Raw genomic sequence first — 225,826 nt, 5'->3', positions numbered from 1 at the left:
CAGCTCATACCATCAGGGTACGCCTCGGCCTCCCTTGTGGCAGCCCCCGGCCGGGAGCCCCCCGGCCGGGAGCCCCCCGGCCGGGCTGTCGGCTTTCCCTGCACAGGCTGGTGGGCCAGACTGGGTGGGACGCCGTTTCCAGCTTCCAGGAGCCTTCGCCAATGCGCATTCCCGGTGCCACATCCAGTCCCGCCGATGAACTGACAGGCATCGTGGGCTTCGCCGCCCAGGCGATGGATTCGCTCGGGGAATGGGGTGTGGGCCTCTTTACCCTCCTCGAGACGGTGTTCCCGCCGATTCCCAGCGAAGTGATTCTTCCGCTGGCCGGGTTCCTGACCCGGCAGGGGTCGCTCAACCTGGCCTTCGTCTTCGTGACCAGCACACTGGGGGCGTATCTGGGCGCCCTTGCGCTGTATTTCCTTGGCGCGAAGGTGGGACTGGAGCGTTCAATCCGCTGGCTGTCCAAGCTGCCACTGGTGAACCGGGAGGACTTCGAGCGCGCGGACGTCTGGTTCCGCCGCCACGGCAGGTCGGCGATTTTCTTCGGCCGGCTGCTCCCTGGCGTGCGGAGCCTCATTTCGTTGCCGGCGGGCGCCGAGAGGATGCACCTGGGCACCTTCAGCATTTTCACCATTGCCGGCAGCGGCATCTGGAACGGCGCGCTGCTCGGCTTCGGCGTACTGCTGGGCCGGCAGTACGCGATGGTGGAACAGTACTCCCGCTACCTCAACTACGCCGTCTACGCCGCCCTGGCCATTTTCGTGGTCTGGCTCGTGGTCCGGCACATCCGGCGCAGGAAGCCTGCACAGGACCGGCAGTAGCCGCCGGCATGAGTAGCCCAGCCCCTTAGGCGCCGGGCACCACGGTGCCAGCGCCGCCGTCGACCGTCACTTCCTGGCCTGTCCTGAGCAGCGAGGTGGCGTCGGCGACTCCCACCACGGCGGGGATGCCGTACTCCCGGGCGACCACCGCGCCATGGGAATTGGGGCCGCCCATCTCCATCACCAGGCCGCCCGCCGTGAGGAACAGCGGGGTCCAGCCCGGATCGGTGGATCGCGCCACGAGGATCTCCCCCGGTTCCAGGTGGGCGCCCACGGGGTCGAGGATGACGCGGGCAGGCGCTGTCACCGTCCCCGCCGACGCCGGGCTCCCGGACAGTGCCCCGGCATCCGCGGTTCCGACGGCGGTAAGCAGCGTTTCGGGTTCCGTTCCGTCCGAGAGCAACATCCGCGGAATATGGCGCCGCTCAAGTTCCAGGTAATAGGACTCCTGCCGCTGCGCCACGAGATCCTGCATGTCTGCACCGTCCAGCGCCTGGTTCGCTTCGGCGAAGTCCAGGAAGAAGATGTCCTCTGCCCGGGCGAGCCGTTTCTGTTCCGCCAGCATGGCGCCGACTTCGGCCAACTGCTTCCGGACCTCCGCCAGCGCCAGGACGATCTGGAACTTGGGGAGTTCGCGCAGCCCGGCGAAGAGCCTTGCCCGCCGCAGCGCCGCCCGGACGGCCACGGCGCGGAGGCGTCCCCTCGAACGGGCCTCGGCCACCAGCCGCTCGATTTGTGCGTCCGCTTCTGCCGCTGCCTTGCTGAACTGGCGGTTGGGGGCGCGTTCCGGGTCCTCCAGCCGGAGGTAGTTGGCGAGGACGCCAAGAATATGGGTGGGGTCATCCCGCCAACGAGGCATGCCGACGTCGATCTCGGCGACAGCCCGGTGTCCGTAGCAGGCCAGGAATTCTGCCAGGCCCGCTTGGGCCGCGGCCGGCAAGTGGCCCGCGGCGAAGCGCTGCGCCAGTACCGTTGGGGGATGCCCGGTGAGCACGGCCAGCGATTCGGCGTCGGACTTGATCGCCGTAGCGACCCGCCACAAATCGAGGTCCATCTCGGTTGTCACGTTGTTGGGCAGGCCGCGGAGCACGGGCTGGAGGTCGATGTTTCGATTCGGCCCGGCACTGTCCTTGCCGGCGCTGTCCTCGCCAGCACCAAAAAGTTTCCCGGCACCAAGGAGTTTCCCGGCGAGCCCGAGCATGGCGAAGCCCAGGCCGGCCAGCGGGAGCACGGCCGGAAGGTTGGGGAAGAGCCGCGAGAGTATCCCCTCGGCGTGGTCAAGCCGCGCGCGCGGGGAAGCACCCTGGGGCAGTTCCAGCGTCGCGTTGAACTCCGCGGTGAAGCGGTTCAGGCGTTTGAGGGCCGCATCGGGACGGACCAGCGCCCGGATCGCTGCTTCCGGCACGCGGGCCCGCGCGGCGATGGGGACCACGTGTCGGAGGAGGTCCCAGGGCGTGCGGCGGGTGATGGAGAGTCGCGGGTCGTCGAACACGCTGCGCAGGACTTTGGCGGAGCGTGCCTCCATGACGTCGAAGACGTTCGGGACGATCCGGCGGCCCACGGTGCTCCGCGCGGCGGCGGTCAGGTCGATGAAGATGCGCTGCCCGGCTTCGGCGTAGGGCGGGGGCCCGCTGCGGGGGTCCGGAACGTCAAAGCCGGCGCCGGCAGCAACCGACGAGCCGATCCGCCTGAGGGCGGCAAGCCCCATCGGAGTCAGCGGCCGGGTGAGGCCCTGCGCGAGGCTGAAGCACAGGTAGACACGCAACTCCTCCCCCGGGCTGCGCCGTTCCGGGGCCTTCCCCGGCAGTGGGTAAAGCGTGGTGATGGGCCGGGACTGGGTCAGCCAAACTTTGCCGTCGCCGTCGAGCGCCCACTCCGTGTCCTGCGCGGCGCCGTAGTGGGCTTCGGCCTCGCTCCCCAGCGCTGCGAGTTCCCGGATCTGCGCGTCGGTCAGGCACGCGTGGTTCGGAGCAACCTGGTCTGTGCCGACTCGTTGGTCAGCGTGGGCGCCCTGGTATGCGCCCTGCTCGACGTATTCGGTGCCTCCCCCGGGCAGCGGCCGGACAGCCGTCCGTTTGTCCCCCAGGCGGCGCTGCAGGATGGCACCGGAGGCGGTGTCCACGACGAAGTGGTCCGGATTGACGGTGCCCGACACCACCGCCTCGCCGAGCCCGGGACTGGCGTCGATCACAGCCTCCCGGCGCCTGCCGGTGACCGGGTTCGCGGTGAACATCACCCCCGCCGCCTCGGCATTCACCATGCGTTGGACGACGACGGCGAGGGCCACCGTTGCGGGGTCGATATTCCGGCTGGCGCGGTACGCCACCGCCCGGTCAGTCCACAGCGAGGCCCAGCACTTCCGGACGGCATCCAGCAGCGCCACTGCGTCTATGACGTTTAGGTAGGTGTCCTGCTGGCCGGCAAAGCTGGCGAAGGGAAGGTCCTCGGCCGTGGCCGAGGACCTTACCGCGACGGGAACGCCATCCAGCGCCCTGTAGGCCGTGAGTATCTCCCCGGCGACCTCCGTCGGCAGTTCTGCCGCGGTAATCAGGCTGCGGGCCCTGCCGGCCAGGCCCGCGAGGGCTTCGAGGTCATCGGCCGGGGTGTCCTGGAGGGCGCTGTGCACCTCTGCGAGCCCCAGCGGCTCCACGGCCTGGACGTAGGCCTCGGTGGTCAGGCAGAACCCGTCCGGCACCGGGAGGCCGGCCGCGAGCAACTCGCCGAGGTTGGCGGCCTTGCCGCCAACCTGCGGCAGCATGGAGGCGCGGAGGTCCCCGAGGCCGAGCACCAGCCCGCTCATGCGCTACGAGGCGCCGAGCATCGGTCCGAAGCTGGCGCGGTCGGCGAGCCGGGGGTCTTCCCGGTCCGGGACCACCATCACGGGGCTCTTGGCGTGGTGCAGGACGCCATCCGACGTCGACCCCAGGAGCATGCCGGTAAAGCCGCCGCGGCCACGGGTTCCCACGACTATCAGCTCAACGTGCCGGCTGGCCTCCACCAGCACATCCACGGGCGAGCCGTCCAGCAGGCGGGTCTCGATGGCCAGCCGCGGGAAGTGGCTCTGCAGCCAGGCCACCCCAGCCTTCAGCTGGACCTGGATATCGGCGAAAAGCGCTTCCCGGTCCAGCGGGGCCGGAACCCAGGCAAGGGATCCGCTGTACTGAGGCACGGCGCAGATCACGCGTAGCGGCGCACCCAGGCGTTCGGCCTGCTCCGCGGCTTCCAGGACCGCGACGCGGGCCTGCTCGGACCCGTCCACCCCCACGGCCACGACCTGTTCCACAGGGCCGTGGCCGGCCTTGGCCTGCTCGGCCCGGATGTGTTTGTCCTGTGTGGTCTCGCCCAGACGGTCGGAGCAGATCAGCGGAACCGTGACCGTGGGGCATTTGGCGTGGGCCGGAAGCGCGCTGCTCACGGAGCCGAGGAGGCGCCCTACGAAGCCGCCCCGCCCCCGTGTCCCGAAGACCAGCAGCTCGGCGGATTCGGACAGGTCTAGCAGCACGCCGGAAGCGTCGCCGTTCTCGACCGAGGCACTGACGTTGATGTTGTAGCCGGCCGCCTTGTCCACGGCATGCTGCAGGATGGCCTCGGCGCCCTCGCGGATCACCGAGTCGTCCACGGTGGCATAGCCGCCGTCGAGTCCGGATGCGGCAAAGATGGGCACCGAGTAGGCGGTGACAATGTGGAGGGGACGACGGCGGCGTTCGGCTTCACGGGCAGCCCATACGAGGGCGCACTGGCCGTGGTCCGAACCATCGACGCCGACGACGATTCCTTCGGGCCTCGCGTGCCGGGCACCGCCATCCCGTGCCGGGTCGGGATGCAATTCGTGTGCGTCCATTCGGTCCGCCTCCTCGCGATACTGCCTGATGATGCGGCTATTCTGCCAGAAGCAGCCCGTCTAGCCGTCACCGGCAGGCCGTCCGGTTCCCGGTTATGCACAGCCTGCCTTAAGTCCAACTATTCTCGGTCGGCGACCTCTTAGCAAGCGGGCCCCCCGGGGCTCTGAAGGTCCTCTCGGAAGGCTGTTTTCCACGCCTTCCAGGCGCTCCTCCGGCATTGCACGGGGCGCTCCGGTGACGCCGCGCAAAGCCCTGCAAACGAATGTTTCCGGAGGGGTATCCAGCGACCAAAAAATTCTGTAATGTCGAGGCACCATCGGTCCGGATTGTGCCTCGACCGCACAGCCGGAGATGTCTTGTGTCTGCTTGCTGGGGCAGTGGACGGTGCACGGGCGACGATGCCCTGCGCTTCGAAATTCTCGAGGAGGAAGCTGTAGTGTCACGCATGCCAGGTCTCAGCGGCGCAGAACGGACCACCACTGTGGTCATCGGTACCGGACTTCCCGGTTTGGCCATCGCCTCGGAACTCCGACGCCGGGGGGTTGATTCAATCACCGTCAGCCGGCTTGAATCCCCCGGCGGCCAGTCGTTCCAGAAATCCGGGCACCAGCGCTGCGACGACGCCGAGGCAGCGTCAATCCAGGAGCGGAACGAAATCCTCCGGCACCTGCGCAACTACGCGTCAAGCCACCAGTTGGACATCCGCAGTGACACGTCTGCCGTGTTGCTCGACAAGATGGGGCCGGGGGCGGAAGCCTCACTGCACCGCTGGGCCGTGCATACCCCGGACGGCGTCCTGCTGGCCGACCACATTGTGCTCACGCGCTGTGCCCACAGCCAGCTGCGGCGCATGCTCACGGACCTCGGCATCTCCATTGGCACCAACCTCGTCGCAGCCATGCGCGCCATAGGCATTTACTTGGTCGGTGTGGGTGAGCTCATCACGCCAACGCCGAAGGAAGTGCTGCGACAGGCCAAGGTGGTGGGCCAGGCCATCTCGGCGAAGGTCTACCCGGACAGTGTGCCGTCGGTGCTGACCGGAAGCTTCCCGGCGCTGCCCGCCGCGGCTGTCTGAAGCGGGCGCCGGAGGTCGACGTCTGTTAGGCCGCGCCTCCGCCAGACTCGGCACCGTCATTGTCATCGTCGCCCACGCCGAGCCTCCGGCGTGCCAGCACACCGAGGGTGACGAGCAGGCCGAGAGCCACGGTTGCAAACACCACGATGCTCCACGGGAAGGGCTCCGAGGAATCCGGGGCAGTGCCCGTCGCCTGCGTGGCTCCCGGCTGCGGCGTACCGACGGTCTGGACCGGCGCCGAGGTTGACCCCGCCGCAGCGGCCGTGGCGGTAAAGCCGAACGTGCCCTCGATCGGATGGGAATCCGAGCTCACCACGCGCCACACCACCGTGTACTTCCCGGCAGGTGCGCCATCCCGCAGCTTCTGCGAGGCGACGTTGTCCACGATCTCCACCTTGCCGTCGGCCCAGTCTGTTCCGGCGGCATCGGTCACCTTGACCTGCGAGCCGAGCCCCAGCGGGGTGTTGTTGAAGGTTATCGAGACCTTGGCGGGAACTGTCGCCACTGTGGCGCCGTCGGCCGGGCTGCTGGATTCGGCGGCGTCATGCGCGGAAGCGGGTCCCGCCGTAAGGAGCAGGGCGACGAGCGCGAGTGCGCCAAGGAGGGCGGACAGCAGCTGGCGGGTGAAACGCATGGGCGGACTACTCCTAGTGTTGACTTCCTTACACACTAGGCGAATTTGCTGGGTAGGCATTTGGCAACCTACTAGGATTCAAGTAACCCCCACACTCTCACCGGAGGACTAATGCTCAAGCAGGGCTCTGCACTGGACCGGTACTTCAAGATTTCCGAACGGGGGTCCAACCTCTCCCGCGAGATCCGGGGCGGTTTTGCCACCTTCTTTGCCATGAGCTACATCGTGGTGCTGAACCCCCTGATCCTGTCCGTTGCGGACTCCTCCGGCGCCACCCTCGGTTTCCAGGCGGTTGCTGCCGTCACCGCTTTTGTTGCCGGCATCCTGACCATCCTCATGGGAGCGTGGGCCAAGCACCCCTTCGCCATGGCCACCGGCCTGGGAGTCAACGCCTTCGTGGCCGTGACAGTGGCCACCAACCCGGGCCTGACATGGCCGGACATGATGGGACTGGTGGTCCTCTCCGGCGTCACCATGATGATCCTGGTCCTGACCGGGTTCCGGACCGCCGTGTTCCGGGCCGTTCCGGACGGGCTCAAGACCGCAATCGTGGTGGGCATCGGCCTGTTCATCGCCCTCATCGGACTGGTCAACGCCGGCTTCGTCCGGCGCGTTCCGGACGCAGCCGGCACCACCGTTCCGGTTGGTCTCGGCGTTGACGGCAAGCTCCTGGGCTGGCCCACTCTGGTGTTCGTGTTCGGCCTCATACTGACAATCGCCCTGCTGGTGCGCAACGTCAAGGGCGCCATCCTGATCGGTATCGTCGCCTCCACCATCCTGGCGGTCATCCTCGAGTTCACGCTCCACATCGGCCCCAGCTTCGACGGCAAAAATTTCAACCCGCAGGGGTGGTCCCTGGTTGCCCCCAAGTTCACCGAATGGGCCGCTCCCGATCTCTCCCTGATCGGCAAGGCTAACCCGATCGGCGCCTTCGGCCATCTGGGCGTCGTGGCCGCAGCGCTGCTCGCGTTCGTCATCCTGCTCAGCATCTTCTTCGACGCGATGGGCACCATGGTGGGCCTGGCCAACGAGGCCGGCACCGTGGACAAGGACGGCAATATCCCCAACGTTGACCGCGTCCTGCAGGTGGATGCCCTCGGCGCCATCGTCGGCGGCGGTGCGTCCGTCTCCTCCAACCAGATCTACGTCGAGTCCGGTGCAGGCATCGGCGAAGGCGCGCGGACCGGACTGGCCTCGATCGTGACCGGCCTGCTGTTCCTGGTGGCCATGTTCTTCACCCCGCTGATCAACCTCGTGCCCTTCGAGGCCGTGGCCCCCGCCCTGGTGGTGGTCGGCTTCATGATGGTGGCCCAAATCAGCAAGATCCACTGGCAGGACTGGGGCATCGCCCTGCCCGCCTTCCTCACGTTCACGCTGATGCCGTTCACCTACTCGATCGCCAACGGCCTGGGCGCGGGCTTCATCTCCTACGTCCTCATCCGCACCTTCCAGGGCCGCGCCCGCGAAGTGCACCCGCTGATGTGGGCCGTCGCCGCTGCCTTCGTCCTGTTCTTCGGCATCGGCCCGATTGAGCAGTCGCTGGGCATGTAGCAGCGGCAGTCCCCTGGGGTCTCGGTTTCCGGTATTTCAGACATCACGACGGCGGCGCGGCTGGCTTCCACTGGGTCCGTGCGGTGAGCTTGGAGCATGGACTTTCCTGTGCTCTCCGTTGACGTTCAACCCCGCCCTTGGACAGGCCGCTACGACGGCGGCGGCGACGCCCACCGCCGGTGGTGGCAGGCCGTAACGCCTGCCACCGATAACTCCGCCCTGAGCACCTCTACACAGCGCCCCGCAGTGATCCTCGGCTTCTGCAGTGACGAGGGCGTGCGCCGGAACAAGGGCAGGACCGGAGCAGCGGCCGCCCCGGCGGCCATCCGCACTGCGCTGGGCCCCCTCGCCTACCACTCGGACCGCCACGTCGCCGACGCCGGCGACGTGGCGGTCCGCGACGGCGAACTGGAGGCCGGCCAGGCCCGCGCGGGCCTCGCCGTTGCGGCACTGCTCGACGGCGGCCGCCTCACCGTGCTGCTGGGCGGCGGCCACGAAACCGCCTACGCCAGCTACCTTGGCGTGGCAGGGTCCCGGGCGGTCCGCGATGGCCAGCGGCTGGGCGTGCTCAACCTTGATGCCCACTTCGATCTCCGGGACGAGGCCGCTCCCAGCTCTGGGACCCCGTTCCTCCAGATGGCCCGCGCGGAAGCGGCCGCCGGGCGCGAACTGAGGTACGCCGTCGTCGGAATTTCCGAACCCAACAACACGCGCGCCCTGTTCAGCACCGCTGACGAACTGGGGGTGGAATACTTGCTCGATGAGGACTGCACCGCCGCGGCAGCCGAGGCCTTCGTGGCGGATTTCCTCAGCGGGATCGACGTCCTGTACCTGACCATCGACCTGGACGTGCTGCCGGCGGCGGTGGCCCCGGGCGTCAGCGCCCCGGCGGCGTATGGTGTTCAGCTGCCGGTGATCAGTGCCGTCTGCCGCCAGGTGGTGGCCAGCGGCAAGCTGCTGCACGCGGACGTGGCCGAGCTGAACCCGGCCTTCGACATCGACAACCGGACGGCCCGGGTGGCCGCGCGGCTGGTCAGCATCCTGCTGGGCTGAGCGTTAGTCCCGGGGTTCATCCAGGCCCGCTTAATGCTTGGGCTTGGGCTTGGGCTTCGGGGTAGGCCGGGCGGGCGCTTTGGGCTTCGGTGCGGGCTTGCTGACGATCGACGCCGGCGGCTTGGGGAAGGCGGCGGCGGGATAGAGCCGCGCCACCTGGAGCATGTAGTTCGCCCACTGCGGGCCCGCGACCATGTAGCCGTCTATGCGGTCGTAGTGCTTGCCGTTGACGGTGATGTTCCGGCCCGGACGCTGCTGGCCCTCGAGGGCGTCCCCGAAGAACGAGGCCGTGGCCAGGCCGGTGGTGTAGCCCAGCACCCAGGTGGCTCCGTTGCTGTTGTTGGTGCCCGTTTTGGCCGCCACCGGCACACTCTTCTGCACCTTGGGGTTGATGTAGATTCCGGAGCCCTTGTTGAGCATGTCCTGAAGGGCCTTGTTCACCCCGCGGACCACGTTCTTGTCCACGGTTTCGCTGCACTCCCGAGCCTCCGCCGAAAGCTTCTTGCCCGCCATGTCCGCCACTCCGGCCAGGGCCAGCGGCACGCAGTACCGGCCGTCAGCGGCGAAAGTGGCAAAGGCATTGGCCATGGTCAGCGGGGCAACGCCGGTGCCGCCCAGCAGGTTGCCCAGCTGGTGCATGTTGACCGGCGTCCCATCCAGCCCGCTGCGGAGCCCGACGGCGTTGACCATGTTCTGAATCCCGCAGAAGTCCAGCTGCGCGGCCTCGGCAAAGGTTGCCGTGTTGATGGAGTTGTAGAGCCCGTAGTCGGCCGGCATCTTGCGGTAGTAGCCCTCCGAGGCGTTCTGCAGGTCGTCAGCCGTTCCAAGCCCTGCCCTGCGCTGCTTCGTGCTGTAACCGCCGGCCACCTTGCCGCAGGAAGACCGCCAGCGGAAGCCCAGCGGGTACTCGCGCTTCGAGGCGTCCACTACCGTGGTCATGGTCTTGCCCTGGTGCAGCCACTCGGCGAAGGTGAAGGGCTTCATGGTGGAACCGGGCTGGAACCCGCCGGCACCGTTGAGGTCGTTGCCGTTGGCGTCCTTGGCGTCCACGTTGAAGTTCAGCTGGGTATCAAACTTGCCTGGCTGGGGCAGGTACACCGTGTTCTGCGCCATCGCCAGGACCCGGCCGGTGCCCGGCTGGACGGTAACCAGCGAAGCGCCCCACTTGTCCGGATTGGCGCCGGCGGTGGCGTTCACCTGCGTCTGGGCCTTGGCCTGCAGTCGGCTGTCCAGCGTGGTGGTGATGGTCAGGCCGCCACGGAAGAGTCGCTTTTCGCGGGCCTCTGTGTCAGCGCCGTAGGCCGGATTGTTGAGGAAGAGCCGGGTCACATAGTCGCAGAAGTACGGGGCCATGGTGGCAGCGGCGCATCCCTGGCGCGAAGGCCGCACCTTCAGGCCGACCCCTGAGGCCACGGCGGCGTCATGCTGCTTCCTGGTGATCATGTTCTGCTTGAGCATTTCGCCGAGGACCTGGTTGCGGCGTTTCAGCGAGTTCTTGGGGTTGGCCACGGGATCGTAGAAGCTGGGGCTGTTGACCAGCCCGGCGAGCAGCGCCGACTGGGGCAGGGTCAGCTTGCTGGCCGGAACGCTGAAGAAATACTGGGCCGCCGCCTCAATGCCATAGGCGCTGCGGTTGAAGAAGACGATGTTGAGGTAGCCCTCGAGGATCTGGTCCTTGGTGAATTTCTTCTCCAATGCCATGGCGAGCCGCATCTCGCGCAGCTTGTCCCCCATGGTCTTCTGCCCGCTGAGCACCACCTGGTCCTCACGGCCTTCGGAAACCAGGGACTCGTTCACAATGTTGGTGACGTACTGCTGGGTGAGGGTGGAGGCGCCCTGCCGGTCGCCACGGGTCAGGTTGCTGGTCAGCGCGCGGAGGACGCCCTGAGTGTCTACGCCGCTGTGCTCATAGAACCGGCTGTCCTCGATGGCGACGACCGCCTTCCGGATAAACGGGGACATCTGCTTCAGCGGAACGCGGACCCGGTTCTCTGAGTAGAAACTGGCGATGAGCTTGCCGTCCGCCGTCAGCATGCGGGTGGTTTGCGACGGCGCCGGCACCGCGAGTTCGGTGGGGAGGCCGTTGAAGTAGGAAATCGACTTGCTGACCGAGGTGCCGGCGAGGGCGGCCCCGGGCACCAAGAAGCTGGCCACGAGGACCCCGCAGAGGCAGCTGACAACCACGAACCCCAGCAACTTTGCCAGTGCAAGAGCCAAACGGGATACCAACCTTCTGCCTGCCATAATCCAAGCTCACCACACGATCGGTCGGAAAGCAGAATACTCGCTGCTCTCCGCGTGATTCGTGATCCGCGGGTCAGACCGGCGTGTGCGGCGCCTTTCCCTCGTCGCCGAATTTCTCGGCTGCCCTGCGTTCGCGGAGCCTGTCCAGGCGCTTCATGACCGGCGCCGTGGTGGCCCCGTGCAGCACCACGGACATGGCCACGACGAGTCCGATGATGCTCCACAGGTACTCCGTTTGGTCCCCGAAGCTGCCCTGGCCCAAGGCATAGGCAAGGTAATACAGGGACCCGATGCCCCGGATGCCGAAGAAGGAAATGGCGATCCGCTCCCGGGGACCGGTTTTGCCGCGGGCCAGCGCCAACCAGCCGGACAGCGGACGGACCAGGACCAGGAAGGCCAGCGCCGCGCCCACCTCGGCCCACCCGACGCCGGCCAGCAGCCCCCGCGCGATCGACCCGCCCAGGAGCACCAGGATGACCACTGTCATGAGCCGCTCGAGCTGTTCCACATAGGAGTGAAGAATGCGGTGATAGCCGTGGGTGCGCTCCTCCGCCCTGATGGTCACGGCACAGACGAACACTGCAATGAAGCCGTAGCCCTCGATCATCTCGGTCAGGCCGTAGGCCAGGAAGGTGGCGGCCAGCGCAACGAAGCCTTCGGAGTGGTTGGACAGCCGGATACTGTCGTGCCGGGCGGAGAAGAAAAGCCGGCCCAGGGCCTTGCCCGTGCCGTAGCCCAGCAGCACGCCCATTCCGATGCGCCACAGGACGTCCAGGCCGAACCACTCCGGAAACCAGGCCGACGGGGCGGTCCCCACGAGGCTCATGGCAATAGCCAGGTACACAAAGGGAAAGGCAAGCCCGTCGTTCAGTCCCGCCTCCGAGGTCAGGGCGAACCTGACCTCGTCCTCCTTGTCCGTGCCCTCCTCCGCGTCGGCCGGCTCGCCCACCTGCACCTCGGAGGCCAGCACCGGATCCGTGGGGGCCAGGGCGGCGGCCACGAGGAGCGCGGCGGCGAGCCCCAGTCCCAGCAGCCAGAGTCCGAGGAGCGTCAGGCCAAGCATGCACAGGGGCATGGCAATACCGAGCATCCGCCATGTGGTGGCCCAGTTCCGCCAGCTGACCGAACGGTCCAGCGCCAAGCCGGCTCCCATGAGCGAGATGATCACGCAGATCTCGGTCAGGTGCAGCGTCAGCTCGGGGTGCCGGACGGGGTTCGGGTCGGGGAGGTTGCGAAGCAAGCCGAAGGCGGCGGCGCCGGCCCCCAGGAAGACCATCGGCATGGAGATGGGAGCATTGCGCAGCGCCTTGGGCAGGATGGCGGCAACAAAGACGGCTACGCCCGCCGCGGCGAACATGATGCTGGCACCTTCAAACACGGTCACCTCCTGTGCCGGCGGCCACTCAGACCTGACCAACACTATCCGCCCGCTCCCGCGCCCGGGAGGGTAGACGGGCGCGGATCACCGCGCCTGAACAAAGCTAGTCACATGCTCTGTCAAATGACAGTCATCTGACCTTTGTGGCGCTTCCCGGTAGAATGGTCTCTTGCCCCCCGGCAAAAATCATAGAAAGTCAGTACATGAGCACAGCAACCATGGAGCGCCCAACCGCTCCTACGAGCGCGTCTCGCTCCGCGGATGCCCGGTCCATCGACTTGGCGTTCACAAGTGCCGATCAGGTCCACGACGGCCTGGAAAACGCGGTAGAGACGCTGATCGAAACGGCCGCCCAGGAAGGCACCTGCGGCATCAGGGTCACGCGCCGTGAGCCAGGCCGCTACACGGTGGCCCTCGACGAGTCTGTTCCCTTCGGTGAAACACACGAGGACATCGCAGCTTAACACGCGAAAAAAGCCCCCGATCCTGGACTCATTCTGGCCAAACGGCCGATGATCCAAGGTCGGGGGCTTTTTGATTTCTGGTGTGCGTTCTACCGCACGGCTTCAGCCGGACTACATCCGGCGCACCTGCACGCCGTCGGACTTCATAAAGAGCTGGGACTCATGCGCTCCACCACAGATCAGCCACAACACGTTGCCGCTCCGTGAGATTTCCTCCACCTCGCCTGCCGCAATAACGTGCGCATGCTTGATGATCTCAACCCGCTCGCCCACGTGCAGCGACCCCCAGTCGGAAACCGTAGCTGCGTGTGCAATGCGTCTGGACAGGACTGTCCCGCGTGCTTTCATTTGAACTTCTACCCCTTTGTGGATGTTCTTCTTACGCCACAGCCTCTTTGATGTGACTTTTACTACACCTTTAGTTCTACTACAGTCTCCGGCCTGTGTCCGGCGCGTTGCAGACTATTTCGGCACCGCCGGCAAATACATGCCGGCGGTGCACATTGTTCAACCTCAGGCGAGGTTGCCGACGGCGGATTCGGCTGCCACCCGCACCGCACCCGAAGCAACCAGCCGGTCGGCGGCCTCAAGCTCGGGTGAGAGGAACCGGTCCGTGCCGGGACCGCCGACGACGGTCCGGAGCGTTGCGAGGACGGCCGCCCCGGCAGGTCCCGGAGTCAGCTGGCCGCCGGAAAGCTGGGTGCGCATGTCAATCGCCCGTGCCGAGGTCACGAGTTCGATTGCGAGCACCCGGCGCAGGTTCTCCACGGCCTTCCGGAGCTTGCGGGCAGCGTGCCAGCCCATGGACACGTGGTCCTCCTGCATGGCGGAGCTCGGGATGGAGTCCACGGACGCGGGAACCGCGAGCCGCTTGTTGTCCGAGACCAGCCCGGCCTGGGTGTACTGGGCGATCATGAGGCCCGAGTCCACGCCCGGATCCGCGGCCAGGAACGCCGGCAGGCCGTGCGAGCGGGCCGGGTCCAGCATGCGGTCCGTCCGCCGTTCGGCGATGGAGCTGAGGTCCGCCACGGCAATGGCCAGGTAGTCGAGCACGTAGGCCACCGGGGCACCGTGGAAGTTGCCGTTGGAGCTGACCCGGCCATCAGGCAGGACCACGGGGTTGTCGATGGCGGCGGCCAGTTCGCGGGAGGCCACAAGTTCAGCGTGGTCGACCGTGTCCCGGACGGCGCCCGCGACCTGAGGGGCGCAGCGCAGGGAGTAGGCGTCCTGGACGCGGGAATCGCCCACGCGGTGCGAGGCAACGATCGCTGAGTGGGACAGGACCCGGAGCATGTTGTTGGCACTGGCAGCCTGGCCCGGGTGCGGGCGGAGGGCGGCGTGCAGCTCGGGCAGGAACACCTGGTCCGTGCCGAGCAGCGCCTCCACGCTAAGAGACGCGGTGATGTCCGCCGTCGTCAGCAGTTGCCGCAGGTCAGCGATGGCCATCAGGAGCATGCCCAGCATGCCCTCGGTGCCGTTGACCAGCGCCAGCCCTTCCTTCTCGGCCAGGGTCACCGGCTCAATGCCGTGTTCGGCTAGCAGCTCGGCAACCGTGCGCTGGCCGGCACCCCCGTAGAGTTCGCTGTCCGGTCCGGTTGCCTCCCCTTCGCCCATGAGGACCAGGGCGCAGTGGGACAGCGGTGCCAGGTCGCCGGAGCAGCCCAGCGAACCGAACTCGCGGACCACCGGGGTGATGCCGGCGTTGAGCACGTCGACCATGGTCTGCAGCACTACGGGCCGGACCCCGGTGCGGCCCGATGCCAGCGTCTTGGCGCGCAGGAACATGATGCCGCGGACCACCTCGCGTTCCACGGCCGGGCCCATGCCGGCGGCGTGGCTGCGGATCAGCGACTTCTGCAGCTGGGTGCGCAGCTCGCCGGGGATGTGGCGGTTGGCCAGCGCGCCGAAACCCGTGGAGATGCCGTACGCGGGCACGTCGCTGTGGGCCAGTTCGTCGATGTGCGCGCGGACTTTGGCGACGGCGTCCAGGGCTTCCTGGGAGATGGTCACCTTGGCGTTGTGGCGGGCGACGGCGAGGACGTCCTCGGGCGTGGCACCGCTGGCCCCGAGGGTAACGGTGAGCGGTTGGTGTGTAGTTACAGTCATGATGCCTACTTCTTTTCGTTCATCGGGATGCGGACGCCGCGCTCCCTGGCGACGTCGACGGCGCGGTCGTAGCCGGCGTCGGCATGGCGGATGACGCCCATGCCGGGGTCGTTGGTGAGGAGCCGTTCGAGCTTCTGCGCTGCGAGGTCCGTGCCGTCGGCGACGGAGACCTGGCCGGCGTGGATGGAGCGGCCGATGCCGACCCCGCCGCCGTGGTGGATCGAGACCCAGGTGGCCCCGGAGGAGGTGTTGAGCAGGGCGTTCAGCAGCGGCCAGTCAGCGATCGCGTCCGAGCCGTCGGCCATGGCTTCCGTTTCCCGGTATGGGGAGGCGACCGAGCCGGAGTCCAGGTGGTCGCGGCCGATCACGATGGGCGCTTTGACCTTGCCTTCCTTGACGAGCTGGTTGAACAGCAGGCCGGCCTTGGCGCGTTCGCCGTAGCCCAGCCAGCAAATACGGGCCGGCAGGCCTTCGAACTCGACGCGTTCGCCGGCGGCGTCGATCCAGCGGTGCAGGTGTTTGTTCTCCGGGAACAGCTCCTTGATGGCCTGGTCCGTGACGGCGATGTCCTTGGGGTCACCGGAGAGCGCCACCCAGCGGAACGGGCCCAGGCCCTCGCAGAAGAGGGGCCGGATGTAGGCCGGGACGAAGCCGGGAAACTCGAACGCCCGGCTGTAGCCGCCCTTGCGGGCCTCATCGCGGATCGAGTTGCCGTAGTCGAACACCTCGGCGCCGGCGTCCTGGAATTCCACCATGGCCTGGACGTGCTTGGCCATCGATGCCTGGGCCTTCTTGGTGAAGCCCTCCGGGTCCGCGTCGGCTTCGCGGTGCCACTCATCCACGGAGATACCCTCCGGCAGGTAGGACAGCGGGTCGTGGGCGGAGGTCTGGTCGGTGACGATATCGATGGCCAGCTCGCCGGCCTGGTGGCGGCGCAGCAGCTCGGGGAAGACCTCGGCGGCGTTGCCTACAAACCCCACGGACCAGCCGCGGCGTTCCTCCTTGGCCTTCAGGACCTTGGCGATCGCGGTGTCGAGGTCGGTCTCTACCTCGTCCAGGTAACGCTTGCCGGCCCGGCGGCGCAGTCGGGTCTCGTCGACGTCGACAATCAGGCACGCGCCCTCGTTCAGGGTGACGGCGAGGGGCTGCGCGCCGCCCATGCCGCCGCAGCCGCCAGTCAGGGTCAGCGTCCCGGCGAGCGTGCCGTTCTCATCGCCGGTGAGCTTGCGGGCGATCGCGGCGAACGTCTCGAACGTGCCCTGCAGGATGCCCTGGGTGCCGATGTAGATCCAGGACCCGGCCGTCATCTGGCCGTACATCATCAGGCCCTCGGCCTCGAGCCGGCGGAATTCGGGCCACGTGGCCCAGTCCCCGACGAGATTGGAGTTGGCCAGCAGCACCCGCGGCGCCCATTCGTTGGTGCGGAAAACACCCACCGGCTTGCCGGACTGGACCAGCAGGGTCTCGTCCTTCTCCATGGTTTCCAGGGTGCGGGTGATCGCGTCGAACGCGGCCCAACTGCGCACCGCCCGGCCGGTTCCGCCGTAGACCACCAGGTCATCGGGACGTTCGGCGACCTCGGGATCGAGGTTGTTCATGAGCATGCGCAGCGGTGCCTCGGTCTGCCAGGACCTGGCGGTGAGCTCGGTGCCGCGGGCTGCTTTGACCGGGCGGGCACCGGTGGTGAAATCGGCGGGTGCCATGGTGGCTCCTTCGTATTGCGGGTATGTGGTGTATCGCTGTTGCGTGTTGCGGAATTCTTGGTGTGAGCGGAATGCTTCTGTATCAACTAAAGCCCCTTCTGAGCGGGCCAGACAGGGGTTTCCGGCCGGTGCTGTCCGGTATCCCAGACCCAACTAGGTAGCAGTTCAGGGCGCTCTCACGGCTCGGAACGCCCTGTGCTGCTAGATGCTTGGGCTGCTGCCACCTTGGGAGGGCCGCTGCCTGGCGGGGGCTACTTCGCCGGGCGGCCGTGGATGCGCACCGAGAGCTCGTCGGCGACCTTCTGCACGCGGGCGGCGAGCACCGGCCACTGGTCCTCCGGCAGTTTGTCCTCCAGGAACGTGACGGCGACTGCCGCCGTCGGCCATCCAAGGTGATCCGTGACTGCGGCGGCGATTGAGCCAAAGCCGGGAGTCACCTCGCCGTGTTCCGTGGCGTAGCCACGCTGCCGCACCTGGTCCAGATGCGACGACAGGGCCGAGTACTTCATGATGGCGCCCTCCACCTCGTGCCGGGCAGTGAAGGCGGCGGCATTCGGATAGAGCGCGCGGACCTGGGACTTGGGCAGCGCGGCAAGGATGGCCCGGCCGCTGGCGGTGAGATGGCTGGGCAGCCGGACACCGACGTCGGTCACCAGGGATGGCCGGTTCTTGGCGCGCTCCTCCACGATGTAGAGCACATCCCGGCCGTGCAGGACCGCCAGGTGTGCGCTTTCGCCAAGGACATCAACGAGAGAGGCGAGCATGGGCCGCCCCAGCCTGGAAAGCGGTTCCTGCCGCGAGTACGCAGAACTGAGCTCGAAGGCGCTGATGCCGAGGCCGTAGCGCTGCTCCTCGTGCAGGTGCAGGACGAAGCCGTTCGCCTCCATGACGCCCAGGAGGTGGTAGACACTTGAGCGCGGCAGCCCCAGTGCCGTGGCAATGTTCGACGCCGCCATCGGCCCCCGCTTGGAAGCCAACAGCTTGAGGATCCGCAGGGTGTTTTCGGCGGCGGGAACTTTCGCTTTGACCGCTGATTCCGGCCGCTTTGCCGCCGTTGCGGCCATGGTGCCTGCCATGTGTCCTCCAGGCCTCGTCGTTTGGCTGTTTTTGGGATTTCTGTCTTTTCCAGGTTTAGCCGAAAGGTGTCCGGTATCCCGTACTTAAGCTTGCGCCCAGTCCGCTCGCTGTAACCCTCCTTCAGAAGCACCACCGTCCGGAATACCGGACATCGGCTCAACCGGCACCATCATCCCGCTTTCCCGCGCACCGATGTAGCGTTTTGTCCATGGAATTTCCGCTAAAGGGCAAGGTTGCTCTGGTCGCCGGGGCCACACGAGGGGCAGGTCGCGGAACCGCCGTGGCCTTGGGTGAGGCCGGGGCGGTGGTCTACTGCACCGGACGCACTACCAAGGGCCAGACGTCCGACTATCGTCGCCCGGAAACCATCGATGAAACGGCAGCCATGGTGAGCGCGGCCGGCGGGACCGGCATCGCAGTGGCGGTGGACCATCTCAACGCCCCGGAGGTGGAAGCGCTGGTCCGCCGAATCGACCACGAGCACGGCAGGCTGGACATCCTGGTGAATGACATTTGGGGCGGCGAAAACCTCATCCAATGGAACACACCCCTCTGGGAACACGACCTGGACGGCGGACTGCGGATGCTGCACGGCGCCGTCGACACGCACCTGATCACGAGCCACTTCGCGCTGCCGCTGCTCATCCGGCAGCCGGGAGGACTGGTGGTGGAAATGACAGACGGAACGAAAGAGTACAACGTCGCGCATTACCGGCTCTCCGCGTTTTACGACCTCGCCAAGTCCGCTGTCCTGCGGCTCGCCTTCAGCCAGGCCGAGGAGCTGAAGCCGTTCTGTTGCACCGCTGTGGCACTGACACCTGGGTGGATGCGCTCGGAAATGATGCTCGAGCACTATGGCGTGACCGAAGCCAATTGGCGCGAGGCAGCGGCCACGAATCCGCACTTCGCCGCCATTTCGGAAAGCCCGCGCTTTGTGGGCCGGGCGGTCGCAGCCCTCGCGGCCGATTCTGACGCGCACCGCCGATCCGGCGGCTCGTTCTCCTCCGGCGGGCTGGCGCTGGAGTACGGCTTCACCGACGTCGACGGCTCCCGGCCGGACTGCTGGCGCTACCTGGAGGAGGTCCAGGAGGCCGGTCTGCCGGCCGACGCTACCGGCTACCGCTGAGGTGGATAAGGCCGCCAGAGCTGAGCTCGGTCCTGCCATCTACCGGCCACAGCCGACAGTTACAGTCTGAGATCGAAGACACCAAGAGCCCGTGAGTCTAATCACAGCTCCCCCGAACATGGTCTGCTGGATAGCGATCCCCCTCCCAATGACGAGAAGGTATTCGCATGCCACAAGCCCAAACAGCAGCCGAAACGGCGGCGCCCGACAGCACAACCGCTGAGAGCACCTCCACCGAAAGCACGGCCGCCGTCGGAACCACGCGCAACGCCGTCGGAACGGCGAGCATCGCCGTCGAAACCGTTCTGAACCGCGGCCTCAACGTCCGCCACATCCGCTTCATGGCGCTGGGCTCCGCCATCGGCACCGGCCTGTTCTACGGTTCGGCCTCGGCCATCCAAAAAGCCGGCCCAGCCGTGCTGTTCGCCTACATGATCGGCGGCGCCGCCGTGTTCATGGTGATGCGCGCCCTGGGGGAAATGGCCGTGCGGCACCCGGTCTCCGGATCCTTCGGGCAGTACGCCAGCCGGTATCTTGGCCCGCTGGCAGGCTTCGTGACCGGCTGGACCTACGTCTTCGAAATGGCGATCGTGGCCATCGCCGATGTCACCGCCTTCAGCATTTATATGGGCTTCTGGTTCCCGTCCGTGGAGCGGTGGGTGTGGATCCTGGCCATCATCTTCCTCCTCGCGGCGCTGAACCTGCTGAGCGTAAAGGTCTTCGGCGAACTCGAATTCTGGTTCACGCTGGTCAAGGTTGCAGCCATTATCGCCATGATCGCGGGCGGCGCGGCCATCCTTGCCTTCGGGTTCCAGAACGGTGACGCCTCGGCCGCCCCGGGCCTGGGGAACCTGGTGGAGCACGGCGGCCTGTTCCCGAATGGCTTCGAGGGGCTCCTGGCCTCGTTCGCCGTCGTCATGTTCGCCTTCGGCGGGATTGAAACCATCGGCATCACGGCCGGCGAGGCAGCAGATCCCAAGAAGGTGATTCCCAAGGCCGTCAACACAGTGCCGGTCCGGGTCCTGCTGTTCTACGTACTCACCCTCGGCGTGCTGATGAGCCTCTTTCCGTGGAACGAAATCGGCAGCAACGGCAGCCCGTTCGTCCAGATCTTCAGCGGACTGGGCATTCCCGCCGCACCGCACATCCTCAATGCCGTCGTAATCACCGCCGCCCTGTCCGCCATCAACAGCGACATCTTCGGCGCCGGGCGGATCCTCTTCGGTTTGGCCAAGCAGGGGCACGCACCGCAGAGCTTCGGGCGGGTTTCCCGGCACGGCGTGCCGTGGATGACCGTGGTGATGATGGCCGGGATTCTGCTGGTGGGAGTGGTGCTGAACGCGGTCATTCCGGAAGATGTCTTCCTGCTCATCGCCTCCATCGCCACCTTCGCCACGGTCTGGGTGTGGGTAATGATTCTCGCCTCCCATGTGGCGATGAAACGCGAGATCGCCCGGAAGGGCCTGCCGGCGTCGGACTTCCCCTCGCCCTGGTGGCCTGCGGCATCCGTCCTCGCCATCGGCTTCATGGGGCTGGTGATCGCGGTGCTTGGCGTCTTCGAGGACACCCGCGTAGCACTCTATGTGGGAGCTGTGTGGCTGGGGCTCCTGGTGGTCGCCTACCGGCTTTGGGTCAAAGGCAATGGACGACGGCGGGCCTACCTTGAGGATGAGACCTCGCCGCTGCCGGCGGTCGCCAAAACTGAGTAGGATTCCCGGGGAAATGGCGCGCCAGGCTGAAATAGGCAGAAACAAGTAGTAAAAATGGGTAAAGACAGGTACTCGCCGCCTGTTACGCGAGTGCCTAATGTGATAAATGGGGTAGATGTTACTCGTGTGGCGTATGTGATTCCTTCCTACAGTGGACTACACGGTGCCAGCCGGCTGGGGTATTGACCCCGGATAATGACCCGGACCCGCGCCGCCAGTGATTCGACGACTGGTCACACTGTGAAGGAGTGGTCCTCATGTTGGAAATCCAGGCCGGGGCGCCGGCAGAGCATATTCAATCCGGGCGGTCACCCGGTTTCCTGGCCCAGACACTGCAGCGGGCGCGTACGGCCGCTGTTCCGTACAAGATCGGCGACGTCCTGGTGGGCGACGATCCGTTCAACGGCAGGCGCGAAGGCACTGTTGTGGTCAAGAACGGCCGGTCGATCGGGGTCCGATCCTCGGACCGGGTGTACTTTTACGACTACCGGCAACTGAGGCGGCCGGACTAGGCGGGTCATCCCGCCAGTCCAGCCGAGACCGACAGGAGCCGATCCCATGTCCATCGCCAACCTGCCCACCGCGTACCTCACCATTGCCGAGGTCGCCGCAGCCCTGCGCCTTTCCAAAATGACCGTCTACCGGATGGTTCGGGCCGGCACGCTGGCGGCCGACCGGTTCGGCAAGTCATACCGTGTGCCGGAGTCGGCTGTGGAGGAGTACATCCGGGCCTCGGGCAACGTGGCAACGGAGGACCCACAGAGCGCACGCGGTTGACGCGGGAAACTGCCTAGGCCGCAACGGGCCTGAAGCACATCGGTGCTGGCTGGTTGACATCCGCTGGCGTTACGATCAGGCATGCTCCCGCTGCAGAATCTCCTGGCCTTTGCCTTGGTCTCCGCGCTGCTGATCGCCGTCCCGGGCCCCAGCGTCCTGTTCGTCATCGGACGGTCGCTGGCCCTGGGGCGGCGGGGCGGCCTGCTGAGCGTTCTTGGCAATGCTGCCGGGGAACTGCTGCAAATCGCAGCGGTGGCCCTGGGCCTCGGCGTGGTGCTGGCTGAGTCGATGCTGCTGTTCACGGTGGTGAAGTTCGCCGGCGCGGCCTACCTTGTCTATCTGGGAATCCTGGCGGTGCTCCACCGCCGGGGCGGCCCTGCAGGCCCGGATCCGTCCAGGCCGGCCTCCACCCGGCGGATTCTGCGCGAAGGCTTCATTGTCGGGGCCACCAATCCGAAGTCCGTGGTGTTCTTCATAGCGGTCCTCCCCCAGTTCGTGGACCATTCTGCCGGCGCTATCCCGGTCCAGCTCGCCCTGCTTGGTGCCACGTTCCTGGGCATCGCGTTGGTCTCGGACAGTGTGTGGGCACTCGCGGCAGGAACTGCGAGGCAATGGTTCGCCCGCTCACCCCGCCGCGTGGCAGCTGTTACCACCACTGGCGGGGTGATGATGATCGGGCTCGGCGGCACCCTCGCCCTGACGGGTACCAAGAACTAGTGGGCCACGCCGTCCGGGGGGACTACCGGGCGGACCAGCCCCCGTCCATTGTGTAGCTGGCCCCGGTGACCATTCCGGCGGCGTCGGAGGACAGCCACGCAACCAGCGAGGCCACCTCTTCGGGTTCCACAAGCCGTTTCACCGCGGACTCCGTGAGCATCACCTTCGCCAGGACCTCTGACTCCGGAATCCCATGGACACGTGCCTGGTCCGCGATCTGCTTCTCCACCAGCGGGGTTCGCACGTAACCGGGGTTGATGCAGTTGGACGTAACCCCGTGCTCGCCGCCTTCAAGTGCCGTCACCTTGCTCAGCCCCTCAAGACCGTGCTTCGCCGAGACGTAAGCACTCTTAAACGGGGAGGCCCGGAGACCGTGCACCGACGACAGGTTGATGATGCGCCCGAAACCATTGGCGTACATGTGCGGCAGTGCGGCACGGATCAGCAGGAAGGGGGCCTCGAGCATGAGCGCCAGGATCTGCCGGAACGCCCCGGGATCGAAGTCTTCGATGGGGCTGATGCGCTGGATGCCGGCGTTGTTCACCAAGATGTCGCAATCCAGGCTCAGCGCGGCAAGTGCCTCGACGTCCAGGAGGTCGATTGCCCAGGCCGTGCCGCCCACCTCATCGGCGAGGGCCGCGGCGCCGGCTTCGTCGACGTCGGCCACCACCACCTTGGCTCCCCTGGCGGCCAGCTCCCGTACGCACGCCGCGCCGATGCCGCTGGCACCGCCGGTGACCAGGGCCTTGAGGCCGTTCAGGTTCTTTTCCACGTCCGGACCTTGTGCGTCCACAGTCTGCTCCTCAATGTGTCCACGTTGACACGTGCCGCCGCGTGCAGCACTTCCAATTCACCCGAGTATTCCTGCAGAAGGAACGCGGTTCAATGACTAATCAGGCACTGGATTCGTGCAAAATTGCAGATATGGATGCCAACCCGGACGACCTGCTGGTGTTGCTCGCCGTCTCACGCTCGGCGAAGTTCACGACGGCGGCCCAGGTCCTGGGCCTGAACCACACCACCGTTTCACGCCGGATTGCCGCACTGGAAAAGGCCCTGGGCGGCCGTGTTCTGGCCCGGGCCTCCGGGGGTTGGGAGCTGACCGAACTCGGCGCCCAGGCCGTGCTGGTCGCTGAGCAGGTGGAAACGGCGGTGCGTGCGCTGGGACCGTCAGGCCAGGCACCCGACCCGATTACCGGCGTCGTACGCATGACGGCGACCGACGGCTTCAGCGCGTACATCGCCGCTCCGGCGGTGGCACGGCTGAGGAGGGATCACCCGGGGCTCAGCGTCGAGATCGTCACCGTCACGCGGCGGGCACTGCAGCAACGCTCGGGACTGGACATCGAGGTGGTGGTGGGCGAGCCGCAGGTGCACCGGGCCGAAGCGTTCCGGCTGGGCGAGTACGAGCTCGGGATGTACGCGTCCCGCTCGTACATCGAGGCCAACGGAATGCCGGACTCGGTGGAGGCCCTGACCGCCCATCCGCTCGTCTACTTCGTGGATTCGATGTTGCAGGTGGACGACCTCGACGCACCGCGCCGGCTGGTGCCGGCCATGCGCGACGGCGTCAGCTCCACCAACGTGTTCGTGCACGTCGAGGCCACCCGGGCCGGCGCCGGGGTCGGGTTCCTCCCCTGTTTCATGGCCGACCGGCACCAGGACCTGGTCCGGCTGCTGCCCGGGAGCATCGCCGAACGGCTGCCCTACTGGATGGTCCTGCGGCCCGACTCGATGCGTCGGCCGGCCGTCGCCGCGGTAGTCACGGCGCTGCGTGAACAGACCACGGCGCACCGGCAGTGGCTACTCGGGCAGGGACGCGGCGGCTCAGCCGCTGACTGAAGGCTAAGGCCCAGTGTCGGCGGTGGGTCCCAGAGCGGTGATCGCGGTTTCGGTGCTGGCTTGAGTATCTGTGCTTGAGGCAGGGTCGTGGCGCACCGAGGCTCCGGCGGCGAAGGCCCGGACCTTGGCATCGTTCCAGATGTGGGCGGGCACCGCCCCGCCCAGGAGCCGCCGCGCGAGCTGCGGATCATCCCCGAACGGCTGGTCGCTGCCCGCCATCACCATGTTGCCGTACCGGCGGCCTTTGAGCATGGCCGGGTCCGCGATGATGGTGGTGTGCTCGAACGCGGCCGCGATGGCGGCGGCATCCTCACGGGCGTTTTTCAGGTCCGGGCCGTCGCCCGAATTCACCACGTAAATGCCGCCTGGCGCCAGCACGCGCCGCACGTGCGCGTTGAACTCGGCGGTGGTCAGCGGAAAAGGTGTCACCGCGCCGGCGAACACGTCCCGGATGATGAAGTCGCGGGTGTCCGGGGTCAAGGTTTCCGTCACAGCGCGGGCCTCGCCGACCCGCAGCCGCAGCAGCGGAGCCTTAGGCAGGTCGAACCAGCCGCGGACGTATTCGGCAAGCTTCCCATCCAGTTCCACCACCACCTGCCGGGCGTCCGGATAGGCAGCATGAAAGTAGCGGGCCATCGAGCAGGCTCCGCCGCCCAGATGCAGGCCCCGCAGCCTGGGCTTGGCCTCCGTCGGCCAGCGGGATTCGATCAGGGCGGACATCCAGCGCATGTACTCGAAGTCGAGGAACAGCGGATCGGCGAGGTCGATGTGGGAACTCATCACGCCGTTGATGCGAAGGAGCCAACCGGTGGAGTTGTCCTGGTCCGCGATGAGCTCGCAGTCGCCGGTGTCGATGTAGTAGATGCCCTCAACGGGGCCGTCTGCACGAGCTCCCCCGGGACGCACTTGCCTCGGAACTTCCAGCACATCGGAGGCCGCTGCCCTGCCTCGTTTGCCGCCGGATTTGGTGCCGGGTTTGGGTCCCGATTTTCCACCTGACTTGATGCGCCGTGCCATCAGTTCTCCGCCGCTACCGTCATGCTTCAAGCCTAGTTGACCGCAGGCTGCCGCAGTCCCGGCCTCGCTCCCTGCCAGCGGGTTCTACCCCTCCGGCACGGGTGCTCCCCCGCCGTTGCGGATGCGCTGGACCATGGCCGTGGTGGAGCGCTCGGCCACGTAGTCGAGGATGGTCACCGTGCCGCCGTAGGCCTCCACGGCTTCGGTTTCAGCCAGCATCTCCGGTGTGTAGTCCCCGCCCTTGGCGTAGATTTCCGGCCGCAGCTGCTCGATCAGGGGAATCGGCGTCGGGGTGTCGAAGACGGTGACGTAATCCACGCAGCTCAGGGCGGCGATCACGGCTGCCCGGTCCGCGACGCTGTTGATGGGACGGTCCGGCCCCTTGAGCTTCCGAACGGAGTCGTCACTGTTGAGCGCCACCACCAGGATGTCGCCGAGCTGCTTGGCCTGGTTCAGGTAGCGCGTATGCCCACGGTGCAGGACGTCGAAACAGCCGTTGGTCAGCACCACGCGCTGGCCGTCGCTGCGGTGGGCACGGATGTGCCGTTCCAGTTCGTCGGCCGCCAGGGCCGTGTCCGCGAAGCTTTCCAGGTAACGGCCCAGCTCGTCCGTGCCGCAGACGGACGTCCCGGGATGGTGGACCACCACGTCCGCCGCCGCCTGCGCCAGATCCAGACTGGCTGTCAGCGGAAGCGACGCGGCACGCGACAGGGTCAGTGCCGCCACGAAGGTGTCGCCCGCGCCGGAGGCCTGCTTCTCGGCAGCCGGCCGCGCCCACGTCCGATGCGGGTTTCCGGCCGCCGGGATGAGGACCGTTCCGTCCCGGTCCAGCGTGACCACGACGGCGCGTGCCCCCGTCGCCTGCAGCAGCTCGCCGCCGTGCGCGGTCACCACATCTGCACGTTCGGGCCCGCTGCCCAGCCGAAGGTCCAGCATCCTGGCCGCCTCCTGCGCGTTGGGCGTGACCAAGTCCGGCTCAAGTCCTGCCCACGGGCGTGGGTCGTGCGCGTCCACCACCACAAGCGTGTCCTGCCCACGGCGTGCAAGGGTCTCGATGAGCCGACTGCGCACCGGCTCCGCGAGGACTCCCGTCCCGTAGTCGCAGATCACCACCGCGTTCTGGCGGCCGACGGCCGTGGGCACCGCCGCCTCGAATGTCGCCAAGGCCTCGGCCGGAACAGCTTTCGCCGAGTCGTCGAAGCGCAGCAGGACCTGGCCGCCGCTGCTGATCCGGACCTTGGTGGTGGTGACCATGTCCGGGTGCTCGGCGAGCAGCGTGGTGTCCACCCCGGCGGCGGCCAGCTGGCGCCTAAGTTCCGCGCCGGCGTCGTCCGTCCCGATGATGCCGGCCACGCTGACGCGGGCCCCGAGGGCGGCCAGGTTCATGGCGGTGTTGGCCGCGCCGCCGGGAGCAAAGTCACGGCGGGCGATGTCCACCACGGGAGCCGGGGCCTCGCGGCACATCCTGTCGATCGAGCCGGTCCACCAGCCGTCGAGCATGAAGTCGCCCACCACCGTGATGGCCGGCTGCTCCTGGGCCAGCCTCCGGGGAAGCCAGGCGGCAAGGCCGCGCTGTTCGGAAAGCACTGGTTCGGAAGGCACTGGTTCGGAATGCTTCGGCCCGCCGTCGTCCCCAGCTAATCCTCCGGTGCCCGGTGCTGCGGCGGTCACGACGCTACTCCCTGGGCTGGCTGTGCAGATTCTGCGGGTGCGGGCGGCGCAGCAATGTGCACGACCTTGACGCGGGTAAATTCGTCGAGGAGTTCTGGCCCATACCCGAATCCGTGCCCGCTTTCGCCCCGGGGCTGGGCGGCCCCGCCTGGTGCGCCGCCGAACACCTCGTTGACCTTGACGGTCCCCACCAGCAGAGCTGCGACGGCCTGCTGGGCATGGGCGATGCTGCCAGTCAGGACGGTTGCGGCCAGTCCGTAACGGCCGGCCGCGGCGAGGGCGAGCCCTTCTTCGAAGGTGTCCACCATGCGCACCGGGGCCACTGGGCCGAAGGTTTCCTCGGCCATAACGTCCATAGAATCGGTGCAGTCCACCAGGACCGTAGCCGGATAGAAGGCGCCGGGCCCGTCCGGGACCGCGCCGCCCTCCTCCGCCCGCGCGCCCAGCTGCATCGCTTCCGCCACATGCCGATGGACGGCGTCCCGCATCCGGGTATCCACGAGCGGCGCGAGCCGGTTTTCCCTGTTGCGGTCCCGGGCCTGCTCCACAAGTGCCTGGCAGAACGGTTCGGCGATGGACCGGTGGACGTAGATCCTCTCCACCGACGTGCAGATCTGCCCGCTGTTGCTGAAGGCCCCGATCGCCGCCTGTTCCGCGGCCCAGCGGGGATCAACGTCCGCATCCACCAACAGCGGATCGTTCCCGCCGTTTTCCCTGATGACATAGGCACCCGTCAGCACTGCCGCCCGCGCAATCCGGTCACCGGTCACGCTGGATCCGACGTGGGCGAACATATCAACGTCCGGCTGCTGCGTAAGGAGGGTCCCGACGTCGGCCCCGCCTGTGAGCGTGACCAGCACGTTGCTTGGAAATACCGGCGCCAGCGTCTCCCCCAGCAGCTTCCCCAGGTGGGGGCATCGCTCGCTCGGTTTATGAATGGCGGTGTTCCCGGTGACCAGGGCCGCCCCGATGAGTCCGCAGGCGACGGCGACGGGGTCGTTCCACGGGGTCAGCAGGACGGCCACGCCGCGGGGCTCGGCGACGGTGTAATCAGCTGCCAGCGGGTTGCCGCGCAGGCTATGCCCCCGGTGTACGGGACCAAGTTCCGCATACTGCTCCAGCGTGGAAACACCGGCGGCAATGCCGGCAAGAGCTTCATCTACTGGACGGCCGGTCTCCTGTGCGTTCAGTTCCGCAAGCCCTGCAGCGGCCGCCTCCAGCGCGCGGGCGGCCTCGCGCAGCAGCTTGCCACGCTCCCCCGGAGGCGTGGCCGCCCAGCCGGGCTGGGCAGCGCGGGCAGCCGCCACGGCTCCCGCCACATCCTCGGCGCCGGCGACGGAAAGGCTGCCGACGGTTTCCCCGGTTCGCGGGTTCAGGATTGTGAGCACGTCTTCCGCATTGGCCAGCTCGCTGGCGATGGTCGATTGCATGTGGCTCCTCACTGGGGATTGGCCTGTGGCTGCCGGACCGTCAGTCCCGCCCTCTCTGAGGTGATCCGTACCCCGGCGTCGAGGGGTTTACACGCGCCAGGTGCAGGAGTTTCAGAGCTGGCGGCCGGCTCCTATTGGGCTGGCAATGCAGGGCCGATGCACCGTATGGTGGCTCCACTGAACCCATCCCGACCTGAACCATCCGGAGCCGAGAGGGCTGACACCATGGAACTCTTCAACGCCGACTTCGGCGGAGCACGCATTACGGGGCAGGGAATTGGTCCCGTTCTGGAAGCCTTCAGCGGGGTTTCCCGCATCGCCGTTCTTCGTGGCGGCGGGCTGGGTGACCTGATGTTTGCCCTTCCGGCGGTGGCAGCGTTGAAGGCCGCCTACCCCGACGCCAGCGTCACACTGCTGGGCACGCCGGTCCACGCTGAGCTGCTGTCCCAGACCGTGGGACCGGTGGATGAGACGGTAATTCTGCCGTTTTCTGAAGGGGTCCGCCCGGGACCGGAAGACGACGACGAACTGGAGCGGTTCTTTGCCGGGATGCGCGCCAGGAACTTTGACCTGGCCGTCCAGCTGCACGGCGGGGGCCGGTACTCCAATCCGTTCCTGCTCCGCCTCGGCGCCCGCCACACCGTGGGCACCAGGACTGCGGACGCCGCTCGGCTGGAGCGGACCGTGCCCTACCTGTATTACCAGCATGAGCCGCTCCGGGCCCTCGAGGTGGCAGGAGTCGCCGGCGCCCCTCCCCGGGAGCTGGAAGCCAGGCTACAGGCGCTCCCGGAGTTCGGCCGGCAGCTTGATCAGGAGCTGCTGGGAAACGGCGGGCCAGGGCATGGCAACGGCGGGCCCGGGCACGGCCGGGTCCTTGTGATCCATCCGGGGGCAACCGATCCGCGCCGGCGCTGGCCGACGGAACGCTTCGCCGCGGTGGCCCGGAAGGCCGCCGACGACGGCTTCCGGGTATATGTGGTGGGCGACAGCAGCGAAAAGGAACTGGCCGAGATTGTGGTGGAGCTCGCCGTCGAACAATCCGGCACAGGACAGTCTGCTGCCGCCCGCCCGGCCGTTGAGTCACTCGCAGGCAAACTCAGCCTCGGCGAGCTCGCAGCGCTGCTGGCCGGCAGCGCCGTCGTCGTGGCAAACGATAGCGGACCCCGCCACCTCGCCCAGGCCTTGGGCACACCCACCGTGGGCATCTTCTGGACGGGCAATGCCATCAACGCCGCGCCGCTGGGACGCAGCGTGCACAGAATTCACCTCGGCTGGGTCACGCGCTGCGAAGTGTGCGGCGTGGACGTCACCCAGGTCGGGTGGACGGCCCCCCGGTGCCCGCATGACGAGTCCACCGTGAAGGCCGTCGAACCCTCAGAGGTTTACGAGGATGTTCTCCAGCTCACGGCCATGAGCCCTCTTCCTCATGGCAGATAAGCATTTCGCGGACCTCGCAGCCGATGGGCTGCGACAACGCGAACAAAATGGCCTGGGCCACGTTGCCGGGGTCGTTCAGGCGTGAGTCGTCCTGCGGCTTGTACTGCTCGGCGCGGTCGTCGAAGAAACGCGTCTTCATGCCGCCGGGAATCATGGTGGTCACGCCGATCTCGCCGCCCGTCTCGGCAGCCAACGAATGGCTGAAGCCCACTACCCCGAATTTTGAGGCGCAGTAGGCCGTGGCCTCCGGCAGTGCCCTTTTGCCCAGCGTGGACGCAATGGTGACCACCCGGCCGCGGGACTCCTTAAGGTACGGAAGGGCCGCCCGGACGACGGAAACCGTGCCCAAAAGGTTGACGCCGATGACGCGTTCCCATTCGTCCGCGGCCACGTCCTCCAGCTTGCCGCAGCGGTCGATGCCGGCGGCGGTGACCACCGCATCCAGCCCGTCCAGCGTCTCGGCCGCCTGGCGGACAGCGTCAGTCACGGCGACGCGGTCCGAGACGTCCACTTCAAATGCCTTCGCAGCCGAGACGTTCCGGATGTCCCGGTCCAGTACCACCGGGGTTCCCCCGGCTTTCAGCACGGCATCGACGACGGCGGCCCCCAGTCCGGAGGCACCGCCGGTTACCAGGACCCGGCCAGGCCGGAAAGTCGATTCAGTCATGGTGTTCCTTTCGCTTGGGACAAATTCAGGATTGCGTTGCAGTTCAGCTGACCTTCGCCAGGGCATCTGCGAGTACGGACGTGGACCGGGCCTGGTGGAACGGCACCGTCACGCAGCGCCCTCCCCAGCTTTCGACCAGCCCGGCCTCGGGCAGCTCCGACGCACGGTAGTCGCCGCCCTTCACCCAGACATCCGGCCGCAGCGATTCCAGGCAGGCCTCCGGCGTGTCCTCCCCGAAAACCAGGACGGCGTCCACGCACTCGAGGGCCAGAAGGAGCTCCGCCCGGTCCTGCTGGCTCACGATGGGCCTTTGCTCGCCCTTAATCCGGCGGACCGACTCGTCCGAATTCAGGCACACGATCAGGCAGTCGCCCAGTTCCCTGGCCGCCGCCAGCGTGCGGGCATGGCCCGCATGCAGCAGGTCGAAGCAGCCTCCGGTGGCCACGACGGTTCCCCCGTTGGCCCGCACCCGCCGGGCAAGGCCGAGGGCGTCTTCCTCTCGGCAGTGATGCCAGACCGGCCGGTGGCGGTCCGGCAGCGAGGCCACCCCGCCAGCCCCGAGAAAGTTGGCCGCTTCATTGATGGCCAGTTCCGCTGCCTCTTTCAGGCTGCGGCCCTCCGCCAGGTGCACGGCCAGGCTGGCCGCGAGCCGGTCGCCCGCGCCGCAGGGATCCGCGACCTCGGTGTGAGGGGCCGTGATGGTCAGGGGCGGGGTCTCGGGCCGCGACAGCAGGCCACCCTGCTCCCCCATGGTCACGAGGACCGCTTTGCTTTGCCAGCGGTTCAGCAGCGCCGTGCCGACGGCGGCAATCGCCTCAGGCGTTCCGGTGCTGGAATCCGCGGCCTTGGCAGCCTCGGACAGGTTGGGGGTCACCACGGCCACGCCGCGCACCGGGACGGCACCGGAGGGATGCGGGTCCCACACAATCGGAATGTCGCCGGCGCGGGCCTCGAGCAACTCGCGGATCTCCGGGTTCGCGGCAACCCCCCTGCCGTAATCGGCCACGACGATCACCTCGGCCTGGTCCAGCGCCCTGAGCATGCCCGCGGTGGCCGCCGGTACTTCCGGCCGCTCGCATCCCTCATCCACCCGCACCACCGGCTGGCGGCCCGCGCGGATCCGGGTCTTCACAGGCGTCCTCGCGCCGGAGGGCCCGGACACAACCCGCACTCCGGCGAGCGCGCCTTCCAGTGCCAGGGAGGCGTCGTCGTCGGAAAGCACTGTCACCAGGGTCACTCGGTGACCGTCCTGGGCCAGCATCCGGGCCACGAGCCCGGCACCGCCGGCTCGGCGCCGGACGTCGGAGACGTCCACCACCGGCACGGGCGCATCGGGGCACAACCGGGTTGCTTCGCCGGAGAGGTCCACGTCCAGCAAAACGTCGCCAACTACTGTGATCCTCATCCGCGATCAGCCTCCGGCCCGGGAACGCCCTGGCCCCTGCGGGCCACCTCGGCCTCGAAGGCGCGGCAAATTGCGTGCAGTGCGATCAGGTGCCCTTCCTGCGCGTTGGCGGAGATGGCATCGATGGCCACGGCGTCGTCGCAGGAGGAAGCCAGCGGGTTGGGTGCCGGCCCGGTCAGGGCCCACGTGGTCACGTTCAGTCTGGCAGCCACCTCGGCTGCACGGAGCAGGTTGGGGCTCTGGCCGCTCGTGGATAGCAGCACGAGGATATCCCCGGACCTGCCGTGGGCGCGGACCTGCCGAGCGAAGAGCTCCGCGTAGCCGTAGTCATTGGCGATGGCCGTGACGGCCGAACTTTCCGCGTGCAGGGAGATCGCGGAAAACGGCATCCGCTCGCCGTCGAACCTACCCACGAGTTCGGCTGTCAGGTGCTGCGCTTCGGCAGCGGATCCGCCGTTCCCGGCAGCGAGCAGCTTCTGCCCGCTGAGCAAGCGCTGGGCCAGCTCCACGCCCCAGCCCGCCAGCTTGTCGGCCTGGCTTTCCAGGGACCGCAGGGCGGGCAGGACGTTTTCAAGATGGGTCCGCACCGCCTTCCGCGAGCCGGCACCGGCGTCCTGTTCGGCGTCGTCCTGTGAGGAGACCGCGTCCGGAGAGGGGAAACCGGGCGTGGCGCCAACGCGGTGCATGGCAGGAAGCTCAGCCTCCCGCAGGGATTCCGCAGTCACAGTGCCGCTCCTTCCATCGGTTCCAGGCTGCCTGCTTCTGCTGAGCCTGCGATGGCCAGTTGGTAGGCCTTTTCGGTTTCCGCTGCCACCCTGTTCCAGGAGTAGCGGGCCTTCGCCCGCCGCTCGCCGGCTCGTCCGAGTTTTGCGCGAAGGTCCGGGCTGGCCATCAGGGTGCCAATGGCTTCTGCGATGGCTTCGGGGTCTTTCGGCGGCACGTGCAGGCCGGTTCCCTGGTCCACCACGCTGTCAGTCAGGCCTCCCACCGCCGCCGCGACCACCGGAACGCCACACGCCATGGCCTCCAGGGGAACGATGCCGAAGGGCTCGTACCAGGGAGTGCAGACCACAGCGTCCGCGCTTCGGAAGATTCCGGGCATGGCTTCCCTGGGAACCTGGCCCCTGAGCTCCACATGGGCCGCCACGCCGAGGTCCCGGGCCAAGTCCATTAGCCGGCGCGCCTCCGGATCCTGCCCGCCCTCATCCGCGCCGCCGCCCACGATGAGCAGCTCGACGTCGTCGAACCCCTCCTTCAGCAGATAAGGCAGCGCGCGGATCACCAGGTCCACGCCCTTACGCGGAACCAGCCGGCCAACGGAAAGGATGCGGTGCGTCCGGGCCGGAACGTCGGCCGGGCCGCCGCTGGAGAAGAGCTCCAGGTCCACTCCGCAGGGAGCGATGGAAACCCGGCGGGTATCAATCCCCATGGCCCTCAGCTCGAAGACCTCGTCCGAGCACGTGGCCACAATGCGGTCAGCCGACCGGCCCACGGACGGTTCGAGGAAGCGCCTCTCGGACGGGCTGGTGTCGGCGGCACCCTGGTGGCGGCGCTTGACGGTGCCCAGCGCGTGGAAGGTCTGCACCACGGGAACCCGGAAACCCCCGGGCTCCCGGCGTGCGGCGTCCAGCGCGGCGACGCCCGACATCCAGAAATGGCCGTGCACCACATGCGGCGGCGAGTCACCCCAGTCCTGGACCACGCCATCCGCCAGGGCGCCCATGTAAGGGAGGAGCTCGTCCTTGGGCACATGTTCGGCCGGGCCGGCGTCCACGTGAACTACCTCAAGCCGTGGATGTACCCGCACCCTCGCTGGCAGATCCGGCGCGTCGCGCCTGGTGTACACGGTCACGCGGTGGCCCCGCCGGGCCAGCGCCGATGAAAGCGCGGCCACGTGCACGTTCTGGCCGCCTGCGTCCACTCCGCCGAGCGCTGCCAAAGGACTGGCGTGTTCTGAAATCATTGAGATCTTCAATGGGTATTCCTTTCTCGCGCCGCGGACAGGGCATCCGGTCCGGACCCCTCTGAAGCTGCACCCTCGGATGCAGCCGCCTCCTCAAACGCCCGCTGCGGGCCGTCCCCCGGATCTGTCGGGGCCAGATCCGCCAGCACCTCATCCCAGTCCGCCAGGAAACGCTCAAGTCCGTAGCGCTCGAGGGCGGCCTCCCGCGCCGCCTTGCCCCGCCGCCGGGCCTCCTCGGGGTCGTTGACCAGCAGCCGGGCACACCGGCGCAGCTCCTCCACGTCTGTGGAGATGCAGCCTGCCTCAGGTGGGACGGCCCGCGCCGCCTCGGTGGTGGCGAGAGCCAGGACCGGCATGCCGAGGTGCATCGCTTCCAGCAACGCCAGTCCCAGGGAGGTCCAACGGAGCGGGTGCAGGTACGCCCGGCACCGCGCCAGTTCACGGTGGAGATCCACGGTTTTCAGATCACCCCGGATGGTGAGGCGCGGCGAGGGAATGCCTGTGGCTTCCGCCAGCCCTTCGCCGCCCATGCCGAAGACCTGGAGCGGACCTGCGGTGGCGAAGCGGGGCAACAGGTCCGTCCCCGTCACGCGTCCGCGGCGCACCGGTTCATTGACCACGACGCCCAGTTCCGGTACCTCCCCCGTATACAGGTAGCCGGGGTCCGCGATGCCGTGCTCGATGACCTTCGTCGGTGCGCTGCCGCTGTCCCAGAACAGCTCGTTGAAATGGGTCACGTGGACGATCGGGATGTCGCGCTGCTCCCCGAGCGGATGGACGGTGAAAGGAACATCGCCCTTGGGTGTGTTGTGTTCCACGTACACGGCGGGAAGATCGACGCCGGGCCGGCGGCCCAGGACGCGCATGACCTCCCCGGCTTCCTCCGGACGCTGGAGCACCACGGCGTCAATGCTGCTGGCGTCCAGCTCCGCGAGCGCAACCTCCCGCACGGAGGCTGGCCAGTTCCGGCCCGCCCGCCCCAGCCCCCACGGACCGCCCCCCGGCAGGAGTGGCAGCAGGTACTCGTGCCGGCCGCGGACAAACGCGTCCGTCCACGACCCGTGCACGTGCCAAAGCAAAATTCTCATTGTTTCCGGACCTTTCTCCGTGTGCTGAGCGAGGAGACCCCGCTCAGCAGGCGCTCGACCGCTTCCACCACCTGTTCGGGCGAGACCGAGCTAAGGCAGGGATGTCCCGGTACCGGACAGATGCGTGCGCGGCTTAGCCTGCATGGCGCATTCTGGTCTCCAAGCAGTTCCAGCGGAACGCCGTACGGCGCCCAGCGGACAGCCGGCACAACGGGCGAAAACAGGCTCACCACCGGGGTTCCGACGGCGGCGGCCAGATGCGCGGGTCCGGTGTTTCCGGTGACCACAACGTCAGCGTTGGCAAGGACACCGGACAGGGTGGAAAGGTCAGTCCGCCCGCCGAGGTCGATGGCTGAAGGGCCGGCCACCGTTGCGGTAAGGGCTGTTTCACCCGGCCCCCCGGTTACGACCACCCTGTGGCCGGCGCCCTCCAGCAGTTCCACGGCCGCCGCATGGTGAAGCGGTGGCCAGGCCCGGGCCGGCACCGTGGCTCCGGGATGGACCACCACGTAGGGCCCGTCCCCCACCAGGTGCCGGACCGCCGGAGGATCCTTGACCATGAGCTTTCCGTCGTCTCCGGTCTTGAGCCGGAACCCCGCCGCGCGGGCGATGCCCAGCGCCCGCACGGCCTCCGGCTGGTCCTCGGGAAAGTCCTCGCCGGGTTTCAGCCGGACATCCAGGAGGGAGCCCGCGTAGTCGGTTGAAGCTCCGGTGATGCGCTCCACTCCGGCCAACCGCAGGAGGAGCGCCAAGGGAAGCGGCGACTGGTGGAACGAGGTGAGGATAACGGCCTCAGTGATCCGCGAATTACGGACAAAGCCCACCAGCGAGTCCAGGTGCGGGCCCGTCACTTGAGGGGCGGGGTTGCTGATCCATGGGGTATCCCAGGCAAAAACGTCCGCAACGTTGGGCAACAGTGAGGCGGCCGCCTGGCCCTGCGGTCCGCACAGCACGACGACGTCGTTGGGGCTGCCGCCGTCGGCCCGCCGTCCGTTCGCCACGGCCCTGACGGCCGGGCCTGCCAGGAGGACGTCACCGACGCTGTCCAGCCGGGCCACCAGAACCCTGCTCATGCCGGTCCTCGAAGCAGCATTCCCTGCAGCAACAGGGAAACGGCCTGTTCGAGGTCCGCGGCAACCTCAGGGGCTGCGGTGACTTCCTCTGGACGGGTTTGGGGAGTGGGGACAAGGACACCTCGTGCACCGGCGGCCGCGGCCGCCTCGACGTCGCTGCCGATGTCCCCGATGAACGCCGCCTCCGACGGGTCGATGCCAAGACGCCGGCACGCGCTCTGGATCATTCCCGGGGCGGGCTTGCGGCACCGGCAGCCGTCCCCGGCCTCGTGCGGACAGACTTCCCAGACGTCAAAGGGTCCCAGAAGGTCCTCCACCCGGGCGTTCACGCTGTCCACCTCCTCCTGGGTCAGGAGGCCACGGGCAATGCCCGACTGGTTACTCAGCACACCGGTGGCCAGGCCCAGGCTGCGCACCTCGTCGAGGACCTTGCGCGCCCCGGGCAGTGGCCTGACCAGCTCCGCATTGCCGTTGTAAGGCACGTCAAACACCAGCGTCCCGTCCCTGTCGAACAGCACGGCCTTGAGCGTAGAAGCATCAGTTGCCATATCCCCTTCGTTCCCCGCCCACCTGAGACCTAAACAAAAGGCTGCGTACTTCTTCTCGGCTAGAATCCTCGACAGGCGGCCGAGCCTGGTCGCCTGAAGACGAGGAAGGCCTCTGTGGAAGCACCCAACGGCAAGCACGAACAACCGGTCCTGCTGGTCCTGCGGGCCCTGAAGCTTGGCGACCTGCTGGTTGCCGTTCCCGCGCTGCGCGCCCTGCGCCGTGCCTATCCGGAACACCGCCTGCTGTACGCGGCGCAGGGCTGGCTGGAGGACGCCCTGGAGCTCGTGGGTGGCTACGAACTGCTTCCGACCCATGGCCTGGATGTTCCGATTCCCATCGAGGCAGGCCAGGTGGACATCGCCGTGAACCTGCACGGCAGCGGACCTGAAAGCGAGGCACGGCTCGCCGCCGTGCGGCCCAGGACGATCGTTGGCCACCGCACGTCTGCACGGCCCGGCCCGGAGTGGATGCAGGACATCCATGAGCGTGAGCGGTGGACCAGGCTGCTGCAGTGGCATGGCATTGACGCCGAACCGGACGATTTCCGCCTTCTCCCGCCTGCCCTTCCCAGTCCCTGCCCCGGGGCCACGGTGCTGCACGTAGGGGCCGCCTATGGCAGCCGGCTCTGGCCGGAGGACCGCTTTGCCGAAGTAGCGCGCACCCTCTCGGAGGATGGCCACCAGGTCGTGTTCACCGGCAGTTCCGGGGAACGGTCCCGGGCCCTGGACGTTGCACGGCTCGCGGGGCTACCGGAAGCACAGGTCCTGGCGGGAAAACTGCGGCTGGCCGAATTCATGGCCGCCATCGCGGAGGCCCGGCTGGTGGTCTCCGCAGACACCGGCGCGGCGCACCTGGCCTCTGCGTATTCGCGGCCCTCAGTGGTGCTTTTCGGTCCCGCCCCGGCCGAGGTCTGGGGCCCGCCACCGGGGCCGCATATTGTGCTGACAGACGCTCAGGCGCGTCGCGGTGACACCTTCGCGGCCACGCCGGACCCGGCCCTGCTGGCGGTTTCGGTGGAGGATGTTTTGGCGGCTGTGGGGCAGCTCCGGCTCGCCTGATCCGCGCAGTCCCTGTCTCCATTGGCCCTGTCTGCGGTCCGGCCCTCCTCGTCAAGCAGCCGGTGCTGAAGCCACACCAGAATTCGGGACAGGCGCCGGGATACCTGCATCTGGGAAATGCCGAACCGTTTGCCCAGTTCCACCTGGGTCTCCTCCCGGAAGTACCGCCGGTAAAGCATCTCGCGGTCGTCGGGGTCCAGTTCCTGGATGGCCTCATTGAGGCATACGAGTTCCTCGAGGTGTTCGATCGGCTGGTCCGGTGAAACCAGTCCCTCGCCCATCGTCGGCCCGCCCCACGGGTCCGGGCTGTCCAGCGAGTCGGGATGCATGCTGCTGCCCGCGGCCTGGGCTTCCCGGACGTCCGCCGGGGTGACGCCCAGTTCGCTCGCCAGTTCCTGCGCCGACGGAGTCCGCCCCAGCGACTGGGCCAGGTCCGGGGCAGTATGGAGGAGCTGCGTCCGAACGTCCTGAACACGCCGCGGCGGCCGCACTGTCCAGCACCGGTCCCGCAGAAAGCGCTTTAGTTCGCCGCTGATGGTGGGCGCGGCGTAGGCAGGGAAACTCTCACCCTTCTCCGCGTCGAAGCCGCGCGCAGCCTTGATGAGCCCCAGGTAGGCCACCTGGACCAGGTCTGAGCGCTCCCGTCCGCGGGCGGCATACCGCGAGGCAAGCGACTCGGCCAGGTCCAGGTAATTGAGCACCAGCTGGTTCTGGAAGGCATCGTGCAGCCGGCCCGTTTGGGTCGAAGGCTGGGAGGCTGCCTGTGGCGGGCCGGCCATGGACAAGGAGGGCGGAGTTTCTGGCATTGTCGGGGTTCCTTCGATCGGGATCTCGAGAAAGCCTGCGGCAAGACTTAGAAGAAGGAAATCATAAGCGTGCTTATTACACAATGGCTCGAGGCGCTAGGCTCGAAGAAGTACCAAGGCCAAGCTACCGTCACCAGACTGCCTGACTTTGGGCTTCCACGGCAACGGACGAAGGGCATTTCATGCGTATCGCGATCACGGGTGCCAGCGGCAATGTGGGAACAGCACTCCTGCGCAGGCTTCAGAGGGCCCGGCAGGAACACCCCGGCGGACTGGAACTGGTGGGCATCAGCCGCCGCACGCCGGACACTTCACAGCCGCCCTATGCCGGCGTCGAGTGGCACTCCCTGGACGTTGGTGCCGAGGGTGCGGCGCAGGACTTGGCCAAGGCCTTCGCCGGGGCCGACGCCGTGATGCACCTTGCCTGGCAGATCCAGCCGAACCGGGACCTCCCGCAACTGCACCGCACCAATGTCACCGGCACTGCCAACATGCTGGCGGCTGCCCGGGAAGCAGGAGTGAATCACGTGGTGTGCGCCTCCTCGGTTGGCGCGTACAGCAAGGCACCCAAGGACCGTCGCGTGGATGAATCCTGGCCTGCAGGAGGCATGGAGGGCTCACATTACAGCCGGGACAAGGCCGAGCAGGAAAAGCTGCTGGACAGGTTCGCGGCGGATAATCCGTCGGTTACCGTGGCCAGGCTGCGCCCCGGGCTCATCTTCCAAGGTCAGGCCGGAAGCGAAATCGGCAGGTACTTCCTGGGGTGGGTCCACCCGAGGTTCGTCCCACGCCGGCCGGCGTTGCCAATATTGCCGATTCCCGAGGAACTGATCTTTCAGGCGGTGCATGCCGACGACGTCGCGGAGGCGTACTGGCGTGTGCTTGAGCGCAGGGCTGGCGGCCCCTTCAATGTGGCGGCCGAGCCGGTGGTCACGCCGCAAAACCTGGCCCGGCTCTTTTCCGCCAAGAGGATCCTCCCCGTCCCGGTACGCGCTCTCCACGCCTTCGTCGGTGCCACCTGGCGGCTGCGGCTGCAGCAGACAGACTCGGGATGGGTGGAGATGGCGGCAGGCGCGCCGATCATGGACACCAGCCGGATCCGGAACGAGCTCGGCTGGGAGCCGCAAACGCCGTCGCTGGAGGCCATCCGTGAAGTGATAGAGGGCATGGGAAAGGGCGCCGGCGCGCCGGCGTCCCCGCCGCTCAAACCGCGGCGCACCCTCTCGACGTTCATGCGCCGGAACTGAGTCCCCGGCCGCTCTTTACGGAGGGCGCATACGGCCGACGACGGTTACTCGCGCGGGGTGCTCCGCCGGGTAGCGTCCGTGGTGGTGTCGGCATCCGGGCGGGCATCAACGTTGCGCGCATCATCTGCCCGCGCGTCGTCGGCCCGCGAACCCATGTCGCGCGCAGCCATGTCCCGTTCCCCCATACGCGCGTCGTCAGCCCTGGTGTCATTGTCGCGCCGGTTGCCGTCCTCGTCCACATCCGGGTCTAGAGCATTGGCTTTGTGCTGGTGCTTCTCCGCATCCGTCCGGAAGTCCTGCGCGGCCGACTGCCGCTGCTCGGCCTCCTGGCGAAGCCGCGCCGCCTCGACCTGCGCCTTCTCGGCGTCGGCCTTGGCATGCATGGCCCGGGCTTCGTTTTCGCGCGCCTCAAGGTCGGCGTTCTCAGCTTTCCTGCGGACCTCAGCAGCGTGCTGGCGGTTCTGCTCATCCCGCTTCTGCCGGAACGCCTCCCGGCGCTTGCGGCTGGACATCAGAAGCACCACGATGAGCGCGATGACGACGATTACGACGACGATCCAAATCCAGGCAGTTGGGTCCACAGTGGATCCACCTCTCTCTTTTCCAGCACGTCATTTCCGGCAGAATCCGGCCGCTGGCACCCGGCGTAGCGCTGCCGGAGGGGCGGCCGATTGAACTAGCGGCAATCAGGGTACTTACTATCTAATAGTAACCATGCTTACTATTTTATGGCGAGTGATTGTCGGTTGCACTCGGCAACCGGCACTCTGGAGAGGGATCAAACATGACGGAGAACCAACGGCCGAAGGGCGCGACCCCGCCCGTCGGGGACAGGACCGGTGCCGACAGTACTGGTGCTGACAGGACCGGCCCCGATGAGGCCAGCGCCAGCCAGGATCCCAACCCGCTGGCTTCCGGCCAGCTGGTTGAGACTCCGCAGTCGGACACCCGGATGGCGGACGATCCCCTGGGTGGGAAGCAGCCGGCCGACGATCCGCTGGGGAGCGACCCTCTCACGCTGGACCGCCGCAATCCGCCCAGGGCGCCCGGAGTGTAGCGACCCGAACCCTGTAGCGACCAGAACCTGATGCGACTCGAAGCACGACCCGCGAGCCCGAACCCCTGATAGCGGGCAGGGAACGATCCGCGACGCCGGAACACGTCCCGCCCGCAACGAAAGGATGCCCTCATGGCGACGAAAGAAGCCCCGGAAAGCAGCACCGCAAAGGCGGGCAGCGCCCCTACCCCGGATGACGCGCGAAAGCCGGCAAGTCCCACGGATGTGGACAAGCCATCGTGGAAGTACATTGCCCGCAAAACGCTGCGTGAATTCACGGCGGACCAATGCCCCGACCTCGCCGCGGGGCTTACCTATTACGCGATCTTCTCGCTCTTTCCCGCCCTGCTCGCCCTCGTTTCGCTGCTCGGCATCTTTGGACAAGCGGAAAAGACGACGGCGGCACTCTTGGAAATCGTCCAGGGCGTCGCGCCCGGGCAGGCGGTGGAGATGATCCGCGGCCCGATTCAGGAACTGACCACATCACCGGCAGCCGGCTTCACCCTGGTTATCGGTCTCTTGACAGCCCTCTGGTCCGCTTCAGGGTATGTGAACGCGTTCGGCCGGGCAATGAACCGGATTTACGAGATTGATGAAGGCCGGGGCTTCGTAAAGCTTCGCGGGACCATGCTCGCGGTCACTGTGATCTCCCTGATCATCGTTGCCCTACTGGCGGCCATGCTGGTCATCAGCGGCCCGGTGGCAGAGGCCGTCGGCGATGTCATGGGTCTGGGCGGGGTCTTCCTGACCGTGTGGAACATCGCGAAGTGGCCGGTCATTGTGGCACTGGTGATCGTCGTCATTGCCATCCTCTATTACGCCACTCCTAACATCCGCCAGCCAAAGTTCCGCTGGATGAGCCTGGGTTCCCTCATCGCCCTGCTCATTTTTGTGCTGGCCTCTGTGGGTTTTGGGTTCTACGTGGGGAACTTCAGCAACTACAACAAAACGTACGGTGCCATCGGTGGCGTGATCGTCATGCTGCTGTGGCTCTGGATCCTGAACATGTCCCTGCTTTTTGGCGCGGAGTTCGACGCCGAGATGGAGCGTGGCCGGCAGCTGCAGGCGGGCATTGAGGCCGAGGAAACCCTCCAGCTTCCGCCCCGCGACACCAAGAAGAGCGACAAGCTCCAGGAGAAGGAAGAGGAAGACATCCGGCTGGGACGCGAGCTGCGCGAGAAATACAGCGAACAGGGCAACGGCCGAGACGGCAGCGACCCTAACGGTAGCCACGACGACGGCCGTAAGGGCAGCAGTGATGCCTCCACCCGCAGGGACAAGGGCGATAGCTAGTAGCGACTGGGACGTGTACTGTCTGTGGCTGTGACGGCGAAGCCTTTCCGCCGCAGCTGTTCCACCAGGGCGCGGTCCCCGACCTCGACGTGCGCACCGGCGGACGTGAGGCGGGCAAGCAGCCCTCCGGCACCGAGGGATTCGTCGTCCGGATGGGCAACCAGAACGACGAACTCCATCCGGGCCAGCCCGGCCGACTCCACCCGCAGTTCGCCGACCGCGCCCAGGCCACCGGCTGCCCAGGCAGCCTCATCCGCGCCGGCATCCGCGTGCGAGAACGTCACCACGCGTGCTCCCCCTTGAGGGTGAGCGCGCCCAGCTGGGCGTCGTCACGCGTGGCGTGGTGCTGCCGCACGTAGAGGGACAGGTCCGCCATGCACTTGCCGTACCGTTCGTCGAATGCCAGGGGGCCGGGCCCCAGGTTCTGGCTCACCAGGAGCTGGACGCGTTCGACGGCGGCAGCAACAGTTCCCCGGACCCGGAGCGCTTCGCTCCACCCACCTATGGCACTGCCATTGAGTTCAGCCCCGCCCTCGGTGTTGGGCTCGCCGTCGTCCGCTTCCTGGCCGGATTCCTGGCCCGCCCGGGCGGCGCCAGCCTGGGCAGCGTCCACGGCCTGAGCTGCCCGGGCAAGGTACTGGATGGTGGAGGTCAGGATCCGGTCCACTTCGCCGAGGGCGGCCAGCGCCACCTGGTCGGGCTCGCGTTGGGAGCGGGCGCCCCGTAGGAGCGCGGCTTCGAAGTGCCGTCCGAGCGCCACGGCGCCGCCCAGCCAGCACGCGGCAACGCCCATGCCGCCCCACGCAAAGCCTGGACGCTGCAAGTACCAGCCGTCACCCCCAAGCGGCACGGCCGGTACCCGGTCGAAGTGGACCGTTCCGCTGGGGATTTCACGCAGTCCGCGGCTGGTCCATTCCGGCACGTCACACGTGACGCCGGCAGCCCTGAGATCGACCGCAAAGGCGGCCCGGCCGCCGGCCTCGGTGTGCGCGGTCACCACGGCGTGGTCCACGAACTGGGCCAGCGAGCACCAGGGTTTGGAGCCGTTCAGCTGCACGCCAACGGCTTTCCCAGCGGGTTCTGCCCCGCCGGATTCTGCCTCCGCTGTGGACCGCCCGTCAGCGGAGGCGGACACCTGTCCGGCCGTCAGGCGCGTGCCGGGGGCCTCGGCCGCGTATACGCCCCACGATCCAGTGAAAGATTCTGGCGTTCCCGCCTGGGACAGGATGGCGCCGGCATCCAGGTGTGGTTCAAGAACCCGCGCGGCGGCGACGTCCACCGCTGCCACCGATGCCAGCAGTCCCCAGAGTTGGGGAGTCCGCCCGTCACCGGGCTTCGGCGCGGAACGGCCGGCCTGCTGGGCGATGGCCAGCAGGGCAGGCACGTCCCCCACGGCCGAAGCGACCCTGTCCTGTAGCCGCTCGACGTCCAGCGAAGGTCCGGCATCCAGCACAGGCCCGGTTTCCGGCACGGGTTCGACGTCGGCCTTCCAGGCCGGGGCCGGGCTGAGGCGGACGGGCTGCCACTGGCGGTGCGGAGTGTTCATGCAGCGTCCGCTGAAAGGTCGTCTGCTGACAAGTCGTCCGCTGACAAGCGGTATGGCCAGGTCATGGCGCTGCTATTCCTTTTCGGCTGTGGTCACCGAGGCCGAGGCCGGCATCACTTCCGCGTTGACCATCCAAGCCAGCTGCTCAAGCCGGGTGATGGCCTCGTGCAGGAGGTCCGCGCTCGTGGGATCTTCTTCATCCACGTCGTCGTGGACCTCGCGGATGGTCTTGACCGTTTGTTCGAGCCTCGCGGTAATGAGCTTGGCGGTGTCCTTGGTGACGGTCAGGCCGGCAGGATACTGTTCCAGTCTGGTGCCGGACGAGACGGTGGCGCTCCGGCCGTCCGGAAGTGCGTGGAGCGAACGCATGCGCTCAGCGGTCTGGTCGGCGAGCAGCCGGGCACTGTCCACGATCTCGTCCAGCTGCAGATGCAGGTCGCGAAAGTTGGTGCCCACCAGGTTCCAGTGCGCCTGCTTGCCCTGAACGTGCAGCTCGACCAGGTCGGTGAGGACCTTCTGCAGATTGCTGGCCAGAGTCTCGGATGCTTTCATGTCTTCCTCCGCTGCCGTCACCGATGGGTTTCCATGCCTGGCCGGCCGGGCAGCCGGCCAGGTTGATTCCCAGCATACTTATTCTTTTTGGCAGGGCATCTGCCTCAGCGGCCGAAGGGCCACAGCACCGTTGCCTGCAGCGATTCCAACGGCACGCTCCCATAGGTGCGTGAGTCGATGGAACCTGCCCGGTTGTCGCCCAGGACGAAGACGTGCCCGGCAGGCACCGTGACGGGACCAAAGTAGGTGCCGTCAATGCGGCTGTGGTCGATCCCCGGCTCGGCCTGCGGGATCCCGTCCACCACCAGCATCGAATCCTCGATGGCAACGGTTTGGCCCCCGAAGGCAATGGCCCGCTTCACAGCAGGGTTCCCGTCCTCCGGGCTCGTGAACACCACCAGGTCTCGGGTCCTGAGGGAACCCAACGCCGGCCCGGGCTTGAACATCAGCACCGTGCTGCCCTTGGGCAGGGTCGGTTCCATGCTTTCCGAGCTGACCGTCACCGGGTCCACCAGCCACAGGCGGGAGGCGAGCAGACCGGCGGCCAGCAGCACCGCCGTCGTGATTGTTCTCCCCCGAAAACCCTGCCGGGCGGATCCGGCAGGGTTCTCGGGGGCCACTCGGCTGTCAGGGGCCGCCCTGGGTTTTGGATCGGCCCTGTGCGCCGCTAGCCGTCCCATTGGGGCAGCGCCGCCGTCATGGGGTCGTTGGGATCTTTGTCATCTTCCACGAGGTGGATGTGCACGGGGTGGAACCAGCCGGACCTGTTCTCGATTTCCCAGACCTCGACGGCGTTCAGGCCAACCTCTGCGGCGGCCTTCTTGCAGCCGCTGGCGATGACGTCCTGCCATCTGTCGTCGTCGGTGGTCCACATGTTGGTGACGTCGTTCCGCTTGACCCGGAACTTCGTGGCCTGCTTCCAGGTCGGGTCGCTGGTGTTTGCCGTGCTCATGCTTCGAGGATCTCGCGGCGTACTTGGAAAAAGCCGGACCGGGGCTGGGGATCGCGGGGGTTGCCGGAGACCACCCCCAATTGGGCCCCCCAAAACGATGGTTTAAATCGGTCTCCCGACTCGGAGTCCGCACCGTTCCGGGCGGCAGCCGGGGACGTGCCACGGCTTGGGACCTCGCAGAGACCGCTCCCCACCGGTTAAATCCGACCTTTATCCAAGGTAAGGCGTTCAGTGTTGGGGCAGTTGGGAACGCATTTCCCGGCTTGGCCTTGAAGGTACTGGGGGCCACGAATCGAGTGTCCACAAGGAGTCTCAATGTTTTCGCTATCTGTACGGCCAAAGATGCCTGACGGAGCCAAGCGCTCCGGTCCAGCGCACCGCAAGTCCTCCACAACCGCCGGCCGCATTGCCCCGGCTGTTGCCGGCGCCCTCCTCGCCGCCGCCCTGTCGCCCCTCGGCGCTATTCCTGCCAACGCTGAAACTGCCGGCGTGGGCCCGGTTGACTCCACCGGGTTCCCCACCTGGTATTCGGATGGTACGGTCCGGCTGCAGCTCTGCTACCAGGCAGGGAAGGGCTGCCTCTCTGAACCTCCAAACCCGGACCAGCCAGCGTCCTACCCGGGCAACTTTCCCGAGGAGGCATTCTGGTTTGCCGCGTCCGCGGATGTCGGAACGATCGGCAGCTATGAGGCGGCCTTGGAAGCGGCACATGTCAACGGTCCGGTCGTGCCTGGCGAGCAGATGGGCTTCGCCCGCCTGCGGTTCCGTTTTGTTGGCCTGCGGCCCAACGCGCAGTACACCGTCACCCACCCCTACGGCGTTGCGACGTTCACGGCTGACGCCGACGGGATCATCAACGAGACGACCGACGCCGGCGCCTGCGCGCCTACCGACACCGTGGCTTGCGACTGGGCCGGCGTCGGTCGCGCCTTCCTGGGCGACTTTGGCAGGGGGACCACGGCAACGTTCCTCCGTCAAGTGGGCGCCCCAGCCGGTACGCTCGGCGACATCAACACGGCACGGGCTGTCACTGGCGCCCCCTCGGGAAACAACTTCGTGACGGTCGCCGGGCCTGACGCCGGCGGGCCGGGCGTCAATACCGTCACCGTGAGCTCCTTTACCGTCCAGGGCCTGATCGCAACCGACTCCGTCGGAGGTCCCAATACCCCCGATCTGGCTGCAGCCAGCGACAGCGGCCGCTCCAACTCCGATAACATCACTAACGTGACCGCGCCCACCATCACGGGCACGCTGCCCGCAGGAACCGCGGGCCCCGTTCAGCTGGTCGTGGACAATGGCGCCCCGAGGGCCACCACCCTCACCGGTTCCACCTATTCCCTGAAGCTGGCACCGCTGGCCCAGGGCCTCCACTCCGTAAAGGCGGTCGCTGGTGGACTGAATTCCGGGACCCTCAACTTCACCGTGGACACCACGGCTCCGGCCGTTGCGGTAACGGCACCTTTCCCGTCCACGCCCAGCCTGGACAACACGCCGTCGCTTAGCTTCAGCAGCAGTGACCCCCAGGCCAGGTTCGAGTGCCGGCTGCAGCCCACCAACCAGGCCTGGGACACCACCTGCGCCTCGCCGAAAACCTGGGACGCGCAGGTCAACGGGTTCTACACCTTTGGCGTCCGCGCCACGGATGCGGCGGGCAACGTCGCTATTGCCAGCCGTAACGTGCGTATCGGTACGGGCACCGGTGTCACAAGCGTCCCGCAGGACTTCAATGGCGACGGACGGGCCGACCTCGTTACACGGGACTCCAGCGGCGTCCTCTGGACCTACCTGGGCAACGGCTCGGGTACCTTCCCGACCCGTACCAGGGTCGGTGCCGGCTGGAACTCCATGAACTCGATCAGCGCCACCGGAGACCTCACCGGCGACGGGCGTGCTGACCTGGTGGCCCGCGACTCCAGCGGAGTCCTCTGGACCTACCGCGGAAGCGGCTCTGGCACTTTCCCGACGAGGGTTCGTGTCGGCGCTGGTTGGAATGCCATGAAGAACATCAGCGCCGCCGCTGACCTCAACGGCGACGGGCGGAATGACCTGCTGGCAGTCGACGCCGGCGGCGTCCTCTGGAGCTACGCCGGCAACAATGCGGGCACTTTCCCGTCCCGTATCAGGGCCGGCGCAGGTTGGAACGGCATGGCCATCAGCGCTGCTGGCGACCTCAACCGTGACGGCAAGGCTGACCTGGTTGCCCGGGACTCCCGGGGGATTCTCTGGTCCTACCTGGGCAACGCCGCGGGTGCATTCCCGACCCGGGTCAGCGCCGGTGCAGGCTGGAACGCCATGAACGCCATCAGCGGCGCCGCAGACCTCAACGGAGACGGACGCGACGACCTCGTAGCCCGGGACACCAGCGGAGTTCTCTGGTCCTACATGGGTAACGGTGCCGGCGGGTTCCCGAACCGGGTCAGGGTCGGTGGTGGCTGGAACATCATGAGCGCACTCAGCTAACTGCTGAAGTACCGCCACTAAAATAGGTACCGCCCTCGTACATCCAGTGCGAGGGCGGTGCCTATTTTATGTGTCGCCTAACGCACCACGGCCAGCGCGAAGCCGTCCCAGCCCTTTGACCCCACGGTCTGGATGACAGTGGCGTCCAGCCGGCTGTCCTCCCCCATCATCTTCAGCGCACCGATAATTCCGGGGGCGTTGACTTCATCCAGGGACGGGTCCAGCGCCACCCCCTCCCACACGACGTTGTCCATCACGATGCTGGTTCCGGCTCTGCCCAGCCGCACCGCCCACTCCAGGTACTGCGGGTTGTTTTCCTTGTCCGCATCAATGAAGACGAAGTCGAACGGCTCGGCTCCTTCGTCTTCGAGGGCTGCGAGAGTGTCCAGCGCCGCGCCTATCCGGATCTCCACCTTGTGGCCCACTCCGGCCGCGTCCACGTTGGCCCGGGCCACCTCGGCATGCTTAGGGAGGTATTCGCACGTCACCAGCCGGCCGTCGTCGGGCATGCCCTGGGCCATCCAGATGGTGCTGAAGCCAGCAAGGGTGCCGATCTCCAGCACCCTCCGGGCACCGGACGCCGTCACCAGCAGCTTTAACAGCTTTCCGGCGTTCGGTGTCACCTCGATCGGCGGCATCCCGGCCTCTTCGGCGGACCTGACGGCGCGCTGGACGGCATCGTCGGGGTGGACGACGACGTCTGACAGGTACTCTTCTACGGCAGCCCACTCGGGCCGCGGCTTGTGCTCAAACATGGGCACAGTCTTCCAGCAAGCGCCGCGCCCGGCTAGGCTCCCGTCAGTCGGCCTCCGTCAGGGCACCGCCCAGCGCATCCTCCAGTCGCTCGACCTTCGCGGTGAGTTCGCCGGAATAGCCCGGCCGGATGTCGGCCTTGATGACCAGGGAAACCCTGCTGCCGAATTTCCCCACCGCCTCGGTGGCCCGCCTGACCACGTCGAACACCTCGTCCCATTCACCCTCGATGGTGGTGAACATGGAGTCCGTCGTATTCGGCAGTCCGGATTCCCGGACAACCTTGACGGCGGCAGCCACGGCGTCGTGCACGGAGGCATCCCCGGCACCCGCCGCGGCGTAGGCAGGATCAGCGGGAATTCCGGAAGGGGCGACTGAAAATGCAAGCAACATGCGTCCAGTCTGTCATGGCGGCATCTGCCGCCCGGAGCGTGTGCTGTGTCATATTCGGCGCTACCAACCGGTAACGGAGTCAGGCTGACACAGCGTTGCTAACCTTGATTTCATGAACCTCGCAGTAGAGCGCAAGCCACTTCGTGCTGACGCTGCACGCAATGTGGACAAGATCATCAATGCCGCCCGCGAGTGTTTCCGTCAGTATGGCCCGGATGTTCCGCTGCAGACCATCGCCTCCACAGCGGGCGTGGGTCCGGCAACATTGTTCCGGAACTTCTCCGACAAGGAACAACTCGTCCTGGCCGCACTCAACCGCCAACTCCGGCTCAACGTGGACCCGGTCATCGATGTTGCCCTTGCCGGTACGGATGCGGCCGAGGGCCTGTTCCGGGTCATCGACGCCGTGATGACCGCGGCCAGTGACAACGCCAACCTGCTCGGGGCCGTGGCCGGCCGGCGGGACTTGCTCACCGGCATCACCGGAAGCCTGATCGAGTCCGTTGGCGTACTCCTCGGCCGCGGCCAGGACCAGGGCGCCCTGCGCGTAGATATTTCACTGACGGACATGGTGCGGCTCCTGGCGATGCTGATCGGAGTAGTCGACACGATGGAGCCGGGTTCAGACGCGTGGCGCCGCCCGGCCGCCCTTGTCGAAGACGCCATCCGCGCCGAACGGCCCACCAGGTCGCTGCCTCCCCAGGTGCCGCTCCCGTCCTCGCAGTTCGAGTAGAAGGCGGCCCGGAAACAAGGACCGGCATATTCCGCACACAGCGCTTGCACAGTAAGCTAGGCACACCGGTGGGTTAGGCAGCCAGCCTCGGGCATTCCAAATACGGAGCACAGCATGTCATTCTTTCCATGCATTTATCTGAAACCGGCCGTGGCACCATGAACCGCTCACAGCTTGCTCAGTTCATGAAACATGCATCGGACCCTGAAACGACCCTGGTGGCAGCCTCCACGGATGAGCTTGCCATCATCGTGGACGCACTCTACCGGAACCTCGATACCCCGACGCCGGTGTTCGGCGCCCAGGACTGGTATGACCTCGCCACTGAAGAACTCGCCAGGCGCTCCGAGCCGGCTTCCCCGGACGCTTACGGCGCCGCTTAAGTCCCGGCCAAGGAGCCTGGCCCACGGAGCCTGGCCGCGCTTCCGGTCCGCCTGGGCCTCGGACTCACCTGAGCGGCTCAGGCCCGGCGGACAACGAATGCAGGGCGGCGGCCAGGCATTCGCTCATCGCCTGCAGCGCGATCAGTTGCGCTTCCCGCACCTGGGGCTTGGGAGCGTTGATGCAAATCGATTCATCCGCAGCCTGGGCCAGCGGGTTGGGCGCCGCCCCCGTCACCGCCCAGACTGTGGCTCCGGCTGCCCGCGCCGCCGCCGTCGCCTCCAGCAGGGCATGCCGGTGCCCGCTGGCGGAGACCACCAGGAGGACGTCGTCAGAACGAATGTGCGCCCGCACCTGGCTGGCGACCTCGTCCGCGTGCCCCTGCGCGATTTCGATGGCGCTGACGGGCGCAGCACCTGCTGACACACCCGGCCGCAGGGCAATGACGGAAAACGGCTGGCGCTCACCGGCGTGGCGTCCCAGCAGCTCTGCGGTGAACTGCTGCACTTCCGCCGCAGAACCGGCACTTCCCGCCGTGAGCAGGCGGTTTCCGGAAATCAGGCGGCGGGCCAGTTCCTCGCCCCAGCCAGCCAGGCGCGAGGATTCGTTCCGCAGGGAGGCCAACGCGGGGCCCACCTGGCGCAGGTGCTCGAGGACGATGTCCACCGGGGCTTTCATTTCGAACGGCGCGTCGGTGGCACGGGTACGCGAGAGTCTGCTGACGGCCTTCATTTTTGCATTCACCGCTTGAATGGTTATGACTGCTGGCTTCTTAGCTACTTAGAGCATACAACGGCCGTGATCCACGTCACTCAAATGTCACACCGGCCTGGCTGACGTCCCGGCTGCTCAGTTCCACCCACCCAGCCGGAGCAAGGCCGCAGCTCCCGCCCCTGCCAGCACAACCACCAGGAAGGGCGCCCGAAGGAACAGTGCCACAGCTGCGGCCGCCAGGGCGCCCAGCCGGGCATCGGGTACCAGGGCCTGCCCGCTGGCCAGGGTGTTGACGATCGTCAGGGACGCCAGCAACCCGATGGTCATGGTTCCTGCCATCCGGGACATTCTGGGGTTCTGCAGCAGGCTGGCCGGGAGCAGGTAGCCCACCAGCTTCCATGCGTAGGCGAAGAGGCAGGCGAGCAGCAACCACACCCACAGACTCATGTGGCACCTCCGGTGCCCGCGTGCTGGCCGGGGTGCCGCTCCGCATAGGGGTCGATGTCCGGTTCAAGCCCTTCGTCCTGGCGGCCATGGCTGAGCCAGCCGATGACGGCGGCCACCACTGCGGCAATCAGGATGGGGACGCCCGCCGGGACGAACGGCACAGCCAGCACAGTTGCCAGGGCACAGACGACGGCGATCGCCACCGGTTCCCGGCCCTTGAGCCGCGGCCACAACAGACCGAGGAACGCCGCGACGGCCGCGCCGTCGAGCCCCCACTGTTTCGGGTCTCCCAGCGCACCTCCAGCCAGTGCACCCACCGCGGTGAAGACATTCCAGAGGACCAAGATGCCGATGCCCGCGGCCCAAAAGCCCCTGTGCTGCTCGTCAGGATCGGACTGCCCGGTACTTGTGGCCGTGGACTCGTCAATGGTCAGCTGGGCGGCGGCGTACCGGCGCCACCCCCGCGGCCGGAGCAGCACGTTGAGCTGCATTCCGTATATCCCGTTGCGCATTCCCAGCAGCGTGGCGGCCCCCATGGCGGCGAAACCCGAGCCGCCGCCGGCCACTACCCCGATGAACGCAAACTGGGAGCCGCCGCTGAAGAGCAGGAAGCTCAATGCCATGGTCTGCCAGAAGTCCAGGCCCGAGGTCACGGAGAGCGCACCGAAGGACACCCCGTACAGGCCGGTGGCGACGCTGATGGACAGGCCAACGCGGACCGCAGGGGAACGCAGGAGTTTCGGGGGCCAGGTGATGGGCATGCCACCACTCAATCACAGCGGCGGCTGTGATTGAGTGGTGGCCGAGCTTGCCGCCAGGGCTGGGTGCCGGAGCTGGGCCAGGACCTGAGCCGGCCGGTTGGTGGTGATCTCATGGATGCCCAGGCCCCGGCACAACGCCACGTCGTCTTCCTCGTCCACGGTCCAGACCCGGAATCGGCGGCCGGAATCCAACCAGCGCCGCACTGTGCCGGCGTGCTGGCGGACGTAGTCGATGCCCGGTCCGGCAATACCCGCTTCGCCGTCGTTGATAATCCGTTCACCCTCCAGCTGCGCGGCCTTCATCACGTTGGCCACGGCACTGCCCGTGAAAGGCCCCAGCCCCAGTTCCTCACGGATTCCGGTGACGTTCACGTCATCCACGAGCTGGCAGATGAACTCGCCGGGGATGGCCTTGCGCAGGTGCCTGACCGAGTCGGGGCTGAAGCTCATGAAGGTCACCCGGATGTTGCCCAACCTGGACGTCCCGGCGTTCCAGCCTTCGGCCCGCAGCACCTCCAGCACCCTGTCCTCCAGCTTCAGCTGGTAGGGGCTGGGATGCTTCAGCTCGATGGCCAGCCCGATGTCCCTCCCGGCGGCCCGCAGCAGGTCCAGCAGGTCCGGCAGGGCCAGGAACTGTTCGGATCTGGGCCCGTAGGCCTCTGGGATCCGGACGCCCTTCCAGGAGCAAAAATCCAGCAGCCGCAGCTGGTCGACGGTCCGTTCGGCCACGGGGCCTGTGCCGTCCGAGGTCCGGTCCAGGTTGGAGTCGTGCAGCAGGACAACGTGCTGGTCACGGGTGAGGTGCACATCGCATTCCACACCGTCCGCGCCGTCGGCGAGCGCCCGGAGATAGGCGGCACGGGTGTGCTCGGCGAAATCCGCGCTGGCACCCCGGTGGGCGTAGACCAGGGGACGGGTTAGTGCTGACTCGTCGGCTGTCATGGTCACACGTTAGCCGACCGCGTCCGCCAAAGCGGGGCTAGGCTTGGCACATGCAGGTGAACTCTGAACCAACCACCCAGCAAGATCTGGCGGAGGAGCTTTCCCCGGAAAGCCCCGAGCGGCACGACGGACAGGGCGGCCGCACTCCGGCGCGTCCCGCCGTCGTACGTCAGCTCACGGCGGGCGACGCCGAAAAGGCGGCCGCGCTCCGGAAGATGAAACTGGTGGCACTCTGCCTGCTCATTGCCATGGCTGTGGTGTTCGTCGTGGCCTTCGCGCTGCAGAAGCAGTACCCGTGGCTGGAGTACGTCCGGGCCGCGGCCGAAGGCGGCATGGTGGGCGCCCTGGCCGACTGGTTCGCAGTGACGGCCCTGTTCCGCTATCCCATGGGGCTGAAGATCCCGCACACCGCCATCATTCCGCGCCGCAAGGACCAGATCGGCGCGTCCCTGGGCGAGTTCGTGGAGACAAACTTCCTCTCCGAACAGGTGGTCCAGGACAAGCTGGCCAGTATCAACATCTCCGGCAAGGTGGGCAGCTGGCTGTCGGGGCCGGGCGGCGCCGAGCGCGTGGCCAAAGAGGGTGCAGCCGTCATCCGCGGTACGTTCAAAGTGCTGAACGACGACGACGTCCAGGCCGTTATCGAGGGCATGGTCCGCAAGCATCTCCTGGCTCCCCCGTGGGGCCCGCCCGTGGGACGCATGGCCGAGCGGATCTTCGCCGACGGGCACCACCACAAGCTGGTGGACCTCCTCGTGGACCGGGCAGCGGACTGGGTGGCGGCCAACCACCAGACGGTAAGCCGGCTCGTCACAGAACGCTCCCCGCAGTGGGTGCCCAGCTTCGTGGACGGCCTGGTGGGGGACAAGGTCTACATCGAGCTGCTGAAATTCACCCGCGCGGTCCAGGACGACCAGCAGCACCAGGTCCGGCTGTCCATCGACAAGTACCTGACGGACCTGGCCCAGGACCTGCAGCACGATCCCGCCATGATCGCCCGCGCGGAGGGCATCAAGGCGCAGGTGCTCGGCGACCCGGAGGTCCGGGAACTGGCGTCCCGGACCTGGGCCACCGTCAAGGGCGCGCTGCTCACCGCCGTCGACGATCCGGACAGCGAACTGACGGTGAAGTTCAAGGCGGCCGTCCGTGATTTCGGCACCCGGCTGGTCAACGACGACGAGCTGGCAGGCAAGGTCAACGCCTGGATCGGCGATGCCGCCGGCTATTTGGTCCGCACCTATCGGTCAGACATCGCCGGGGTGATCACGGATACGGTGGCCCGCTGGGATGCCGAGGAAACGTCGCAGAAGATCGAACTCCAGGTGGGCAAGGACCTGCAGTTCATCCGGATCAACGGCACTGTGGTGGGCTCGCTCGCCGGGCTCGCCATCTTCACGGTGGCCCACCTGACGTTCGGCTGACGGGCTGCGCCCCTGCTGACCGGTTTTAGGCGAACGGCGCCAGTTCCACGCCGGCTTCCTCCAGTCCTGCGCGGACGGCGGCAGCCATGTCCACAGCGCCCGGGGTGTCGCCGTGGATGCACAGGGAATCCGGGTCCACCCGGACCACAGTCCCGTCCACCGCCACCACCTCGCCCTTGAGCGCCAGGCGCACTGCCCGCTCAACAATCGGCCCGACGTCGTGCAGCACCGCCCCCTCCTGCGAGCGCGGCACCAGGGTGCCGTCCGGCAGGTAGGCGCGGTCCACGAACGCCTCACGGAAGACGGGATGCCCGGCGTCCTGGGCCTGCTTCAGCAGCTCCGAACCCGGCAGCCCCAGGATAGGCAGGCCGGGATCGTAGGCTTGGATGGCTGCCACCAGGGCGGAAGCCTGCTCGGCATCGTGGAATGCCCGGTTGTAGAGGGCACCGTGCGGCTTGACGTAGTCCACGGTGGCGCCCACCGCGTGCGCTACCCCGTCGAGCGCCCCGAGCTGGTACAGGACGTCGCCGAACAGCTCGTCGAAGGACATGTCCAGGGAGCGCCGCCCGAAGCCGGCGAGGTCCCGGTAGCCAACGTGGGCGCCGACCGTGACGTCCAGTTCATAGGCGGCGCGGCAGCTGTCGAGCATGGTCACGGGGTCTCCGGCGTGGAAGCCGCAGGCCACGTTGGCGCTGGTGATGAGCTCGAACATGGCCGCGTCATCACCCATGGTCCAGGAGCCGAAGGACTCCCCGAGGTCAGCGTTCAGATCCACCCGTACCACCTTCCCTTGTACCACTTTCCAGCGACCGGCCGGCTGGCGATCCGGCACCCGGATCTGCTGTTTCCGCGGCCCTAAGCTCTCCCGGAACAGTGTCCGGCATCGGCCCAAACGCCTCTTTCGCGTTGGCCACGACGGCCCTGCCCATCATGAGGTTACCGGCGCCGCCCACTACCGCTCCGATGCCGAACGGCAGCGCACGTCCGAACAGGGCGGTTCCCTGCCGCCTGAGCAGGTTCCGCAGGAAGGCCTTCTGGATGCGCTCACGGATGAAACCGAACCCGGACGACGGCATCCTGTTGGCCAACGCATTTCCCCAGGCCTGGCTGGCACCCTTGCCCTTGCCCATGGCCTGGCCGCTGAGCGAGCCAAGCAGCGCGGACCCCTCCTCGCCGAGCATCACGGCCATCACCAGGGTGCTGGCCTTCTCCGGGTCCGTCATCCGGATCCCGTGCAGTTCGGCCAGCGAGGTGGCGTACAGGGCCGTCGCTTCGAGGAAGCCAACGGTGGCGGCAGCAGAGAGCCCCAGGGACGCCACCGTGCCAACACCCGGAACGACGGCGGTGGCACCGACCAGCGCTCCCCCGCCTGTCACTGCCCGAAGATAGTCGCGTTCAAGGATGTCCGCGAGCTGGGCCGCCGATGCCCGCGGGGTGCGGCGCTGGAGCCGGCGGATGTTCGCCACCACCAGCGGGCGCTGGATCTCCACTGCCCGCAACAGCAGGTTGTGAACGCCGGGCTTGGGATTGCCGTGGGCGTCGAACACGGCGTTGTGGGCTGTTTCCTGCGCGATTTTCATCGCGGGGTTGCGTCGCTTGGCCATCATCACCTCTACCTCTGAACAACCGGCAGCCGGAGACCGCCGTCTAGCCTTAACACTAGGCCACACCCCAACATACCAAGCATGCTGATCACTGCGGTGCTGTGCCAGCCTGTCACATCACACAGGCCCTCACATCGCCCAGGACTCGGCCACCGCCATGTACGCGGAGGAGGAAGGCCCGCGCGGGCCGGGATAGACAGTGGGGGCGCCGGGCCATTCGACGCCGAACTCGGAGAGTTTGCCTCCGCTGCAGGGGTGGTAGATGTTGCTCATTGCGGCGCTGGCGGGCCCCAGTTGAAAGTCCGGCGCGGAGAACTGCCGCCGGTCCAACACCCCTGAGATCTCGAGGGCCGCCCGCCGCCCCGTCGCACGGAACCCGCGCTCAAGGTCCAGTTCCACGTCGAACTCGTCCGGGGTGTGGCTGACCGCGCCGAGCGGAAAGCGCGCGGCCTCCGGAAAGAAGCGCGTCAGTTCTGTCGCGAGGGAGGAAGCAAAGAATTCGTTGGAGCCGTAGCTGCGCCAGCCCTGGAGCGTGGCCACCATGAGGACTGTTCCGGTTCCCCAGCGGGACCAGTCAGCCACCCAGAACGAGGCAAAGCAGCTGGCGGGCTCGCCCGGAATATGAACGCCGTTCCGGTCCACCGGGTGCAGGGCAAGGCCAAAGTTTGCGCCGATCAGCGCCACATTGCGCCGCCCCGGCCGGGCCGGTGTTTTCCCCATGGCTAGAGCCTATCCCGCCGTGAACGTTCTACCCGGCAGAGGCTCGGCCTAAGATTGCCGTGTGCCCCTCCCCCGCGCCCTTCGACCCTTTCCAACCGCGAATACCGCGTGCTGACCGGCGCCCTCGCCATATCCATCTTCGGCTCGGGCATGTGGGCCGTGGCCATGGTGTGCCCGGTCATGGCGGTGGTAGCCCTGCTGGTGGCCCGGATGTCCACGGACGAAATCGCCCGTCAGCTCGACAGCCAGGGCCCCCTGGCCACCGGAGTCGAGGCCACCACCTAACCCCGCGTCTCCTAGCGGGCGCGCACCACCGGGATGCTCGCCGTCGGCGGCCCGCTCGGGAACACCGAGGGCTCGGGAACGTGCACCGGTTCCAGCGGAACCCGCACCGGCTGGGCAGCCACGGAGTACCGGGCATCGCGCACGTCGATGTCCATCGCTTCGCCGTCGAGAACGGTCAGCGTAATGCCGGCCTGGTCCAGTTCCACCAGAAGCAGCCGGCCCTGGAGCTTCAGGTGGAAGCGCAGCGTGTCCCATTCCTCGGGCAGCCGCGGATCAAAGAACGGCACGGCGCCCTGGTCCCGAAGCCCGGCGAAGCCGCACACCAGTGAGCTCCACACGCCACCGGTCGAGGCGATGTGCACGCCGTCGATCGTGTTGCCGTGGGAGTTGTCCAGGTCGATGAATACGGCATTCGTGAAGTGTTCCAAGGCCGCCATGGGGTAGCCCACCTCCGCGGCCATGATTCCCTGGACGCACGCCGAGAGTGTGGAGTCACCCGTGGTGATGGGGTCGTAGAAATCGAAAGCCCGGCGCTTTTCCTCGTCGCTGAACTCCTCCCACTGCAGGAACATGGCCAGCACCGTATCAGCCTGCTTGAGCACCTGGTGGCGGTAAATAACCAGCGGGTGGAAGTTCAGGAGCAGCGGGTACTTGGAACGCGGCGTTGTCCAGTCCCACGGCTCAAGGGTCATGAAGTCGTTGTCCTGCGAGTACACCTGGAAGTGCTCGTCGAAGGGCAGCTGGATCCGCTCCGCCGCGGCTTGCCACAACTCCCGCTCGGCGTCGTCGACCGCCGGGTGGTCCAGCGCGGCGGCGGCCCGCAGGTTAAACCGGGCCATGACGTTCGTGTAGAGGTTGTCGTTCACCACCGCGGTGTACTCGTCCGGCCCCGTCACACCGTGGATGTGGAACAGACCGTCCTTCCCGAAGAAGCCCAGGGATGCCCACATGCGGGCGGTTTCGATCAGCAGATCGGCACCCATGCCGGCCCGGAAGTCGGAGTCCCCGCTGGCCCAGACGTACCTGTTGGTGGCGAAGGCAATTGCGGCGGCAATGTGGAACTGCGCCGTGCCGGCAGCATAGTAGGCGCTCGCTTCGAGACCGTTGATGGTCCGCCAAGGGAACAGGGCACCGTCCACACTGAGCTCCTTGGCCCTGATCTTGGCGTCGGGGAGCATCTCGTGGCGGAACTCCAAAACCTGGCGTGCGCCGTCGGGGTTTGAGTATGTCATGTATGGCAGGAGGTAAACCTCCTGGTCCCAGAAGTAGTGCCCGTCGTAACCGGAACCGGTGACACCCTTTGCCGGGATTCCGGCGACGCCGGCCCTGGCCGTGGCCTGCGCAAGCTGGAAGAGGTTCCAGCGGATGGCTTGCTGAAGCTCCGGCTGCCCGCCCACCACGATGTCGGCGGTGGCCCAGTAATTCCGGTAATGCGCCTCGCTTTCGGCGAAGATGTCACCAACCGGCTTCAGTCCCGCTTCCGCGGCCTCGGCCGGGTCCTCTCCGAGCTCCGCATCCGCAACGCCGGGCAAGCCGGCCCGGGTCCCGCGGGCCACGGCATAGCTGACGCTCTTTTCGAGTCGGAACGGCTCCCCGGCGGCAATCGCCAAAACGTAGCGGACACTGCTGTCGTCCTGATCCACGAGGGTATCGAACGGCTGGTGGCCGGCTGACGTCCAGTGGTCGACGGCGATTCCCACCCGCTGCTTCGACTCCGCCGCTTCCCACGACAGGCGCAGCGATCCGTCGCCGCCCTCCATCCTGAGGGGCAGCAGGACACGGCCGGCGTGCCGGCCGGCCCGGCGCGGGTCGTGGGCCGAATGGTCCTCCACCGGCTGGTCCTGCCGGTTGATGACGGACGATGTGACGTCCGCGGAGACTGCCCGGTCGGCCGAAACCTCCAGCGAGATGCCAAGGCTGCCGCGCGCCTCGAAGCCCACGGCCCGGCGCTCCACCGTGGTCACCGTGGCGCCGGAACGGCACTGCCAGACGATGCGGCACTCGTAGATGCCGGTGGCGAAATCAACGGACCGCCGGTAGTCCAGCACCGCCGATTCGGCAAGGCTGAGCATTTCTCCGTCGATGACGACCGAGAAGTTGTTGGCGTCCGGAATGTAGAGGATGCGCTGGCCCGTCCGCGCGAAGCCATACGCATTCTCGGCGTGCTTGATGTCCCAGATCTCGTGGAACCCGTTAATGAAGCAGCCGGGCAGTTCGGCATCGGCTGACGCCCAGTGGGCGCCCCGGAGACCCAGATGTCCGTTGCCGAGGGCAAAGAGCGTCTCGAGCGTACCGGCGTCCCCGGGCGCGTGGCTCGTCTCCACCAGCTTCCAGGGATCATTGGGGAAGCGGACGCGGTCGGCGTTGATGAGTGCCATGAGTGGCGTTCCTTAGGCGGTTGAAAGTGTTGCTGGAAGATCTGTCGGGCCTGCGGGGCCCGGCCGGTGTACGGGAGCTGCGGGACTAGAGAAGTTCCTCGAGGTCGTTGACCACAAGGGTGGCGCCGGCGTCGAGCAGCGTCTGCCGCCCGGCCCCGCGGTCCACGCCGATGACGGAGTGGAAACTGCCGGCGCTGCCCGCCTGCACGCCGGACACGGCATCCTCCACGACCACGCACTGCTCGCTGGGCAGGTCCAGGAGCCGGGCGGCATACTCGTAGGTCGCGGGGTCGGGCTTGCCGGGCAGACCTTCCTCAGCGGCCACGACGCCGTCCACGACCACCGGGAAACGGTCCGCCAGCCCCGCCGCACGCAGCACCGACGGTGCATTCCTTGAGGAGGAGACGACGGCGACCTTCAGTCCGCGGTCCAGCGCGGCTTCCAGGAAACGCACCGATCCCGCGAAGGGCTCCACCCCGGAGCTGACAATGTCGTTGAAGATCCGGTTCTTCCGGTTGCCCAGGCCCTGGACCGTGATGTTGTCCGGATGGTCGTCGGCGGGGCCCTCCGGAAGCCTTATGCCGCGGGACGTCAGGAAGTCCCGGACGCCGTCGAACCTCGGCTTGCCATCGATGTGGTCAAAGTAGTCGCTCTCCCGGTACCCGTCCTTTTCGGGAACGGTTTCGAGGTAGCCGTCGAACAGCTCCTGCCAGGCGCGCTCGTGGACCACGGCCGTGGGCGTGAGCACGCCGTCCAGGTCAAAAAGGATGGCGGCGGCGCCGGTCCAGTTGTTCGGCCGGCTGCCAGCGCTGGTTTTCAGGGTTTTGGTCATGCTTTGTTCCGTGTCCTTTCGAGGGGTCGGACAGCAATGTGTTGGGAATTACCAGGAACGTGGTCACCGGTGACCAAAGGATGCATGTGCCTGCAGAATCTGCCGCTCCGGGCGCCCAGGCCCGGAGGGTTCCGTTTCGGTGATTCTGCAGCTTGAAGGACAGGCCGCCGTTTCCTGCGTACCGGGCTGCGTTGCCCTGGCCGCAAACGGCGGCATTCCACTGCTTGCGCGGCCGGTTGGGTAAAGTACCGGCCGGGTTATGTCCGGTGCGTGGATTCGCGCGGTTCCGCCACTTGCACCGCGGCGGTGCGGGCCAAGTTGCGGGTCAGGCAGGAGGCGTCCACGCGCAGGCGCACGATTTTTTGCCTATGTCCATGATGAGGGCGCGGGCGATTCAGGGCAAGCCAGCGGAACATCCCCGCGGGATGGGTGGCGCAAGGATGCATGGCGCGGTCCTGCCCTTTCGAACACTGTTAAGTCGTGCACTGCCAGCCGCCCACGGTCAGGTGGACGCCTGCTGGCCGGGTCCCGGCCGAAGAAGAGTGTAAGCGCTTGCAGTTTTGCCCCGCAACTGTTTTTATTTCCCTCTGGTTACCCAGGGCGTTGCCGCAGGCCGAACCGGGAATCAGCCCAGGATGTAATGGCGCAGGAACGCACTGACGTCCACCATCTCGGCCTTCGACATGGCATGGCCCATCCCGGGATACGTCCTCGCAGTGAGCCGGGTGTGCGTGGTGAGCCACTCCTCCGTGTAGGCGGTTGCGTCCCCATTAATCACGAGGTCGGCCTTGTCCCTGCCCCAGAAGAATGGCGGCCGCTCGTCAAAGGACTCGCTGAGCGCCAGCAGGTCGTTGTCCAGGACGAACCCGGAAAGCCCCACCACGGCCGGGAAGTCCCGGGGCCGCAGGCGCAGGAGGGTGCTTGCCATAGCCATCCCCTGCGAATAGCCCAGCAGGCTCACGCTGGTGTGGAGCGACCGGACCGAGTCGATCCAGGAGAACACGGAATTGGCGGCGGAAATGACGTCGGCAAAATCGTTGGTCAGGAAGTAGTCCAGCAGGAACCAGCCGTAGCCATTCGCGATTGGCATGGGTGCCCGGAGCGCCGCGCAGGTGAATTCCGCGGGGAGATAGTCGAAGAGGTTGACCATCCGGGACTCGTCAGTGCCGTAGCCGTGCATCATGACCAGCAGGGGGGTGCCGGCGCGCTCCTCCTCCTGCTTCGACCATACAACCGTCTCCATCCGACCAGCCTATCGAGTTGCCGAAAGCCACCCTCGCCCTGACCTGCGGATTTGATTGAAACGGGAGTTGCCCGGATGTAGCCTGACGCTTGACAGCATGCTTAGCAAGTGACGCACGACAAACCGTAAGAACCCAAGTTGCGAGAAGTCCGCGAATGCAAGGAGCAAGTCATGAGAATCGGTTCCGCCATCTTCCTCATCGCCCTGGGCGCCATCCTCGCCTGGGCCGTCACACCCGGTCTCATCCCGAACGTCGATCAGACCCTGATCGGCTACATCCTGATGGCTGTCGGGGTAATCGGCCTCATCGTCTCTCTGGTCATGGCATCCCCCAGCCGGAGCCGCCGCGTCAGCGAAACGCGCTCCGTGGAGGACCCCAACACAGGTGAGCGGATCACCCGAAATGAAAGCCGCGACGACGGAATTTAGAGCGCCGCGGAAGCAAGCGGCAGCGGTGAACCACGAGGCAGCGCCGGACCGGACCATCCTTGGTCGGGTCCGGCTTTTTGGTTTTCTGTGGTTTTTCGTTGACAAACCAACAAGAACGAAGATAAAGTCAAGTACTTGCAGATTTGTGACAGCGGTCACTGACCGAAGTTACGGATCGAGGGATACGACAGGTGCAGGAAAGACGCACTGCAGGAAACTGCAACGCAGTCAGTACGCAATGGAGGGTATGTGTTTGCCGAGGAGCGTCAGCAGCAGATCGCCGGGCTCGTAGCAGCCAGCGGCCGCGCCAGCGTGACCGACCTCGCTGAACGCTTCCGCATCACCACCGAAACCGTCCGCCGGGACCTCGCCGCCCTGGAATCAGCCGGCACGGTGCGCCGTGTGCATGGCGGGGCCGTTTCCGCAGACCGCTTCAGCACCACGGAGGAGAGCATCCTCGAGCGGACCATACAGCGGCAGGCACAGAAGCTCCGCATCGCCGAAGCCGCTCTTGATTTCCTTCCGAAGGGCCCCTCCAGCAGCATCCTCCTCGACGCCGGCTCCACCACCGAAGTCCTGGCCGACCTCCTCGCCCGCCGTGGTGCCGCATCCCCATCCAAACCGGCCGATCCGGCCCAGGAACTCCTTGTCATCACCCATGCCGTTCCCATAGCTGCCAAGCTCGCAAGTACACCCGGCATCGCCCTGCAGATTCTCGGCGGCCGGGTCCGCGGACTCACGCAGGCCGCGGTGGGCCAGGGCACGGTGGAAGCCGCCGGCAAGCTGCGTCCGGACATCGCTTTTGTGGGGACCAACGGCATCCATGCAAGCTTTGGCCTCAGCACACCAGACCCTGAAGAAGCCGCAGTCAAGGCTGCCTTCGTACACTCGGCCCGCCGCATTGTGGTCCTGGCCGATTCGTCCAAGCTGGAAGCGGAAACGCTCGTCCAGTTCGCCTCGTTGAAAGATCTGGATACCGTGATCACTGACCGCAAACCCGGCTCCGAACTGGCCGCGGCCCTCGCCGACGCCGGTGTGGAGGTGGTAGTCGCATGATTGTCACCCTCACAGCCAACCCCAGCCTGGACCGGACGGTTGCACTGCCTGGCCCCCTCGAGCGGGGCGAAGTGCAGCGCGCAGTTTCCGTCCGCCAAGAATCTGGCGGCAAGGGAGTTAATGTTTCCCGCGCCCTCGTAACCTCCGGTCTCGAGACACTTGCGGTGCTGCCCGGCGCGGAATCCGATCCCGTGCTTGCCGGCCTGCGGGAGGAGGGTGTGCCCTTCGCGTCGCTGGCTATCCACGAACCGTTGCGCACCAACGTGGCGTTGACGGAGCCGGGCGGTGTGACCACCAAGATCAACGAACCCGGCCCGGTCCTCGCCGAGGACGCCCAGGAGGCGCTGATCAGCCTGCTCCTGGAACGTTCACGCGGAGCCAGCTGGGTGGTCCTGGCGGGTTCGCTTCCGCCCGGCGTCCCGGCTGATTTCTATGCCACGGTCACCCGGCGGCTGCGCAATGCCGACGCCGGGGCCGGCGTTCCAATGATTGCCGTCGACTCCTCTGGCGCTCCGCTGGCAGCGGCCGTCGCCAGCGACGCAACAGAAGCGGCGTCCGGAAAACCGGACCTGCTCAAACCCAATGCCGAGGAGCTGGCCGAACTGGCCGCAGCAGCAGGATTTTCCTTGGCAAGCACGGCTGAGGAACTCGAAGCGGATCCGTATGCTGCCGCGGCGGCAGCTGCCGCCGTCGTGCGTTCCGGTGTGGGGGCCGTGTTGGCAACGCTCGGTTCAAAGGGCGCTGTCCTTGTGACGGCCGACGGCGCGTGGCTGGCCACGCACCCGCCGGTCACCGCAGTCAGTACGGTCGGCGCCGGTGACTCGTCGCTGGCCGGCTATCTGCTGGCCGCCAGCCGGGGCGCCGCCCCGGCTGACTGCCTCCGCCAGGCTGTGGCGCATGGCGCCGCCGCCGCTTCCCTGCCGGGCTCCACCGTCCCGGCAGTCCACCAAACAACCCCCGACGCCGTAACCATCACGGCCCTCCGGAAGGATTGACAGTGACTCAGCTCATCACCGCGGACCTGGTCGAGCTTGACCAGAACCTGGGCAATTCGCCCGAGGATGTGATCCGGCACCTGGCCGGTCGTGTTGCCGCCAACGGACGTGCCAACGAAGTTGAAGGCCTCTTCACCGATGCCTTCGCCCGCGAGCAGAAGACCGCCACCGGCGTTCCCGGCGGCATCGCCATCCCGCACTGCCGCTCGGCCGCCGTGACCGAACCCACCCTCGCCATGGCACGCCTGTCCCAGCCCGTCGACTTCGGCGCCAAGGACGGCCCCGCCGACCTCATCTTCTTCATCGCTGCACCGGCCGGCGCCGACCAGGAGCACCTGAAGCTGCTGTCCAAGCTCGCCCGCTCGCTCATTAAGAAGGACTTCACCGGTGCGCTCCGCGCGGCCACGTCCCGGGAAGAAATCGTGGAGCTCGTGGACAACGCTCTGGCGGACAAGCCGGCTGCTTCCGCACCCGAAGCCGCGGCCCCGGCTGCTACCGGCGCCGCTGCTGCCGGCGCTGCTACTGCCGGCGCTGCTTCCGGTGGCGCTGCTTCCGGTGGACCGAGGCGCCTCGTCGCCGTCACGGCCTGCCCCACCGGCATCGCGCACACCTACATGGCCGCGGACTCCCTCGTGGCCGCCGCCAAGGAAGTGGGCGTTGACCTGCAGGTCGAAACCCAGGGCTCCTCCGGCGCCAAGCCGCTGGACCCGGCAGTCATCGCCGCTGCCGACGCCGTGATTTTCGCCGTAGACGTGGACGTGCGCGGCAAGGAGCGCTTCGCCGGCAAGCCGGTCATCAACGCGCCGGTCAAGCGCGGCATCGACGAGCCCGCCAAGATGGTCCAGGAAGCCTTGGACGCGGCGGACAACCCGCGCGCCCACCGTGTTCCGCACTTCGGCGCCGAGGAGCAGGCAGAGCGCGAAGCCGCCGAAAAGGGCGAGCACATCGGCCAGAAGCTGAAGAAGGCACTGCTCACCGGTGTGAGCTACATGATCCCGTTCGTGGCCGGTGGCGGCCTGCTGATCGCGCTGGGCTTCCTGCTGGCCGGTTTCGACATCGCCCTGGGCACCAAGGCCAATGACATCCTGGCCAACAACTCCCTGGTCAACCTTCCGGACGGCAACCTCGCCTTGTACCTCGGAACCGTCTTTTTCAAGATCGGCGCCCTGTCCATGGGGTTCCTGGTTCCCGCCCTCGCAGGCTACATTGCCTACGCAATCGCCGACCGTCCGGGTATTGCACCGGGCTTCGTTGCGGGTGCCGTCTCCGGCTTCATGGGCGCTGGCTTCCTCGGCGGCATCGTCGGCGGCCTGCTCGCCGGCTACATCGCCCACCTGATCGGAACATGGTCAGTGCCGCGCTGGCTCCGTGGCCTGATGCCCGTCGTCATCATTCCGTTGCTGGCCTCCATCGTCGCCTCCGGCGCGATGTTCCTGTTCCTCGGCGGACCGATTGCCGCCATCACCGTCGGACTGAACAGTTGGCTCTCCGGCATGTCCGGCGCTTCGGCCATCGTCCTGGGCATCATCCTCGGCCTCATGATGTGCTTCGACCTCGGCGGCCCCGTCAACAAGGTGGCCTACGCCTTCGCCGTAGCCGGCCTCGGCGCCGGCAGCGCCACCAACCAGGCACCCTGGCAGATCATGGCCACCGTGATGGCCGCCGGCATGGTGCCGCCGCTGGCAATGGCCCTGGCCACCGTCCTGGACAAGAAGCTCTTCAGCCTGGCCGAGCGCGAAAACGGCAAGGCTGCCTGGCTGCTCGGCGCCTCCTTCATCTCCGAGGGCGCCATTCCGTTCGCGGCAGCAGACCCCCTCCGCGTCATCCCCGCCAGCATGGTCGGCGGCGCTGTCACCGGCGCGCTCACCATGGCCTTCGGCGTCACGTCGCAGGCACCCCACGGCGGCATCTTCGTGTTCTTCGCCATCGGCAACGTGGTGATGTTCATCGTGTCCATCCTGGCCGGAACCGTGGTGGCGGCGCTCATCGTGGTAGCCCTCAAACGCTGGGCTGCCCGCAAGGCCGTTGATACGGTGGAGACCGTCCCTGTAACTGTCTGATCCCGCTGTCCTTCAGCACTCCAACCCACACTGCAATTGCAAGGAGCAGAAATGTCCGAACGTACCGCAACAGTCGCCAGCCGCGTAGGCCTGCATGCCCGTCCCGCCGCCATCTTCGCCGAAGCCGCGGGCGAGTTTGACCTCGACATCACCATCGCCCGCGAAGGGGAGCCTGCCGACGAGGCCTTGGACGCCGCCAGCATCCTTTCCCTCATGAGCCTTGGCGCATCCCACGGCGACGTTGTGGTGCTGCGGGCCGATGGTGATGGCGCCGACGCCGCCCTCGAGCGCCTGGTCCAGATCCTGGAAACGGATCACGACGCCGAATAGGCACCGCGCGCTTTACGGCCGGCCTCCGCAGCAGCTCCCGTTAGGGCACTGCCGCGGAGGCCGGCCGTTGCCGTTTCCGGATGGTTTGCCGTTGGCGCATGACCGTGGCGGGCATCACACCTGATCAGCGCGCTATTCCGCGCAAGTAAGCAACCTTAGTAGTTTCTTGTTTTTGATTCTGTGCCCCACTAGCTTGGAACTGTGGCCAGCCATTCGAATGACCGGCCGAACTGCCGGGCTGGAGGAGGATGACAAAGTGGAAACCTTGCAGGAAAGCGTGGACGTCGAGGTACCAGTCAGCACGGCCTACAACCAGTGGACACAGTTCGAGTCGTTTCCCCGTTTCATGAAGGGCATCGAGTCCGTGGAGCAGATCGACGAAACCTCCCTCCATTTCCGCACCAGCGTGGCGGGTGTCAAACGTGAATACGATGCGCAGATCCTAGAGCAGACGCCGGACCGGTGCATCGCCTGGGTCAGCAAGGACAAGCCCCGCAACGCCGGCAGAGTCACGTTCGAGGACCTGGGCCAGGACCTCTGCCGCGTGAACGTGGAACTCGAGTGGGAGCCGGAGAGCCTGCTGGAGAGAGCCGGAGCCGCCGCCCACGTTGATGAGCAGCAGGTGTCCTCCGACCTCGTGCGGTTCAAGGAGTTCATCGAATCCAGGGGCATCGAGACGGGCGCCTGGCGCGCCGCGGTGGACCGGGGCGAAGTAGATCCTCCGGGAGCCCACTGACTTGATCCACCGATCGTGTCCTTACGGCCGATCGTTCCATCACGGAGGTAGCCATGCCAGAGAAGAAGAACCCCAGCGTAAAAGATCCCGGGCTCTACGAAAAACTCCGCGACGAGGGGGCCTCGAAGCAGAAGGCGGCCCGCGTCTCGAATGCGGCAGCCAAGAAGGGTCGCTCCGAGGTGGGCCGCAAGGGCGGCAAGTCCGGCGACTATGAGGACTGGACCGTGGATCAGCTCAAGGCCAAAGCCAAGGAAATCGGCCTCAAGGGGTATTCAGGCAAGAAAAAGAGCGACCTCATCTCCGCGCTCAGGAATTCCTAAGCGGGTGCACGTGCAGCCGCGCCACGGGGCGCCCGCCCTTTCAGGCGCCCTTCCGCGCGGTCTTCGCCGTGGACTTGGCAGCAGGACTGGTCTTCGAGGCAGCGCCGGTTTTGGAACCGGTGCCGGTCTTGGAGGCGGTGCTTGCCGTCGACGCCGTGCTGGTTTTCGACGCAGTGCTGGTTTTGGCAGTAGTACCGGTCTTAGAAGCGGTACTCGTCTTAGCGGCGCCCGCAGCCTTGCTACGGGTCCTGGCAGTACCGCTCTTGGCAGTTTCGGCGTCGGAATCTTCGGCGTCCTTTTTGGCGGTGCTGCTCCGGCTCCTGCTGGTGCTGCGGCCGCCGCGCTTGGCGGGTCCGGACGGCTCGTCCCCGGACGACTCATCTTCAGACGGCTCCTGTGCGGCCGCCCCTCCCCCGCGCTTCTTGTCGAGGCTGCGCCTCAGGGCCTCCATCAGGTCGATCACTTCTCCGTTGCCACCCTCGGCCTCGGCACCGAATGTCTCTTCCGTGTCCAGCGCGTCGCCCTTTTCCAGCTTTGCCTCGATAAGCTGCCGGAGCTGCGCCTGGTAGTCGTCCGTGAACTGCTCGGGCTCGAAGTCGGAGGCCATGGACTCCACCAGCGCAGCGGACATCTCCCGTTCCTGCGCGGAGATGCGAATGGACGTGTCCAGGGCAGGGAACGAGGCTTCCCGGACTTCATCCGCCCACAGCAGCGCCTGCAGCATCAGGACGTCGTCCCGGATCCGCAAAGCACCCAGCCGGGTCTTGTCCCGCAGCGCGAACTGCACCACGGCCACGCGCTCGGTGTCCTCCAGAGCCCTGCGCAGCAGCATGTAGGCCTTGGGCGACTTGGAATCCGGCTCCAGGTAATAGCTCTTCTCGAACATGATGGGGTCGAGCTGTTCGGAGGGGACGAACTGCACCACTTCGATTTCGTGGCTGTTCTCCGCGGGAATGGACTTGAGCTCCTCCTTTGTGAGGATCACTGTCCGGCCGTCGTCCTCGTAGGCCTTCTCGATGTCGGAGTAGTCGACGATTTCGCTGCAGACCTCACAGCGGCGCTGGTAGCGGATACGGCCGCCGTCGGCGTTGTGCACCTGATGGAGGCTGATGTCGTGGTCCTCGGTGGCGCTGTAGACCTTCACCGGGACATTGACCAGCCCGAACGCGATGGCGCCTTTCCAGATGGCTCTCATGGGACAAGTCAACAGCACACAACGCCGGAGGTGAAGCCCCATGGCCGGCGGTAAGGAACGCGTGCGGGTCGGCGGCCGCGAACTGACCCTGACCAACCTCGACAAAGTGATGTATCCCGCCACCGGCACCACCAAGGCGGACGTCATCGCCTATTACGCCGCTGTGGCACCGGTGCTGATCCCCGCCGCCAGAAACCGCCCGGCAACCCGCAAGAGGTGGGTTCACGGGGTAGGAACCGAAGCCCAGCCCGGCGAGATGTTTTTCCAGAAGAACCTGGACGAGTCGGCCCCTGGCTGGGTGCCCCGGGCCGCCATCACCCACAAGACCAACACCGTCTACTATCCGCTGGTCAATGATCCGGCCACCCTCACCTGGCTGGCGCAGATCGCCTCGCTGGAGATCCACGTGCCGCAGTGGACGGTGGACTCCCACGGCAGCGCCCTGCCTCCCGACCGGCTGGTCCTGGACCTCGATCCCGGTGAGGGCGCGGGACTGCCCGAATGCGTGGAAGTGGCCAAACTGGCCCGGACCATCCTGCAGGACGTGGGGCTCGAGCCGGTTCCGGTCACCAGCGGCAGCAAGGGGATCCACCTGTACGCGGTCCTGAACGGCACGCAGACCTCGGATGAGGTGTCAGCTTTCGCCCGTGAACTGGCCCGGGCGCTGGAGGCCGACCATCCGGACCTGGCCGTCAGTGACATGAAGAAGACCCTCAGGACGGGAAAGGTCCTGGTGGACTGGAGCCAGAACAATGCCGCGAAGACCACGATCGTTCCGTATTCGCTGCGCGGGCGCCTGCACCCCACCGTGGCGGCTCCGCGGACTTGGCGGGAGTTGGCCTCGCCGTCGCTCAAGCACCTGGACTATGAGGAGGTCATGCGCCGGGTGGCAGCCGGCAAGGACCCCTTCGCTCCGGTCAGTGGCGGCACCGGCCACCCTGGTCCCGGTCGCGCTGCCGCTGTCCACCCCGGCACCATCCACGCAACCCCCGAGCCTCCAAAAACAGCCGGATCGCGCGGCGGCGGGCACGCAGATCCCCGGCTGAACAAGTACCGGTCCCTGCGCGACCAAGGCAAGACGCCCGAGCCGTTCACCGCGGAAGAGCACCGCGCGGCAAAAGCCAACGGCCTACCGGCACAGGCGAACAAGGAGATCTTCGTCATCCAGGAACACCACGCCAGCCGGCTCCACTATGACTTCCGGCTGGAGCACGAGGGCGTGCTTGTCTCCTGGGCGCTGCCAAAGGGCGTGCCGGAGTCAGGGGACAAAAACCATCTGGCTGTACAGACCGAAGACCACCCCATGGACTATGCCGATTTTGAAGGCGACATTCCCAAAGGCGAGTACGGTGCGGGCCGTGTAAGCATCTGGGACAAAGGCGTCTATGAGCTCGAAAAATGGGTCAACGGCAAAGAAGTAATTGCCACGCTGACAGGCCGTGAGGGCGGTGGGCTTGGCGGCAGCAAGAGGTTCGCCCTGATCCATACCGGAAAGGGCCAGGGCGAGGAGTCACAATGGCTCATCCATCTGATGGACAGGGTTCCGGGAACCCGGAAAAAGCCGGCCAGCACCAAGGAACCGGCGAGCCGAGCCCGCACGGCGACTGCCAGGCCAGCAGCCCCCCGAAGGGACTCACTGCAGGAGGACCCGGCCCCCATGCTCGCCTCGGCGGGCACTACGGTGGACCTGCACGGCAGCGACTGGATCTTCGAACTCAAATGGGACGGGATCCGTGCGCTCGTGGTGGCGGATAGGGACCGGATCAGGCTCCTGAGCCGCAACGGCAACGACATGTCGGCCAGCTATCCCGAATTCACGGACAGGAACTGCTGGCCACCGCAGGACTTCATCGCGGACGGCGAGATTATCGCCGTCGGGCCTTCCGGCAGACCCGACTTCGGGCTCCTGCAGGGACGGATGAAGCTGACCAGGCCGGGCGACGTGAAACGGGCCCGGGCTGCCATCCCGGTCCGGATGATGCTCTTTGACCTGCTGGCCGACGGCGGCGACGACCTGCGCAGGGTTTCCCTTCGGAAACGGCGGGAACGCCTCACTGACTTCTTCGAGGCCGGCGAGTGCCCGGTGGAACTGTCGGAGACCCTGGACGACAGGGTGGAACACATTCTGCAAAGCGCCCGCGAGCTGGGCCTGGAAGGCGTGATGGCCAAGCGGGCGGACAGCCGCTACGTGAGCGGGCAGCGGACCCACACTTGGATCAAGCTCAAGATCGAGAAGACCCAGGAAGTGGTGGTGGGCGGCTGGCGTCCCGGCAGGGGCGACAGGTCCAACACCGTGGGCTCCCTCCTGGTAGGCATTCCAGAGGGCAAGGCGCTGCGGTATGTAGGCCGCGTGGGAAGCGGCTTCAGCATGCGTGAACTGGAGGAACTGCGGAAAAAGATGGAGGGGATGGCGCAGAAGACGTCGCCGTTCGATGACGTTCCCTCGGCGGACGCGGCGGACGCGCGCTGGGTGAACCCCGCCCTGGTGGGTGAGGTGACCTTCGGTGAGTGGACCGGGAGCGGCAAGCTCCGCCACCCGGTGTGGCGCGGCTGGCGGCTGGACAAGGAACCGGCGGAGGTAGTGATGGAATCCCCGCGGCCTTGACGGAACAGCCCTGTCAGCCAAAGAGAAACAGCCTGGCGACACCCAATATTGGGCGTAGCCAGGCTGTCTAGAATTTTCAGCCGGTCAGGACGAGTGCGGCATCTGCGGGCGACTGGTCCGGTGGATTGCCGTCACAGCAGCGCCCTGTCCGAGGCGGCCGGGGCTTGCGCCGTGTTCCTTGGGGTGGCGCCGTTTGCCGTTGCCATCTGGCCACTGCTTTGTCCCGCCCATTGCCGCAGTCACGGCCAGGGTCTCGGGAGTGGGCAGCGGCGGCGTGTCCATCGATTCCGCCAGATGCGCAGCGACATCCGGCTTGATGCTGCTTCCGTTGAAGGAGTCGGCCATTTGTTCTTCCTTTCCGCGATGAAATGAAGTGTTCCCCATATTAGATCCGTGATTCCGCCAGTACCGGATAGCAAGGAAGCCCTGCTCCAGCGACGAAGCATTGCGAAGCCAGAAACCTGAACAGGCGGAGTTGATTGCGGCGGCGAATGCCGGGCACAGCGGCCAAAAGCGGCTGGTCTAGCAGTGGACTGGTCAACCTTGAACTATGGCCGCCATGGAGCATCCATTACTCGAAGATCAGTGTTCCCATGGGTCCACCTTAGGCAGAATCCAGCCGTCCGGGAAGAGACTTCTTTAGTCCTCGGCCCCGGTCCGGAAGGATCCTTCCCATACCGCCCTTGACCCTGATTCCCCGATCAGCGCCACGGTGGCTACTGCTCCGCCGCAGAGCACCAACGCGACCACGACGGCGACAATCCCCGCGATGCGGGACCCGGCGGTGCCCATTCGCCGCCGCATCCCCTCTGCCTGCGTGGTGCCGTAGCGGAACCACAGCCACTGGGCCAGGGCCACGAGGAACACGCCCACCACCCAGGGCAGGAGCGTCCCGGCAAGCTGCATATGGGCATTGATCCGCGGGGTGGTATCGATACGGTCCAGGAGCCACGCGCCGGCAGCCGCGGTGACAGGCACCAAGACCAGCGCCAACAGGGCAATTAGCGGCGTGACGATCCCCAAACGCCGTCGGGCGGCGGGCCAGAGAAGGCTGAGCAGCGTACAAAGGGCCGCCAACGGTACGAAGACCACCGTGGCGTGGACGAGCAACACATGCATCGGCAGACCGCTGATCTCGTAGTCCATGGCGAACACCCCGTCTGGAAGTTATGAACTGTCTGGAAGTTATGAACGCTCAGTCCCGGCTTCCCGATCCAACGTCCCGGGTCCTAAGTCAGGCCCTAACCAATCAGACGAGCACCGCGGTTGAACGGTTCAATCAGCAACGGTCTGTGGCTGTTGTACCTCGCCCGGCAGGGCCGGAATCGCCGCAAGATCGGGCCCGAAAAGCCCTGCTCCAGAAAAAGGTTTGATAACGATCGCCTCGCCGCGGAAAATCCGCAGGATGGCGCGGCCAGATCGGCCAAAAGAAATCTGATTTCAGTCCCGTTTGGCCCCCTAAACCGGGCGATCATACGGCACCAGACTCTCGAAATCCATGGAAATCCCGTAAAATTGAAGGCCTGCCCGGAGCGGGGCAGCTATAAGTCGCAAGCAAATGACCTCCACAGGAGTTGCCCAAATGCCCACAGACCGAAGCACGACCGACTCTTCAGCAGGCGCCAGGAACGCCAGCGGAACCAACCAGGCCGCACCCCAGAGTGTGAAGAAACCAAAGCTGCTCGCGCGGCGCCGGCTCAAGGTATCCGACGTTAACGTCGTCGACCAGCCCATGCTCAAGAAGGCCCTCGGCGGCACGATCGTGGGCAACACCATGGAGTGGTACGACGTCGGCGTGTTCGGCTACCTCATCACCACCATGGGGCCTGTGTTCCTGCCGGAAGCGGACAAGAACGTGCAGACGCTGTTCCTCCTGGGTACGTTCGCTGCCACCTTCATCGCCCGCCCGCTCGGCGGCGTCGTTTTCGGATGGCTGGGCGACAAGGTGGGCCGCCAGAAGGTCCTCGCGGTCACGCTGATGCTGATGGCTGCGAGCACCTTCGCCGTCGGCCTGCTGCCCGGCTACGCGCAGATCGGCATGTGGGCAGCGGCCCTTCTGGTGGTGCTCAAGCTCGTGCAGGGCTTCTCCACCGGCGGCGAATATGCCGGCGCCACCACCTTTGTGAGCGAGTACTCGCCTGACAAGCGCCGTGGCTTCTTCGCCAGCTTCCTGGACATGGGCAGCTACCTCGGCTTCGCCTTGGGCGCCGCACTGGTGTCCGTGCTGCAGCTGACGCTGGGCCAGGCCGCCATGGAGGACTGGGGCTGGCGCCTGCCGTTCCTGATCGCGGGTCCCTTGGGCCTGATCGCCGTGTACTTCCGGAGCAAGATTGAGGAGTCGCCGCAGTTCCAGGCAACCCTGGACGCCCAGGAGGAACTCGCCAAGGATGCCGCCGCCGGTGATAACGCCGCAGCAATGGGCCCGGTAGGCATCGTCAAGGCTTACTGGCGCTCGATCATCGTGGCCATGATCCTCGTGGCAGCGGCCAACACCGTCGGCTACGCGCTGACGTCCTACATGCCCACCTACCTCACCGAATCCAAGGGTTACGACCCCGTCCACGGCACGCTGCTCACCATCCCTGTGCTCGTGGTCATGAGCCTTTGCATTCCGCTGACCGGCAAGCTCTCCGACCGCATCGGCCGCCGCCCGGTGCTCTGGATCGGTGCCGTCAGCACTGTGGTCCTGGCTGCCCCGGCGTTCATGCTGATCGGCATCGGCAGCATCTGGTCAACCCTGGCCGGCCTGTCGCTGGTCGCGTTCCCCGTGACCTTCTACATTGCGAACCTCGCCTCGGCCCTGCCGGCGCAGTTCCCCACCGCCAGCCGCTACGGCGCCATGGGCATTGCCTACAACTTCTCTGTGGCAATCTTCGGCGGCACCACGCCGTTCATCGTGGCTGCCCTCATCAACGCCACCGGCAACGACATGATGCCTGCCTATTACCTGATGGCCACCTCGGCCGTTGGTGCCGTGGCCATCTACTTCCTCAAGGAATCCGCCCAGCGTCCGCTGCCCGGCTCCATGCCCAGCGTGGACACCCCGGCGGAGGCCCGTGAACTGGTGGCTACCCAGGACGAGAACCCGCTGATCGACCTCGACGAACTGCCGTTCGAGACCGTCGATGAACTCAACAGGGATCTGGATAAGGACCTCGACGACGAACTGAACAAGGTACCCGCCCGCGCCTGATGCTGCTGCAGGCTGTTGGCGCCGAAGGCTGACGCGACTGAAGGCCCGTCCGGGTTGCCCCTTTCCAAAGGGGCAACCCGGGCGGGCCTTCGCGCTGCCCAGCCGAACCGGCCCTGTTGCCTGCCTCACTTTGTGACGTAGCCCGCGGTGAGATCTTTGCGGCGGTGCTACCTTCGTAGGGTGAAGGGGGTCGTGCCGGTGCAGTCTGTAGTGCACCACCTGCGGCAGCTCCACAGCCTGGGCCCCGCCAACAACGACCACCTCTCCGCATGGCGTGTTGCCATCAGCGTGGCCGTCCCCTCCCTCCTCCTTTTGCTCGCCGGCCGGCCGGAGCTCACCATTTACGCCGTGTTCGGAGCGCTCACCGGCATGTACGGCCGCTCGGAACCGCACCAGCTCCGCCTCAAGCACCAGCTCCAGGCGGCACTGGTCCTGCTTTCGGGCGTGACCGTGGGTGTGTTCCTCTCGGTCAACGGCCTGCACTCATGGTGGCTCGTTGGCATCGAAGCCCTTCTGGCCGGCGCAGGTTCCGTCTATTCGGACAAGGTCCATCTCCGGCCCAACGGCCCCTTCTTCGGGATCCTTGCCCTGGGAGCCTGCGCATCGGTTCCCGCCGCCGTACCTTGGTACGTTGCGTTGCTCATCGCCGCCGGGTCCGCCGCCTTCTCGCTGCTCGTGGGATTCGGCGGCTGGGTCCGCGGCAGGGCCTGGAGCCCCGGCGCGGCGCGGCCGTCCGCCCGGCTGCGGGGAGCGATGCGCCGCCGGGCAGCCCTTCACGCTTCCCGCTACGTGCTGGCTGTCGGCGCCGCCGGCACCATCGGCGTCCTGACCGGAAGCGGCCACCCGCACTGGGCGATGGCGGCCGCTGCGGTTCCCCTTGCGGGCGCTGACCTGCCCAGCAGCGTCCACCGCGGGATCCACAGGATCATGGGGACGTTCCTCGGGCTGGTGCTGGTCGCCGTCGTACTTATGCCGGGGCCATGGGCTCCGCTGCACTTCTTCCCGGGATTGGAGGCCGCGGTGCTGGCCCTGCTGGTGATCGTCTTCCAGTTCGGCACCGAGCTGTTCATGACCCGGCACTACGGGCTGGCGATGGTCTGGTTCACTCCGGTGATCCTGCTCATGACCCAGTTGGCGGCGCCGGCGGACCCGCAGGTGCTCATAGTCGAACGCGCCGTCGAAACCGTGGTGGGGGCCGGCGTCGGAATCCTCGTGGTGGTGCTTATCCGCCCGCGCCGGAGCCGACGCCCGGCTCCTGCGGCCGGCGCGGCGGCCCGGCCGTAAACCTGTCCGGCACCACCCGGGCAACGGCGGCCAACACCTTGTAGCGCTTGGTCGGGATGGAAACAGCCTTCCCGCGCTCATTGTCCGTAAGCGCTTCCCGGACCACGCGCCCCGGCCGCAGCCACGTCCAGCCCGGGGCCACGGACTTGTCCATCCCCATCCGGTCATGGAACTCGGTGTGGACAAATCCGGGGCAGACGGCGGTCACCTTCACGCCCCGGGGTGAGTAGGCAAGGTTCGCCCAGCGGCTGAAGCTGAGCAGCCAGGCCTTCGCCGCCGAGTAGGAACCGCGGGGAAGGAAAGCCGCCACACTGGCCACGTTGATGATGCGGCCGGAACCGCGGGCCAGCATGCCTTGAAGGGCGGCATGGCAGAGCTCCATGGCCGTCTGCACGTGCAGCTTCAGGTGCTTCCTCTCGTCCTCGATGGGGTTCTCGTCAAAGTTGTGCAGCAGCCCGATTCCGGCGTTGTTCACCAGCATGTCCACCGGCCGTGAGGGGTCGGAAAGGCGCCCGACGACGGCGGCCACGCCGCCGTCGTCGGTCAGGTCAGCGGTCAGCACCTCAGCCGTGGTTCCGTACCGCCGCTGCAGCTCGTCCGCTGTGGCCTGCAGCCGTGCCGTATCGCGCGCCACGAGCACCAGGTTGTTTCCCTTTTCGGCAAGCTGGCGGGCAAATTCGGCGCCCAGTCCCGCGGTGGCGCCGGTGACGAGGGCTGTGGGTCTGGCGGTGTTCGGCGTCATGCCAACAGCCTAGCCCCGGAGCACCGATGGATCAGCCTTGCCTGATGGCGGAGTTCAGGCGAATTTGGCCAGCGGATTGGCGAGCCTTCCCGCCTTCTGCAGGCCCCCGGACGGGTCGGCCAGATCCAGCATCTGCTGGTTGTTGCGCAGCTGCAGCCGGTTCAGGCACGAGAGTTCGAAGTCCGGGGCGAACAAATCGTGGTGGGCAAACTGGTCGGCGAGTTCCGGGTGCTCCGCCTGGTAGCCGCGAACCGCTGCCGCCGCGGTGCGCCAGAACTCCTCGCCGCTGAGCACGCCGTCTTCCTCCAGGAGGGCGGCGAGGAAGCGGAAGATGCAGTCAAACACATCGGTGAAGATCGACAGGACCTTGTCTCCGTCGGGAATGTCCACCTTGATGCGGGACACCGATTCGGGCAGGTCAAGCCTGTCCCCCATCACCACGATCTCCTCGGCGATGTCCTTCATGACGGCGCGGACCGGCACGCCGTTCTCGAGGACCAGGATCACGTTCTCGCCGTGGGGCATGAACGCCAGCTCGTACCGGTACAGGCAGTGCACCAGCGGGATGAGGTACGCCTCGAAGTACTGCCGCAGCCAGGTGCCCGGTTCCATCCCGGACTGCTCGATCAGCGCGGACACCATGGGTTTGCCCGCGGCGTCGACGTGCAGGAGCGAGGCCATGGTGGCTAGCTGCTGGCCGTCCTTGAGCAACGGCATCGGGCTCTCCCGCCACAGGGCAGAGAGCATCTTGCGGTACGGCGAGCCCTTCGTGGCGGCTGCCTCGTAGTAGCCGTTGTGGTAGCCGATGGCCGCCACTTCGCGGATCATGGCGAGCCCGCGGCCCTGCAGCGCCTCGTCACCGGCGATCAGGTCCTGAAGCCAGTCATTGATCGCCGGAGTCGCCTTCATGTACTGCGGCGACAGCCCGCGCATGAACCCCATGTTGAGCACCGACATGGCAGTCTTGACGTACGTTTTCTCCGGTGCGGTGGTGTTGAAAAACGTGCGGATGGACTGCTGGGCCTGATAGCTGTCGGCCCCGATTCCGAGGTGGACGATGTGCCGCTGGGCGACTTCGGCCGCGAACGTGACCGTCAGCTTGTTCTCCCACTGCCACGGATGCACCGGCATCAGGAAGTACTGGGCAGGGTCCAGGCCAAGGGCACCGAGCTCGGCGTCAAAGAAAGCCAGGGTGCCTGCCCCCAGTTCGGCTTCCAGGTGGGCGGCGTACTCGAGCCCCTGGCTGGACGTGAAGACCGCCTTGCTGCTGTGCACCGCGATCCATTCCAGCTGCACCGGGGCTCCTGCCTCCGGGGCAAAGGCACAGTAGTCGCCCATTCCGAAGCCCAGCCGTCCGTTGTTGGCCACAAAGCACGGGTGCCCCTCGGTCATGCTGCGTTCAATCGTCTGGAAGTCCGTGGCTGGGTCCGCTCCGCGGGTCACGCCGGCAGCCAGTTCGGCCGACGACGGCTGGCCCATCCACTGCTTGAACGCGTGGCTGGAGAGCGTGCTGCCGATCTCCTCGAGGTAAACCGGGAGCATTTCCTGGCGGATGCCCAGGGTGCCGGAGAATTCGGTGATGAACCGGAGCGCATCCAGCGGGGCGTCCTGCCCGTCACGGCGGCAGGTAATAGAGCATGCGTCGACGGACCAGTGGTCCAGCTGCAGGATCCGGGCGGAGAAGCGGTACTCAACGGCGCCGTCGTCGCTGCGGACCCGGTACCCGCCGATGCCGTTTCCGATCGGTTCCGGGACGAGGATCCGCTCGTGCGAGAACTCGGCGAGCGCCTTGCGGACCAGGTGCCGGCTGGCAGCGGCCCAGCGTTCCGGCGTGAGGTGGGGAACCGCATTGCCTGCGGTCAGGACAGATTCAAATTCAAGGGTGGTCACAGTGATGCTCCTGCGTTGATTGGCGTTTCGGGGTTGACGTACGGGCGGCGCGGGCAGAGTGGAATGATTCGCGCGTGCAGAAGCTCAGAAGGGCTTGTTTGTCCGGAAGGGTCACCTCGCCGGCGGGCTCAAAGCCCAGCCGCGCGTTGAGGACGTGGATCTTGGTGTTGCGGGCGTCGGGCTCCACCACCACGCGCTCCACGCCGGGCTTTTGGAAGAGCCGGTCCAGGACCGACTCCATGACGTCGGCCGTGAACCCCGGACGCGGCATTCCCTGTGGCGGGGCGACCAGCAGGTGCATGCCGATATCGCCGGGCTGGACGGTGTAGACGCGGTTGAGCGTCGACGACGCCGGCAGGTACTCCTCCATCAGGAAGGCCGGGACGCCGTCCTCGATCCCCAGCAGCGCGTGGTGGTGTCCGCTGGACTGGATTTTGGAGTACTCCTCCATGATGTCCTCGACTGACGCATCCAACATCCCCCAGAAGGAGGCGTACGGGCGGGTGACCCAGCTGTGGAGGAGCAGTGCGTCCCCTTGGGCGTCAAGGCAGCGGAAAGTGAAGCTCATGCGGGCACCTCCGCCTGCGCAGTTACTCCAGCCGGCACAGCGGCATCCGCCGGCGGCACGCCGAACTCCTGGAAGGCAATGCTGCGCTCCACCGGATAGACCTCGCGGCCCAGGATGTCCCGGATGATGCAGGAGTTCCGGTAGGCGGCCATGCCGAGGTCCGGCGTGACGAAGCCGTGGGTGTGGAGTTCGGCGTTCTGCACGAATATTTCGCTGGGTTCGACGCCGGTGCTGTAGTTGCGCTGGACAGCGAACCTTCCGGCGCTGTCCCGGGCAATCCGCTCCTGAACGCCAGCCAGGAACTCCGGCTCGCGGTAGGCGTATCCGGTGGCCAGGACCACCGCTTCCGTCTGCAGCGAATAGTCCGCGCCCTGCTCCCCGTGGGACAGCTCCAGCGTGTGGGACCCGGTGGAGCCGTTCCAGCTGGCACCGGTCACGGCGGAATGCGTCAGCAGCCGGGTGTCCACCATGCCGGAGAGGCTCTTGGTGTACAGGAGGTCGTAGATGGAGTCGATGAGCTCGGAGTTGATGCCCTTGTAGAGGTTCTTCTGGCTCCTGATGAGCGAGTCGCGGCGCTCCTGCGGAAGCCCGTGGAAATAGTCGACGTACTCCGGCGAGGTCATCTCAAGGGTGAGCTTGGTGTACTCCAGCGGGAAGAACCTGCCCGAGCGGGTGACCCAGCTGAGCCGGTACCCATACACGTCGATGTCCTGAAGCAGCTCGTAGTAGATCTCCGCCGCGCTCTGTCCGCTGCCGACGATGGTGATGCTCCGCCGCTGCTGGAGTTCGCTTTTCCGCGCCAGGTAATCCGCGTTGTGAAGGACCGGTCCCCCAGCCCCCAGAATCCCGCGGCATGCCTCCGGAACATAGGGCGATGTTCCGGTGCCGAGCACCAGCCGGCGTGCACGAAGCACCTCCGGCCCCGCGGGGCCGTCGACCGAAAGCGTGTACACGCCGTCGTCGTACGTCACGTCGGCCACCTCCGCGCCAAACCGCACCGACGGCAACTGGCCGGCCACCCACTGGCAGTACTGGTTGTACTCGGCCCGCAGCGGGTAGAAGTTTTCGCGGATGTAGAAGCGGTAGAGCCGGCCGGTCTGCTTGAGGAAGTTCAGGAAGGAGTACGGTGATGTCGGATCCGCCAGGGTCACGAGATCCGCCATGAACGGTACCTGCAGGTGGGCCGGCTCCAACATCATGCCCGGGTGCCAGTCGAAGGATTCCCGGCGTTCGAGGAACACTCCGTCCAGGCCCTCGATCGGCTCGCTCAGCGCGGCGAGCCCAAGGTTGAAGGGCCCGACGCCGATGCCGGCGAAATCGTAAACGCGGCCTGCGCCTGAGGTCCTAAGCGATGCCGTGCTCATGCGTGTGCCTCCGTCCGTGCGGCCGAGCCGGCGAGCAGGCTCTCGCCCGAGCTTCGAAGCAGGGCGATGATCTCGCCGATATCCTCGAGCGTTGCCTCGGCGTTGAGGAGCGTGAATTTCAGGTAGTGCCGTCCGGCGACCTTCGTACCCGCCACGACGGCCTGGCCGGACTCGAACACGGCCGAGCGGATGGCCGGGTTTAGCTCGTCGGCAGCGTCCTCCGACAGCCGTGTCCCGTCTGCGGTGAGCGGCCGGTACCGGAAAACGAGCGTGCTCAGCTGGGGCCCGGCCGCCAGTTCGAAGTCATTGTCTGCCGCGAGAACCGAACTCACGCGGGCAGCCAGGTCAATCGCCTCGTCGAGCAGCGCGCCCACGGCGTTGGCGCCCATGATCCGGAGCGTCAGCCACAGCTTGAGGGCGTCGAACCGGCGTGTGGTCTGGATGCTCTTGTCCACCTGGTTGGGGATCTCGGCTCGCGCCGCCGTTTCCGGGTTCAGGTAGTCGGCGTAGTACGTGACGTGGCGCAGCATTGCGCCCTCGCGCACCAGCAGCGCGCTGGAACTGACAGGCTGGAAGAAGGTCTTGTGGAAGTCCACGGTGACCGAGTCCGCCAGCCCGATGCCGTCGAGGAGATGGCGGTGGCGGTTGGAGACCATGAGCCCGCCGCCGTATGCGGCGTCAACATGAAACCATGCACCGTAGGCTCCGGCGAGGGCAGCCAGGTCGGCCAGCGGATCCACGGCGCCGAAGTCAGTGGTCCCGGCCGTACCCACAACCGCCATGGGAACCAGGCCGTCGCTATGGGCCGTGGCCAGGGCGCTGGCCAGGGCGGCCGGATCCATCCGGTGGTCCGCCGCGCAGGCGACGGACACGACGGCGTCGAACCCCAGCCCCAGCATGGAGGCCGACTTCTGGATGCTGAAGTGGCTGTCCACCGAGGTGAAGATCCGCAGCTTCTCCAGCAGAAGCGGCAGACGCAGCCCCTCGTTGGCCGGATCCTGCCGCAGTCGGGCCACCGCGTGGTTGCGGGCTATGAGCAGCGCCTGCAGGTTGGACTGGCTGCCGCCGGACGTGAACACGCCGTCGGCCGTGTTGCCCAGGCCAAGCCGCTCGGCGGTCCAGTCGATGAGGCGCCGCTCGATCATCGTCGCACCTGCGCTCTGGTCCCACGTATCCATCGACGAGTTCACGGCCGAGAGCACCGCCTCCCCCACGAGGGCGGGAATAACCACGGGGCAGTTCAGATGGGCGGCGTACTTTGCGTCATGGAAGTACACGGCGTCGCGCAGGTAGGTGTGCTGGAGTTCCTCCAGTGCAGCCGCTGTGTCCGGCAACGGCCGCTCCAGGTCCACTGCCTCGACGCGGCGCTTCATCTCCGCCGGGCCGACGCCGGTGAACGGCTGCGAGGTGCGCTCGAGTTTGGTGGCCACGGTATTGACACCCTGCAGCACCTGGGCCACGTAGCGCGGCGCATTCCGGGCGTTGAACAGCTGGTTGCTGGCGGCGAGGGCGAGTTCCACACCGGACCCGAAGTCCAGCCCGGAAGTGCCTTGGGCAGGCGTGTTTTGGGCGTGCGGGCCAGTTCCGGCTTCGAAGTCCACGCGTGGTTCGTCCACGTCCGGCAGCAGCGTCATAGGTCATCCTTTTTTCGGCGTGATATGCGCCAGGCACCAACAGCGAAGCACCAAGCAAGGACAGCCTTACTTAGGTAAGCCTTTTAGTCAAACTTCTATGATGTAATTCGATCGAGCCTCGACTTGTCGGGGATTTTTGCCGTTACCGGGGTCATTGACTTTCCCGGCGCAGCCGAAATGCCCATAATGCCCACCGGGACAGGGCGCGGCGCCCACCGGGACACGGTGGGATGGCGCGGAGTAGAGTTTCTGCACGAGGCGTCGACCACAGCAGGGAGCAGGGGGACATGTCCGGCAGTGAGCATGATCCGATAAATTTTCGGGAAGTGGATTCGCAGGGGCAGCCAACCGTGGGGCCAGAACAACCAGGGTTCGCGCCCTACGAGGCAGCGGACTTCGGGCAGCGGCGCCGTCTGTCGGTGAACCCATTCATCGTTGCGCTGTGGGCGCTAGTGGCGGTTCTGCTGGCGTCGCCGTTCGGCGTCTTCACGCTCGCGCAGGAATCACTGAACTCGGGCACCGAACCGCAGGTCATGCCCGTGAGCTACATGTGGATCACGTTCGCGCCGCAGATCCTGTTCGCCGGTCTCGTGGGAGCCCTGGGCCTTCTTTTCTGGCACGCAGCACAATGGCAACGGAACCGCGCCAAGCAACCCCCGCCGTCGTAATCCCCCACCAAGCGCGAACGGACACTTAAGCACCCGCGCCCAACACAGCGCACCTACCCCGCGGGGACCTCGCTTGCGACCGGGTCCTCCGGAGCGACGCCGGCCGCGCGGGACGAGCGAACGCGGCGCAGCCTGAGTTCCTCGGTGACCTGGACGTACCAGAAGCGGGCCCCGAAGGCAGGGCTGGGCGTGTCCAAATGCCGGAACAGTACGTCCGCCAGCCGGGCCAGCTCCGCGTCCGGCTCCGCAGCGAGGGTTGCAGCCGGGTCCACGGCCTCGTTCAGGCATCCCTCCAAGTGGCGGCGCACTTCCCCGTCCGTCATGGCACCAGCCGCAACATCGTCAGTCATGCTCTCGTCGCTCGTCGCCGGCTCAGTCGACGCCCCGTCAGTCATCGCATCGCCCCCGCCGGGGCCAGACAGGAAGGCTCGCGAAAGTCCGGAGTAACGTGCCGGGGACACTCAACCCGCACCGGCACACGCAGTTTTTGTTTCAAAGAGATCCCCAGAAAGAGAGTCCGAAGGCCAACTGCATAGCCCTGCCCGATCGTACGGAAATGTCTCCCCGGTCACAAGTATCGCCGGGCACAAGTATCACGGCTCGCTGCCGCGGCTCAGCCCAGGGATGCGGGAGGCCGAAGGTCCGCCGGACTAGCCCTCGGCGCGGGGCGCCGCCGGTTTGTGGCGCACTTCAGGTGCCGAGAAGCTTGGGCGCGGCCGCCTCAGGCCAGTCGATGCACTGCGTGTACACCTCATGTTTGCGCAGGTAGCGGGCGGTAAACGGGCAATGTGGAATGATCCGTTTACCCGACGCCACAACATCGTCGAGGGCAAAGTGGATGAGCACCTTGGCCAGGCCGTGGCCCTGGAACTGCTCGGACGTCTGGGTGTGGATGAAATCCACGTGCCCAGGCTTGTCTTCGAACCTGACTTCCACCGCCAGCTTCCCGCCCACGTGGAGTTCGTAGCGGTGGAGCGCATCGTTCCGGAAGGTGGTGACGTCCGCGGTGAAATGGTCCTCGGTAACTGCCGTGTTGTCCGTCATGGTTCGACATTGGCACTTAATGGCTGTGCTGGCAATGGTCGAGCGCCTCGGGCGGGAACGCGCCCCAGCAGCAGCACGGCCATCGCAAAGCAGGCGGCACCGCCGCCAAGGAGTCCCAGCGCCAGGCCGTTGACGGCGGCGTCAGCCACCGGGACAAAAACCACGACGACGGCGGTCACCACGGCCGCCGGTGCCCGGCCGCGTGAGTGCATGGCCGGCGTCGGCCGTTCCTCAAGCCGCCCGAACAGGAGAACCGCGGGCAGCAGGAGGAAGACCACGCCGAGGAAAACAAGCGGGCGCGACCACCACCATTCGGCGGTGCCCGAGGCGGGTTTGGGAAAGTCGGTCAACAGAAGCAGCCCGGTCATGGCGGCCAGCAGCGGCAAGTGCCAGAGGTAGACCGTCATGGCGTGGCGCCCGGCAATACCCACCACGGCACGGATCCAGCGCACGGCGGCGAGTGCGTTCAACAAGGGCCGGGCGAGCTGCAGCACCGCCGCCTGCGAGATGCCCAGCAGGACCAGGCTGAGGTTGGGCGGATTCAGGTTCACCAGCATGTTGTCCCGGTACAGGCCCAGCACTACCAGGACGACCATCAGCAGGTTGCTGGCGGCGATCAGCCCCACCAGCTGTGACCTGCTCCACCGGTCCAGCCAGCCATCGGCCATAAAGAACCCGAGCTGCTGCACCGCGCACCACACGAACACCACGTTGACGTAGGCGAGCGTCGGGAAAGCACCGCGGAAGCAGTCCACAGTCACCACGAGCGCCACCAGCCCCAGGAGCGTCAGCCACGGCGCACGCCGGTGCAGCCTCACCAGATGCGGTATGTTCAGCTGGGCCGCCAGATAGGCCGCGAGGAACCACAGTGGCATCCCCGCACCGCTGGCCAGCAGCTGCACCACCTGCTGATCCACACCGGCCAGCAGCGCACCCCACAGGCCAACGAACATTACCGCCAGCAGGGCTGCGGCCGGGCGGACCAGGCGCAGCAGCCGGGACTGGACGAACTCAAAGCCGCTGCCGCCGCGCGCCTGCATGCGCCGCCAGGACTGCGCCCCCGTGATGCCCCCGGCCACAAAGAACAGCGGCATCACCATGAAGACCCAGATGACCGGTTCGAACCAGTCCTGCTCGGCCAGGGTGTTTTCGGTGGTGACAGTGCCGTCGGGGTGCAGTACCGGGCTGGTCATCATGCAGTGCCCCACCACCACAAGGGCGAGGCAGATAAAGCGCGCGAGATCGATGGCCGGGTCGCGGGCGGTCGCGGCAATGTCCGTTGCCGCCGCCGGCTCCGTGGAATTCTTCATGGCGCCCCACCACTGGAACTCGCTTTACGTAGTTGTAGTTTCCATTGTGCGCTAACTTGCCCCACATGTGGCGGCCTGGAGTTTTTGTACACTTGTTGGCCTCTGAAGGCCCCGCGAACTCGCGATTTGTGTACAAGAGCCCCGTCGGCGGCTGAGGATCGCGAGCGCGCTCGTGCCGAAGTCCTTCGCCGCGCCGTTCCACCGGGCCAGGAGCCCCTGCAAATTCTCGCCGTCGGCCCGGTGCGCCGGAAGCTGATCCTCGAGCGTGGCTAGGACGCCGGTGCGGAGTTCGGTGTTGAAGTTGACCTTGCCCACGTTCATGGCGGGCGCCTTCGCCAGTTCATCCGCCGGAATGCCCGAGGCGCCATGAAGCACCAGCGGGATGTGGGTGCGCACGGCAATATCCTGCAGGACGTCCCAGCGCAGCCGCGGCTCACCCTTGTACTTCCCGTGGACGTTGCCCACGGCCACCGCGAGCAACTGCGCGCCCGTCCGTGCCGCGAAGTCCTCCACCTGGGCGGAGTCGGTCAGGCCGGCAACCTCGTTGCCCGCCCCGTCGCCGTCCGCGCCGAAGGCCTTGTCTTCGTCGCCGGCCAGGCCGCCGAGTTCAGCCTCCAGGACCACGCCCGCATGACCTTGCCCCTCGAGCGCTGAACGCACTGCACAAACCAGCGCGATGTTGTCTTCATAGGGAAGTGCCGAGCCGTCTGCAAGGACGGAGTCCGCCCCGGCCGCGACGGCGGCGGCGATGACATCCAGGTCGGTGGCGTGGTCCAACTGAACGGCAACCGGCACGGAGGCGTCGTCGGCAAGGCCCCGGAGCGCGGAGATGAGCCTCAGCCCGTTGGCTGTTGCGGCGGTCTTGGGCGCCACCAGCAGGATGACGCCGCGCTTAGCTTCCTCAGCGGCGCTCACCACCGCCAGAGCCGTGGTGAAGTCGTAGCAGGTGAACGCCGGCACGGCCGACCCCCGTTTGAGGGCGGACACCACCAGCCCGTCGAGTTGTGCCCGCATCAGCCTTCTCCGACGGTGCGCTTGGTGGGGGCAACTACCTTGATGACGGCGGAGTCGTCAGCGGCGGCCAGCCCGTGGGCCTGGCCCAGCAGGTACAGCTGCTCGGCGGCGGCGGCAACGGGGGTCGCCAGGCCAGCACTGCGCGTGGCCTTGCCCACGATGCCCATGTCCTTGACGAAGATGTCCAGGCGGCTGAGCACCTCGGCGCCTTCGTCGGTGTAGGCCTCCAGGATGCGAGGTCCGCGGTTGGAGAGCATGAAGGAGCCGGCGGCGCCGGCCTCCAGGGCGGCCAGGGTCTTCCCCTGGTCCAGGCCCAGGGCGTCGGCCAGTGCCATTGCTTCAGCGGCGGCGGCGATGTGGATGCCGCACAGCAGCTGGTTGACGGTCTTCAGCGCCTGCCCGTCACCGGGTTTGTCGCCCACCACGGTCAGGGTGGAGGCGAGCAGCTCCAGGACCGGACGCGCCGATGCCAGCGCCTTGGGTTCGGCTCCAACGACGATCAGCAGGTCGCCCTCGCCTGCACGCTTCGGGCCGCCGGACAGCGGGGCGTCCACGAGACCGACGCCGAACTCCGCCAGGCGCGCAACGGTGGACGGAATTGCTTCAGTGCCCACGGTGCTGGTCAGGATGACGACGGCGCCCGGCTTCAGTACCGAGGCCACGCCGTTCCCGCCGAACAGGACATCGTGGAGCTGTGCGCTGTTGCGCACGGCAAGAAGCAGGGCGTCCGTATCCTGGGCAGCGTCCCGTGCGGAAGCGAAGGTCTTCACACCGGCTTCTTCGGCGAGGCGCAGGCGCGGTTCGGCGATGTCGAACCCGTGGACGGTCAGCTGGCTGGCGAGGCGGGTAGCCATGGGCAGGCCCATGGCGCCCAGGCCGAGGACGGTGACTTTGTAATTCGAGGTCATGGTGTTCTCCAGTGAAAGTGGCATTGGTGCGGGAAGCCGGGGCCCACGCCGGCGAGGGCCCCGGTGGGGACTAGAACGTGTTGCTGAGCTTGCTGGTGACCTGGGCGAGCGACTCGTCATCACCGACGTTGCCGGCAAAAACGATGTACGGGATCCCCTTGGCCGGGCCGTCAACCGGCTCCCAGAGGCTCACAATGCCGGGCAGCATGGGCCCGCGGACGATCGCGTGCCGGATCTCCAGCCCGTGCGCGGCAACATCCGAGGACGTGATGCCGCCCTTGGCGATGACGAACCGCGGCGGGAAGGTCTTCAGCGTCCGGTTGACCACGGCGACGACTGCGGCGGACACGGTGCGCGCGATCCTCAGGCTTTCGGCCGGGTTATCGGTCTTGATGAGCAGTCGGCTCGTGTGGACGATGACGTCACCGCTGCGCAGTGCCTCCACGACGGCATCCACCGTCTGGTCGAGGTAGCCGGCTGCATCCTCGCCCAGGAGCTTTTCGACGTCGATCTCCACAATGCGCGCACTGCTGTGCCGGTCGGTAAGCACCTTGAGCTGCCTGGTGGTTACGCCCACATGCGAACCGACCACGATCAGGCCGCCGGCTTCGGACGGGGTGTTGCCCGCGTAGGCTTCCTCGCCGCTGAGCTCGGGCCGAGTGTCCTGGCCGATCCGGGCGCGCATGAACGGCGGGCCAACCCGGTAGAGCAGCTTCTTGCCGCGGCGCTCGGCCTCCTCCAGTCCCAGCGCCAGGGCGCGCAGGTCGTTTTCCGTGACGATGTCCACCACGATGGGCGTGGACTGTGTGGCCGGCTCGATGGCGTCAGCAATTGCCTTGGCCGACACCTCAGCCTCCCCAGTGGCGGAACCGGCGCGGATGATGTTCAGGTCCAGCACGATCACGGAGTCTGCGGCAAACCGGCCCTGCGACTTCTCTTCCACGTACTTGGCCATCTCGGAATTGGCGAAGCCGAAGGTGGCGTCCTTGGCGAATTCGGTCTCGGCAACGGGGGTCAGCTGGCCGGCCTCCGGTCCGCGCGTGTAGTGGACACCTCCAATGGTGATGCGGCCGGCGTCGGGAAATGCGGGAACCATCACGACGCCGTCGGTAGCCTCTCCGCTTTCGGCCGCCACGGTGGCGGCGATGACGTCCGGCTCCAGGGGGAAGTGACCGCGGAGGGTCGAGTCGCTGCGGCTCACAAAGCCGAGGTCTATCTCGCCCTCGCCGTCGCGGGAAGCGGCCAGGGCGTTGCGGACCACCTCTTCGTTGCGTGCGGCCGCTTCATCGGGATCGAGGCTGCGGGTGTTCGTCAGTACGTACACGGCGGGCTTACCCTGATGGAGGGCCCACTGGAAGTCCTCGACTTCCCAGCGGGTGAGCACAGGGAGATCGGCCACGGACTGCGTGCCGGTGGGGTCGTCGTCGAGCACCACGAGGACGCGCGGGGACGTGGCGGCCGTGGCCGCAACAGCGTCGGCGACCTGCCGGGCAGGGATCTGGAGCTCGGCGGGAAAGGCGGCCAGAACGTCGGATTCGAGGGGCACTGTGCACTCCGTTGTGTTAAAACTGTCTTGCGGATGATTTGTCAGATGTCAGACATCTGCCCTTTGATGCTAGTGTGGCATAACGCACAGCACGTGCGCAAGTACACTTTTTGCAGAGATCCCCGGCTGTAAAGGCCGCACACGCTGAACGGAAGAAATGGCACGCAAATCATTGGTGGGCGTCGTCGCCGACGAACTCCTTGACCGCATTATCTCCGGCGAGTTTCCGCCGGGCAGCAGCGTGCCGGGAGAACTGGAACTCAGCGCACGCCACGACGTCAGCCGCATGACGGTGCGGGAGGCGATGAAGACCCTTGAGGCGCAGCGTATCCTCAGCGTGGAACGGGGGCGCGGTACGTTCGTGAACCCGCTGAACCGCTGGTCGTCACTCGAGGCAGTGCTGCGGGCCGCCTCAGAGGGCCAGAACGGGTCGGCCGCCGCGGTCCAACTGATCGAGTTGCGCCGAATGCTGGAAACAGGCGCCTGCGAGCTGGCGGCTCAGCGCATCACCGACGACGAACTCGATGGCCTTCGGGACTGCGTGGCGGACATGCAGAAGGCGCACCAGCGCAATGACCTGCCGAGCTTTGTTGCTGCCGATCTGGCTTTCCACGACCAGATTCTGCATGCGTCCGAGAACGTCTTCGTGGCAGTCCTCTTCGAACCGCTGCACCGCGTTCTCGAAAAGGGGCGGACCGAAACCTCGAAGGTGCCTGATATCCAGGAGCATGCGATCGGGCACCACCAGAACATTTTCGAGGCCCTGGCTGCCCGCGATCCGCAGCAGGCACGCAATGCCATGGACGCCCACATGCAGCAGACCCTCGACGACCTCCGAAGCTACGTGCTGGAAGCCTAGTCCGCGGACGCCCCGTCCGATACTCTGCAGGAACGGCCAGCAGCCGGGTATCGATGGCGATCACGAGGAGCGAAGATGTCTAATAACACCTACAGCATTTCTGAAATTGTCGGAACCTCGACCGAGGGCGTCGACGCGGCCGTCCGCAACGGTATTTCCGACGCCGCAAAGACCCTGCGCAACCTGGACTGGTTCGAGGTCAAGGAGATCCGCGGTCACCTCGAGAACGGCCAGGTGGCGGACTGGCAGGTCACCCTCAAGCTCGGCTTCCGCCTGGAGCGGGACTGACTGCGCGGTAGCGGAACAAGTATGCGGCGCCGGCTGTCGTTCAGCCAGCGTCGCATCATTTGCTTAATCCTGGGCGGTAGCGCTCCGGCGCCACACTGTGGGGATCCCGCGGAACGCGGGAAATACCTGTCCCTCAAAGAAGGCGTGCGCCTCGTCCGGCGAGTCGACGGGCGCCCACATTCCCGACGCCGGGCAGTGGGTTCCGGTCAAAGCGGAGGGTGTGGAGCGTTCCCGAAGCAATGCGATGCGTTTCATCGTTGAAGGTCATCCTTGGGTCGGAGGGCTGGGAGAAGTTCTCCTCCAAGGCTAGGAAACGCGCTAGACCGACCCAATGGACGAATGGATAGAATCGCGCCCTCCGGCTGGGCATCGGCACAGACGGCACCGGAGTGCGGAGTCAGTTGTTACCGGGCGGGCGGTCGCTGGGGATCCTCCAGAGCGGGCTCATCAGGTTCGCCGTCCGGGCCCGTGGGTGGTCCCGGATTGTCCTGGTGCGGAACTGCGGGTTCCTCCAGGGGCGGGTCTTGGTTGGGGTCGAAGGGGAATCCCTTGGGTGAACCATCCTTAGGCTGGTCCGTCGGGTTCTGCTCCGGATCGGCGGGCGTTTCGCTCATGGTCTGGATCCTTAGCTGGTGGAAAGGCCAGGATATTTCCGGCCGGGCTACTCCAAGGATTACCAGCGCCGCCATGGATAGTCCAGAGCACCGGGTCCTGCGTGGAGCCCCGGCGCTGCCAGTTGAGCCAGGGCCGTCAGTTCACCAGTTCGGTGCTGGGGCGGCGGCGGCCGGTCCACTTGCGGTGGCCTGTCTCCAGTTCGACGACGTCCCGGCCGAACGAGGCCACCAGCGCCACGAGCGCCACGACAACGGCAGCCATGCCGATTCCACCGGGCACTCCGGGTGTGAGTGCCAGCAGCAAGGCGAAGGGCTGGAAGGCGCCGATAACCTTGCGCAGCCTCTTAACAGGCAGCACCCGTTTCAGTTCAGGCCTGATCCATCCCGCGGCCACGAAGGCGTACCACATGAGTCCGACGGCCAGCACCCAGGGGCCGACGACAGGTACAGCTGCACACGACAGCACAAGGACCAGCGCTGCGTCGGTCTGGACGTCCAGCCGACCTCCCGCCGGGCTCGCGCAGGCAAACCGCCGCGCAACGGCCCCGTCCACCGCGTCAAGAAGAAAAGCCGCCCCACCCAGCACGACCACCGGCATGGCGGGGCCGGTTCCGCCGAACAGCGCCGGAATTGTCGCCGCCGCAAAGCATGCCACCAAGACAGCACGAATCAGGGTAACGCGGTCCGCGGCCGTGGTCACCCTGGGCTTGCGGTTGAGGATGGAAGCCGCAGCATTTCCCATCACCGCCAGTCCGGCACCTATGGCGGCAAGGAAGTACGTTGCTTCAGCACCTGTAACGGTCAGGACCCAGCTCCCGGACACAAGGAAACCAGCCATGGCAACGGCTACGTCCACCAGAGCGCGCCTACCGAGCAAGACCTGCATATGCCTCCCTTGCGCTCATCGTAACAACAGGCGGTCCACAAGCATTCCCGGGCTGACCTCGGAAGATAGCAATAGAGGGCGCGCCAGCCAGCAAACGGGGTCTGGGCAAACTGTCCCCGATAGGAAAGACTCTTCCGCATGGCACTCGCACCAGTCATCGAGCTGAACGACGGCAACCGGATACCTCAGATCGGCCTTGGCACCTGGCCGCTGAACGACCGGGAGGTGAGTGACGCCGTCGTAAGAGCTGCGGAAGCCGGGTACCGGCATATCGATACGGCGGTGCGATACGGGAACGAGGCCGGCGTCGGATCCGGAATCCGAGCCAGCGGCCTGGACCGGGCGGAGTTCTTCATCACCACCAAGCTGGACGGGGAATTCCAGGGTGGAGATCTGGCCGCGGCAGGCCTTGAGGGCTCGCTGAAGCGCCTGAACCTGGACTATGTGGACTTGCTGCTGATCCACTGGCCGCTCCCCCGCCGCGGAGAATTCATCTCCACGTGGAAGACCTTTGAGCGGCTGCAGGGCGCAGGGAAAGTCCGGTCGATCGGCGTATCCAACTTCAAGCCGGCCCATCTGGAAAAGCTCATGTGGGAGACCGAAGTTGTGCCGGCCGTGAACCAGATCCAGCTCAACCCGTCCGTGACCCGCTCCGCGGACTGCGCCTACAACGAGCGGCACGGGATCGCCACCGAATCGTACAGCCCGCTGGGTGCAGGGTCGGGCCTGCTGTCCGCGCCCGTTCTGATCCGAATCGCCGGCAAACACGGCCGGACGGTGAGCCAGGTAGTGCTGCGCTGGCACGTGCAGCAGGGGCTGGTGGCCATCCCCAAGTCCGCCGATCCCCGGCGGATGAAGGAGAACATCGAGGTCTTCGATTTCGCTTTGGATGAGGAGGACCTGACCGCCATCAGCACCCTCGATGAAGGCCCCGAGGCAGGTGTAAATTCCGACGTCCAAGGCCACTGATGCCTGGGCCCGGGTGGGCGCTGCCAGCCGCTCCGGACTCGAAGGCGACTGGAAGAAAAATAGTAAGCATGTTTAGTATTAGGGAGAAGGACGAAGCGTATCCGGCAATCCGGGTAACTCCTTTAGCGGAAGAAGGAACGATAAAAGATGGGTTTTCTCGCATTTCTGATTCTTGGCCTCATCGCTGGAGCCATTGCTAAGGCCATCCTCCCCGGCCGGCAGGGCGGCGGCATTTTCATCACGCTTCTCCTCGGCGTGGTTGGCGCAATTCTCGGCGGCTTTATCGGCAGCGCACTCTTTGGAGTGGGGATCAACGAGTTCTTCTCGCTGTCCACTTGGCTGCTGGCGATCGGTGGCGCACTTATCGTGCTGCTGGTCTACGGCATGATTACCAAGCGTACGGCCCGCTAGACAGGGCAGTGCCGGAACCGGCTCCGGGGAACCTCCCGGGGCCGGTTCCCTACCCCAGGCCCTACCGGGCCCACCAAATCGTACAATCCCCTCAAGAGTAGGAGATCATCATGAAATCCAAACTTCTTTTCGGCGCCGGAATCGCTGCAGGCTACGTGCTCGGATCCAGGTCCGGCCGGGCAGCGTACGACAAGCTCAAAGCACGGGCCGCCAGCATCTGGGACAGCAAGCCGGTCCAGGACAAAGTCGCGGCAGCAACCGAAGCCGTCAAGGAAAAGGCCCCTGATGTCGGTGACCAGCTGGCGGAAGCCGCGCGCCGGGCCGGAACCGTACTCGGTTCGGCCATCCACCGCGATGCATCGAAGTCGGGCGACGCTGGCACCGCTTCTGCCGGCACTGCGTCTGCAGCCGGTACATCAGAAGACAGCGGACACGTGCCCGCCCATAGTACGCATCCGGAGACGGTCAACCTCGGAACCTCCGATGTTGAGTCCGATCCGGCACTTAACGACAGCGCGGGTCAGGACTGGTCGGACGAGGGCGGAGCCACTCCGGCCGGCGCCGCCACGAATGTAAATCCGGATAAACAGTAGCTCCAGAGTCTGCTTGAGCCTGCATCCCGGGCGGTGTGGGCAAGAACCAAAAATGTCAGACCCCTCTGACAATGTTTTCCTATGGAAGCCACCGGGGAAAACGCAGACGGTATGTCAGGCCGGGCAACACTGCCCGGCCTGCGTGCTGCCCTGCTGCATAGCATCCCCGCTTCCGGACGTCCGGCTTCTGCCGGATCGGGCACCGCCCGGATCAGGCACCGCCGATGCGGACACATCTTCGTCCGACGGCGGTGCTGCCGCCGGCTCAGCCATGCATATGCCCCCAGCCACATCCGAAAATGTCGGACCCCGTTGAGATAGTTTTCCTGTGGAAGACTTTGGGGAGGATCGAGCGGGTACCGCAGCCGGGACGGATGTCTCCGGCCTGAGTGCCGCTGCTTTGCTGCGGGGCCGCGGGCTTCGCCGCGTTCCCGTTGCCGGTTTCCGTTCTGACGCTGTTGTTGACGCTGTTATTAAGGACGCGTCCGACGGCGTGCTGCCGCCGGCTTTGATGCCGCCAGCCGCTTCGGCGCCGGATTGGAGTCCCCAGCGCTGGCAACCCCTGATTTGGAGGCGGGCCTGGCGCTGCTGGACTCCGCAACCACCGCGGCGCAGGAGGAGCTGGCCGCAGCCAACTTCCTTGAAGTGGCGGACTTCGCTGACCTTGCCGAGGAACTCTCCCGCCGTATCGAGTACCTCCAGTTGCTTGCTGCCGCGGCGGTGGACCGGACGCGGACCGAGGCGATCAACGCCGCCGCAACGGCCAGCCGCGCGGCCGGCTGGACCACCGGCTGGAACACGGAACCCGCACCCGCCACAGCCACAGCCACCGCCGGCGGCACCGCCACCGCCACCGCCACCGCCACCGGCACCGGCACCGGCACCGCGAGTGTGCCGGCGTGTGCGGTGACCTGGTCCCCGGCCGATGACGGGTCCCGGAACACCGCCGAATTCCTCCGCACCCGGCTCCGGATCAGCACCACCGAAGCCCGCCGCCGCCTCGCCCTCGCCAACGCCATCCTCCCCCGCACCGGACTCGCCGGCCGGCCCATGCCACCCGAACACCAGGAAACCGCCGCCGCCCTCACCGCCGGAATCATCTCCTCCCGCGCCGGAACCATCATCACCACCGCCCTGGACAAAGTCCGCCACATCCCCGACCCCGCCGCGATCGTCCACATGGAACACAACCTCACCCAGACCGCGATCGAAAACGACCACGACTTCCTCACCCGCATCGCCCACCGCTGGATCAACGCCCTCGACCAGGACGGCACCGAACCCAGCGAAGAAACCCTCCGCCACCGCCAAGGCATCTTCCTCCACCACAAACGCGGCGGCCTGCACCACTTCGAAGTCCACGCCACCACCGACCAATTCGAAGTCCTCACCACCATCATGAACACCGCCACCAACCCCCGCACCACCACCCCCAACACCACCCACCGCGGCAGCGACGGCAGCGCCGAGAGCACCGGCCCCGACAACAGCCCCGGCAACGGCAGCAGTGGCAGCGACAGTAACAGCGGCAGTAGCAGCGGCAGTGACGGCGGCAGTGCCGCCGCAGCCAACCTCGACGCGGTCTTCAACGCCCCCGCCCCGGTCCCGGACCTGGACCTGGACCGCCGCACACGCCCGCAGCAACTCCTCGACGGCCTCGTCGGGGGCTGCAAGGCAGCCCTCGCCGCCGGCACCCTGCCCACCACCGGCGGACTCCGCCCCCAGGTCATGGTCACCGTCTCCTACCAGGACCTCCTCAACAGCATCCAAACCACCGCAGCCCAGGGCCCCCGCTACAACAAAAACCGCCCCACCACCCGCCCCGGCACCCAGCCAACCGGTCCAGACACCTGGCACACCAGCGAACCCCAGCCCGATCCGGGCACCGACCCGCACCCCAGCCCCGGCACCGACTTCGCCGGCATCAACTGGACCGGCGCCGCGCTGCCCGGCACACCCACCACCGGCAGCGGAACCTTCACCTACACCGGACCCGTCACCGCCTCCACCATCCGCAAAATCGCCTGCGACGCCGACATCATCCCCATACTCCTCGGCACCGAAGGACGCCTCCTCGACATCGGCCGCACCACCCGCATCTTCCCGCCCCACATCCGCAAAGCCCTCACCGCCCGCGACCAAGGCTGCGCCTTCCCCAACTGCACCATCCCCGCCCCCTGGTGCGAAGCCCACCACATCACCTACTGGTCACAAGGCGGACCCACCAGCACCGACAACGGCGTCCTCCTCTGCACCCACCACCACCACCTCATCCACAAAGAACAGTGGAAAATCCACGTCAAAAACGGGACCCCCTGGTTCATCCCGCCACCCCACATCGACCCCCGCCAACAACCCCGACAAAACCACCACCACAAAACATGAACCGCCAGACAGGACGCCGCCGCGGGCCACAAAAAGCAGCGGCAACGCGGCGTATTCGTGCCAGGTACGGCAGGCACTGCGACCTCAAACCGGTGCCCGCCACAGGTGGGCGAACGTTGAATCGCTGCGGCTCCCGGAATGTCAGCCGCTCCCCGCGTTACAACCGCTTCGCGACCTACAACAGCTTCCCAATGACCGCTGTCGCGTCCAGTTCGGCTGACGTGGCAATCCGCGGGCTCAATCGCCCAATGACCATGGCCGCTGCAGTAACGGGAGCCTGCAGCCGGCTCGTTTCGATGAGGAGGTGCCCACCCGGCCTGAGCCAGGCCGCGGCTTCCGCGATGACCCGGCGCTGGATGTCGAGCCCGTCAGGGCCGCCGTCGAGCGACACCCGAGGCTCGTGCACGCGGGCTTCATGAGGCATGCTGCTGATTGAAGCCGTGGGCACATACGGCGCATTTACCGCCAGGATCTCAACATTGCCCCTGAGCCGGGCAGGCAGCGCCGAGTAAAGGTCACCTTCATGGACCACACCGCCCACCGGCACGACGTTGAGGCGGGCACAACGCACCGCAGCCGGGTCGACGTCGGAAGCGTGCACCTCAATGCCGGGCATCAGTGCCGCCAACGCAGTGCCTACTGCTCCTGAGCCGCAACACAGGTCCACAACAACCGGAGGGGTCGACGACAACGGCTCTGCGGACGCGGCGCCAACGAGTGCCGCAGCCTCGCGGACCAGCAGTTCCGTCCGGCGGCGCGGCACAAAAACGCCGGCCTCGACTTTGATCCGCAAGCCGCAAAACTCGGCCCAGCCGAGAATGTGCTCGAGCGGAAACCCGTCGACTCGCCGCTGCACGGCGTTGAGCAGCTCATTAGGGGCCAGGCCTGCGGACAAGAGGAGGTCCGCTTCGTCCTCGGCAAAGACGCAGCCGGCGGCGCGCAGCCTGCTGATGACGGTGGAGCGGGAAAGCGTTGATTGAACAGGCATGGATGCGTCCTTCGATTGAATGAGAGGCGCTCCGTGCATGCGTACGTCCGACTAACCTTGGCGGTCCGTAACGCGGCGGGCAGGGAGAACCCAGGCTGGCATTGCGTGAATTGTTCTCACCTCCCGGTAGTACTGAATCTGCCCGCACAGGCACTTCTAAACGTGCCCAGCAGTCAAATCGGCTCTGCAAGAATCCATGTTATCCGACGCCGAATCCGGCAATTGTTGGCAGGATGGAACGATGACCCACAGCGAAAACCACACGCTCATCTGGACCGGCTCCTACACCGCGGACAGCGGCGGCCATGGTGCCGGGATCGGGGCCGTATCGGCCAACGCTGATGGGACGCTCACCTGGCGCGGTACGGCGGCAAAGGCGGACTCGCCGTCGTTCGTTGCCGTGCACCGGCAGCTGCCGGTGGTTTACGCCGTCGGCGAGAACGCCAAAACCGTCCAGGCGTACCGGCGACGGGGAGAGTTCGGCCTCGAAGCCTCCGGCGAGCCCTGGGCGGCCGGTGAAGCTGCCTGCCATGTCACCGTCGACCCGCAGGGCAAATTTCTGGTCGTCGCGTGCTGGGGCGACGGCCAGGTCTTGCTGTACGAACTGACGGACGACGGCGACATCGCCAGCCGCCTTCCGGCGGCGCCATCCAGCGACCCGCACCGGGACGAACGCCCCAGCCGGGCCCACGCCAGCCTGGTACTCGCTGACGGCCGGATCATGACCACCGACCTCGGCCACGACCTCCTCCGCGTGTGGAACCACGTCCCCCGGTCAGGCCTGGTGCTGGACCATGAGGTGGTGCTTCCGAAGAACAGCGGTCCCCGCCACCTGGTGCAGCACTCCGATGGAACGGTGTTTGTGGTCTCCGAGTACTCCATCGAGGTTTTCGCAGCCCGGGCCGCCTCGGCATCGGGGAAGTTCGAGCTGGTCGGCCAGGGTCCCGCGACGTCCGACGGCGCAAAGGACGGTGACTCTGCGGCCGAAATTGCCCTATCGGCGGACGGACGGTTCGCATATGTCGGCACGCGGGGATCCAACCGCATCAGCGTGCTGGAGGTGACGCCGTCGGCAGAGGGCAGTCTGCTGACCCCGCTTGGCGACTTTGCCAGCGGCGGCGACTGGCCCCGTCACCACCTAGTCCACGGCGGATGGCTTCACGTGGCCCATGAGCGCTCCCATGACATCACAACCTTCCACCTGAACGTCCAGACCGGCCTTCCGGAAGGTCCGCTCCAGCGTCTCGTTGCGGGTTCCCCCACGGCCCTGATTGTGGCAAGCTAAACCGCAATCGACAAAGCCAATACAGGATTAGTCATTACCAATACGCCTCCATCACAGGAGCGATATTGGTGATCGGGCTTGCCTTGGACGAGTCGGCACCCTAACGGATTCCGGGCTTCCCCACCCGGACAAGCAACGTTGCTTTGCGGAAGGTCCAACATGTTCACCGTCCCTCGCCTGAATTCCCCGCGCCGCACCGGCACTCCCATCAAGCCCACCCGCGCAACTCTGGCAGCAGCCGGCGCGCTCGTCCTGCTGGCTGCATCGGCCCTGCCCGCGCAGGCAGCGACCGCCCGAACAGCCCCGCCAACCGAAGCGCCAACCCAAGCCGCGGCCACCAACAAAACCCCGGGCCCGCCGTCGGACACGGATAAAGGGGCCCATTCCCTCCGCACTCCTGTCACAGACGAGAACTTCTACTTCGTTATGGCCGACAGATTCAGCAACGGCGACACCGGCAACGACGAAGGCGGCCTGGGACCAGATCCGATGGTCTCCGGCTTCGACCCCACCCGCAAGGGCTTCTACAACGGCGGGGACCTGAACGGCCTGCTGGACAAGATCGATTACATCCAGGGGCTCGGAACCACGGCGATCTGGCTGACACCAAGCTTCAAGAACAAGGCGGTCCAGCCCGAGGACAATTCCGCCGGCTACCACGGCTACTGGGTCACGGACTTCACCCAGATCGATCCGCATCTGGGCACCAACGCCGAGCTGAAAGCGCTGATCGACGAGGCGCACTCACGAGGCATGAAGGTGTATTTCGACATCATCACCAACCACACCGCGGACGTGATCGGCTACAAGGAGGGCGCCCGCACCGGCTATGTTTCCAAGGACAAAGAGCCGTATCGCACCGCTTCGGGCGAAGCCTTCGATGACCGGGACTTCGCCGGCCGCGCAGACTTCCCCATGCTCGACGCCGAGACCTCCTTCCCGTACTCGCCGGTGCTTGATCCGGCGGAACAGAACCTCAAGGTTCCGGCCTGGCTCAACGACCCGACGCTCTATCACAACCGCGGCGACACCACCTTTGCCGGCGAAAACTCCTTCTACGGAGACTTCTTCGGCCTGGACGACCTGTTCACCGAACACCCGAGGGTCGTGGCCGGCATGACGGACATCTACGAGACGTGGATCCGGGACTTCGGCGTGGACGGGTTCCGCATCGACACGATGAAGCACGTCAACGACGAATTCTGGCAGCAGTTCGGGCCAGAAGTCCTGGCATACGCCAAGGAGCACGGCAAGGACGAGTTCTTCATGTTCGGCGAGGTCTTCGACACGTCCAAGAGCAACACGAGCCAGTTCACCACCCGCAACAGAATGCAGGCGGTCCTCGACTTCCCGTTCCAGGATGCGGCGCGCAATTTCGCCTCGAAAAGCCAGGATGCGAAGCAACTTGGGACCTTCTTCGCCGCCGACGATTGGTACACCGACGCGGACTCCAACGTCTACCAACTGCCCACCTTCCTGGGGAACCACGACATGGGCCGGATCGGCAGCTTCATCAGCACCGACAACCCGGACGCGGACGACGCCGAACGCGTGGCCCGCGACGAACTCGCCCACGAGCTCATGTACTTTTCCCGCGGAAACCCCGTGGTCTACTACGGCGACGAGCAGGGCTTCACGGGGCCCGGCGGGGACCAGGACGCCCGCCAGACGCTATTCGCCAGCAAGGTGCCCGACTACCTCGACGATGACCTGCTCGGTACGGACGGCACCCACGCCACCGACAACTTCAACACCGGGCATCCCCTCTACGCCAAGATCCGCGAACTCGCGCAGCTGACCAAGCAGCACCCCGCCCTGCGCGACGGCGCCCACCAGCACCGCTACGCCTCGGACGGGCCCGGCATCTACGCGTTTTCGCGCACCGATGCCAAGGAACAGCGCGAGTACGTGGTAGCGCTGAACAACAGTGAGGAACCTCAGACCGCCGCTGTTCCCACCTACATCGCCAAGCGCAATTACAGCCTCATCTACGGCGACGCCGCCGAAAACTCCAAGACCTCAGCCGACGGCAAACTCACCGTCACGGTGCCGCCACTGTCCGCCGTCGTCTACCAGTCATCCGGCCGGATCCCACGAGAGAAGGCGGCGCCCGCCGTCGCGCTGCAGGCCCCCGTTTCCGCCGCGGCTGCGGCCACGTCCGCCGGGGATAACGGCCGTATCCAGGTGACGGCCGACGTCGACGGCAACTCGTTCTACGAGGTCACCTTTGAGGCCAGGACGCCGGGCGGCAAGTGGGAGCGAGTTGGCACAGACGACACCGCCCCCTACCGCGTCTTCCACGATGTCTCGGGACTGGACACCGGCACTGCGGTGGAGTACCGGGCGGCCGTCCTGAACAACGCCGGCCGCACGTCGGTCAGCGCCTCCCGGTCGGTTGTGGTGCCGGACCCGCTGCTGGCCATCCAGCAGCCGGCCGAGGGCAGCACCGTCCAGGGGAATGTGGACGTGGTTGCCACGGCGGACCCGGAGAAGGCCAGCCACGTGGTGCGCTTTGAGCGCAGCATCGCGGGCGGGCCCTGGACAGCCATCGGCTCCGCAGATGACTCGTCGCCGGCCTACTCGGTGGCAGACGACCTAACCGCCCTGGACCTCGCCGACGGCACCGAGGTGCGCTACCGGGCAAGCCTCGAAGGGTCAAACGTGGTGAGCAATGTCCGGACAGTGGTGGTGGGCGCCGCACCGCAGCCCGACTCTGTCACTGTGGCGGGAAGCCTGAACAACGAGATGGGGTGCCCGGAGGATTGGCAGCCGGCGTGCGGGGCGGCGTTCATGGCCTTTGATCCGGCCGATCGCCAGTGGAAACTCACGGCCGACCTTCCCGCGGGGCAGTACGAATTCAAGGCGGCCATCAACGGTTCCTGGGATGAAAACTACGGCAAGGATGGCGCCCCAAACGGTTCCAACATCGTGCTGAATCACGACGGCGGCCCGGTCACCTTCCGGTACGACCACACCACGCACGTGATCACGGTCGGCTAGGCCCGCATGGCCTCCTCGACCGCAGCAAGCAGGGAGTTGAACCTGTCGTCGCCCTCAAGGCTGTCGATCAGCACGGGGTCCCCGTCGGAGTTGGCCAGCGGCACCTGCCAGTTGGGGTACTGGGCGGAGGTGGTGCCGGGCTGGTTCTGCACCCTGCGTTCGCCGACAGCGTCCACGAGCGCCACCCCGAGAAGGACTGAGGGGGTCTGCGCGAGCAGTCGGTGCAGCGCCTCGATGCGTTCCTGTTCGGATCCGGCGTCGCTGGACGAAAGGAAGCCCCGCTGCCGGAGCAGGTCCATCATTTTCTCCAGCTTGGCATTGTGCTCCAGGCGCTCCTCCTCCGCGGAACGCTCCAGCAGCCCCAACGCGTTCCGCAGCGTCACGTGGTCGCCGGCGAGGTAGCCGGCCGTGGGAGGGAGGTCGTGCGTGTTCACGCTGGAGAGCGCCTGCAGCCGGTACCGCTCGGGCGGCAGCGGGGCGTCACCGTCGTTCTCAAACCACAGGATCGAGGTGCCCAGGATGCCCCGCGCGGCCAGGTAGTCCCGGACCCACGGCTCGAAGGTGCCCAGGTCCTCGCCGATCACAACGGCGCCGGCACGGTGAGCCTCCAGGGCGAGGATGCCGATCATGGCGTCGTGGTCGAACCTGACGTATGCGCCGTCCACCGGTGAGTTCCCCTCGGGCACCCACCAGAGCCGGAAGAAGCCGAGGATATGGTCCACCCGGATGCCGCCCGAATGCCGCAGCACCGTCGCGAGCATCTCCCGGAACGGCTTGTAACCGGCCTCGGCCAGGCGGGTGGGGTGCCATGGCGGCTGGTGCCAGTCCTGGCCCAGCTGGTTGTACATGTCCGGCGGCGCGCCGACGCTGACGCCGGGCGCGAGGACGCCGTGCAGCGTCCAGGCGTCGGAACTCTGGAGGTCCACGCCGACGGCGAGGTCGTTGATCACGCCCAGGCGCATGCCGGCGTTGCGGGCGGCCTGCTGGGCAGATTCAAGCTGCTCATCACAGAGCCACTGCAGCCAGCGGTGGAACTCGATCCGTTCCGCCAGCTCGCCGCGCAGCTTCTCCGCCAAAGGCGAGCCGAGCGCAGCCGTTGGGTCGGCCCAAAACGGGTCATCGGCGTCGAGGTCCTCACGGATGGCGCACCAGAGGGCAAAGTCATCCAGCCCGGCGCCTGCCCTGCGGCAGTACTCCTCAAACGCCAACTGCCGCGACGGCGAACGGCGGACGTCGAAGATCAGCTCGAGCGCTGCGAGCTTGGCGGAGTAGACCTTGTCCCGGTCAAGCCGCGTGGCATCCTTGTTCAGCTTCCGACTCTGCTTCATGAGGCCGTGAACGAGCGACTGCTTCTTCGGCTTCAAGTAGGCCAGTTCCGGAATAGCCTCAATCCGCAGGTACAGCGGGTTGAAGAACCGGCGGGTCGACGGTGAATACGGCGACGGTTCCAGGGGCGGCACGGGATCGGCCGCGTGCAGTGGATTCACCAGCACGTAGTCGGCCCCGCGTGCGCCGGCAACCGCTGCAAGCTCGGCGAGGTCGGCAAAATCGCCCACACCCCAGGACCGCTTGGAACGGACGGAGTACAGCTGCGTCGCGAGCCCCCAGCCCCGGCGCTGCTCAAGGTCAGCTGCCGTGGACAGGCTGGCGGGGGTCACCACCAGCGTGGCTTCGGCAACCACCCCGGCCGCCTCGGCACGCAGGGTGTGCCACCCCAGGCCTGTGTTTTGTGGCACGGCAAAGGTGGCCCGGCCGGTCAGAACGCCGTCCACTTCCCGGGGTTCCACCCAAACGTCCTCCTGGACGGCCTCCAGCTCGCGTCCATCCTCGGTGGTGGCCCACATGCGGACGGTCGAACCGTGCGGGACATGGACGCTCACCTGCCCAGGTGTGCCTTCCTGAATCACGACGGCGGGCGGCAGCATCCGGCGCCAGGGCGCCAGTTCCGCCTCTGCCAGTTCGTGTTCGATGAGCTGATCGGTATGGGCGTGGACGCCCAGCGCGGCCAGGACGCCGATCAGGGTTTCGGCCGCAACGTTATGCGGCTGCCCGTCCCACCCCTGGTAGGACGTGCCAACGCCGTACGCCTCCGCCAGCCAGCGCAGCAGCTCGGGATTGACCCCGGTGTTGGTTACCGGCGCTCCGTTGCTCGCCGGCATTCGCGCGGAAGAAGGCTCAGGGGAAGAGGTTGCAGGGAAAGGTCCTTCAGGGGGAGTCGCGTGCTGCTGGCTGGGAGCCTTCATATGTCCGCCTCGTCTGCTGTAATCGGCCCGAAACTAACGCTGCTGCCCGTTGCGGCCGGCCGTTTTCAGCGCCCCCGCAACTGCTGGTTCCGATTATTGCAGGCTGCGTTGACTGGCTGGGGAGGCCGTGGGTCAAAAGCTCTATGGATGTCGTGCTTACTGGTGACGGCCAAGTGGTGATCCGCCGCAGGGGTGACCTGCCTTGGTGGTGACCTTCCCGCGGTCAGGCCTAAGCGGCAGCGCAGGCCTTCTGAAGCTCACGGACAGAATCGCTGGGAACCTTGTCGCCGGCCTGGGCGATTGCATTCAGGGGTCCGGTGATTTCGGCGGGCACGCCGGCCGTTTCGGCGCCGGCGGCAAGACCCGCGAGCGCAGCCTTGTCCGAGGAGCTCACCAGGCCGTCCTCGATCAGGGTGCAGATCTGGCCCTTCACCTGCTCGGCCGCAGCGTTGGCAACCTGGGACACCGCCGAGCTCGCCGCATTCTGGGCTGCTTCCTCGGCCTGGGCGCAGCCCGCCAGCAGGACAAGGACAGGAAGCATGGACATGGCGAGGAGGCTGCGTTTCATGATTCCACCCTAACAACCGCGCTCCCGGCGAACTTCGCAGGCAGAACCGTGACAACGGTGTCCGCCTAGCGCCCCCACGGGGAACGGCGGCGGCGCTGGCCTGGGCGCTTCCTCCGGGGGCTGGCAACTGTTGGCCTGGAGGCAGGGTCCGGGCGGTAGCCAGCTCCAAGGGGCACGAACAGCAGGCCGATTTGCAGCCGTCGGATCCGTTGACTTGTCTTGTGGACATCCCCTAGCGTTCCAGTCACTGACAACGTTGTCTACCCATCTCAAGTTGGGGAAAGGCACGCGCGATGAAGGGCGACACCAGCACAATGCACCAGAGAAAATTCGGCAGGCTACAGTTATGTACCGCTCTGACCGTGGCCGGCCTCAGCCTCGCCGCGGTACTCGCGGGAGCAGGGACGGCAACGGCGGCGGGCACCTCCGGCGACGAGCAGTTTCGGCCGGCCTACCACTACACGCCGCAGCAGAACTGGATGAACGATCCCAACGGGATGGTGTTCTACAAGGGCGTCTACCACCTCTACTACCAGCACAATCCGTCCGGCAACCAGTGGGGCAACATGTCTTGGGGACACGCCACGTCAACAGACCTGGTGCACTGGAAGGAGCAGCCGCTGGCCATCGCCACCGACGACCAGCAGGACATCTTCTCCGGCAGCGTGGTGGTGGACAAGAACAACAGCTCCGGCCTGGGCACGGCCGCGAACCCTCCTCTCGTGGCGATCTTTACCAGCGCCTACAAGGACGCCTCGCCGTACAAGGGGCTGCAGGCCCAATCCCTTGCGTACAGCCTGGATGAGGGCAAGACATGGACCAAGTACAGCGGCAACCCGGTGCTAAACCGCAACTCGGCGAACTTCCGCGATCCAAAGGTGTTTTGGTACGACTCCCCCGGCGGAGGCGGCTACTGGGTGATGGCAGCCGTCGAGGCTACCGAGCACAAGGTGGTGCTGTACAAGTCCGGCAACCTCAAGGACTGGACACAGCTCAGCGAGTTCGGCCCGGCGAACGCCACGGGCGGGCTCTGGGAATGCCCAGACCTGTTCCCGCTTGCCGTCGACGGCAACCCCGCGAACGTCAAGTGGGTGATGGTGGTCAACATCAACCCGGGAGGCGTGGCCGGAGGCTCGGCCGGGCAGTATTTCGTGGGCAATTTCGACGGCACCACGTTCACCTCGGAGACGACGAAGGCCAGTGACGCGCTGCCCGCGGGCACTCCCCTGGCAGGCTTCAACGACGGCACGTACAACGGCTGGACGGTGAACAACGAACCCGGCAACTGGAAGGACGGGCCATTCGCCGGGGCACCCGCGGCCGGCACCCTCACCGGGCAGAACGCCGTCACAGGCTTTGCCGGCGCCGGCCTGATCAATTCATTCAACGACGGCGACTGGCCGCTGGGGTCGATGGCCTCGCCGCAGTTCACCGTGGACAGCGATTACCTCAACTTCCTGGTGGGCGGCGGACAGCATCCGCGGGTCTCGGACAAGCTGGACAACACCCCGCCGCCGGGGGACCTGTTGTTCAACGGCTTTGAGGTACCGGACGGCTCTACTCTGGCCGACGCCGGGTGGACAGGAACCGGGGATCTGGCACCGGTGTTCCAGCCAGCAACCTCCGGCGGCGACTTCTATATCGGCACCAAACGGATCAACACGTTCGATACGGGAGGCGCGTCCAGCGACGAGAGGCAGGGAACCCTGACGTCGCCGTCGTTCACGGTAAACCGGAACTTCATGAGCATGCTGGTGGGCGGCGGACACCGCACGGCAGGCTCCGGACAGACGCTGGAAGCCCAGTTGCTGGTGAACGGCAACGTGGTCCGCAGTCTCGCCGGCGATGACGCTGGAGCCCTGAACTGGAAGGGCTGGGACGTGTCCGAGTTCGCCGGGCAGCAGGCACAGCTCCGGATCGTGGACCAGGCCACCGGCGGCTGGGGACACCTCACCCTGGACCACGTCATGCTGACGGATCAGGCCGCAGTGCCGCGTTCCGATGAGACCACCGTCAACCTCGTGGTGGACGGCAAGGTGGTCAGGTCGGCCACCGGGGCTAACAGCGAGGTCCTGGACTGGGCATCGTGGAACGTTTCCGAGTTCAGGGGGCGGCAGGCCAGCATCCGGGTGGTGGACAACAACCGCTTCGGCTGGGGCCACATCCTGGCGGACGAGTTCGTCGCCTCTCCGCGGCCGGCCACGCCGCGGGTCCAGACCTATGACTGGCTCGACTACGGCCGGGACTACTACGCGTCCGTGTCCTTCAACAACATGCCGCAGAGCAAGCGCATCATGCTCGGCTGGATGAACAACTGGGACTACGCCAACAACATTCCAACCTCGCCATGGCGCAGCGCCATGTCCCTCCCCCGCGAAGTTGCCCTGACGCAGACGGCCAACGGTCCACGGCTGACGCAGAAGGCAGTCCAGCAGGTGGATGGCCTCGGCACAAAGGAAAGCTACGCCGAAAAGCGGGCGCGGAACATTCCCGCCGGCACCCACGCGCTGCCGTCTGCGGCCTCGGGCGACGTGCAGCGGATCGACGTGACGTTCGCCCCCGGATCAGCGTCCAAGGCCGGGATCACAGTCCTGGGGAACGGCAGTAAATCGACGGTCATCGGCTACGACAAGGCAACCGGGGAGCTGTACGTCGACCGAAGCAACTCCGGCAGCACTGACTTCCACCCGCTCTTCGTTTCGGTTGACTCCGCCCCCGTGACCGTAGACGTGAGCGGCAACGTGACGCTGCGCATCTACGTGGACCGGTCCTCGGTGGAGGTGTTCGCCCAGAACGGCCTGCGGACCATCACGGACCAGGTCTTCCCCGAACAGGGCGCCAACCAGGTGGCGCTCTTCGCTGAAGGGGGAACCGCCCGACTGAAGTCACTGACCGTCACGCCGCTCAGCCGGTCCATGTTCTTGGCAGCGCAAGTGCCCACCAAGAACAGGAAGTAACGGCCGGTAAACGGGAGGCCGGTGTCCGCAGAACCTGCGGACACCGGCCTTATTCGTGCCGGACCGGGCCGTTTAGCACCGCCCTGGCCGGGCGGTCTTTGTGGCGAGGCGGCGTCGGGTTTAGTGGACCGGCTGCAGCCAGGTCAGCACCGAGCCGTCCTCCTCGATATGGTCCGCGAGCTCCCTGTTGAACCGGGCGCCGTAGTCCGCTGTGATGTGTTCCTGGAAGGCTGCATCGTCCTCGTACACCTCGAACACGAAGTACTCCCGGGGGTTGCTTTCCCGGGTGTACGGCAGGAACAGCTGGTTGCCGGGCTCACTGCGCACCTGCTCGGTGAGTTCGCGCATCATTTGGGCAACCCGGGCTTCACTGCCTGGCTTGACGGTGAATTCGGCGTAGAGCGTCTTGGTCATGATTCTCCTGTCGGGGGTGAGGGTTTGGTGGTCTGGTTCATTCCGGCGGGCTGTTCATTCCGGCGGGCGCAGCTCGCCGGACCCGCGGGTTATGAGCTCTGAGGCGACGACGTAGGTCTCCGCCGCGCTGTGGTCGCCGTCGATCCTGGCCAGCAGGCGTTCGGCGGCGAGCTTTCCGATCCGGTCGGGATGCTGGGCAATCACGGTCACGCCCGGTTCCATCATGTCGGCCAAGGTGAAGTCGTCGAAGCCGACGAGGGCAACGCGCTTGCTGGCGCCGAGCTCTTTCAGCGCCCGCATGACGCCGAACGTGACGAGGTTCTGGCTGGAGAAGATGGCCGTGGGCGGGGCCTCCGACGTCAGCAACTGAAGGGCGGCCCGCCTCGCCGAATCCTCGTCGTGGAGGCCTTCGAGCACCGGAACCGAGGAGGTCGCGATGCCCGCCCTGCCAACTTCTTCGATGAAGCCGCGCCGGCGTTCGCGGGCAGTCTGGATATCTGTGCGGTCGCCCAGATAGGCAAGCTTCGTGTGGCCGTGTGCGATCAGGTGGCGGGCGGCCATGGCTGATCCGACCGCGTTATCCGTCACCACTGCGTCTGCCTCGATGCCCACGGGTTCGCGGTCGATGAAGACCATCGGCAGGTCGCGTGAGTGCTCCGGGATGACGTAGGACTGGCTTTTCGCGATGGGCGTCAGGACCAGGCCGTCCACACGCCGGCCAAGGAAGGCGGCAACCAGGGCTTTCTCCCGTTCGGGGTCGTCATCGAGGCTGGCGGCGAAGACCGCAATGCCTCGCGCGGTCAGGGCGTCCTCCAGGGCGCGGTGAATCTCGCCGCTGAAGGGGTTGGACACGCTTGGCAGCAGGAGACCGATGGAAAGGGTCTGGCGGCCGGCCCGACGAAGGCTTCCCGCCGCCATGTCCAGCTGGTAATTGAGCTGCTGGGAGGCGCCGAGGACGCGCTGGCGGGTCGCCTCTGACACCCCCGGTTCATCGTTCATCACCCGGGAGACGGTCTTGATGCCGACGCCGGCCAGTGCCGCGACATGGCGCATAGTCGGCCGGTTCTTTGCGGTATCGGGCTGGTAACGATTAGACATCGTTGTCATTATTGGGTCCTTCATCATCGAATTTCTCTTGACTGTACCTTGTGATCTTGATTACATGATGCATGACATCGTTGTCAGGCACCAGAAGTGCCACGAAAACAGGAGATTCAATGTTGAGTTCCAAAGCCCCGCGGACAGTCACCCACCGCCTGCTTGCCATCGGTGCAGTCCTGACCCTCGGCACGCTCAGCCTCACCGCTTGCGGCGGGAGTTCCCCGACCACCTCGTCAGCCGGAAGCTCTTCGGGCGAGAAGGTCGGTGTGTCCCTGATCGTCAAGACCACCTCGAACCCGTTCTTCGTTTCCATGCAGGACGGCGCCAAGAAGGCCGCCGAAACCGACGGCGTGGACCTCAAGCTCGCAGCAGGCAAGGCCGACGGCGACGAAGAGACGCAGATCCAGGCAATCGAAAACGCAATCTCCAAAGGCGACAAGGGCATCCTCATCACGCCCAACGGCCCTTCCGTCGTGGATGCGCTGAAGAAGGCCAAGGACGCCGGGCTGTTCGTCATCGCCCTGGACACCCCGCCGGACCCCGCTGACGCCGCCGACATCACCTTCGCCACCGACAACTTCGCCGCCGGTGAACTGATCGGCAAATGGACCGCCGCGCAGCTTGGCGGCAAGAAGGCCACCATCGCGCTGCTGGACCTGTTCGACGACAAGGTCGTCTCGGTGGACTACAACCGGGACCAGGGCTTCCTCACCGGCCTCGGCATCGACACCGCGGACAAGAAGAAGAACGGTGACGAGGCCAAGACCGGCAAGTACACCGGTGGCAAGGGCGGCGACTACGAAATCGTGGGCAGCCAGGCAAGCCAGGGCGCTGAAGACGGCGGCCGGACCGCGATGGAGACCCTCCTCGCCAAGAACCCGAACATCAATGTGGTCTACACGATCAACGAGCCAGCTGCGGCCGGCGCCTTCGAGGCGCTGAAGTCTGCCGGCAAGGAAAAGGACGTGCTGGTGGTCTCGGTGGACGGCGGCTGCTCGGGCGTCAACAACGTCAAGGCCGGCGTGATCGGCGCCACTGCCCAGCAGTACCCGGTGAAGATGGCGGAACTGGGCGTCAAGGCCATCGTTGAGCTGGCCAAGACCGGCAAGAAGCCGGCCAACTCACCAGGACTGGACTTCTACAACACCGGCGTCGAGCTCGTCACGGATAAGGCCGTCGACGGCGTCAAGAGCATCACCACGTCCGAGGCCTCCAAGATCTGCTGGGGCAAGTAACCAGCATGGACCCCGCACCGCGGGAGGGCGCTGAAGATTCAGTACTCTCCCGCGGTTCACAGCAGGAGAATTAACTGCAGAAGCAGCAGCCGCCGCACCAGCCCCAGCCGAACCAGCCCCAGCAGGACCTTGAAGTTCAGGAGCAACAGTGACCCAGCAACAGACCGCCGGACCGCCCGCCGCAGGGCATGCAGACCCGGCCGAGGAATTCCTCGACCGCCAGACCCCGCTCAGCCGAATCCGCAACATCCTCCACCGCTATCCCGCGCTCAGCCCGGCCATTGTCCTGCTTGTTGCGGTGGTGGTCTTCGGGCTCCTCAATGAGAGGTTCCTGCGTGTCGAGAACCTGTCCCTGATCACCCAGCAGGTCTCGGTGGTGGGAACCCTCGCAATCGCCCAGACCCTGATCATCCTCACCGCCGGCATCGATCTCTCGGTGGGCGCCGTCATGATCCTCTCATCCATGGTGGTGGCACAGCTGGCCGTCGGCAGCGGCACACCCGCTCCGCTCGCTCTCCTCCTCGGCCTCATCGTGGGTCTGGCAGCCGGTGCGCTGAACGGTTTCCTGGTCACCAGGTTCCGGCTCCCCCCGTTCATCGTCACGCTCGGAACGCTGAACATCTTCATCGCCGTGACGCTTCTCTACTCCGGCGGCTCCACAGTCCGCGGCTCGGCCATGCCCGGTCTGCTGACATGGATGGGAAGCACATTCCCGGTCGGACCTGTGCGGATCTCCACCGGCGTGGTCATGATGCTCCTGCTCTACATCGCGGTCGCGTTCATCCTCGGAAAGACCGCCTGGGGCCGGCACGTCTACGCGGTGGGCGATGACAAGGAAGCCGCCCGCCTGGCCGGCATCCCTGTGAACCGGGTCCTGATGAGCGTTTACCTCGCAGCCGGGGCCGTGCTGGCTATCGGCGCGTGGATCCAGATCGGCCGCACGAACGCAGCCAGCCCCAACGCCGGCGTGGACCTGAACCTCGACTCCATCACCGCCGTCGTCATCGGCGGAACCAGCCTCTTCGGCGGACGCGGCTCCATCTGGGGCTCCCTCCTCGGGGCGCTGATCGTCGGCGTGTTCCGCAACGGCCTGTCCCTCGCCGGCCTCGATGTGCTCTACCAGACCCTCGCCGTGGGCGTCCTCATCATCCTCGCTGTGTCGATCGACCAGTGGATCCGAAAGGTGAAATCATGACCGCCACAGAATTCCAGCCGGCCAAGACGGAGGTCCGCCAGCCGATCCTGCAGGCCAGGAACCTCGTCAAGACCTTCGGCCGCGTTGTGGGCCTGGACGGCGTCAGCCTCGACCTGTACCCGGGCGAAGTCCTGGCGATCATCGGCGACAACGGTGCCGGAAAATCCACGCTCATCAAGTGCCTCACCGGCGCCGAGGTCCCTGACTCCGGCGAACTGAAGGTCTCCGGCGCGCCGGTCCACTTCAAGCGTCCGCAGGACGCCCGCGTCCACGGCATCGAAACCGTCTACCAGAACCTTGCGGTATCACCAGCACTCGACGTCGCCTCCAACCTGTTCCTGGGCCGTGAAGAGCGGCTTCCCGGCCCGCTGGGAAAGATCTTCCGCGTCCTTGACACCAAGGGCATGCGACGCAAGGCCAAGGAGGAACTGACCAGGCTCGGCATCTCGACGCTGCAGGACGTGACTGTGCCGGTCGAAAACCTTTCCGGCGGTCAGCGCCAGGCGGTGGCCGTGGCCCGCGCCGCCGCATTCGGCTCCAAGGTGGTGGTTCTTGACGAACCCACCGCAGCCCTGGGCGTCCGGGAATCGAACCAGGTCCTGCAGCTGGTCCGGGACCTCCGGGACAGGGGCCTGCCGGTCATCCTGATCAGCCACAACATGCCCCACGTGTTTGACGTGGCCGACCGGATCCACATCCAGCGCCTCGGCAAGTGCGCCGCCACCATCACCCCGCAGTCGCACAGCATGACCGACGCCGTGGCGATCATGACCGGCGCCGCCACAGCCTGACCAGGCAGCGCTACCCAAAACCCAGCCTCACCAAACCAGCGCCACCTTCGAACCAGCACGTCACCACCTCCGTCCGCGGGCCGGCTCCGGCCCGCGGACGGCCCCATGAAAGGCCCACCGTGATCCCAACCTCCAAAGCAGGACCTGCCAGCCCAGGAACCCGGGCGGCAACCCCGGATGTCATCGTCATCGGCGAAGCGCTGGTGGACGTTGTCGCCTCCGCGGAAGGTACCGTCGAGCATCCGGGCGGATCGCCGTCGAACGTTGCCTACGGGCTGGGCCTGCTCGGCGTCCGGACCGAACTCCTCACCTCGATCGGCGACGACGACCGCGGCCGGGCGATCGAGGCGCATCTGCACCGCGCCGGCGTCGCGCTCCTGCCCGGCTCCAGGACAGCGGGCAGGACGGCCACCGCCACCGCGACACTGGCTGCCGACGGCGCCGCTAGCTACGACTTCGACATCCACTGGGAATTGCCGCCGGTGGCCCCGCCGTCCCTTCCCAAGGTGCTCCACACCGGCTCGATCGCGACCTTCCTGGCTCCGGGGGCATCAGCAGTCAGGACCCTCCTGGAGCAGTCGCACCGCGAATGCGTGGTCACCTACGATCCCAACATCCGCCCGGCACTCCTTGGCAGCCAGGCTGAGGCCCGGACCATCTTCGAGGAGCTGGTCTCGCTCACTGACGTGGTCAAGCTGAGCGACGAGGATGCCAGATGGCTGTACCCGGGCCTGCAGCTCGAGGACACCGCAGCACGGATTCTGGGGCTGGGTGCGGGGCTGGCGGTGGTAACGCGCGGTTCCGAGGGGTCGCTGCTTGCCACTACCGACGTGCAGCTGGTGGTGCCGGCCGTCCGGTCCACCGTGGCCGATACCATCGGCGCCGGCGATTCCTACATGGCGGCACTGATCTACGGACTGCTTGCGCGGGGAACGGATGGCCTGGCGCCGGCCGTCCTGGAAACGCTGGGACGCACCGCCTCGAAGGCCGCCGCGATAACCGTGCGCCGCCCCGGAGCCAATCCGCCCACGGCGGCCGAGCTCCTGGCGGACCTGCCTGAGGAGGAGGCGGCGCCCGCGGAGGTGGCGTCCGCCGCCGTCTCCTAAGGTACCGCGCGGCGGCTGGGCCAGTCCTGCGAATGCCCTGGCCACAGGGCTGGCCCAATCCCGCGCCGCCACAGGCGGGTCCGGAAATTACCGCATCCGCGCCGAGCGTCTCCGTAGACTGAGGTGCATGGCATGCCGTATCAGCGAACTTGTCCTCAACTGCGCCGACCCCGAACTGCTCGCGCGGTTCTGGAGCGAGCTCCTCGGCTACGTCGAGCTCGACCGGGAGGATGGTGCGATCGAGATCGGCCCGCCCGACGCCGGGTTCGGCGGCTTGCAGCCCACCATCATCCTGAGCCCCAGCAGCGACCCGCGGACCGGAAAGCTCCCCCTGCACATCGACGTCAACCCCGTCGACCGGGACCAGGACGCCGAGCTAGAGCGGTTGCTGGCCCTCGGCGCCCGTCCCGCCGACGTCGGGCAGACCGGCGACGAGCAATGGCACGTCCTGGCCGACCCCGAGGGCAACGAGTTCTGCCTGCTGCGCAAGCGGCTTGAGCCCATCAGCTCCTAGGACAGCTGCCCGCCGGTCCCAACCGCCGAGTGCCGCGCCTGCCCGTCCACGAATGTCGCCAGGACCCGGGCCGCTGCAAGGTCATCCGGAGCAGCAGTCAGCGGATCCACGTCGAACACCGTGAAGTCGGCGCGCTTGCCCACTGTGATGGAGCCGGAAACCGCCAACTCCCCCGCTGCCCGGGCGGCGTGCGAGGTGTAGCCTTCGAGCGCCTGACGGGCCGTGAGGGCCTGGCCGGGAACAATCGGCTGTTCGCCCGGGTGGCCCGACCGCCGTCGTAATTGCGCGTCCGCCAGGATGGGCAGCGGTTCGAAGGGGGCGATCGGCCAGTCGGAGCCGAGTCCCAGGACGGTTCCCGCAGCCCGGAGGTCCGCACACCGCCAGGCGTTGTTTGCCCTTTCCGTGCCGAGCCGGGTGGACCAGTTGTCCGAGTGGTCGGCGCGGGAGTAGTGCGTACAGTGGGTCGGCTGCATGCTGGCGATAAGGCCGGATCGGGAGAACCTTCCGATCAGCTCATCGGGAACGGTCTCGAGGTGTTCGATCCGGTGCACTCCCGGCAACGCCGGAGTAGCCCCTGTGCCCGGAGGCAGGGACTCGAAGGCGTCCAGGACCGCGGCCACCCCGGCGTCGCCGATTGCGTGCGTGGCCGTGGGAATGCCGCGCCCGGCGAAGAACCGCACGGCCTCGGCATACTCCTCGGGCCGGGGCCAGAACGGTGCCACCGCCTTCGATTTCGGCCTGGACGTGGTTATCGGCGGCCTGCGGGCGAAGCTCGGCGCTAGGACATAGCCCTCCGGCGCGCGAGCAGGGTTGCGACGCCCCACAGCGCCAAGAATGCCGCCACCAGCAGCAGCCCGGCATCGCCCAGATCGACGCCGGCCAGCCAGGCGGTAAGCGGGTCCTTCAGCCCGAACGCCGCATTGAAGAAGCCGCCGAGGGTTATGACTGCGACGAAAAGCGCGGACAGGGCCGAGAGCCCGGTGATGACGGCGTTGAACCCAAGTTTGCGCAAGGGATCATGGACGGCTGACTTGTACATCCGCATCATGGCAACGCCGTTCGTCGTGTCGCACAGCGTCATGGCGGCGGTGAACGCGAGCGGCAGAGCCAGCAGCGCGACGGGCGAAACACCCGCCAAGGATGCCGCCGCCGTCATCACCAGCAGTCCGATGGTGGTGGCGGTATCAAAGCCGAGCCCGAACAGGAACCCGATCACGTACACGTTCCTGGGCCGCCGCACCCTGGACAGCGGCCGGGCCATAAGACGGGCAACAAAGCCTTTGGCTTCCAGTTCCCCGGCAAGCACCGTTCCGCCGCCGCGGACCCTGCGGTAGGACCGGGCGGCACCGAGAAACGCCGACCCGTTGAAGATCCCCATGGCCAGCAGGAAAAGGCCGGAAACCCCGCTGCCGATCAGCCCCAGGACCAGGTTTCCGGTGCTGCCCTCCGTCATGAACCTGCCCACCAGCGACACTCCGGAAACCACCAGCGCGCCAGCCAGGATCACCACCGAACTGTGCCCCAGGCTGAAGGCGAATCCGACGCTGGTGGGATCCTGCCGCTGGGCCACGAACTTCCGCGTGGAATTGTCGATCGCGGCGATGTGGTCCCAGTCGTAGCTGTGCTTGATGCCGGCCAGATAGGCCGTGAGCACCAGTCCGAAGGCCAGCGGCTGCCCCGACGCTGCCGTGCCCGCAACCAGGAGCACGACGGCGGCAAGATGCAGGACGCCCACGGCACCGAAGGTGGCCAGCAGGCGCGTCCGGAGCGGCAATTGCTCACGCTCGCGGTACATGGCTGCGAACTGGGTCAAGGTAGTCATCAGTACTTCCTGAGGTTCAGGGGCGCCTGGCCAAACCAGCGTTGACGGAGAAGGCCGCTGCAGCCACCCAGTAGCGTATTGAGTTTTTCGGTGCTGTTGGACAGGGACCGGAGCACCAGGGCCGTGATGCCGTCCATTGTGGCACTGAGCGAGACCCCTGTGTAGGCGTCGAACTTTTCGGCCAGCCGGTGCAGTTCGTCGGCGAGCGCCTGGTCCACGCGGGCGTCCACCACCACCAGCGAACCCATGTGGCTGTAGCCCTCCATGAAGCCGGTGCCGGTGACGTCGTCGAGCGGCGGCCGGACCAGCAGGTTGTCCAGGGCGAGCAGCCGCGTGTCCCCGCCCGTCTCCACGCGGATCTCGTTGCGGAGCCGCAGCTCCTCGTACCGGAAGGAGGCTCCGTCCGGAGACCACCCCGGCGTGATCACCTCCGCCATCACCAGGCTCGACGTCGGCCGTACCGTGATGTGGGTGTTCTGCCGGTAGCTGGCCTCCCGGTAGGCGATGACCTGATCAGGCGCCAGCTCCAGCCGCGAGCCCTCCCCCAGCCGGACGCTCATACGCTGCTCGGCAAATGATCCTGGGGTCCGGTAGATCTTCGTCGCCGACTGCGTGGTAAGCAGCAGGTCGGCCCCGTCACCCACCTCCACGTCCAGAACGTAAAGGTCGGCCCCCAAATAAGCCCCGCCAGGATTCACGACGACGTAGCAAACCTGCCCGCTGTCATCAAGATAGTGCGGCCGCAAAACCCGCAAGGCGCCCCGATGGTACTGGTGCGACGTAAAGGACTTCCCAGCACGCACGGCGACTTGCAGCTCAAGCTCCCCCATTGGCGACTTAAGCGCTGAGGCGGCGAGGCCGGATTTTGGGGCCGCGGCGTGGTGGGCACCGCGAAGCGGGCACGGCCCCAAATCCGGCGAAGCCGCCGGACCCAGCCCGGCCGCCGATGAGGTGACCACCTGAGTTGCCGCCCTCGTGCTCATTGGGCCAGGTCGAGCATCAGGACATCGCGCCGGATCCATTCGATGACGTGCTCGAGGCCTTCGTCCGTCTTGAGATTGGTGAAGCAGAACGGCTTGGCGCCCCTGAACTCGCGCGAGTCCCGTTCCATGACGGCGAGGTCGGCGCCGACGTGCGGGGCGAGGTCTGTCTTGTTGATGATGAAGAGGTCGGACTTGATCATGCCCTGGCCGGCCTTCCGCGGGATTTTCTCACCCTGCGCGACGTCGATGATGTAGACCGAGAAGTCCACCAGCTCGGGGCTGAAAGTGGCGGAGAGATTGTCGCCGCCGGACTCCACGAATATCACCTCCAGATCCGGGTGCCGCTGTTTGAGCTCCTCGATGGCGGCCGTGTTCATCGACGTGTCTTCGCGGATGGCGGTGTGGGGGCAGCCGCCGGTTTCGACGCCGATGATGCGGTCCTCGGGCAGGATGCCGTTGGCGGCGAGGATCTTGGCGTCCTCGATCGTGTAGATGTCGTTAGTGATGGCGGCCATGGAAATTTCCGCGCTCATGTGGCGCGTGAGCCGTTCCACCAGCTGGGTCTTTCCGGCGCCGACGGGGCCGCCGATGCCGATCTTGATTGGTTCAGTCATGTTGTCCTCCTGCTAGCTCATGAACATGCGGGCACGCTGGCGCTCATGCCTCATCTGTGAAATCTCCAGTCCTGGGCTGACCGCCCCGAAGTCGTCCGGCGCCAGGCGGGCGGTCCGCTCGACGGCGGCAGCAACGGCGTCGTGAGCGTTCCGCAGCACGCGCTGTCCGGCGGTCTGCCCGAGCGGGATGGCGCGGACGGCGTTCTGCGTCAGGGACGTGACCGTGGCGAAAAGGTACGCGGCGAGCGCCTCAGCCGATGGAACCCCAAGTGAACGGGCGACGACGGCGAACGCCAGCGGCTGATGGCCGGCAGCCCGGCCCCCGCTCACCAGCGCCCGGTACTCCGACAGCTCGGCCGAGGGAAACACTTCGGTGCCGATTTCGAGCAGCCGGTTCCCCATCTTGATGCTGGCCTCCCGCACCTGCCGCGGCAAGAGCTGCGCGGTCAGCAGCCCATCCAGCTCAGCCACAGGAGCGCCGTCATACAGGAACCGCATGGCGAGTGCATCCGAATAAGTCAGCTGCTGCGAAAGGAACGCCCCCAGCCACAACCCAAAGGACTCCTCGTCATGGACCAACCCGCGGTCGATGTAGGTCTCGAAGCCAAGGGAGTGCGCAAAAGCCCCTGTAGGGAGCGCGGAATCGGTCAGCTGCCGAAGCGCGAGCTGGTAGCTAGTGACTGTGTTCAGCATGGCGGAAAGGCACTGGCATGACGCGCTGCTGGCGGTCGTAGGGCACTCCGACGTGTTTGAGGTAGTCCTCGACGGTGTGGTCGTACTGGCACACCATGACTTCGGCACCGTACTCGGAAGCTTCGTCGAAGAACTGCGCCTGCAGGTGCCGGTTGCCGAGGGAATGCGCCACAGTGCCCATCTCGTGGATGGCCCGTGGGGCGATCACCAGGACGTCGGTGGGCAACACGGAAACCACGATCATGTTGGTTTCGGCCAGGTGCAGCACGTCGCCGTCCCGGAGGTCGGCCGATCCCGCTGGAAGCCGGATGCCGATTTCGTTGCCGTGGTCTGTGGTGACGCGCTGGATGCGCTTGACCAGCTGGGCGCTGGGCAGCACCACCTTCTCCCGGTGCACGCCGATGTAAGACTCCGCGGGTTGCTCGTGCAGGTTGCCGAGGACTTTCTCGATGATCATCTGAGTCTCCTAGAAGAGGAAGTAGCGCTGCGCCATGGGCAAAATGTCCGAGGGTTCGCAGGTGATCTCTTCGCCATCCACAGTCACCGCGTACGTTTGCGGGTCCACCTGGATGTCAGGCGTGGCGTCGTTGTACTTCAGGTCCGCCTTGGTCAGGGTCCGGACACCCGAGACAGGCCGGATGACCTTCTCCAGGCCAAGTTCGTCCGGCACGCCGGCGTCAATCGCGGCCTGGGACAGGAAGGTGATGGAGGACTGCTGCAGGGCCTTGCCGAATGTGGCGAACATGGGGCGCATGGTGCGCGGCTGCGGTGTGGGGATGGACGCGTTGGCGTCGCCCATCAGGGCGTAGGCGATCTGGCCGCCCTTGAGGACCAGCTCGGGCTTCACACCGAAGAACGCGGGATCCCAGAGCACCAGGTCTGCGAACTTGCCTTCCTCCACTGAGCCGACGGAGTCCGCCATCCCCTGCGCGATGGCCGGGTTGATGGTGTACTTCGCCACGTACCGCTTGAGGCGGAAGTTGTCGCTCTCCGCGCCCAGACCGGCAGCGGAACCGTGCGCCCCGCCGTCGGGGTCCTTCAGGACGCCGCGCTGCTTCTTCATCTTGTCCGCCACCTGCCAGGTGCGGGTGATCACCTCACCCACGCGCCCCATGGCCTGCGAGTCCGACGACGTGATGGCGAAGATGCCGAGGTCCTGCAGGACGTCCTCGGCCGCGATGGTCTCCGCGCGGATACGGGAATCGGCGAACGCCACGTCCTCGGGAATGTCCGGGTTGAGGTGGTGGCACACCATGAGCATGTCCAGGTGCTCTTCGATGGTGTTACGGGTGTAGGGCAGCGTGGGGTTAGTGGAGGCGGGAAGCACGTTTGGCCGGCCGGCGATTTTGATGATGTCCGGCGCGTGGCCGCCCCCGGCGCCTTCGGTGTGAAACGTGTGGATGACGCGCCCGCCGATGGCCCGGATGGTGTCCTCCACGAAGCCGCATTCATTCAGCGTGTCCGTGTGGATGGCCACCTGCACGTCATACTCGTCCGCCACCTTCAGCGAGGTGTCGATCGAGGACGTGGTGGAACCCCAGTCCTCGTGGACCTTGAGGCCCACCGCGCCAGCACGGATCTGCTCGGCCAGCGGCTCGACGGTGGAAGCGTGGCCCTTGCCGAGCAGCCCGATGTTGACGGGAAGCCCTTCCGCGGCCTGCAGCATGCGCTGAATGTGCCATTTTCCGGGAGTGACGGTGGTGGCCTTCGTGCCTTCGGCCGGTCCCGTACCGCCGCCCACCATGGTGGTCACGCCGCTGCAGAGGGCCGTGGCGGCCTGGTCCGCGGAGATGAAGTGGATGTGTGTATCCACTCCCCCGGCGGTGAGGATCTTGCGTTCGCCCGCGATAATCTCTGTACTCGCGCCGATGACAATGTCCACGCCATCGGCAATCTGCGGGTTTCCGGCCTTGCCGATCCGGAAGATGTGGCCGTCCCTCAGTGCGACGTCAGCCTTGTAGATCCCGGTGTGGTCCAGCACCACCACATTGGTGATGACACTGTCCGGCACGGCTCCCCCCTGGACGTCCCCGTCCCGGGTGGCCTGGCCGTTCTGGCCCATGCCGTCCCGGATGACCTTGCCGCCGCCGAACACCACTTCCTCGCCGTAGTTCGTGAGGTCCTTCTCAATCTCAAGGAACAGGTCGGTGTCCGCCAAACGGATGGCATCGCCCGTCGTCGGGCCGTAAAGGTCCGCATACTGTCTGCGGGACAATTCGAAACTCATTGGTGTCCGCCTTCCCGGTCAACGCCGTCCTGGTCAGTGGCGTCCCGGTCAGTGGTGTCCCGGTCAGCGCCGAGGCTGCCGTTCACCGCGTTGCTCAGGCCGTAAACCTCCCGGCTGCCGGCCAGCCGAATCAGCCGGACAGTCTTCCCGTCGCCCGGTTCGAACCGCGCGGCGGTGCCGGCGGGGATGTCCAGGCGCCGCCCATAGGCGGCGCCCCGGTCGAATTCCAGCGCCGGGTTCGCCTCAGCGAAGTGGTAGTGCGAGCCCACCTGCACGGGCCGGTCACCGGTGTTATGGACGACAACGTCGATCGCCTCCCGGCCCGCGTTGATGACCAGCGGTTCAGGACGCAGGACGTACTCTCCGGGAATCATGGCGCCCCCTATCGGATGGGGTTGTGGACGGTGACGAGCTTGGTGCCGTCAGGGAAGGTGGCTTCGATCTGGACGTCGTGGATCATCTCCGGCACGCCCTCCATGACGTCGTCGCGGCTGAGCAGCGTGGTGCCGTAGCTCATGAGTTCAGCCACGGTGCGGCCATCCCGCGCACCCTCGATGAGTTCATAGCTGATGATAGCCACGGCTTCGGGGTAGTTAAGTTTGAGTCCGCGCCTCTGCCGCCTGCGGGCGAGGTCGGCGGCGACCACGATCATGAGCTTTTCCTGCTCACGGGGCAGCAGATGCATGAGGATCCCTTCAATGGCCAGCGGGTCGGCGTGGGACCCAGACTAAACCGCGTTCGTTTCCGCCACATTTCAGAAATGTCAGGTCCGCCCCCCAGCGGCCGCGCCTTTCAACGGCCTCCGCTGAGCCGGGCGAGGATCTCATTGCTCGACTGGACAGGCTGGCGGTAGGTGGTGGACAGGATGCGCAGCATGTCCGCTGCGTCCTGGCTGTCCTCCGACGCCATGGCGTCCTCCGCGTACGTGACGCGGATGTTGTGGGCGAAGGCGTCCGCTCCGGTCTGGGCAATGCAGTTGTGCGTGGAGACGCCCGCCAGCACCACTTCATCGGCGCCCCAGTTCCGCAGCCGGGACAGCAGGTTGGTGCCCACGAAGGCGCTGTCCCGCGTCTTGCTTAGCTGTGGCAGGCCGTCGGTGACGAGGCCTGGCACAGCCTCCGCCTGTTTGCTGCCCCGGAAAATGAAGCCCTGGTCGTCGTCGAGCATGTTCAGCGTCCATGTGGATTTATCCCGCTCGTGCTCGGTGCCAACCAGCAGCGCCTTGTACCCACTGGACGTGAAGCCCTCAAGGAGCGTGTTGCAGGCGCTGACCAGCCGCTCCTGCTGGGCTGCCAGTTCCGGCGCCTCGAAGTAGGCGTTTTGCATGTCGATGATGAGCAGGGCAATCATGGGTGCACCTTTCGTTCACTGTGCCGGTGCCGGTGACGGTGACGTACCCGTTCGGGGACCCTGCGAAACCCGGGCTGCAAATTTACGGTGCGGAGGCACGGATCCGCAGTTCAAATTGTGCTTCCACATGCGTGCCTTCGGCGGCCTTCTCGGCCCCCTCGATCCGGTCGATCAGCAGCTGCACGGACCGCTCGGCGATCTCGTTCATGCCGGGTGCAACAGTGGTCAGCGACGGGGACGAGAACCGCGCTTCATCGATGTCGTCGAACCCGGCCACGGCTGCGTCTTCGGGCACCCTGACCCCGCGGAGCAGCAGTTCGTGCATCGCGCCCAAAGCCAGGACGTCGTTCAGTCCAAAGACGGCGTCGAACGGCTGGCCGCTGTCGAGGAGCCTGGCCACCGCCGACGAACCACCGTCACGGCGCCACTCCGACGGAACAATAAGGGCCGGATCAAAGTCCACCCCCGCGTCGGCCAACGCCTCCCGGTATCCGGCCAGCCGAAGTCCAGGCGAACCGGCACGGTCCCCGGGAGAGGCACCGATCACTGCAATACGACGCCGGCCTCCCGCCAGCAGGTGGGCCGTCATGGCCCTGGCCGCGCCGACATTCTTCATGGTGACGAGGTCGAACCGCGGGTCGTCGATGTGCTCTCCGAGCATCACGAGGGGTTTGGTGCCGCGGCGGGCGGCGGCCACCGCGTCCGCGTCGAGCACCAGCGGCGTGAACAAGAGGCCGTCCGTCAGCTGGCTCAGGGATCCCTGCAGGGCTGTGAGCTCGTTGGCCCTGGTCGCCGCAGACTGCTCGACCAGGACGCGGTAGTCCCGGGCGGCTGCCACCGTCATGAGCTTGGAAGCGAGCTCCGCGTAATACGGCACGGAGAGGTCGGACACCACCAGGCCCAGCATGCGGGACTTTCCGGAACGCAGGCTCCGCGCCGTCAGGTTGGCCTCATAGCCAAGCTCGGCGACTGCGTCCAGCACCTTCTGCCGGGTGGCCGGCCTGATGAACTCATAGTTGTTGAGCACATTCGACACGGTTTTCAGGGAAACTCCGGCCGCACGGGCAACATCGTTCATTGTCACGGCCATGCAGGGTCCTTTCGCGGCAGACACCCCCCTCGGACATCTCTCTCCGGTACATCGTTGCAGAATGCAGGCCGCCCCGCCCGTCAAGAATTTCCCAAGGTGGGTCCCGCACCCTTTCTGCAAGGTCTCTTGGCTCTGGGGCCAGGCAACGGCGTCTGGTCCCAGCGACAACCGGCGGTGTCCCCCATAAGCGGCGGCCACCGGCGGGACCGGTCCGGAAGCGGTGACCTCTTAAGCGTTAAGCGGCGGCCACCACCCCGGGCGGCCACCAAGGGGCGCGGCAGGACAGGGTGGGGAACGTTGCGGCGGAAGGGGGCCGAATTGTTGCACGGTGCAGGGGGGTCCATCGAGGGATTACCCCCGTCAGAACGGCAGTTTGCTCTTGTGGTTTCCCATCATGCCCGCACACCGTACCGGGGTTCCGTTCCCCGGTGCGGAGACGGGGGTCCCGAACCGGTTGGCGGTGCCGAAGGCCGGGGATCCGGCCTGGAGTTCCTGGCCCGGCTCGGTTCGGGACCCGTCCGCATCACTTCGGACGTTATCGCGAACCTGGACGGCGTCGCGGGAGCAGTTGTGCTTGCCACGTGCAACCGGTTCGAGGTCTATTGCGACGTCACCCCGGCCGCGGATCCGGACATCACCAGGAGGCGCGTGCTGGGTCTCATCAGCGCATGCTCGGGTATTTCCCGCGAGGAACTTGGCCGGGCCCTGGACTGCCTGAGCGGCACGGCCATGACCGAGCATCTCTTCTCGGTGGGGGCCGGCCTTGACTCGGCAGTGGTAGGCGAACGGGAAATCGTCGGGCAGCTGCGCCGCTCGCTTGCCTCGGCCCAGGAGGCCGGAGCGGCCAGCGGATCACTGGTCCGGCTCTTCCAGGCAGCCTCCCGTGCCGCCCGCGAAGTTGGATCGCTGACGGCCCTGGGTGAGGCCGGCCGCTCCATGGTGTCCGTTGCCCTGGACCTGGCCCTCTCAAAGCTGGGATGCCAGGACCTGTCCGGCCTGTCCGTGGTGGTCATCGGCACCGGCGCCTACGCCGGATCCACCCTTGCCCTCCTGGCGGCAAGGGCGTGCCCGGCGGTGGCCGTGTTTTCCTGGTCCGGACGGGCCGAGGCCTTTGCGTCAGCCCGGGGTGCCACCGGCCTGACCTCTGAGGATCTGCCCGCTGCCGTCCGCGGAGCGGATGTGGTGATCGGCTGCAGCGGCCGCGGCCCCAGGCTCAGCTCAGAGGACTTTCGCGCCTTTCGGAAGGGCGCTGGCGCTCCGCTCGTCGTCGTCGACCTCGCCCTCAGCCGGGACTTCGAACCGGAAGCGGGCGAACTGCCCGGGCTTGACCTCATCACGCTGGAGCATGTCAGGCTGGCTTCGCCGCGTGAACAAACCGACGTCGTCCGGCATGCCGGTGAACTGGTCCGGCAAGCCGCCCTGCGTTTCGAGGAGGACCGGCAGGTGCGGCTCCTTGATCCGGCGATCGTGGCGCTGCGCGAACACATGCAGTCGGTACTGGCGGGTGAAGTGGCCCGGGTGAAGAACCAGCACGGCTGCACGGCCACCGCGGAAGCGGTGGAATTCGCCCTGCGGCGGGTGGTGCGGCAACTCCTGCACGTGCCCACCTCGAGGGCGCGCGAGCTGGCGGCAGCCGGCCGGCCGGACGAATACACCGCTGCCCTTGAAACGCTGTTCGGGCTGGACGTGACGGCGGGCGTCGAAGCGGCCAACGGGAAGGAAACCGGCCCGGCTGTAGAAACAGAAAAGATCCCGCTGGGCTGCCCGGCACGGGAGTGTCAGGGCCTTCTGGCCCCGGAGGACACCCTGCCGGCAGCGAGCTAGCCGGCGCAAATAAAAATTCCCCGGCTTCCTGTTGCCAGGAAGCCGGGGACTTTCCACTCTTCGCTAAAAGAGTGGGCCCTGTGGGGATCGAACCCACGACCCACGGATTAAAAGTCCGATGCTCTACCAACTGAGCTAAAGGCCCAAACTGCCTGCTGGAATGCGGACTTCAACAGCCTGCAAACGCGAAACAGTTCCCGTCCATTTCTGGACGTTTAATACTGTACCCCAGACGGTGGTGACTTCAGCACGGCGCCCCGCCGCCGTCGTCGAACGTGTCTTTGCGGGAGATAGCAGGGTTTCCGGCTGCCGGTGTGGGACGGGCCGGGCGCTGCAAGGGACGCTCGATTCCGGTTCCATGCAGGAGTAGCGTGGGACCATGAGCCAGAAAGCAGGAACCAGCGGCCCGGGCGGGGCGGAGCGGCACCACAAACCGAAGCCTTTTGCGCCCATTGATTTCGAACCTTTCGCAGGCGGCGCCGATCCGGCGCGTGTCTCGGAAGCTGCGCACCTGGCCGCCCAGGCCCTGGTGCGCCACGGGCGGGACAGCGATGATCCCGTCATCACCAAACGGCTGGTCAAACTGGCCGACGAGCAGGGCCTTGAGGCAATAGCGGAAATGTGGGCCGAAAGCCCGGCTCGCTCGCTGCCCGGCGCGCTGTGGCGGCTGTATGCCCTCCGCGCGGCAACGGTGCAGGATCCCGAGCGCATCTCCGTTTATTTCAAGGCGGGCAAGGACACCGCCCAGGTCTCCAACGTGGTGGCCGGCGCGGCCGAGCCACCGGGCGCCGATGAAATGAAGAACATGGCCGACGCCATCCTGTCCGGGGCCTTCGACGGCGACTTCGACGTAGCGCTGGAGCGGTCCGCCGCGTTCTGCCGCGTGGTGGCGCTGGGCCAGGCCACGCTCGCGGACGGCGCGGAACATTCAAACGAGAGCCACGCGCGCAAGCTGACACGGAACTCCCACCTGCTCGTCAAGACCGCAGAGGACCTGGAACACGCCGCCAACGCGTGGCGGCTGGGTGAGCTGGACTGACCCATCAGGCCCGATCTGTCAATGTTGACTTGGCCCAGCCAAAGTAGAAGACTGAAATAGGTGCCGAACCGCGAAACCCCCGGGCTTCAACATTTAGCCGCCTAGAGCGGCCTACCGCCGAGAGGCGTATCCGGTTCGGCACCATTCTTATGCCCCAACGCAGGTGCCGGTAAAGTACTGACTAGCTGCGGCTCGGACGTCAAGTCAAGAACTCCCGCGGCGTCCCGCCCTGACGATCCTCCGGAGACCGGTACTCATGAAGCTGCGCCTTTTTCCCCAGGAGCCCGCAGGCCTGAACCTTCTTTCGCAGCTGGCCCGGCAGATCGTGTTTGCCAGCGCCACCATGGCGGAAATCCTGGGCGCGCCGGCCACAGAACACCACCGGCTGGTGGAGGACATGCACAACCATGAGGCGAAGTCGGCGGAGCTGCACTTCGCCTTGCTGACGCACATGCGCACCAGCTTTGTGAATCCGCTCCCCCGCGAAGACATGTACGCCCTGTCGCAGAGCCTGAACGAAGCGATTGAGAAGCTGGATGCCGCGGCCGAGCTGGTGGCGCTCTACAACCTGGACCGGCTGCCCAAGCGCGCCGCCGACCAGCTGGAGATCATCAGCAGGCAGGCCGAACTGACAGCTGACGCCATGCGCCGGCTGAACAACCTGGACGACCTTGAGGATTACTGGATCGAGGTCCTGCGCCTGGCCAAACGGGCCGAACGGACCCATCGCATATGGGTCGCGGACATGCTCAAGGACATGAAGTCCACGCAATACGCCCGGCACAGGGACATCGCCAACCAGCTGGTCGACGTCACCAAGGACATGCGCCGCATCGCCACCCAGGTGGGCAGCATCATCGTCAAGGAATCATGAGGTGACGCTGTTCATCTTCGCCCTGGTGGTGCTCCTTAGCGCGGCATTTGCCTTCATCAACGGCTTCCGGGACGTGTCCACGTCTGTGGCCCTGGCCGTGCGCACGCGCGCCCTGACCCCCACCGTCGCCGTCCTGCTGGCCGCCCTTTTCAACCTCATAGGTTCCCTTCTAAGCGCCGCGCTGGCGGTGGCCATCAGCCAGAACTGGGTTATTCTTCCGCCGGGGGACAGCGGCCTGACCATCATCGCCGCGGGCCTCGCCAGCGCGTGCGCCTGGGGCATTTTCCTGTGGTGGCGGGGCGTTCCCTCCTCCTCCACGCATGCCCTGGTAGGTGGACTGGCGGGCGCCGGAACCGCCAGCGTGGTGGTGGGCGGCAACTCTGTGGGCGGTGTGGACCAGTCGCTCCTGTTCCAGGTGGTCCTCCCCCTGGCCCTCTCGCCTGTTGTTGCCTTCGTCGCCGCCTACCTGCTGGTGTTTCCCGTTACCTGGGCTGCGCGCTATGCCCAGCCGAACGTGGTCAACAAGCGGTTCCGGGCCGCCCAGTCCATTGCCGCCGGCGCCGTGGCCTTTGGCCACGGGCTGCAGGATGGCCAGCGGATCAGCGCAGTACTCATCCTGGCGCTGCTGGCCGCCGGCTACTCCGACGGCGGCTCGCTTCCCCTGTGGGCGGCGCTGCTGTCCGCGGCCATGATTACGGTGGGCACCCTCTTTGGCGGCTGGCGCATCTCGCACACCATTGGCTACCGGCTCACCCGGATCGATCCGCTGCGCGGTGTGGTGGCCCAGGGCTTCAGCGCCCTCCTGCTGTTTATTGGCGCCATCGGGCTGCACTGGCCCCTTTCCACCACCCACACGGTGACGTCCTCCGTGCTCGGCGCAGGCGAAAACCAGCACTTCGCCACCAGCCACCGCAAACTGGTGATCCGGATCCTGTCGCTGTGGGTCCTGACGCCGGCAGCCACGGCCGCGGGCGCCTTCGTCCTCGAGCTGGCACTCTCCCCGCTCATCGCCGCCTAACACTCATCGAATGCTGAACAACGGCCCTTCTGAGCGTTCAAAAGGGCCGTTGCGGAGCACTTGACTGTGGGTGGGCCCACAGCCGCAGGGGTCCCCGGGCGAGCGCGCGAGCCTGGGGTGCGGCTGGGGATTATCCGAAGCGGCCGGAGACGTAGTCCTCGGTGGCCTTCTGGCTCGGGTTGTTGAAGATGGTGCTGGTCTCGGCGAACTCTATGAGCTTGCCCGGTTTGCCGGTGCCGGCGATGTTGAAGAACGCCGTCTTGTCCGAGACGCGGGCAGCCTGCTGCATGTTGTGGGTCACGATGACCACGGTGTACTGGTCCTTGAGCTCGTCGATGAGGTCCTCAACGGCCAGGGTGGAGATCGGGTCCAGCGCGGAACACGGCTCATCCATGAGGATCACCTGCGGCTCCACGGCAATGGCGCGGGCGATGCAGAGGCGCTGCTGCTGGCCGCCGGACAGTCCCGAGCCCGGCTTCTCCAGGCGGTCCTTGACCTCGTTCCACAGGTTGGCGCCCTGCAGGGAACGCTCCACCAGGGCATCGGCCTCGCCCTTGGACATCTTCTGGTTGTTCAGTTTCACGCCGGCCAGGACGTTGTCCCGGATGGACATGGTGGGGAACGGGTTGGGCCGCTGGAACACCATGCCGATCTGGGAGCGCACGGTCACCGGGTCCACGCCTGGCCCGTACAGGTTGTCGCCGTCGAGCAGCACCTCGCCCTCAACGCGGGCGCCCGGCAGCACCTCGTGCATGCGGTTCAGCGTGCGCAGGAAGGTGGACTTGCCGCAGCCCGAGGGGCCGATGAACGCCGTGACGGACTTGGCCTCGATGTTGATGCTGACGTCTTCCACGGCCAGGAAATTGCCGTAGTACACGTTCAGGTCTTTGACGTCGATGCGCTTGGACATGATGTTCCTTAACTTGCTCGTATGAAATGAAGTCTAGAGCCCGGCTACTCGAGCCGAAATACGATCCGGTATGGCGGGCCGGCCTAGCGGCCTGTCTTCGGGGCGAAGACCCGGGCAATTAGGCGGGCGCCGAGGTTGAGCAGCATCACCAGGATGATGAGGACCAGGGCCGCACCCCATGCCCGCTGCGCCGACGGATCGGGGTTGGACGGGGAGGTGGGGTTCAGGATCTGGGTGTAGATGAACGTGGGCAGCGAAGCCATCCACCCGCCGAACACGTTCTTGTTGATGCTCGTCGCGAACCCGGCAGTCACCAGGATGGGTGCCGTCTCGCCGATAACCCGGGCGATCGCCAGGGTGACGCCGGACGCAATGCCGGAGATCGCCGTCGGAATGACCACCTTGAGGATGGTCCGCCACTTGCGGACGCCCAGCGCGTAGGAGGCCTCGCGGAGCTCGTTGGGCACGATCTTCAGCATTTCCTCGCTGGAGCGGACCACCACCGGGATCATCAGCACGGACAGTGCGACCGCGGCGACGGCGCCGGTCTTGGTGCCGGGCCCTACCACCGCGAAGAAGAACGCAGCAGCGAAGAGGCCGGCGACGATGGACGGGATGCCGGTCATGACGTCCACGAAGAATGTGATGGCGCGGGCCAGCGGGCGGTCATTGCCGTATTCGACAAGGTAGATCGCCGTCAGCAGGCCCACCGGAACGGAGATGACGGTGGCCAGCAGGGTGATCTGCACGGTGCCCACGAGCGCGTGGTAGATGCCGCCGATGACCGGCCCGGTGCCATCCGCCGCCCGGTTGTCGAACACACCGGTGACGCCGTTCATCGAGGTCCCCAGGAAGCCGGGCTTGAGCACTCCCGGGATGCCGTTGACCATGACGGTCCAGATGACGGAGATCAGCGGGAGCAGGGCGATCAGGAAGGCGCCCACTACGAGGCAGGTGGCGAGCTTGTCCTTGGCCTTGCGCGCGCCCTCAACGGCGGCGCTCCATCCGACGAGTCCTGCGGCGAACAGGATGGCGGTGACCACTCCCCAGCCGAAGGCATTGAATCCGATCAGGGCAAGGATGGCGGCACCGAGGACCAGCGCGACGCCCAGGACCACGTAAGGGGCGTACTTGGGCAGCTGGCCCTTGGTCAGGGCGGACCGCTTGCGGACCGGGGTCAGGGTGGAGGTCATTTAGTTGGCTCCCGAGAATTCTTTGTGCCGGCTGATGATCCACCGGGCGATCATGTTGACGGCGAGGGTGATCACGAACAGGACCAGGCCCGCAGCGATCAGCGTGCTCACCTTGAGGCCGCTGGCCTCGGGGAAGTTCAGGGCGATCTCGGCGGCGATGGTCTGGTTGCCGGACTGGATCAGGCTGGCGGTCAGTGCGCCGGAGGACAGCACGAGCGCCACGGCCATGGTTTCACCCAGGGCGCGGCCGAGGCCCAGCATGACGGCGCTGATAATGCCCGGGCGGGCGAAGGGCAGCACCGACATCTTGATCATTTCCCAGCGGGTGGCGCCCAGTGCAAGGGCTGCTTCCTCGTGCAGCTTGGGGGTCTGGAGGAAGATCTCGCGGGACAGCGACGTGATGATGGGGATCACCATGACGGACAGCACGATCCCGGCGGTCAGGATGGTCTTGCCCGTGGCAGAGGCCGGACCGTGGAAGATGGGCAGCCAGCCCATGTTCGCGGCGAGCCAGCCGTAGGCGGGCGAAATCTGGGGGGCCAGGAAGGCGGCGCCCCAGGCACCGTAGATGACGGACGGGATCGCGGCGAGCAGGTCGATCACATAGCCGAGGCCGGACGCGAGGCCGCGCGGGGCGAAGTGCGAGATGAAGAGGGCGACGCCGATGGACACCGGCGTGGCGATGGCCAGGGCGATGATGGCCGCAATGAGCGTGCCGACGACGATCGGCCAGATGTAGGCGAAGAAGCCCTCGCCGCCCTGGATGTCCGCTGCGGGGGCCGTGAAGGCGGGAATCGCCTGGATGACGAGGAAGAGCGCCACGCCGAACAGTACGGCAAGGATCAGGCAGCCTGCCGCGAGGGCCGCTCCGGAGAAGACTTTGTCCCCGGCGCGGCCGGCGCCTCGGGAACTGGTCAGGGAGGTGGTGGTCATACCCGGCCCTTCGGTGTTGTTGATGCGTCAGATGTGAATCGTGCTGAAACCGCGCTTTACACGGCTAGGTTCCCCGCCCTGCCTGGCGGCTGGGCGGGGAACCTCGGCGTTCAGGGTCAAACGTTACGACTTGACCTTGATGGAATCGATGGCCTTGACGGCCTTCTCGGCCAGGGCGGCGGAGATCGGAGCCGACTTGGCGGACTCGGCGGCAGCCTTCTGGCCCTCTTCGGAAACTACGTAGGTCTCGAAAGCCTTGACCAGGTCAACGGTTTCCTGCTTGTCGTACGTGGAGCAGACGATGTGGTAGGAAACCAGGACCACCGGGTAGGCGCCGGCCTCGGTGGTGGTGCGGTCAAGCTTGATGGCACCGTCGGTGTCGGCGCGGCCTTCAACAGCCTTGCCGGCGTCGACTGCCTTGGAGGCAGCTTCCGGGGAGATCTTGACGAACTCGGAACCGACCTTGATCTGGGCGATGCCCAGCTTGCCGCCAACGGCGGAGTCATCGGCGTAGGTCACGGCGCCCGGGGTGTCGGTGACGGTCTTGACGACGCCGGACGTGCCCTTGGCGTTCTCGCCCTTGAGGGATGCAGGCCAGATGCCGTCGGCCTTGTCCTTCCAGACATCGGGAGCCGCAGCGGAGAGGTACTCGGTGAAGTTCTTGGTGGTGCCGGAGTCGTCAGAGCGGCTCACCGGGGTGACGGCGAGGTCAGGGAGCTTGGCGTCCGGGTTCAGTGCTGCGATGGCGGGGTCGTTCCACTTGGCGATCTCGCCACGGAAGATCTTGGCCGCCGTGGGGGCGTCCAGCTTCAGCTCGGTGATGTCCGGCAGGTTGAAGGCAATGGCGATCGGCGAAATGTAGACGGGGATCTCGATGGCACCCTCGGGGCCGCAGACCTTCTTGGCCGAAGCCAGTTCCTCGTCCTTCAGGTAGGCGTCGGAACCGGCGAACTGTGCCGAACCGTCGAGGATGGCCTTGCGCCCGGCGCCGGAGCCGTCCGGGGAGTACTGCACGGTGGCGCCCTGGTTGGCGGAGGCGAAGTTGGTCTTCCAGACATCCATGGCCGCGCCCTGCGCGGAGGAGCCGATGCCGGTCAGGGTGCCGGTGACCTTGGTACCGGCGGCGGAGGCGCTGCCGGCCGGGGCGGTGTTCGTGGCATTGTCTGAACCACAGGCGGTGAGCGCGAGTGCGCCAGCGGCGATAACAGCGATTGCCGCGTGGCGGCCGAAGCGGAGTGCCTTCACTGGGTGTACCCCTTCCAGGGTTTTTCGATGCGGTGCGGACCGGAGACGTCCGAACGAGCGATGCGTACTTTTTGTACCTTCACTGAAGGTATGGGCCGCAGGTAACAAGTTTTGGGGTCCGAGGTGAACGCAGGGTTAACGACGGCGGGCCATTGGCTTACACATGCTGGGTTGCCATTGCTTTGGCTTCGCCACAGTCGTAGTGCTACCGCCACACTCTTAACAGCTTCAACAAGGGCCACACATGGCACGATGGGCCTCATGGAAACTTCAGGGCCGCTGGACGCGCGCCAGTTGGGTGAGGGGCCGCCGTCGGACGCCGACGTGGACCTGTACCGCAGGCTGAGTTCGGACATCACTGCCGGGGTCGCGGTGGTTTCCACCCGGGTGCGGAACCGTGACTATGCCGCCACGGTCAGCGGCTTCCTCCCGGTATCCTACGATCCGCCCACGATGCTGGTCAGCTTGTACGCGGAATCCCGCATTGGCGAGGCCGTGAAAGAGGCGGGCACCTGGGCCCTGAGCGTGCTCTCCGGCAAGCACCAGGGCACGGCGACGTGGCTGGCCAGTCCGGGGACACCGCTGCACGGGCTGCTTGCGCAGGTCCCGTTCCGGCGCGGGCCGGCCACGGGATCCGCGATTATCGACGGCTGCCTCGCCTACTTCGAGCTGCGCACGGTGTCGGTCCATCCTGCCGCCACGCATCTGTTGGTGGTGGGCGAGGTGGAGGCCATGGGCAGCGGCGCGGAACCGTCGGAGGCGCCGGACCCGCTGGTGCATTTCGGCTCGGAGTTCCGCCGGCTGGCACCGTAAACCCGCCACGTTCCTGCCCCTGTCCGGCTCACGGGCGCGCGACAGCCGCAGTCCGGGGGACGGAGCGAAGGCGGGCGAGCAGCGTCGCGGCGAGGAACGCCGTCGTAATTTCCAGGACAACGACGGCCAGCAAGCCTTCGGCGCCCGACCCCAAAGAGCCCGTCCCAATGAAACCCGCACCAGGCGCCGCCGCCGCTTCGGCATGGGAGTGGCCCGGCGCGCCACTCCCGGAAAGGGCGGGGGCGCCCAGCAGCAGGACGGCGTGCAATGCAGTCATGGCCAGGGCGCAGCCCATCACCTGCCGCAGGGCCTTCTCCCGGCCGCCGCGCCACAGGTGCACGGCGCATGGCAGGCAAACCCCGACCATCGCGAGCATCACGACGCCCAGCCACGGTCCGTGGTGGTTTCCGGCCACAAGCCACAGGTGCACCATGCAGGACGCGGCGGTCACCGCAGAGACGGCACGGGAATGCACTGCGGTCACGGCGTGAGCCTAGCCGTGGCAGTGGGAGCCGGACTGGCTGGAGTTTGCCGGGACGTCCAGGACGGGGCTGCGGTCGAAGAAGCCCTCGGGGCGGAGCTTGAAGCCGACGGTGTCCACCGGCATGATGGGCCAGTCCTCCACGCGCGGGAAGTGGGTCAGGCCGAAGGTGTGCCACACGACGATGTCCTGGCCGTCGATGTCGCGGTCCTGGGCGATGTAGGAGGGAAGACCCGCGCCGCCGGAGTTCTGGTTGACGAAGTCGCCGGTCGGGTAGCGCTCGTCTTCGGCGTAGCGGGTGACCCACAGGTCCTTGGTGGCAAAGGCGGCCCGGCGCGCAATGGAGGACTCGGGGTCGGCCATCAGGGTGGGCTGGTTGTGGGCGTGCAGCTTGTAGCCCACCGGCTCTCCCAGGCGGTTGCGGGATTCGGGGTTGGAGATGATCCAGGTCCGGCCGGTGCGGGCATCGCTCTCGCGGACTGCCTCCGACTCACGGGTCAGCACGGTGCGCTTCCGGGAGAACGCGTTGCCGCGCTCGTTGCCCGGGCCCATGGCCTGCCGGACCACGTCCTCTTCCTCCACCCGGTTGGTGAAGCCGTCGATGGCCATGTCCAGGCGGGCGCTGAAGATGTGCTGGTGGAACGGCGCTCCCAGCCCCGGGGCCAGCTGGGAGATGTTGTCCGAGCCGCCTTCCGGGAATGCGGACGTGAAGACTACGCCGGTGGCTTTGGCTTCGAATTCGATGGTGCCGTCGAGGTAGAGGTACCAGTAGAAGCCGTAGTCGTAGTTGCCGATGGTGGTGAAGAAGGAGATCACCATGCGGCGGTTCCGGCGGGTGTAGTTGATGCCGGACCAGAGGTCGCTGTGTTTGGCCAGGATGCCCCAGTCCTCCTCGTGCATGCAGATGCCGTTGCGGATCTCGCGGGGGTTGCCGAAGGTGTCGCTGATGACGGGGCTGAGGTAAGTGATGTCGCCGAGGCAGTCGCAGCCCAGTTCCAGGGAGTTGGCGTACTGACCCACCAGGTACTCCCCCGTGTCGAAGTAGTTCTGCCATGACCTGATCGGGGACGGATCGCCGTAAGGCACCACCATCTCGGCGATCGACGCGCGGCTGATGATGGGCCGGAGGCGGTCCCCGTCCCGGAAGCCGATGTTGTGCAGCACCACGCCCTCGCGGACGTCAAAGCCGACGTCCAGGCTCCACTTTTCCCACTCGATGTGGTTGCCGCCGGTCACCGTGAAGCTGGGGCCTTCGGGCTGGGTGATGCTGATGGGCTTCTGGGTGGTGCGGAGCGGGCCCGTGAGCTCGGGATCGGTGTAATTGCCGTGCTCTGCCGGGACTGGCACCGGGCCAAGGTCAATGACCTGGGTGACTTCCTTGCTGACCACGTCCACGTAGGCCACCAGCCCGTCCACCGGGTGGGCCCAGGCGCTGTCCTCGGGGAAGTCCTGTACGAAGGCGAGCCCGCGAAGGATCCGGCGGCCCTTCTCCTCCGCGTACCCGAAGACTCCGGCGGACAGCGGTGCAACCCGGACTTTGCTGACGTCCAGGTTCCGTGCGGCCAGGGCCTTCAGCCACCGCTCGTCGGCGGCCAGGAGCTGCTCAACCACCTCGAACTCCTCTTCCAAAACCGGCAGTTCGCCGGTTGCCGCGGTGTCGAGTTCGACGGCGGAGACTACCGTGCCGCTGGTGACCGAGACAGTGACGTCCTGGGGCCGGGCGCCGGAGACGTCGTGGAGAAAGACCCGAAACCGCCGGTCTTCCGACTCACTGCCGGTGCCGCGGGCAGGGTCAAGGAGGCCCAGGTAGGCAATGCGCTTCTCCGGGCCAAGGAGGCCGCCGGAGCGAAGAATGCCCTGCACCGCACTGATGTCCGCGGCTGAGGCAAGGCGGAACGGGCTGGCTGTTTCTGTGATGGAGAGCGTCATAGCGGCCTTTTGTCCGGGACCCTGGTGGGTCGGATTTTTATTTTCTATAGTTGTAGAGAATAAGCGAACGTAAGATAGCTCACAAGAGTCTGGGCGAAAATATTTTCTGGGGAGCGGCTGCGTGCCAAAGATTGTTGACCACGACGAGCGCCGCTTGGAACTCGTCGATGCAACCTGGCGGATCATCGCCCAGATGGGCATTGAAAGCGCCACGATGCGGGAAATCGCCACCGAGGCGGGCTTCGCAAACGGCGCCCTCAAGCCGTACTTTCCCACCAAGGACACGCTGCTGACCTTCGCGTTCGGGCACGTCTTCAACCGGACCAACGAGCGCATCGCCGAAGTCACCTCGGGGCTTTCGGGGCTGGCAGCCCTGCGGGCCTTCTGCCTCGAAGTGCTCCCGCTGGATGAGGAACGGATCAATGAAGCCCGCATCGTCATCCCCTTCTGGCAGAAGGCCATCAACGATCCCGGCAAGGCGCAGATCCACCGCGAATCGATGCAGCAGTGGCTGGATGCGATCCGGCGCCACCTGGCGGAGGCCAGGGACAGCGGAGACGTAAGTACCGCCGTCGACGACGACAGCCTGGCCGGCCAGCTGCTCAACATGCTGCTGGGCGCCCAGATCGCAGCAGCACTGCTTCCCGAGGGCCAGACGGAGCTCGGCCTGGACGGGCAGCTTGAGGGCTTCCTTTCCCTGCTGACCCGCTAGCGTTAGGACCCCACACTCCGCGGACCGGCCCGGACCGCAGGAACCGACCTACAACCAGGAGACGCCGGCAGTGACCATCCCGCAGGAAATCGATACGCCGGACATCATGATTGACGTCGACATCCTCGACCGGAACATCGAGCGGATGGCGTCAGCCGTCCGGGCACGCGGCCTGAGCCTGCGCCCGCATGCGAAAACGCACAAGATTCCCGAAATCGCCGTCCGCCAGATCGCAGCCGGAGCCTCCGGACTGACGGTGGCCACTATCGGCGAAGCTGAAGTGTTCGCGGCTGCCGGAGTTGGCAACCTCTTCATCGCCTACCCCCTCTGGATTTCGCCGCAGAAGGCAGAGCGGCTTCGGCGCCTGTCGCAAACTGCGCAGATCGCCGTCGGCGTGGACTCCGTGGAGGGAGCAACCACGCTGGGATCCGGACTGGGAAGTGCCGCGGGGAGCATCAGCGCCCTCGTGGAAGTCGACAGCGGCCACCACCGCAGCGGCGTCCATCCGGAATCCGTCGTTCCGGTCGCCGAAGCAGCAGCGCGCGCTGGACTGAAATTCGCGGGAGTCTTCACCTTCCCGGGACACAGCTACGCACCGGGCATGCCGGTCGAGGCGGCCAGGCAGGAGCAGCAGGCCCTGAACCGGGCGTCCGAGGTTCTTGCCGCGGCAGGATTCGACACCATCTGCCGCAGCGGCGGCTCCACCCCGACGGCGATGCTGACCGGAAATTCGGCTGCCACCGAGGTGCGCCCGGGCGTCTACGTCTTTGGCGACGCCCAGCAGTTGGAGTTGGGGCGGTGCGCCGCCGAGGACATCGCACTGACGGTGGCGGCCACCGTGGTCAGCCACCATGCAATCCCCGCGGGCGGTCCGGCACGTTTCATCATCGACGCCGGCAGCAAGATTCTCGGCAGCGACCGGCCCGCGTGGGCAAGCGGCTTCGGACGGCTGCTGGACCACCCCGATGCCCGGATCACAGCACTGTCGGAGCACCACGCAACTGTCGAATGGCCCGATCCCGCGACTGCGCCCGCCATCGGGCACCGGCTGCGCGTTATCCCCAACCACGTGTGCCTCGCAATGAACCTGGTGGACGACGTCGCCGTGGTCAGCGGCGGCGCGCTCGTGGACCGCTGGGTGGTGGCAGCCCGGGGCAAGAACAAGTAAGGGGCTCGGCCGGTTTTGTCCACGGAATCTTTTTTCGCCATATGTTGAAAAAAGATGACAGGGCAGAATTTCGCCGCTAACCTGAAATGACTGTGTTCCAGGACACAGTGTGGGGGACCCGCCAACAGACAGCCGACCGGCGTCAGGAGCGTTCATGCCAGCAACCACCATCCGCCCCGCGAACCAGAGCCTCACCTCCAGCGTGGCCGCCTCCTTTGACCATTGGAGGCACCTCGTAGCGCAGTCCTTTGTGCCGCTGGCCGCCGAAACGAACCGGCCCGAGCAGTTCCGCGGCCGCATGCGCTCCAGGGTGCTGGACCGCACCTGCATCGTGGAAGTTTCGGCTTCGGGCCACAGCGTCCACCGCACACCGGCACTTCTGGCGCAGTCCAACCAGCGCTATTTCAAGCTCAACCTCCAGCTGGAGGGCACCGGGCTCCTCATCCAGGACAACCGCGAGGCGGTGCTCCGCCCCGGCGACCTGGCCATCTATGACACCAACCGCCCGTACACGCTGGCGTTCGAAGAGCAGGCCCGCATGATGGTGGTCATGTTCCCGCACGATTCCCTGTCGCTGCCGCCGGACTATGTGGGACAGCTGTCGGCAGTCCGCCTGGCCAGCGAGTCGGGCTTGGCGGGCATTGTGGGGCCATTCATCACGCAGCTCGCCGGCAACCTGGAGGCACTCAGCGGGCCGAGCGGTTCCCGGCTCGCGGCCAACACCCTGGACCTCGTCTCCACCATGCTCCATTCGGAACTGGACCTGGCTGCGGACAGCATGAAGCCCCAGGCGGTGCTGGCGACGTCGGTCCGTGACTACATTGAGGCGAACCTCGCTGACCCGCAGCTGTCGCCGGCCAGCATTGCCGCGGCGCACTTTATTTCGACCCGCCACCTGCACAACGTCTTCCACGAATCCGGCAGCACGGTTGCCAGCTGGATCCGGAGCCGCCGGCTGGAACGGGTCCGCCGGGACCTCAGGGACCCGCTGCACTCGGGCACCTCCGTGGGAGCCGTGGCAGCACGGTGGGGATTCCTGGACGCCGCGCATTTCAGCCGCACGTTCCGGGACGCCTTCGGCGAATCACCCAGCGACTGGCGGCGCGGCGCCTAGACCCAACGCGGAGCCTAGATCAGCCCCTGTGCGAGCATCGCGTCTGCCACTTTGACGAAGCCGCTGATGTTGGCGCCCAGCACGTAGTTGCCGGGTTCCCCGTACTCGTCCGCGGTAGACGCGCAGCGGTGATGGATTCCCACCATGATGTCCGTAAGGCGCTGTTCCGTGTGCTCGAAGGACCATGAGTCACGGCTCGCGTTCTGCTGCATCTCGAGCGCGGACGTAGCCACACCGCCTGCGTTGGCGGCCTTGCCGGGCCCGAACAGCACGCGCGCCTCCTGGAACATTGCCACGGCGTCCCGGGTAGAGGGCATGTTGGCACCTTCGCCCACTGCGAGCAGTCCGTTGCGGACCAGCCGGGCGGCAGCATCGCCGTCGAGCTCGTTCTGCGTGGCACACGGCAGCGCGACGGTGGCAGCGACGTCCCAGACGGAGCCGGCCTCCACGTAGGAAACGCCGGAACGGCGCAGAACGTAGTCCTTGAGACGTCCGCGCTCCACTTCCTTGATCTGGCGGAGGAGCCCGACGTCGATCCCCTTCTCGTCCACGACGTACCCGGAGGAGTCGGAGCAGGCCACGACCGTGGCGCCGAGCGCCTGGGCTTTAGCGATGGCATTGATGGCCACGTTGCCGGAACCGGAAACCACCACGCGCTGCCCGTCGAAGGACGAGCCCCGTGTCTTAAGCATCTCCTCGGTGAAGATCACCGTGCCGAAGCCCGTGGCCTCGGGCCGGACCAGAGAGCCTCCCCAGGAGATGCCCTTGCCGGTCAGGACTCCCGATTCGTAGCGGTTGGTGATGCGTTTGTACTGGCCGAAGAGATAGCCGATTTCGCGGCCGCCCACGCCGATGTCACCGGCAGGCACGTCGGTGTACTCGCCGATGTGGCGGTAGAGCTCGGTCATAAACGACTGGCAGAATCGCATGACTTCGGCGTCACTGCGGCCTCGGGGGTCGAAGTCGGAACCGCCCTTGCCGCCGCCGATGGGCATGCCGGTGAGCGCATTCTTGAAGATCTGCTCGAAGCTGAGGAATTTCACAATCCCGAGGTAAACGGAGGGGTGGAACCGGAGGCCGCCCTTGTAGGGGCCGAGCGCCGAATTGAACTCCACGCGGAAGCCGCGGTTGATCTGAACCCGGCCGGAATCGTCGGTCCACGGCACTCGGAAGATGATCTGCCGTTCGGGCTCGCAAAGCCGTTCGAGGATGGCGGCTTCAAGGAATTCGGGGTGCCGGTCGTGGACCGGGCCAAGGCTTTCGAAGACCTCCGTGACGGCCTGATGAAACTCGGACTCCCCGGGATTGCGCGCCAGCACTTTATCCTTGACGGCCTCCAGCCGTGCATCCATGCATCTGTCCTTACTTCCGCGCGGAGCGGCCGGAGAGCATTCTTAGAGCCGCCTATTGTTGAGCCTTCAACCTAACCGATTAAGACCGCAGTGGGGTAGGCGAAGGCAGCGCCAAGCCTTATTCTCCGTAATGTGACAGATGAATTCCACAAAATGAGAATGCGCGGTGCTATGTCGTGAGTCAGGAAGGCCGACTGATGACACACGTTTGCCTCCTCTTCTCGGGCGCCGCGCTGCTGATCAACGGACTCGCCACCCTGGGGGCTCTCCCCCGCCGGGATGCAGCCGTGCTGAGCCTGGTCATCGGCAGCCTCCAGCTGCTCTTGGGCATCGCGTATCTGGCCGTCACGTATTTGGGCACCCTTCGTTTGGACAGCACAGCTCCGGACGCCGACGGCGGCATGCAGCTGCTGCTTTCGGCGTCCGGCATGTTCCTGTTCGGTCTGACCTACGTTTATGTTGGGCTGGATTTCCTGCTGGGGCTCGGGTCAACGGGCCTTGGCTGGTTCTGCGGCATGGTGGCCGGGTGCGGCCTCCTGCTCACCGCGGCCTGGTTCCCCGAGGACCCGCTGCTGGCGGTGCTGTGGCTCTGCTGGTCCTACCTGTGGATACTGTTCTTCTTCTCGCTGGCGCTGGGCCACAACCGGCTTTCGCCGCTGATCGGCTGGTCCCTGGTAATGGCCAGCCAGGCGACAGCCACGGTGCCGGCCTTTCTCGGGATCACCGGGCAATGGCCCGGCGACCCGGCAATGGCCGGCGGCGCCGCGGCGTGCATCGCGGCGCTGCTCTTGCTCGCTGGCGGCATCGCCTGGTGGGATGGCCGGCCCGCCGGCGGGGCGCCCCGGCCGGACGGCGGGAGGAACCGCCGGCGCGCCGTCGTCCCTAACGAGCCGTTAGCCGCCGACGAGCCATCATTCGGCAGTGGCAGTGGCAGCAGCCTCATCGGCAAACGTGGGCTTTGAGGTGCGTCCGCGCTTCTCCACTGCGATTTCCGCCAGCACTCCGGCCACGAACATCACGGGGACGGCAACCAGCAGCGCGACGGCTGTTTCGGCGCTCCCTCCGATGAGGGAGGTGAAGTTGCTGACCACCAGGTAGAGGACCCAGGCCAGCAGCAGCGCGGCAAGGGCCGGCGCGATGAGGGTCTGCCAGAGCTGCCCGGACACCCGTTCGCGGTGGAAGAATGCGACGACGGCGAGGGAGCAGAGCATGTACAGCACCAGCAATGCCGCAACGGCGAGCCCGCTGAACCACGAGAAGAGCGTCAGCACAGGGTCCATTCCCAGCACCGCGAACGGGCCCACGAGCAGCACGGCGACAGTCGTCTGGACCCAGGCTGCGGAGGCAGGGGCACGATGCTTGTTGGTCCGTGCCAGGACGGCGGGCAGGGAACTGCGCAGGGCCAGCGAGTGGAGGTAGCGGTTGATGCCGTTGTGGAAGGCGATGATGCCTGCCAGGAGGGACGTCACCAGGAGGATTCCCGCAGTCACACCGGCCCAGGGGCCAAACAACTCAACCAGCGGCCCGATCACGAAGGAGGTGGCGTCTCCCGACTCCAGGGCGGCTCCGGCGGCATCGATTACGTGCGTGGGCCCGTAGAAGCTCACGAGCATCCAGGTGATGAAGGCGAAAAACACGGCGATGATGCCCCCGGAGAGGTAGGTTGCCCGCGCCACCGTCCGGTGGGGATCCTTGGCCTCGGCGGAGTAGATGGCCGTGGACTCGAAGCCGAACATGGATGCAACGGCGAACATGATGGCAACGCCGGGGGCGCCGGTTGCGATCGCTTCAGGGGAGAACGAGGCTGCCATGTTCAGGCCCTCCGGGCCCCCACCCTTCAGCAGGACGGTGAATCCGAACAGCAGCAGAATCGCCACTTCCAGGCCCACAAGGAATGCCAGGACGCGGGCGCCGAGTTCAATGTTCATCGAGCCAAGCACCTGCACGCCTGCCATGGTGACAACGGCGAGAAGCCACCAGGGAACGGTCACGCCGGCGGAACCCAGCAAGCCGGAGAAGGCCGCACCGTAGAGTCCGTACATGGCGGCCTGCACCGTGCTGTACGCCAGCAGTGCCAACCAGGCTGCGCCCGTGCCTGTCTTTCTGCCGAAGGCGGCGGTGATATAGGCGTAAAAGGCGCCGTTGGCCTGCACCTTCCGGCTCATCGCCACGAACCCGACGGCGAAGATGACAATGACGATGCCAACGACGAGGTAAGCGCCCGGTGCCCCGGCGCCATTGCCGAGTGCAGCCGCCAGGGGCGCTGCACCGACGATGCCGGTCAGCGGAGCCTGGGCTGAAAGAACGAAAAAGAGAATGCCCAGAACGCCGATGCTGCCCGCGCGGAGGGCGGTGGACTGCTCCTTGCGCGGATTTGCTTCTGCAGTCCGGGACTCGGAATTTGAAATACTCATTGGATCCTTCTTAACGGTCATGAGCGTTGGAGAGGGGTGCCGGCAATGGCCTCGCACCCTGAATTCCAGCTTGGCAGTCCCGGTCGGATAGGGCTTGTCTGGCAGCGATCAGTTGTTGTGCCTCAGCGCACTGGTCGTGACTGGCGCAGCCTTTATCCAGAGGGTCCCGCTGTCCCCGCGCGCGGTCAAGCAGGCTGCTGCCCCTGGCCGCGGCCCGCGCGCCTATGGTGCCGCGTGAGACCATGTGTCCATGAGCAGCGATTCCGCTCTGGAAGTGAGCGCCCTGGCCATCAAGTCACCATTCCGGAGGCTCTGCGCTGGACGGACAGCCGAAGGGGCGAGGAGTTCACGCTGACCACGTTGAACGTCCGGCTCCTGCCCGACGGCCATCTCGCCGCGAAGGCCTACGGCCGTCCCGTTGCCGGCGGCCGGGGAGCATATGTTTCGTTCCGCGTGCCTGACCGGCCTGAGCTCGCGGCGCTGATCACCGGGGCCGCCAGCCACGCGGCCGGGATGTGGGCCGCGCACCGCGGGCTTGGCTGAGGCGGCCCCCGGGAACAAGAAGAGCCCGAACCCCGCATTGCAAGGAGCCGGACTCAAAGAGCAAAGGCCTGCCGGGGAGGTTTGCTGGGCTCCCCGGCAGCCTTGCTCTTACGCCAGGTTGGCGACGAGCCCCGAGCCGGCGGACTGAAGCGGTTCGGCCTGAGGCGTCCCGGGCTGAAGCGTCTCGGGCTGGACCGGTTCCGGCCGGCGGGCCGGCAGCAGGGGTGCGAAGAACGCGCCGAGGTCCGCGGTCGCGGTCAGCGGCAGGACGTTCGCCACGTACTGGTCCGGGCGGACCACCACCACGACGCCGCCCCGGTCAAGGCCGCGCAGCTCGAAGATATCGGCCTTCGGGTCGGTGCCGTAGACCTTCTCAAGGTTGGTGAGCCTGAACGGCCCGACCTCCGGCTTGAACACGGCAGGGACTGCGTTGATGTCGATGCCCCTGTGGTCCTGCTGGTAGATGACTTTCACGTCGAACCAGGCATCGGCGTCGGCACCCTCCGGCGTAGCCGCCAGGGGGGACTCCGGCGAGTTCTCCAGCCACTGCGCGAAGTCAGTGGTCGGCGACGCGGCGCCGGCCTCGGCCGGGTCTGCGAACACGTAGATGCGCCAGCGGCCGTCGGCCGTAGCCTGGTGACCCAGGTGCAGCGGGTTGGTGTCACAGACGCGCTGCACGGGAGCAGACTTGAAGCGCTTGCCGGTTGGGAAGCCGGTGGCCAGCCCGGCATGCTTCGCCTCGGCGACGATCATTGACGGCGCGTACTCGGTCATGAATCCGGCCGGGAATTCGGCGGTGCGCACGTAGAAGTCTTCGAGCTCGGAGGGGTCCTCGAACTCCTCGGGCTTCTTGGCCATCAGGGTGGACCATTCCTTGTCGAAATCGATCAGGTTCTTCGCGACGACCTGGCGCTCCGCGGAGTACGTGGCGAGCAGCGACTCCGGGCTCCGGCCCTCGAGCACGTGGCCAAGCTTCCAGCCGATGTTGAAGCCGTCCTGCATGGACACGTTCATGCCCTGGCCTGCCTTGGCGCTGTGCGTGTGGCAGGCGTCGCCGGTGATGAACACCCGCGGCGTGCGGGTATCCCGTTCGGCGGGCAGGACATCGTCGAACCTGTCGGTGAGGCGGTGGCCCACCTCGTACACGCTGTGCCAGGCGACGTTGCGGACCTCGAGGGTGTAGGGCTGCAGGATCTGGTTCGCGTGGGCGATGATCTGTTCGATGGTGGTCTTGCGGATGGCGCCGTTGTCGTTCTCCGGCACGACGCCAAGGTCAACGTACATGCGGAACAGGTGGCCGCCCTCGCGCGGGATCAGCAGGATGCTGCCGCCGTCGTGGGACTGAATGGCGCACTTGGTGCGGATGTCCGGGAAATCGGTGGATGCGAGGACATCCATGACGCCCCAGGCGTGGTTGGCCTGGTCTCCGGCGAGCGTGCAGCCGATCGATTCACGGACTTTGCTGCGCGCACCGTCGGCACCCACCACGTACTTGGCGCGCACAACACGCTCCTGGCCCGCCAGCTCACCGGTGGTGTGGACCAGGGTGACGGTGACCGGGTACTCCCCCGCGTCCGCGACGTCCAGGCTGCGGAACTCGTAGCCGTAGTCGGGGGCCATGCGGGTCGGGGCAAAGGCCATGACCCGGGCAAAGTAGTCCAGCACCCGGGCCTGATTGACGATCAGGTGCGGGAATTCGCTGATGCCCATCTCGTCGTCGACCGCGCGGGCGGCGCGGGCGATGTGCTTCGGGTTCTCCGGACTCGGCTTCCAGAACGCCATTTCGGTGATCCGGTAGGCCTCCGCGGTGATCTCCTCGGCGAAGCCGAACGCCTGGAACGTCTCGACGCTGCGGGCCTGGATGCCGTCGGCCTGGCCGATGGCCAGGCGTCCGCCGCGGCGCTCCACGATGCGGGTGGTGATGTCCGGGAACTGGGAGAGCTGGGCGGCTGCGAGCATGCCCGCGGGGCCGGAGCCCACGATGAGCACGTCCACCTCGTCGGGCAGCTCTTCGGGGCGGTTGATGCCGACGCCGGCGGCCGGCTGGATACGCGGGTCACCGGAAACGTAACCGTGGTGGTGGAACTGCACGGGCTTTCCTCACTTCACTGTGTGGCTGGCTGTCGCCAAATCTTGTGTTCTATATCGGAACAGCTGGTTCGATAATAGAAATCATGGTTATGCTTCGTACTGTACGTCACATATGACCCGCGTTACAAGCAGCTTCACTTTCCCAAGAAGCGGGGGTTGACGCAGTAGCCGGAAGCGGTCCAGTATGTTTCGTATACGATTTCGTACCTGATGAGGAGAACGCTTTGGAGCAGGTCAACGACGACACCCTGGCAGCAGCACGCAAGGTGATCGCGGTGCACATCAACTACCCCAGCCGTGCAGCCCAGCGCGGCCGGACGCCGGCGCAGCCCTCCTACTTCCTGAAGCCGTCGTCGTCGCTGTCCCTGACCGGCGCCGCCGTCGAACGCCCGGCCGGCTGCGAACTCCTCGGCTTTGAGGGCGAGATCGCCATCATCATCGGCAAGGCCGCCCGCCGCGTCGAGGTCGAGGACGCCTGGGGCCATGTCGCCGCGGTCACGGCCAGCAACGACCTCGGCGTGTACGACCTCCGCTACGCGGACAAGGGCTCCAACCTCCGGTCCAAGGGCGGCGACGGCTTCACCCCGGTGGGCCCGGCACTGATTCCGGCAGACGGCGTCGACCCCGCCAACCTGCGCATCCGCACCTGGCACAACGGGGAACTGGTGCAGGATGACACCACCGAAGACCTGCTCTTCCCGTTCGCCCGGCTCGTGGCGGACCTGTCCCAGCTGCTCACCCTCGAGGAGGGGGACATCATCCTCACCGGCACGCCCGCCGGCGCCTCGGTCGCCGTGCCCGGCGATGTGCTGGAGGTGGAGGTAAGTACCGCCGACGGCGAGCTGAGCACCGGCCGCCTCACCACCACAGTTAAGGAAGGGACGACGGCGTTCGCTGACTTTGGTGCCCGGCCCAAGGCCGATGACCTGCAGCGCGAAGAGGCGTACGGCTCGCGCGAAGCCGCTGGCCTTCCCGCCGTGTCTTCAGGGGCAGGGGAATCTGCCCTGACCCCGGAGCTGAAGGCCAAGCTGGAGAGCGTCTGCACCGCCACGCTGTCCTCCCAGCTGCGCAAGCGCGGCCTTAACAACGTCAGCATCGACGGACTCACCGCCACCCGTCCGGAGAAGCGCGTGGTGGGCCTGGCCCGGACCCTGCGCTACGTGCCCAACCGTGAGGACCTCTTCAAGACACACGGCGGCGGTTTCAATGCCCAGAAACGCGCCATCGACTCAGTCAATGAGGGCGAGATCCTGGTCATGGAGGCCCGCGGCGAGAAGGGCACCGGGACCATCGGCGACATCCTGGCCCTGCGCGCCCAGGTCCGCGGCGCCGCGGCCATCATTACCGACGGCGGCGTCCGGGACTTCTCCGCCGTGGCCGCCATGGAGTTGCCCACCTACTACTCCAACCCGCACCCTGCGGTGCTGGGCCGCCGCCACATCCCGTGGGACACGGACATCACCATCGCCTGCGGCGGCACCACCGTGCAGCCCGGCGACATCATCGTGGCGGACTCGGACGGCATCCTGGTGATCCCGCCGGCCCTGGCCGAGGAAGTCGCCAACGACTCGGTCGCCCAGGAACGCGAAGAGGTTTTCATCGCCGAAATGGTCGAGCAGGGCCACAGCGTGGACGGGCTCTACCCGCTCAACGCTGCTTGGCGTGCCAGGTATGAGGAATGGGAAGCAGGCAAAGCCAATGACTGAAACAGTCACCGCCCCCGCTGCCGAGAGCATTGCTGACGGCACCGCCGGCAGCAAGTCCGAGCAGGCCTACCAGGCCATCAAGGCGCGGATCGTGGAAGGCACCTATACGCCCGGCTACCGGCTGGTCCTGGCCGCCATTGCCAAGGACCTCGGGTTCAGTGTTGTCCCGGTCCGGGAAGCGATCCGCCGGCTCGAGGCCGAAGGCCTGGTGAAGTTTGAACGCAACGTCGGGGCCACTGTGGCGGGCATCGACCCCACCGAGTACCTCTACACGATGCAGACCCTGAGCATCGTGGAGGGTGCGGCCACGGCATTGTCCGCGCCGCTGGTCGGCGAAGCGGACATTGCCCGCGCCCGGGCAGTGAACGCCGAGATGCGGGAGTGCCTGAAGCACTTCGACCCCGTCCGTTTCACCCGGCTCAACCAGGATTTCCACAGCGTCCTGTTCGAGCACTGCCCCAACCCGCACATCCTGGATCTTGTCCACCGCGGCTGGAACCGGCTGGCATCGCTGCGGTCCTCAACGTTCCGCTTTGTTCCCGGCCGGGCCCACGAGTCCGTGGACGAACACGAGGCCCTGCTGAAGCTCATTGAAACCGGCGCCGACGCCGACACCATCGAAAAAGCAGCACGACTCCACCGCAGCGCCACCCTGGACGCGTACCTCTCCCAAACCAACCCCAAAGACCACACTCCTTAAGACCACACAGTTAGGACCTCAACGATGACGACCCCTGTAGAAACAGCAGCAAAGCACTACGTTCCCGAGAACCCGCCCACCCACATCCAGCACTACATCAACGGCAAGTTCGTAGATTCCGTGGGCGGGAAGACCTTCGACGTCCTGGACCCTGTCTCCAACCAGAACTACGCCACCGCCGCGGCAGGCCAGAAGGAAGACATCGACCTCGCCGTCGCCGCGGCCCGCGAAGCATTCGTCAACGGCCCGTGGCCCAAGATGAAGCCCCGTGAGCGCGCCCGCGTCCTGAACCGGATCGCTGACGCCGTCGAAGCGCAGGAAGCACGGCTCGCCGAGCTGGAGACCTTCGACACCGGACTGCCCATCACCCAGGCCAAGGGACAGGCGCTGCGTGCGGCGGAGAACTTCCGCTTCTTCGCCGACCTGATCGTGGCCCAGTTCGACGACGCCATGAAGGTCCCCGGCTCCCAGATCAACTACGTGAACCGCAAGCCGATCGGCGTCGCCGGGCTCATCACCCCGTGGAACACCCCGTTCATGCTGGAATCCTGGAAGCTGGCCCCCGCCTTGGCGACCGGCAACACCGTGGTCCTCAAGCCGGCCGAATTCACCCCGCTGTCCGCATCGCTGTGGGCCACCATCTTCAAGGAGGCTGGCCTGCCTGACGGCGTATTCAACCTGGTCAACGGCCTGGGTGAGGAAGCCGGCGACGCGCTGGTCAAGCACCCTGACGTCCCGCTGATCTCGTTCACCGGCGAGACCACCACGGGCCAGACCATTTTCCGCAACGCCGCCGCCAACCTCAAGGGCCTCTCCATGGAGCTCGGCGGCAAGTCCCCCTGCGTCGTGTTCGCCGACGCCGACCTGGACGCCGCGATCGACTCCGCACTGTTCGGCGTCTTCTCCCTCAACGGCGAACGCTGCACCGCCGGCTCCCGCATCCTGGTGGAACGCACCATCTACGACGAGTTCTGCGAGAAGTACGCCGCCCGCGCCAAGAACATCGTGGTCGGCGACCCGCACGACCCCAAGACCCAGGTGGGTGCCCTGGTGCACCCGGAGCACTACGAGAAGGTGGCCTCCTACGTGGAGATCGGCAAGTCCGAAGGCCGGCTGCTGGCCGGCGGCGGACGGCCCGAAGGCCTGCCGGAGGGCAACTACATTGCCCCCACCGTCTTCGCCGACGTCTCCCCCGACGCCCGGATCTTCCAGGAGGAGATCTTCGGTCCCGTCGTCGCCATTACCCCGTTTGAGAACGACGACGAGGCCCTCGCCCTGGCCAACAACACCAAGTACGGCCTGGCGGCCTACATCTGGACCCAGAACCTGACCCGTGCCCACAACTTCTCGCAGAACGTGGAAGCCGGCATGGTGTGGCTGAACAGCCACAACGTCCGCGACCTCCGCACCCCGTTCGGCGGGGTCAAGGCCTCCGGCCTCGGCCACGAGGGCGGCTACCGGTCCATCGATTTCTACACCGACCAGCAGGCCGTGCACATCACGCTCGGCTCTGTCCATACCCCCAAATTCGGCGCCTAATCCGCCGTCGTACTTTCTCAAACCCCCTTTCAAAGAAGAGAGAACATCATGACCAACTTCGTTCCCACCCCGACCGTCCCGGCACCGGACATCGTCCGCTGCGCCTACATGGAGATCGTGGTCACCGACCTCGCGAAGTCCCGTGAGTTCTACGTTGACGTGCTCGGCCTGCACGTCACCGAAGAGGATGAGAACACCATCTACCTCCGTTCCCTGGAGGAGTTCATCCACCACAACCTGGTGCTCCGCCAGGGACCGATCGCCGCCGTGGCCGCATTCGCCTACCGGGTGAAGTCCCCCGCCGAGGTGGACGCCGCCGAGGCGTACTACAAGGAACTGGGCTGCCGCACCGAGCGCCGCAAGGAAGGCTTTACCAAGGGCATCGGCGATTCTGTCCGCGTCGAGGACCCGCTGGGCTTCCCGTACGAGTTCTTCTACGAGACTGAGCATGTGGAGCGCCTCACCCAGCGCTACGACCTCTACTCTGCCGGTGAGCTGGTGCGCCTGGACCACTTCAACCAGGTCACCCCGGACGTGCCCCGCGGCCGCAAGTACCTGGAGGACCTTGGCTTCCGCGTCTCCGAGGACATCAAGGACTCCGACGGCGTCACCTACGCCGCCTGGATGCACCGCAAGCAGACCGTCCACGACACCGCTCTCACCGGCGGCAACGGCCCGCGCATGCACCACGTCGCCTTCGCCACCCACGAGAAGCACAACATCATCCAGATCTGCGACAAGATGGGCGCCCTGCGCATCAGCGACCGGATCGAACGCGGCCCCGGCCGGCACGGCGTCTCCAACGCCTTCTACCTCTACATCCTGGACCCGGACGGCCACCGCATCGAGATCTACACCCAGGACTACTACACCGGCGACCCGGACAACCCCACCATCACCTGGGACGTCCACGACAACCAGCGCCGCGACTGGTGGGGCAACCCCGTCGTCCCGTCCTGGTACACCGAAGCCTCCCTGGTCCTGGACCTGGACGGCAACCCGCAGCCGGTCATCGTTCGCGAGGAAAAGAGCGAAATGGCCGTGACCGTCGGCGCCGACGGCTTCTCCTACACCCGCAAGGAAGGGTCCTCCGAAGACGACCGGACGGGCTTCAAGCTCGGAGCCCAGGTCTAAACGATGCTGGACGCGAAGACGATCGAGGCCATTGCGGACGAGCTGGTGGAAGCCGGCCGGACCCGTACACCCGTGCCCCGCCTGACTGCCCGTTACCCGGACATGACGGTGGAGGACTCCTACGCGGTGCAGCAGCTGTGGCGGCGCCGCAACGAGGACGCCGGCCGGACCCTGGTGGGGCGCAAGATCGGCCTCACGTCAAAGGCCATGCAGGCCGCCACCGGCATCACCGAGCCGGACTACGGTGCCATCTTCGATGACATGGTGCTGGAAACCGGCTGCTCGGTGGAATGGGACAAATACACCCATCCGCGGGTGGAGGTGGAACTGGCGTTCGTTCTGAAGGACGGGCTCAAGGGCCCGGGCTGCACCATCTTCGACGTCCTGAACGCCACCGACTACGTGGTTCCGGCCCTCGAAATCCTCGATTCCAGGATCGAGATGGAGGGCCGGACCATCGTGGACACCATCTCCGACAACGCGGCCATGGGCGCCATGGTGGTGGGCGGCCGCCCCGTCAAACCGGACGCCGTCGACCTCCGCTGGGTCTCCGCGATCCTCTACAAGAACCAGACCGTGGAGGAAACCGGCGTCGCCGCGGGCGTCCTGGACCACCCCGCAAACGGGGTGCACTGGCTAGCCAACAAGATCGCCGCGCACGGAGACGCCATGAAGGCCGGCGACATCATCCTTGCCGGCTCCTTCACCCGGCCGCTCTGGGTGTACAAGGGCGACACCGTCCACGCCGACTACGGACCCCTGGGAGTTGTGACGTGCCGCTTCGAGTAGAAGACACCTTCCGCTCCGTGCTGCGCAATCAAAACGGTAAAGCAGGCAGGCCGCTGGCGGGGATGTGGGTGTGCTCCGGCAGCCCGCTCATTGCCGAACTCTGTGCCGGGTCCGGCCTGGACTGGCTCCTGGTGGACGCCGAACACAGCCCCAACGGGCTCGAATCCATCCTCGCCCAGCTGCAGGCCATCCACGGCTACCCGGTCCACACCTTGGTCCGGCCACCCGTGAATGACACCGTGCTCATCAAGCAGTACCTTGACCTGGGCGTGCAGAACCTGCTGGTGCCGATGGTCAACTCCGTGGCCGAGGCGGAGGCCGCGGTGGCTGCCACCCGCTACCCGCCACACGGTGTCCGCGGCGTCGGCTCGGCGCTGGCCCGCGCGGCCCGCTGGAACCGGGTCCCGGACTACCTGACCCGGGCGTCGGAGACCGTCAGCGTCACCGTCCAGATTGAGTCGACGGCGGCGGTTGAGGCGGTGGAGGACATCCTGAAGGTCGACGGCGTGGACGCCATCTTCGTCGGCCCATCCGACCTCGCCGCCTCGATGGGGCTGCTGGGACAGCAGGAACACCCCGAGGTGCGCGCCGCCGTCGAACACTGCCTCGCCGCCGCAAAAGCGGCCGGCAAACCCGCCGGCGTGAACGCCTTCGCCCCCGCCACCGCCCGCCGCTACCTCGCGGCCGGCGCCGACTTCATCCTGGTGGGCGCCGACGTCGCCCTGCTCGCCCGCGGCTCCGAAGCACTCGCCGCCGAGTACATCCAAGCCGCAGACGGCGGCTCACCAACGTCCTACTAGCCCCAACTGACTCGCACCTGTTGTCGTTATGACGCGTGAAAACGACAACAACTGCGAGTCTGTTGGGCCCTCAACCCTTCGCGCTCCCAAGGAGACTCCCGCATGACCATTTCGCTCTCCCCTGCCGTCTCGCCGGCCTCCGTCACTCCCGAACGTGAGGCAGCGCTTCTCGCGTCCGTGCCCACCGGCCTGCTCATCAACGGCCAATGGCGGGAGGCGTCCGACGGCGGGACGTTCGACGTGCACGATCCCGCCACCGGGGAGGTACTTGCCACAGTGGCTTCGGCCACCAGCGAGGACGCCCTCGCCGCGCTCGACGCGGCCGATGCGGTCCAGGCTTCCTGGGCACGCACCGCCCCCAGGGTGCGGGCCGAGATCCTGCGCCGCGCCTTCGACCTGGTCACCGAACGCGCCGAAGACTTCGCCCTGCTGATGACCCTGGAAATGGGCAAACCCCTGGCCGAAGCCCGCGGCGAAGTCACCTATGGCGCCGAGTTCCTGCGCTGGTTCTCCGAGGAAACCGTCCGCGACTACGGCCGCTACCTCACCACCCCAGAGGGCAAAAACAAGATCCTCGTCCAGCACAAACCCGTCGGACCCTGCCTGCTCATCACCCCCTGGAACTTCCCGCTCGCCATGGCCACCCGCAAGGTCGCTCCCGCCATCGCCGCCGGCTGCACCACGGTCCTCAAACCCGCCAAACTAACGCCCTTGACGGCACAGTTGTTCGCGCAGACCATGCTCGACGCCGGCCTGCCCGCCGGAGTCCTCAACGTCGTCCCCTCCGCCAGCGCCTCCGGCATCTCCGGCCCACTGCTCGCTGACCCGCGCCTGCGCAAGGTCTCCTTCACCGGCTCCACCCCCGTCGGCAAGAAGCTGATGGCCAACGCCGCCGGCAACGTCCTGCGCACCTCCATGGAACTCGGCGGGAACGCCCCCTTCATCGTGTTCGAGGACGCCGACCTGGACAAGGCCGTCGAAGGGGCCATGGCCGCCAAAATGCGAAACATGGGCGAGGCCTGCACCGCCGCCAACCGCTTCCTCGTCCATGAGTCAGTGGCACAGGAGTTCACCGCCAAGTTCGCCGCCGCCATGGGCTCCCTGGCCACCGGCCGCGGCACAGACCCCTCCACCCAGGTCGGTCCCCTGATTGACGGCGGCGCCCGCGACGACGTGCACGCCCTCGTTAGTGCCGCCGTCGACGCCGGAGCCACCGCCATCACCGGCGGCGCACCCGTGGACGGCCCCGGATACTTCTACCAGCCCACCGTGCTGGGCAACGTGCCGAACGACGCCGACGTCCTCCGCCAGGAAATCTTCGGCCCCGTCGCCCCCGTCACCACCTTCGCTACCGAGGAAGACGCCATCAGGCTGGCCAACGCCAGCGAATACGGCCTCGCCTCCTACCTCTACAGCCGCGACTTCAACCGCCTCCTCCGCGTGGCCGAACAGATCGAATTCGGCATGGTCGGCTTCAACGCCGGCGTCATTTCCAACGCCGCAGCACCCTTCGGCGGAGTCAAGCAGTCCGGACTCGGCCGCGAAGGCGGCTCCGAAGGCATCGCCGAATACACCACCACCCAATACATCGGCATCGCCGACCCTTACGCGAACTGACACAACGACGTATCCACACAACGACGTGTCCACACAGCAAGGAAAACCATTGAGTACTGTCCAGCATGGGCAGCGAGGCTCGGCAGCGAATAACCGCCGGGTAGCGTTCGCCACCATCATCGGAACCACCATCGAGTGGTACGACTTCTTCATCTACGCCAATGCTGCCGGCCTGGTGTTCGCGAAGCTGTTCTTCGAACCCGCCGGCGAGAATTTCGGCATCCTGATTTCCTTCGCCTCGGTGGGACTCAGCTTCCTGTTCCGTCCGCTGGGCGCCTTCCTCGCCGGACACTTCGGGGACCGCCTCGGCCGCCGCGCCATGCTCGTCATCACGCTGATCATGATGGGGGCGGCCACCACCCTCATCGGCGTGCTGCCGACCTTCGAGACGGCCGGTGTTGTGGCGCCCGTCTTGCTGCTGCTCCTGCGCATCCTGCAGGGCATTTCGGCCGGCGGCGAATGGGGCGGTGCCGTCCTCATGGCGGTCGAACATGCGCCCCGCGGCAGACGCGGCCTGTTCGGTGCCTTCCCCCAGCTCGGCGTTCCGCTCGGTATGCTGCTGGCCTCCGGCGTCCTGGCCCTGATGTCCGGGGTGGTCTCCCCCGGTGCAGCCTTTGTGCAGTGGGGCTGGCGTATTCCGTTCCTGCTCAGCTTCGTCCTGATCGTCGTCGGCTTCATGGTCCGGCGCAGCGTGGAGGAAAGCCCGGTTTTCGAGGAGATCGCCCAAAAGAAGCAGCAGACCCGCGTCCCGGTTGTCGAACTGTTCAGGAAGCACTGGCTGCTTGTCATCATCGCGGCCCTGGTCTTCGCGGGCAACAACGCGGCGGGCTACATGACCACCGGCGGCTACATCCTCAGCTATGCCGCCAATCCCTCCGGACTGGCCATGGACCGCACGCAAGTGCTCCTCGCAGTGACCGGCTCCGCCGCCCTGTGGTTCATCTTCACGCTGATCTCCGGCTACCTCGCGGACGGCATTGGCCGCAAGAAGACCTACCTGATTGGCTACGGCTGCCTCATCGTCACGGTGTTCCCGCTGTTCTGGCTCGTGAACACCGGAAACATCTGGGCGCTGTTCCTTGGCCTTGCACTGTTCACCGTTGGACTCGGCCTGACCTACGGCCCGCAGGCAGCCCTCTACAGCGAACTCTTCCCCGCCTCCATCAGGTTCTCCGGCGTCGCGATCTCCTACGCGCTCGGCGCCATCATCGGCGGCGCGTTCGCTCCCATGATCGCCACCGCCCTGGTACAGGCCACCGGAACAACAGCCTCCGTGTCCGTCTACCTGCTCATTGTGGCTCTTGTTTCAACGGCCGCTGTCCTGGTGATCCGGGAACGCAAGGGGATCGACCTGGGCATCCACAACCAGGCCGAGCAGGAGGTCGGTGCCACCGTCTTCGACCGGCGCCGGGCGGATTCGGCTGACGCTGCAAAGACGGCCGCCGGCGTGTAACCCTGAGCCTGCACACCAACGCGCACGGCTGGCCGGAGCGGACCACTTTGGTTCGCCCCGGCCAGCTGGCTTTGCCCGCCGTCGTCAGCTCGCGCGGGAAGTTCAGCCAGTCAGTTCGCCCCAAGTCAAGGGTTCTGCACCCAAAGACAAGCCAGCGGCCCCCCGGGCGGACAACACTTGGGTATGCCCGCCTCGCCGCCCGGCTGAGCGCACTTTCCTACTCGAAGTGGAGTACCTCTTGGAAACCTACGATGCCCTCCTCGCGTCCATCACCCCCGGCTCCGGCGAGACCCGGACCATCTTCGATCCCGCCACCGGCGGTGTCGTCGGCGAGGCGCCGGTCCACACCGTTGAAGACCTGGAGCGCGCGGTAGCCGCTGCCCAGGCCGCCCAGCCCGCGTGGGCTGCGCTGGGCCACGACGCCCGGTCCGCCGCATTGCTCAAGGCCGCCGACGCCGTCGAACGCTCCGCGGAGGAACTCGCCCAGCTGCTCTCCCGCGAGCAGGGCAAACCCCTCAACGGCCCCAACGCCCGCTTCGAAGTCGGCGCCTGCGCCGCCTGGCTCCGCGCCACCGCGACCACCGAACTCACACCCGAAGTGGTCGTGGACGACGGCGAAACCTACGCCGAACTGCACTACAAGCCCATCGGCGTCGTCGGCGCCATCGGCCCCTGGAACTGGCCCATGATGATCACCATCTGGCAGATCGCCCCCGCCCTCCGTATGGGCAACGCCGTCGTGGTCAAACCCTCCAAAATGACCCCGCTCTCCGTCCTGGCCCTGATCAAGGTCCTCAACGAGGAACTCCCAGAAGGCCTTCTGACCGTCGTCTCCGGCGACCGCGAGGTCGGCGCCCGGTTGGCCGAGCACCCCGCGATCGGAAAGATCATGTTCACCGGCTCCACCGCCGCCGGCCGGTCCATCATCAAATCCTCCGCGGACACCGTCAAACGCCTCACCCTGGAACTGGGCGGCAACGACGCAGGCATCGTCCTGCCCGACGCCGACCCGAAAGCGATCGCCGAGGGCCTCTTCTGGGGCGCCTTCATCAACACCGGCCAGACCTGCGCGGCCCTAAAGCGTCTCTACGTCCACGACGACATCTACGACGCCGTCTGCAGCGAACTCACCACTGTCGCCGCCGCCATGCCCATGGGCGTCGGCACCGACGAGAACAACGTCCTGGGCCCGCTGCAAAACAAAGCCCAGTACGACATCGTCGCCAACCTCGTCCAAGCTGCCAAGGACTCCGGCGCCCGGATCCTGCTCGGCGGAAACCCCGACCCCGACCAGCCCGGCTACTTCTACCCCACCACCCTCGTCGCCGACATCGACAATGACAACCCCCTCGTCGCCGAAGAACAGTTCGGCCCCGCCCTGCCCATCATCCGCTACAGCACCATCGACCAGGCCATCGAGTACGCCAACGCCCTCGACGTCGGACTCGGCGCCTCCGTCTGGTCCCCCAACCTGGCCGCGGCCCGCGAAGTCGCCGCCCGCATCGAAGCCGGCACCGTCTGGATCAACAAGCACGGCGCCGTGGATCCCCGCGTCCCCTTCGGCGGCGCCAAACAATCCGGCTACGGCCTGGAATTCGGCGTCGAAGGCCTCAAACACCTCGGCGTCCCCCAAGTCATCAACGGCTAACCGCTCCACCGGAACAAAAGGGCCGCCGTCGCAACCCCAGACGGCGGCCCTTTTTGTTTGATCATCGGCTTGTTTGATCATCGGGCTGTTTGAGCATCGGGCTGTTTGATTCGGGGGCGCCTGGTCACCGGGAGGCTTGTCATCGGGGCGGCGGGTTCCCGGTCCGCGGGGGCTCCGGCAATAGACTGAAGCCATGCCCCAGACCGGACTCTCCGCCAGCAGACGCTTCCTTCGCGGCCGGATCAGGACAGGGATGGTCCGGAGCCGGAATTCGCTGGTGCCCGCGATCCAGATGACCCTCGGCGCCGTCGCAGCCTATGCCTTTGCCGAGTACGTCCTGGGCCATACCGGACCGCTGTTCGCTGCCACGTCCGCCCTGATTGCCCTCGGTTTCTCCCGCGATCTGCGCATGCGGAGGGTGATGGAGGTGGGCCTGGGCTGCACCATCGGCATTGCCGTGGGCGACATGTTGGTCCACTGGCTCGGGGCCGGGATTTGGCAGGCCGCCGTCGTGCTTTTGATCTCCATACTGCTGGCCCGCTTCCTGGACAGCGGCAACATCTTCACCACGCAGCTGGCGCTGCAGTCGCTGCTGGTGGTGCTGCTGCCGGCGCCTGCCGGCGGCCCCTTCACCCGCAGCATCGACGCCGTGGTGGGCGGCGTGGTGGCCCTGCTGGTCACCGTCCTGGCGCCCAAGGATCCCCGCCGGGAACCGCGCAAGGACGTCCAGAAACTGCTCCATGAACTGGCGGAAGTGCTGCGGGAATGCGCCGCAGCCCTGATGGACAGCGACTCCACCCGGGCCTGGCATGCCCTGGTCCGGGGCCGGAACAGCCAGCCGCTGGTGGACGCCATGCGGCACTCGCTGCGGGCATCCGGCGAGGTGGCCACGCTGGCGCCCGCCTACCGCAGGCACCGGGACGAACTGGACCGGCTGGAGCAGTCGCTCGAGTACATCGACCTTGCCTTGCGGAACAGCCGCGTCTTCGCACGCCGGCTCACCAGTTCCATCAACCACGCCGCGCTATCCGACGAAGCCACTGAGAACATCGCCGAGGTCCTGCAGGAAACCGCAGCGGCCGTGGATGAGCTCTCGCTGGGCCTCGCTGAAGTGCAGGAGGGCGCCCGCGATGCCCACCTGCGCAGCGCCCGGCAGGATCTGGGCGATATCGCCGGGCGGCTGCACCCCAGGATGCTGAAGGTCCAGAAACTTGAGGGCGAGACCGTGGTGATGCTGTTCCGGCCGCTCATGGTGGACCTGCTGGAAGCCGCCGGCATCGACTCCCGCGAGGCGCGCGACCTCCTGCCCCCGCTGTAGGAATTCCGGGGGTTGAGCTTGGGGGAACCCGCCCGCCAAATAATGTCACAGCCGCCGGTTAGTGTGGAGCAATGGCTACAAAGACTTCCCGGGTTTCCAAGGCGCCGGGCTATAAGTGCGCGGAATGTGGCTGGACCACCGTCAAGTGGGTGGGCCGGTGCGGTGAGTGCCAGGCGTGGGGCACCGTTGAGGAAACCGGCACCGCGGTGGCACGTACGACGGCGGCCACTACAGTTCTGGAGCCAGCCCGCCCCATTGCCGAGGTTGACGCCACGACCGCTGCTTACCTGCCCACTGGCGTGGATGAACTGGACCGCGTGCTCGGCGGCGGCGTTGTGCCCGGTGCCGTCATCCTGCTCGCAGGCGAGCCGGGCGTTGGAAAGTCCACGCTGCTGCTGGACGTCGCCGCCAAGTTCGCCCGGACCGGGCAGAGCGTCCTGTACGTGACCGGCGAGGAATCGGCGGCCCAGGTGAAGCTGCGGGCGGAGCGGATCAGCGCGATCGCGGACACCCTGTACCTGTCCGCCGAGACCGACCTTGGTCAGGCGCTGGGCCAGGTGGAGAAGGTGGAGCCGAAGCTGCTGGTTGTCGACTCCGTGCAGACGCTCAGCAGCGCGGACGTGGAGGGCAGTTCCGGCGGCGTCTCGCAGGTCCGCGAGGTGGCTGCCTCGATCATTTCGGCGGCCAAGCGCAGGAACATGACCACGCTGCTGGTGGGGCACGTGACCAAGGACGGCTCCATCGCAGGTCCCCGCCTGTTGGAGCACCTGGTGGACGTCGTATGCCAGTTCGAGGGCGAGCGCCACTCCCGTCTCCGCCTGCTGCGGGCAGTCAAGAACCGTTACGGGCCCACCGACGACGTGGGCTGCTTCGACCTCACCGAGGACGGCATCCTTGGCCTCGCGGATCCCAGCGGGCTGTTCGTCACCCGCACCAAGGAGCCGGTGTCCGGCACCTGCATCACCGTCACCATGGAGGGCCGCAGGCCGCTGCTGGCCGAGGTGCAGTCCCTGCTCGCCGACACCCAGAACTCGCAGCCCCGCCGGGCAACCAGCGGCCTGGACAGTTCCAGGGTCGCCATGCTCCTGGCCGTGTTGCAGCAGCGTGCCGGGTGCCAACTGCAGAAGGACGATTCCTACGTGGCCACGGTGGGCGGCGTGAAGCTCAGCGAGCCGGCCACCGACCTCGCGGTGGCGCTGGCAGTGGCGTCCGCGAAGCACAAGAAACCCCTGCCCCAGCGCCTGATCGCCTTCGGCGAAGTGGGCCTCGCCGGCGAGGTGCGCCCCGTCCCGGGAATCAACCAGCGCATCCATGAGGCCCACCGGCTAGGCTTCACGCACGCCGTCGTTCCCTCCAGCCCCACCGGCCCCGGCCCGGTCCCGGCAGGCTTTTCCGTGAAGGAAGTGGGCCACCTGACCGAGGTCCTGGAACTGCTCATCACAAAGCCCTGAGCAGCTGTCAGCCCTGAGCAGCTGTCAGCCCTGACCAGCTGTCAGCCCTGACCAGCTGTCAGCCCTGACCAGCTGTCAGCCTTCAGCCTTCTGCTGCCCCTGAAGATCTGTTCGCCGTTCAGCAAAAAATGGTCCGCACCGTCCCCCTGGCAGTTCCAGAGTGACGGTGCGGGCCGCTGTTGTTGGGTGCCGCTCTTGGGCTACTTCCTGACCGCCCGCGTGCGGGCAAGGGCCGTGGCGCCCGCGGCAAGGCCAAGGAGACCCGCCACCAGCCCGATCCAGCCGGCGGCCTGGCTGCCGTTGGAAGCGCCGGCCTGCGTTGCCGAACCAGCCGGTGCGGCATCCGGCGTCGCCGTTGCGGACCCTTCGGCGGTCTCTGCCGCGGTGACGACGAACGAAGGTGCCGGGTGGTGTTCCTCCGCCTCGGCGGCCGGTGCGGACGAGCTCGAGGCGGAGGAGGTTGCGGACGCGTGCCCGTGCTCAGCCTCGGCCGCGTCCGCCCAATTGACTGTGGTTCCGTCGGTGTAGTCCTGGGCCGCGGGCAGCATCAGGGTGGTGCCCGCGGCCGGGAGCCGGCCGACGGACAGCGTGAACGTCTGGAATTCGTTCTGCCCGATCTGGTGGGCAGGGTCCGCGGTCCAGATCACGCTGGTCGGCGCCTTGGTGACTGTTGCGCCGGCAACGTCCACGGGCTTGGGCAGGGTAGTGGTGACCACCTGCGCCTTCCAGCCGTCCATCGGCTTCACGGAGACCGAGGTCAGCGGGGTGTCGGTGGGGAGCTTGACCTCCAGCCGGTTGGTCTTGGCCGTCTCGGATTCGTTCGGAACGCTGAACGTCAGCTTGGTGAAGCCGCCCTCGGAGGTTGCGGAGGGATCAACCGTGACGTGCGCGGACGCTGCGGCGGCACCGGCGGCGAGGAGCCCGGCAGTGAGGGAGGCGGCTGCTGCGGTCTTGAGGGTACGGCGAATGGAGGTGTTCATGATGGGGTAATGCCTTTCACAGAAAAATCAGTCAGGGACCCGTGCGCCCCCAAGACGGCACGGGCAGGTAGCTGCACGCCGCCGTCGGACCCTGGCTGAAAACGGAACCGTCCGTATTGGAACGGCCCGTTCTGCAAGGAACCCGTCTAGGCGGCCAAAGGCACCGGCGGCCCGCGCCGGGTTGGCAGGCGCACGCCGGCGCGCGTCCGCGGGAGCACGGCCGGAGCCGGAAAAGGCGCGGGGACGCGGGCGGGAAGAACAGCTGCCGGTTCGTGCCGGCGGAAAAGCGGTTGCAGCCACGAGGCAAGTGTTGCCAGCACCCGTTCCCCGCGGGCCAGCAGGACTGCGGTGCACAGCGTGGCGACGGCGTGCGCAACGAACATGACGCCGTCGGACGCAGCGGAATGGGCGCTTTCGGCCGCCACGGGGCTCAGGAATGCCGGATCCAAAGCTCCCCCCGCGTGGCCGGCATGGCCCGGCATCAGGACAGCGGACGCCGGTGCGGCAGCACCCGCGCCGCCCAGCGCATCGAAGGCCCAGTGCAGCCAGAACTGGCCGGCACCCAGCAGACCGACCAAGGCAGGGAAGGAGAGCCGGAACCGCGTCAGCGCGGCGACGGGAACCAGTGTCACGGCGAACAGCGCCGCCAGGATGGCCGCTGCCGGAAGCTCGCCGCCGCCCGCGAGGTGCCCGCCGGCAGCAAACCCGATAACGAGGGAACCGATCAGCCCGGTGCGGAAAAGCCGGAACGAGGCACGGGGCATCATCAGCGGTCCCTTTCCACAAGATCGACGGGCAGCGCGGGCGTCACAGCAATTCTACGGGCAGCCCCTGGCGCTGCCCCGTGCCCCATTTCCCGGACCACTATTCCGGGCCGCCCAGAGCTGTAAAAAACCGCGCCACGGCCCAAGGTTTTCCCACGCTGCCGTGTCTACGGTCAGGGGTGTCACAGCAGCTCCGGGCCTGGTGGAGGGAGGCACCGATGGATCTTCGAGCTCCCCTGCGCCTCTTCCGCGCAGCCCTGGTCACCCTAATGTCAGTCTCTCTGGCGGCGGCCGGCCACGTGCTGGGTGGCGGGCAGCTTCCGGACATCGTGACACTTGCCGTGACAGCAGTGCTCCTGTTGGGCCCGGCCGCCTGGCTCGCGCGGCGGGAACTGTCGTTCTCTGTCCTGTTCGGGGTGCTCGGCGCCGGCCAGCTGACGCTGCACGCGGCCTTCACAGCCTTCTCCCCTGGTGCTTCCTGCCTGCCCCGGCTCCCCCTTGCCCAGTTGCCCGGAAGTTTGGCGCCGCTGGCCGGCGGTTTAACCCACGGCGGGCATGCGGACCTGAGCTGCACGGCAGCAATGGAAACCATGCCCATGGATGAGGGCGCCAATTCACCCGCGGTGCTGGCAGGCCACCTCCTCGCCATGCTGGCCACCGCCTGGCTGATGCGCAGGGGCGAGGCCGCACTGTGGCAGCTCCTGGCGTGGCTCCGGCCGCTGGTGCGGCTCCCCCGGCCCGCCGGGTTCACGCCCGCCAGCCACCGTCCTGCGGCATGGCCAACGGTCTTCGTCGCGGCTCACCGCCGGAACCTGCGGCACGACACTCTTCGCGGTCCGCCGCTGGCAGTCCTCCCGCGCACCATAGAGTGACTTTCCTGCGCATGGCTGGCCAGCCTGCGAAAGGGGTGCCGGGACGCTGCCTGACCTCCCATCATCCCCGCTTCCCCGGCGTGAGCCAGGGCGGCACCCGCGAAAGGCTCTGTGATGACCACCTCAAACACCCGTGCACTGAAGTCCCGGACTCCAAAAACTTCCACACTGAAAACTTCTGCCCTGAAAACTGTCACTGTCGTCTCAGCGGCGGCCGGCCTCATGGTCCTGGGCGTGGGCTCGGCATCCGCCCACGTCCACGTTGACCCGGCCTCAACATCGGCCGGCGGCTTCTCGCAGCTGACATTCAGGGTTCCCAACGAGTCCGGTACCGCCAAGACCACCAAGGTCACTGTCACGCTGCCCACGGCAACGCCGTTCACCTCCGTTTCGGTCAAGCCCCTCGACGGCTGGACGGCGAAGATCACCGAGGCGGCCCTGCCCGCTCCTGTCACCGTTGAAGGAGCCAAGATCACCAAGGCCGCCACAACGGTCACCTGGACTGCCGATGCGGCCCACCAGCTCGGGCAGCACGAGTACCAGACGTTCTCCATCTCGGTCGGCCGGCTTCCGGAGGCGGGTACCACCGTAGCCCTGCCTGCTGCACAGACCTACTCCGACGGAACGGTGGTGAACTGGAACGAGCCCGAAACCGCCGGCCAGGCCCAGCCGGAGCACCCGGTTCCCTCCTTCGTCACCACCGCGGCGGCGGACGAGCACTCCCATGCGGCACCGCCTGCGCCGGCAGCACCCGCCGCAGACACGCCAACTGCGGACACCGCAGCGGCAGCATCGTCAACCACCCCGGCTACGGCCGCGCCTGACAACACGTTCGGCATCGTCGGCCTGGGCGCAGGTCTGCTCGGCCTGGCCGCCGGGACGGCGGCGCTGGCGCGGACCAGGAAGCGTTAATGTTTAGGCGCGGGTGACCACGAGCGCCGCGCTGTGCCCGCCGAACCCGAAGGCATTGACGAGTCCCGCCGTCGCGGTGCTGCCGCTGACGGTACCGGTGATGACGTTGAGGTCCACCTCGGGATCAAGGGCAGCCACGTTGTAGGTGCCGGGCAGGTCGCCGGTTCGGAGTGCCTGCAGCGTGGCGATGGCGGCAAGCGCACCCGCGCCGCCGAGCAGGTGTCCGGTGAGGGACTTCGTGGAGGTCACCGGGACCTGGTCACCGGCAATGGCTTTGATGGCCTGCGCCTCCAGCCGGTCTCCCACGGGCGTCGAGGTGGCGTGCGCGTGCACGAACCCGATGTCGGTTCCATGGAGGCCTGCGGAGGCAAGGGCCTTCTCCATGACCCGCACCTGCATGTCCGGATCGGCTGCCACGATGTCGTTCGCGTCCGAGGTCACGGCTGCCCCGGCAATGCCGCCCAGCACTTCCGCGCCCCGGGCACGCGCGTGGTCCTCGCTCTCCAGCACCACGATCCCCGCCCCCTCGGACAGGACGAACCCGTCGCGGTCGCGGTCGAACGGCCGCGAGGCCCGCTCCGGATCGTCGTTGCGCGTGGAGAGCGCCCGGATCTGGGAAAAACCGCTGATGATCAGGTCGTTGACGCAGGCATCAACGCCGCCGGCAATTACGACGTCGGCCGCCCCGGACCTGATCATTTCGGCACCCTGGGCAATCGCCTCGGCCCCGGACGCACAGGCGCTGACGGGAGTGCGTGCCCCGCCCTTGGCACCGAGATCGATGGAAACCCACGCGGACGGCCCGTTCACCATGAGCCGGGTCAGGGTATGCGGGGAAACCTTGCGCGGGCCGCCGTTGTCCAGCTCCCTGACCTGAGCGAGCACGGTGTCCATGCCGCCGTAGGCCGAGCCGATCACGACGGCGAACCGCTCCGGTTCGACACTCGGCTTCCCCGCCTGCTCCCAGGCCTCACGGGAGGCAACGAGCGCCAGCTGCCCGCAGCGGTCCATCCGCTTCAGCTCGCGGGTGCCCAGGAATGCACCAAGGTCGGCGGAGACCCGGCCGGCGATGCGCACCGGCAGGGCCTCAGCCCAGCCGTCCTGCAGCGCCGCGATGCCCGAGCGCCCGGCCAGCATAGCCTCCCAGGTCTCGGCCACGGTGGCCCCGAGCGGGTTCATGGAACCCATGCCGGTCACGACGACACTGGCTGACCGTGTAACAGGTGCTGCTGCAGACGGCTGGTTTGTGGACACGGCGATACCTTGCTTCTTTGGTTGGGAGACCGTTCGGGAGCTGGAGCCCCGCGTCGGCGCAGCTACTTTGCGGGGTTGTGCGTCCCGATAGGCACCAGCGTGAGGTCCGGATGGTTCTTCTCGATGCGGCGCAGGGCCCAGACGTCGTTGAAGAGGGCCAGGTATTCGCCGTCGGACCGCAGCAGCACCTCGGCGCCGGGCACGTTGGCCAGCGCCGGCATGGCGTCCGCCGTCGAGATCCTGGCCATGGAATACGGGAGTCGTTCCAGGCGCATGGGCGCGCTGAAGTCGTGCGCCATGCGGTCCTCCACCACTTCGAACTGCATGGGTCCGACGGCGGCAAGCACCGGCGCCTGGTCACCGCGGACATCGGAGCGCAGCACCTGGATGACGCCCTCGTGCTCAAGCTGCTCGATGCCCCGGCGGAACTGCTTGAAGCGGCTGGGGTCCTTGGAGCGGGCAACCTGGAAGTGCTCGGGCGCGAACAGCGGAATGGCCGGGAACTCCACCGGTTCCTCGAGGAAGAGGCTGTCGCCCACCCGCAGCGAGGACGCGTTGACCAGGCCCACGACGTCGCCCGGGTAGGCCTCGTCGATGACCTCGCGTTCGCGGCCGAAAACCTGCTGCGCGTACTTCGTGGCGAACGACTTTCCGGTCCGGGTCTGGGTGACCACCATGCCGCGCTCGAACATGCCGGAGCAGACGCGGATGAAGGCTACGTGGTCGCGGTGTGCCTTGTTCATCCCTGCCTGGACCTTGAAGACGAAGCCGGAGAACGGCGACTCGACGGCACGCGGGGTGCCTTCGATGTCCGGCCGGGGCGCGGCCGGCGGGGCGAAATCCACCAGGGCGTCAAGGAGTTCCTTGACGCCGAAGTTCAGCGCCGCGGAGCTGAACAGGATGGGGGTGGCCTTGCCGGCGTGGAAGCTTTCGACGTCGAAGGCGAGGTTGGACTCGATGACCAGGCCCGCCTCGTCGACGGCGTCAGTCCAGTTCGCGCCCTGGCTTTCGGCGGCCTCTTCGGGGGTGAAGTATTCGGTGAGGGCGATGCTGGCGCCGGCGTTGTTCCGCTGGAAGCGCGCGAACCTGTCGTTGCGCAGGTCCCACACGCCGCGGAAATCACCGGAGATGCCTACGGCCCAGGTCAAGGGCATGGGCTGCAGCCCGGTGCGTTCGGTGATCTCGTCCATGAGGGCCAGTGCGTCCAGGCCGGGGCGGTCCCACTTGTTGATGACGGTGATGATGGGGAGGTTCCGCTGCTTGCAGACCTCAAACAGCTTCATGGTCTGAGTCTCGAGGCCCTTGGCCGCGTCCACGAGCATCACGGCACAGTCGACGGCGGCGAGCACCCGGTAGGTGTCCTCGGAGAAGTCTGCGTGGCCGGGGGTGTCCAGCAGGTTGATCACGGTATCCCGATAGGAGAACTGCAGGGCGGCCGAGCTGATGGAAATGCCGCGGTCCTTCTCCATCTGCATCCAGTCCGAGACCGTTTCCTTGCGGTTGGCCTTGCCGCTGGAGGCACCCGCAGTGCCGATCACCTTTGCGTGCAGGGCGAGGGCCTCGGTGAGCGTGGACTTGCCGGCGTCCGGGTGGGAGATGACGGCGAACGTCCGGCGCCGGGAGGCCTGCTTGTGGATCTCGTGCACTCGGGCGGGGCTCTGCACTTCTTGGGACACGGTGCTACTTTCACTGCGATCCGCGGGGGATCCTGGTTGGAAAATCTGGAACGGCCTGAAAAGTCTTCGTGGCATCAGATGGGGACATCAGATGCTCCGAAATCCGGCGGCCGGGTGGCGGCGGAACCTGCCAGCCAAGGCTTCAAGTTTATCGCAGGGGCGGAATCCGCACCGAAGGCAGGCCAAAAGTACCCCCGGGCCGGCCCCCGTCGAACGCACTCCGGATGCCTGTTCCGCAGGCCCCCGGTGGGGCACTTTGAGGCTTGCCTGTGCGGTTGCTGGGGTAATCTACCTCTAGGATGGTGCATGCGGGAAACCGAGTACTTTTGATCCTGCCGGCGGCCTGTTGAAAACCGGCAAACCTGCAGGCCCCGCCTGCACCTTTGAAGGGAATATCTATGGCTCGCAGCCCTGAAGAATCGCTCAAAGCGACTTTGGGGAGGGTGGCCCCGGGGACCGCGTTGCGGGACGGCCTGGAACGCATTCTCCGCGGACGCACCGGCGCACTGATCGTGCTGGGCTCGGACCGGACCATCGACTCGATCTGCTCGGGCGGCTTCGACATCGGCATCGACTTCTCACCGACCCGGCTCCGCGAACTGGCCAAGATGGACGGCGCCATCATCTGCGACAGGGACGCCGGCAACATCCTCCGGGCCGCCGTCCAGCTCGTGCCGGACCCCAGCATCGAAACCCAGGAATCCGGCACCCGGCACCGGACCGCCGAACGCGTTGCCATCCAGACCGGCGTCCCGGTGATCTCGGTCAGCCAGTCCATGCAGATCATCGCCCTGTACGTCAACGGGCTGCGGCACGTGCTCGAGGGCTCAGAAAAGGTCCTGGCCCGCGCCAACCAGGCCCTGGCCACCCTGGAACGCTACCGTTCCCGCCTCGACCAGGTGACCAGCTCGCTCTCCGCCCTGGAGATCGAGGCCATGGTGACGGTCCGCGATGTGGCAGTGACCCTGCAGCGCCAGGAGATGGTGCGGAGGATCTCCGAGGAGATCTCGCAGTATGTGCTGGAGCTGGGCGAGGACGGCAGGCTCCTGTCCCTCCAGCTGGACGAGCTCACCGTGGGCCGCGGCCCGGGCAGCGACATCATCATCCGCGACTACGCCGGGCCAAATGCATCCCCGGAGGACATCGACGGCGCGGTCAGCGCCCTCCTCAACCTCGGCCCCACCGAACTGATCGACCTCAGCAAGATTGCCGGGATCATCGGGTTTGCCGGCGGCGTGGACACCCTCGACGCCGTGGTGCAGCCGCGGGGCTACCGGCTTCTTTCCGGGCTCAAGGCTGTGCCGAAGGCCGTCGCGGACAGGCTGGTGGACCACTTCGGCGGGCTGCAGCACCTCATGGCTGCCACCATTGACGACCTGATGACCGTGGACGGCATCGGCGACCAGCGTGCCCGCACGGTCCGCGAGGGCCTCAGCCGGATGGCCGAAGCCAGCCTGCTGGACCGTTTCCTCTGACCCCGCGGTTCCGCCAGGCCCAGGTGGCATCAGCTGAGCTGGAAGACCGTCGGCGGGCTGACCTTGGCGCCAAGCTTCGCGATGAACACGTAGTATCCGCTGCCGGCAACCGCGCCGTCCGGGACCTTCTCGCAGCCCTGCACGGACCGGTTGCGCGGCCACGGGAAGTTCGCGGTTTCGCTCTTGCCGGGCGCGATGGTCTTGACCAGGTCAGTGCTGGCAGCCTGGCAGTCGGCGGATGAGAAGACACGGTCCGAACCACTGGTGACCAGGAAGTCCATCTGCGACGTGCCGATGTTCACCTTGCACGGCAGCTTTCCGCCGTTGGTGACCGTGAGGCTCAGCACCGGCTTTTCGTCCGCCGCGTAGGACGTTTTGTTCGTGGTTGCCTTGACCGTCACCAGCTTCTGGTCGCAGCTGGGCGAAGCGGACGGGGTGCCAGACGGGCTGGCCGACGCCGTGGGCCCGGCCTGGGCGGTGCCGTCGCCCTGCGTCGAAGGATCCTGGGAGGAGTCCTGGGCGGACGAGGCCTGCTGGGCGCCACCGAGGAGGCTGGTGAGTGTTGCGATACCCCCGGCGATCAGGCCCAGGACCAGCAGCAGCGCCACTCCGGCAAAGAGCCGACGGCGGCGGTACACGGCGGGGGTCGGCTTGCGCCCTGCGCGGGACGCCGTTTTCCCGGGTGCTGTTTTTTGTCCCGCCGCTCTTGGCGACCGGTTCCGGCCCGCGCCGGAGTTCGGAGTGTCTTGCCTGCCCATCCTTCTAGGCTAAGGAACAGCCGGCTTTCTGCGGCCCCACCACGCCGCCCCTGCCGCACCATGTCCAATTCGTGACTCAAATTCGGGTGACAACTGTCAGCACACTTACTAAAATTGAATTCCGGTTACCACTTACCGGGCCGAGTTGGAGAGGACGACTGATGGTAGATCACGTTTCTGGCGGTCACCTCGAACGCGTCCTGCTGCCGCTGACGTTTGGCAAACATCAGAGCCAGGGGACCGAGTTCACGGTGCTTGCGGTTGAGATCTGGGACACCGGCATAGTGGTGAACCTGCATCTCGCATCAGTCAATGAAGACGAGCCGCAAACCCCCGCAATCGTTGTCCATGACCACTTTGACACAAAGTACAGGTTGGATGAGGTGGCCACCGTCGGCTCCCGCCAGCTGCAGTTCTTTGCGCCCTCAATACCGGAAGGAACGCGCAGCCTGACCATCCGCTCCGGGGACCCGAACAGTGCCAGCTTCGTGGTGGCTCTTGCGGTTCCGGCGTCCAACGGCCGCGGCGGTGAAACCCTGCACGGCCATGTGCGGCGGTTGCCCGCGCGGCGTGAGGGACTGCCGCCCGCGGAGCAGGAGGCCAGCTGACGGCACGGGCCGGGAACCGCCGTCGGGGTTTTCAACTAGAGTGTTGGCATCAAAACCACAGCCTCTTACCCCGCCGCGCCCAGCCCTGACACGACCGCGCCCGCCATACCCCGGCGCGCCCCTGCCGAGCTGACCGGCATCCACTCCTCGCTGGAGGGCTGGTTCGACGCCGAGGCCCGGGATCTGCCGTGGCGCGCGCCCGGCTGCCCGCCCTGGGGCGTGCTGGTCAGTGAGATCATGCTGCAGCAGACCCCCGTGGTGCGAGTACTGCCGGTCTGGGAAGAGTGGCTGCGCCGGTGGCCGGAGCCTGCCGCGCTGGCCCGGGAACCCTCGGGTGAGGCGGTCCGCGCCTGGGGCCGGCTGGGCTATCCGCGGCGCGCCCTCAGGCTGCACGGCGCGGCAGTCGCCATCGACCGCGACCACGGCGGCAGGGTCCCGTCCAACTACGCCGAGCTGCTCGGCCTGCCGGGCGTGGGCAGCTACACGGCGGCCGCAGTCGCCGCCTTTGCCTATGGTCGGCGCGAGACGGTGGTGGATACCAACATCCGCCGCGTCCACGCGCGGCTCTTTTCGGGAACGGCCCTGCCCGCCCCCGCCCTGACGGCCGCGGAGATGCGGCTTGCCGCCGAGCTGCTGCCCTCCGATGCCGGCAGTTCCGTCCGTTGGAACGCTTCGGTCATGGAGCTGGGGGCGCTGGTGTGTACGGCGCGGGCGCCCAAGTGCCCGGCCTGCCCGGTGCGCGACCGGTGTGCCTGGCTCGCCGCCGGCGAGCCACCGCCGTCGTACACGCCCAAGGGCCAGGCGTGGCACGGCACGGACCGCCAGGTCCGCGGCGGCGTGATGGCCGTGCTCCGGCTGGCGGACGCGCCGGTACCGGCGGAGATGTTCCAGCAGGCCCCGGCCGACCTCGGGTTCGAAGCCGCCGGCATCGGCGTGCCGCTGGCTGCCCTGCACCGGCTGAACTGCGCGCCGGAACAGCTGGAACGGGCGCTGGCGGGCCTGCTGGAGGACGGCCTGGCTGAGCTGCACCAGGGCGGCTACCGGCTGCCCGCCTGACAGCCGCGGCACGGGTTAGCCCAGGCTCCGCCGCCGCGGGTTTTGGTCTCAGTTTGGCCCCACTGCAGCGCCCCGGGTAACGATGAAGGCGCCAGTTCGCGCCAGCCGGTTCCACCGCTGAAAGGCAGGCTTACCCTGAAGTATGGGCAAGACAGGGGTACTTTTGGCCACAATCACGACGACGGCACTCATCTCGGGCTGCCATGCTTTCGAGACGGTGTGCCCGGCGGTCGGCCAGGTGTCCGGAGTCGCCGTCACTGTGGCGGCCAGCTACTCGCCCCAAGTGAAAACGCTGCACCTGTTGGCCTGCCAGGACGGCAAGTGCAAAGAGGACACCATCGAGCTCGTACCGGGCTCCGTCCCGGTGGATCTGGGCTGCGCCGATGATTCCAGGCCCGACGGCGTGTGTTCGGCAACGTCCAAGCCGGACGGCACCCAACGCGGACTGCTTGAACTGGACACCCTGGGCGACTCCCCCATCGACGTCACCGCGAGCGGGTCTTACGCCAATGGCAAGCCGCTGCCCACACGCACGCTGCGCTTCGAGCCCAAGGCCAGCTACCCGTTTGGCGAGCAGTGCGGACGGTTTGTCTCCGCTTCAGTGGTGCTGGATGCGGCGGGCCTAAGGCAGGACAGGTAGCCCGGCCCGGCCCGCCCCTGGCCCGAAGGCCGCCCGGCTAAACCCCCTCAGGGTTCCCCGAAACCGTCCCTGACCAGCCCCGCCACATACGCCACGGCCTGCTCGGCGTCGGGGCCGTACGCTTCCACGTGCAGCACTGATCCCTTGCCGGCGGCCAGCGTCATCAGCCCCGTCATGGAGGCGCCGTCCACTCCGTTCACGGTCACCTCCGCATCCAGCGCCGACAGCCCGCCGGCTATCTTGGCGGCTGGCCGGGCATGCACCCCTGCGAGGTTGACTAGCTCGAAATCGCCGCTGGCATCAGGGGTGGCCGGTACTGCAGGCTCTCCCGTCGCCGGGCCATATGCAGCCTGGCCGCTTGCAGTCAGGCCGCTTCCGGCGAGGTGGTCCTCGGCCTTGGGACGGGATGCGGGATAGCCATGCGTGGCCTCGGCTGCACGCCGGACAGCATGAACGCTGGCGCCGCCCTGGGCCGCCACCGCAGCCGCCACGAGCCCCTCCACAATAGGGGCGTCTGCGAGTAGCACCGGGGCGCCGCCCTCGGCGAACTCCATGGCGGACTCCGCCGTCATCACTGCTGACCCCAGATCGGCCAGCACCACGACGCCGTCGGCACCGGCAGCCGTTTCCAGCGCCGCCAGCACCTTCTCCATGCTGGTGCCGATCCGGCCGTCAGACGTTCCGCCCGCCGGAACCAGCATCACGTCCGGCGCCATCTGGGCCGCGAGTTCCACGGCGCCTTCGGCAATCTTGTCGCTGTGCGAAACCACCACGATCCGCACCGTCATGCGGCGGCTCCCGCAGCGGCGCGAAGAATAAGGGCACTTGAGGCGGCCCCCGGGTCCCGGTGGCCGGCGCTTCGCTCCCCGAGGTAGCTGGCCCTGCCCTTGCGCGCCACCAGCGGATCTGTCGCCACGGCTCCGGCCTCGGCAGCCTCCGCCGCGGCGATGAGCACTGCCAGCGTGTCGCCGTCGGCCGCGGCTGCTGCGGCTGCGTCAGCGGCCGGGGTCCAGGCATCAACCATCGTCTTGTCGCCTGCCTCCGCCTTCCCGCGGGCCACGATGCCGTCCCGCGCCGCCGTGAGGGCTGCGGCGAGCGCCGCGGCGTCCACATTCGCGGCATCACCCAGCGTGGTCGCTGCCCGCAGGAATGCCGTGCCATAGAGCGGCCCGGCAGCCCCGCCAACCTTCGACATCAGTGCCATGGCCGTCAGCTTGAGCGCTGCGCCGGGCGTTTCGGGAGGGGTTTCAGCCAGCTTGTCCAGCACCGCCTGGAAACCGCGGTCCATGTTCTCACCATGGTCCGAATCGCCGATGGCCCTGTCCAACTCGATGAGTTCCACCCTGTGTTCCGCCATCGCCTGGGCGGACAGCGTCAGCCATTTGACGGCCCAGGTCACGTCCAGCCCCACTGCTACACGCCCCAGCGCAGAGCGGGGGTGTGCACAGGTGCATCCCAGAGGGCCGTCATCTCGTCGTCAAGCCGCAGCACGGAGACGGAACAGCCCTGCATCTCAAGGGATGTGATGTAGTTCCCCACAAGGGAACGCTCCACCGCAATGCCCCGCTCCGCCAGAATCTGTGCGGCCCGGCGGTAGACGATGTACAGCTCGCTCAGCGGCGTTCCGCCCATGCCGTTCACGAACAGCAACACCTTCTCCCCGGATGCCGTTCCGAGGTCGCTGAGAATCGGCTCCAGCAGGCGGTTGGTGATGCCATCGGCATTCTCCATGGGGATCTTGTGCCGGCCCGGCTCGCCATGGATCCCGATGCCGATTTCGATCTCGTTGTCGTCGAGGTCAAAGCTCGGAGTGCCGGCGTGGGGGACGGTGCAGGCCGAGAGTGCGACACCCATGGTCCGCACATTCTGGTTGACGCGGTCGCCGATGGCCGCCACCGCCTCGAGGTCGTCGCCGCGCTCTGCTGCGGCACCGGCGATCTTCTCCACCAGGACCGTGCCGCCCACTCCCCGGCGTCCAGCCGTGTACAGCGAATCCTGCACCGCGACGTCGTCGTTGACGAGCACGGTACGGACTTCCACGCCCTCCGCCTGGGCCATCTCCGCCGCCGTCTCAAAGTTCAGGACGTCACCGGTGTAGTTCTTTACGATGTGGACCACGCCGGCGCCGGAGTTCACGGCGAGCGTGGCCGGAATGATCTGGTCGGGGGTCGGTGAGGTAAAGACGGCGCCGGGCACAGCGGCGTCGAGCATGCCGCGCCCCACAAAGCCGGCATGCAGGGGTTCATGCCCACTGCCACCGCCGGACACCAGGCCCACCTTGCCGGCAACGGGGGCATCCTTGCGCGTGACGTACTTCGGGTCTGCGCTGACGGTCACGAGGTCCGCATGGGCAAGACCGAACCCTTCCACGGATTCATCGACTACAGCGCGGGGGTCATTGATGAGCTTTTTCATGGCCGGCTCCTGGGCTCTCGGTGCTTCATTGACATCGGTCAGGATGTGCTCTGACCCTACTACCGGCACCGGCTGTGGGGAAGTTCGGGCTGCCCGCGTTGGTCCTCCGGCGAACAATTTCACCGGAAACGCGGAAGGGACAGCCCCCAATGCCGTCCCTTCCGGTTCTCAGATAGTTTATCCAGCAAATTTACAAAACGAAAGGGTTATTGCGCCGCAACTTTGAGCGGATCTTGATCAGTTTCCGCGGCAAACCCGAGATGGCACTGCAACGGTCGCGTGGTCAGGTCGCCGACCACGTCAATCCGCAACTACTGGAGTGAGCCATCAAACCCCCACGCAGGCTACAGAAGACCGCCGGGGTGCTGATCGCCCTGGCAGCGACAGGCACAGCCGCGCTGCTGTGGCTCGCCGTCACCGCAACCGTGCCGCCGGCGGCAACCGCCCCGACCAGGGGCATGCTGCTGGGGATCTGGGCGTACTTTATGTAGCCGACACGGGCTGCTCGGCCAGTTCCAGCGCAACGAATACATCAGGTGCGCGCGGGACATGAGTCACGGCGGGGCCGGGTCTTTGTGCTCACGGGAACCGCCTCGGTATTCCGTCCGGCGGCGCTGCAGGCCGTGGCAGAGAACCGCGGCTCGGCACTGCCCGGCGTGGCAGGGGACGTCTACGACACCTGGGCGCTCACCGAAGACAACGAGCTGACCATTGCCCTGAAGTCACTTGGCGGCCTCATGGTCTCCCCGCCGGAGTGCGCGGTGGTCACCGAACTCATGCCGACGTGGCGGACGCTCTGGGCCCAGCGCCTGCGGTGGCAGCGCGATGCCCTGGAGTACCTGGGTGCCTACGGCCTGACCCCGCCGACCGCCCGGTACTGGGCCCCGAAGTTCGGCCTCGGTTACGGCGTGATCGCCCTGAGTTCCTACCTGCTGCTGAGTCTACTGACGGTGCTCGCGCTGGACACGTGGATCTGGTTCCCCTTCTGGCTGGGGCTCGGCCTGCTTTTCTCGTTTGAGCGGATGGTCACCGTCTGGCGCGGAGGCTGTTGGCGCGCCTCCTGGCCCTGACCGTCGTCCCGGAGCTAGTGTTCGACATGTTCCTCAACGTGGTCTATGTGAAGGGCATTATCGACATGTCGGCGGGCCGGGAGGCCAGCTGGAAGCACCTGGCAAAGGCGGACTGAGCATGTTCGCGGCGTTGGCAGTACCCGCAGGGATGGTTCTGCCCGAGGCCCTGCTCTTCACCGACTGGTCCCGCGTCATGGCGGCCTTCGTAGCCGTGAACACCGTGATGTACGCCGCGCTGGCCGTGGCCAAGGTCCTCCCGAAGCTGCAGCCGCCGGACTGGAGACGCGGGCAACGGTCCGAGCCGCGCGGCATCTACCCGGACGGGCAGACGGGGCCCGGGCAGGCGGAACCGGAATCCAGCCGCGCGGCGGCCGGCCGCGCGAGGGTCGGCGCGGGCTCTAGAGAGCCTTGATCATCCGCGTGTTGCCGAGCGTGTTGGGCTTCACGCGCGCGAGGTCCAGGAACTCCGCCACGCCTTCGTCATGCGAGCGCAGCAGTTCGGAGTACACCTGCGGGTCCACGGCCGACTGGTCCGCCATCACCTCGAAGCCGTGCCGCTTGAAGAAGTCCACCTCGAAGGTCAGGCAGAACACGCGCGCGACGCCCAGCGCCTCTGCCTGCTTCAGGAGGCTCTCGACCAGGACGTGTCCCACGCCCTTGCCACGCCACGCATCCGAGGCCGCCAGGGTGCGGACTTCCGCGAGGTCCTCCCACATGACATGCAGGGCGCCGCAGCCGATGACCTCTCCGGCCGCCGACTCGGCTATGAGGAACTCCTGCAGGCTCTCGTAATAGGCCACCGTCTCCTTGGCCATCAGTATTCGCTCTTCCGCCAACGGCGCCACCAGTTTCTTGATGGCAGCCACATCGCTGGTCCGGGCAGGGCGAACAGTGAAGGAGTCAGTCACAGCCCCCATCTTACGGGGAGCACCATCAGCGCCTCCTAGAGGCCCAAATCCGCCGGCAGCCCGATGTCCTTGCCGAGGACGTTCCTGGCCAGGAAGTGTTCAACCACGCCGTACCAGACCTTGGCGTGCTGCGGCTGCAGGATCCAGTGGTTTTCGTCGGGGTAGAAGAGGAACCGGTGGCTGGTCTGCCCGTTCTCGTCGGTGGCGAGCTGGGACTTGGACAGCAGCTCGTACCAGAGCCGCAGGCCTTCCCCGATGGGCACCCGGTAGTCCTTGTCGCCGTGGATCACCAACATGGGCGTCCGGATCTTCTCGACGTGCAGGTGCGGGGAGTTCTCCAGCGCCATTTCGGCCGTCATTTCCTTGAGCCAGTACTGCGACGCGTCGGTGGTGGGCCCGAACTGGTCAAGCGCCCACAGGCTGGCGTGGGTCACGATCGCCTTGAAGCGGTCCGTCTGCCCGGCCACCCAGTTGGCCATGTAACCGCCGAAGGAGCCGCCCATCGCAGCTGTGCGGCTTTCGTCGATATCCGGCCGCTGCACCACCGCATCCGTGATGGCCATGAGGTCCGTGTATGGTGCCTTGCCCCAGCCGCCCCAGCCGCGCTGGATGTAGCCCTGGCCGTAGCCCGTGGACAATGCGGGATCCGGAAGCAGGACAGCGTAGCCCCGGGCCGTGAGCAGCCAGGGGTTCCAGCGCCAGGTCCAGGCATTCCAGGATCCCAGCGGGCCGCCGTGGATCCACAGCAGCAGCGGCGCAGGGCTCTCGGCGGAGGCCCCGGCGGGCAGGGCCAGGTAAGCGGGCACGCGTGAGCCGTCGGCCGCCGTCGTCTCCACCCGCTCCAGCGACCCTTCCGTTTGCGGCCGCTCCGCCGGGGACGGCAGCCGCGTCACGTCCCCGGCGGCGAGGTCGATCCGGACAGGCTCGGCGGGGAACTCGTACGAGCTCCGAAGCGCGTAGGCGCTGCGTCCGTCGGGTGAAACGACGACGTCGGTGTAGGCCGCCGCGTCCGGCGTCACGCGGGTGACGCTCCCCCGGGCGGCACCCGCCGCAACGTTGACGCTGAAAACCGGCGACGCGCCGTCGTCGTCCGCCGTGACCAGGAGGGTGGAACCGTCCGGGAGCCATGCCTCCGGGTGGGGCCACCGGTCCCAGCCGTGAGCCAGGGGCTGCAGGTCCTCCCGGCCAGCTTCGCCGGAGACATCAAGAAGGTGCAGCTTGACCTGCGGGGCAAGCTGCGGCGTGGTGTCGCTGACGCTGAGGACGGCGAGCGTGGCGCCGTCGGGGCTGACCGGCCCCGGGAAGAAATCCATCCCCTCCTCGTCGAGGAGCACCCGGAGGGTACCGGTGGCAACGTCGACGGCGGCCAGGACCGAGCGGAGGTCGGCCTTGGGCAGCGGCTTCAAAATGCTCGTGTAGAGGGTCTTGCCGTCCGGGCTGACCACCGAGACGGCCTCCCGGAGGCGGGACCCTGCCTGTGGGGTGAGGTTGCGCAGGGTGAGGGGCGGGGCGCTGTCCACGGTGGCGGGCCTGCCTGGTTCCTGCTCTGGCCCCGGCTCCACTGCGAAGAGCCGTGGCTGGGCGGGGCCGAGGTCCGCGTCCCAGTAGCGCACCGGATATTCGCTGTGCAGGATGGCCGCCACCTTGTTGTCCTTGCGGCTCTTGCGGCGCTCGGCGTCGTCCTCCTCGTCGCTGGAGCCGGCAAGAACAGAGGCAGTGACGAAGGCCGCGTTTGCGTCCCTGGCCGCCATGACCTTGTCCACGCCGCCGGCCCGCGACAGGACCACGCGGGCCTCGCCGCCATCTGCGGGGAGCACCCAGAGCGCACTGACGGGATCGCCGTCGGCCTCCTTGTCCGGATCCGGCCGGGCGGACGTGAAGTAGACGTCACCGTTGGCCGCGAACGCAGCCCCGGCTTCGCCCTTGGCACTGCGGGTGATCCTGCGGGCCTGCTTCTCACCAGCCGGGTCCAGCTCCCACAGCGCCGTGCCGTATTCGGTGCCCTTGCTGTTGAGCGTGGCGACCGTGGTCACCAGCCGCTGGCCGTCGGGGCTGAGGGCCAGGCCACTGACTCGCGGGATCGCCAGGTAGTGGTCGAGGTCGTGGAAAGGGGTCGCCGGTTGCTTACGCAGGATCGCTGCTTCTCCAGTTGACATGTGCTGATTCAACACCTCCTGTGCCCTGGATCACAGAAGGGTTCACTATTAGTGAAACAGTACTTTCAGAACTGCCCGGCTGCCATCCCAACGCAGGAGGCCCCGCCTGCCCCCTTTCGGGGGTTGGCGGGGCCTCTTGGCGATAGAGCGCGGCTGGGAGCCAGGCGCCTGAACTAGGCGCTCCGAACTAGGCGCTCGGGGCGATCTCCGGAATGCGCGGCTTGGCGTTGCCGGCGAAAGTGAACTTGGCGTCGTCTCCCTCGCCGTCCACATCCACCACCACGATGTCGCCTGGGTGCAGCTCGCCGAAGAGGATCTTCTCCGAAAGCTGGTCCTCGATCTCGCGCTGGATGGTGCGGCGCAGCGGCCGGGCACCCATGGCGGGATCGTAGCCACGGGTCGCCAGTAGCACCTTGGCAGCCTTGGTCAGCTCGATGCCCATGTCCTTGTCCTTGAGGCGCTTCTCCAGGCGCGTCACGAACATGTCCACGATCTCGATGATCTCGTCCTGCGTCAGCTGCGGGAACACCACAACGTCGTCAACACGGTTCAGGAACTCGGGGCGGAAATGCTGCTTGAGTTCCTCCGTGACCCGGGCGCGCATCCGGTTGTAACCGGTCTGGGTGTCCGTGCCGGACTGGAAACCGGTGGCAACGCTCTTGGAGATGTCCCGGGTACCGAGGTTGGTGGTCATGATGATCACGGTGTTCTTGAAGTCCACCACACGGCCCTGGGAGTCGGTCAGGCGGCCGTCCTCCAGGATCTGCAGCAGAGAGTTGAAGAGGTCCGCGTGGGCCTTTTCCACCTCGTCGAACAGGACCACGGAGAACGGACGGCGCCGGACCTTTTCGGTCAGCTGCCCGCCTTCCTCGTACCCGACGTAGCCCGGAGGGGCACCGAAGAGCCGCGATACCGTGTGCTTCTCCGAGTACTCAGACATGTCCAGGGTGATCAGCGCATCTTCTTCACCGAACAGGAACTCCGCGAGGGCCTTGGCGAGTTCGGTCTTGCCGACGCCCGTGGGGCCGGCGAAGATGAACGAGCCACCCGGACGCTTGGGGTCCTTCAGGCCTGCACGCGTGCGGCGGATGGCCTGGGACAGGGACCTGATGGCCTCGTTCTGGCCGACAACGCGCTTGTGCAGCTCGTCTTCCATCTTCAGCAGTCGCGAGGACTCTTCCTCGGTCAGCTTGAAGACCGGGATGCCCGTGGAGTTGGCCAGGACTTCAGCGATCAGGTCCTCGTCCACCTCGGAGATGTCGTCCATGCCGCCGGTCTTCCAGTGGCGTTCCTTCTCCGACCGCTCGGTGATGAGCTTCTGCTCCTTGTCGCGCAGCGCTGCGGCGCCTTCGAAGTCCTGCGCGTCAATCGCGGACTCCTTCTCCATCTTCAGCTCGGAGATGCGCTCGTCCATCTCCTTGAGCTCCGGCGGAGCCGTCATGCGGCGGATGCGGAGCCGGGCACCGGCTTCGTCGATGAGGTCGATCGCCTTGTCCGGCAGGAACCGGTCCGAAATGTAGCGCTCGGAAAGATTCGCGGCCGAGGCGAGGGCGCCGTCGGTGATGGTGACGCGGTGGTGTGCCTCGTAACGGTCCCGCAGGCCCTTGAGGATCTCAATTGCGTGCGCAACCGAGGGCTCCTTGACCTGGATGGGCTGGAAGCGGCGCTCGAGGGCGGCGTCCTTCTCGATGTGCTTGCGGTACTCGTCCAGCGTGGTGGCACCGATGGTCTGCAGCTCGCCGCGGGCCAGCATGGGCTTCAGGATCGAGGCTGCGTCGATGGCGCCTTCGGCGGCACCGGCACCCACCAGGGTGTGGATCTCGTCGATGAAGAGAATGATGTCGCCGCGGGTGCGGATTTCCTTGAGGACCTTCTTCAGCCGCTCTTCGAAGTCACCGCGGTAGCGGGAGCCGGCCACCAGGGAGCCAAGGTCCAGCGTGTACAGCTGCTTGTCCTTGATGGTCTCCGGCACGTCGCCGCGCACAATCGCCTGGGCTAGGCCCTCGACGACGGCGGTCTTGCCGACGCCGGGCTCGCCGATCAGCACGGGGTTGTTCTTGGTGCGGCGGGAAAGGACCTGCATGACGCGTTCCATTTCCTGCTCGCGTCCGATCACAGGGTCCAGCTTGTTCTCGCGGGCAGCCTGCGTCAGGTTCCGGCCGAACTGGTCCAGCACAACAGAGCCGGCGGGGGTACCCTCTGCCTGGCTCTGGCCGACGCCGGCACCGGTGGTTTCCTTGCCCTGGTAGCCGGAGAGCAGCTGGATGACCTGCTGGCGGACCCGGTTGAGGTCGGCACCGAGCTTCACCAGCACCTGCGCTGCCACACCCTCACCCTCGCGGATGAGTCCCAGCAGGATGTGCTCCGTGCCGATGTAGTTGTGGCCGAGCTGCAGGGCTTCACGCAGGGAAAGCTCCAGCACCTTCTTTGCACGCGGCGTGAAGGGGATGTGGCCGGAAGGCGCCTGCTGGCCCTGGCCGATGATCTCCTGCACCTGCTCGCGGACGCCGTCGAGCGAAATGCTCAAGGACTCAAGAGCTTTGGCGGCAACGCCCTCACCCTCGTGGATCAGACCCAAGAGGATGTGTTCGGTACCAATGTAATTGTGGTTCAGCATGCGTGCCTCTTCTTGGGCAAGCACAACTACGCGACGGGCACGGTCCGTAAATCGCTCAAACATTTCGCCACACTCCTAGCTACGACGTACTTTGATGCTACGTGGGGGAACCCTGACTTGGGGAGCTTGTTCGCCACAGGGGAAACCCGGGGTCTTGCACAGGTCTTGCGCGGGTCCGCGCAGCTGGCGTACCAGCCGCGCCGGTGCAGTGCCGGAGAAGGCTTTGAATAGCATCCGGACCCCAGCCGGCGGGCATTTCCCGTTTCCCTTGACAGGGTGTCGGAAATCACGCGGCGCGGATTGTTCCAAAGGGCCACGGATTGGCTTGCACAGCGTTGACGTTAAAACAGCCGGATTGCCGCGGCATGATTCCCGCGGGAGAGCATTGTCCGATTCCGCTGACCACCGAACTCGATTCCCCGCCTGGCGGCGGTTCTGATTAACGTCGGTTCTGATTAATGCGGACGGCACCGGCCCGGTTAAAGCGCAGCGCCCCCGTCAACCGGGGGCGCCACACATATGCTCAGAACGTTCAGGGCTCCAGGCTAGGAATTGGCCTTTTGGTAGGCTTCCTGGATTTCTGCCTGAATACGGCCGCGCGCGTTTACGGTGTAACCGTGGTCCCGTGCCCACTGGCGTATCTGGGCAGAGTCCTGACTGCGTCCTCCCGATGCCTTGGCACGGGTAGGGCGGCCGCCGGACGTTTTGCGGCCGGCTGAAACAAAGCGTTCCAGTGACGACCGCAGTTCTGATGCATTGGCCGAGGACAGGTCAATTTCATAACCGACGCCATCCAGCCCGAAGCGAACGGTTTCGTCCGCAGATCCCCCATCCAGATCGTCCACAAGGACGATATTGACTTTCTGTGCCATCAAAAATCTCTCTTTTGGAAAGGACGTGTAATCAGAAAAGCAGGATGTTTCCACCTGAAGTATCTCTCCCATTAAGGCAACGCGTCAAAACGCGCAATGGTTCCTTGGGGATAACTGAGGGGTATTAAAAGTCGCCTGCTATTTGTCTGATTTACTCGGCGGTTCGGAGGAATCGTCTCCGGCTGCTGCCTGGGCGTCGGCTTCTGCCTGCGCGCGTGCTTCGGCCTGGCGTTCTGCCTTGTCCGCATTAAAGATCGACTTCATGGCAAACCAAAAGAGCAAACCAACTACCAGCGAGGGCAGCAGTACGGCGACGTAGTCCATCATCAGTGGCCTTCGGGCTTGAGCAGGGGGAAGAGAATGGTTTCCCGGATGCCCGCGCCGGTGAAGAGCATGACCAGGCGGTCGATGCCCAGGCCGATGCCGCCCATGGGCGGTGCGCCGTACTCCAGAGCGCGGAGGAAGTCCTCGTCCAGCTGCATGGCCTCGACGTCGCCGGCGGCTGCGTGCATGGACTGTTCGGTGAGGCGTTCGCGCTGGATGACCGGGTCAATGAGCTCGGAGAAGGCGGTGCCGCGCTCCATGCCGCCGATGATCAGGTCCCAGGCCTCGATCAGGCGGCCGTCCTCGCGGTGCGGGCGGGCCAGCGGCTGGGCGGACGGCGGGTAGTTGTAGACAAACGTGGGGTTCAGCAGGGTGGGTTCCACGATTTCGCCGAAGAGTTCCACGGCCAGCTTCTCGGCGTCCCACTTGGGGTCCACCTTGACGTCGTGCTTCTCGGCCACGGCGCGCAGTTCCTCGAGCGTGGTGTCCGGGGTGATCTCCTGGCCTACTGCTTCCGAAAGCCCCGGGTACACGGCCACCCAGGCCCAGTCACCGTCGAGGTTGATCTCCCCGGCCTCGGTCTGCAGCGTGCGTCCGGCCCCCACGGCGTCCGCTGCATCCAGGATGATCTCCTTGATGCGCTCGGCCATGACGAACTGGTCCGCCCACGCCTCGTAGCACTCAAGCGTGGTGAACTCCGGGCTGTGGGTCGAGTCCACGCCCTCGTTGCGGAACACGCGGCCCATGTCGTAGACGCGGTCGATGCCGCCCACCACGGCGCGCTTGAGGTACAGCTCGGTGGCGATGCGCAGCGTCATCTTCTGGTCGAACGCATTCATATGGGTTTCGAACGGCCGGGCCAGGGCGCCGCCGTGGACCAGCTGCAGAATGGGCGTTTCCACCTCGACGTACGTGTGGCGGAACAGTGTCTCGCGGATCGAGCGGGTGATGGCGGCGCGGGTGTAGACCATTTCGCGGGCCTCGTCGCGGACCATCAGGTCCACGTAGCGCTGGCGGACGCGGGTTTCCTCGTTGAGTTCGGCGTGCAGCACGGGCAGCGGGCGGAGCGCTTTGGAGGCCATGGACCAGGACTCGGCCATGACGGAGAGCTCACCGCGGCGGGACGAGATGACTTCGCCCTTGATGAAGACGTGGTCACCCAGGTCAACCAGGGCCTTCCAGTCCGCGAGGGCCTCTTCGCCCACGTTCGCCAGGCTGAGCATGGCCTGCAGCCGGGTACCCTTGCCGTCGGTGCCGCCTTCCTGCAGCGTGGCGAAGCACAGCTTGCCCGTGTTCCGGACGAACACCACGCGGCCGGTGACGCCCACGACGTCGCCGGTGGTCTCGTCGGCCTGCAGATGGGCGTACTTTTCGCGGATCTCGCTGAGCGAGTGCGTGCGCTCAACACCCACCGGGTACGCCTCCGACCCGCGTTCGATCAGCTTGGCGCGCTTGTCCATGCGGATGCGCATCTGTTCGCTGGCGTCGAGCGGTTCTGGGGCGTTCTTGGGGGCGGGGGTGTTTTGGGAAGTCACAGTCATCAAGTTTACCGGGACTTCCCGCATCGGAGTTCGGGACCCCGCACCTTGGAGTTTTTGTACGGATATTCGGCCTTCCGGGGCCTTTTGGGCACGATATCTGGACAAAAACTCCGGAGAGGCGGGGCATAGACTCGGGCTGTGGAGACCTGGACAGTTGAGACGGACGACGACGGCGGCCGGCTTGAGGTGCACTCCTTCAGGCCCGCCGCACTCACCCCCGCCAACGGTGGCAGCACCGCCGGCAACTCCGGCGGCACCTCCGCGAAAGGTGACCCTGCCCCGGTGCCGGCGCCCGGCGTCGTCGTTATCCACGGAACACTGGTGACCGACGCGCTGTACCGGCCGTTCGCCCGCAACCTGAGCCTCCTGCTGAGCCGGCCGGTGCACTGCTACAACCGCCGTGGCCGCGGCCGTTCTGCCCCCCAGCCGGACGACTATTCGGCGCAGACCGAGATCCGCGACCTGGCCGCCGTGATGAAGGCGACGGGGTCGGAGGACGTGGTGGCGCACAGCTTTGGCGGTTTCGTGGCGCTCCAGGCGGCGCGCGACATGCCGCTGCGCAGGTTAGTCACGTACGACGCGGCGGTGTCCCTTTCGGGCAACCTGAACCACCGCTGGCGGCCGGAACTGGAGCAGGCCGTGACGGAGGGGCAGCTCAACCATGCCTGGGCGCATCTGGTGCAGGGGCTGGCCACGGCCGGGCCGTTGTCGTACCTGCCCCTCGGCGCGCTGCGGATGCTGAGCATCATGTCCGCCCGGACCAACGTGGGCGCGGAAATGCGGGAGCTGCTGCCGACGGCGGTCAAGGAGATGCGGGCGGTGCTCGACGCCGACGCGGAGCTCGCGGATTTCGAGGAGCTGGCCACCCCCACGCTGATGCTCACCGGTGGCTGGAGCCCGGGATACTTTGCCGACACCGGCCGGCAGCTGGCGTCGGCCGTGCCGGCCATCGATTTCGCGGTGGTTCCGGGCCAGCTGCACGAGGGGCCGATCCGGCCGGGCAAGCGCCTGGCCATCCGGATGGCGCGCTTCCTGAACGGCACCGACGGAACCGTCCGGCCACTAAGCAGGAAGCGCCGGCGCAGGTAGCCGCTGGCTGTCAGCACAGGCCGGCCTCCGATAGGCTCGGAGCATGACTCGCGAGATCATCAGCACACCCGACGGCGGCAAGCTCGAGCTGTTCAGCACGGGCGCTGAGTTGGCCACGGCCGGCTCCGGCGTGGTTGTGGTTACGGCCTCCATGGTGACGGCGGCGGACTACACCCGCTTCGCGCAGAAGCTCAGCGCTTCCCTCGGCCGGCCGGTGCACACCTTCAACCGCCGCGGCCGGGGCGCCTCCTCTGAACAGGCCGGGGACTACACCCTGGACGTCGACATCCGCGACCTCGACACCGTCATGAAGCACACGGCCAGCACCGACGTCTTCGGCCACAGCTTCGGCGGTGCCGTGGCCATCCACGCGGCGCGGACCCTCCCGGTGGAGCGGCTCGCGGTCTACGACCCCGCGGTCTCCGTCAACCACAGCGTCACGGCCGACTGGACCACCGAATACGAACGGGCGACGGCTGCCGGGGACGACGACCGCGCCCTCGCGGTCCTGCTCCGCGGGCTCGAGGCCGAGAGCGCTTTCTCCTCCCGCATGCCGCTGTCCATGATGACCCTCGCCAACAAGCTCACTGCGGGAACGTCGGTGGGCAAGCAGATGCGCGAAATGATGCGCACCGGCGTCCGGGAGATCAAGGCGATCATCGCCGCGGACATGCCGGCCGAACCGTTTCTGGCGCTGCCGCTGGAGACGCTCATCATCGTGGGCGAGAAGAGCCCGGCCTACTTCGGTGTTGCCTGCGGCCAGATCCACGACGTCCTCTCCGGCTCCAGCTACACCATCCTGCCGGGCTTCGGGCACGATGGCGTCAACCGCGCGCCGGACAAGCTCATAACCGAGCTCAGCGAGTTCTTCGCCGGCTGAACCCGCAGGTTGCTGCGCGCCAGAACCACAGCGCGAACGTGCCAAAACCACAGCGCGAACGTACAGTTGAGGCCCCATTTCCGTTGGGAAGTGGGGCCTCAACTGTACGTTCGCGCTTGGTGGGTTGGTTTGGTGGGGGCCCCAAGTGTCCGTTCGCGCCTAGTGGGCGGCGGGTGCGCCTTCGGCGCCTGCCGTCTTCCGCATCATGGTGGAGAGTACGACGGCGGCAACGGCTATGACGGTCGCCGTCAGGAATGCGGCATTCATGCCCGCAACGAGGCCGGAGCCCGCGGAAACGAGGGCGAAGATTGACACGAGCAGTGCCGTGCCCGCCGCGCCGGCCACCTGCTGCAGGGTGCTCATGATAGCCGAGCCATGCGAGTACAGGTGCGGCGGCAGCGGGTTCAGGCCGGTGGTGAAGGCCGGCGTGAAGAGCAGCGCGAGCCCAAAGCTGAGCCCGACGTGCAGGGTGACGATCCACCAGACCGGAGTGCCGGCGTCGAGCATTGCGAACTGCCAGAGTGTCAGGACCATGAGCGAGGATCCGGTGACCGTAAGCGGCAGGGGGCCGACCTTGTCGAACAGGCGGCCGATCACCGGGCCGAGCAGGCCCATGGCGAGGCCGCCGGGCAGCAGGGCCAGGCCGGTCTCAAGCGACTGCAGGCCGCGGATTTCCTGCAGGTACAGCGGCAGCAGGATCACGGCGCCGAACAGGGCCACCATGGACACCACCATCAGCAGCACGGACACCGTGAACATCCGGAAGTTGAAGGCCCGGAGGTCCAACAGCGGAGCCTCGGACTTCTGCAGCCGGAGCTGCCGGAACGTGAACGCGGCAAGGCCGGCCACACCAACAACCAGCGCCACCACGGCCAGGGTGCTTGGGCCGCTGCTGCCGCCGTGGCCGCCGCCGATCTGGCTGAGACCGTACACGAGGCCGCCAAAGGCGGGGACGGTCAGCACCACGGAGAGGAAGTCTAGCCTGGACTTCCCGGTCTCCCCGACGTTGGTGAGGAACCTGGCACCAATGGCCAGCGCCGCCAGGGCAATGGGCAGGACAAAGATGAACATGAAGCGCCAGGAGAAGTGCTGCAGGATGAAACCGGAAACCGTGGGTCCCATGGCCGGTGCAACAGAAATGGCGATGCTGACGTTGCCCATCACGGCGCCGCGGCGGGCCAGCGGTACCAGCGTGAGGATGGTGGTCATCAGCAGCGGAAGCATGATGGCGGTGCCGCCGGCCTGGACGATCCGTGCCAGCAGGAGGATTTCAAAACCGGGCGCCGCGGCGGCGAGCGCCGTACCGCCGGCGAACAGGCCCATCGCGAGGAGGAAGGCGGACCGGGTCGACAGCCGCTGGAGAATGAAGCCGGTGGTCGGAATCACCACGGCCATGGTCAGCATGAACCCGGTGGAGAGCCACTGGACGGTGGGGGCATCCACGCGCAGGTCCACCATGAGCCGCTGCAGGGCAACGTTCATGATGGTTTCGTTCAGGATCACCACGAAAGTGGCCACCAGCAGCGTGACGATCACCGTCACGGACTCGCGGGACATCCTGTCCGACGGCGGCGCTGCGACGGCGGTTACAGGTGCTGCGGCCGGGGATGCGACGGGAGCGGCCGGCTCCTGGGCAGCTTCGCCGGACTGGCCGGGTTCGCCAGACCGGGCGGGTTCGCCAGACGAATTGGACGTGACTTTGGTAGACATGGCGAGGCCCTCAGGGAGTTGGAGTGGTGGCTGGCGGTCAGCGCCGCTGCAGACTCAACAGTGTAGTGGCCGGACCCATTCCCCACACAAGGGGTTTGAGCCACCTGGGATGTAACTCACCAGGCACTTCACTCATTAGGAGCGGAGCGGCACGTTGTCGATCAGCCGCACGGTGCCCACCTTCGCGGCAACCAGTGCCAGCCCTTCACCTCGGAAGGGCGTCTCGCGGCAGTTCTCGGCGAGCGGCTCCAGCGTGACGGGATCCACGACGTCGAGGTAGTCGAGCTGGACCAGCGGCTGGGACTCGATCAGTGCCATGGCCGAGCCGACATCAAGCGGCTCGTTGGCGTTCGCCCGCTCCTCAATGAGGTGCAGCGCGCGGGACAGGACCAGCGCTGCCTCCCGCTCCTCGTCCGAGAGGAACCGGTTCCGGCTGGACAGCGCCAGTCCGTCGGCGGCCCGGGCGGTTGGCACCGCAACGATCTCCACGGGAAAGTTGAGGTCCGCCACCATCCGGCGCACCAGGGCCAGCTGCTGCGCATCCTTCTGCCCGAAATAGGCGCGGTACGCCGGGAGTCCGCCGCCGGAACCGGCAACGAAGGCCCTGCCGCCGGGAAGGCCGGTGCCGGGGATACCCATGTGCAGCAGCTTGGCCACCACGGTCAGCGCGCCGTCGAAATGGCCGGGCCGCGACGCGCCCTCCCACTTCTCCCCCAGCGGACCGGAGGTGATCCTCACCATCGGCTGCCCGCCCGGGTACATCTCCCCGACGGACGGCGCAAAGACCAGGTCGACTCCCTGCTCCTCCAGAAGCGCCATATCCGCATCAAGGGTCCGCGGATACCGGTCCAGGTCCTGCGCCTCGCCAAACTGCAGCGGGTTCACAAAGATGGAGGCCACCACAACGTCGTTCTGTTCGACGGCGGCCCGCGCCAGCTGCCCGTGGCCAGCATGGAGGGCGCCCATAGTGGGCACGAGCCCCAGGGACGAGCCATTCTTCTGCGTCAGCAGCAAACGGCTTTGTGCCCGGAGGGAGTCCGCCGTTATTACGAGTCGGATTGCCATGTCATTGTCCTCCCTTGGCCCTGCGGCCGTTTTCATCAGCGGACGGCGCTGCCGTCGTCCGTGCCGTCGGCATCCGTGCCCTCAAGTGCGATACGAATATTGTCCGCCTGGTCCGGCTTCAGCAGGCCCCGCCCTTCGGCGCGCCTTGCGGTGGCCCGCGCCATGGCGAGGTACGCCGCGAGGATGTCGCCGCCGGTCCCGCCGTCGTGCTCGCGCAGCGCGCGGGCGTGCGCCTCCACGGTACCGGCGTCGCCCCGCGCCACCGGGCCGGTCAGCGCCGTCTCGCCGGAGGCGAGCGCGTTCTCCAGGGTGGCCCGCAGCAGCGGCCCGAGCACGCGGTCCGGAGCCTCCACACCCACTTCGGCGAGCAGCTGCGACGCCTGCGCCACAAGCGTGACCAGGTGGTTCGAACCGTGAGCAAGTGCCGCGTGGTAGATGGTGCGGTCGCCCTCGGCGATGACCACCGGTTCGGCCCCCATCTCGACGACGAGTGCCTGGGCGATGGGGAGCATGGCGGCGTCCGCCGTGACCCCGAACGTGCAGTCCAGCAGCCGGGTCAGGTCCAGGCTCATGCCGGTGAAGGTCATGGCCGGGTGCAGCGCCAGTGGCACGGCACCGGCCGCCCGGACCGGATGCAGCACACCCACCCCGAAGCGGCCCGACGTGTGTGCCACGAGCTGGCCGGGCTGCCACGCACCGAGCTTGGCGAGCCCCTCCACGAGCCCGCCGAGGGCATCATCCGGAACGGCCAGAAGTACCAGTTCTGCGCGTTCCACGATGTCCTGGATCTCTAGGACGGGAACGCCGGGCAGCAGGGTTTCGGCCCGCTCCCGGCTGGCGTCGGAGACGGCGGAAACCCCGACGACGGCGTGCTCGGCCGCGCGGAGCGCCGCACCGAGGACGGCGCCCACTTTGCCGGCACCGATGATTCCGACGCCGAGGCGTCCTGGCTTAGCCACGTTGCTGGCCTTCCTGTTGGGGTGCTGTGGGGGTGGTGCGGGAGTCCGGGGTGGTGGGGCCCCGCCAGCCGGGTTCCCTGGGCGAGCTTGCGAGCTTAGGGAGCTGCTGGGGAGGCTCAACCAGCGGCGGCTGCTCAACCAGCGGGCCCGCCTGGGCCAACCACTGTTCGCTCGTCTGGCGCCGGCGGGCGGCGCGGGCGCGGGCGGCCTGGGCGTCGAAGAGTGCCTGCGCCTCCCGGATGTCCGCCTGGATGACGCGCGGCGCCACCGGCCCCGTGGTGGTGTGCAGCACGAGATCGGCAAGCCCGAACCGGCGCGCCAGGGGTCCCTGCTGCAGCGCAATCGACTGCGTCCGCTGGTGCGGCACCACCACAAGCTGCCGCCACCACCGGCCCGACCGCATCAGCAGTGCAGTGTCCGTTGCCGCGAAGGCGTTGCGCCGCCATCCCAGCGGCGCCAGCAGCCGCGCCCGGCGCGGCGTGGTGACGAATCCGGCGTCGGAATCCAGCCCGTTCACGCCCTGGTGAAATACGCGCAGCGGATCGGCCGTTCCTGGATCGGGCAGCACGAGGGCCAGCATGTTCAGGACGTCGTCCATCTTTCCCACCGGCAGCAGCGTGGTGCGGGAGCCTCCCTCGCCGTTGTTTGCCCCGGCCCCGTACCCGGCTGCGTTGACCTGCATCCGGTACCAGCCGAAGAGGCGCCACAGCGGCGGCTGGGCCACCTTCAGCGCCTGGATCCGGCCCGGCGGCAGTGTCTGCGCCTGCGTGTCGAGCAGCCCGTACCGGAGCCGGATGCCGTCCGGGGAGATGGCCGCCGTGAAGTTGTAGCCCTTGGTGAACGAGGTCCAGTACGCGGCAATGAGGCCGAGTGCCGCCGGAATCAGGTACAGGAAAAAGGCCCTGTTCTCGGTGAGCGCCGACAGCATCACGGATGCCGCGGCACCCAGGACCACAAAGACGCTCTGCTCGCTGAGCAGGAGCGAACCGACCAGGCGCGACGGCGGGACCTGCAGTACCTGCTGCTCCGGCGCCTCGGGCGCGGCTGCCTCGGGGTGCGCTGGGTCCAGCCGGACTCCCGACGCGCGGGCGAGGATGGTGGCACGCAGCTGCCGGGCGTCGTCGATGCGAAGGTAGGCCAGTCGGACGGCGGATTCGCCGGCGTCGGCAACTTCGAATTTCAGTTCCGCCAGGCCGAAGATCCTGGCGAGAAGCGGCTGGACGATGTCGATGGCCTGGACGCGGTCCAGCCGCGCCTGCCGCTGCTGCTTGAACAGGAAGCCTGTGTTGACCCGGACGTAGCCCTCCGCCACCTGGTACCGGGTGAAGTACCAGGACAGGATGAAGCCCAGGACCGCCAGCACCAGCATCAGTGCCCCGCCGCCCAGGAGCCACGGGGCGCGCCCGGCGATGCGGTCATCAATCAGCGGCTGGCCCTGGAGCATCCGTTCAAAGCTGTCACGCCCAAAGAAGTAGCCGATGGCCGCCAGCGCAACCCAGCCACGTACGAAAGGTGTCGCCGGGTGCACACGCAGCCACTCGCCGTCGGGCTTTCCGGAAGCGAGGCCGCCGGCGCTCACAGCCCGGCCAGCCTGGCTTCGCCGCGCGCCGAGAGCTGTTCCCTGAGCCGGGCGCCTTCCTCGGCGGGAAGCCCGGGAATGCCGGCGTTGGTTCCGGCGGACGCCGTGTGCAGCTTCAGGGTGCAGAGCCCCAGCCCGCGTTCCACCGGGCCGGCGCTGATGTCCACGTACTGCATGCGGCCGTACGGCACCACCATGACGCGCTGGAAGAAGATGCCGCCGCGGATGAGGAGGTCGTCGTCGCGCTCGGCGTAGCCGATGGCGCGCACCTGCCGCGGGATCAGGACCAGGCGCCACAGGGCCAGCAGCAGCATGAAGGCCGGAACGCCGATGGCCAGCCACAGCGGCGGCCACCGCCACCAGCCGAGCCGGACAAACACCAGCGGAAGGCTCAGCACGGCCACCATGACCAGGTTGCCGAGGGCCCACTCCACAAGCCGGACCGTGACGTATTTCGGGGACACGCGCAGCCAGGTGATCCCGGGAGGATCAATCGCCGCGGTAGGCATACTCGCCTTCTCCTTTGGCCTTGCCCCGGCCGTGGCCCGGCAGGCCTTCGCTGGCGTCGGTCTCGCCGTCCTCCGGCGGGATCTTGCAGAAGCGTTCGACGACGAGCCCCACCACGATCATGGCCAGCCCGCCGCCGGCCATCCCGAGGGCGAGCCAGGTGACGTCCAGCCCGCTGCGGATGCTCCAAAACCGCAACTGGTCCAGGAAGATCCCTGCGTGCCAGCCCAGCAGCATCGCGCCCGTGTAGGCGCAGGCCTGGGCGAGGACCAGCGTCCACGCCGCCAGGATGGGGTTCAGCATTTTCTTCTTCTTGCCGTTCCGCCAATGGAGCACGCGGACGCCCAGCACCAGGGTCAGGGCCACAATCACGCCCATGCTGACCAGCGCCGTGGCCGGCAGGACCGGCGTGGCCATGCCGTAACGGACGGTCAGGACGGCAGCGGACCAGCCGGCGATGGCCAGGGCAATGCCCACGACTGCGAGCAGCAGCGGACTCACGGGTTTCAAGGCTGTTCCACCGCCCCGCCGTCGGGCACGCCGTCGAAGTCCCCGAAACCGTCGAACGGCTTCAGGTCCGGGAAGTCGGCGGCCCTGACGGCAAGCTCCCCCACCGGCTGCCCGTTCAGGGTCGCTGAGGGGTCCATCTGGGCCCAGGGGAAGAGCACGAAGGCCCGCACTGCTGCAAACGGGTGGGGCAGGGTGAGCACCGGATCGGAACTCTCGATGTCCCCGTAGACGATGACATCAACGTCGAGCGTGCGCGGACCCCAGTGGACCTCACGCACACGGTGGTGCTTGTTCTCCACCGACTGGCAGTGCTTGAGAAGCTCGAGCGGTTCCAGTGATGTCTCGACCGAAATCACCATGTTGAGGAAGTCCGGCTGCCCGGCGGGGCCGCCGACGGCCTTGGTCTGCACTATCGGTGAGACGGCCAGGAGCCGCACCTCCGGGCGGTCCACAAGGTCCGCCACAGCCTCGGACAGCGTCTCGTTCCGTGCCCCAAGGTTGCTGCCCAGCGCCAGCACCGCGCGCGTGTAGCCGGTCTTGGTCGGTGCCGGCTGCTCATGCAGTGCGGGCGCCGGATTCATGTCCGCTCCCGGTAGACGCTGACGGCGACGTCGCCGAAGGGCACCTCGATGGGCGCCTTCGGCTTGTGCACCGTGATCTCCACGGCCTGGATCCTGAATTCCTTGAGCAGGCCCTCGGCCATCCGCACAGCCAATCCTTCGATCAGGTTCAGGGGCTCGCCGGTGATCCAGTCGGTGATCCGTCCGGCCACCTCACCATAGTGGGCGGTATCGCGGACGTCGTCCGACTCCGCAGCCTGGCTGAAATCCAGGTGCAGCACGGCGTCCACAACAAACGGCTGCCCTTCGCGGCGCTCAAAATCGAACACCCCGTGGTAGCCGGTGGCGGTGACACCGGTCAGCGAGATCCTGTCCATGGCTGTTCTGCTAGGCCTTCCTGGTCAGCGGCCGAGGTCCGGGGCCGCCATGCGGGCGGCCACCTTGACGGCGTCAAGGCTGGGTCCGACGTCGTGCACGCGCACGGCCCAGGCGCCGCGGGCGGCGCTGATGGCGGTGATGGCGGCCGTGGCGGCGTCGCGCTCTTCAGGGAGCGCAGCCTTGCCGGCGACCGTCAGGAGCGTACCCAGGAAGCGCTTGCGGGACGCGCCCACAAGCACCTTGTGGCCCATGGCATCGAGCCGGTTCAGGTTCCGCAGCAGCTCCCAATTCTGCACGTCCGTCTTCGAGAACCCGATGCCCGGGTCCACAATGATCTGCTCGGGCAGGACGCCGGCCGCATACAGCTTGTCGCGGACGCCGTTCAGTTCGGAGACGACGTCGTTCGCGACGTCGTCGTACTCAGTCAGGGAGGTCATTGTCTTGGCATCGCCGCGGCGGTGGGTCAGGACATACGGCACCTTGGCCTTCGCCACGAGCTCGGCCATGCCGGGTTCGATGGTGAGGCCGGAGATGTCGTTGATGATCGCTGCGCCGGCATTCAGCGCGGCTTCGGCGGTGGAGACGTGGGTAGTGTCGATGCTGACCAGCGCGCCGGCCTTCACAAGGGCTTCAATGACAGGCACCACCCGGCGCTGCTCTTCCTCCGGGCTGACTTCCTCAGCGCCGGGGCGGGTGGATTCACCGCCGACGTCGATGATGTCGGCCCCGGCGTAGAACATCCGGAGGCCGGCGGCGATGGCGGTGTCCGCCGTCGCGTGCTTGCCACCGTCGCTGAACGAATCGGGGGTGACGTTGAGGATGCCCATAACGAGCGTGCGGTCTGTGGGCAGGTCGTCGAACTTGGCTGCCGGCCGCGGTTTGCGCAGGATGGGCAGGGGTGATGTTGCGGGGCCGGTTCCAGGTGCTGCAGCTAGGGAATCCATAGTCTGTTTTTTACCTTCCGAGTATGAGGCTCATGGCTTCGGCACGGGTGGCCGGGTCATGAAGTTGCCCGCGAACCGCGCTTGTGACGGTTTTGGCTCCGGGCTTGCGGATGCCGCGCATGGACATGCACATGTGTTCGCATTCCACCACCACGATGGCTCCGCGCGGCTTGAGGAATGTGACCAGCGCTTCAACGATCTGCGTGGTGAGGCGCTCCTGCACCTGCGGGCGGCGGGCGTAGATGTCCACCAGGCGGGCCAGCTTGCTCAGACCCGTCACCCTGCCGTCGTGCGAGGGGATGTACCCCACATGCGCGACGCCGTGGAACGGTACCAGGTGGTGCTCGCAGGTGGAGTAGAACGGGATGTCCTTCACCAGCACCAGTTCCTCGTGGTCGAGGTCGAAGGTGGTGCCGAGCACGCTGCCCGGATCCTGGTGCAGGCCGGCAAACACCTCGGCATAAGCTTTGGCCACACGCTTGGGTGTGTCCTGCAGCCCGCCGCGGTCCGGGTCCTCGCCTATGGCCAGCAGGATCTCCCGCACGGCTGCTTCAATCCGGGGCCTGTCCACCTTGTGGTGGCGGCCCGATCCGCCCGCCGCCGAATGGTCGGCGGTGGCGGTGAGGTCGTCGTCGTCGAAGTGAGTCACACCAAAGAGCTTAGCCGTGGTGGCCGTCTGGTCCGGCTTCCGTTACTCCGCCCTGGAAGGAAGCGTCCTCCGGAACACCCTGGGGGTGCGGCGGAATCGCGTCCAGCGGTTCCTCGAGGCGGGCTTCCTTGGCTTCTTCCTGGGCTTCGCGTTCTGCACGCTCCTGCCGCGACTCCACCGGACCGGCCATGGAGACCGGGCGGGTTTCCTTGGACAGCCATACCTCGCGGAAGTCGCGCTTGCGGATGTCCCGGAAGACGTCGGCGATTTCGAGCTGGTTCAGGGTTTCGCGTTCCAGGAGTTCCAGGGCCAGCCGGTCCAGGACGTCCCGGTTCTCGGTGAGGATGGCGTAGGCCTCGTCGTGGGCCTGGTCGATGAGGCGGCGGACCTCCTCATCCACGATGTAGGCGATCTGGTCGGAGTAGTTCCGCTCGTGGCTGGCGTCGCGGCCGAGGAACGGCTCGCCGCCGCCCTGGCCAAGGCGCACGGCGCCCACGCGCTCGCTCATGCCGTACTGGGTGACCATCTGGCGGGCCGTGGCGGTGGCCTTTTCGATGTCGTTCGAGGCGCCGGTGGACGGATCATGGAAGACGATTTCCTCGGCCACGCGGCCGCCCATAGCGTAGGCCATCTGGTCCAACAGTTCGTTGCGGGTGACTGAGTACTTGTCGTTCTCCGGAACCACCATGGTGTAGCCCAGGGCGCGGCCGCGGGGCAGAATGGTGATCTTGGTGACCGGCGCGGAGTTCCGCAGCGCGGCGGCGACGAGGGCGTGTCCGCCTTCGTGGTACGCGGTGATCTTGCGCTCGTGCTCCTTCATGACGCGGCTGCGCTTCTGCGGGCCGGCCATGACGCGGTCGATGGCTTCGTCCAGTGCGCGGTCGTCAATGAGGTTGGCGTTGGAGCGGGCGGTCAGCAGCGCGGCCTCGTTGAGCACGTTGGCCAGGTCTGCACCCGTGTAGCCGGGGGTCTTCTTGGCCACAGCCTTGAGATCAACGCCCTGAGCGATCGGCTTGCCCTTGGCGTGGACCTGGAGGATCTGGTCGCGGCCGACGAGGTCCGGGGCTTCCACGGAGACCTGCCGGTCGAAGCGGCCGGGGCGGAGCAGCGCCGGGTCCAGGACGTCAGGCCGGTTGGTGGCGGCGATCAGGATGACGTTGGTCTTGACGTCGAAGCCGTCCATTTCGACGAGCAGCTGGTTGAGGGTCTGCTCGCGTTCGTCGTTGCCGCCGCCGATGCCGGCACCGCGGTGACGGCCGACGGCGTCGATCTCATCCACGAAAATGATGGCGGGCGCGTTGGATTTGGCCTGCTCGAACAGGTCGCGGACGCGGGAGGCACCAACACCGACAAACATTTCCACGAAGTCCGAGCCCGAGATGGAAAAGAACGGCACGCCCGCCTCACCTGCGACGGCGCGGGCCAACAGGGTCTTGCCCGTACCCGGAGGGCCGTACAGCAGCACACCCTTGGGGATCTTGGCGCCAACGGCCTGGAACTTGGCAGGCTCTGCAAGGAATTCCTTGATTTCCTGGAGCTCCTCGACGGCCTCGTCAGCACCGGCGACATCCGCGAAGGTCACCTGGGGCATGTCCTTGCTGACCATCTTGGCCTTGGACTTGCCGAACTGCATCACCTTGGAGCCGCCGCCCTGCATGCGGGAGAGCAGGAACCAGAACAGGACACCCAGCAGCAGCACAGGCACCAGCAGCGAGAAGAGCCCCGAGAGCCAGTTGCTCTCGATCGGCTGGTCCGTGTAGCCCTTGGAGGGGTTGGCAGCAGTCACGGCCTTGACGACGTCCGGGCCGCGGTCATTGACGAAGAAAAACTGGACGTTCTTGCCCTTGTCCTGGCCGTCGATGACGAGGTTGTCTTTCAGCACCAGGTCGACGCGGTTTTCGCCGTCGAAGATCTTGGCCTGTTCCACCTTGCCGCTCTGGGCGAGGAGCTCGAGGCCCGGCTGCGTGTCGATGCGCGTCGAGCCGCCCGGAGCCAATGTTGCAAAGGCCAGCAGGAGCATGCCGACCACAACAATGATCCAAATGCCCGGGCCCTTGAAGAAACTCTTAGCTTTCATCTGTTCGGGGGCTGGCCCCGTCCCTCCTGGTAGTGCTGCACGGCGCGAGGACTGCGCGCGTGTGGTGCTGCGTCGTTTCTAGCTATACACCGTCAGGAGTAATTCACGCACGGTGTAATACAAAAGTTCCCTCAGGGCGTAGTGGCTGGTGGGAGCGCGAACGGACGCCTTTGGGCCGGCCCGCCGGCATTTCTGCCCGCTTTCCGGGCAGCCCGGAAAACGTCCCCGCGGAATTGCTGCGCCACGCCACCCATCGCGCCTTGAAAGGGGGCAGAAACGCCCCGGCCACATGGCGGCCGTGCCCTCCACAGGCCGCGCTGCGGCCTCGGTTGTCCACATACTGAGGCCTTCCCAGGACTACTTTTCTGCACCTCCTTAAGCGGCACGCGCCGCCGTCGAACCCGTGTTGTCAGGCTCGACGACGGCGCGGCCGGCGAAGGCGGTGCAAAAAGTGCAGGGCCAGCTTTGGCGGGGGCGTTTACTCGTAAACGTGCGGGGCCAGTGTGCCCACGAAATCCAAGTTGCGGTACTTCTCGGCGTAGTCCAGGCCGTAGCCCACCACGAATTCGTTCGGGATGTCATAGCCGACGTACTTGACGTCGATCTCCACCTTGGCGGCGGTCGGCTTGCGGAAGGCGGTGCAGATTTCCACCGAGGCGGTGCCGCGGGATTCGAGGTTGGTCTTCAGCCAGGACAGGGTGAGGCCGGAGTCGATGATGTCCTCGACGATGAGCACGTCCTTGCCCATCAGGTCCGTGTCGAGGTCCTTGAGGATCCGCACCACGCCGGAGGACTGCGTGCCGGAGCCGTAGGAGGAGACAGCCATCCAGTCCATGGAGACGTGACTGTGGAGTGCCCGCGCCAGGTCGGCCATAACCATGACAGCGCCCTTCAGTACACCGACGATGAGCAGGTCGCGCCCTTCGTAGTCCTTGTCGATCTGGGCCGCGAGCTCGGTGATGCGCTGCTGGATCTGTTCCTTGGTGTAGAGAACGTGCTTGAGGTCTGCCTGGACGTCGGATGAATCCACCAATTGCTCCTGTGTAGATGCGGGTGCGACTATTTGCGGGACGGTTTGTGAAGCCGGAATACAAGCTTCCCACAGCGGGCGGCCTCGCGGGGAACGCCTTCCGTCCCGCTCAGCCCCTGGGCACGCTCCCGATCCTGCAGCTCAGCAAGCGAGAGGCGGTACACGCTGACCCCGCCGGGCAGTTCCACCGGACCGGCCGAGCCCTTCCGCCGCAGCAGTGCTTCCGCCGCCAAAAGGCGCCGGTAGCTGGGCTGTTGACCGCCGACGCCGGCAGCGGCCTTCGCGATCACCCGGAACCTGATGGCCGGGGCCAGTTCAGTCAGCGCAGCCTCCGGGAGGCTGATGTCCGGGCCGTCGTGCTCAACGAGCGAGGCATAAGTGCTGTTGGCCACGTCCTCCAGATAGTCGGCATCCAACTGCAGGATGGCGGCGGTGCGCGCGAGGGACTCGGCAACGCCCGGGCCGAGTTTTTCCTCCAGCACCGGCATGACCTCCATCCTGGTCCGCGAACGTGCGAAGGAGGGGTCGGCGTTGCTGGGATCGTGCCAGGGCTCAAGCTCCTCTGCACGGCAAATCTCCAGGGTGTCCGCCCTGCGCAGACCAAGGAACGGCCGGAGCAGCTTCCCCCGGGCAGGGCGCATCCCGGCCAGGGACCGCGTGCCTGAGCCACGGGCCAGGCCCAGCAGCACCTGCTCCGCCTGGTCATCGAGTGTGTGCCCCAGGAGGATGGCGCCGGCTTCCCACTCCCCTGCCGCCGCCTCGAGTGCAGCATGGCGTGCATCGCGGGCTGCAGCTTCAGGCCCGAAACCGGTGGAGGCGACATCGACAGTGCGGATCTGCACCGGTTCCAGGCCCAGGTCCCGTAGGGTCTCAGCGGTTCTCGCCGCAACATCAGCGGAACCGGGCTGCAGCTGATGGTCCACAACCACCGCGCCTACGGTAACGGGCCGGCCGTCGACATGGCCGCGGCGCGCAAAGTAGGCGGCCACAGCAGCCAGGGCCAGGGAATCGGGGCCGCCGCTGCAGGCCACCATCACGCGTTCGGGATAGCCGGCTTCGGCCAGCGCATCCTGCAGCATTTTCCGTGCCGTGCCGAGCACCGGCGCCAGCCGGCCGGGCCGCCGCCGCCCGCTGGGGACAGGTCCGCCGGGGACAGGTCCGCCGGGAACAGGACCGCTGGCCACGGAGCCGCCTGCAGTGTTGGGGAGGTGTTGCACGAAACCTAGAAACCCATCCTGTCGAGCCAGATCCTGGCGTCGTGGATTTCCTCCTCGGTGGGCAGGTTCGCCGGAGCCTCCCAGACGCGGTTGAAGCCGTCCATCCCGGCCACGTCCACCACGGCTCGGACAAACTTGGCGCCGTCGCTGTACTGCTTCATCTTGGCGTCCAGGCCCAGCAGGCTGCGGATGAACTTCTCGATGACACCCCTGTCCTTGCCACGGGCGTTGAACCGCTGCCGGATGGTCTTCACGGAGGGGACGATGCTGGCGTCCACGGCATCCATCACCACGTTGGCGTGGCCTTCAAGCAGGCTCATGACCGCCGTGAGGCGGGACAGTGAGGCCTTCTCCTCGGGATCCTGCAGGAGATCGAGGATGGCGCCGCGGCCCGGAGTGGAACCGGAGGCGGCACGGTCCTTGAGCGAGCGGGCGGCCGCCGAGGCGCGTTCCATCAGGGAGTCCACGTTGCCCAGCAGGTGCCCGCTGAGGTTGTCGATCTCGTTCAGCATGTGGTGCCGGAGCCACGGTGCCGCAGCGAACTGCACCCGGTGCGTCTGCTCGTGCAGGCACACCCAGAGCCGGAAATCCGTGGGGGTCACATTCAGCTCGCGCTCGACAGAGATGATGTTGGGCGCGACGAGCAGCAGGCGGCCGCCCGACGGCGCCTGCGATCCCTCGGCGAGCGCGGCAAAGGGATCATACTGGCCCAGGACCTTGCTGGAGAGGAATGCGAGCACGGCGCCGAGCTGACTGCCGGTGATGGCGCCGCTGACCGTGGCGGCTCCGGGGCTGATGGTGCCGCGGCGGTTCTCCAGCATCTTTTCGATGGCGGGCTTCAGCATCACCGCGAAGCTTTGCGTGTTGGCCTTCGCCCAGGAGGCGCGGTCCACAACGAGGACGGATGAGTCACGGAGGTCCCGTGCAGCTTCCAGCCCGGTGATGTGGTGGACGTGCGGAACGGAGGCATCTGCCAGTTCCCGCAGCTGGGAGACGGCGTCCCCGATCTCGGTGGGAGTCAGCGACGGACCGGGCGGAGCCAGCCGTGCTGCTGCGGACGCGGCAAGGTCCCAGTTAATGAGGGCCTGGGCAGGGGCGGATGACTGGCTTGCAGTGGACTCCATACGCTCCATCAGAACATACGTGCCTTGCAGCGCGCCTTAAGTTCGCTGACCGGCGAACCGGCAGGGCGCCGGACGGGAAGCCGGCGACAGCCCTAGCTGCAGCCGCAGCCGGCCAGGGCCGTGGCCGCTGTGTCCAGTGCCGGCTTGTTGCCCTGGGCTCCCGGCGTCAGGCCGTTGCCGATGAAGGAGAACACCAGGAGCCTGCCGTCGGCGTCCACCACGTACCCGCTCAGCGCAATGACCGTGTTCAGGGTTCCCGTTTTGGCCCGCACCAGGCCTGCGCCCTCGGCCGTGGATTCATCGATGTATCTGTCGCCGAGCGTGCCCGTCAGCCCCGCCACGGGGAACCCCGCCAGCGCAGCCCTGAGCCGGGGGTCCTTGCCGTTGGTGATGGCGCGAACCACCTCCGAGAACTGGCGGGCGGAAACCTGGTTGGCCAGGGCCAGCCCGGATACATCCGCGGCGAACATCCCATCCGTGGGGATACCCAGCCCGGAGAGCTGCCCAAGAACGGCGGCCCTGGCCGACTCGTTCGTCCCCGGCTGGCCGCCCGCCACAGCTGTCATGCGGCCAAGGGTTTCGGCGAGGTAGTTGTCCGAGGTCTGGAGCATGAGGTCCACCTGCTGGCTGACCGTCGCGGACTGCACCTCGGCGAGGACTTTGGCGTCCGCCGTCGGCTTTCCGTCAAGACGTACGACGGCGGGTGCCACCGTGAGGCCAGCGGCGGCACCTGCCGCTTTGAGGCCGGCAGCGAACGCCTCCCCCGAGGCGATGGCGGAGTCCTGGGGCCGGGGAGCCGTGGTGTCTGCGGGATCAAACCGTGCCGAGTTCAGGGCCAGCGGAAACAGCGGGGCGGTCTCGCCGGCGGCGACGTCATCCGGGCTCCAGGCCGGGTTCAGCGCCGGACCGGTGAAAAGGGAATCATCCACTAGCACCTGGACCTGCCCCTTGAAGCCGCTTTTCCGCAGTGACTCCACAGTCTGTTTGGCCAGCGTGGCGAGCCCGGCATGGCCAAGGACCTTGGACTCGGCGGAATCGCCGGCGCCGAGCAGGACGTCGCCGCCACCCACCAGCACGACGGACCTCGTGGCGGCCGCCGGAGTTGCTCCCGGCGTTTCGGCAACTGGGCCAGCGACCACCTTGGTGCTGAACCGTTCCTCGGGGCCGATCCCCCGCAGCGCGGCCACGGCGGTGAGGAGCTTCATGTTGGATGCCGGGATTCTGTTGGCGGCACCTTCCCGGTCATAAAGGACCTTGCCGGTGAGAGCATCCTGAACAACGGCCGTGAAGGAGCCGCCGCCGTCGGTCTTGAGCACGGGGTCCAGCCGGGCCGCAACATCGGCGGGAACCGGCACCGGTGCGGCGTTGCTGAGCGGATCGATGCCCTGCGGGACGGACAGGCGTTCCGGGACCAGCTGCCAGGCCGGGGTCTGGGCGGGGCCGGCCGTGGACCGGGCCGGGCCGGTGAGCGCGGGGGCAATGAGCATCCCGGCGGGAAGGGCCAGTGCCAGGAGGAGCACCGTGATCAGGAGGGTGGGCCAGCTGCGGACCACTGTGGAAAGCCTGCCGCGGCTGCTGGCCGTGCCCCTGGTGCCGCTCATACTGCTGGTCCTCAAAGTCCTGAAATTACCCCATTAGTTCCTGAAACCTGGGCCTCTCGCTATATCCTCAATAGTAGTCGGCGGCACCGACAGTCCATTTTTGGTTGATCATCGCGTGTGCCGCGAACACCAAGCAATCGTCGAGGAGCATTCCATGAAGCATGACGTGACCATCGAGATCCCCAAGGGATCGCGCGTCAAGTACGAAGTCGACCATGAGACCGGCCGAGTCCGTCTGGACCGTGTCCTCTTCACTTCCATGCAGTACCCCACCCACTACGGCTTCTTCGAGAACACCCTCGGCGAAGACGGTGACCCGCTGGACGCACTGGTGCTCCTGCAGGACTTCGATCTGCACCCGGGCGTCATCGTCGAAGCCCGCCCGATCGGCGTCTTCAACATGACCGACGACGGCGGCGGAGACGCCAAGGTCCTCTGCGTTCCGGCCGACCCGCGGTTCGACCACATCCAGGAAGTCAGCGACGTCAGCGAATTCCTGATCAAGGAAATCGAGCACTTCTTCACCCGTTACAAGGACCTGGAGCCCGGCAAGTGGGTCAAGGCCGAAGGCTGGGCCGACCGTGCTGCTGCCGAAGCCGAACTTGAGGCTTCGATCAAGCGTTACGTGCCCGCAGCGCACTGACCCAACCTCCGACGGCGGCCGGTGCGGTTCCTCGTGGACCGCACCTCCCCACCGCCTCCCTAGCCTCGCTTCGCTCGGCCAGGGAACCCTCGCGGCGTGGGCCCAGCCGTCGTAGTTTCCTGCTGTTTACCCCCGGCGTGAGATCCGTAACGTCCCGTCGGCTCCCAGCTTGCCTCGACGTTGGCACCGGGTAGTCTGATGTCCACCATGTTCACGCTGACTATCAATCAAACAGACAGCCGGCGCGACGGCGACCGGGTCCCGCATCTCCTCAAGGACCTACGGCATATCCCGGCGCGACTGGACTTTGACCGCTCCGTTGAGGACGAGGTGCAGGGAATCGTGGATTGCCCGCACCAGGCGGTGGATGCCGCTCTGATCGCGCTCCGCTGCGGAAGCTGGTATGTGGGGATCGGCGTGGGCCCGGTGAATGAGCCGCTGCCGAACCAGATCAAGGACGCCAGCGGGCACGGCCTCATCTACGCCCGCCGGGCCGTGGACCGCCTCCGCAACAGCAAAGAGCGCATCCCGGTGGCCGTGGAGGGTCCCCTGGCGGACGTGGCAGCCGAGTCCGAGTCTGTGCTCCGTCTGCTGGGCCACATAGTCCGGGACAGGAGCGAGGCCGAGTGGCGCGTGCTTGACCTGATGACCCCCGGAGTGCGCGGCCAGCAGAAGGCCGTGGCCGCCGAACTCGGCATTACCTCCCAGGCTGTCAGCAAGGCTGTGGCCAGGTCGCAGTGGAACGAGGAGCACTCAGCCCGGCCTGCGGCGGCCAGGCTGCTCGCGCTGATTCTCGACGTCCGCTAACCGAGGTTTACAGAAGGCCCCTTACAGGAGGCCGCGCAGCACGTGGGCGGCGCCGTCGTCGTAAACCGACTTGGTGACCTCGTCCGCGGCGGCGACCACTTCCTCCGGGGCCTGCCCCATGGCCACTCCGCGGCCCGCCCAGGCGAGCATCTCGATGTCGTTGCGGCCGTCGCCGATGGCAACCGTGGCGGCGGGATCAACGCCGAGGCGGCTGCGGAGGTTCTCCAGTGCACTGGCCTTGGTGACGCCCGCCGCCGCGATGTCCAGCCACGCGGTCCAGCCGACCGAATAGGTCACACCGGCAAGGCCGATATGTTCGATGGCTTCGTTGAACTCCTCCGGCGTGTTCTCCGCACTGAAGACGACGACGCGGACAGCTGTGGCCTCAAGCATCGTCTGGAAGTCCACGCCGATGGCCTCGACGCCGAAGCTCGCATCCTGGAAGCGCTCTGTGGAGAGGAAGTTCCCGTCCTCGTCCTCCAGCGCGTATTTGGCTGCCGGCAGACGCTTGCGGAGGGCGCGGAGCGCCGGACCCGGATCGAAGGTGGCCTTGTGGATGATGTCGTAGCCGTTGGGCAGTCCGGGGTCCAGGCGCAGCGTCACGCCGCCGTTGCAGCAGACGGCGTAACCGCGGTCCAGGCCGATCTGTTCGATGATGGGGAGCGTGGCGTTGAGCGAACGTCCGGTTGCGATCATTACCTCGTGCCCGGCCGCCACCACAGCCTGCGCGGCGTCGCGGACCGGAGCGGACATGTGGCCGTCGTGGTCCACGAGGGTGCCATCCACGTCCAGGGCGATCATGAGTTTCTGTTGTGCTTCTCGCCGGTCTTCGATGCCGGCGGCTGAGGATTCAGTCAGTGTAGTCATGCTTCCTAGTAGAGCAGACGCCCCTGACACCCAGCTAGGACGCAGAGCACAGCAGCGCGTGAACTCCGGGTAAATACCCACAGGTTGTCCCCGGTGTGAGTATTTACCCAGGGGGTGGAATCGGGCTTAGAGAACCGGAAGAACCTGCAGCCCGCCGAGGTACTTCTGCAGGGCCGCCGGCACGTTGACCGAGCCGTCAGCGTTCTGGTGGTGTTCCAGGAGGGCCACGATCCAGCGTGTGGTTGCCAGCGTGCCGTTGAGCGTTGCCACCGCACGGGTCCCCTTGGGGCCGCCGTCCTCGCTGAACACTCTCTCACGAATGTTCAGGCGGCGCGCCTGGAAGGTGGTGCAGTTGGACGTGGAGGTCAGCTCACGGTAAGCGCCCTGCGTGGGGACCCACGCTTCGCAGTCGAACTTACGGGCCGCGGACATGCCGAGGTCGCCGGCGGCGGTGTCGATCACACGGTACGGAAGCTCGCACTTGGCCAGCATCTGCTCTTCCCAAGCCAGCAGACGCTCATGCTCGGCTGCAGCCTCTTCCACCGTGGTGTAGATGAACATCTCCACCTTGTTGAACTGGTGGACGCGGATGATCCCGCGGGTGTCCTTGCCGTGCGAGCCGGCCTCGCGGCGGTAGCAGGAGCTCTGGCCGGCGAAACGGATGGGCCCTGCGGAGAGGTCCAGGATCTCGTCTGCGTGGTACCCGGCAAGGGGCACCTCCGAGGTGCCCACAAGGTAAAGGTCATCCTCTGCGAGACGGTAGATCTCGGCGTCGTGCTTTACATCGAACCCGGTGCCTTGCATGGTCTCCGGGCGTACGAGCGTGGGGGTGATCATGGGGATGAAGCCAGCCTCGATGGCCTGGTCCATGGCCATCTGCAGCAAGGCCATTTCCAGCCGGGCCCCCACGCCGCGGAGGAAGTAGAAGCGCGCCCCGGAGACCTTGGCGCCGCGCTCCATGTCGATCGCGCCGATCAGCTCACCGATCTCGAGGTGGTCGCGGGGCTCGAAATCAGGGAATTCGCGCGGCGTGCCCACGGTCTTGACCACAACGTAGTCGTCCTCGCCGCCTGCCGGCACGCCGTCTTCGATGAGATTGGGAATGGTGCGCAGCAGTTCTTCCTGCTTGGCCTGGGCGGCGTCGGCCTCGGCCGAGGCAGCCTTCACAGCGCCCGCGAGTTCGCGGACCTCCGCGAGCAGCGCCTGTTTTTCCTCGCCCTTGGCCTGCGCCACCTTCTTGCCGAACGCGTTCTGTTCGGCGCGCAGGTTTTCGAAGCTGATCAGTGCTGTGCGGCGAGCAGCGTCTGCGTCGATGATCGCGTCCACCAGGGTTTCGTCCGCACCGCGGGCGCGCTGGCTGGCGCGGAACTTGTCCGGATTTTCGCTGAGGTCTTTTACGTCGATCACCAGACAAGGGTATCGAATCTGCGGGACACTCCGGGCGGGATAGTGTTGGAGCACCATGAGCGACCTGCTTCTTTACGTCCTGATCGCTGTAGCCTTGGCTTTCGCCGTCTCCAGCTGGTGGGGAGTGCGCAGGCTGAAGGCCCTGCATGTCCGCAGCGCCGTACGGGAAGAGGCTCACGAACACGGCCTGGAACGCCAGCGCGTGGCCGTCATCCTCAACCCCATCAAGGCCAAGGCCGGTGAAGCCCGCGCCACCATCCAGCGCGCCTGCCTGGCCGCCGGCTGGGAAGAGCCCCGCTTCTTCGAAACAACGCCGGATGACCCCGGCCACTCACAGGTCCGGGCGGCGCTGGAGTACGGGGCCGACGTCGTCCTTGTGGGCGGCGGCGACGGTACAGTGCGGGTGGCGGCTGAGGCTCTGGCCCATACCGGCGTGGCGATGGGCCTGGTCCCCCTCGGCACCGGGAACCTGTTGGCCCGCAACGTGGACCTCGACGTCTATGACCTGTTCGGCAATATCCAGACCGCGCTCTTCGGCCACCAGCGGTTCATCGACACGGCGCGGATGGAAATCGAAAACTCCCACACCGGCCACTCCTCAAGCCACTCGTTCCTCGTCATCGCCGGCATTGGCATGGACGCCGAGGTGGTGGGCGACACGAACGATGGCCTCAAGCGCGCCGTCGGCTGGCTCGCGTACACGGAAGCGGGGGTCCGTCACCTCCCCGGGCGCAGGAAAAAAGTCGCCATCTCGCTGGATGACCAGCCGGACCAGTCCAGGAAGGTCCGCAGCATCCTGTTTGCCAACTGCGGCCTGGTTCCGGGCGGCATCGACTTCATCCCCCAGGCCATGATCGACGACGGGATGCTGGACGTGGTGGTCATGAGCCCCCGCAGCGCCGTGGGCTGGCTGGCGATGTACGCCAAGATCCTGTTCAAGCACAAGCGGCATCTGCCCGTCATGAGCGTCTACCGCTCCGTCAAGGCGGTCATCAAATGCCCCGAACCCATGCCCACCCAGCTCGACGGCGACACGTCGGGTGATGCCACAAAGGTGACAGTGCAGGTGGAGCCGAGATCGCTGCTGGTGCGCGTCAGGGAAGAAGCCGCGCGCCTAGGCTAATCGTGCGTGCTTGGCGGACTCTGCAGCGGCCTTGGCGGCTGCCCGGGCTTCGGACTGTTCGCGGATCATGGCCTGTTCCTCTTCGAAGCGCAGGCGGTCCGCGCGGTCGGCATCGTCCCCGTCCCAGTCCTGGTTCTCAGCTGTGGGCTTGGGATTGACGATCATTCCCTGGCCGTCATTGTCATTCTTGTCCGACATGACCCGCTCCCTTCGTTGGGGCCATCCCTTTGTTGATCATGCAAGCATACGCACAGCAACAGGGGCAGGGAAGTGCCCCGAGAGGCATTTATCTACGCTGACGGCGAAGCTTCCACCGGTGACTCCGAGCCCAGGGAGTCGCCGGCGAGTATCCCTTTGACCCATGCATGCGCCGCCTGGAATGCCTCGTCGGACGTGTGCTCCGGCACCACGGGAGCCTGCGCATCGGCACGGCCGTAAGAACCAAGGAATCGTGTGGCGGGGCTGATGCGGTGCAGGCCGGCGAGGGCGTCGGCCACCCGCGCATCGCCTACGTGGCCGTCGGCGTCGATGCTGAAGAAGTAGTGCCCCAGGTACTGCCCCGTAGGCCGGGACTCGATGCGGCTCAGATTCACGCCGCGGGTGGCGAACTGGTCCAGGATTTCCATCAGGGCGCCCGGCCGGTCCTCGGGAAGGGGCACCACGACCGTTGTCTTGTCCGCGCCGGTCCGGGCCGGCAGGACGCCCGGACGGCTGACCAGGATGAACCGGGTCACGGCCCCGGGATTGTCACCGATGTTCTCGGCCAGCACCTGCAGCCCCGGCTGCTCCGCGGCAACTATCGGCGCGCAGATGGCGGCGTCGTAGTGCGCGCCATCCTCCAGCAGGCCCATCGCAGCAGCTGCCGTGGACGAACCGGGAATGTATTCTGCGCCGGGAATATGCTCGTCCACCCACAGGCGGCACTGCGCCCAGGCGTGCCCGTGCGTGGAGATCCGGCGGATCTGGGAAAGCTCGACGCCGGGCCGCGCCACCAGCACGAAGCTGATGGGCACGAGGGCCTCGCGGATGATCCTCAGTTCCTGTCCCGTAGCAATGGCATCCAGGGTGGCCGTGACGCCGCCTTCCACCGAGTTTTCGATAGGCACCATCGCTGCGTCGGCCGATCCGTCCCGCACCCTGTCCAGCGCCGCATTGACGTTGGAGGAGGGGATGCGAACGGACTCTGCAGCATCCGGAACCTGCAGGAGCGCCGCCTCCGTGAACGTGCCCTCGGGGCCGAGGAAGGTGTAGGTGCGGCGGGCGGAGGACATGGATATTCCTTTGCGGGGATGGGCAGGGCAGGGCGAACGCTGGCCGGGGGAACGGCCTAAGTGGGAACTGCTACAGAACCACGGGCTTGAGGCCGTTGTCGGACACCAGCGGTTTGCCGGATTCCAGCCACTGGTCCATGCCGCCGGCCACGTTCACCGCGGAGTAGCCCTGGCCTACCAGCCATTGCGCGGCGCGGAAGGAGCGCCCGCCAGTCCGGCAGATGACATACAGGTCCTCGTCCGGGTCGAGGTCGTTCAGGCGCCCGGGCAACTGGTCCAGGGGGATATGCAGGGCACCTTCAGCGTGCCCGGCGGACCATTCGTAGTCCTCCCGCACGTCCAAAATGGTGGCGTCCGCGGGGACGTCCTTCACGGTGACGGTATCGAAGTCGCTCATGGGAGTCCTCTCCTTGGCCTCAAGCTCTCAGCTCCAGCGTATCGCCAGCGCAGCACCCCGCACCCTTCGGCCAGCACAGGTTACGCTGGTCCGAAGCCCGCGAGCCGCCGCAAAGGAGCACAGTGTCCGCCCCACACCACCTGGCTGACATCCACCGCCTGCCGGCCCTGCAGCTTAGGGCCGCGCTGCGTTCCGGAGAGGTCTCCGCCCGCGAAGTCACGGCCCATTTCCTGGCGCGGATCGAGGAATCGAACCCGCGGCTGGGCGCCTTCATCACCGTCACCGGGCCGAGGGCGATGGCCGAGGCCGCCGCCGCAGACGTCCTGTTCGCCCGGCGTCGTCCGAACCAGGCGCTGCCGCCGCTGCACGGGATGCCGGTAGCGTTCAAGGACCTCACCGATGTTGCCGGCGTGGTCACCACCCACGGCAGCGCAGCACTGGACCGGCGTCCCGCACCGGCCGACGGCGCCCTGGCCGCAGCGCTCAGGGGCGCCGGTGCCATCTCCCTCGGCAAGACACAGGTACCTGAATTCGGGCTGACGGCTTACAGCGAAAACCGCATCGCACCGCCGTCGCGCAATCCGTACGCCCTGAGCAGGAGCTCGGGCGGTTCCTCCGGCGGCAGCGCCGCTGCCGTGGCGGCGGGGCTGGTGCCGTTCGCGCCGGGGACCGACGGCGGCGGGTCGATCCGGATCCCGGCGGCGGCGTGCGGCCTGCTGGGCCTGAAGCCCGGCAGGGGCGTGGTCCCGGCGGGTGAAAGCAGCGGGGATCCCGCCGGCCTGGTGGTGGCCGGACCACTGGCGCGCTCCGCGGCCGACGCCGCACTGCTGCTCGATGTCCTGGCCCCCAACGGTCCGGGAAAACCGGACGGAGCGGGCTACCTGGACGCCATTGGCCGCCCGCCTGCTTCGCTGCGGATCGGCGTCAGCCTGGACAGCCCGTGGGGTGGGATCTTCCCGTTCACCCCGGATCCGGAGGCACTGGACGCCCTGGACGCCGGCATCCGGCTGCTCACCGCGGCCGGGCACCACGTCGCCGAGACTGAGATCCGTTACGACAACCGTTACCCCGACGCGTTCACCACCGCCTGGACGGCAGGCGTGGGTGCGGCCCGGATCGCGCCGCACCGCGAGGCCCTGCTGACGCCGCTGACGCGCACCTTCCGGCGGCGCGCGCAGCAGCGGAGCGCCGCCAAGCTCAATGAATGCCTCGCGTTCCTGCGGCAATTTGAGCGCGACACGCTGGCACAGTATTCGGCCTGGGACCTGGTCCTGACACCGGCGCTGGCCCAGACGCCGCGTCCGGTGGGCTGGTTCACGGGGTCGGGCCACGGGGACGGCAGGTGGCCGTCCCCGGAATGGGCTGGCGACGCCGACGGCGACTACCGGAGGCAGTGCGAGTTCGCACCATGGTCGTCCATGGTCAATGTGTGCGGCCTACCGGCTATCAGCATTCCCGTGCACTGGACCGGCGGCAGCCCCGGAGCGGGACTGCCGATGGGCATCCAGCTGATTGGGCGGCCCGGCTCAGAGGCACTGCTCCTGCAGGTGGCAGCCCAGCTGGGGTTCTAGGTTGGGGTTCTAGGCAGGGGTATTGGCCGGTCAGATGGTGCTGGACGTGCTGGCGACGCTCGCCAGGATGGTGAGTCCCACGATCGCGAGGACGGTCAGGACCAGGCCAAGGTACCCCATCACCAGGCCGGCAATGGCGAAGCCTCGCCCCGATGGTTCACGCCGCAGCGCCAGGTGGCCAAGGATCACGGCGGCCAGCTGCGGCAGGATGAAGAACCCGAAGCCCAGGTAGACGGCGATGCCGCAGCACAGGCTGGCAATGCTCAGACCCTTCGGCTGGGGTGGCGCGCCGTAGTACGACGGCTGGCCGTACGGACTGGCATACGCCTGACTGTATTGCTGGCCATACTGGTAGCCGTACTGCTGGCCATAGGGGCCGGCCGGCTTGCTGTGCTGCTGGCTGGCGTCGCCGTACTGCCCGGCATACTGCTGGCCGGGCGGTGTGTACAGTGGCGGATCGTACAGTGGCGGAGCCGGGATATCCGGGCCCTGGGTACCGTGCGACGAATGGTGGTGGGTGTCCGGTGTCGGCTCGTCGCCGAATCCGGGACGCTGCTCTGTCATGGAAATCCCCTCATGTGGTCCTCAACAGAACATTACCGCCGCCACCACGACAATGGCTCGGGAAGGCGGATCATTTGGGATGCCCGGCTCACTTGGGAAGCCACTCCCACAACAGCCATAGGAGCGGCGCCAGCAAGGCCGCGGAAACGATGCCCGCCACGAGCGACCTTCCCACGACGCGCAGCACGGTGCCCGGGCGCCGGTCCCGGCCGTACAGGTAATGCGGCGAAACGGGACGCCTGTGGACGGGGTGCCTCTGCACGGAGCGCCGGAGCGCTGCCCCGGACCTGGCCGGGGCGTCTGTTTTCAGGTCGTCCGTGCCCGGGCGGCCCGTGGCTCGGCCCTCTGCGTGCGGGCGGTACACAGGGTTGCGGAAGGCGCCGGCTTCCGGCACCTGCGGACGGGTGAGGAGTTGCCCAAGCTGTGCATAGAGCAACAGGGCCGAAGGGGCATCCAGCACGTCCGGCAGGTCGGTCACGGCGGCCGCGAGGCAGTCGATTCCCCGCACCTCGATGCCCGAACCCGTGGTGCCCCGCAGTTCCGGCTGGGCCGTGAGGCAGATCAGGGAGCGGACCAGCCTCCGCCATGGCGGCGGCAGGACCGCAGCCACCGCGGCTGCCTGCGCCAGCGCCGTCTCCACCGCCGGGAACCGGTCATGACCGTTCTGCCGAAGGGCGCCATCAACGACATCGACGTGGCCGGACCAGTTCTTGGCGTTGACCACCAGCACACCGCCTGGTCCCACCAGGACGTGCTCCAGCCGGGCCAGCGGGCGGCCGGGCCAATGGACGTCGTGCATGAGGAACCAGCCGTTTGTCCCCAACCGGGCAAGCCTTTCGGCCACCAGATGGCTGCTTTGCTCCGCACCAACAAGACCAGTACCAGCAGTGCCGGCACCATGGTCCGCGCCGCCTCTACCGGCAGGGCCAGCGCCGTCAACAGAGCCCCCGCGAATGGGGGCGAGGTCACGCTTCAGCCGCGCGATCCGTTCAGAGGCGAGCCTCGTCCGTTCGAATGCTGCATCTCCAGCCCCCATTGTTCACCTCTGCATTGCTCGCTCGTCTTCCAATTGACCGGCCCAATTCAACCGAACCAAATCATCCGGCCGTAAATGCCCCGGCCCGAAAAGCCGGACAAATTGCCGGTGCCAACGGGCCGAATTTCCCGCCAGCGGATGGCACGGCTGAAATTCAGCCACAGGCTTCCGGGACGTTTCCGCTGGTCCGGACGCCCGGCGTCGTACATGGCACCGGGGCGTTCCTGCCGTTTGAACGTAACAGCCCCCGCAGGGGCGGGTATATAAGTACTTTTCCGGCACTACTCAGTTTCTTATCCGGATAAATGCAAGTAGCCGGAGGAATTGATGACATTCTGCGTCACAGGGGCCGGATTCCGGACACTCCGTGTTGCCCTTCGCCGTCGTCTGGCATGCTGGTGCCATGGCTAGCCGAGCGGGCACAGTTGCCCAACCCCAAGACCTTGTCGACCTGACCGCACTGCTCGACGCGTACTACGACGTCAAACCTGACTTGGGGGATCCCGGCCAACGCGTGGCCTTCGGAACCTCCGGGCACCGCGGGTCAAGCCTGAAAGCGTCCTTCAATGAAGGGCATATCGTGGCGATCACGCAGGCGATCGTGGAGTACCGCGCCGGACAGGGCATCACCGGCCCGCTGTTCCTGGCCAAGGACACCCACGGACTGAGCGAGCCGGCGCAGAACTCCGCCCTTGAGGTGCTGGCCGCAAACGGCGTGAACGTCCTCATCGACGCGCGGCACGGCTACACCCCCACACCGGCGCTGAGCCACGCCATCCTCACGTACAACCGCAACGCCCCGGCCGGAGCCCCTCAGGCTGACGGCATTGTTGTTACCCCGAGCCACAACCCGCCGGCCGACGGCGGCTTCAAGTACAACCCTCCGCACGGCGGCCCGGCCGACACCGACGCAACGGGCTGGATCGCCAACCGCGCCAACGAGCTGCTGGAGAACGGCCTCCGCGGTGTGAAGCGGATTCCGCTGGCCCAGGCCCTCGAGGCCGAAACCACCGGAAAGTTCGATTTCCTGAGCAGCTACGTGGACGACCTGCCGTCCGTCCTGAACCTGGACGCCATTCGCGAAGCGGGAGTCCGGATCGGGGCCGACCCCATGGGCGGCGCATCCGTGGACTACTGGGGCGAGATCGGCGAACGCCACCAGCTGAACCTCACGGTGGTCAACCCCACGGTGGACCCGCAGTGGGCCTTCATGACCCTGGACTGGGACGAGAAGATCCGGATGGACTGCTCCTCCCCGTCGGCCATGGCCTCGCTCATCAACCGGATGAGTGTCGGTGCGGACGGGTCCGCCGCTTTCGACGTCGCCACCGGGAATGACGCCGACGCCGACCGGCACGGCATCGTTACCCCTGACGGCGGCCTGATGAACCCCAACCACTACCTCGCGGTGGCCATCGACTACCTGTACCGCAACCGCAGCGGCTGGAACCCGAACTCCGTTGTGGGCAAGACCCTCGTGTCCTCATCGATCATCGACCGCGTGGCGGGCGGCCTGGGCCGCAAGCTCGTAGAGGTGCCCGTGGGCTTCAAATGGTTTGTCCCCGGCCTGCTCTCCGGCGAAGGTGCTTTCGGCGGCGAGGAATCGGCCGGCGCCTCGTTCAACAAGCGCGACGGCAGCGTCTGGACCACGGACAAGGACGGCATCCTGCTGGCGCTGCTGGCTTCGGAGATCACTGCTGTCACCGGCAAGTCGCCGTCCCAGCTCTACAAGGGCCTCACCGACCAGTTCGGCGCGCCCGTCTATGCACGAATCGACGCCGCCGCCACCCGGGACCAGAAGGCGGCGCTGGGCAAGCTGTCGCCGGAGGACGTCACCGCCACTGAGCTGGCCGGCGAGACGATCACGGCGAAGCTGACCAAGGCGCCCGGCAACGGCGCCTCCATCGGCGGCCTGAAGGTGGTCACCGAGAACGCGTGGTTCGCGGCCCGCCCCTCCGGCACCGAGGACGTCTACAAGATCTACGCGGAGTCCTTCAAGGGCGCCGACCACCTCAAGCAGGTCCAGGCCGAAGCCAAGGCGCTGGTGGACGGGGTCATCTCCTAGGCCCGCCAGGGAATTTACCCGCAGGGAATTCACGCGGCCCGCCAGGAACCAGGAAAGCGCCGGGTGGCATGAGCCATCCGGCGCTTTCCTGCTGCTGTCCGCGCGCATGTTCCGTCAGGACGGACCGGCCCAAGAAGTCCAAACAGGACTAATATTGGAATTGGCCCGGATGCATGCCTTGCAGTTCTGAACTGCAAAAATACTGTCCCGAATGCCTCCGGAATGTCCCCCATATTGCCGGAGGCATTCCGCGTCCGCGGCACTTGGCGGTGCAGTACCCGGGACGCTTAGACCGTGCGGACGACGTCTTCGTAAGCGAACTTGGGCTTCGCTTCACCCCAGGCCTCGGGGCCGGGCTGGCCGATGTTCACCACCAGGAAGCTCTTCTGGTCACCTGCCGGGAAGAACTCGGCGTCGATGGCAGGGAAGTCCGCACCGGTCATCGGGCCGGCGGCGAAGCCGAGCGAGCGGACGGCCAGGATGAAGTAGCCGGCCTGCAGGTGGGCGTTGTTGTTGCCCGTGGAGGTGGCCAGATCCGGGGAGGCGTCGTACATGGCCTTGGGGGCGTTGTAGCCGGGGAGGAAGTTGTCCCACTGCTCCTGCCAGGCGGTGTCGTAGCTGAGGATCGCCACCAGGGGCGCGGAGGCCGTCTTGGCCCGGTTGCCCGAGGACAGCGTGGCCACGAGCTTGGCGCGGGCCTCCTCCGAGCGCACATAGGTGACGCGCAGCGGCTGGGAGTTGAAGGCCGTGGGGCCGAACTTGGTCAGTTCGTAGATGGCGCGGGCCTGTTGCTCGCTGACTTCACCGGTGAAGGCGTTGGCGGTGCGGGCTTCGGCGAAGATGGCGTCCACGGCGGCGGAATCGATCACTGCTTCTTCATGGGCGATTGTCATTCGCGCCCCTTTCACTAGGCCGACGCCGCTTGCGGCGTTGGGCAGTCCGGTTACTTGCGGTGGTTCAGTTGCTTTCGTTGGCTTCAACCGGATTCAGCGGCACGCTCTTCCCGGAACGGCCAATTAGCCAGCGTGACGTTTGACACACCGGGTGCCCCTCGCTTGCTGGACACAGTGCAGGCCGGAAGCCCTCTCGTGCCCGCGTCCGGCGGGGTATTCTTGCTCCTGAAGATTCAGCCCGGCGAGCGGGCAAACTCCCTCTCCGAAAGGCCCGCCAATGAGCATGCTCGGAATCAACTGGAAGCTGCACGGCAACGGCAAGGCAGTGCGTCCGGGCGAGGTGGTGGCTCCGGGCGAACGGCTCGCGTGGCCACTGACCATCGGCGTGGGGATGCAGCACGTTGTGGCCATGTTCGGCGCCACCTTCCTGGTGCCGATCATCACCGGAATGCCGCCGGCCACCACGCTCTTCTTCTCCGGCATCGGCACGCTACTGTTCCTCGTGATCACCCAGGGCCGCGTTCCCAGCTACCTCGGGTCAAGCTTTGCGTTCATCGCCCCCATCACGGCGTCCCAGCAGCAGTTCGGCGTGCCCGGGGCGCTGGGCGGCGTGGTGCTGGCCGGAGCCGGCCTCGCCGTGATCGGTGCGATCGTGCACAAGTTCGGCGCCGGCTGGATCAACCGGCTGATGCCGCCGATTGTCACCGGCGCCATCGTGGCCCTGATTGGGCTCAACCTGGCTCCGGCCGCCAAGAACAACTTCGACGCCGCCCCCGTGACAGCACTTATCACGCTGGTGACCATCATCGTGGTGAGCGTCCTGTTCCGCGGGATCTTTGGCCGCCTCAGCATCCTGGTGGGCGTGGTGGTGGGCTACCTTGTGGCCATGCTCCGGGGCGAGGTGGACTACTCCAAAATGGACGCCGCCGTGTGGGTGGGCCTTCCCCATTTCCAGACCCCCGAGTTCCACCTCGGCGTGGTGGGCCTGTTCGTTCCTGTGGTCCTGGTCCTCGTGGCGGAGAACATCGGCCATGTTAAGTCCGTGTCCGCCATGACCGGCCAGAACCTGGACGGGGTCTCCGGCCGTGCCCTGATGGCCGACGGCGCCGCCACGGTGCTCGCCGGCTTCGGCGGCGGCTCAGGCACCACCACCTATGCGGAAAACATCGGCGTCATGGCGGCCACCAAGGTCTACTCCACGGCTGCTTACTGGGTGGCCGGCGTCTTCGCCATCCTGCTGAGCTTCTCGCCGAAGTTCGGCGAGCTGATCGCCACTGTTCCGCCCGGCGTGCTGGGGGGCGCGGCAACCATGCTGTACGGCATGATTGGCATCCTCGGTGTGAAGATCTGGGTCCAGAACAAGGTCAACTTTTCGAACCCGGTCAACCTGACCACGGCCGCGGTCTCCCTCATCATCGGCATCGCCGACTACGCCTGGACCGTCGGGGACCTGAAGTTCACGGGCATCGCGCTCGGGTCTGCCGCAGCCCTGGTGATTTACCACGGCATGAGGGCCATTGCGAAGGCGCGCGGCACGGCTGCCGAGCCCGAGACCGAGCAGCAGGGCCTGCCGCCGGCCGCCAAGGCGGCCATCAACGCCGCAGCGAAGAGGCAGCCCAAGAAGCGCTAGGAATTCCTGCACCACTTTCGGGACTTTGGCCCAATCGGCAAGGCCGCGGCGCCCCTGTTTCAGAGGGGTGCCGCGGCCTTGCCGTTTCACATTGGTGCAAATATGCGGCTCGGGCCGCAATGGCTATCCGGCGTCGAACGTTTCGTCGTCGTCGTTGGGTGACTTTTCCTTCGGCAGGTCGTTCCCGCTGCCGTCCGGAATGCCCGCGGCCTCTTGCCCGGGTTCCGAGGAGAACTGCCCGGCGCCGGATTCGTCTGCGTTGCCTTCGTCGATTTCGGCGTCCGCCGAGGGCACGGCCGTGTCCCCGTCCTCGGCGCCGGCCCCCGGCGAGGCGTCCGGGTCGCGCGGCAACGGCGACTCACCCGGGACAGGCTCAAAGCCGGGCTCGCTGCTTTCGGTCTCGGCGTGCAGCTGATCGTCCGTCCCGCCGAAGCGTCCTGCTCCGGGTTCGCCGGAGCTGTCCTGGTCCTCCTCGGCGAAGTGGCTAAGGTTCGGCGTGCCGGTCTGGAAGGTCTCTCCCTCGGGGCTGTTCTGGTTCAGGCCCGCGGCGTCGAAGTCTTCCTCTTCCCGGGGCTGGGCAAACTGCTGGCCGCCGGCTTCCTGTTCCGCGGTGGGCGTGCCGTAGCCTCCCACTTCCTCTTCGGGGGCTGCGTGCTGGTTGTCCTGGCTCATCTGTTCCTCCTGCTTGGTGGGGAATTGTTTGGCTGGGAATTGCTGGCATTGCGGGAAAAATCAAAGGCCCTTGCCGCCGGTGACGGGAACCACCGCCCCGGACATGTACGAACCGGCGTCGGACGCCAGCAGAACGTAGGCCGGGGCGAGCTCGGCGGGCTGCCCGGCGCGCTGCAAGGGTGTGTCCTGACCGAATTTGGGCAGCTTGTCCGGCCATTCGGTGGCAGGGATGAGCGGCGTCCAGATGGGCCCGGGCGCCACGGCGTTGACGCGGATCCCCTTGGGCCCCAGTTCCTGGGCGAGGGCTTTGGTGAAGGCCACCTGGGCCGCCTTGGTCATGGCGCAGTCAATGAGCCCGGGAGACGGATTGAATGCCTGGATGGAGGCCGTGGTGATGATCGAGGCACCCGCCTTCAGGTGCGGCACCGCTGCCCGGGCAGTCCACAGCAGCGAGTACAGATTGGTCTTGAAGACGCGGTCGAATTCCTCCGTGGGCAGGGTCTCAAGGCTGTCGCGGTTCTTCTGGTAGGCGGCATTGAGCACCACAACATCGAGCCGGCCGAACTCGGTAACAGCATCATCGACTATCGCCGTGCTGAAGTCCTCGTTCCTGCCGTCACCGGCGAGGAGCAGAGCCCGCCGGCCGGCCTTGCGGATCCATTCGGCAGTGTCCTGCGCGTCGTCCTCCTCTTCGGGAAGATAGGAAATGGCGACGTCGGCCCCCTCGCGTGCGAAGGCGATGGCCACCGCTTTGCCGATGCCGGAGTCGCCGCCTGTGATAAGCGCCGCCTTGCCCTCCAGCGCTCCGCTTCCCTCGTAACTCAGCTCACCGTGGTCCGGCTGGGGATCCATCGGGGCGGTCAGGCCCGGCTGCTTCTGTTCCTGCCTTGGAAAGGGCCCGGAATGATACGTCCCGCGGGGATCCCCGGGCTGGTCAGGCTGCTTGGCTGGGTCGGTCATTGTCCACCTGCTCACATTGTCGGGCTGCCGGTTGTTCGAACCTAACGCAGGTTTGAGGAGCAAGTCCACCACCTGGCACAAAGACTAGTCAGCAAACTTAGTATTTATTGAATTGGGGCAGACTTGAGCCTAGGTTTGGAGCAAGCACGCCCGCAGCGGGCCAGACAGAGGAGGGTTCATGATCGATCCGGAAGCCCTGGCTGGCAGCGGCAGAAACGAGACCCGCGAGGAGCAGCTGGACCGGAACTGGATGGAACTGATCCAGGAGCTGCGTGTCCTGCAGACCGGCGTCCAGATCCTGGCCGGCTTCCTGCTGACGTTGCCGTTCCAGCAGCGTTTTGAAACACTCGATGATTTCCAGGTCACGCTCTACCTCGTCAACGTGGCCCTCGCCGCACTGACCACGGCGTTCATCCTCCTGCCGGTCAGCGTCCACCGCCGGCTGTTCCGGAAGCGGCTCAAAGCCACCCTCGTGGCCAGCGCTGACAACATCACCAAGATCGCCCTCGGCGGCGTGGCGGCCCTGAGCGTGGGGACCGCCGCCTTGGTGTTCGACGTTACAGCCGGTCGCACCGTCGGCCTCACCGCGGGCGGCGTGCTCTTGGCCGTGCTGGCCATCCTCCTGGCCTATGTCCCCGTGCACCTGCACCGGAGGGCCAAAAGGGCGGGAGACTGAGCTGACGCTCAGGCCCCTTCCAGCACCTGGCGAGTTGCCCACGCGAGGTATTTGCCGGCGTCGGAGATGGCATCCTGCGGGCTGGGCGCGACGTCCAGCAGCTGCGCCGCAGCCACCACACCGTGTTCGGCCAGCTCCTCCGGCGTGACCAGAATGCGTCCCGCCACCGCGACCACCGGAATGCCGCGCTCGCGGGCGGCCTCCGCGAGCGCGATCGGGGCCTTGCCGGTGAGCGACTGGGAGTCCATAGAGCCCTCGCCGGTGATCACCAGGTCGGCGTCGGCAAGCTTCTCGGCCAGCCCCGTCAGGGCGGCAACCAGTGCGAATCCGCCTTCGAGCGTCGCCTGGGTGAATGCCAGGAACGACGCCGGGAAGCCGCCGGCGGCGCCGGCGCCCGGAACGTTGACGTCCCGGCCCGTCGCTTCCCGGAGGAGGGACGCCCAGTTGCGCAGCCCGGCGTCGAGCTTCTCAATAGCGTCGTCGTCTGCGCCCTTCTGGCGGCCGAAGACGTGCGCGGCACCGGCAGTGCCGTAGAGCGGGCTCTGGACATCGACGGCGATCCGGAACCTGACAGCGGACAGCCGCGGATCCAGCCCGGTGACATCCAGGGAAACGGCGTCGGACAGTGAACCGCCACCCAGCGGCACCACGTTCCCCGCGGCGTCGAGCGGCTTCAGGCCCAGGGCGCGCAGGGCGCCGCTGCCGCCGTCGGTCATGGCCGAGCCGCCGACGCCCAGCACGATTTCCGTGGCCCCGGCGTCCAGGGCAGCGGCAATGAGCTGCCCGCAGCCGTAACTGTGTGCCCGCAGGGAGTTCTCCGGGGTGGGCTCCATGTGGGCCAGACCGGAAGCCTGCGCCGTCTCGATGACAGCGGTGGTGGCGCCGGACTGGTCCTTCCGGAGCGCCCAGGCGGCGCCAAGCGGGGCCAGGATGGGACCGACAACGGCATTGATCCTTTCCTCGTAGCCGGCGGCGACGGCGGCTTCGAGGGTTCCCTCGCCGCCGTCGGCCACCGGAAACTGGGTGGTCACGGCGTCGGGATAGACGCGGAGTGCACCCTCGGCCATGGCGGCGGCGGCTTCGACGGCGGTCAGTGATCCCTTGAATTTGTCAGGGGCGATGAGAATACGCATGGCACCATCCTGCCATTACCTCGCGGGAATGCGCTTGCCTGCTGCGTCATACAGTCAGGTTTGGGACGCTTCCTGGCCCGCATAGGTGTCCAGCAACGCCGCCGCACCCTCCCCGGATTCGCCTTCCTCGGAGAGCGCGGACCGCATGCCGTCCAGCTTTTCCGCTCCCGCCGGGAACGGCGGCAGTAGTGGCACGTCCGGGTCGGTCAGGACCTCGATCACCACCGGGCGTTCAGCCGCGAGCGCCCGGTCCCATGCACTGGCCAGCTGCTCCGGGGAGTCAACCCGAATGCCGGTCAGCCCCAGCAGCTCCGCGTATCCGGCGTAGGGAAAGTCCGGGATTTCCTGGCTGGCCGGGAACCGTGGCTCGGACTCGGTTTCCCGCTGCTCCCACGTGACCTCCGCCAGATCACGGTTGTTGAAGACGCACACCACGAAGCGTGGGTCAGACCACTGCCGCCAGCGGTGTGCGACGGTGACCAGCTCGGCGATCCCGGCCATCTGCATCGCACCGTCGCCGGCCAGGGCCACCACGGGCCTGTCCGGCCGGGCCAGCTTGGCCGCGATCCCGTACGGAACCGAGCAGCCCATGCTGGCGAGAGTCCCCGAAAGGTGCGCCGGCACCCCCTCCGGAAGGGTCAGCTGACGGGCATACCAGTAAACGCAACTCCCGACGTCGACACTCACCTGGGCGTTGCGCGGCAGCCGGCCGCTGAGCTCGCGGACCACGAGCTCCGGGTTGACGGGCTTGGCCGGAACGCGGGAGCGCTCCTCGGCGAGAGACCGCCAGCTGCGGACCTGCTCCTCCACGTCCGCCCGCCACTGCTTGCGGGCCCCTGCCTCTGGTGGGCCGCCTGGTTGCCCTCCGGCGCCGTTCAGCAGTTCCGCGAGCCTGGCAAGGGTTTCGGCGGCATCGCCCACGAGGCCCACTTCAACGGGGTAGCGGTTTCCGACCTTCCGGCCATCGATGTCCACCTGCACAGCCCGGGCAGCGCCGGGTTTCGGATAGAACTCGGTCCACGGGTCGTTGGAGCCGATGATCAGAAGTGTGTCGCAGTTCCCCATCAGGTGGGCGCTGGCGGTGGAACCGAGGTGCCCCATGGTGCCGGCCGCGAACGGCAGCGTCTCATCCATGTACGGCTTTCCCAGGAGGCTGGTGGTGATGCCGGCGTCCAGCTGCTGCGCCAGTGCGATCACCTCGGCCTGGGCGCTCTTCGCGCCCTGCCCCACCAAGAATGCCACCTTGCTGCCGGCCCCCAGTACCTCGGCGGCCCTGGCCAGGTCATCATCGTGGGGCAGCACCCGGGCGGGCTGCCATTCCGGCGCGGTGACGATGATGCCGTGTTCCTGGTCGAGCTCGGGGGCCGGGGCCTTCTGGATGTCGTGCGGCACAATCACAACGCACGGAGTGCGGGTTTCGAGGGCCGTGCGGAAGGCGCGGTCCAGAACCATGGGAAGCTGCTCCGGGGTGCTGACCATCTGCGCGAACTGGGCCGCCACATCCTTGAAGAGCGTGAGCAGGTCGATTTCCTGCATGTAGGCCGAGCCCAGCACGCTCCGGCTCTGCTGGCCTATGATGGCCACCACCGGGACGCTGTCCAGCTTGGCGTCGTAGAGCCCGTTCAGGAGGTGCACAGCGCCCGGACCCTGCGTGGACGTCACCACGCCCACCTGTGCGGTGTATTTGGCGTGCCCGACGGCCATGAACGCCGCCGTTTCCTCATGCCGGGCCTGGACGAATTCGACGCCGGCTCCCGCGTCAGCGCTATCGGCTGCGCCGCCGCTGCGGCCCTCGGTGCTGCGGCGCAGCGCGCCCATAAAACCGTTGATGCCGTCCCCGCTGTAGCCGAAGACCCTGTTGACGCCCCAGGCTTTGAGGCGCTCCACCATCACGTCGGCAACCAGCCGGTCAGCCATCGCGCACTCCTTCTGATAGTCGTCCTACTTATTCGTCGTGCCCCTGGTCGCCGCTCATCTGGTCTTCGGCGGGCGGCGTCTCGCCGGGCGGCACTCCCCCGCCGGGCTCAAGACCCGTGACGTTGCCTTCCAAGGGGTCGGGGTTGGGCGTAGCGGCCGAATCCCCGCTGGCTGTGCCCTTTGTCTTGGCTTCATCTGCCCTGGCGGCGTCCCGGTCCGGGTTGGCCGGGTCATTTTCGGGGTGGTAGGTGCTCATGGTCCTGCGGTCCTCCTTGGAACTAGTACGCCGGCGTGGCGACGGACTTCGGTGACGGACTCATGCTGCCGCGGTCCGGCAACACTGGACTAATTGTAAGCATGCTGATAATTCTGGAACAGTCAGATGCCGCACAGTCCGGCCCAGCCGGAACGTATCGAAGGAGCAAGCTGATGGGAATCGGCGACAGCATTGGCAAAGCAGCGGAAAACGCGATGGAGGACCTGGCGCAGACGTCCGATCCCACGGATGACGCCCACGTTCCTGAGCCCGGAGCATCCGACGAGGACATCCAGGTCCACTCCTCCATCAGCGAAGGTTCCAACGCCGGGGATGGTGGTGACGGTCCGCAGCAAAGCGGCGGTACGACCTACACGCCGCAGGGCCCGGGCACCGAGGCGGGCGGAGGCCAAGGCACGCCCGGCACGGAGGAGTCAGCGGACGAGTCAACCGGAGCGGCGACGTCCGGCGGCATCGGCGCGGCCGGCGCCACGGACGCGCCTGAAGCAGCGCGCGGCGTCCCCGGCCCGGCAGGGCTACCCGATCCGGATCCGGAGGAACTGCGGGCAGATCCTTCGGAGGGGGACCAGGACCCGGGCACGGGTCTGGGACGCGGCTAGGTTCTGGGCGCGCCCAGCTGGATACCTAGGCCCACTGCCCGCGCGCCTGCAGGACTTCCTTCAGCAGGTCGGCGCGGTCGGAGACGATCCCGTCCACGCCGAGGTCGAGCAGCCGGTGCATCTCGGCAGGGTCGTTGATGGTCCAGACGTGCACATACAGCCCGAGCTCATGCGCCCGGCGAACAAATCCCGGCGTGACGACGGGAACGGCCCGGTAGCGGACCGGCACCTGCAGGGCATCGACGTCGCGCAGCGCCCGGCGCAGCACGGCCCGCACCGGTGACCCCAGCGTGCCAACGGACAGCAGCGGCCCCAGCACCAGGAAGAGGGCGTTCGCCAGTGTTCCCGCCGATGATGCGGTCCTGCGGCTGAGCTGCTGCAGCACCGCGCGGCGCCGGCGGTCGGAGAAACTCGCGATCAGCACGCGGTCGTGGACCCGGTGGCGCTCTATCGCGGCCACGACGCTGGGCACTGAGTGCCAGTCCTTGACGTCGAGATTGAAGCACGCGTCCGGAAACGCCGCCACAAGTTCGTCGAACGTGGGCACGGGCTCCGTCCCGCCGATCCGCACCCCCCGCACCTGGTCCGCGGTGAGGTCATGGATCCTGCCACGGCCGTCAGTGACCCGGTCCAAGGTGCGGTCGTGGAAAAGGAACAGCACGCCGTCGGACGTGGTGTGGACATCCGTCTCAAGGTGGGAATAGCCAAGCTCGACGGCGGCGCGGAACGCCGCCAGCGAGTTTTCCAGGCCGGCCAGCGAGAATCCGCGGTGGGCCATGGCCACCGGCCTATCCGCCACGGGGCCGCCCGGCCCGGAAGCAGGTCCGGAGGCAGGCCCGCGTTCAGGCCCACCAGCAGAGAAGTAAGGCAGGGTTCCCGTCATCCCCGAAGCTTAGCGGGGCTCCTTTAGGCCGGCAGGATCTCCACGCCGTCGCTGCAGTGCAACAGGGTGCGGCCGCGGCCGCCGTCGAGATCCACCCACACCACGGTGCGGTCCGGAGTGACGGCCGAAACGCGGCCGCCGGTTTCGAATCCGGTCGACAGCCGGACGCTGACCCGGTCCCCCTCGCGCAGGGACGACCAGTGAGGGGCCGGCTCCACGGGACGCAGCGGAGCCTCGGCCGCATTGTTGATCTTTTTCCTGGCCACGATGTCCCCTATCGGTCACTCACCCAACAGGCCACACCCTATGGTGCGGACATGAACGCAAGTTGACCGCCAGCCGGGAATTCGGTGGCAGGCGGGCGACGGCCGGCTTACGGCAGCTGAAGCCCCAGCGCGGCGAGCTTTTCCTCGAGAATCTGGGCCACGCCGTCGTCGTCAAAATGCGGCGCCTGCTGGCCGGCCGCCCGGATCGCCTCCGGATGCCCGCTGGCCATGGCGTAGCCGTGGCCAGCCCAGCGGAGCATCTCAATGTCGTTGGGCATGTCGCCGAACGCCACGACGTCCGCGGCATCAATCCCCAGCGAAGCGGCGTAGTCGGCCAGCGTGACGGCCTTGTTGATCCCGGGCACGGCGAGCTCCAGCATGGCGACGGTGGGCGCCGAGTGCGTTACCGACGCGAGGCTTCCGACGGCGGGGCTCACCTCCGCGAGGAACTCGTCGGCCGTACCTTCGCGGACGATGGCCAGGAACTTGACGACGGCGTCCTCCGCGGTGAGCGTCGAGGCCAGCGGAGCAGGGGTAAATTCGGAGAGGAGTTCGCTTGAGCCGTTTTCGATAAAGCCGGGCTCGAGGTGGAAGCCGGTGAGGGTTTCGGCGGCGAAGAGGGCGGTGGGGCGCACCTTCTTGATGATCCGCCGGATTTCGAAGATGTCGTCGATGGCCATGGTCTGCGCCGAGACAACCTTGTCCGCTTCGAGGTCCCACACCACGGCGCCGTTCGAACAAATCACGGTGCCGGTGTGGCCCAACTGCTCCTCGAGCGGGTGCAGCCAGCGCGGCGGGCGGCCGGTGACAAAGACGAGTTCGACGCCGGCCCTCCGGCAGGCGTGGAAGGCACGGACGGTGCGGTCACTGATTTTTCCGTCGTGCCCAAGGATCGTTCCGTCTATGTCACTCGCTACCAACCGCATGCTGCCAGTTTACGTGGGCGGACTGCATGCTCTCCGCGGCAGCTGACGCCGGCTCTCGATAGGGCGCCTCAGGAGACGCCGCCTCAGGCGACGGGAGGCTCACCGTCACCGTGGTCCCCTTGCCCGGTGCACTCCGCAGGCTGATGGAACCGCCGTGCCCCTCAACAATGGTCTTGCTGACGGGCAGCCCCAGGCCGGCGCCGGGGATGGCCGTCTCTCGCGAGCGGGCGGACCGGAAAAACCTGGTGAATGCCCGTTCCTGCTCCTGTGCGTCCATGCCGATGCCGGTGTCGGCAATGGAACAGAGGAAGATCGTCCGGATTAGCGAGCCCTGGGTGGGCAGTGTACCTAAGGCCGCGGCCGGCAGCACGGTGCTGAGGACGGTTGCGGCCACGGCGAGGACGACGCCGGCCCGGTTGCGGTCGACGGACAGCCAGACCACTGGAAAGACCAGCAGGAGGCTCAGGACGTTGAAGTTGGGACCGCCGGCCTCCCGTGTGAAGCCGATGGCAACGCAGTCCAGCGCCGGAATCACGGCGTATGCGGCCGCCGGGAGCCTGCCCCAGGGAACGGCCACGCTCAGGACAAAAAGCGCCGTGTGGGCCAGCAAGGCGAGGCGGAAGCGTGGATCGGCCAGCGTCTCGGGGTGGAAGACCGCCGCGGCGGCAACCACCAGCAGCACGGTGACGGAGAGGGGCAGCTACCGGACTATGACGCGACCGTGCCCGTCCATGCCGCCAAAGAAAGCGTCCACCTTGTCAGCTACGGCAGAGCCGGAGCCGCCGCCAGACCGAAGCTCCGGCCGGACATCCGGTTCACCCACTCGACTCATCAGTCTCTTCCCCCCGGAGCAGAATGAAGCAAGTTCCTCCGGCTGCTTGAAGGCACTGGTCACAGCCTAACCTGCAGGAGGAGGCACGGCGGAAGCTAGCCCGAAATAATCCCATCTTTACGAGGCCGGTTTTTTCGTGGCCCATCTTCCCGCGGCGGCGCGGTGGACTCCCTAACCACCAGTTCAGTGGCAAGCTCCACCCTTCGCGAATCCAGCAGCTCCCCGCGCATCTGGCGCAGGACGAACCGCAGGGCAGTGGCACCCATCTCCTGCAGCGGCTGGGAAACCGACGTTAGCGGCGGCACCGACTCCTCGGCCTGGTATGTGCCGTCGAAGCCGACCAGGCTCATGTCCTCAGGCACCCGGATCCCCTGCCGGCGCGCTTCGGCGAGCACACCCAGGGCAATGCTGTCGCTGCCGGCGAAGATGGCCGTGGGGGGCTGGTCCAGTCCAAGCAGGTGCTTCATGCCCTTGGCACCGTGTTCCGACCGGAAATGACCCGACAGGACATACTTGTCCTCGACGCCCACGCCGACGGACCTCATGGCCGCCATGTAGCCGTGCAGCCTGGCCTGGTTGCATTCGGCTGCATCAGGCCCGCCGAGGTAGGCAATCCGGCGGTGGCCAAGCTCCAGCAAGTGGGAGGTCGCGGCCTTTCCTCCCGCCCAGTTGCTTGCACCGACGCTGACCACGTCCCCCGGAGGCGGATTCAGGGGGTCAATGACCACCACGGGGATTTTCCGACGGTGAAAGGCATCCAGCTGGGCGTCCCCGAAGGCTGATGTCACGACGATCATGCCGCACCGGCCCTCATCCACGATCCGCTGGGCGCGCTGCTCCGGGGTCAGGGTTGATGCGCCCTGCTTGCCGGTGACGTTCAGCAGGACCTCGATGTCCGAGAGGGCTGCGGACTCGAGCACGCCGTTGAGCACCTCTACGGCATAGCCGGATTCCAGGTTGTCGATGACCACCTCGACCATTTGCCGCCCGGAGACGTTCCGGCGGTTCTGCAGCGGAGACTTGTAACCGGTCCGCGCCAGCGCGGTCAGCACTTTGGCACGGGTGTCCGCAGAGACGTCGTCCCTGCCGTTGATCACCTTGGAAACAGTGGGAGTGGAGACACCCGCCTCCCGCGCCACGGCCGCCAACGTCAGCTTGCCTTGAGATTCGATCCTGGACATCCATTCCCTTTTCGAAAGATTTCGAGACCTCAGTCTGCAGGCCTCACACCGTTTCGTCAACGCTCCATCAGCTTTAGACGCAGAAGAAAACCCTTGACGCATCCCCGCGCCGTCGTTATGTTTTATCTCACACCGCAAGTTTTATCGAAATATTTCGGAAAAGCGGCGAACGTCTCAGCAATCAGTTCATGGGCAGCCGCCTGATTCCAGGCGAGCTCCCGTATACGCAAAGCCGGGCTATCAGCGTCGAGTCCGATGGATGAATGGAAATGTTTAGATGACAACTCGAAAGTTGCGCTCAGTCGCGATGGCAATCTCGGCAGCCGCCCTCTCGGTGAGCCTGGCCGCCTGCGGCTCCAGCGGCCCTGCGGGATCCACCTCGGCAGGTGACGGTTCGGCCTCCATGTGGGGCCTGACGGGCGGAAACCAGCCTGTGCTGCAGAAATCGGTGGAGGCCTGGAACAGCGCACACTCCGACCAGTCCATCAAACTGGACTTCTTCGCCAACGATGCCTACAAGACCAAGGTCCGCACCGCCGTCGGCGCCGGCGAAGGCCCCACCTTCATCTACGGCTGGGGCGGCGGCGTCCTGAAGTCCTACGTCGATGCGGGCCAGGTGGAGGACCTCTCGGCCTTCATCAAGGAGAACCCCGAGGTGAAGGAGCGCTACCTTCCTTCCGTCCTGAAGAACGGCGAGATCGAGGGCAGGACCTACGCCCTGCCGAACAACAACGTCCAGCCTGTGGTTCTCTACTACAACAGGGAAGTCTTCGACAAGGTAGGCGCACAGCCGCCAAAGACCTGGGACGAGCTGATGGCGCTCGTGCCGAAATTCAAGGAGGCCGGAGTCGCCCCGTTCTCCCTGGGCGGCCAGTCCAAGTGGCCCGACCTGATGTGGCTGGAGTACCTCGTTGAGCGCATCGGCGGTCCCGAGGTCTTCGCGAACATCGCCGCAGACAAGCCCAACGCCTGGTCGGACCCCGCCGTGACCGAGGCGCTGACCAAGATCCAGCAACTGGTGGACGCCGGCGGCTTCGTGAACGGCTTCTCCTCCATCGCCGCGGACAGCAACGCCGACCAGGCCCTGCTCTACACGGGCAAGGCTGCCATGGTCCTGCAGGGCGGCTGGATCTACCAGGGCATGAAGAAGGACGCAGGCAGCTTCGTCACCGGCGGCAAACTCGGCTTCACCACCTTCCCCACCGTCGAAGGCGGCAAGGGCGACCCCGCCAACGTGGTGGGCAATCCCTCCAACTTCTGGTCCATCTCCGCCAAGGCCACCGACGAGCAGAAGAAGGCCGCCCTCAACTACGTCAAGGATGGAATGTTCACCGACGCCGACACCGACGCACTCATTGCCTCCGGCGCCGTCCCGGTAGTCAACGGCATCGAAAGCAAGCTCGAGGCTTCACCCGACAAGGACTTCCTCACCTTCGTCTACGGCCTGGCCAAGAAGGCGCCGAGCTTCACGCTCTCTTGGGACCAGGCGCTGAGCCCCGCGCAGGGCGACGCGATGCTGTCCAACCTTGACCAGATCTTCCTCAAGAAGATCACCCCGGAGCAGTTCGTCTCCACGATGAACGCCACGATCGGGAAGTAACAGCGTGACCATCACCAGTTCCAACCGCCGGCGGGTCCGCGACGCGGGCCCCTCGGGGTGGCTGGCAGCGCCAGCCCTTGCCTTCTTCCTGGTGTTCGCCGTCGTCCCGCTGGCCGGAGTCGTTTTCCTCAGTTTCACCAGCTGGGACGGACTGCGCGAGATCCGGCTTGAGGGTCTGGCCAGCTGGACCACGGTGCTCACCGACCCGGTCACGGGCAACGCCCTGCTGGTGACCGCCAAGATCGTGTTCTTCTCGTTCATCGTCCAGGCACCGATCAGCCTGCTGCTCGGCGTCTTCACTGCAGGAAGCCAGAAGTACCGGGCAGCGCTCGCCGTCCTGTACTTCCTGCCGCTCCTGCTCTCCTCAGCCGCCGTCGCCATTGCCTTCAAGGCGCTGCTGGACCCCAATTTCGGCCTCGGTCCGGGCCTCCAGGTGCCCCTCCTGATCCAGGACTGGCTCGGAAACTCCGACCTCGTCCTGTTCGTGGTGGTCTTCGTCATCGCGTGGCAGTTCGTCCCGTTCCACACGCTCATCTACCAAGGCGGCGTGCGGCAGATCCCCACCTCGCTGTATGAGGCCGCGGAGATCGACGGCGCGGGGCGGGTCCGGCAGTTTCTGAACATCACCCTGCCCCAGCTGAAATACACCATCATCACCTCCTCCACCCTCATGGTGGTGGGCAGCCTGGCTTACTTTGACCTGATTTTCGTTCTCACCGGCGGAGGCCCGGGCTACAGCACCCGGCTGCTGCCGCTGCACATGTACCTGACCGGCTTCAAGGCCAACGACATGGGTGCGGCGAGCGCCCTGGGCGTCATCCTGATCGTCATCGGACTGGGTCTGGCCCTGCTCCTGCAGCGCCTCGGCGGCAAGAACCGGAACGACAGCCAATTGGAAGGAGCCTGATGGCTTCCACAACACAGCTCCCCGCGGCTCCGGAGGCACCGGTCCTCACCCATGCCGCACCGCGCCTGAACTCCAGGCGCGCGGGCCGCCGCCGGCCAAACCTGCCCGGCGGCCTCGGCGGCTGGCTCTGGCTCGCGGTGATCGTCCTGCCCATTTACTACGTGGTGATCACCAGCCTAAAGAACCAGGCCGGATTCTTTGCCACTAACCCCATGCTTCCGCCCGCCGAACCGACACTGGACAACTACCGGCTGGTGCTGGAAAACGACTTTGCCCGGTACTTCCTGAACAGCGTCGTGGTCACCCTGGGCACGGTCATTCCGGCGCTGTTCGTCTCGTTCATGGCGGCATACGCGATCGTCCGGGGCAAAGGCCGGTTTGTGAACTGGACCAACAACCTGTTCCTCCTGGGCCTGGCCATTCCGCTCCACGCCACCATCATCCCGATCTACTGGATGATCACCCGGGCCCACCTGTATGACACACTGCTGGCCCTGATTCTGCCGTCCATCGCCTTCGCCATTCCGGTGTCCGTCCTCATCCTGTCGAACTTCATGCGGGACGTGCCCAACGAGCTGTTCGAGTCGATGCGACTGGACGGCTGCTCGGACTGGGCCATGCTGTGGCGGCTGGCCCTGCCGATGACCAAGCCGGCGGTGATCACTGTGGGCATTTACAACGCCCTGCACGTCTGGAACGGCTTCCTGTTCCCGCTGATCCTCACCCAGAGCCCCGCCACGCGGGTGCTGCCGCTCTCGCTCTGGACGTTCCAGGGCGAATTCAGCGTCAACATCCCCGCAGTGCTCGCCTCGGTAGTGCTGGCCACGCTGCCACTGCTGGTGCTGTACATCGTGGCCCGGCGCCAATTGATCAGCGGCCTGACGGCCGGTTTCAGTAAGTAACCACACGGATTTCCCACGAAAGGACATTGGATGACAACCGCGAAGCCACTCCGCGTCGGCATGGTGGGCTACGCCTTCATGGGGGCCGCCCACTCCCACGCCTGGCGAACAGCGCCCCGGTTCTTCGACCTGCCCCTGCAGCCGCAGCTCACCGCCGTCGCCGGCCG

At 66.7% G+C, this 225,826-nt stretch carries 219 protein-coding genes and 1 tRNA gene (1 of these 220 cut by a window edge); 91 read left to right on the top strand and 129 right to left on the bottom strand.

Translation table 11 applies throughout. The features are described 5' to 3' along the window. Positions 1–161 precede the first annotated feature (161 nt). Positions 162–821, top strand: coding sequence for a DedA family protein (locus QFZ23_RS03710; protein ID WP_306920590.1), 660 nt, complete (start codon positions 162–164; stop codon positions 819–821). A gap of 25 nt (positions 822–846) precedes the next feature. Here QFZ23_RS03710 and QFZ23_RS03705 read toward each other — a convergent pair whose 3' ends face one another. Together QFZ23_RS03705 and QFZ23_RS03700 are read right to left on the bottom strand one after the other, a co-directional pair. Beyond that, positions 847–3,621 carry a PEP/pyruvate-binding domain-containing protein gene (locus QFZ23_RS03705; protein ID WP_306920589.1) on the bottom strand — a complete coding sequence of 925 codons (2,775 nt, stop codon included), beginning with the start codon at positions 3,619–3,621 and terminating at the stop codon, positions 847–849. Between the two features lie 3 nt (positions 3,622–3,624). Further along, positions 3,625–4,662 (bottom strand): universal stress protein, encoded by a 1,038-nt coding sequence (locus tag QFZ23_RS03700; RefSeq protein ID WP_306920588.1) that lies wholly within the window; start codon positions 4,660–4,662, stop codon positions 3,625–3,627. A 446-nt stretch (positions 4,663–5,108) separates the two neighbouring features. Here QFZ23_RS03700 and QFZ23_RS03695 point away from each other — a divergent pair, with 446 nt between their 5' ends. Continuing rightward, positions 5,109–5,738, top strand: coding sequence for an FAD-binding protein (locus tag QFZ23_RS03695; RefSeq protein ID WP_306926643.1), 630 nt, complete (start codon positions 5,109–5,111; stop codon positions 5,736–5,738). A 25-nt stretch (positions 5,739–5,763) separates the two neighbouring features. Here QFZ23_RS03695 and QFZ23_RS03690 read toward each other — a convergent pair whose 3' ends face one another. After that, positions 5,764–6,372, bottom strand: coding sequence for a copper resistance CopC family protein (locus QFZ23_RS03690; RefSeq protein WP_306920587.1), 609 nt, complete (start codon positions 6,370–6,372; stop codon positions 5,764–5,766). Between the two features lie 111 nt (positions 6,373–6,483). Here QFZ23_RS03690 and QFZ23_RS03685 point away from each other — a divergent pair, with 111 nt between their 5' ends. Next, the gene (locus QFZ23_RS03685; protein WP_306920586.1) at positions 6,484–7,923 is read left to right on the top strand and encodes an NCS2 family permease; all 1,440 of its coding nucleotides are present in this window, start codon (positions 6,484–6,486) and stop codon (positions 7,921–7,923) included. Positions 7,924–8,019: 96 nt separating this feature from the next. Continuing rightward, entirely contained in the window at positions 8,020–8,976 is a 957-nt protein-coding gene (hutG, locus tag QFZ23_RS03680; protein ID WP_306920585.1) for a formimidoylglutamase, read from the top strand. Between the two features lie 30 nt (positions 8,977–9,006). Here hutG and QFZ23_RS03675 read toward each other — a convergent pair whose 3' ends face one another. Together QFZ23_RS03675 and QFZ23_RS03670 are read right to left on the bottom strand one after the other, a co-directional pair. After that, the gene (locus QFZ23_RS03675) at positions 9,007–11,220 is read right to left on the bottom strand and encodes a transglycosylase domain-containing protein (protein ID WP_306920584.1); all 2,214 of its coding nucleotides are present in this window, start codon (positions 11,218–11,220) and stop codon (positions 9,007–9,009) included. A gap of 73 nt (positions 11,221–11,293) precedes the next feature. Next, entirely contained in the window at positions 11,294–12,598 is a 1,305-nt protein-coding gene (locus tag QFZ23_RS03670; RefSeq protein ID WP_306920583.1) for a cation:proton antiporter, read from the bottom strand. Positions 12,599–12,801: 203 nt separating this feature from the next. Here QFZ23_RS03670 and QFZ23_RS03665 point away from each other — a divergent pair, with 203 nt between their 5' ends. Continuing rightward, positions 12,802–13,062, top strand: a complete 261-nt coding sequence (locus QFZ23_RS03665; protein WP_306920582.1) for a hypothetical protein — start codon at positions 12,802–12,804, stop codon at positions 13,060–13,062. Between the two features lie 111 nt (positions 13,063–13,173). On the opposite strand, the gene QFZ23_RS03660 is transcribed toward QFZ23_RS03665, so the two are convergent. The 4 genes from QFZ23_RS03660 to QFZ23_RS03645 all read right to left on the bottom strand — a co-directional run bounded on the left by QFZ23_RS03660 (position 13,174) and on the right by QFZ23_RS03645 (position 17,947). Beyond that, positions 13,174–13,410 carry a hypothetical protein gene (locus QFZ23_RS03660; RefSeq protein ID WP_306920581.1) on the bottom strand — a complete coding sequence of 79 codons (237 nt, stop codon included), beginning with the start codon at positions 13,408–13,410 and terminating at the stop codon, positions 13,174–13,176. A 165-nt stretch (positions 13,411–13,575) separates the two neighbouring features. Then, positions 13,576–15,168 carry a histidine ammonia-lyase gene (hutH, locus tag QFZ23_RS03655; RefSeq protein WP_306920580.1) on the bottom strand — a complete coding sequence of 531 codons (1,593 nt, stop codon included), beginning with the start codon at positions 15,166–15,168 and terminating at the stop codon, positions 13,576–13,578. Positions 15,169–15,173: 5 nt separating this feature from the next. Beyond that, positions 15,174–16,871: a urocanate hydratase gene (gene hutU, locus QFZ23_RS03650; protein WP_306920579.1), complete on the bottom strand. Its 1,698-nt coding sequence runs from the start codon at positions 16,869–16,871 to the stop codon at positions 15,174–15,176. A 251-nt stretch (positions 16,872–17,122) separates the two neighbouring features. Continuing rightward, the gene (locus QFZ23_RS03645; RefSeq protein ID WP_306920578.1) at positions 17,123–17,947 is read right to left on the bottom strand and encodes an IclR family transcriptional regulator; all 825 of its coding nucleotides are present in this window, start codon (positions 17,945–17,947) and stop codon (positions 17,123–17,125) included. Positions 17,948–18,156: 209 nt separating this feature from the next. Between QFZ23_RS03645 and QFZ23_RS03640 the strand changes: the two genes are divergently transcribed. The 5 genes from QFZ23_RS03640 to QFZ23_RS03620 all read left to right on the top strand — a co-directional run bounded on the left by QFZ23_RS03640 (position 18,157) and on the right by QFZ23_RS03620 (position 22,277). After that, positions 18,157–19,074, top strand: coding sequence for an SDR family oxidoreductase (locus tag QFZ23_RS03640; protein ID WP_306920577.1), 918 nt, complete (start codon positions 18,157–18,159; stop codon positions 19,072–19,074). Positions 19,075–19,241: 167 nt separating this feature from the next. Then, positions 19,242–20,783, top strand: coding sequence for an amino acid permease (locus tag QFZ23_RS03635; RefSeq protein ID WP_306920576.1), 1,542 nt, complete (start codon positions 19,242–19,244; stop codon positions 20,781–20,783). 257 nt (positions 20,784–21,040) lie between these two features. Further along, a complete protein-coding gene (locus QFZ23_RS03630; protein ID WP_306920575.1) occupies positions 21,041–21,295 on the top strand; it encodes a hypothetical protein in 255 nt (84 codons plus the stop codon). Positions 21,296–21,341: 46 nt separating this feature from the next. After that, a complete protein-coding gene (locus QFZ23_RS03625) occupies positions 21,342–21,560 on the top strand; it encodes a helix-turn-helix domain-containing protein (protein ID WP_306920574.1) in 219 nt (72 codons plus the stop codon). Between the two features lie 81 nt (positions 21,561–21,641). Further along, positions 21,642–22,277 (top strand): LysE family translocator, encoded by a 636-nt coding sequence (locus QFZ23_RS03620; RefSeq protein ID WP_306920573.1) that lies wholly within the window; start codon positions 21,642–21,644, stop codon positions 22,275–22,277. 22 nt (positions 22,278–22,299) lie between these two features. Here QFZ23_RS03620 and QFZ23_RS03615 read toward each other — a convergent pair whose 3' ends face one another. After that, the gene (locus QFZ23_RS03615) at positions 22,300–23,049 is read right to left on the bottom strand and encodes a 3-hydroxybutyrate dehydrogenase (RefSeq protein WP_306926640.1); all 750 of its coding nucleotides are present in this window, start codon (positions 23,047–23,049) and stop codon (positions 22,300–22,302) included. A gap of 152 nt (positions 23,050–23,201) precedes the next feature. Between QFZ23_RS03615 and QFZ23_RS03610 the strand changes: the two genes are divergently transcribed. Next, positions 23,202–24,119, top strand: coding sequence for a LysR family transcriptional regulator (locus QFZ23_RS03610; RefSeq protein WP_306926638.1), 918 nt, complete (start codon positions 23,202–23,204; stop codon positions 24,117–24,119). A gap of 3 nt (positions 24,120–24,122) precedes the next feature. On the opposite strand, the gene QFZ23_RS03605 is transcribed toward QFZ23_RS03610, so the two are convergent. The 3 genes from QFZ23_RS03605 to QFZ23_RS03595 all read right to left on the bottom strand — a co-directional run bounded on the left by QFZ23_RS03605 (position 24,123) and on the right by QFZ23_RS03595 (position 28,237). Next, complete coding sequence (locus QFZ23_RS03605; RefSeq protein ID WP_306920572.1) at positions 24,123–25,136, bottom strand: spermidine synthase; 1,014 nt, start codon at positions 25,134–25,136, stop codon at positions 24,123–24,125. Positions 25,137–25,220: 84 nt separating this feature from the next. Further along, positions 25,221–26,738: a D-glycero-beta-D-manno-heptose 1-phosphate adenylyltransferase gene (gene rfaE2 / locus QFZ23_RS03600; RefSeq protein WP_306920571.1), complete on the bottom strand. Its 1,518-nt coding sequence runs from the start codon at positions 26,736–26,738 to the stop codon at positions 25,221–25,223. Positions 26,739–26,803: 65 nt separating this feature from the next. Beyond that, a complete protein-coding gene (locus tag QFZ23_RS03595) occupies positions 26,804–28,237 on the bottom strand; it encodes an aldehyde dehydrogenase family protein (protein ID WP_306920570.1) in 1,434 nt (477 codons plus the stop codon). Positions 28,238–28,462: 225 nt separating this feature from the next. Between QFZ23_RS03595 and QFZ23_RS03590 the strand changes: the two genes are divergently transcribed. Next, complete coding sequence (locus QFZ23_RS03590; RefSeq protein WP_306920569.1) at positions 28,463–29,674, top strand: glycosyltransferase family 9 protein; 1,212 nt, start codon at positions 28,463–28,465, stop codon at positions 29,672–29,674. Here QFZ23_RS03590 and QFZ23_RS03585 read toward each other — a convergent pair. Genes QFZ23_RS03585 through QFZ23_RS03555 form a run of 7 tightly spaced genes read right to left on the bottom strand, consistent with a single transcriptional unit; the run spans position 29,640 to position 36,418 of the window. Beyond that, positions 29,640–30,341, bottom strand: coding sequence for an SDR family oxidoreductase (locus QFZ23_RS03585; protein WP_306920568.1), 702 nt, complete (start codon positions 30,339–30,341; stop codon positions 29,640–29,642). The two genes, QFZ23_RS03590 and QFZ23_RS03585, sit on opposite strands and share 35 nt — an antisense overlap. A gap of 43 nt (positions 30,342–30,384) precedes the next feature. Continuing rightward, entirely contained in the window at positions 30,385–31,746 is a 1,362-nt protein-coding gene (gene rfaE2, locus QFZ23_RS03580) for a D-glycero-beta-D-manno-heptose 1-phosphate adenylyltransferase (RefSeq protein ID WP_306920567.1), read from the bottom strand. Further along, positions 31,743–32,471, bottom strand: a complete 729-nt coding sequence (locus QFZ23_RS03575; RefSeq protein ID WP_306920566.1) for a D-sedoheptulose-7-phosphate isomerase — start codon at positions 32,469–32,471, stop codon at positions 31,743–31,745. Before QFZ23_RS03575 ends, rfaE2 (QFZ23_RS03580) begins: the two co-directional genes overlap by 4 nt. Beyond that, on the bottom strand, positions 32,468–33,721 hold the full coding sequence (locus tag QFZ23_RS03570) for a glycosyltransferase (RefSeq protein WP_306920565.1): 1,254 nt from the start codon (positions 33,719–33,721) through the stop codon (positions 32,468–32,470). The genes QFZ23_RS03575 and QFZ23_RS03570 overlap by 4 nt, the downstream gene beginning before the upstream one ends. Further along, positions 33,718–34,797, bottom strand: a complete 1,080-nt coding sequence (locus QFZ23_RS03565; RefSeq protein WP_306920564.1) for a glycosyltransferase — start codon at positions 34,795–34,797, stop codon at positions 33,718–33,720. The genes QFZ23_RS03570 and QFZ23_RS03565 overlap by 4 nt, the downstream gene beginning before the upstream one ends. Beyond that, positions 34,794–35,870 carry a glycosyltransferase family 9 protein gene (locus QFZ23_RS03560; protein WP_306920563.1) on the bottom strand — a complete coding sequence of 359 codons (1,077 nt, stop codon included), beginning with the start codon at positions 35,868–35,870 and terminating at the stop codon, positions 34,794–34,796. The genes QFZ23_RS03565 and QFZ23_RS03560 overlap by 4 nt, the downstream gene beginning before the upstream one ends. Beyond that, a complete protein-coding gene (locus QFZ23_RS03555; RefSeq protein ID WP_306920562.1) occupies positions 35,867–36,418 on the bottom strand; it encodes a D-glycero-alpha-D-manno-heptose-1,7-bisphosphate 7-phosphatase in 552 nt (183 codons plus the stop codon). Before QFZ23_RS03555 ends, QFZ23_RS03560 begins: the two co-directional genes overlap by 4 nt. Positions 36,419–36,532: 114 nt before the next feature. Here QFZ23_RS03555 and QFZ23_RS03550 point away from each other — a divergent pair, with 114 nt between their 5' ends. Beyond that, positions 36,533–37,477, top strand: a complete 945-nt coding sequence (locus QFZ23_RS03550; protein WP_306920561.1) for a glycosyltransferase family 9 protein — start codon at positions 36,533–36,535, stop codon at positions 37,475–37,477. Here QFZ23_RS03550 and QFZ23_RS03545 read toward each other — a convergent pair. Further along, on the bottom strand, positions 37,372–38,283 hold the full coding sequence (locus QFZ23_RS03545; RefSeq protein WP_306920560.1) for a sigma-70 family RNA polymerase sigma factor: 912 nt from the start codon (positions 38,281–38,283) through the stop codon (positions 37,372–37,374). The two genes, QFZ23_RS03550 and QFZ23_RS03545, sit on opposite strands and share 106 nt — an antisense overlap. Positions 38,284–38,465: 182 nt before the next feature. On the opposite strand from QFZ23_RS03545, the gene QFZ23_RS03540 reads away from it, so the two are divergent. After that, positions 38,466–39,530, top strand: coding sequence for an NAD-dependent epimerase/dehydratase family protein (locus tag QFZ23_RS03540; protein ID WP_306920559.1), 1,065 nt, complete (start codon positions 38,466–38,468; stop codon positions 39,528–39,530). Between the two features lie 44 nt (positions 39,531–39,574). On the opposite strand, the gene QFZ23_RS03535 is transcribed toward QFZ23_RS03540, so the two are convergent. Further along, positions 39,575–40,111: a hypothetical protein gene (locus QFZ23_RS03535; protein WP_306920558.1), complete on the bottom strand. Its 537-nt coding sequence runs from the start codon at positions 40,109–40,111 to the stop codon at positions 39,575–39,577. A 203-nt stretch (positions 40,112–40,314) separates the two neighbouring features. Here QFZ23_RS03535 and QFZ23_RS03530 point away from each other — a divergent pair, with 203 nt between their 5' ends. Next, a complete protein-coding gene (locus QFZ23_RS03530; RefSeq protein WP_306920557.1) occupies positions 40,315–40,587 on the top strand; it encodes a hypothetical protein in 273 nt (90 codons plus the stop codon). 132 nt (positions 40,588–40,719) lie between these two features. Further along, positions 40,720–41,880 carry a YihY/virulence factor BrkB family protein gene (locus QFZ23_RS03525; protein WP_306920556.1) on the top strand — a complete coding sequence of 387 codons (1,161 nt, stop codon included), beginning with the start codon at positions 40,720–40,722 and terminating at the stop codon, positions 41,878–41,880. Here the strand turns inward: QFZ23_RS03525 and QFZ23_RS03520 are convergent. The 5 genes from QFZ23_RS03520 to QFZ23_RS03500 form a co-directional block, all read right to left on the bottom strand. Further along, complete coding sequence (locus QFZ23_RS03520) at positions 41,877–42,167, bottom strand: PIG-L family deacetylase (RefSeq protein WP_306920555.1); 291 nt, start codon at positions 42,165–42,167, stop codon at positions 41,877–41,879. The two genes, QFZ23_RS03525 and QFZ23_RS03520, sit on opposite strands and share 4 nt — an antisense overlap. Next, a complete protein-coding gene (locus QFZ23_RS03515) occupies positions 42,161–43,426 on the bottom strand; it encodes an acyl-CoA dehydrogenase family protein (RefSeq protein WP_306920554.1) in 1,266 nt (421 codons plus the stop codon). Before QFZ23_RS03515 ends, QFZ23_RS03520 begins: the two co-directional genes overlap by 7 nt. A gap of 72 nt (positions 43,427–43,498) precedes the next feature. Continuing rightward, entirely contained in the window at positions 43,499–43,978 is a 480-nt protein-coding gene (locus QFZ23_RS03510) for a Dps family protein (RefSeq protein ID WP_306920553.1), read from the bottom strand. A 104-nt stretch (positions 43,979–44,082) separates the two neighbouring features. Then, positions 44,083–44,532, bottom strand: a complete 450-nt coding sequence (gene lepB, locus QFZ23_RS03505) for a signal peptidase I (RefSeq protein ID WP_373427841.1) — start codon at positions 44,530–44,532, stop codon at positions 44,083–44,085. Positions 44,533–44,645: 113 nt separating this feature from the next. Continuing rightward, a complete protein-coding gene (locus tag QFZ23_RS03500; protein WP_306920551.1) occupies positions 44,646–44,930 on the bottom strand; it encodes a multicopper oxidase domain-containing protein in 285 nt (94 codons plus the stop codon). Between the two features lie 315 nt (positions 44,931–45,245). On the opposite strand from QFZ23_RS03500, the gene QFZ23_RS03495 reads away from it, so the two are divergent. Next, positions 45,246–47,390 carry a VCBS repeat-containing protein gene (locus QFZ23_RS03495; protein ID WP_306920550.1) on the top strand — a complete coding sequence of 715 codons (2,145 nt, stop codon included), beginning with the start codon at positions 45,246–45,248 and terminating at the stop codon, positions 47,388–47,390. 77 nt (positions 47,391–47,467) lie between these two features. Here QFZ23_RS03495 and QFZ23_RS03490 read toward each other — a convergent pair whose 3' ends face one another. Both QFZ23_RS03490 and QFZ23_RS03485 read right to left on the bottom strand, forming a co-directional pair. Beyond that, complete coding sequence (locus tag QFZ23_RS03490; RefSeq protein WP_306920549.1) at positions 47,468–48,145, bottom strand: O-methyltransferase; 678 nt, start codon at positions 48,143–48,145, stop codon at positions 47,468–47,470. 43 nt (positions 48,146–48,188) lie between these two features. Further along, a complete protein-coding gene (locus tag QFZ23_RS03485) occupies positions 48,189–48,536 on the bottom strand; it encodes a thiamine-binding protein (protein WP_306920548.1) in 348 nt (115 codons plus the stop codon). A 112-nt stretch (positions 48,537–48,648) separates the two neighbouring features. Between QFZ23_RS03485 and QFZ23_RS03480 the strand changes: the two genes are divergently transcribed. Together QFZ23_RS03480 and QFZ23_RS03475 are read left to right on the top strand one after the other, a co-directional pair. Next, a complete protein-coding gene (locus QFZ23_RS03480) occupies positions 48,649–49,269 on the top strand; it encodes a TetR/AcrR family transcriptional regulator (RefSeq protein ID WP_306920547.1) in 621 nt (206 codons plus the stop codon). Between the two features lie 185 nt (positions 49,270–49,454). After that, on the top strand, positions 49,455–49,652 hold the full coding sequence (locus QFZ23_RS03475; RefSeq protein ID WP_306920546.1) for a hypothetical protein: 198 nt from the start codon (positions 49,455–49,457) through the stop codon (positions 49,650–49,652). Between the two features lie 64 nt (positions 49,653–49,716). On the opposite strand, the gene QFZ23_RS03470 is transcribed toward QFZ23_RS03475, so the two are convergent. From QFZ23_RS03470 to QFZ23_RS03455, 4 genes are all read right to left on the bottom strand, one after another. Beyond that, positions 49,717–50,394: an SIS domain-containing protein gene (locus tag QFZ23_RS03470; RefSeq protein WP_306920545.1), complete on the bottom strand. Its 678-nt coding sequence runs from the start codon at positions 50,392–50,394 to the stop codon at positions 49,717–49,719. Between the two features lie 105 nt (positions 50,395–50,499). Continuing rightward, positions 50,500–50,811: an AzlD domain-containing protein gene (locus QFZ23_RS03465; RefSeq protein WP_306920544.1), complete on the bottom strand. Its 312-nt coding sequence runs from the start codon at positions 50,809–50,811 to the stop codon at positions 50,500–50,502. Then, positions 50,808–51,572 carry an AzlC family ABC transporter permease gene (locus tag QFZ23_RS03460; protein ID WP_306920543.1) on the bottom strand — a complete coding sequence of 255 codons (765 nt, stop codon included), beginning with the start codon at positions 51,570–51,572 and terminating at the stop codon, positions 50,808–50,810. Before QFZ23_RS03460 ends, QFZ23_RS03465 begins: the two co-directional genes overlap by 4 nt. A 12-nt stretch (positions 51,573–51,584) precedes the next feature. After that, positions 51,585–52,514 (bottom strand): glycerophosphodiester phosphodiesterase, encoded by a 930-nt coding sequence (locus QFZ23_RS03455; protein WP_306920542.1) that lies wholly within the window; start codon positions 52,512–52,514, stop codon positions 51,585–51,587. 50 nt (positions 52,515–52,564) lie between these two features. Here QFZ23_RS03455 and QFZ23_RS03450 point away from each other — a divergent pair, with 50 nt between their 5' ends. Beyond that, positions 52,565–53,935: a DUF445 domain-containing protein gene (locus tag QFZ23_RS03450; protein WP_306920541.1), complete on the top strand. Its 1,371-nt coding sequence runs from the start codon at positions 52,565–52,567 to the stop codon at positions 53,933–53,935. A 25-nt stretch (positions 53,936–53,960) separates the two neighbouring features. Here the strand turns inward: QFZ23_RS03450 and QFZ23_RS03445 are convergent, their stop codons facing one another. The 3 genes from QFZ23_RS03445 to QFZ23_RS03435 all read right to left on the bottom strand — a co-directional run bounded on the left by QFZ23_RS03445 (position 53,961) and on the right by QFZ23_RS03435 (position 56,259). Beyond that, positions 53,961–54,710 carry a LamB/YcsF family protein gene (locus QFZ23_RS03445; RefSeq protein ID WP_306920540.1) on the bottom strand — a complete coding sequence of 250 codons (750 nt, stop codon included), beginning with the start codon at positions 54,708–54,710 and terminating at the stop codon, positions 53,961–53,963. After that, entirely contained in the window at positions 54,694–55,539 is an 846-nt protein-coding gene (locus tag QFZ23_RS03440; RefSeq protein WP_306926636.1) for a hypothetical protein, read from the bottom strand. The genes QFZ23_RS03445 and QFZ23_RS03440 overlap by 17 nt, the downstream gene beginning before the upstream one ends. Before the next feature lie 129 nt (positions 55,540–55,668). After that, on the bottom strand, positions 55,669–56,259 hold the full coding sequence (locus QFZ23_RS03435; RefSeq protein ID WP_306920539.1) for a hypothetical protein: 591 nt from the start codon (positions 56,257–56,259) through the stop codon (positions 55,669–55,671). A 108-nt stretch (positions 56,260–56,367) separates the two neighbouring features. Between QFZ23_RS03435 and QFZ23_RS03430 the strand changes: the two genes are divergently transcribed. After that, positions 56,368–56,544 carry a hypothetical protein gene (locus tag QFZ23_RS03430; RefSeq protein ID WP_306926980.1) on the top strand — a complete coding sequence of 59 codons (177 nt, stop codon included), beginning with the start codon at positions 56,368–56,370 and terminating at the stop codon, positions 56,542–56,544. A gap of 11 nt (positions 56,545–56,555) precedes the next feature. On the opposite strand, the gene QFZ23_RS03425 is transcribed toward QFZ23_RS03430, so the two are convergent. The 3 genes from QFZ23_RS03425 to QFZ23_RS03415 all read right to left on the bottom strand — a co-directional run bounded on the left by QFZ23_RS03425 (position 56,556) and on the right by QFZ23_RS03415 (position 60,997). Beyond that, entirely contained in the window at positions 56,556–58,922 is a 2,367-nt protein-coding gene (locus QFZ23_RS03425) for a glycoside hydrolase family 65 protein (RefSeq protein ID WP_306920538.1), read from the bottom strand. Between the two features lie 85 nt (positions 58,923–59,007). Continuing rightward, positions 59,008–59,754 (bottom strand): HAD family hydrolase, encoded by a 747-nt coding sequence (locus QFZ23_RS03420; protein WP_306920537.1) that lies wholly within the window; start codon positions 59,752–59,754, stop codon positions 59,008–59,010. 625 nt (positions 59,755–60,379) lie between these two features. Then, a complete protein-coding gene (locus tag QFZ23_RS03415; protein ID WP_306920536.1) occupies positions 60,380–60,997 on the bottom strand; it encodes an alpha/beta hydrolase in 618 nt (205 codons plus the stop codon). A gap of 171 nt (positions 60,998–61,168) precedes the next feature. Between QFZ23_RS03415 and QFZ23_RS03410 the strand changes: the two genes are divergently transcribed. From QFZ23_RS03410 to QFZ23_RS03380, 7 genes are all read left to right on the top strand, one after another. Further along, on the top strand, positions 61,169–61,426 hold the full coding sequence (locus QFZ23_RS03410) for a DUF6458 family protein (RefSeq protein ID WP_306920535.1): 258 nt from the start codon (positions 61,169–61,171) through the stop codon (positions 61,424–61,426). Positions 61,427–61,675: 249 nt separating this feature from the next. Continuing rightward, positions 61,676–62,482, top strand: a complete 807-nt coding sequence (locus QFZ23_RS03405; protein ID WP_306920534.1) for a DeoR/GlpR family DNA-binding transcription regulator — start codon at positions 61,676–61,678, stop codon at positions 62,480–62,482. Beyond that, the gene (locus tag QFZ23_RS03400; RefSeq protein ID WP_306920533.1) at positions 62,479–63,477 is read left to right on the top strand and encodes a 1-phosphofructokinase family hexose kinase; all 999 of its coding nucleotides are present in this window, start codon (positions 62,479–62,481) and stop codon (positions 63,475–63,477) included. The genes QFZ23_RS03405 and QFZ23_RS03400 overlap by 4 nt, the downstream gene beginning before the upstream one ends. 2 nt (positions 63,478–63,479) lie before the next feature. Beyond that, positions 63,480–65,537 carry a PTS fructose transporter subunit IIABC gene (locus QFZ23_RS03395; RefSeq protein WP_306920532.1) on the top strand — a complete coding sequence of 686 codons (2,058 nt, stop codon included), beginning with the start codon at positions 63,480–63,482 and terminating at the stop codon, positions 65,535–65,537. Positions 65,538–65,588: 51 nt separating this feature from the next. Beyond that, a complete protein-coding gene (locus QFZ23_RS03390; RefSeq protein ID WP_306920531.1) occupies positions 65,589–65,867 on the top strand; it encodes an HPr family phosphocarrier protein in 279 nt (92 codons plus the stop codon). Between the two features lie 256 nt (positions 65,868–66,123). Then, positions 66,124–66,603, top strand: coding sequence for an SRPBCC family protein (locus tag QFZ23_RS03385; RefSeq protein ID WP_306920530.1), 480 nt, complete (start codon positions 66,124–66,126; stop codon positions 66,601–66,603). A gap of 53 nt (positions 66,604–66,656) precedes the next feature. Then, entirely contained in the window at positions 66,657–66,923 is a 267-nt protein-coding gene (locus QFZ23_RS03380; RefSeq protein WP_306920529.1) for a DUF7218 family protein, read from the top strand. Between the two features lie 40 nt (positions 66,924–66,963). On the opposite strand, the gene ku is transcribed toward QFZ23_RS03380, so the two are convergent. Continuing rightward, on the bottom strand, positions 66,964–68,118 hold the full coding sequence (gene ku, locus QFZ23_RS03375; protein ID WP_306920528.1) for a non-homologous end joining protein Ku: 1,155 nt from the start codon (positions 68,116–68,118) through the stop codon (positions 66,964–66,966). Between the two features lie 40 nt (positions 68,119–68,158). Between ku and QFZ23_RS03370 the strand changes: the two genes are divergently transcribed. Then, the gene (locus QFZ23_RS03370; RefSeq protein WP_306920527.1) at positions 68,159–70,723 is read left to right on the top strand and encodes an ATP-dependent DNA ligase; all 2,565 of its coding nucleotides are present in this window, start codon (positions 68,159–68,161) and stop codon (positions 70,721–70,723) included. An 84-nt stretch (positions 70,724–70,807) separates the two neighbouring features. Here the strand turns inward: QFZ23_RS03370 and QFZ23_RS03365 are convergent, their stop codons facing one another. Both QFZ23_RS03365 and QFZ23_RS03360 read right to left on the bottom strand, forming a co-directional pair. Beyond that, positions 70,808–71,068, bottom strand: coding sequence for a hypothetical protein (locus QFZ23_RS03365; protein WP_306920526.1), 261 nt, complete (start codon positions 71,066–71,068; stop codon positions 70,808–70,810). Positions 71,069–71,362: 294 nt separating this feature from the next. Continuing rightward, a complete protein-coding gene (locus QFZ23_RS03360; RefSeq protein WP_306920525.1) occupies positions 71,363–71,869 on the bottom strand; it encodes a DUF2231 domain-containing protein in 507 nt (168 codons plus the stop codon). A 436-nt stretch (positions 71,870–72,305) separates the two neighbouring features. Here QFZ23_RS03360 and QFZ23_RS03355 point away from each other — a divergent pair, with 436 nt between their 5' ends. After that, positions 72,306–73,916 (top strand): MFS transporter, encoded by a 1,611-nt coding sequence (locus tag QFZ23_RS03355; RefSeq protein WP_306920524.1) that lies wholly within the window; start codon positions 72,306–72,308, stop codon positions 73,914–73,916. A gap of 198 nt (positions 73,917–74,114) precedes the next feature. Then, complete coding sequence (locus QFZ23_RS03350) at positions 74,115–75,200, top strand: FUSC family protein (protein WP_306920523.1); 1,086 nt, start codon at positions 74,115–74,117, stop codon at positions 75,198–75,200. Here the strand turns inward: QFZ23_RS03350 and QFZ23_RS03345 are convergent. From QFZ23_RS03345 to QFZ23_RS03325, 5 genes are read right to left on the bottom strand one after another with little or no spacing between them, the layout of a single operon-like run. Further along, complete coding sequence (locus tag QFZ23_RS03345) at positions 75,139–75,942, bottom strand: SDR family NAD(P)-dependent oxidoreductase (RefSeq protein ID WP_306920522.1); 804 nt, start codon at positions 75,940–75,942, stop codon at positions 75,139–75,141. The two genes, QFZ23_RS03350 and QFZ23_RS03345, sit on opposite strands and share 62 nt — an antisense overlap. A gap of 54 nt (positions 75,943–75,996) precedes the next feature. Further along, a complete protein-coding gene (locus tag QFZ23_RS03340) occupies positions 75,997–77,832 on the bottom strand; it encodes an IucA/IucC family protein (RefSeq protein ID WP_306920521.1) in 1,836 nt (611 codons plus the stop codon). After that, positions 77,819–78,400: a GNAT family N-acetyltransferase gene (locus QFZ23_RS03335; RefSeq protein ID WP_306920520.1), complete on the bottom strand. Its 582-nt coding sequence runs from the start codon at positions 78,398–78,400 to the stop codon at positions 77,819–77,821. Before QFZ23_RS03335 ends, QFZ23_RS03340 begins: the two co-directional genes overlap by 14 nt. Then, positions 78,397–79,764: a lysine N(6)-hydroxylase/L-ornithine N(5)-oxygenase family protein gene (locus QFZ23_RS03330; protein ID WP_306920519.1), complete on the bottom strand. Its 1,368-nt coding sequence runs from the start codon at positions 79,762–79,764 to the stop codon at positions 78,397–78,399. The genes QFZ23_RS03335 and QFZ23_RS03330 overlap by 4 nt, the downstream gene beginning before the upstream one ends. Further along, complete coding sequence (locus QFZ23_RS03325) at positions 79,761–81,398, bottom strand: pyridoxal phosphate-dependent decarboxylase family protein (RefSeq protein ID WP_306920518.1); 1,638 nt, start codon at positions 81,396–81,398, stop codon at positions 79,761–79,763. The genes QFZ23_RS03330 and QFZ23_RS03325 overlap by 4 nt, the downstream gene beginning before the upstream one ends. A gap of 350 nt (positions 81,399–81,748) precedes the next feature. Here QFZ23_RS03325 and QFZ23_RS03320 point away from each other — a divergent pair, with 350 nt between their 5' ends. Then, positions 81,749–82,066 carry a hypothetical protein gene (locus tag QFZ23_RS03320; protein ID WP_306920517.1) on the top strand — a complete coding sequence of 106 codons (318 nt, stop codon included), beginning with the start codon at positions 81,749–81,751 and terminating at the stop codon, positions 82,064–82,066. Positions 82,067–82,119: 53 nt separating this feature from the next. Here the strand turns inward: QFZ23_RS03320 and QFZ23_RS03315 are convergent, their stop codons facing one another. The 6 genes from QFZ23_RS03315 to QFZ23_RS03290 all read right to left on the bottom strand — a co-directional run bounded on the left by QFZ23_RS03315 (position 82,120) and on the right by QFZ23_RS03290 (position 87,888). Continuing rightward, positions 82,120–82,416, bottom strand: coding sequence for a hypothetical protein (locus QFZ23_RS03315; protein WP_306920516.1), 297 nt, complete (start codon positions 82,414–82,416; stop codon positions 82,120–82,122). 340 nt (positions 82,417–82,756) lie between these two features. Beyond that, positions 82,757–83,110, bottom strand: coding sequence for a GNAT family N-acetyltransferase (locus QFZ23_RS03310; protein WP_306920515.1), 354 nt, complete (start codon positions 83,108–83,110; stop codon positions 82,757–82,759). Next, a complete protein-coding gene (locus QFZ23_RS03305) occupies positions 83,107–84,420 on the bottom strand; it encodes an acyltransferase family protein (RefSeq protein ID WP_306920514.1) in 1,314 nt (437 codons plus the stop codon). The genes QFZ23_RS03310 and QFZ23_RS03305 overlap by 4 nt, the downstream gene beginning before the upstream one ends. 51 nt (positions 84,421–84,471) lie before the next feature. Next, positions 84,472–85,434 (bottom strand): class II fructose-bisphosphate aldolase, encoded by a 963-nt coding sequence (locus QFZ23_RS03300; protein WP_306920513.1) that lies wholly within the window; start codon positions 85,432–85,434, stop codon positions 84,472–84,474. Continuing rightward, a complete protein-coding gene (locus QFZ23_RS03295) occupies positions 85,434–86,342 on the bottom strand; it encodes an NAD(P)-dependent oxidoreductase (protein WP_306920512.1) in 909 nt (302 codons plus the stop codon). Before QFZ23_RS03295 ends, QFZ23_RS03300 begins: the two co-directional genes overlap by 1 nt. A 70-nt stretch (positions 86,343–86,412) precedes the next feature. Then, positions 86,413–87,888: a four-carbon acid sugar kinase family protein gene (locus QFZ23_RS03290; protein WP_306920511.1), complete on the bottom strand. Its 1,476-nt coding sequence runs from the start codon at positions 87,886–87,888 to the stop codon at positions 86,413–86,415. A gap of 157 nt (positions 87,889–88,045) precedes the next feature. On the opposite strand from QFZ23_RS03290, the gene QFZ23_RS03285 reads away from it, so the two are divergent. Both QFZ23_RS03285 and QFZ23_RS03280 read left to right on the top strand, forming a co-directional pair. Then, the gene (locus QFZ23_RS03285; protein WP_306920510.1) at positions 88,046–88,747 is read left to right on the top strand and encodes a FadR/GntR family transcriptional regulator; all 702 of its coding nucleotides are present in this window, start codon (positions 88,046–88,048) and stop codon (positions 88,745–88,747) included. 75 nt (positions 88,748–88,822) lie between these two features. Then, complete coding sequence (locus tag QFZ23_RS03280) at positions 88,823–89,035, top strand: dodecin (RefSeq protein WP_003799328.1); 213 nt, start codon at positions 88,823–88,825, stop codon at positions 89,033–89,035. Between the two features lie 63 nt (positions 89,036–89,098). Here QFZ23_RS03280 and QFZ23_RS03275 read toward each other — a convergent pair whose 3' ends face one another. The 3 genes from QFZ23_RS03275 to QFZ23_RS03265 form a co-directional block, all read right to left on the bottom strand. Then, positions 89,099–89,290, bottom strand: coding sequence for a hypothetical protein (locus tag QFZ23_RS03275; protein WP_306920509.1), 192 nt, complete (start codon positions 89,288–89,290; stop codon positions 89,099–89,101). Positions 89,291–89,439: 149 nt separating this feature from the next. Next, positions 89,440–89,649 carry a hypothetical protein gene (locus QFZ23_RS03270; RefSeq protein ID WP_306920508.1) on the bottom strand — a complete coding sequence of 70 codons (210 nt, stop codon included), beginning with the start codon at positions 89,647–89,649 and terminating at the stop codon, positions 89,440–89,442. A 136-nt stretch (positions 89,650–89,785) separates the two neighbouring features. Continuing rightward, positions 89,786–90,505 (bottom strand): CDP-alcohol phosphatidyltransferase family protein, encoded by a 720-nt coding sequence (locus QFZ23_RS03265; protein ID WP_306920507.1) that lies wholly within the window; start codon positions 90,503–90,505, stop codon positions 89,786–89,788. Between the two features lie 168 nt (positions 90,506–90,673). Here QFZ23_RS03265 and QFZ23_RS03260 point away from each other — a divergent pair, with 168 nt between their 5' ends. From QFZ23_RS03260 to QFZ23_RS03245, 4 genes are all read left to right on the top strand, one after another. After that, positions 90,674–91,504 carry an aldo/keto reductase gene (locus QFZ23_RS03260; protein ID WP_306920506.1) on the top strand — a complete coding sequence of 277 codons (831 nt, stop codon included), beginning with the start codon at positions 90,674–90,676 and terminating at the stop codon, positions 91,502–91,504. Between the two features lie 147 nt (positions 91,505–91,651). Then, positions 91,652–91,915, top strand: coding sequence for a GlsB/YeaQ/YmgE family stress response membrane protein (locus QFZ23_RS03255; RefSeq protein ID WP_306920505.1), 264 nt, complete (start codon positions 91,652–91,654; stop codon positions 91,913–91,915). A gap of 110 nt (positions 91,916–92,025) precedes the next feature. Then, complete coding sequence (locus QFZ23_RS03250) at positions 92,026–92,508, top strand: hypothetical protein (RefSeq protein WP_306920504.1); 483 nt, start codon at positions 92,026–92,028, stop codon at positions 92,506–92,508. Between the two features lie 537 nt (positions 92,509–93,045). Further along, a complete protein-coding gene (locus QFZ23_RS03245; RefSeq protein WP_306920503.1) occupies positions 93,046–94,893 on the top strand; it encodes an HNH endonuclease signature motif containing protein in 1,848 nt (615 codons plus the stop codon). A gap of 175 nt (positions 94,894–95,068) precedes the next feature. Here the strand turns inward: QFZ23_RS03245 and QFZ23_RS03240 are convergent, their stop codons facing one another. Further along, positions 95,069–95,881, bottom strand: coding sequence for a putative protein N(5)-glutamine methyltransferase (locus QFZ23_RS03240; protein WP_306920502.1), 813 nt, complete (start codon positions 95,879–95,881; stop codon positions 95,069–95,071). 241 nt (positions 95,882–96,122) lie between these two features. Between QFZ23_RS03240 and QFZ23_RS03235 the strand changes: the two genes are divergently transcribed. Beyond that, on the top strand, positions 96,123–97,166 hold the full coding sequence (locus tag QFZ23_RS03235; protein WP_306920501.1) for a lactonase family protein: 1,044 nt from the start codon (positions 96,123–96,125) through the stop codon (positions 97,164–97,166). A gap of 159 nt (positions 97,167–97,325) precedes the next feature. Next, positions 97,326–100,166 (top strand): alpha-amylase family glycosyl hydrolase, encoded by a 2,841-nt coding sequence (locus QFZ23_RS03230; protein WP_306920500.1) that lies wholly within the window; start codon positions 97,326–97,328, stop codon positions 100,164–100,166. On the opposite strand, the gene malQ is transcribed toward QFZ23_RS03230, so the two are convergent. After that, the gene (malQ, locus tag QFZ23_RS03225) at positions 100,163–102,325 is read right to left on the bottom strand and encodes a 4-alpha-glucanotransferase (RefSeq protein ID WP_306920499.1); all 2,163 of its coding nucleotides are present in this window, start codon (positions 102,323–102,325) and stop codon (positions 100,163–100,165) included. The genes QFZ23_RS03230 and malQ overlap by 4 nt on opposite strands. Positions 102,326–102,638: 313 nt before the next feature. Then, entirely contained in the window at positions 102,639–102,977 is a 339-nt protein-coding gene (locus tag QFZ23_RS03220) for a hypothetical protein (RefSeq protein ID WP_306920498.1), read from the bottom strand. 293 nt (positions 102,978–103,270) lie between these two features. On the opposite strand from QFZ23_RS03220, the gene QFZ23_RS03215 reads away from it, so the two are divergent. Continuing rightward, a complete protein-coding gene (locus tag QFZ23_RS03215) occupies positions 103,271–105,934 on the top strand; it encodes a GH32 C-terminal domain-containing protein (protein WP_306920497.1) in 2,664 nt (887 codons plus the stop codon). A 120-nt stretch (positions 105,935–106,054) separates the two neighbouring features. Here the strand turns inward: QFZ23_RS03215 and QFZ23_RS03210 are convergent, their stop codons facing one another. Then, on the bottom strand, positions 106,055–106,348 hold the full coding sequence (locus QFZ23_RS03210) for a putative quinol monooxygenase (protein ID WP_306920496.1): 294 nt from the start codon (positions 106,346–106,348) through the stop codon (positions 106,055–106,057). A 54-nt stretch (positions 106,349–106,402) separates the two neighbouring features. Further along, complete coding sequence (locus QFZ23_RS03205) at positions 106,403–107,401, bottom strand: LacI family DNA-binding transcriptional regulator (RefSeq protein ID WP_306926634.1); 999 nt, start codon at positions 107,399–107,401, stop codon at positions 106,403–106,405. Between the two features lie 164 nt (positions 107,402–107,565). Here QFZ23_RS03205 and QFZ23_RS03200 point away from each other — a divergent pair, with 164 nt between their 5' ends. The 5 genes from QFZ23_RS03200 (at position 107,566) to QFZ23_RS03180 (ending at position 112,290) form a co-directional block, all read left to right on the top strand. Next, the gene (locus QFZ23_RS03200) at positions 107,566–108,684 is read left to right on the top strand and encodes a substrate-binding domain-containing protein (protein WP_306920495.1); all 1,119 of its coding nucleotides are present in this window, start codon (positions 107,566–107,568) and stop codon (positions 108,682–108,684) included. 148 nt (positions 108,685–108,832) lie between these two features. Continuing rightward, on the top strand, positions 108,833–109,879 hold the full coding sequence (locus QFZ23_RS03195) for an ABC transporter permease (protein ID WP_306920494.1): 1,047 nt from the start codon (positions 108,833–108,835) through the stop codon (positions 109,877–109,879). After that, positions 109,876–110,670 carry an ATP-binding cassette domain-containing protein gene (locus QFZ23_RS03190; protein WP_306920493.1) on the top strand — a complete coding sequence of 265 codons (795 nt, stop codon included), beginning with the start codon at positions 109,876–109,878 and terminating at the stop codon, positions 110,668–110,670. Before QFZ23_RS03195 ends, QFZ23_RS03190 begins: the two co-directional genes overlap by 4 nt. A gap of 119 nt (positions 110,671–110,789) precedes the next feature. Further along, on the top strand, positions 110,790–111,776 hold the full coding sequence (locus tag QFZ23_RS03185; RefSeq protein WP_306920492.1) for a carbohydrate kinase family protein: 987 nt from the start codon (positions 110,790–110,792) through the stop codon (positions 111,774–111,776). A gap of 127 nt (positions 111,777–111,903) precedes the next feature. Then, positions 111,904–112,290, top strand: coding sequence for a VOC family protein (locus QFZ23_RS03180; RefSeq protein WP_306920491.1), 387 nt, complete (start codon positions 111,904–111,906; stop codon positions 112,288–112,290). On the opposite strand, the gene QFZ23_RS03175 is transcribed toward QFZ23_RS03180, so the two are convergent. The 11 genes from QFZ23_RS03175 to QFZ23_RS03125 all read right to left on the bottom strand — a co-directional run bounded on the left by QFZ23_RS03175 (position 112,287) and on the right by QFZ23_RS03125 (position 121,069). After that, on the bottom strand, positions 112,287–113,012 hold the full coding sequence (locus QFZ23_RS03175; RefSeq protein ID WP_306920490.1) for an amidohydrolase family protein: 726 nt from the start codon (positions 113,010–113,012) through the stop codon (positions 112,287–112,289). The two genes, QFZ23_RS03180 and QFZ23_RS03175, sit on opposite strands and share 4 nt — an antisense overlap. Positions 113,013–113,068: 56 nt before the next feature. Next, positions 113,069–114,112 carry a HoxN/HupN/NixA family nickel/cobalt transporter gene (locus QFZ23_RS03170; RefSeq protein ID WP_306920489.1) on the bottom strand — a complete coding sequence of 348 codons (1,044 nt, stop codon included), beginning with the start codon at positions 114,110–114,112 and terminating at the stop codon, positions 113,069–113,071. After that, complete coding sequence (locus QFZ23_RS03165; protein WP_306926632.1) at positions 114,112–114,942, bottom strand: urease accessory protein UreD; 831 nt, start codon at positions 114,940–114,942, stop codon at positions 114,112–114,114. Before QFZ23_RS03165 ends, QFZ23_RS03170 begins: the two co-directional genes overlap by 1 nt. Positions 114,943–115,091: 149 nt before the next feature. Further along, the gene (gene ureG, locus QFZ23_RS03160; protein WP_306920488.1) at positions 115,092–115,709 is read right to left on the bottom strand and encodes an urease accessory protein UreG; all 618 of its coding nucleotides are present in this window, start codon (positions 115,707–115,709) and stop codon (positions 115,092–115,094) included. 12 nt (positions 115,710–115,721) lie between these two features. Continuing rightward, the gene (locus QFZ23_RS03155) at positions 115,722–116,402 is read right to left on the bottom strand and encodes an urease accessory protein UreF (RefSeq protein ID WP_306920487.1); all 681 of its coding nucleotides are present in this window, start codon (positions 116,400–116,402) and stop codon (positions 115,722–115,724) included. After that, complete coding sequence (gene ureE, locus QFZ23_RS03150; RefSeq protein ID WP_306920486.1) at positions 116,383–116,859, bottom strand: urease accessory protein UreE; 477 nt, start codon at positions 116,857–116,859, stop codon at positions 116,383–116,385. Before ureE ends, QFZ23_RS03155 begins: the two co-directional genes overlap by 20 nt. 9 nt (positions 116,860–116,868) lie before the next feature. Next, on the bottom strand, positions 116,869–118,629 hold the full coding sequence (gene ureC, locus QFZ23_RS03145; RefSeq protein WP_306920485.1) for an urease subunit alpha: 1,761 nt from the start codon (positions 118,627–118,629) through the stop codon (positions 116,869–116,871). Continuing rightward, the gene (locus tag QFZ23_RS03140; protein ID WP_306920484.1) at positions 118,626–119,003 is read right to left on the bottom strand and encodes an urease subunit beta; all 378 of its coding nucleotides are present in this window, start codon (positions 119,001–119,003) and stop codon (positions 118,626–118,628) included. Before QFZ23_RS03140 ends, ureC begins: the two co-directional genes overlap by 4 nt. 8 nt (positions 119,004–119,011) lie before the next feature. Beyond that, positions 119,012–119,314 (bottom strand): urease subunit gamma, encoded by a 303-nt coding sequence (locus QFZ23_RS03135; RefSeq protein WP_306920483.1) that lies wholly within the window; start codon positions 119,312–119,314, stop codon positions 119,012–119,014. A 107-nt stretch (positions 119,315–119,421) separates the two neighbouring features. After that, positions 119,422–119,979, bottom strand: coding sequence for a cysteine hydrolase family protein (locus QFZ23_RS03130; protein WP_306920482.1), 558 nt, complete (start codon positions 119,977–119,979; stop codon positions 119,422–119,424). Between the two features lie 82 nt (positions 119,980–120,061). Continuing rightward, the gene (locus tag QFZ23_RS03125) at positions 120,062–121,069 is read right to left on the bottom strand and encodes a LacI family DNA-binding transcriptional regulator (RefSeq protein ID WP_306920481.1); all 1,008 of its coding nucleotides are present in this window, start codon (positions 121,067–121,069) and stop codon (positions 120,062–120,064) included. A 483-nt stretch (positions 121,070–121,552) separates the two neighbouring features. Here QFZ23_RS03125 and QFZ23_RS03120 point away from each other — a divergent pair, with 483 nt between their 5' ends. Beyond that, positions 121,553–122,893, top strand: a complete 1,341-nt coding sequence (locus QFZ23_RS03120) for a glutamyl-tRNA reductase (RefSeq protein WP_373427918.1) — start codon at positions 121,553–121,555, stop codon at positions 122,891–122,893. Positions 122,894–122,965: 72 nt separating this feature from the next. On the opposite strand, the gene QFZ23_RS03115 is transcribed toward QFZ23_RS03120, so the two are convergent. Next, positions 122,966–123,038 (bottom strand) — tRNA-Lys (locus QFZ23_RS03115). Between the two features lie 234 nt (positions 123,039–123,272). On the opposite strand from QFZ23_RS03115, the gene QFZ23_RS03110 reads away from it, so the two are divergent. The 3 genes from QFZ23_RS03110 (at position 123,273) to QFZ23_RS03100 (ending at position 125,824) form a co-directional block, all read left to right on the top strand. Beyond that, positions 123,273–123,932, top strand: coding sequence for a hypothetical protein (locus tag QFZ23_RS03110; RefSeq protein WP_306920479.1), 660 nt, complete (start codon positions 123,273–123,275; stop codon positions 123,930–123,932). Positions 123,933–124,188: 256 nt separating this feature from the next. Continuing rightward, positions 124,189–124,806, top strand: coding sequence for a DUF47 domain-containing protein (locus QFZ23_RS03105; protein ID WP_306920478.1), 618 nt, complete (start codon positions 124,189–124,191; stop codon positions 124,804–124,806). A 1-nt stretch (position 124,807) separates the two neighbouring features. Next, positions 124,808–125,824, top strand: coding sequence for an inorganic phosphate transporter (locus tag QFZ23_RS03100; protein WP_306920477.1), 1,017 nt, complete (start codon positions 124,808–124,810; stop codon positions 125,822–125,824). Between the two features lie 130 nt (positions 125,825–125,954). Here the strand turns inward: QFZ23_RS03100 and pstB are convergent, their stop codons facing one another. The 4 genes from pstB to pstS all read right to left on the bottom strand — a co-directional run bounded on the left by pstB (position 125,955) and on the right by pstS (position 130,105). Then, on the bottom strand, positions 125,955–126,734 hold the full coding sequence (pstB, locus tag QFZ23_RS03095) for a phosphate ABC transporter ATP-binding protein PstB (RefSeq protein WP_306920476.1): 780 nt from the start codon (positions 126,732–126,734) through the stop codon (positions 125,955–125,957). 83 nt (positions 126,735–126,817) lie between these two features. Further along, positions 126,818–127,927, bottom strand: a complete 1,110-nt coding sequence (gene pstA, locus QFZ23_RS03090) for a phosphate ABC transporter permease PstA (protein ID WP_306920475.1) — start codon at positions 127,925–127,927, stop codon at positions 126,818–126,820. After that, positions 127,928–128,860: a phosphate ABC transporter permease subunit PstC gene (gene pstC, locus QFZ23_RS03085; protein ID WP_306920474.1), complete on the bottom strand. Its 933-nt coding sequence runs from the start codon at positions 128,858–128,860 to the stop codon at positions 127,928–127,930. A 123-nt stretch (positions 128,861–128,983) separates the two neighbouring features. Beyond that, entirely contained in the window at positions 128,984–130,105 is a 1,122-nt protein-coding gene (pstS, locus tag QFZ23_RS03080; protein ID WP_306920473.1) for a phosphate ABC transporter substrate-binding protein PstS, read from the bottom strand. A 261-nt stretch (positions 130,106–130,366) separates the two neighbouring features. Between pstS and QFZ23_RS03075 the strand changes: the two genes are divergently transcribed. Then, positions 130,367–130,918 carry a flavin reductase family protein gene (locus QFZ23_RS03075; protein WP_306920472.1) on the top strand — a complete coding sequence of 184 codons (552 nt, stop codon included), beginning with the start codon at positions 130,367–130,369 and terminating at the stop codon, positions 130,916–130,918. 28 nt (positions 130,919–130,946) lie between these two features. Here QFZ23_RS03075 and QFZ23_RS03070 read toward each other — a convergent pair whose 3' ends face one another. Next, a complete protein-coding gene (locus QFZ23_RS03070) occupies positions 130,947–131,402 on the bottom strand; it encodes a hypothetical protein (RefSeq protein ID WP_306920471.1) in 456 nt (151 codons plus the stop codon). A 9-nt stretch (positions 131,403–131,411) separates the two neighbouring features. Next, positions 131,412–133,328 (bottom strand): primary-amine oxidase, encoded by a 1,917-nt coding sequence (locus QFZ23_RS03065; protein WP_306920470.1) that lies wholly within the window; start codon positions 133,326–133,328, stop codon positions 131,412–131,414. A 121-nt stretch (positions 133,329–133,449) separates the two neighbouring features. Here QFZ23_RS03065 and QFZ23_RS03060 point away from each other — a divergent pair, with 121 nt between their 5' ends. The 3 genes from QFZ23_RS03060 (at position 133,450) to QFZ23_RS03050 (ending at position 136,322) form a co-directional block, all read left to right on the top strand. Further along, positions 133,450–134,040: a TetR/AcrR family transcriptional regulator gene (locus tag QFZ23_RS03060; RefSeq protein WP_306920469.1), complete on the top strand. Its 591-nt coding sequence runs from the start codon at positions 133,450–133,452 to the stop codon at positions 134,038–134,040. Between the two features lie 70 nt (positions 134,041–134,110). Continuing rightward, the gene (locus QFZ23_RS03055) at positions 134,111–135,208 is read left to right on the top strand and encodes a D-TA family PLP-dependent enzyme (protein ID WP_306920468.1); all 1,098 of its coding nucleotides are present in this window, start codon (positions 134,111–134,113) and stop codon (positions 135,206–135,208) included. 154 nt (positions 135,209–135,362) lie between these two features. Then, positions 135,363–136,322, top strand: a complete 960-nt coding sequence (locus QFZ23_RS03050) for a helix-turn-helix domain-containing protein (RefSeq protein WP_306920467.1) — start codon at positions 135,363–135,365, stop codon at positions 136,320–136,322. A 14-nt stretch (positions 136,323–136,336) separates the two neighbouring features. On the opposite strand, the gene gdhA is transcribed toward QFZ23_RS03050, so the two are convergent. After that, a complete protein-coding gene (gene gdhA / locus QFZ23_RS03045) occupies positions 136,337–137,674 on the bottom strand; it encodes an NADP-specific glutamate dehydrogenase (RefSeq protein ID WP_306920466.1) in 1,338 nt (445 codons plus the stop codon). 197 nt (positions 137,675–137,871) lie between these two features. Between gdhA and QFZ23_RS03040 the strand changes: the two genes are divergently transcribed. Further along, complete coding sequence (locus QFZ23_RS03040; protein WP_306920465.1) at positions 137,872–138,636, top strand: AmiS/UreI family transporter; 765 nt, start codon at positions 137,872–137,874, stop codon at positions 138,634–138,636. Here QFZ23_RS03040 and QFZ23_RS03035 read toward each other — a convergent pair. Continuing rightward, positions 138,586–140,088, bottom strand: coding sequence for an APC family permease (locus QFZ23_RS03035; RefSeq protein WP_306920464.1), 1,503 nt, complete (start codon positions 140,086–140,088; stop codon positions 138,586–138,588). The two genes, QFZ23_RS03040 and QFZ23_RS03035, sit on opposite strands and share 51 nt — an antisense overlap. Positions 140,089–140,448: 360 nt before the next feature. Between QFZ23_RS03035 and QFZ23_RS03030 the strand changes: the two genes are divergently transcribed. Then, positions 140,449–140,631 (top strand): hypothetical protein, encoded by a 183-nt coding sequence (locus QFZ23_RS03030; RefSeq protein WP_306920463.1) that lies wholly within the window; start codon positions 140,449–140,451, stop codon positions 140,629–140,631. A 108-nt stretch (positions 140,632–140,739) separates the two neighbouring features. On the opposite strand, the gene QFZ23_RS03025 is transcribed toward QFZ23_RS03030, so the two are convergent. Then, positions 140,740–142,722: an FAD-binding monooxygenase gene (locus QFZ23_RS03025; protein WP_306920462.1), complete on the bottom strand. Its 1,983-nt coding sequence runs from the start codon at positions 142,720–142,722 to the stop codon at positions 140,740–140,742. 224 nt (positions 142,723–142,946) lie between these two features. Here QFZ23_RS03025 and QFZ23_RS03020 point away from each other — a divergent pair, with 224 nt between their 5' ends. From QFZ23_RS03020 to radA, 11 genes are all read left to right on the top strand, one after another. Beyond that, positions 142,947–144,428 (top strand): fumarylacetoacetate hydrolase family protein, encoded by a 1,482-nt coding sequence (locus tag QFZ23_RS03020; RefSeq protein ID WP_306920461.1) that lies wholly within the window; start codon positions 142,947–142,949, stop codon positions 144,426–144,428. Beyond that, positions 144,421–145,128 (top strand): GntR family transcriptional regulator, encoded by a 708-nt coding sequence (locus tag QFZ23_RS03015; protein WP_306920460.1) that lies wholly within the window; start codon positions 144,421–144,423, stop codon positions 145,126–145,128. Before QFZ23_RS03020 ends, QFZ23_RS03015 begins: the two co-directional genes overlap by 8 nt. Before the next feature lie 24 nt (positions 145,129–145,152). Next, the gene (hpaE, locus tag QFZ23_RS03010; protein WP_306920459.1) at positions 145,153–146,667 is read left to right on the top strand and encodes a 5-carboxymethyl-2-hydroxymuconate semialdehyde dehydrogenase; all 1,515 of its coding nucleotides are present in this window, start codon (positions 145,153–145,155) and stop codon (positions 146,665–146,667) included. A 48-nt stretch (positions 146,668–146,715) separates the two neighbouring features. Then, entirely contained in the window at positions 146,716–147,801 is a 1,086-nt protein-coding gene (gene hpaD, locus QFZ23_RS03005) for a 3,4-dihydroxyphenylacetate 2,3-dioxygenase (RefSeq protein ID WP_306920458.1), read from the top strand. A gap of 3 nt (positions 147,802–147,804) precedes the next feature. After that, the gene (hpaH, locus tag QFZ23_RS03000; RefSeq protein WP_306920457.1) at positions 147,805–148,590 is read left to right on the top strand and encodes a 2-oxo-hept-4-ene-1,7-dioate hydratase; all 786 of its coding nucleotides are present in this window, start codon (positions 147,805–147,807) and stop codon (positions 148,588–148,590) included. Then, entirely contained in the window at positions 148,575–149,390 is an 816-nt protein-coding gene (locus tag QFZ23_RS02995; RefSeq protein ID WP_306920456.1) for an HpcH/HpaI aldolase family protein, read from the top strand. The genes hpaH and QFZ23_RS02995 overlap by 16 nt, the downstream gene beginning before the upstream one ends. Before the next feature lie 102 nt (positions 149,391–149,492). Next, positions 149,493–151,007, top strand: coding sequence for an NAD-dependent succinate-semialdehyde dehydrogenase (locus QFZ23_RS02990; protein ID WP_306920455.1), 1,515 nt, complete (start codon positions 149,493–149,495; stop codon positions 151,005–151,007). Positions 151,008–151,056: 49 nt separating this feature from the next. Next, on the top strand, positions 151,057–152,460 hold the full coding sequence (locus QFZ23_RS02985) for an MFS transporter (RefSeq protein ID WP_306920454.1): 1,404 nt from the start codon (positions 151,057–151,059) through the stop codon (positions 152,458–152,460). 238 nt (positions 152,461–152,698) lie between these two features. Beyond that, the gene (locus QFZ23_RS02980; RefSeq protein WP_306920453.1) at positions 152,699–154,108 is read left to right on the top strand and encodes an aldehyde dehydrogenase family protein; all 1,410 of its coding nucleotides are present in this window, start codon (positions 152,699–152,701) and stop codon (positions 154,106–154,108) included. Positions 154,109–154,301: 193 nt separating this feature from the next. Continuing rightward, positions 154,302–155,426 (top strand): FUSC family protein, encoded by a 1,125-nt coding sequence (locus QFZ23_RS02975; RefSeq protein ID WP_306920452.1) that lies wholly within the window; start codon positions 154,302–154,304, stop codon positions 155,424–155,426. Positions 155,427–155,497: 71 nt separating this feature from the next. Beyond that, entirely contained in the window at positions 155,498–156,877 is a 1,380-nt protein-coding gene (gene radA / locus QFZ23_RS02970) for a DNA repair protein RadA (protein ID WP_306920451.1), read from the top strand. 200 nt (positions 156,878–157,077) lie between these two features. On the opposite strand, the gene QFZ23_RS02965 is transcribed toward radA, so the two are convergent. Both QFZ23_RS02965 and QFZ23_RS02960 read right to left on the bottom strand, forming a co-directional pair. After that, on the bottom strand, positions 157,078–157,857 hold the full coding sequence (locus tag QFZ23_RS02965) for a YcnI family copper-binding membrane protein (RefSeq protein ID WP_306920450.1): 780 nt from the start codon (positions 157,855–157,857) through the stop codon (positions 157,078–157,080). Between the two features lie 146 nt (positions 157,858–158,003). Beyond that, entirely contained in the window at positions 158,004–158,624 is a 621-nt protein-coding gene (locus QFZ23_RS02960; protein WP_306920449.1) for a hypothetical protein, read from the bottom strand. A gap of 215 nt (positions 158,625–158,839) precedes the next feature. Between QFZ23_RS02960 and QFZ23_RS02955 the strand changes: the two genes are divergently transcribed. Together QFZ23_RS02955 and QFZ23_RS02950 are read left to right on the top strand one after the other, a co-directional pair. Then, a complete protein-coding gene (locus tag QFZ23_RS02955) occupies positions 158,840–159,493 on the top strand; it encodes a hypothetical protein (RefSeq protein ID WP_306920448.1) in 654 nt (217 codons plus the stop codon). A gap of 114 nt (positions 159,494–159,607) precedes the next feature. After that, positions 159,608–160,405 (top strand): YcnI family copper-binding membrane protein, encoded by a 798-nt coding sequence (locus tag QFZ23_RS02950; RefSeq protein ID WP_306920447.1) that lies wholly within the window; start codon positions 159,608–159,610, stop codon positions 160,403–160,405. A 3-nt stretch (positions 160,406–160,408) separates the two neighbouring features. Here the strand turns inward: QFZ23_RS02950 and QFZ23_RS02945 are convergent, their stop codons facing one another. Both QFZ23_RS02945 and QFZ23_RS02940 read right to left on the bottom strand, forming a co-directional pair. Further along, positions 160,409–161,659 (bottom strand): beta-ketoacyl-[acyl-carrier-protein] synthase family protein, encoded by a 1,251-nt coding sequence (locus QFZ23_RS02945; RefSeq protein WP_306920446.1) that lies wholly within the window; start codon positions 161,657–161,659, stop codon positions 160,409–160,411. Between the two features lie 62 nt (positions 161,660–161,721). Further along, positions 161,722–163,335, bottom strand: coding sequence for a peptide chain release factor 3 (locus QFZ23_RS02940; protein WP_306920445.1), 1,614 nt, complete (start codon positions 163,333–163,335; stop codon positions 161,722–161,724). A 398-nt stretch (positions 163,336–163,733) separates the two neighbouring features. Here QFZ23_RS02940 and disA point away from each other — a divergent pair, with 398 nt between their 5' ends. Next, positions 163,734–164,810: a DNA integrity scanning diadenylate cyclase DisA gene (disA, locus tag QFZ23_RS02935; protein ID WP_306920444.1), complete on the top strand. Its 1,077-nt coding sequence runs from the start codon at positions 163,734–163,736 to the stop codon at positions 164,808–164,810. A gap of 29 nt (positions 164,811–164,839) precedes the next feature. Here disA and QFZ23_RS02930 read toward each other — a convergent pair whose 3' ends face one another. Continuing rightward, the gene (locus QFZ23_RS02930) at positions 164,840–165,568 is read right to left on the bottom strand and encodes a hypothetical protein (protein WP_306920443.1); all 729 of its coding nucleotides are present in this window, start codon (positions 165,566–165,568) and stop codon (positions 164,840–164,842) included. A 161-nt stretch (positions 165,569–165,729) separates the two neighbouring features. On the opposite strand from QFZ23_RS02930, the gene QFZ23_RS02925 reads away from it, so the two are divergent. The 3 genes from QFZ23_RS02925 to QFZ23_RS02915 all read left to right on the top strand — a co-directional run bounded on the left by QFZ23_RS02925 (position 165,730) and on the right by QFZ23_RS02915 (position 167,872). Next, positions 165,730–166,176, top strand: a complete 447-nt coding sequence (locus QFZ23_RS02925; RefSeq protein WP_306920442.1) for a hypothetical protein — start codon at positions 165,730–165,732, stop codon at positions 166,174–166,176. A 237-nt stretch (positions 166,177–166,413) separates the two neighbouring features. After that, positions 166,414–167,232, top strand: coding sequence for an A/G-specific adenine glycosylase (locus tag QFZ23_RS02920; RefSeq protein ID WP_306920441.1), 819 nt, complete (start codon positions 166,414–166,416; stop codon positions 167,230–167,232). Positions 167,233–167,374: 142 nt separating this feature from the next. After that, the gene (locus QFZ23_RS02915) at positions 167,375–167,872 is read left to right on the top strand and encodes a hypothetical protein (protein WP_306920440.1); all 498 of its coding nucleotides are present in this window, start codon (positions 167,375–167,377) and stop codon (positions 167,870–167,872) included. A gap of 47 nt (positions 167,873–167,919) precedes the next feature. On the opposite strand, the gene dhaM is transcribed toward QFZ23_RS02915, so the two are convergent. The 3 genes from dhaM to dhaK are packed head-to-tail and all read right to left on the bottom strand — an operon-like array spanning position 167,920 to position 170,287. Then, complete coding sequence (dhaM, locus tag QFZ23_RS02910) at positions 167,920–168,660, bottom strand: dihydroxyacetone kinase phosphoryl donor subunit DhaM (RefSeq protein WP_306920439.1); 741 nt, start codon at positions 168,658–168,660, stop codon at positions 167,920–167,922. After that, positions 168,657–169,283: a dihydroxyacetone kinase subunit DhaL gene (gene dhaL / locus QFZ23_RS02905; protein ID WP_306920438.1), complete on the bottom strand. Its 627-nt coding sequence runs from the start codon at positions 169,281–169,283 to the stop codon at positions 168,657–168,659. Before dhaL ends, dhaM begins: the two co-directional genes overlap by 4 nt. A gap of 2 nt (positions 169,284–169,285) precedes the next feature. Continuing rightward, positions 169,286–170,287, bottom strand: coding sequence for a dihydroxyacetone kinase subunit DhaK (dhaK, locus tag QFZ23_RS02900; RefSeq protein ID WP_306920437.1), 1,002 nt, complete (start codon positions 170,285–170,287; stop codon positions 169,286–169,288). A gap of 362 nt (positions 170,288–170,649) precedes the next feature. On the opposite strand from dhaK, the gene QFZ23_RS02895 reads away from it, so the two are divergent. From QFZ23_RS02895 to QFZ23_RS02880, 4 genes are read left to right on the top strand one after another with little or no spacing between them, the layout of a single operon-like run. Further along, entirely contained in the window at positions 170,650–170,778 is a 129-nt protein-coding gene (locus tag QFZ23_RS02895; protein WP_306920436.1) for a hypothetical protein, read from the top strand. A 45-nt stretch (positions 170,779–170,823) separates the two neighbouring features. Further along, a complete protein-coding gene (locus tag QFZ23_RS02890; RefSeq protein ID WP_306920435.1) occupies positions 170,824–171,357 on the top strand; it encodes a glycosyltransferase in 534 nt (177 codons plus the stop codon). Then, positions 171,336–171,473: a hypothetical protein gene (locus QFZ23_RS02885; protein ID WP_306920434.1), complete on the top strand. Its 138-nt coding sequence runs from the start codon at positions 171,336–171,338 to the stop codon at positions 171,471–171,473. The genes QFZ23_RS02890 and QFZ23_RS02885 overlap by 22 nt, the downstream gene beginning before the upstream one ends. Before the next feature lie 2 nt (positions 171,474–171,475). Next, entirely contained in the window at positions 171,476–171,769 is a 294-nt protein-coding gene (locus QFZ23_RS02880) for a hypothetical protein (protein ID WP_306920433.1), read from the top strand. Here QFZ23_RS02880 and QFZ23_RS02875 read toward each other — a convergent pair. The 6 genes from QFZ23_RS02875 to lysS form a co-directional block, all read right to left on the bottom strand. Further along, entirely contained in the window at positions 171,756–172,274 is a 519-nt protein-coding gene (locus tag QFZ23_RS02875; RefSeq protein ID WP_043418058.1) for an amino-acid N-acetyltransferase, read from the bottom strand. The genes QFZ23_RS02880 and QFZ23_RS02875 overlap by 14 nt on opposite strands. A gap of 26 nt (positions 172,275–172,300) precedes the next feature. Beyond that, complete coding sequence (locus QFZ23_RS02870; RefSeq protein WP_306920432.1) at positions 172,301–174,421, bottom strand: prolyl oligopeptidase family serine peptidase; 2,121 nt, start codon at positions 174,419–174,421, stop codon at positions 172,301–172,303. Between the two features lie 187 nt (positions 174,422–174,608). Further along, positions 174,609–177,101, bottom strand: coding sequence for an ATP-dependent Clp protease ATP-binding subunit (locus tag QFZ23_RS02865; protein ID WP_306920431.1), 2,493 nt, complete (start codon positions 177,099–177,101; stop codon positions 174,609–174,611). Between the two features lie 482 nt (positions 177,102–177,583). Then, complete coding sequence (locus tag QFZ23_RS02860) at positions 177,584–177,910, bottom strand: histone-like nucleoid-structuring protein Lsr2 (protein ID WP_306920430.1); 327 nt, start codon at positions 177,908–177,910, stop codon at positions 177,584–177,586. A 138-nt stretch (positions 177,911–178,048) separates the two neighbouring features. Further along, positions 178,049–178,234: a hypothetical protein gene (locus QFZ23_RS02855; protein ID WP_306926630.1), complete on the bottom strand. Its 186-nt coding sequence runs from the start codon at positions 178,232–178,234 to the stop codon at positions 178,049–178,051. 2 nt (positions 178,235–178,236) lie between these two features. Beyond that, a complete protein-coding gene (gene lysS / locus QFZ23_RS02850) occupies positions 178,237–179,775 on the bottom strand; it encodes a lysine--tRNA ligase (protein ID WP_306920429.1) in 1,539 nt (512 codons plus the stop codon). 138 nt (positions 179,776–179,913) lie between these two features. Here lysS and QFZ23_RS02845 point away from each other — a divergent pair, with 138 nt between their 5' ends. Both QFZ23_RS02845 and QFZ23_RS02840 read left to right on the top strand, forming a co-directional pair. After that, entirely contained in the window at positions 179,914–180,864 is a 951-nt protein-coding gene (locus QFZ23_RS02845; protein WP_306920428.1) for an alpha/beta fold hydrolase, read from the top strand. A gap of 43 nt (positions 180,865–180,907) precedes the next feature. Then, on the top strand, positions 180,908–181,744 hold the full coding sequence (locus QFZ23_RS02840; RefSeq protein WP_306920427.1) for an alpha/beta fold hydrolase: 837 nt from the start codon (positions 180,908–180,910) through the stop codon (positions 181,742–181,744). A gap of 159 nt (positions 181,745–181,903) precedes the next feature. Here the strand turns inward: QFZ23_RS02840 and QFZ23_RS02835 are convergent, their stop codons facing one another. The 15 genes from QFZ23_RS02835 to dacB all read right to left on the bottom strand — a co-directional run bounded on the left by QFZ23_RS02835 (position 181,904) and on the right by dacB (position 197,654). After that, positions 181,904–183,454: an MDR family MFS transporter gene (locus QFZ23_RS02835; RefSeq protein ID WP_306920426.1), complete on the bottom strand. Its 1,551-nt coding sequence runs from the start codon at positions 183,452–183,454 to the stop codon at positions 181,904–181,906. Between the two features lie 135 nt (positions 183,455–183,589). Then, complete coding sequence (locus QFZ23_RS02830) at positions 183,590–184,519, bottom strand: 4-phosphopantoate--beta-alanine ligase (protein ID WP_306920425.1); 930 nt, start codon at positions 184,517–184,519, stop codon at positions 183,590–183,592. A gap of 35 nt (positions 184,520–184,554) precedes the next feature. Beyond that, on the bottom strand, positions 184,555–185,478 hold the full coding sequence (locus tag QFZ23_RS02825) for a Rossmann-like and DUF2520 domain-containing protein (RefSeq protein ID WP_306920424.1): 924 nt from the start codon (positions 185,476–185,478) through the stop codon (positions 184,555–184,557). Next, entirely contained in the window at positions 185,471–187,057 is a 1,587-nt protein-coding gene (locus QFZ23_RS02820; RefSeq protein WP_306920423.1) for a PH domain-containing protein, read from the bottom strand. Before QFZ23_RS02820 ends, QFZ23_RS02825 begins: the two co-directional genes overlap by 8 nt. After that, positions 187,054–187,566, bottom strand: coding sequence for a PH domain-containing protein (locus QFZ23_RS02815; protein WP_306920422.1), 513 nt, complete (start codon positions 187,564–187,566; stop codon positions 187,054–187,056). Before QFZ23_RS02815 ends, QFZ23_RS02820 begins: the two co-directional genes overlap by 4 nt. After that, positions 187,547–188,074, bottom strand: coding sequence for a DUF3180 domain-containing protein (locus QFZ23_RS02810; RefSeq protein WP_306920421.1), 528 nt, complete (start codon positions 188,072–188,074; stop codon positions 187,547–187,549). Before QFZ23_RS02810 ends, QFZ23_RS02815 begins: the two co-directional genes overlap by 20 nt. Continuing rightward, positions 188,071–188,655: a 2-amino-4-hydroxy-6-hydroxymethyldihydropteridine diphosphokinase gene (gene folK, locus QFZ23_RS02805; protein ID WP_306920420.1), complete on the bottom strand. Its 585-nt coding sequence runs from the start codon at positions 188,653–188,655 to the stop codon at positions 188,071–188,073. Before folK ends, QFZ23_RS02810 begins: the two co-directional genes overlap by 4 nt. After that, positions 188,652–189,011, bottom strand: coding sequence for a dihydroneopterin aldolase (folB, locus tag QFZ23_RS02800; protein WP_003799734.1), 360 nt, complete (start codon positions 189,009–189,011; stop codon positions 188,652–188,654). Before folB ends, folK begins: the two co-directional genes overlap by 4 nt. 24 nt (positions 189,012–189,035) lie before the next feature. Continuing rightward, positions 189,036–189,956: a dihydropteroate synthase gene (gene folP, locus QFZ23_RS02795; RefSeq protein WP_306920419.1), complete on the bottom strand. Its 921-nt coding sequence runs from the start codon at positions 189,954–189,956 to the stop codon at positions 189,036–189,038. Between the two features lie 10 nt (positions 189,957–189,966). Continuing rightward, positions 189,967–190,605, bottom strand: a complete 639-nt coding sequence (folE, locus tag QFZ23_RS02790) for a GTP cyclohydrolase I FolE (protein ID WP_306920418.1) — start codon at positions 190,603–190,605, stop codon at positions 189,967–189,969. Positions 190,606–190,615: 10 nt separating this feature from the next. Next, the gene (gene ftsH, locus QFZ23_RS02785; protein ID WP_306920417.1) at positions 190,616–192,682 is read right to left on the bottom strand and encodes an ATP-dependent zinc metalloprotease FtsH; all 2,067 of its coding nucleotides are present in this window, start codon (positions 192,680–192,682) and stop codon (positions 190,616–190,618) included. 478 nt (positions 192,683–193,160) lie between these two features. Then, the gene (gene hpt, locus QFZ23_RS02780; protein WP_111903204.1) at positions 193,161–193,712 is read right to left on the bottom strand and encodes a hypoxanthine phosphoribosyltransferase; all 552 of its coding nucleotides are present in this window, start codon (positions 193,710–193,712) and stop codon (positions 193,161–193,163) included. Positions 193,713–193,741: 29 nt separating this feature from the next. Next, complete coding sequence (gene tilS, locus QFZ23_RS02775; protein ID WP_306926629.1) at positions 193,742–194,791, bottom strand: tRNA lysidine(34) synthetase TilS; 1,050 nt, start codon at positions 194,789–194,791, stop codon at positions 193,742–193,744. A 143-nt stretch (positions 194,792–194,934) separates the two neighbouring features. Further along, a complete protein-coding gene (locus QFZ23_RS02770; RefSeq protein WP_306920416.1) occupies positions 194,935–196,053 on the bottom strand; it encodes a zinc-dependent metalloprotease in 1,119 nt (372 codons plus the stop codon). A 92-nt stretch (positions 196,054–196,145) separates the two neighbouring features. Further along, complete coding sequence (dacB, locus tag QFZ23_RS02765; RefSeq protein WP_306920415.1) at positions 196,146–197,654, bottom strand: D-alanyl-D-alanine carboxypeptidase/D-alanyl-D-alanine endopeptidase; 1,509 nt, start codon at positions 197,652–197,654, stop codon at positions 196,146–196,148. 154 nt (positions 197,655–197,808) lie between these two features. Between dacB and QFZ23_RS02760 the strand changes: the two genes are divergently transcribed. Together QFZ23_RS02760 and QFZ23_RS02755 are read left to right on the top strand one after the other, a co-directional pair. Then, entirely contained in the window at positions 197,809–198,297 is a 489-nt protein-coding gene (locus QFZ23_RS02760) for an inorganic diphosphatase (RefSeq protein WP_214968320.1), read from the top strand. Positions 198,298–198,504: 207 nt separating this feature from the next. Further along, complete coding sequence (locus QFZ23_RS02755; protein WP_306926627.1) at positions 198,505–199,104, top strand: hypothetical protein; 600 nt, start codon at positions 198,505–198,507, stop codon at positions 199,102–199,104. A gap of 21 nt (positions 199,105–199,125) precedes the next feature. Here the strand turns inward: QFZ23_RS02755 and QFZ23_RS02750 are convergent, their stop codons facing one another. Both QFZ23_RS02750 and serS read right to left on the bottom strand, forming a co-directional pair. Further along, positions 199,126–199,971, bottom strand: a complete 846-nt coding sequence (locus tag QFZ23_RS02750) for an HAD family hydrolase (protein ID WP_306920414.1) — start codon at positions 199,969–199,971, stop codon at positions 199,126–199,128. Between the two features lie 126 nt (positions 199,972–200,097). Continuing rightward, entirely contained in the window at positions 200,098–201,378 is a 1,281-nt protein-coding gene (gene serS / locus QFZ23_RS02745; RefSeq protein WP_306920413.1) for a serine--tRNA ligase, read from the bottom strand. A gap of 55 nt (positions 201,379–201,433) precedes the next feature. Here serS and QFZ23_RS02740 point away from each other — a divergent pair, with 55 nt between their 5' ends. Next, positions 201,434–202,501 carry a diacylglycerol/lipid kinase family protein gene (locus QFZ23_RS02740; RefSeq protein ID WP_306920412.1) on the top strand — a complete coding sequence of 356 codons (1,068 nt, stop codon included), beginning with the start codon at positions 201,434–201,436 and terminating at the stop codon, positions 202,499–202,501. Here QFZ23_RS02740 and QFZ23_RS02735 read toward each other — a convergent pair. The 3 genes from QFZ23_RS02735 to QFZ23_RS02725 form a co-directional block, all read right to left on the bottom strand. Next, a complete protein-coding gene (locus tag QFZ23_RS02735; RefSeq protein WP_306920411.1) occupies positions 202,493–202,699 on the bottom strand; it encodes a hypothetical protein in 207 nt (68 codons plus the stop codon). The genes QFZ23_RS02740 and QFZ23_RS02735 overlap by 9 nt on opposite strands. A gap of 92 nt (positions 202,700–202,791) precedes the next feature. After that, a complete protein-coding gene (pheA, locus tag QFZ23_RS02730; protein ID WP_306920410.1) occupies positions 202,792–203,772 on the bottom strand; it encodes a prephenate dehydratase in 981 nt (326 codons plus the stop codon). A 70-nt stretch (positions 203,773–203,842) separates the two neighbouring features. Beyond that, the gene (locus QFZ23_RS02725) at positions 203,843–204,169 is read right to left on the bottom strand and encodes a rhodanese-like domain-containing protein (protein WP_306920409.1); all 327 of its coding nucleotides are present in this window, start codon (positions 204,167–204,169) and stop codon (positions 203,843–203,845) included. Between the two features lie 140 nt (positions 204,170–204,309). Here QFZ23_RS02725 and QFZ23_RS02720 point away from each other — a divergent pair, with 140 nt between their 5' ends. Further along, complete coding sequence (locus QFZ23_RS02720) at positions 204,310–205,740, top strand: amidase (RefSeq protein WP_306926625.1); 1,431 nt, start codon at positions 204,310–204,312, stop codon at positions 205,738–205,740. A 30-nt stretch (positions 205,741–205,770) separates the two neighbouring features. Here QFZ23_RS02720 and QFZ23_RS02715 read toward each other — a convergent pair whose 3' ends face one another. Together QFZ23_RS02715 and QFZ23_RS02710 are read right to left on the bottom strand one after the other, a co-directional pair. Next, positions 205,771–206,304, bottom strand: a complete 534-nt coding sequence (locus QFZ23_RS02715; RefSeq protein ID WP_306920408.1) for a DUF4190 domain-containing protein — start codon at positions 206,302–206,304, stop codon at positions 205,771–205,773. 88 nt (positions 206,305–206,392) lie between these two features. Further along, positions 206,393–207,148 (bottom strand): nuclease-related domain-containing protein, encoded by a 756-nt coding sequence (locus QFZ23_RS02710; protein WP_306920407.1) that lies wholly within the window; start codon positions 207,146–207,148, stop codon positions 206,393–206,395. Between the two features lie 595 nt (positions 207,149–207,743). Here QFZ23_RS02710 and pgm point away from each other — a divergent pair. Then, the gene (pgm, locus tag QFZ23_RS02705; protein WP_306920406.1) at positions 207,744–209,405 is read left to right on the top strand and encodes a phosphoglucomutase (alpha-D-glucose-1,6-bisphosphate-dependent); all 1,662 of its coding nucleotides are present in this window, start codon (positions 207,744–207,746) and stop codon (positions 209,403–209,405) included. A gap of 287 nt (positions 209,406–209,692) precedes the next feature. On the opposite strand, the gene QFZ23_RS02700 is transcribed toward pgm, so the two are convergent. Then, complete coding sequence (locus QFZ23_RS02700; RefSeq protein ID WP_306920405.1) at positions 209,693–210,298, bottom strand: malonic semialdehyde reductase; 606 nt, start codon at positions 210,296–210,298, stop codon at positions 209,693–209,695. A 277-nt stretch (positions 210,299–210,575) separates the two neighbouring features. Between QFZ23_RS02700 and QFZ23_RS02695 the strand changes: the two genes are divergently transcribed. Next, on the top strand, positions 210,576–211,928 hold the full coding sequence (locus QFZ23_RS02695; RefSeq protein ID WP_306920404.1) for a uracil-xanthine permease family protein: 1,353 nt from the start codon (positions 210,576–210,578) through the stop codon (positions 211,926–211,928). A 123-nt stretch (positions 211,929–212,051) separates the two neighbouring features. Here the strand turns inward: QFZ23_RS02695 and QFZ23_RS02690 are convergent, their stop codons facing one another. Further along, positions 212,052–212,600 (bottom strand): hypothetical protein, encoded by a 549-nt coding sequence (locus QFZ23_RS02690; protein ID WP_306920403.1) that lies wholly within the window; start codon positions 212,598–212,600, stop codon positions 212,052–212,054. A 60-nt stretch (positions 212,601–212,660) separates the two neighbouring features. Then, positions 212,661–213,560 carry an SDR family oxidoreductase gene (locus QFZ23_RS02685; RefSeq protein ID WP_306920402.1) on the bottom strand — a complete coding sequence of 300 codons (900 nt, stop codon included), beginning with the start codon at positions 213,558–213,560 and terminating at the stop codon, positions 212,661–212,663. A gap of 178 nt (positions 213,561–213,738) precedes the next feature. Here QFZ23_RS02685 and QFZ23_RS02680 point away from each other — a divergent pair, with 178 nt between their 5' ends. Then, positions 213,739–214,236 (top strand): DUF6328 family protein, encoded by a 498-nt coding sequence (locus tag QFZ23_RS02680; protein WP_306920401.1) that lies wholly within the window; start codon positions 213,739–213,741, stop codon positions 214,234–214,236. Positions 214,237–214,244: 8 nt separating this feature from the next. On the opposite strand, the gene QFZ23_RS02675 is transcribed toward QFZ23_RS02680, so the two are convergent. From QFZ23_RS02675 to QFZ23_RS02665, 3 genes are read right to left on the bottom strand one after another with little or no spacing between them, the layout of a single operon-like run. Then, a complete protein-coding gene (locus QFZ23_RS02675) occupies positions 214,245–215,369 on the bottom strand; it encodes a glycerate kinase (protein WP_306920400.1) in 1,125 nt (374 codons plus the stop codon). A 54-nt stretch (positions 215,370–215,423) separates the two neighbouring features. Next, positions 215,424–217,286, bottom strand: a complete 1,863-nt coding sequence (locus tag QFZ23_RS02670; RefSeq protein ID WP_306920399.1) for a thiamine pyrophosphate-requiring protein — start codon at positions 217,284–217,286, stop codon at positions 215,424–215,426. 28 nt (positions 217,287–217,314) lie between these two features. Then, positions 217,315–217,542 carry a DUF6480 family protein gene (locus QFZ23_RS02665; RefSeq protein WP_306920398.1) on the bottom strand — a complete coding sequence of 76 codons (228 nt, stop codon included), beginning with the start codon at positions 217,540–217,542 and terminating at the stop codon, positions 217,315–217,317. Positions 217,543–217,715: 173 nt separating this feature from the next. Between QFZ23_RS02665 and QFZ23_RS02660 the strand changes: the two genes are divergently transcribed. Next, on the top strand, positions 217,716–218,162 hold the full coding sequence (locus tag QFZ23_RS02660) for a hypothetical protein (protein WP_306920397.1): 447 nt from the start codon (positions 217,716–217,718) through the stop codon (positions 218,160–218,162). Between the two features lie 25 nt (positions 218,163–218,187). On the opposite strand, the gene QFZ23_RS02655 is transcribed toward QFZ23_RS02660, so the two are convergent. The 5 genes from QFZ23_RS02655 to QFZ23_RS02635 all read right to left on the bottom strand — a co-directional run bounded on the left by QFZ23_RS02655 (position 218,188) and on the right by QFZ23_RS02635 (position 222,250). Beyond that, complete coding sequence (locus tag QFZ23_RS02655) at positions 218,188–218,940, bottom strand: glycerophosphodiester phosphodiesterase (protein ID WP_306920396.1); 753 nt, start codon at positions 218,938–218,940, stop codon at positions 218,188–218,190. Between the two features lie 128 nt (positions 218,941–219,068). Further along, positions 219,069–219,311, bottom strand: a complete 243-nt coding sequence (locus QFZ23_RS02650; protein WP_306920395.1) for a hypothetical protein — start codon at positions 219,309–219,311, stop codon at positions 219,069–219,071. Between the two features lie 107 nt (positions 219,312–219,418). Then, positions 219,419–220,237 carry an HAD family hydrolase gene (locus QFZ23_RS02645; protein WP_306920394.1) on the bottom strand — a complete coding sequence of 273 codons (819 nt, stop codon included), beginning with the start codon at positions 220,235–220,237 and terminating at the stop codon, positions 219,419–219,421. Further along, entirely contained in the window at positions 220,218–220,910 is a 693-nt protein-coding gene (locus tag QFZ23_RS02640) for a sensor histidine kinase (protein WP_306920393.1), read from the bottom strand. The genes QFZ23_RS02645 and QFZ23_RS02640 overlap by 20 nt, the downstream gene beginning before the upstream one ends. Before the next feature lie 254 nt (positions 220,911–221,164). Then, positions 221,165–222,250, bottom strand: coding sequence for a LacI family DNA-binding transcriptional regulator (locus tag QFZ23_RS02635; protein WP_306920392.1), 1,086 nt, complete (start codon positions 222,248–222,250; stop codon positions 221,165–221,167). Between the two features lie 277 nt (positions 222,251–222,527). Here QFZ23_RS02635 and QFZ23_RS02630 point away from each other — a divergent pair, with 277 nt between their 5' ends. The 4 genes in view from QFZ23_RS02630 to QFZ23_RS02615 are tightly spaced (at most 30 nt apart) and all read left to right on the top strand, a layout consistent with a single transcriptional unit that may run on beyond the window. Further along, complete coding sequence (locus tag QFZ23_RS02630; RefSeq protein WP_306920391.1) at positions 222,528–223,850, top strand: extracellular solute-binding protein; 1,323 nt, start codon at positions 222,528–222,530, stop codon at positions 223,848–223,850. Positions 223,851–223,854: 4 nt separating this feature from the next. Beyond that, positions 223,855–224,757: a carbohydrate ABC transporter permease gene (locus QFZ23_RS02625; RefSeq protein WP_306920390.1), complete on the top strand. Its 903-nt coding sequence runs from the start codon at positions 223,855–223,857 to the stop codon at positions 224,755–224,757. After that, complete coding sequence (locus QFZ23_RS02620; protein WP_306920389.1) at positions 224,757–225,659, top strand: carbohydrate ABC transporter permease; 903 nt, start codon at positions 224,757–224,759, stop codon at positions 225,657–225,659. Before QFZ23_RS02625 ends, QFZ23_RS02620 begins: the two co-directional genes overlap by 1 nt. A gap of 30 nt (positions 225,660–225,689) precedes the next feature. After that, positions 225,690–225,826: the 5' end (the start) of a Gfo/Idh/MocA family protein gene (locus QFZ23_RS02615; protein ID WP_306920388.1), read on the top strand. The gene runs 1,057 nt beyond the window's last position; 137 of the gene's 1,194 nt are visible here — the first part of the coding sequence; the start codon lies at positions 225,690–225,692; its stop codon lies off the right edge, out of view.

This window comes from Arthrobacter globiformis, assembly GCF_030818015.1.
Taxonomy (GTDB): Bacteria; Actinomycetota; Actinomycetes; order Actinomycetales; family Micrococcaceae; genus Arthrobacter; species Arthrobacter globiformis_C.
Note: the sequence above shows the minus strand (reverse complement) of the source record. Positions and strands in the feature narration are given on the sequence as shown.

Coding starts and splice junctions, on each gene's coding strand:
- QFZ23_RS03710 (WP_306920590.1), top strand. CDS start 162: ATGCGCATTCCCGGTGCCACATCCAGTCCCGCCGATGAACTGACAGGC.
- QFZ23_RS03705 (WP_306920589.1), bottom strand. CDS start 3,621: ATGAGCGGGCTGGTGCTCGGCCTCGGGGACCTCCGCGCCTCCATGCTG.
- QFZ23_RS03700 (WP_306920588.1), bottom strand. CDS start 4,662: ATGGACGCACACGAATTGCATCCCGACCCGGCACGGGATGGCGGTGCC.
- QFZ23_RS03695 (WP_306926643.1), top strand. CDS start 5,109: ATGCCAGGTCTCAGCGGCGCAGAACGGACCACCACTGTGGTCATCGGT.
- QFZ23_RS03690 (WP_306920587.1), bottom strand. CDS start 6,372: ATGCGTTTCACCCGCCAGCTGCTGTCCGCCCTCCTTGGCGCACTCGCG.
- QFZ23_RS03685 (WP_306920586.1), top strand. CDS start 6,484: ATGCTCAAGCAGGGCTCTGCACTGGACCGGTACTTCAAGATTTCCGAA.
- hutG (WP_306920585.1), top strand. CDS start 8,020: ATGGACTTTCCTGTGCTCTCCGTTGACGTTCAACCCCGCCCTTGGACA.
- QFZ23_RS03675 (WP_306920584.1), bottom strand. CDS start 11,220: ATGGCAGGCAGAAGGTTGGTATCCCGTTTGGCTCTTGCACTGGCAAAG.
- QFZ23_RS03665 (WP_306920582.1), top strand. CDS start 12,802: ATGAGCACAGCAACCATGGAGCGCCCAACCGCTCCTACGAGCGCGTCT.
- QFZ23_RS03660 (WP_306920581.1), bottom strand. CDS start 13,410: ATGAAAGCACGCGGGACAGTCCTGTCCAGACGCATTGCACACGCAGCT.
- hutH (WP_306920580.1), bottom strand. CDS start 15,168: ATGACTGTAACTACACACCAACCGCTCACCGTTACCCTCGGGGCCAGC.
- hutU (WP_306920579.1), bottom strand. CDS start 16,871: ATGGCACCCGCCGATTTCACCACCGGTGCCCGCCCGGTCAAAGCAGCC.
- QFZ23_RS03645 (WP_306920578.1), bottom strand. CDS start 17,947: ATGGCAGGCACCATGGCCGCAACGGCGGCAAAGCGGCCGGAATCAGCG.
- QFZ23_RS03640 (WP_306920577.1), top strand. CDS start 18,157: ATGGAATTTCCGCTAAAGGGCAAGGTTGCTCTGGTCGCCGGGGCCACA.
- QFZ23_RS03635 (WP_306920576.1), top strand. CDS start 19,242: ATGCCACAAGCCCAAACAGCAGCCGAAACGGCGGCGCCCGACAGCACA.
- QFZ23_RS03630 (WP_306920575.1), top strand. CDS start 21,041: ATGTTGGAAATCCAGGCCGGGGCGCCGGCAGAGCATATTCAATCCGGG.
- QFZ23_RS03625 (WP_306920574.1), top strand. CDS start 21,342: ATGTCCATCGCCAACCTGCCCACCGCGTACCTCACCATTGCCGAGGTC.
- QFZ23_RS03620 (WP_306920573.1), top strand. CDS start 21,642: ATGCTCCCGCTGCAGAATCTCCTGGCCTTTGCCTTGGTCTCCGCGCTG.
- QFZ23_RS03610 (WP_306926638.1), top strand. CDS start 23,202: ATGGATGCCAACCCGGACGACCTGCTGGTGTTGCTCGCCGTCTCACGC.
- QFZ23_RS03605 (WP_306920572.1), bottom strand. CDS start 25,136: ATGGCACGGCGCATCAAGTCAGGTGGAAAATCGGGACCCAAACCCGGC.
- QFZ23_RS03595 (WP_306920570.1), bottom strand. CDS start 28,237: ATGCAATCGACCATCGCCAGCGAGCTGGCCAATGCGGAAGACGTGCTC.
- QFZ23_RS03590 (WP_306920569.1), top strand. CDS start 28,463: ATGGAACTCTTCAACGCCGACTTCGGCGGAGCACGCATTACGGGGCAG.
- QFZ23_RS03585 (WP_306920568.1), bottom strand. CDS start 30,341: ATGACTGAATCGACTTTCCGGCCTGGCCGGGTCCTGGTAACCGGCGGT.
- rfaE2 (WP_306920567.1), bottom strand. CDS start 31,746: ATGAGGATCACAGTAGTTGGCGACGTTTTGCTGGACGTGGACCTCTCC.
- QFZ23_RS03565 (WP_306920564.1), bottom strand. CDS start 34,797: ATGAGAATTTTGCTTTGGCACGTGCACGGGTCGTGGACGGACGCGTTT.
- QFZ23_RS03560 (WP_306920563.1), bottom strand. CDS start 35,870: ATGAGCAGGGTTCTGGTGGCCCGGCTGGACAGCGTCGGTGACGTCCTC.
- QFZ23_RS03555 (WP_306920562.1), bottom strand. CDS start 36,418: ATGGCAACTGATGCTTCTACGCTCAAGGCCGTGCTGTTCGACAGGGAC.
- QFZ23_RS03545 (WP_306920560.1), bottom strand. CDS start 38,283: ATGCCAGAAACTCCGCCCTCCTTGTCCATGGCCGGCCCGCCACAGGCA.
- QFZ23_RS03540 (WP_306920559.1), top strand. CDS start 38,466: ATGCGTATCGCGATCACGGGTGCCAGCGGCAATGTGGGAACAGCACTC.
- QFZ23_RS03530 (WP_306920557.1), top strand. CDS start 40,315: ATGACGGAGAACCAACGGCCGAAGGGCGCGACCCCGCCCGTCGGGGAC.
- QFZ23_RS03525 (WP_306920556.1), top strand. CDS start 40,720: ATGGCGACGAAAGAAGCCCCGGAAAGCAGCACCGCAAAGGCGGGCAGC.
- QFZ23_RS03515 (WP_306920554.1), bottom strand. CDS start 43,426: ATGAACACTCCGCACCGCCAGTGGCAGCCCGTCCGCCTCAGCCCGGCC.
- QFZ23_RS03510 (WP_306920553.1), bottom strand. CDS start 43,978: ATGAAAGCATCCGAGACTCTGGCCAGCAATCTGCAGAAGGTCCTCACC.
- QFZ23_RS03500 (WP_306920551.1), bottom strand. CDS start 44,930: ATGAGCACGGCAAACACCAGCGACCCGACCTGGAAGCAGGCCACGAAG.
- QFZ23_RS03495 (WP_306920550.1), top strand. CDS start 45,246: ATGTTTTCGCTATCTGTACGGCCAAAGATGCCTGACGGAGCCAAGCGC.
- QFZ23_RS03490 (WP_306920549.1), bottom strand. CDS start 48,145: ATGTTTGAGCACAAGCCGCGGCCCGAGTGGGCTGCCGTAGAAGAGTAC.
- QFZ23_RS03485 (WP_306920548.1), bottom strand. CDS start 48,536: ATGTTGCTTGCATTTTCAGTCGCCCCTTCCGGAATTCCCGCTGATCCT.
- QFZ23_RS03480 (WP_306920547.1), top strand. CDS start 48,649: ATGAACCTCGCAGTAGAGCGCAAGCCACTTCGTGCTGACGCTGCACGC.
- QFZ23_RS03475 (WP_306920546.1), top strand. CDS start 49,455: ATGAAACATGCATCGGACCCTGAAACGACCCTGGTGGCAGCCTCCACG.
- QFZ23_RS03465 (WP_306920544.1), bottom strand. CDS start 50,811: ATGAGTCTGTGGGTGTGGTTGCTGCTCGCCTGCCTCTTCGCCTACGCA.
- QFZ23_RS03460 (WP_306920543.1), bottom strand. CDS start 51,572: ATGCCCATCACCTGGCCCCCGAAACTCCTGCGTTCCCCTGCGGTCCGC.
- QFZ23_RS03455 (WP_306920542.1), bottom strand. CDS start 52,514: ATGACAGCCGACGAGTCAGCACTAACCCGTCCCCTGGTCTACGCCCAC.
- QFZ23_RS03450 (WP_306920541.1), top strand. CDS start 52,565: ATGCAGGTGAACTCTGAACCAACCACCCAGCAAGATCTGGCGGAGGAG.
- QFZ23_RS03440 (WP_306926636.1), bottom strand. CDS start 55,539: ATGGCCAAGCGACGCAACCCCGCGATGAAAATCGCGCAGGAAACAGCC.
- QFZ23_RS03435 (WP_306920539.1), bottom strand. CDS start 56,259: ATGGGGAAAACACCGGCCCGGCCGGGGCGGCGCAATGTGGCGCTGATC.
- QFZ23_RS03425 (WP_306920538.1), bottom strand. CDS start 58,922: ATGGCACTCATCAACGCCGACCGCGTCCGCTTCCCCAATGATCCCTGG.
- QFZ23_RS03420 (WP_306920537.1), bottom strand. CDS start 59,754: ATGACCAAAACCCTGAAAACCAGCGCTGGCAGCCGGCCGAACAACTGG.
- QFZ23_RS03415 (WP_306920536.1), bottom strand. CDS start 60,997: ATGGAGACGGTTGTATGGTCGAAGCAGGAGGAGGAGCGCGCCGGCACC.
- QFZ23_RS03410 (WP_306920535.1), top strand. CDS start 61,169: ATGAGAATCGGTTCCGCCATCTTCCTCATCGCCCTGGGCGCCATCCTC.
- QFZ23_RS03400 (WP_306920533.1), top strand. CDS start 62,479: ATGATTGTCACCCTCACAGCCAACCCCAGCCTGGACCGGACGGTTGCA.
- QFZ23_RS03390 (WP_306920531.1), top strand. CDS start 65,589: ATGTCCGAACGTACCGCAACAGTCGCCAGCCGCGTAGGCCTGCATGCC.
- QFZ23_RS03380 (WP_306920529.1), top strand. CDS start 66,657: ATGCCAGAGAAGAAGAACCCCAGCGTAAAAGATCCCGGGCTCTACGAA.
- ku (WP_306920528.1), bottom strand. CDS start 68,118: ATGAGAGCCATCTGGAAAGGCGCCATCGCGTTCGGGCTGGTCAATGTC.
- QFZ23_RS03370 (WP_306920527.1), top strand. CDS start 68,159: ATGGCCGGCGGTAAGGAACGCGTGCGGGTCGGCGGCCGCGAACTGACC.
- QFZ23_RS03365 (WP_306920526.1), bottom strand. CDS start 71,068: ATGGCCGACTCCTTCAACGGAAGCAGCATCAAGCCGGATGTCGCTGCG.
- QFZ23_RS03360 (WP_306920525.1), bottom strand. CDS start 71,869: ATGGACTACGAGATCAGCGGTCTGCCGATGCATGTGTTGCTCGTCCAC.
- QFZ23_RS03355 (WP_306920524.1), top strand. CDS start 72,306: ATGCCCACAGACCGAAGCACGACCGACTCTTCAGCAGGCGCCAGGAAC.
- QFZ23_RS03345 (WP_306920522.1), bottom strand. CDS start 75,942: ATGACGCCGAACACCGCCAGACCCACAGCCCTCGTCACCGGCGCCACC.
- QFZ23_RS03335 (WP_306920520.1), bottom strand. CDS start 78,400: ATGAGCTTCACTTTCCGCTGCCTTGACGCCCAAGGGGACGCACTGCTC.
- QFZ23_RS03330 (WP_306920519.1), bottom strand. CDS start 79,764: ATGAGCACGGCATCGCTTAGGACCTCAGGCGCAGGCCGCGTTTACGAT.
- QFZ23_RS03325 (WP_306920518.1), bottom strand. CDS start 81,398: ATGACGCTGCTGCCGGACGTGGACGAACCACGCGTGGACTTCGAAGCC.
- QFZ23_RS03315 (WP_306920516.1), bottom strand. CDS start 82,416: ATGACTGACGATGTTGCGGCTGGTGCCATGACGGACGGGGAAGTGCGC.
- QFZ23_RS03310 (WP_306920515.1), bottom strand. CDS start 83,110: ATGACGGACAACACGGCAGTTACCGAGGACCATTTCACCGCGGACGTC.
- QFZ23_RS03305 (WP_306920514.1), bottom strand. CDS start 84,420: ATGAAGAATTCCACGGAGCCGGCGGCGGCAACGGACATTGCCGCGACC.
- QFZ23_RS03300 (WP_306920513.1), bottom strand. CDS start 85,434: ATGCGGGCACAACTCGACGGGCTGGTGGTGTCCGCCCTCAAACGGGGG.
- QFZ23_RS03295 (WP_306920512.1), bottom strand. CDS start 86,342: ATGACCTCGAATTACAAAGTCACCGTCCTCGGCCTGGGCGCCATGGGC.
- QFZ23_RS03285 (WP_306920510.1), top strand. CDS start 88,046: ATGGCACGCAAATCATTGGTGGGCGTCGTCGCCGACGAACTCCTTGAC.
- QFZ23_RS03280 (WP_003799328.1), top strand. CDS start 88,823: ATGTCTAATAACACCTACAGCATTTCTGAAATTGTCGGAACCTCGACC.
- QFZ23_RS03275 (WP_306920509.1), bottom strand. CDS start 89,290: ATGAAACGCATCGCATTGCTTCGGGAACGCTCCACACCCTCCGCTTTG.
- QFZ23_RS03270 (WP_306920508.1), bottom strand. CDS start 89,649: ATGAGCGAAACGCCCGCCGATCCGGAGCAGAACCCGACGGACCAGCCT.
- QFZ23_RS03260 (WP_306920506.1), top strand. CDS start 90,674: ATGGCACTCGCACCAGTCATCGAGCTGAACGACGGCAACCGGATACCT.
- QFZ23_RS03255 (WP_306920505.1), top strand. CDS start 91,652: ATGGGTTTTCTCGCATTTCTGATTCTTGGCCTCATCGCTGGAGCCATT.
- QFZ23_RS03250 (WP_306920504.1), top strand. CDS start 92,026: ATGAAATCCAAACTTCTTTTCGGCGCCGGAATCGCTGCAGGCTACGTG.
- QFZ23_RS03240 (WP_306920502.1), bottom strand. CDS start 95,881: ATGCCTGTTCAATCAACGCTTTCCCGCTCCACCGTCATCAGCAGGCTG.
- QFZ23_RS03235 (WP_306920501.1), top strand. CDS start 96,123: ATGACCCACAGCGAAAACCACACGCTCATCTGGACCGGCTCCTACACC.
- QFZ23_RS03230 (WP_306920500.1), top strand. CDS start 97,326: ATGTTCACCGTCCCTCGCCTGAATTCCCCGCGCCGCACCGGCACTCCC.
- malQ (WP_306920499.1), bottom strand. CDS start 102,325: ATGCCGGCGAGCAACGGAGCGCCGGTAACCAACACCGGGGTCAATCCC.
- QFZ23_RS03220 (WP_306920498.1), bottom strand. CDS start 102,977: ATGAAACGCAGCCTCCTCGCCATGTCCATGCTTCCTGTCCTTGTCCTG.
- QFZ23_RS03215 (WP_306920497.1), top strand. CDS start 103,271: ATGAAGGGCGACACCAGCACAATGCACCAGAGAAAATTCGGCAGGCTA.
- QFZ23_RS03210 (WP_306920496.1), bottom strand. CDS start 106,348: ATGACCAAGACGCTCTACGCCGAATTCACCGTCAAGCCAGGCAGTGAA.
- QFZ23_RS03205 (WP_306926634.1), bottom strand. CDS start 107,401: ATGCGCCATGTCGCGGCACTGGCCGGCGTCGGCATCAAGACCGTCTCC.
- QFZ23_RS03200 (WP_306920495.1), top strand. CDS start 107,566: ATGTTGAGTTCCAAAGCCCCGCGGACAGTCACCCACCGCCTGCTTGCC.
- QFZ23_RS03190 (WP_306920493.1), top strand. CDS start 109,876: ATGACCGCCACAGAATTCCAGCCGGCCAAGACGGAGGTCCGCCAGCCG.
- QFZ23_RS03180 (WP_306920491.1), top strand. CDS start 111,904: ATGGCATGCCGTATCAGCGAACTTGTCCTCAACTGCGCCGACCCCGAA.
- QFZ23_RS03170 (WP_306920489.1), bottom strand. CDS start 114,112: ATGACTACCTTGACCCAGTTCGCAGCCATGTACCGCGAGCGTGAGCAA.
- QFZ23_RS03165 (WP_306926632.1), bottom strand. CDS start 114,942: ATGGGGGAGCTTGAGCTGCAAGTCGCCGTGCGTGCTGGGAAGTCCTTT.
- ureG (WP_306920488.1), bottom strand. CDS start 115,709: ATGACTGAACCAATCAAGATCGGCATCGGCGGCCCCGTCGGCGCCGGA.
- QFZ23_RS03155 (WP_306920487.1), bottom strand. CDS start 116,402: ATGCTGAACACAGTCACTAGCTACCAGCTCGCGCTTCGGCAGCTGACC.
- ureE (WP_306920486.1), bottom strand. CDS start 116,859: ATGATCATCGAGAAAGTCCTCGGCAACCTGCACGAGCAACCCGCGGAG.
- ureC (WP_306920485.1), bottom strand. CDS start 118,629: ATGAGTTTCGAATTGTCCCGCAGACAGTATGCGGACCTTTACGGCCCG.
- QFZ23_RS03140 (WP_306920484.1), bottom strand. CDS start 119,003: ATGATTCCCGGAGAGTACGTCCTGCGTCCTGAACCGCTGGTCATCAAC.
- QFZ23_RS03135 (WP_306920483.1), bottom strand. CDS start 119,314: ATGCATCTGCTGCCCCGTGAGCAGGAAAAGCTCATGATCGTGGTCGCC.
- QFZ23_RS03130 (WP_306920482.1), bottom strand. CDS start 119,979: ATGATTGCCCTGCTCATCATCGACATGCAAAACGCCTACTTCGAGGCG.
- QFZ23_RS03125 (WP_306920481.1), bottom strand. CDS start 121,069: ATGGCCGTGACAATGAACGATGTTGCCCGTGCGGCCGGAGTTTCCCTG.
- QFZ23_RS03110 (WP_306920479.1), top strand. CDS start 123,273: ATGAGCCAGAAAGCAGGAACCAGCGGCCCGGGCGGGGCGGAGCGGCAC.
- QFZ23_RS03105 (WP_306920478.1), top strand. CDS start 124,189: ATGAAGCTGCGCCTTTTTCCCCAGGAGCCCGCAGGCCTGAACCTTCTT.
- pstB (WP_306920476.1), bottom strand. CDS start 126,734: ATGTCCAAGCGCATCGACGTCAAAGACCTGAACGTGTACTACGGCAAT.
- pstA (WP_306920475.1), bottom strand. CDS start 127,927: ATGACCTCCACCCTGACCCCGGTCCGCAAGCGGTCCGCCCTGACCAAG.
- pstC (WP_306920474.1), bottom strand. CDS start 128,860: ATGACCACCACCTCCCTGACCAGTTCCCGAGGCGCCGGCCGCGCCGGG.
- QFZ23_RS03075 (WP_306920472.1), top strand. CDS start 130,367: ATGGAAACTTCAGGGCCGCTGGACGCGCGCCAGTTGGGTGAGGGGCCG.
- QFZ23_RS03065 (WP_306920470.1), bottom strand. CDS start 133,328: ATGACGCTCTCCATCACAGAAACAGCCAGCCCGTTCCGCCTTGCCTCA.
- QFZ23_RS03050 (WP_306920467.1), top strand. CDS start 135,363: ATGCCAGCAACCACCATCCGCCCCGCGAACCAGAGCCTCACCTCCAGC.
- gdhA (WP_306920466.1), bottom strand. CDS start 137,674: ATGGATGCACGGCTGGAGGCCGTCAAGGATAAAGTGCTGGCGCGCAAT.
- QFZ23_RS03040 (WP_306920465.1), top strand. CDS start 137,872: ATGACACACGTTTGCCTCCTCTTCTCGGGCGCCGCGCTGCTGATCAAC.
- QFZ23_RS03035 (WP_306920464.1), bottom strand. CDS start 140,088: ATGAGTATTTCAAATTCCGAGTCCCGGACTGCAGAAGCAAATCCGCGC.
- QFZ23_RS03015 (WP_306920460.1), top strand. CDS start 144,421: ATGACTGAAACAGTCACCGCCCCCGCTGCCGAGAGCATTGCTGACGGC.
- hpaE (WP_306920459.1), top strand. CDS start 145,153: ATGACGACCCCTGTAGAAACAGCAGCAAAGCACTACGTTCCCGAGAAC.
- hpaD (WP_306920458.1), top strand. CDS start 146,716: ATGACCAACTTCGTTCCCACCCCGACCGTCCCGGCACCGGACATCGTC.
- hpaH (WP_306920457.1), top strand. CDS start 147,805: ATGCTGGACGCGAAGACGATCGAGGCCATTGCGGACGAGCTGGTGGAA.
- QFZ23_RS02990 (WP_306920455.1), top strand. CDS start 149,493: ATGACCATTTCGCTCTCCCCTGCCGTCTCGCCGGCCTCCGTCACTCCC.
- QFZ23_RS02975 (WP_306920452.1), top strand. CDS start 154,302: ATGCCCCAGACCGGACTCTCCGCCAGCAGACGCTTCCTTCGCGGCCGG.
- radA (WP_306920451.1), top strand. CDS start 155,498: ATGGCTACAAAGACTTCCCGGGTTTCCAAGGCGCCGGGCTATAAGTGC.
- QFZ23_RS02965 (WP_306920450.1), bottom strand. CDS start 157,857: ATGAACACCTCCATTCGCCGTACCCTCAAGACCGCAGCAGCCGCCTCC.
- QFZ23_RS02960 (WP_306920449.1), bottom strand. CDS start 158,624: ATGATGCCCCGTGCCTCGTTCCGGCTTTTCCGCACCGGGCTGATCGGT.
- QFZ23_RS02955 (WP_306920448.1), top strand. CDS start 158,840: ATGGATCTTCGAGCTCCCCTGCGCCTCTTCCGCGCAGCCCTGGTCACC.
- QFZ23_RS02950 (WP_306920447.1), top strand. CDS start 159,608: ATGACCACCTCAAACACCCGTGCACTGAAGTCCCGGACTCCAAAAACT.
- disA (WP_306920444.1), top strand. CDS start 163,734: ATGGCTCGCAGCCCTGAAGAATCGCTCAAAGCGACTTTGGGGAGGGTG.
- QFZ23_RS02930 (WP_306920443.1), bottom strand. CDS start 165,568: ATGGGCAGGCAAGACACTCCGAACTCCGGCGCGGGCCGGAACCGGTCG.
- QFZ23_RS02925 (WP_306920442.1), top strand. CDS start 165,730: ATGGTAGATCACGTTTCTGGCGGTCACCTCGAACGCGTCCTGCTGCCG.
- QFZ23_RS02920 (WP_306920441.1), top strand. CDS start 166,414: ATGCTGCAGCAGACCCCCGTGGTGCGAGTACTGCCGGTCTGGGAAGAG.
- QFZ23_RS02915 (WP_306920440.1), top strand. CDS start 167,375: ATGGGCAAGACAGGGGTACTTTTGGCCACAATCACGACGACGGCACTC.
- dhaM (WP_306920439.1), bottom strand. CDS start 168,660: ATGACGGTGCGGATCGTGGTGGTTTCGCACAGCGACAAGATTGCCGAA.
- dhaK (WP_306920437.1), bottom strand. CDS start 170,287: ATGAAAAAGCTCATCAATGACCCCCGCGCTGTAGTCGATGAATCCGTG.
- QFZ23_RS02880 (WP_306920433.1), top strand. CDS start 171,476: ATGTTCGCGGCGTTGGCAGTACCCGCAGGGATGGTTCTGCCCGAGGCC.
- QFZ23_RS02875 (WP_043418058.1), bottom strand. CDS start 172,274: ATGGGGGCTGTGACTGACTCCTTCACTGTTCGCCCTGCCCGGACCAGC.
- QFZ23_RS02870 (WP_306920432.1), bottom strand. CDS start 174,421: ATGTCAACTGGAGAAGCAGCGATCCTGCGTAAGCAACCGGCGACCCCT.
- QFZ23_RS02865 (WP_306920431.1), bottom strand. CDS start 177,101: ATGTTTGAGCGATTTACGGACCGTGCCCGTCGCGTAGTTGTGCTTGCC.
- QFZ23_RS02860 (WP_306920430.1), bottom strand. CDS start 177,910: ATGGCACAGAAAGTCAATATCGTCCTTGTGGACGATCTGGATGGGGGA.
- QFZ23_RS02855 (WP_306926630.1), bottom strand. CDS start 178,234: ATGGACTACGTCGCCGTACTGCTGCCCTCGCTGGTAGTTGGTTTGCTC.
- lysS (WP_306920429.1), bottom strand. CDS start 179,775: ATGACTGTGACTTCCCAAAACACCCCCGCCCCCAAGAACGCCCCAGAA.
- QFZ23_RS02840 (WP_306920427.1), top strand. CDS start 180,908: ATGACTCGCGAGATCATCAGCACACCCGACGGCGGCAAGCTCGAGCTG.
- QFZ23_RS02835 (WP_306920426.1), bottom strand. CDS start 183,454: ATGTCTACCAAAGTCACGTCCAATTCGTCTGGCGAACCCGCCCGGTCT.
- QFZ23_RS02830 (WP_306920425.1), bottom strand. CDS start 184,519: ATGGCAATCCGACTCGTAATAACGGCGGACTCCCTCCGGGCACAAAGC.
- QFZ23_RS02815 (WP_306920422.1), bottom strand. CDS start 187,566: ATGCCTACCGCGGCGATTGATCCTCCCGGGATCACCTGGCTGCGCGTG.
- folK (WP_306920420.1), bottom strand. CDS start 188,655: ATGAATCCGGCGCCCGCACTGCATGAGCAGCCGGCACCGACCAAGACC.
- folB (WP_003799734.1), bottom strand. CDS start 189,011: ATGGACAGGATCTCGCTGACCGGTGTCACCGCCACCGGCTACCACGGG.
- folP (WP_306920419.1), bottom strand. CDS start 189,956: ATGGATTCCCTAGCTGCAGCACCTGGAACCGGCCCCGCAACATCACCC.
- ftsH (WP_306920417.1), bottom strand. CDS start 192,682: ATGAAAGCTAAGAGTTTCTTCAAGGGCCCGGGCATTTGGATCATTGTT.
- tilS (WP_306926629.1), bottom strand. CDS start 194,791: ATGCTGCAGGATGCGCTGGCCGAAGCCGGCTATCCCGAACGCGTGATG.
- QFZ23_RS02770 (WP_306920416.1), bottom strand. CDS start 196,053: ATGGAGTCCACTGCAAGCCAGTCATCCGCCCCTGCCCAGGCCCTCATT.
- dacB (WP_306920415.1), bottom strand. CDS start 197,654: ATGAGCGGCACCAGGGGCACGGCCAGCAGCCGCGGCAGGCTTTCCACA.
- QFZ23_RS02760 (WP_214968320.1), top strand. CDS start 197,809: ATGAAGCATGACGTGACCATCGAGATCCCCAAGGGATCGCGCGTCAAG.
- QFZ23_RS02755 (WP_306926627.1), top strand. CDS start 198,505: ATGTTCACGCTGACTATCAATCAAACAGACAGCCGGCGCGACGGCGAC.
- QFZ23_RS02750 (WP_306920414.1), bottom strand. CDS start 199,971: ATGACTACACTGACTGAATCCTCAGCCGCCGGCATCGAAGACCGGCGA.
- QFZ23_RS02740 (WP_306920412.1), top strand. CDS start 201,434: ATGAGCGACCTGCTTCTTTACGTCCTGATCGCTGTAGCCTTGGCTTTC.
- QFZ23_RS02735 (WP_306920411.1), bottom strand. CDS start 202,699: ATGTCGGACAAGAATGACAATGACGGCCAGGGAATGATCGTCAATCCC.
- pheA (WP_306920410.1), bottom strand. CDS start 203,772: ATGTCCTCCGCCCGCCGCACCTACACCTTCCTCGGCCCCGAGGGCACG.
- QFZ23_RS02725 (WP_306920409.1), bottom strand. CDS start 204,169: ATGAGCGACTTCGATACCGTCACCGTGAAGGACGTCCCCGCGGACGCC.
- QFZ23_RS02715 (WP_306920408.1), bottom strand. CDS start 206,304: ATGACAGAGCAGCGTCCCGGATTCGGCGACGAGCCGACACCGGACACC.
- pgm (WP_306920406.1), top strand. CDS start 207,744: ATGGCTAGCCGAGCGGGCACAGTTGCCCAACCCCAAGACCTTGTCGAC.
- QFZ23_RS02700 (WP_306920405.1), bottom strand. CDS start 210,298: ATGACAATCGCCCATGAAGAAGCAGTGATCGATTCCGCCGCCGTGGAC.
- QFZ23_RS02695 (WP_306920404.1), top strand. CDS start 210,576: ATGAGCATGCTCGGAATCAACTGGAAGCTGCACGGCAACGGCAAGGCA.
- QFZ23_RS02690 (WP_306920403.1), bottom strand. CDS start 212,600: ATGAGCCAGGACAACCAGCACGCAGCCCCCGAAGAGGAAGTGGGAGGC.
- QFZ23_RS02685 (WP_306920402.1), bottom strand. CDS start 213,560: ATGACCGACCCAGCCAAGCAGCCTGACCAGCCCGGGGATCCCCGCGGG.
- QFZ23_RS02680 (WP_306920401.1), top strand. CDS start 213,739: ATGATCGATCCGGAAGCCCTGGCTGGCAGCGGCAGAAACGAGACCCGC.
- QFZ23_RS02675 (WP_306920400.1), bottom strand. CDS start 215,369: ATGCGTATTCTCATCGCCCCTGACAAATTCAAGGGATCACTGACCGCC.
- QFZ23_RS02670 (WP_306920399.1), bottom strand. CDS start 217,286: ATGGCTGACCGGCTGGTTGCCGACGTGATGGTGGAGCGCCTCAAAGCC.
- QFZ23_RS02665 (WP_306920398.1), bottom strand. CDS start 217,542: ATGAGCACCTACCACCCCGAAAATGACCCGGCCAACCCGGACCGGGAC.
- QFZ23_RS02660 (WP_306920397.1), top strand. CDS start 217,716: ATGGGAATCGGCGACAGCATTGGCAAAGCAGCGGAAAACGCGATGGAG.
- QFZ23_RS02655 (WP_306920396.1), bottom strand. CDS start 218,940: ATGGCCCACCGCGGATTCTCGCTGGCCGGCCTGGAAAACTCGCTGGCG.
- QFZ23_RS02645 (WP_306920394.1), bottom strand. CDS start 220,237: ATGCGGTTGGTAGCGAGTGACATAGACGGAACGATCCTTGGGCACGAC.
- QFZ23_RS02635 (WP_306920392.1), bottom strand. CDS start 222,250: ATGTCCAGGATCGAATCTCAAGGCAAGCTGACGTTGGCGGCCGTGGCG.
- QFZ23_RS02630 (WP_306920391.1), top strand. CDS start 222,528: ATGACAACTCGAAAGTTGCGCTCAGTCGCGATGGCAATCTCGGCAGCC.
- QFZ23_RS02620 (WP_306920389.1), top strand. CDS start 224,757: ATGGCTTCCACAACACAGCTCCCCGCGGCTCCGGAGGCACCGGTCCTC.